Origin of the sequence: Streptomyces sp. NBC_00203 (assembly GCF_045206325.1) — a bacterium.
GTDB lineage: Bacteria > Actinomycetota > Actinomycetes > Streptomycetales > Streptomycetaceae > Streptomyces > Streptomyces lutosisoli.
Window position 1 is genome coordinate 8,009,606 of sequence record NZ_CP108126.1, and the last position, 230,686, is coordinate 8,240,291.

General features: G+C 71.1%; 174 protein-coding genes and 3 pseudogenes (2 of these 177 cut by a window edge). 99 read left to right on the forward strand and 78 right to left on the reverse strand.

The features are described 5' to 3' along the window. Positions 1–247, forward strand: the end of a protein-coding gene (locus OG975_RS35775) for an amidohydrolase family protein (protein WP_406333473.1). 1,013 nt of this gene lie to the left of the window's left edge; the window shows 247 of its 1,260 coding nt (coding positions 1,014–1,260); its start codon lies off the left edge, out of view; the stop codon is at positions 245–247. On the opposite strand, the gene OG975_RS35780 is transcribed toward OG975_RS35775, so the two are convergent. The 12 genes from OG975_RS35780 to OG975_RS35835 form a co-directional block, all read right to left on the reverse strand. Next, entirely contained in the window at positions 244–1,062 is an 819-nt protein-coding gene (locus tag OG975_RS35780; protein ID WP_406333474.1) for an SDR family NAD(P)-dependent oxidoreductase, read from the reverse strand. The two genes, OG975_RS35775 and OG975_RS35780, sit on opposite strands and share 4 nt — an antisense overlap. Before the next feature lie 5 nt (positions 1,063–1,067). After that, a complete protein-coding gene (locus tag OG975_RS35785) occupies positions 1,068–2,216 on the reverse strand; it encodes an acyl-CoA dehydrogenase family protein (protein ID WP_406333476.1) in 1,149 nt (382 codons plus the stop codon). Positions 2,217–2,271: 55 nt separating this feature from the next. Continuing rightward, positions 2,272–3,420, reverse strand: coding sequence for a thiolase family protein (locus tag OG975_RS35790; protein WP_406333477.1), 1,149 nt, complete (start codon positions 3,418–3,420; stop codon positions 2,272–2,274). Next, on the reverse strand, positions 3,413–4,234 hold the full coding sequence (locus OG975_RS35795) for an enoyl-CoA hydratase/isomerase family protein (RefSeq protein WP_406333478.1): 822 nt from the start codon (positions 4,232–4,234) through the stop codon (positions 3,413–3,415). Before OG975_RS35795 ends, OG975_RS35790 begins: the two co-directional genes overlap by 8 nt. After that, positions 4,231–5,403, reverse strand: coding sequence for a CaiB/BaiF CoA transferase family protein (locus OG975_RS35800; RefSeq protein WP_406333479.1), 1,173 nt, complete (start codon positions 5,401–5,403; stop codon positions 4,231–4,233). Before OG975_RS35800 ends, OG975_RS35795 begins: the two co-directional genes overlap by 4 nt. A gap of 1 nt (position 5,404) precedes the next feature. Then, a complete protein-coding gene (locus OG975_RS35805; protein WP_406333481.1) occupies positions 5,405–6,979 on the reverse strand; it encodes an AMP-binding protein in 1,575 nt (524 codons plus the stop codon). Further along, positions 6,979–8,151: an acyl-CoA dehydrogenase family protein gene (locus OG975_RS35810; RefSeq protein WP_406333483.1), complete on the reverse strand. Its 1,173-nt coding sequence runs from the start codon at positions 8,149–8,151 to the stop codon at positions 6,979–6,981. Before OG975_RS35810 ends, OG975_RS35805 begins: the two co-directional genes overlap by 1 nt. Next, positions 8,148–9,122, reverse strand: a complete 975-nt coding sequence (locus OG975_RS35815; RefSeq protein WP_406333485.1) for an acyl-CoA dehydrogenase family protein — start codon at positions 9,120–9,122, stop codon at positions 8,148–8,150. The genes OG975_RS35810 and OG975_RS35815 overlap by 4 nt, the downstream gene beginning before the upstream one ends. Before the next feature lie 2 nt (positions 9,123–9,124). After that, positions 9,125–9,961, reverse strand: a complete 837-nt coding sequence (locus OG975_RS35820) for an enoyl-CoA hydratase/isomerase family protein (RefSeq protein WP_406333486.1) — start codon at positions 9,959–9,961, stop codon at positions 9,125–9,127. Positions 9,962–10,116: 155 nt separating this feature from the next. Beyond that, positions 10,117–10,875: a FadR/GntR family transcriptional regulator gene (locus OG975_RS35825; RefSeq protein ID WP_406333487.1), complete on the reverse strand. Its 759-nt coding sequence runs from the start codon at positions 10,873–10,875 to the stop codon at positions 10,117–10,119. Between the two features lie 123 nt (positions 10,876–10,998). Next, on the reverse strand, positions 10,999–11,766 hold the full coding sequence (locus OG975_RS35830) for an SDR family NAD(P)-dependent oxidoreductase (RefSeq protein WP_406333488.1): 768 nt from the start codon (positions 11,764–11,766) through the stop codon (positions 10,999–11,001). Continuing rightward, positions 11,766–12,932, reverse strand: coding sequence for an acyl-CoA dehydrogenase family protein (locus tag OG975_RS35835; protein ID WP_406333489.1), 1,167 nt, complete (start codon positions 12,930–12,932; stop codon positions 11,766–11,768). The genes OG975_RS35830 and OG975_RS35835 overlap by 1 nt, the downstream gene beginning before the upstream one ends. 235 nt (positions 12,933–13,167) lie before the next feature. On the opposite strand from OG975_RS35835, the gene OG975_RS35840 reads away from it, so the two are divergent. Beyond that, positions 13,168–14,472, forward strand: a complete 1,305-nt coding sequence (locus OG975_RS35840; protein ID WP_406333490.1) for an MFS transporter — start codon at positions 13,168–13,170, stop codon at positions 14,470–14,472. 76 nt (positions 14,473–14,548) lie between these two features. Then, positions 14,549–16,000 (forward strand): amidase, encoded by a 1,452-nt coding sequence (locus OG975_RS35845; protein WP_406333491.1) that lies wholly within the window; start codon positions 14,549–14,551, stop codon positions 15,998–16,000. Between the two features lie 22 nt (positions 16,001–16,022). Here OG975_RS35845 and OG975_RS35850 read toward each other — a convergent pair whose 3' ends face one another. Next, positions 16,023–16,922, reverse strand: a complete 900-nt coding sequence (locus OG975_RS35850; protein WP_406333493.1) for a helix-turn-helix transcriptional regulator — start codon at positions 16,920–16,922, stop codon at positions 16,023–16,025. A gap of 144 nt (positions 16,923–17,066) precedes the next feature. On the opposite strand from OG975_RS35850, the gene OG975_RS35855 reads away from it, so the two are divergent. Beyond that, on the forward strand, positions 17,067–17,846 hold the full coding sequence (locus tag OG975_RS35855) for an NAD(P)H-dependent oxidoreductase (RefSeq protein ID WP_406333495.1): 780 nt from the start codon (positions 17,067–17,069) through the stop codon (positions 17,844–17,846). A 61-nt stretch (positions 17,847–17,907) separates the two neighbouring features. Here the strand turns inward: OG975_RS35855 and OG975_RS35860 are convergent, their stop codons facing one another. After that, a complete protein-coding gene (locus OG975_RS35860) occupies positions 17,908–19,650 on the reverse strand; it encodes a hypothetical protein (RefSeq protein ID WP_406333496.1) in 1,743 nt (580 codons plus the stop codon). A gap of 97 nt (positions 19,651–19,747) precedes the next feature. After that, positions 19,748–20,167: a molybdopterin-binding protein gene (locus OG975_RS35865; protein ID WP_406333498.1), complete on the reverse strand. Its 420-nt coding sequence runs from the start codon at positions 20,165–20,167 to the stop codon at positions 19,748–19,750. 176 nt (positions 20,168–20,343) lie between these two features. On the opposite strand from OG975_RS35865, the gene OG975_RS35870 reads away from it, so the two are divergent. The 4 genes from OG975_RS35870 to OG975_RS35885 all read left to right on the forward strand — a co-directional run bounded on the left by OG975_RS35870 (position 20,344) and on the right by OG975_RS35885 (position 23,161). Beyond that, entirely contained in the window at positions 20,344–20,733 is a 390-nt protein-coding gene (locus OG975_RS35870; RefSeq protein ID WP_406333500.1) for a cell division protein SepF, read from the forward strand. Positions 20,734–20,953: 220 nt separating this feature from the next. After that, the gene (locus OG975_RS35875) at positions 20,954–22,111 is read left to right on the forward strand and encodes an AAA family ATPase (RefSeq protein WP_406333501.1); all 1,158 of its coding nucleotides are present in this window, start codon (positions 20,954–20,956) and stop codon (positions 22,109–22,111) included. 32 nt (positions 22,112–22,143) lie between these two features. Then, complete coding sequence (locus tag OG975_RS35880) at positions 22,144–22,476, forward strand: nucleotide pyrophosphohydrolase (RefSeq protein ID WP_330307918.1); 333 nt, start codon at positions 22,144–22,146, stop codon at positions 22,474–22,476. 205 nt (positions 22,477–22,681) lie between these two features. Continuing rightward, on the forward strand, positions 22,682–23,161 hold the full coding sequence (locus tag OG975_RS35885; protein ID WP_381252727.1) for a DUF6099 family protein: 480 nt from the start codon (positions 22,682–22,684) through the stop codon (positions 23,159–23,161). 346 nt (positions 23,162–23,507) lie between these two features. Here the strand turns inward: OG975_RS35885 and OG975_RS35890 are convergent, their stop codons facing one another. Both OG975_RS35890 and OG975_RS35895 read right to left on the reverse strand, forming a co-directional pair. Next, positions 23,508–23,672, reverse strand: a complete 165-nt coding sequence (locus tag OG975_RS35890; protein WP_406333502.1) for a hypothetical protein — start codon at positions 23,670–23,672, stop codon at positions 23,508–23,510. Between the two features lie 230 nt (positions 23,673–23,902). Beyond that, positions 23,903–24,826, reverse strand: a complete 924-nt coding sequence (locus tag OG975_RS35895; protein ID WP_406333504.1) for an LLM class F420-dependent oxidoreductase — start codon at positions 24,824–24,826, stop codon at positions 23,903–23,905. A 264-nt stretch (positions 24,827–25,090) separates the two neighbouring features. Here OG975_RS35895 and OG975_RS35900 point away from each other — a divergent pair, with 264 nt between their 5' ends. The 5 genes from OG975_RS35900 (at position 25,091) to OG975_RS35920 (ending at position 32,645) form a co-directional block, all read left to right on the forward strand. Next, positions 25,091–26,248: an ABC transporter substrate-binding protein gene (locus OG975_RS35900; RefSeq protein ID WP_406333505.1), complete on the forward strand. Its 1,158-nt coding sequence runs from the start codon at positions 25,091–25,093 to the stop codon at positions 26,246–26,248. A gap of 132 nt (positions 26,249–26,380) precedes the next feature. Next, positions 26,381–27,667, forward strand: a complete 1,287-nt coding sequence (locus tag OG975_RS35905; protein ID WP_406333506.1) for a sensor histidine kinase — start codon at positions 26,381–26,383, stop codon at positions 27,665–27,667. Then, positions 27,664–28,311 carry a response regulator gene (locus OG975_RS35910; protein WP_406333508.1) on the forward strand — a complete coding sequence of 216 codons (648 nt, stop codon included), beginning with the start codon at positions 27,664–27,666 and terminating at the stop codon, positions 28,309–28,311. The genes OG975_RS35905 and OG975_RS35910 overlap by 4 nt, the downstream gene beginning before the upstream one ends. Positions 28,312–28,605: 294 nt before the next feature. Further along, the gene (locus OG975_RS35915) at positions 28,606–30,081 is read left to right on the forward strand and encodes a 3' terminal RNA ribose 2'-O-methyltransferase Hen1 (protein ID WP_406333509.1); all 1,476 of its coding nucleotides are present in this window, start codon (positions 28,606–28,608) and stop codon (positions 30,079–30,081) included. After that, positions 30,078–32,645 carry a polynucleotide kinase-phosphatase gene (locus OG975_RS35920; protein WP_406333510.1) on the forward strand — a complete coding sequence of 856 codons (2,568 nt, stop codon included), beginning with the start codon at positions 30,078–30,080 and terminating at the stop codon, positions 32,643–32,645. Before OG975_RS35915 ends, OG975_RS35920 begins: the two co-directional genes overlap by 4 nt. Before the next feature lie 164 nt (positions 32,646–32,809). On the opposite strand, the gene OG975_RS35925 is transcribed toward OG975_RS35920, so the two are convergent. Together OG975_RS35925 and OG975_RS35930 are read right to left on the reverse strand one after the other, a co-directional pair. Continuing rightward, complete coding sequence (locus OG975_RS35925) at positions 32,810–33,703, reverse strand: hypothetical protein (protein WP_406333511.1); 894 nt, start codon at positions 33,701–33,703, stop codon at positions 32,810–32,812. Continuing rightward, positions 33,700–34,779: an SPFH domain-containing protein gene (locus tag OG975_RS35930; RefSeq protein ID WP_406333512.1), complete on the reverse strand. Its 1,080-nt coding sequence runs from the start codon at positions 34,777–34,779 to the stop codon at positions 33,700–33,702. The genes OG975_RS35925 and OG975_RS35930 overlap by 4 nt, the downstream gene beginning before the upstream one ends. A 164-nt stretch (positions 34,780–34,943) precedes the next feature. Between OG975_RS35930 and OG975_RS35935 the strand changes: the two genes are divergently transcribed. The 3 genes and pseudogenes from OG975_RS35935 to OG975_RS35945 form a co-directional block, all read left to right on the forward strand. Continuing rightward, entirely contained in the window at positions 34,944–36,173 is a 1,230-nt protein-coding gene (locus OG975_RS35935; RefSeq protein ID WP_330307932.1) for an arginine deiminase, read from the forward strand. Between the two features lie 191 nt (positions 36,174–36,364). Then, positions 36,365–37,378: an ornithine carbamoyltransferase gene (gene argF, locus OG975_RS35940; RefSeq protein ID WP_406333513.1), complete on the forward strand. Its 1,014-nt coding sequence runs from the start codon at positions 36,365–36,367 to the stop codon at positions 37,376–37,378. A 71-nt stretch (positions 37,379–37,449) separates the two neighbouring features. Beyond that, positions 37,450–37,651: pseudogene (locus OG975_RS35945) on the forward strand (amino acid permease C-terminal domain-containing protein); the annotation flags it as partial. Here the strand turns inward: OG975_RS35945 and OG975_RS35950 are convergent. Further along, positions 37,611–38,063 (reverse strand): ATP-binding protein, encoded by a 453-nt coding sequence (locus tag OG975_RS35950; protein WP_406333514.1) that lies wholly within the window; start codon positions 38,061–38,063, stop codon positions 37,611–37,613. The pseudogene OG975_RS35945 and the gene OG975_RS35950 overlap by 41 nt on opposite strands. Positions 38,064–38,381: 318 nt before the next feature. Here OG975_RS35950 and OG975_RS35955 point away from each other — a divergent pair, with 318 nt between their 5' ends. Continuing rightward, positions 38,382–39,209, forward strand: coding sequence for an enoyl-CoA hydratase family protein (locus OG975_RS35955; protein WP_327432426.1), 828 nt, complete (start codon positions 38,382–38,384; stop codon positions 39,207–39,209). 7 nt (positions 39,210–39,216) lie between these two features. Then, positions 39,217–41,526 (forward strand): bifunctional salicylyl-CoA 5-hydroxylase/oxidoreductase, encoded by a 2,310-nt coding sequence (locus OG975_RS35960; protein WP_406333515.1) that lies wholly within the window; start codon positions 39,217–39,219, stop codon positions 41,524–41,526. A gap of 41 nt (positions 41,527–41,567) precedes the next feature. Here the strand turns inward: OG975_RS35960 and OG975_RS35965 are convergent, their stop codons facing one another. The 8 genes from OG975_RS35965 to OG975_RS36000 form a co-directional block, all read right to left on the reverse strand. Then, positions 41,568–42,779 (reverse strand): sulfate adenylyltransferase subunit 1, encoded by a 1,212-nt coding sequence (locus OG975_RS35965; protein ID WP_406336622.1) that lies wholly within the window; start codon positions 42,777–42,779, stop codon positions 41,568–41,570. A 20-nt stretch (positions 42,780–42,799) separates the two neighbouring features. Continuing rightward, a complete protein-coding gene (gene cysD / locus OG975_RS35970; RefSeq protein WP_406333516.1) occupies positions 42,800–43,720 on the reverse strand; it encodes a sulfate adenylyltransferase subunit CysD in 921 nt (306 codons plus the stop codon). Further along, positions 43,717–44,268, reverse strand: coding sequence for an adenylyl-sulfate kinase (cysC, locus tag OG975_RS35975; protein ID WP_406333517.1), 552 nt, complete (start codon positions 44,266–44,268; stop codon positions 43,717–43,719). Before cysC ends, cysD begins: the two co-directional genes overlap by 4 nt. Beyond that, entirely contained in the window at positions 44,265–45,494 is a 1,230-nt protein-coding gene (locus OG975_RS35980; RefSeq protein ID WP_406333518.1) for a glycosyltransferase family 4 protein, read from the reverse strand. Before OG975_RS35980 ends, cysC begins: the two co-directional genes overlap by 4 nt. Beyond that, positions 45,491–45,916, reverse strand: a complete 426-nt coding sequence (locus tag OG975_RS35985; RefSeq protein ID WP_406333519.1) for a hypothetical protein — start codon at positions 45,914–45,916, stop codon at positions 45,491–45,493. The genes OG975_RS35980 and OG975_RS35985 overlap by 4 nt, the downstream gene beginning before the upstream one ends. After that, positions 45,898–46,797 carry a sulfotransferase family protein gene (locus tag OG975_RS35990; protein ID WP_406333520.1) on the reverse strand — a complete coding sequence of 300 codons (900 nt, stop codon included), beginning with the start codon at positions 46,795–46,797 and terminating at the stop codon, positions 45,898–45,900. Before OG975_RS35990 ends, OG975_RS35985 begins: the two co-directional genes overlap by 19 nt. Before the next feature lie 83 nt (positions 46,798–46,880). Continuing rightward, positions 46,881–47,723 carry a PaaX family transcriptional regulator C-terminal domain-containing protein gene (locus OG975_RS35995; RefSeq protein WP_406333521.1) on the reverse strand — a complete coding sequence of 281 codons (843 nt, stop codon included), beginning with the start codon at positions 47,721–47,723 and terminating at the stop codon, positions 46,881–46,883. Positions 47,724–47,738: 15 nt separating this feature from the next. Then, complete coding sequence (locus OG975_RS36000; RefSeq protein WP_406333522.1) at positions 47,739–49,424, reverse strand: AMP-binding protein; 1,686 nt, start codon at positions 49,422–49,424, stop codon at positions 47,739–47,741. A 127-nt stretch (positions 49,425–49,551) separates the two neighbouring features. Between OG975_RS36000 and OG975_RS36005 the strand changes: the two genes are divergently transcribed. Then, the gene (locus OG975_RS36005) at positions 49,552–50,691 is read left to right on the forward strand and encodes an acyl-CoA dehydrogenase family protein (protein WP_406333523.1); all 1,140 of its coding nucleotides are present in this window, start codon (positions 49,552–49,554) and stop codon (positions 50,689–50,691) included. After that, positions 50,688–51,086, forward strand: coding sequence for a RidA family protein (locus OG975_RS36010; protein ID WP_406333524.1), 399 nt, complete (start codon positions 50,688–50,690; stop codon positions 51,084–51,086). The genes OG975_RS36005 and OG975_RS36010 overlap by 4 nt, the downstream gene beginning before the upstream one ends. Before the next feature lie 47 nt (positions 51,087–51,133). Here OG975_RS36010 and OG975_RS36015 read toward each other — a convergent pair whose 3' ends face one another. Beyond that, entirely contained in the window at positions 51,134–51,328 is a 195-nt protein-coding gene (locus OG975_RS36015) for a DUF5999 family protein (protein ID WP_406333526.1), read from the reverse strand. A 274-nt stretch (positions 51,329–51,602) separates the two neighbouring features. On the opposite strand from OG975_RS36015, the pseudogene OG975_RS36020 reads away from it, so the two are divergent. From OG975_RS36020 to OG975_RS36080, 13 genes and pseudogenes are all read left to right on the forward strand, one after another. Then, positions 51,603–52,025 (forward strand): annotated as a pseudogene (locus tag OG975_RS36020) (DUF6299 family protein); the annotation flags it as partial. Between the two features lie 236 nt (positions 52,026–52,261). Further along, positions 52,262–52,804 (forward strand): hypothetical protein, encoded by a 543-nt coding sequence (locus OG975_RS36025; RefSeq protein ID WP_406333527.1) that lies wholly within the window; start codon positions 52,262–52,264, stop codon positions 52,802–52,804. Positions 52,805–52,899: 95 nt separating this feature from the next. Next, a complete protein-coding gene (locus tag OG975_RS36030) occupies positions 52,900–56,997 on the forward strand; it encodes a CHAT domain-containing protein (protein WP_406333528.1) in 4,098 nt (1,365 codons plus the stop codon). Next, positions 56,997–57,674: an RES family NAD+ phosphorylase gene (locus OG975_RS36035; protein WP_406333529.1), complete on the forward strand. Its 678-nt coding sequence runs from the start codon at positions 56,997–56,999 to the stop codon at positions 57,672–57,674. The genes OG975_RS36030 and OG975_RS36035 overlap by 1 nt, the downstream gene beginning before the upstream one ends. A gap of 59 nt (positions 57,675–57,733) precedes the next feature. After that, positions 57,734–58,810 carry a macro domain-containing protein gene (locus OG975_RS36040; RefSeq protein WP_406333530.1) on the forward strand — a complete coding sequence of 359 codons (1,077 nt, stop codon included), beginning with the start codon at positions 57,734–57,736 and terminating at the stop codon, positions 58,808–58,810. A gap of 569 nt (positions 58,811–59,379) precedes the next feature. Continuing rightward, on the forward strand, positions 59,380–61,194 hold the full coding sequence (locus OG975_RS36045; protein WP_406333531.1) for a hypothetical protein: 1,815 nt from the start codon (positions 59,380–59,382) through the stop codon (positions 61,192–61,194). Positions 61,195–61,252: 58 nt separating this feature from the next. Next, positions 61,253–62,419, forward strand: a complete 1,167-nt coding sequence (locus OG975_RS36050) for a hypothetical protein (RefSeq protein ID WP_406333532.1) — start codon at positions 61,253–61,255, stop codon at positions 62,417–62,419. Next, positions 62,416–64,914: a hypothetical protein gene (locus OG975_RS36055; RefSeq protein ID WP_406333533.1), complete on the forward strand. Its 2,499-nt coding sequence runs from the start codon at positions 62,416–62,418 to the stop codon at positions 64,912–64,914. Before OG975_RS36050 ends, OG975_RS36055 begins: the two co-directional genes overlap by 4 nt. Beyond that, positions 64,911–66,425, forward strand: coding sequence for a sugar kinase (locus tag OG975_RS36060; RefSeq protein WP_406333534.1), 1,515 nt, complete (start codon positions 64,911–64,913; stop codon positions 66,423–66,425). Before OG975_RS36055 ends, OG975_RS36060 begins: the two co-directional genes overlap by 4 nt. After that, the gene (locus OG975_RS36065) at positions 66,422–68,014 is read left to right on the forward strand and encodes a vWA domain-containing protein (protein ID WP_406333536.1); all 1,593 of its coding nucleotides are present in this window, start codon (positions 66,422–66,424) and stop codon (positions 68,012–68,014) included. Before OG975_RS36060 ends, OG975_RS36065 begins: the two co-directional genes overlap by 4 nt. Further along, positions 68,014–68,688, forward strand: a complete 675-nt coding sequence (locus OG975_RS36070) for a 4Fe-4S single cluster domain-containing protein (RefSeq protein WP_406333538.1) — start codon at positions 68,014–68,016, stop codon at positions 68,686–68,688. The genes OG975_RS36065 and OG975_RS36070 overlap by 1 nt, the downstream gene beginning before the upstream one ends. Further along, positions 68,685–70,070: a hypothetical protein gene (locus OG975_RS36075; protein ID WP_406333539.1), complete on the forward strand. Its 1,386-nt coding sequence runs from the start codon at positions 68,685–68,687 to the stop codon at positions 70,068–70,070. The genes OG975_RS36070 and OG975_RS36075 overlap by 4 nt, the downstream gene beginning before the upstream one ends. Then, a complete protein-coding gene (locus tag OG975_RS36080) occupies positions 70,067–72,655 on the forward strand; it encodes an AAA family ATPase (RefSeq protein WP_406333541.1) in 2,589 nt (862 codons plus the stop codon). The genes OG975_RS36075 and OG975_RS36080 overlap by 4 nt, the downstream gene beginning before the upstream one ends. On the opposite strand, the gene OG975_RS36085 is transcribed toward OG975_RS36080, so the two are convergent. Beyond that, positions 72,646–73,665 (reverse strand): hypothetical protein, encoded by a 1,020-nt coding sequence (locus tag OG975_RS36085; protein WP_406333543.1) that lies wholly within the window; start codon positions 73,663–73,665, stop codon positions 72,646–72,648. The two genes, OG975_RS36080 and OG975_RS36085, sit on opposite strands and share 10 nt — an antisense overlap. 167 nt (positions 73,666–73,832) lie before the next feature. On the opposite strand from OG975_RS36085, the gene OG975_RS36090 reads away from it, so the two are divergent. From OG975_RS36090 to araD, 4 genes are all read left to right on the forward strand, one after another. Then, positions 73,833–77,648 carry a CHAT domain-containing protein gene (locus OG975_RS36090; RefSeq protein WP_406333545.1) on the forward strand — a complete coding sequence of 1,272 codons (3,816 nt, stop codon included), beginning with the start codon at positions 73,833–73,835 and terminating at the stop codon, positions 77,646–77,648. A gap of 970 nt (positions 77,649–78,618) precedes the next feature. Beyond that, entirely contained in the window at positions 78,619–80,313 is a 1,695-nt protein-coding gene (gene araB, locus OG975_RS36095) for a ribulokinase (protein ID WP_406333547.1), read from the forward strand. A 20-nt stretch (positions 80,314–80,333) separates the two neighbouring features. Beyond that, positions 80,334–81,851, forward strand: a complete 1,518-nt coding sequence (araA, locus tag OG975_RS36100; RefSeq protein ID WP_406333548.1) for an L-arabinose isomerase — start codon at positions 80,334–80,336, stop codon at positions 81,849–81,851. A 28-nt stretch (positions 81,852–81,879) separates the two neighbouring features. After that, positions 81,880–82,611, forward strand: coding sequence for an L-ribulose-5-phosphate 4-epimerase AraD (gene araD / locus OG975_RS36105; protein ID WP_406333550.1), 732 nt, complete (start codon positions 81,880–81,882; stop codon positions 82,609–82,611). A 194-nt stretch (positions 82,612–82,805) separates the two neighbouring features. Here the strand turns inward: araD and OG975_RS36110 are convergent, their stop codons facing one another. Further along, the gene (locus OG975_RS36110) at positions 82,806–83,825 is read right to left on the reverse strand and encodes a LacI family DNA-binding transcriptional regulator (RefSeq protein ID WP_406333552.1); all 1,020 of its coding nucleotides are present in this window, start codon (positions 83,823–83,825) and stop codon (positions 82,806–82,808) included. 261 nt (positions 83,826–84,086) lie between these two features. Between OG975_RS36110 and OG975_RS36115 the strand changes: the two genes are divergently transcribed. The 5 genes from OG975_RS36115 to OG975_RS36135 all read left to right on the forward strand — a co-directional run bounded on the left by OG975_RS36115 (position 84,087) and on the right by OG975_RS36135 (position 91,284). Next, complete coding sequence (locus OG975_RS36115; RefSeq protein WP_406333554.1) at positions 84,087–86,072, forward strand: glycoside hydrolase family 127 protein; 1,986 nt, start codon at positions 84,087–84,089, stop codon at positions 86,070–86,072. Between the two features lie 71 nt (positions 86,073–86,143). Then, positions 86,144–87,394, forward strand: a complete 1,251-nt coding sequence (locus tag OG975_RS36120; protein WP_406333556.1) for an extracellular solute-binding protein — start codon at positions 86,144–86,146, stop codon at positions 87,392–87,394. A gap of 115 nt (positions 87,395–87,509) precedes the next feature. After that, complete coding sequence (locus OG975_RS36125; protein ID WP_406333558.1) at positions 87,510–88,493, forward strand: carbohydrate ABC transporter permease; 984 nt, start codon at positions 87,510–87,512, stop codon at positions 88,491–88,493. Next, complete coding sequence (locus tag OG975_RS36130; RefSeq protein WP_406333559.1) at positions 88,490–89,323, forward strand: carbohydrate ABC transporter permease; 834 nt, start codon at positions 88,490–88,492, stop codon at positions 89,321–89,323. The genes OG975_RS36125 and OG975_RS36130 overlap by 4 nt, the downstream gene beginning before the upstream one ends. 191 nt (positions 89,324–89,514) lie before the next feature. Continuing rightward, entirely contained in the window at positions 89,515–91,284 is a 1,770-nt protein-coding gene (locus OG975_RS36135; RefSeq protein ID WP_406333561.1) for an RICIN domain-containing protein, read from the forward strand. A gap of 138 nt (positions 91,285–91,422) precedes the next feature. On the opposite strand, the gene OG975_RS36140 is transcribed toward OG975_RS36135, so the two are convergent. Both OG975_RS36140 and OG975_RS36145 read right to left on the reverse strand, forming a co-directional pair. Then, the gene (locus OG975_RS36140; protein WP_406333563.1) at positions 91,423–92,952 is read right to left on the reverse strand and encodes a helix-turn-helix domain-containing protein; all 1,530 of its coding nucleotides are present in this window, start codon (positions 92,950–92,952) and stop codon (positions 91,423–91,425) included. Between the two features lie 89 nt (positions 92,953–93,041). Beyond that, positions 93,042–97,517: a hypothetical protein gene (locus tag OG975_RS36145; protein WP_406333565.1), complete on the reverse strand. Its 4,476-nt coding sequence runs from the start codon at positions 97,515–97,517 to the stop codon at positions 93,042–93,044. Between the two features lie 598 nt (positions 97,518–98,115). Between OG975_RS36145 and acnA the strand changes: the two genes are divergently transcribed. From acnA to OG975_RS36160, 3 genes are all read left to right on the forward strand, one after another. Beyond that, on the forward strand, positions 98,116–100,830 hold the full coding sequence (gene acnA, locus OG975_RS36150; RefSeq protein WP_406333566.1) for an aconitate hydratase AcnA: 2,715 nt from the start codon (positions 98,116–98,118) through the stop codon (positions 100,828–100,830). Positions 100,831–101,000: 170 nt separating this feature from the next. Further along, positions 101,001–101,726, forward strand: coding sequence for a response regulator transcription factor (locus OG975_RS36155; protein ID WP_406333568.1), 726 nt, complete (start codon positions 101,001–101,003; stop codon positions 101,724–101,726). After that, on the forward strand, positions 101,723–103,261 hold the full coding sequence (locus tag OG975_RS36160; protein WP_406333570.1) for a sensor histidine kinase: 1,539 nt from the start codon (positions 101,723–101,725) through the stop codon (positions 103,259–103,261). The genes OG975_RS36155 and OG975_RS36160 overlap by 4 nt, the downstream gene beginning before the upstream one ends. A 296-nt stretch (positions 103,262–103,557) precedes the next feature. Here OG975_RS36160 and OG975_RS36165 read toward each other — a convergent pair whose 3' ends face one another. Beyond that, a complete protein-coding gene (locus OG975_RS36165) occupies positions 103,558–103,941 on the reverse strand; it encodes a hypothetical protein (RefSeq protein ID WP_406333572.1) in 384 nt (127 codons plus the stop codon). Between the two features lie 592 nt (positions 103,942–104,533). Between OG975_RS36165 and OG975_RS36170 the strand changes: the two genes are divergently transcribed. Both OG975_RS36170 and OG975_RS36175 read left to right on the forward strand, forming a co-directional pair. After that, complete coding sequence (locus OG975_RS36170; protein WP_406333573.1) at positions 104,534–105,604, forward strand: lytic polysaccharide monooxygenase; 1,071 nt, start codon at positions 104,534–104,536, stop codon at positions 105,602–105,604. A gap of 342 nt (positions 105,605–105,946) precedes the next feature. Beyond that, positions 105,947–109,216, forward strand: a complete 3,270-nt coding sequence (locus OG975_RS36175) for a GH92 family glycosyl hydrolase (protein WP_406333574.1) — start codon at positions 105,947–105,949, stop codon at positions 109,214–109,216. A 68-nt stretch (positions 109,217–109,284) separates the two neighbouring features. Here the strand turns inward: OG975_RS36175 and OG975_RS36180 are convergent, their stop codons facing one another. Next, positions 109,285–113,109, reverse strand: a complete 3,825-nt coding sequence (locus OG975_RS36180) for a GH92 family glycosyl hydrolase (RefSeq protein WP_406333575.1) — start codon at positions 113,107–113,109, stop codon at positions 109,285–109,287. A gap of 487 nt (positions 113,110–113,596) precedes the next feature. On the opposite strand from OG975_RS36180, the gene ngcE reads away from it, so the two are divergent. The 10 genes from ngcE to OG975_RS36230 all read left to right on the forward strand — a co-directional run bounded on the left by ngcE (position 113,597) and on the right by OG975_RS36230 (position 127,482). Further along, positions 113,597–115,045, forward strand: a complete 1,449-nt coding sequence (gene ngcE, locus OG975_RS36185; RefSeq protein ID WP_406333576.1) for an N-acetylglucosamine/diacetylchitobiose ABC transporter substrate-binding protein — start codon at positions 113,597–113,599, stop codon at positions 115,043–115,045. Positions 115,046–115,103: 58 nt separating this feature from the next. Further along, entirely contained in the window at positions 115,104–116,036 is a 933-nt protein-coding gene (locus tag OG975_RS36190) for a carbohydrate ABC transporter permease (RefSeq protein ID WP_406333578.1), read from the forward strand. A gap of 17 nt (positions 116,037–116,053) precedes the next feature. Beyond that, a complete protein-coding gene (locus tag OG975_RS36195; RefSeq protein WP_406333580.1) occupies positions 116,054–116,992 on the forward strand; it encodes a carbohydrate ABC transporter permease in 939 nt (312 codons plus the stop codon). A gap of 263 nt (positions 116,993–117,255) precedes the next feature. After that, a complete protein-coding gene (locus tag OG975_RS36200) occupies positions 117,256–118,455 on the forward strand; it encodes an ROK family protein (protein ID WP_406333581.1) in 1,200 nt (399 codons plus the stop codon). A gap of 135 nt (positions 118,456–118,590) precedes the next feature. Then, positions 118,591–119,670 (forward strand): sugar ABC transporter substrate-binding protein, encoded by a 1,080-nt coding sequence (locus OG975_RS36205; protein WP_406333583.1) that lies wholly within the window; start codon positions 118,591–118,593, stop codon positions 119,668–119,670. A gap of 256 nt (positions 119,671–119,926) precedes the next feature. Continuing rightward, positions 119,927–120,718: an ATP-binding cassette domain-containing protein gene (locus OG975_RS36210; RefSeq protein WP_327435245.1), complete on the forward strand. Its 792-nt coding sequence runs from the start codon at positions 119,927–119,929 to the stop codon at positions 120,716–120,718. Then, positions 120,715–122,037: a sugar ABC transporter permease gene (locus OG975_RS36215; protein ID WP_406333585.1), complete on the forward strand. Its 1,323-nt coding sequence runs from the start codon at positions 120,715–120,717 to the stop codon at positions 122,035–122,037. Before OG975_RS36210 ends, OG975_RS36215 begins: the two co-directional genes overlap by 4 nt. A 306-nt stretch (positions 122,038–122,343) precedes the next feature. After that, positions 122,344–124,272: a 1-deoxy-D-xylulose-5-phosphate synthase gene (dxs, locus tag OG975_RS36220; protein WP_406333586.1), complete on the forward strand. Its 1,929-nt coding sequence runs from the start codon at positions 122,344–122,346 to the stop codon at positions 124,270–124,272. Positions 124,273–124,418: 146 nt separating this feature from the next. Further along, positions 124,419–125,942, forward strand: coding sequence for an amino acid permease (locus tag OG975_RS36225; RefSeq protein WP_406333587.1), 1,524 nt, complete (start codon positions 124,419–124,421; stop codon positions 125,940–125,942). A 73-nt stretch (positions 125,943–126,015) separates the two neighbouring features. Next, a complete protein-coding gene (locus tag OG975_RS36230; protein WP_406333588.1) occupies positions 126,016–127,482 on the forward strand; it encodes an ArnT family glycosyltransferase in 1,467 nt (488 codons plus the stop codon). 300 nt (positions 127,483–127,782) lie between these two features. On the opposite strand, the gene OG975_RS36235 is transcribed toward OG975_RS36230, so the two are convergent. The 3 genes from OG975_RS36235 to OG975_RS36245 form a co-directional block, all read right to left on the reverse strand. Then, positions 127,783–128,154 carry an NTP pyrophosphohydrolase gene (locus OG975_RS36235; protein WP_406333589.1) on the reverse strand — a complete coding sequence of 124 codons (372 nt, stop codon included), beginning with the start codon at positions 128,152–128,154 and terminating at the stop codon, positions 127,783–127,785. Between the two features lie 19 nt (positions 128,155–128,173). Continuing rightward, positions 128,174–129,631: an FG-GAP-like repeat-containing protein gene (locus OG975_RS36240; RefSeq protein ID WP_406333590.1), complete on the reverse strand. Its 1,458-nt coding sequence runs from the start codon at positions 129,629–129,631 to the stop codon at positions 128,174–128,176. A gap of 100 nt (positions 129,632–129,731) precedes the next feature. Then, positions 129,732–130,715: a hypothetical protein gene (locus OG975_RS36245; RefSeq protein WP_406333591.1), complete on the reverse strand. Its 984-nt coding sequence runs from the start codon at positions 130,713–130,715 to the stop codon at positions 129,732–129,734. Between the two features lie 333 nt (positions 130,716–131,048). On the opposite strand from OG975_RS36245, the gene OG975_RS36250 reads away from it, so the two are divergent. The 5 genes from OG975_RS36250 to OG975_RS36270 are packed head-to-tail and all read left to right on the forward strand — an operon-like array spanning position 131,049 to position 137,607. Further along, entirely contained in the window at positions 131,049–133,220 is a 2,172-nt protein-coding gene (locus OG975_RS36250; protein ID WP_406333592.1) for a HAMP domain-containing protein, read from the forward strand. A gap of 9 nt (positions 133,221–133,229) precedes the next feature. Further along, on the forward strand, positions 133,230–134,978 hold the full coding sequence (pgsB, locus tag OG975_RS36255) for a poly-gamma-glutamate synthase PgsB (protein WP_406333593.1): 1,749 nt from the start codon (positions 133,230–133,232) through the stop codon (positions 134,976–134,978). Next, complete coding sequence (locus tag OG975_RS36260; protein ID WP_327432493.1) at positions 134,975–135,457, forward strand: poly-gamma-glutamate biosynthesis protein PgsC/CapC; 483 nt, start codon at positions 134,975–134,977, stop codon at positions 135,455–135,457. Before pgsB ends, OG975_RS36260 begins: the two co-directional genes overlap by 4 nt. Positions 135,458–135,475: 18 nt before the next feature. After that, positions 135,476–136,537, forward strand: coding sequence for an NlpC/P60 family protein (locus tag OG975_RS36265; protein ID WP_406333595.1), 1,062 nt, complete (start codon positions 135,476–135,478; stop codon positions 136,535–136,537). A gap of 53 nt (positions 136,538–136,590) precedes the next feature. After that, the gene (locus OG975_RS36270) at positions 136,591–137,607 is read left to right on the forward strand and encodes a hypothetical protein (RefSeq protein WP_406333596.1); all 1,017 of its coding nucleotides are present in this window, start codon (positions 136,591–136,593) and stop codon (positions 137,605–137,607) included. Positions 137,608–137,970: 363 nt separating this feature from the next. Here OG975_RS36270 and OG975_RS36275 read toward each other — a convergent pair whose 3' ends face one another. The 4 genes from OG975_RS36275 to OG975_RS36290 form a co-directional block, all read right to left on the reverse strand. Next, positions 137,971–140,097 (reverse strand): 3-hydroxyacyl-CoA dehydrogenase NAD-binding domain-containing protein, encoded by a 2,127-nt coding sequence (locus OG975_RS36275; RefSeq protein WP_406333598.1) that lies wholly within the window; start codon positions 140,095–140,097, stop codon positions 137,971–137,973. Then, positions 140,094–141,320 (reverse strand): acetyl-CoA C-acyltransferase, encoded by a 1,227-nt coding sequence (locus OG975_RS36280; protein WP_327432497.1) that lies wholly within the window; start codon positions 141,318–141,320, stop codon positions 140,094–140,096. The genes OG975_RS36275 and OG975_RS36280 overlap by 4 nt, the downstream gene beginning before the upstream one ends. A gap of 248 nt (positions 141,321–141,568) precedes the next feature. Further along, positions 141,569–142,606: a LacI family DNA-binding transcriptional regulator gene (locus OG975_RS36285; RefSeq protein ID WP_406333600.1), complete on the reverse strand. Its 1,038-nt coding sequence runs from the start codon at positions 142,604–142,606 to the stop codon at positions 141,569–141,571. Further along, a complete protein-coding gene (locus tag OG975_RS36290; protein ID WP_406333602.1) occupies positions 142,603–144,996 on the reverse strand; it encodes a glycoside hydrolase family 2 protein in 2,394 nt (797 codons plus the stop codon). The genes OG975_RS36285 and OG975_RS36290 overlap by 4 nt, the downstream gene beginning before the upstream one ends. Before the next feature lie 144 nt (positions 144,997–145,140). On the opposite strand from OG975_RS36290, the gene OG975_RS36295 reads away from it, so the two are divergent. From OG975_RS36295 to OG975_RS36305, 3 genes are read left to right on the forward strand one after another with little or no spacing between them, the layout of a single operon-like run. Next, positions 145,141–146,457: an extracellular solute-binding protein gene (locus OG975_RS36295; protein WP_406333604.1), complete on the forward strand. Its 1,317-nt coding sequence runs from the start codon at positions 145,141–145,143 to the stop codon at positions 146,455–146,457. Continuing rightward, on the forward strand, positions 146,457–147,419 hold the full coding sequence (locus OG975_RS36300) for a carbohydrate ABC transporter permease (protein WP_406333606.1): 963 nt from the start codon (positions 146,457–146,459) through the stop codon (positions 147,417–147,419). Before OG975_RS36295 ends, OG975_RS36300 begins: the two co-directional genes overlap by 1 nt. Next, positions 147,416–148,246, forward strand: coding sequence for a carbohydrate ABC transporter permease (locus tag OG975_RS36305; RefSeq protein ID WP_406333608.1), 831 nt, complete (start codon positions 147,416–147,418; stop codon positions 148,244–148,246). The genes OG975_RS36300 and OG975_RS36305 overlap by 4 nt, the downstream gene beginning before the upstream one ends. A gap of 100 nt (positions 148,247–148,346) precedes the next feature. On the opposite strand, the gene OG975_RS36310 is transcribed toward OG975_RS36305, so the two are convergent. From OG975_RS36310 to OG975_RS36320, 3 genes are all read right to left on the reverse strand, one after another. After that, positions 148,347–149,633, reverse strand: coding sequence for an HRDC domain-containing protein (locus tag OG975_RS36310; protein WP_406333610.1), 1,287 nt, complete (start codon positions 149,631–149,633; stop codon positions 148,347–148,349). A gap of 201 nt (positions 149,634–149,834) precedes the next feature. Then, the gene (locus OG975_RS36315; RefSeq protein ID WP_019073943.1) at positions 149,835–150,497 is read right to left on the reverse strand and encodes a response regulator transcription factor; all 663 of its coding nucleotides are present in this window, start codon (positions 150,495–150,497) and stop codon (positions 149,835–149,837) included. Positions 150,498–150,857: 360 nt separating this feature from the next. After that, positions 150,858–151,484 carry a DUF3000 domain-containing protein gene (locus OG975_RS36320; protein ID WP_406333612.1) on the reverse strand — a complete coding sequence of 209 codons (627 nt, stop codon included), beginning with the start codon at positions 151,482–151,484 and terminating at the stop codon, positions 150,858–150,860. A gap of 319 nt (positions 151,485–151,803) precedes the next feature. On the opposite strand from OG975_RS36320, the gene hemE reads away from it, so the two are divergent. After that, entirely contained in the window at positions 151,804–152,871 is a 1,068-nt protein-coding gene (gene hemE, locus OG975_RS36325) for a uroporphyrinogen decarboxylase (protein WP_406333614.1), read from the forward strand. Between the two features lie 4 nt (positions 152,872–152,875). Here hemE and OG975_RS36330 read toward each other — a convergent pair whose 3' ends face one another. Beyond that, positions 152,876–153,694, reverse strand: coding sequence for a rhomboid family intramembrane serine protease (locus OG975_RS36330; protein WP_406333616.1), 819 nt, complete (start codon positions 153,692–153,694; stop codon positions 152,876–152,878). Positions 153,695–153,814: 120 nt separating this feature from the next. Here OG975_RS36330 and OG975_RS36335 point away from each other — a divergent pair, with 120 nt between their 5' ends. Continuing rightward, positions 153,815–154,147 carry a hypothetical protein gene (locus OG975_RS36335; RefSeq protein WP_381263734.1) on the forward strand — a complete coding sequence of 111 codons (333 nt, stop codon included), beginning with the start codon at positions 153,815–153,817 and terminating at the stop codon, positions 154,145–154,147. An 88-nt stretch (positions 154,148–154,235) separates the two neighbouring features. On the opposite strand, the gene OG975_RS36340 is transcribed toward OG975_RS36335, so the two are convergent. Then, entirely contained in the window at positions 154,236–155,645 is a 1,410-nt protein-coding gene (locus OG975_RS36340) for an FAD-dependent oxidoreductase (protein WP_406333618.1), read from the reverse strand. A gap of 27 nt (positions 155,646–155,672) precedes the next feature. After that, complete coding sequence (locus tag OG975_RS36345) at positions 155,673–156,665, reverse strand: DUF4349 domain-containing protein (protein WP_406333620.1); 993 nt, start codon at positions 156,663–156,665, stop codon at positions 155,673–155,675. A gap of 159 nt (positions 156,666–156,824) precedes the next feature. On the opposite strand from OG975_RS36345, the gene hemG reads away from it, so the two are divergent. Then, positions 156,825–158,285, forward strand: coding sequence for a protoporphyrinogen oxidase (gene hemG, locus OG975_RS36350; RefSeq protein WP_406333622.1), 1,461 nt, complete (start codon positions 156,825–156,827; stop codon positions 158,283–158,285). A gap of 4 nt (positions 158,286–158,289) precedes the next feature. Then, a complete protein-coding gene (gene hemQ / locus OG975_RS36355; RefSeq protein ID WP_330307999.1) occupies positions 158,290–159,021 on the forward strand; it encodes a hydrogen peroxide-dependent heme synthase in 732 nt (243 codons plus the stop codon). Here the strand turns inward: hemQ and OG975_RS36360 are convergent, their stop codons facing one another. The 9 genes from OG975_RS36360 to OG975_RS36400 form a co-directional block, all read right to left on the reverse strand. Then, entirely contained in the window at positions 159,022–160,716 is a 1,695-nt protein-coding gene (locus OG975_RS36360; RefSeq protein WP_406333624.1) for an alpha/beta hydrolase, read from the reverse strand. A 120-nt stretch (positions 160,717–160,836) separates the two neighbouring features. Next, complete coding sequence (locus OG975_RS36365; protein WP_406333626.1) at positions 160,837–161,631, reverse strand: TIGR04222 domain-containing membrane protein; 795 nt, start codon at positions 161,629–161,631, stop codon at positions 160,837–160,839. Between the two features lie 129 nt (positions 161,632–161,760). Continuing rightward, positions 161,761–162,528 carry a DUF4142 domain-containing protein gene (locus OG975_RS36370; RefSeq protein ID WP_406333628.1) on the reverse strand — a complete coding sequence of 256 codons (768 nt, stop codon included), beginning with the start codon at positions 162,526–162,528 and terminating at the stop codon, positions 161,761–161,763. 249 nt (positions 162,529–162,777) lie between these two features. Beyond that, positions 162,778–164,235 carry a DUF692 family multinuclear iron-containing protein gene (locus tag OG975_RS36375; protein ID WP_406333629.1) on the reverse strand — a complete coding sequence of 486 codons (1,458 nt, stop codon included), beginning with the start codon at positions 164,233–164,235 and terminating at the stop codon, positions 162,778–162,780. 176 nt (positions 164,236–164,411) lie between these two features. Continuing rightward, positions 164,412–165,206, reverse strand: a complete 795-nt coding sequence (locus tag OG975_RS36380; RefSeq protein WP_406333630.1) for a DUF4142 domain-containing protein — start codon at positions 165,204–165,206, stop codon at positions 164,412–164,414. An 86-nt stretch (positions 165,207–165,292) separates the two neighbouring features. After that, the gene (locus tag OG975_RS36385; RefSeq protein WP_406333632.1) at positions 165,293–165,904 is read right to left on the reverse strand and encodes a TIGR03086 family metal-binding protein; all 612 of its coding nucleotides are present in this window, start codon (positions 165,902–165,904) and stop codon (positions 165,293–165,295) included. A 62-nt stretch (positions 165,905–165,966) separates the two neighbouring features. Further along, the gene (locus tag OG975_RS36390; RefSeq protein WP_406333634.1) at positions 165,967–166,371 is read right to left on the reverse strand and encodes a hypothetical protein; all 405 of its coding nucleotides are present in this window, start codon (positions 166,369–166,371) and stop codon (positions 165,967–165,969) included. A 77-nt stretch (positions 166,372–166,448) separates the two neighbouring features. Then, positions 166,449–167,093: a TetR/AcrR family transcriptional regulator gene (locus OG975_RS36395; RefSeq protein ID WP_406333635.1), complete on the reverse strand. Its 645-nt coding sequence runs from the start codon at positions 167,091–167,093 to the stop codon at positions 166,449–166,451. Positions 167,094–167,143: 50 nt separating this feature from the next. Then, a complete protein-coding gene (locus tag OG975_RS36400; protein WP_406333637.1) occupies positions 167,144–167,515 on the reverse strand; it encodes a DUF4267 domain-containing protein in 372 nt (123 codons plus the stop codon). A gap of 87 nt (positions 167,516–167,602) precedes the next feature. On the opposite strand from OG975_RS36400, the gene OG975_RS36405 reads away from it, so the two are divergent. Continuing rightward, positions 167,603–168,181, forward strand: a complete 579-nt coding sequence (locus OG975_RS36405; RefSeq protein WP_406333638.1) for a TetR/AcrR family transcriptional regulator — start codon at positions 167,603–167,605, stop codon at positions 168,179–168,181. Positions 168,182–168,251: 70 nt separating this feature from the next. Here OG975_RS36405 and OG975_RS36410 read toward each other — a convergent pair whose 3' ends face one another. Continuing rightward, positions 168,252–168,971: an aminoacyl-tRNA hydrolase gene (locus OG975_RS36410; RefSeq protein WP_406333639.1), complete on the reverse strand. Its 720-nt coding sequence runs from the start codon at positions 168,969–168,971 to the stop codon at positions 168,252–168,254. Between the two features lie 70 nt (positions 168,972–169,041). Here OG975_RS36410 and OG975_RS36415 point away from each other — a divergent pair, with 70 nt between their 5' ends. After that, positions 169,042–169,989 carry an ATP-binding cassette domain-containing protein gene (locus OG975_RS36415; protein WP_406333640.1) on the forward strand — a complete coding sequence of 316 codons (948 nt, stop codon included), beginning with the start codon at positions 169,042–169,044 and terminating at the stop codon, positions 169,987–169,989. Continuing rightward, positions 169,986–170,657 carry an ABC transporter gene (locus OG975_RS36420; protein ID WP_406333641.1) on the forward strand — a complete coding sequence of 224 codons (672 nt, stop codon included), beginning with the start codon at positions 169,986–169,988 and terminating at the stop codon, positions 170,655–170,657. The genes OG975_RS36415 and OG975_RS36420 overlap by 4 nt, the downstream gene beginning before the upstream one ends. Here the strand turns inward: OG975_RS36420 and OG975_RS36425 are convergent. Together OG975_RS36425 and OG975_RS36430 are read right to left on the reverse strand one after the other, a co-directional pair. Further along, positions 170,649–170,837, reverse strand: coding sequence for a hypothetical protein (locus tag OG975_RS36425; RefSeq protein WP_406333643.1), 189 nt, complete (start codon positions 170,835–170,837; stop codon positions 170,649–170,651). The two genes, OG975_RS36420 and OG975_RS36425, sit on opposite strands and share 9 nt — an antisense overlap. A 31-nt stretch (positions 170,838–170,868) precedes the next feature. Continuing rightward, positions 170,869–171,726, reverse strand: coding sequence for a polysaccharide deacetylase family protein (locus tag OG975_RS36430; RefSeq protein WP_406333644.1), 858 nt, complete (start codon positions 171,724–171,726; stop codon positions 170,869–170,871). Positions 171,727–172,768: 1,042 nt separating this feature from the next. Here OG975_RS36430 and OG975_RS36435 point away from each other — a divergent pair. Next, positions 172,769–173,149, forward strand: a complete 381-nt coding sequence (locus tag OG975_RS36435) for a hypothetical protein (protein ID WP_406333645.1) — start codon at positions 172,769–172,771, stop codon at positions 173,147–173,149. Between the two features lie 129 nt (positions 173,150–173,278). Here OG975_RS36435 and OG975_RS36440 read toward each other — a convergent pair whose 3' ends face one another. From OG975_RS36440 to zapE, 5 genes are all read right to left on the reverse strand, one after another. Next, positions 173,279–174,193: a slipin family protein gene (locus OG975_RS36440; RefSeq protein WP_406333646.1), complete on the reverse strand. Its 915-nt coding sequence runs from the start codon at positions 174,191–174,193 to the stop codon at positions 173,279–173,281. An 89-nt stretch (positions 174,194–174,282) separates the two neighbouring features. Further along, positions 174,283–175,758 carry a SulP family inorganic anion transporter gene (locus OG975_RS36445; RefSeq protein WP_406333647.1) on the reverse strand — a complete coding sequence of 492 codons (1,476 nt, stop codon included), beginning with the start codon at positions 175,756–175,758 and terminating at the stop codon, positions 174,283–174,285. 8 nt (positions 175,759–175,766) lie between these two features. Then, positions 175,767–176,345 carry a carbonic anhydrase gene (locus OG975_RS36450; RefSeq protein ID WP_406333648.1) on the reverse strand — a complete coding sequence of 193 codons (579 nt, stop codon included), beginning with the start codon at positions 176,343–176,345 and terminating at the stop codon, positions 175,767–175,769. Positions 176,346–176,415: 70 nt separating this feature from the next. Next, positions 176,416–176,754, reverse strand: coding sequence for a hypothetical protein (locus tag OG975_RS36455; RefSeq protein WP_406333649.1), 339 nt, complete (start codon positions 176,752–176,754; stop codon positions 176,416–176,418). Positions 176,755–176,887: 133 nt separating this feature from the next. Next, positions 176,888–177,988: a cell division protein ZapE gene (zapE, locus tag OG975_RS36460; protein ID WP_381261389.1), complete on the reverse strand. Its 1,101-nt coding sequence runs from the start codon at positions 177,986–177,988 to the stop codon at positions 176,888–176,890. Between the two features lie 37 nt (positions 177,989–178,025). Between zapE and OG975_RS36465 the strand changes: the two genes are divergently transcribed. The 6 genes from OG975_RS36465 to OG975_RS36490 all read left to right on the forward strand — a co-directional run bounded on the left by OG975_RS36465 (position 178,026) and on the right by OG975_RS36490 (position 184,214). Then, the gene (locus OG975_RS36465) at positions 178,026–178,820 is read left to right on the forward strand and encodes a pyrimidine reductase family protein (protein ID WP_406333650.1); all 795 of its coding nucleotides are present in this window, start codon (positions 178,026–178,028) and stop codon (positions 178,818–178,820) included. Positions 178,821–178,953: 133 nt separating this feature from the next. After that, a complete protein-coding gene (locus OG975_RS36470; protein WP_406333651.1) occupies positions 178,954–179,427 on the forward strand; it encodes an indole-3-glycerol phosphate synthase in 474 nt (157 codons plus the stop codon). Between the two features lie 217 nt (positions 179,428–179,644). Next, a complete protein-coding gene (murC, locus tag OG975_RS36475; RefSeq protein ID WP_406333652.1) occupies positions 179,645–181,030 on the forward strand; it encodes a UDP-N-acetylmuramate--L-alanine ligase in 1,386 nt (461 codons plus the stop codon). Positions 181,031–181,076: 46 nt separating this feature from the next. After that, complete coding sequence (msrB, locus tag OG975_RS36480) at positions 181,077–181,484, forward strand: peptide-methionine (R)-S-oxide reductase MsrB (protein ID WP_406333653.1); 408 nt, start codon at positions 181,077–181,079, stop codon at positions 181,482–181,484. A gap of 115 nt (positions 181,485–181,599) precedes the next feature. After that, positions 181,600–182,622 carry an NAD-dependent epimerase gene (locus OG975_RS36485; protein WP_406333654.1) on the forward strand — a complete coding sequence of 341 codons (1,023 nt, stop codon included), beginning with the start codon at positions 181,600–181,602 and terminating at the stop codon, positions 182,620–182,622. Beyond that, the gene (locus OG975_RS36490; protein ID WP_406333656.1) at positions 182,619–184,214 is read left to right on the forward strand and encodes an amino acid adenylation domain-containing protein; all 1,596 of its coding nucleotides are present in this window, start codon (positions 182,619–182,621) and stop codon (positions 184,212–184,214) included. The genes OG975_RS36485 and OG975_RS36490 overlap by 4 nt, the downstream gene beginning before the upstream one ends. Before the next feature lie 155 nt (positions 184,215–184,369). On the opposite strand, the gene OG975_RS36495 is transcribed toward OG975_RS36490, so the two are convergent. Continuing rightward, a complete protein-coding gene (locus OG975_RS36495) occupies positions 184,370–185,074 on the reverse strand; it encodes a thioesterase II family protein (protein ID WP_406333657.1) in 705 nt (234 codons plus the stop codon). 87 nt (positions 185,075–185,161) lie between these two features. After that, positions 185,162–188,350, reverse strand: coding sequence for a non-ribosomal peptide synthetase (locus OG975_RS36500; RefSeq protein ID WP_406333658.1), 3,189 nt, complete (start codon positions 188,348–188,350; stop codon positions 185,162–185,164). Between the two features lie 268 nt (positions 188,351–188,618). Here OG975_RS36500 and OG975_RS36505 point away from each other — a divergent pair, with 268 nt between their 5' ends. From OG975_RS36505 to OG975_RS36560, 12 genes are all read left to right on the forward strand, one after another. Beyond that, positions 188,619–188,891 (forward strand): phosphopantetheine-binding protein, encoded by a 273-nt coding sequence (locus OG975_RS36505; RefSeq protein WP_406333659.1) that lies wholly within the window; start codon positions 188,619–188,621, stop codon positions 188,889–188,891. Continuing rightward, the gene (locus OG975_RS36510) at positions 188,884–192,114 is read left to right on the forward strand and encodes a non-ribosomal peptide synthetase (protein ID WP_406333660.1); all 3,231 of its coding nucleotides are present in this window, start codon (positions 188,884–188,886) and stop codon (positions 192,112–192,114) included. The genes OG975_RS36505 and OG975_RS36510 overlap by 8 nt, the downstream gene beginning before the upstream one ends. After that, positions 192,111–195,248, forward strand: a complete 3,138-nt coding sequence (locus tag OG975_RS36515; protein ID WP_406333661.1) for a type I polyketide synthase — start codon at positions 192,111–192,113, stop codon at positions 195,246–195,248. Before OG975_RS36510 ends, OG975_RS36515 begins: the two co-directional genes overlap by 4 nt. Then, entirely contained in the window at positions 195,241–196,398 is a 1,158-nt protein-coding gene (locus OG975_RS36520) for a MupA/Atu3671 family FMN-dependent luciferase-like monooxygenase (RefSeq protein ID WP_406333662.1), read from the forward strand. The genes OG975_RS36515 and OG975_RS36520 overlap by 8 nt, the downstream gene beginning before the upstream one ends. Next, positions 196,395–199,523, forward strand: a complete 3,129-nt coding sequence (locus OG975_RS36525) for a condensation domain-containing protein (RefSeq protein WP_406333663.1) — start codon at positions 196,395–196,397, stop codon at positions 199,521–199,523. Before OG975_RS36520 ends, OG975_RS36525 begins: the two co-directional genes overlap by 4 nt. Then, a complete protein-coding gene (locus OG975_RS36530; RefSeq protein WP_406333664.1) occupies positions 199,520–200,914 on the forward strand; it encodes an MFS transporter in 1,395 nt (464 codons plus the stop codon). The genes OG975_RS36525 and OG975_RS36530 overlap by 4 nt, the downstream gene beginning before the upstream one ends. Then, the gene (locus OG975_RS36535; protein ID WP_406333665.1) at positions 200,911–201,765 is read left to right on the forward strand and encodes an SDR family oxidoreductase; all 855 of its coding nucleotides are present in this window, start codon (positions 200,911–200,913) and stop codon (positions 201,763–201,765) included. The genes OG975_RS36530 and OG975_RS36535 overlap by 4 nt, the downstream gene beginning before the upstream one ends. A gap of 4 nt (positions 201,766–201,769) precedes the next feature. After that, on the forward strand, positions 201,770–203,155 hold the full coding sequence (locus tag OG975_RS36540) for a condensation domain-containing protein (protein WP_406333666.1): 1,386 nt from the start codon (positions 201,770–201,772) through the stop codon (positions 203,153–203,155). Next, the gene (locus OG975_RS36545; RefSeq protein WP_406333668.1) at positions 203,152–203,838 is read left to right on the forward strand and encodes a thioesterase II family protein; all 687 of its coding nucleotides are present in this window, start codon (positions 203,152–203,154) and stop codon (positions 203,836–203,838) included. The genes OG975_RS36540 and OG975_RS36545 overlap by 4 nt, the downstream gene beginning before the upstream one ends. A 107-nt stretch (positions 203,839–203,945) precedes the next feature. Beyond that, the gene (gene glyA, locus OG975_RS36550) at positions 203,946–205,340 is read left to right on the forward strand and encodes a serine hydroxymethyltransferase (RefSeq protein ID WP_406336624.1); all 1,395 of its coding nucleotides are present in this window, start codon (positions 203,946–203,948) and stop codon (positions 205,338–205,340) included. Beyond that, positions 205,337–207,817 (forward strand): non-ribosomal peptide synthetase, encoded by a 2,481-nt coding sequence (locus OG975_RS36555; protein ID WP_406333670.1) that lies wholly within the window; start codon positions 205,337–205,339, stop codon positions 207,815–207,817. Before glyA ends, OG975_RS36555 begins: the two co-directional genes overlap by 4 nt. Before the next feature lie 79 nt (positions 207,818–207,896). Next, complete coding sequence (locus tag OG975_RS36560; RefSeq protein ID WP_406333671.1) at positions 207,897–209,672, forward strand: 2-isopropylmalate synthase; 1,776 nt, start codon at positions 207,897–207,899, stop codon at positions 209,670–209,672. Between the two features lie 28 nt (positions 209,673–209,700). Here OG975_RS36560 and OG975_RS36565 read toward each other — a convergent pair whose 3' ends face one another. The 4 genes from OG975_RS36565 to OG975_RS36580 all read right to left on the reverse strand — a co-directional run bounded on the left by OG975_RS36565 (position 209,701) and on the right by OG975_RS36580 (position 212,487). Continuing rightward, complete coding sequence (locus tag OG975_RS36565) at positions 209,701–210,705, reverse strand: YbhN family protein (protein WP_406333672.1); 1,005 nt, start codon at positions 210,703–210,705, stop codon at positions 209,701–209,703. A gap of 143 nt (positions 210,706–210,848) precedes the next feature. Continuing rightward, complete coding sequence (locus tag OG975_RS36570) at positions 210,849–211,253, reverse strand: hypothetical protein (RefSeq protein ID WP_406333673.1); 405 nt, start codon at positions 211,251–211,253, stop codon at positions 210,849–210,851. 65 nt (positions 211,254–211,318) lie between these two features. After that, positions 211,319–211,711 (reverse strand): hypothetical protein, encoded by a 393-nt coding sequence (locus OG975_RS36575; protein ID WP_406333674.1) that lies wholly within the window; start codon positions 211,709–211,711, stop codon positions 211,319–211,321. Positions 211,712–211,899: 188 nt separating this feature from the next. Further along, positions 211,900–212,487: a TetR/AcrR family transcriptional regulator gene (locus OG975_RS36580; RefSeq protein ID WP_406333675.1), complete on the reverse strand. Its 588-nt coding sequence runs from the start codon at positions 212,485–212,487 to the stop codon at positions 211,900–211,902. Positions 212,488–212,609: 122 nt separating this feature from the next. Here OG975_RS36580 and OG975_RS36585 point away from each other — a divergent pair, with 122 nt between their 5' ends. The 4 genes from OG975_RS36585 to OG975_RS36600 are packed head-to-tail and all read left to right on the forward strand — an operon-like array spanning position 212,610 to position 215,901. Beyond that, the gene (locus OG975_RS36585) at positions 212,610–213,665 is read left to right on the forward strand and encodes a zinc-binding dehydrogenase (protein WP_406333676.1); all 1,056 of its coding nucleotides are present in this window, start codon (positions 212,610–212,612) and stop codon (positions 213,663–213,665) included. A 51-nt stretch (positions 213,666–213,716) separates the two neighbouring features. Further along, positions 213,717–214,250: a nuclear transport factor 2 family protein gene (locus tag OG975_RS36590; RefSeq protein WP_406333677.1), complete on the forward strand. Its 534-nt coding sequence runs from the start codon at positions 213,717–213,719 to the stop codon at positions 214,248–214,250. Then, positions 214,247–215,071: an NAD(P)-dependent oxidoreductase gene (locus OG975_RS36595; RefSeq protein ID WP_406333678.1), complete on the forward strand. Its 825-nt coding sequence runs from the start codon at positions 214,247–214,249 to the stop codon at positions 215,069–215,071. Before OG975_RS36590 ends, OG975_RS36595 begins: the two co-directional genes overlap by 4 nt. A 20-nt stretch (positions 215,072–215,091) precedes the next feature. After that, complete coding sequence (locus tag OG975_RS36600; RefSeq protein ID WP_406333679.1) at positions 215,092–215,901, forward strand: SDR family NAD(P)-dependent oxidoreductase; 810 nt, start codon at positions 215,092–215,094, stop codon at positions 215,899–215,901. 65 nt (positions 215,902–215,966) lie between these two features. Here OG975_RS36600 and OG975_RS36605 read toward each other — a convergent pair whose 3' ends face one another. The 4 genes from OG975_RS36605 to OG975_RS36620 form a co-directional block, all read right to left on the reverse strand. Next, on the reverse strand, positions 215,967–218,162 hold the full coding sequence (locus OG975_RS36605; RefSeq protein ID WP_406333681.1) for an ArnT family glycosyltransferase: 2,196 nt from the start codon (positions 218,160–218,162) through the stop codon (positions 215,967–215,969). Beyond that, positions 218,159–219,037, reverse strand: coding sequence for a dolichyl-phosphate beta-glucosyltransferase (locus tag OG975_RS36610; protein WP_406333682.1), 879 nt, complete (start codon positions 219,035–219,037; stop codon positions 218,159–218,161). Before OG975_RS36610 ends, OG975_RS36605 begins: the two co-directional genes overlap by 4 nt. Before the next feature lie 360 nt (positions 219,038–219,397). Further along, positions 219,398–220,867 carry an aldehyde dehydrogenase family protein gene (locus OG975_RS36615; RefSeq protein ID WP_406333683.1) on the reverse strand — a complete coding sequence of 490 codons (1,470 nt, stop codon included), beginning with the start codon at positions 220,865–220,867 and terminating at the stop codon, positions 219,398–219,400. Between the two features lie 31 nt (positions 220,868–220,898). Continuing rightward, entirely contained in the window at positions 220,899–221,651 is a 753-nt protein-coding gene (locus OG975_RS36620) for an aquaporin (protein ID WP_406333684.1), read from the reverse strand. 244 nt (positions 221,652–221,895) lie between these two features. Here OG975_RS36620 and OG975_RS36625 point away from each other — a divergent pair, with 244 nt between their 5' ends. Further along, entirely contained in the window at positions 221,896–223,599 is a 1,704-nt protein-coding gene (locus OG975_RS36625; RefSeq protein ID WP_406333686.1) for an IclR family transcriptional regulator C-terminal domain-containing protein, read from the forward strand. A 22-nt stretch (positions 223,600–223,621) separates the two neighbouring features. On the opposite strand, the gene OG975_RS36630 is transcribed toward OG975_RS36625, so the two are convergent. After that, positions 223,622–226,009 (reverse strand): SpoIIE family protein phosphatase, encoded by a 2,388-nt coding sequence (locus tag OG975_RS36630; RefSeq protein WP_406333688.1) that lies wholly within the window; start codon positions 226,007–226,009, stop codon positions 223,622–223,624. A gap of 42 nt (positions 226,010–226,051) precedes the next feature. On the opposite strand from OG975_RS36630, the pseudogene OG975_RS36635 reads away from it, so the two are divergent. Then, a pseudogene (locus OG975_RS36635) lies at positions 226,052–226,231 on the forward strand (sensor histidine kinase); the annotation flags it as partial. Here OG975_RS36635 and OG975_RS36640 read toward each other — a convergent pair. After that, complete coding sequence (locus OG975_RS36640) at positions 226,222–226,911, reverse strand: TetR/AcrR family transcriptional regulator C-terminal domain-containing protein (protein ID WP_406333690.1); 690 nt, start codon at positions 226,909–226,911, stop codon at positions 226,222–226,224. The pseudogene OG975_RS36635 and the gene OG975_RS36640 overlap by 10 nt on opposite strands. A 422-nt stretch (positions 226,912–227,333) precedes the next feature. On the opposite strand from OG975_RS36640, the gene OG975_RS36645 reads away from it, so the two are divergent. Then, entirely contained in the window at positions 227,334–228,635 is a 1,302-nt protein-coding gene (locus tag OG975_RS36645) for a YhgE/Pip domain-containing protein (protein ID WP_406333692.1), read from the forward strand. Between the two features lie 31 nt (positions 228,636–228,666). Here OG975_RS36645 and OG975_RS36650 read toward each other — a convergent pair whose 3' ends face one another. Next, positions 228,667–229,911 (reverse strand): cytochrome P450, encoded by a 1,245-nt coding sequence (locus OG975_RS36650; protein ID WP_406333693.1) that lies wholly within the window; start codon positions 229,909–229,911, stop codon positions 228,667–228,669. Between the two features lie 277 nt (positions 229,912–230,188). Between OG975_RS36650 and OG975_RS36655 the strand changes: the two genes are divergently transcribed. Next, on the forward strand, positions 230,189–230,686 hold the 5' portion of the coding sequence (locus OG975_RS36655) for a hypothetical protein (protein WP_406333695.1). The gene runs 42 nt beyond the window's last position; 498 of the gene's 540 nt are visible here — the first part of the coding sequence; its start codon is at positions 230,189–230,191; its stop codon lies off the right edge, out of view.

Sequence of the window (230,686 nt, forward strand, 5' to 3'; positions counted from 1 at the left end):
TCCCTGGGCGGTCATGCGGGCGGCCGTCGAACGGGGCGACGGGGAGGGGATCGGTCGCCGGGCGGCGCTGGATCTGTTCGCCGGGGATCCCCGACTCCCGGGCCGCGCACGGCGGGTGACGGTCGGCTCGGTGGCCGACCTGTGCCTGCTTCACGTATCCCTGCGGGAGGCGCTCGACGCGCTGTCCGCGGAGACGGTACGCGCCGCCTTCGTCGGCGGACGCCGGATCACGCCGCGGGACGGCTAGACGCTGTACCCGCCGTCCACCCCCAGCGCCTGCCCGGTGATGAAGCCCGCCCGGTCCGAGGCCAGGAACGCGACCGCCTCGGCGATGTCCGTCGCGCTGCCGAAGCGGCGCAGCGGGATGTTGCGCCGGGTGATCTCCAGGGCCGCCTCGTCGAGTTCGCCGGAAGTGATCAGGCGGGCGGCGATGCCGTCGGTCAGCATGCCGGGGCCGACACAGTTCACGCGGACGCCGTACCGCCCCTCCTCGGCGGCCAGCGCCCGGGCGACCGCCTCGACCGCCCCCTTCGTGCCCGAGGAGAGCCCGTCGCGGACCGGGAACCGGCGGGTGGCCACGGTGGTGACGGCGACGATGCTGCCCCGGCTCTCCCGCAGCCGGGGCAGCGCGGGATGGACCAGATTGAAGAACGCCCCCGCGTCGGCGTCGAGTTGGGCGCGGTACTGGCTCGGAGTGACCTTGCTCAGATGCACCATCGGCACATGCGGGCCCGCCGCGTACACGAGAGTGTGGATACCGCCGAACGCCGAGGCGGCCTCGGACACGGCCGAAGCGGTGGCCGACTCGTCGCTCAAGTCGAGCCGCAACGTGAGGACTTGACGCCCGAACTCCTTGACCTCACCGGCGAGCGACTCGGCCGCGGCCTGATGCGCGCGATACGTGAGCACCACGTCACTGCCCCGCTCGGCCAGCGTACGGACGATCGCCGCCCCGATGCCGCCCGTGCCGCCCGCGACGAACGCGGCACCCGCCCTGTGGGCGAAGTCGCCGGAGAAGCCAGTGGAAGAACCTGTGGAAGAACCGCTGGAGAAGTCCGCCATGGTGTTCACAGTCCCAGGGATTTGGCGATGATGACCTTCATGACCTCGCTGGTCCCGGCGTAGATCCGGGTGATGCGCGCGTCCGCGTACAGCCGGGCGATGGGGTATTCCAGCATGTAGCCGTACCCGCCGAACAGTTGCAGGCAGCGATCCACGGCCCGTGCCTGCATCTCCGTGCAGAACAGCTTGACCTTCGCGGCGTCGGCGCTCGACAGCTCCCCGTCGACCAGCTCGGTCACGGCACGGTCGAGCATCATCTGCGCGGCCTCGATCTCGGCGGCCACCGCGGCGAGTTCGAACTTCGTGTTCTGGAAGGAGGCGACCGGCTTCCCGAACACCTGCCGTTCCTTCACGTACGCGATCGTCGTGTCCAGCGCCGCCCGCGCCTGGGCGACCGATCCGACCGCCACCGTCATCCGCTCCTGGGGCAGATTGTGACCGAGGTAGCCGAAGGCCGCGCCCTCCTCGCCCAGCCGGTTGGCCACCGGGACCCGTACGCCGTCGAAGGCCAGCTCGACGGTGTCCTGGACCTTGATGCCCATCTTGTTCAGTACCCGGCCGCGCGTGAACCCCGGCATACCGTCCTCGACGACCAGCAGAGTCAGGCCCGCTCGCCGGTTGCCGGGATCGGTCGACGTCCGCGCCACCACGATCACCAGGTCGGCGAGAAGACCGCCGGTGATGAACGTCTTGGCCCCGCTCAGGACGTACGCGTCCCCGTCGCGCACGGCGGTGGTCCGGATGCCCGCGAGATCGGAACCCGTGCCCGGCTCGGTCATGGCGATGGCGGTCAGGAGCGTGCCGGCCGCGAGACCGGGGAACCAGCGCCCGCGCTGTTCCTTGTCGGCGTAGGCGAGGAAGTAGGGGAGCACGACGTCGAGTTGGGTGCGTACGGTGCCGAGCGTGACCAGGGCGCGTGCGGCTTCCTCCTGGAGTACGACGTTGTAGCGGTAGTCGTCGAGGCCCGCTCCGCCGTACTCCTCGGGGACGGCCATGCCCAACAGCCCCAGCGAGCCCAGCTGTTCGAAGAGCGGGCGGGGCAGTCGCCCGGCCTCCTCCCACGAGGCGTAGTGCGGGACCACCTCGTTCGCCACGAAGTCCCGCACGAGCCGCCGGAACGCCTCGTGGTCGGGGGTGAAGAGCTCTCGGCGCACGACGGCCTCCGGTTCAGGGCGTGGTCATCGACTTCACGGCGTGCTCGGTTCGGCTTCAGGGCGTGATCAGTTCGACGAGGGTGGCGTTGGCGGTGCCGCCGCCCTCGCACATGGTCTGCAGGCCGTGGCGGATCCCCCGGTCACGCATGTGGTGGATCATGCGGGTCATCAGGACGGCACCCGACGCGCCGAGCGGGTGGCCCAGCGCGATGGCGCCGCCCAGCGGATTGAGCAGCGCCGGGTCGGCGCCGGTCTCTGCCAGCCACGCCAACGGCACAGGGGCGAACGCCTCGTTGACCTCGAAGACCCCGACGTCGGACAGCGCGATGCCCGCCTTCCGCAGGACCTTCTCGGTCGCCGGGATCGGACCGGTGAGCATGAGCACCGGGTCGCTTCCGGTGACCACTCCCGCGCGGTAGCGCACGATCGGCGTCAGCCCCAGCTCGCGCGCCCTCTCCGGCGTCGTCACCAGCAGCGCCGCCGCTCCGTCCGAGATCTGGGAGGCGTTGCCCGCGTGGATCACCCCGTCGTCGGCGAACGCGGGCTTCAGCGAGGAGAGACTCCCGACGCTGGTCCCGCGCCGGATCCCCTCGTCGGCCGTGACCGTCGTGCCCTCCGCGGCCACCGGGACGATCTGCGCGTCGAAGACCCCGGCGTCCTGCGCCGCCGCGGCCCGCTCATGGGAGAACGCCGAGAACGCGTCCAGCCGCGCACGCGAGAGGCCCCACTTCTGCGCGATCTTCTCGGCGGACAGTCCCTGGTTGAAGGAGAAGTCCTGGTAACGGGCGAGGACTTGGGGCCCGTACGGCATTCCGGTGGCCCGCGCGGACCCGAGCGGGACCCGGCTCATCACCTCGACGCCGCCCGCCACGACGACGTCCTGCTCGCCGGACATGACGGCGTGCGCGGCGAAGTCCAGCGCCTGCTGGCTCGACCCGCACGCCCGGTTGACCGTGGTTCCCGGGATGCTCTCGGGCCATCCCGCGGCGAGGACCGCGTAGCGCCCGATGTTGCTGGACTGGTCGCCGACCTGGGACACACATCCCCAGATCACATCGTCGACGACCTCCGGATCGACACCGGCCCGTTCGACCAGCGCACCCAGTACGACGGCGGAGAGGTCGGCCGCGTGCATGCCGGACAGCCCACCGTTCCGCCTCCCCACCGCGGTCCGCACCGCTTCCACGATCACCGCTTCACGCATGACGGCCTCCGTTGTCGGCCCGGGCACTCGGCGCGGCCCAGCGCCCGGTGAACGTCGGTTCGCGTTTCTCGGCGAACGCCGCGTACGCCTCGGGGACGTCCGCCGTGGCGAAGTTGACCGCCTGGGCGCGTGCCTCGCCCGCCAGCGCGTCGCGCATGGTGCGGTCGGAGCCCTCGTTCAGCAACGCCTTGTTCTGGGCGAGGGCGATCGAGGCGCCCGCCACCAGCCGTGCTCCGAGGTCGGCGACGAAGGCGTCGATCTCCTTCGCGGACACCACCCACGTCACCAGGTTCAGCGCCCGGGCCTCCTCGGCGTCGATCGTCTCGGCGAGCAGCGCGAGCCGCTTGGCCTGCTGCAGTCCGACGAGCTTCGGCAACAGCCACGAGCCACCGCAGTCCAGCGACAGCCCGCGCCGCGCGAAGATCTGCGAGAACCTCGCCTGAGGGGTCGCCACCACCAGATCGCAGCCCAGCGCGAGATTCCAGCCCGCGCCGACCGCGACCCCGCTCACCTTGGCGATCGTGGGAACCGGCAACTCGTGCAGCAGCAGGGCGACTTCGCTCAACGTCCGCATGCGGTACAGCGGATGGGCGCTGCTCACCCCCTTCGAGATGTCGGCGCCGGAGCAGAACGCGCCCCCGGCTCCGGTCAGCACGATCGCTCGTACGGTGTGATCGCGTCCGGCGTCCGAGAGCCCGTCCCGCAGCGCGGTCCACAGCTCTTCGTCGATCGCGTTCTTGCGGTGCGGCCGGTTCAGCGTCAGGGTGCGTACGCCGCCGATGTCGCTGGAGAGCAGAACGGGCTGGTCGCTCACAGCACTTCCCCTTCGTCGCTGATGCCCAACTCGGCGAGTACGGCGGCGGTGTGCTCGCCGAGCGCGGGGATCGCGCCCATCGGCGGCTCGTAGCCGGAGAGCACGGCGGGCGGCAGGAGAGCGGGTACCGGGCCGCCGGGTGTGTCGACCCGGCGCCACCGGTCGCGGGCCGTCAGCTGCGGATGCGCGAGGACGTCGCTCGGGGAGTTGAGCCGGGAATTCCCGATCCCGGCGGCGTCCGCGCTGTCCTGCACCTGCGCCAGATCATGGCGGGCGCACCACGCGCCGATCTCCGCGTCCAGGGTGGAACGGTGCTCCACCCGGCCCGAGTTGGTCGCGAACCGTGCGTCGTCCGCCAGGTCGGGACGGTGGAGCAGCTCGCGCGCCAGCCGCTGCCATTCGCGATCGTTGGTGGTGCCGAGGACGACGGTGTGGCCATCGGCCGTGGCGTAGGCCCCGTACGGTGCCACGGCGGGCGACCCCATGCCCACCGGCTCCTGATCGACGCCCGTGTGCCGGGTGTAGGTGAGCGAGTACCCCATCAGCTCCGTCATCGTGTCGAACAGACTCACCGCGACCGCGGCGGGACCGTCGCTGCGACCGCGCGCTTTCTCATGGAGCAGCGCCATGACCGACAAGGCGGCGTACAGGCCGCTGCACACGTCCGCGATCGGCGGACCGGCCTTGGCCGGCGCACCGGGACGGCCGGTCGTCGCGCACGCTCCCGACTCCGCCTGGACTAGCAGGTCGTAGGCGCGCTTGTGGGAGAGCGGGCCGCCCGCACCGTACCCGTCGATCTCCACCGCGATGAGCTCCGGATGGCTCACGGCCAGGTCGGCCGGGGAGATGCCGAGCTTGGCCGTCGCCCCGGGAGCGAGGTTGGACACCAGGATGTCGGCGCGGTCGAGCAGCCGGTGCAGCGCCGCCATGCCGGCCGGAGTCTTCAGGTCCAGCGCCACCGACTCCTTGCCGCGGTTGGCCCAGACGAAGTGCGCCCCGAGGCCGCCCACCACGTCGTCGTAGTGCCGGGCGAAGTCGCCGCCCTCCGGGTGCTCCACCTTGATCACTCGGGCCCCGAAGTCCCCCAGGGTGCGCGTGCACATCGGAGCGGACACGGCCTGCTCCAACGCCACCACCGTGATGCCCGCCAGCGGGCCGGTCGTTCCCATGTCAGCCCCCGCTCACGAACCGCGCGCGCAGCTCGTCCTTGAGTACCTTCTGGCTCGCGTTGCGCGGGAGTTGACCGCTGAACCGGACATGGCGCGGGACCTTGAAGTTCGCCATGTTCTCGCGCGCCCACTCGACGATGTCCTTCTTGGTGACGTGGTGGCCGGGCTTCACGACGACGAAGGCGCAGCCGACCTCGCCGAGGCGTTCGTCGGGAACTCCGATGACGGCGGCTTGTTCGATCAGCTCGTGCCCGAGCAGCAACTTCTCTATCTCCGCCGGATAGGCGTTGAATCCGCCGACGATGTACATGTCCTTCTTGCGGTCGACGATCGACAGATTGCCGTCCTCGTCGAGCCGCCCGATGTCACCGGTGCGCAGCCAGCCCTCCGGACCGATGGCCGCGGCGGTGGCCTCCGGGTCCTCCCAGTATCCGCGCGTGACGTTGTAGCCGCGGACCAGGACCTCCCCGTCCTGTCCCGGGGGAGCGCCCTTTCCCCCGGCGTCGGACATTTCATCGTCGGCGATCCTTATCTCGACATCGGGAATGACCCGTCCCGTGGTGCGGGCGACGGTTTCCTCGGAATCCCCGATCCGGGTGGTCGTCACCAGCGCGGTCGACTCGGTCAGCCCGTACGCGCTCATCACGATGTCGAAGGACAGCTCACTCTTCATCGCGCGGATCAGTGATTCCGGAATGGTGGTGCCGCCGGTCATGGAAACCCGCAGCGATGACAGGTCGTACGATGGGCGGTCCGGGTGTCTGATCAGGTCCTGGAAGATCGTGGGCGGGCCCAGCAGAATGCTGACCTTTTCTCTGGCGATGATGTCGAGCGCGAGACCGGCGTCGAAGACGGGCATCGGAATGACCGTCACCCCGTGCATCAGGGAGGCGAGCCAGCCCGCCTTGTATCCAAAACAATGGAAGAACGGCGGAATGATCAGAAAACTGTCGGAACGGGCGAAGGTGTATTCCTCGGCCATCCAGCCGTACGCGCGCAGCGACTGGCCGTGCGTCAGGACGACCCCCTTGGGGTGACCGGTGGTTCCGGACGTGAACATCACGTCGGAGACGTCGTCCGGGGTCAGCCGGCCGATGAGGTCGTGCACCAGGGAGGTGGAGACACCCTGGCCGCCCAGGAGGAATTCCGGCCACGAGGGAATCGACACCGTCTTGCGCAGGGCCGGCAGTCCGGGGTCGGTCTTCGTCAGCTCGGCGATGTAGTCGTTGCCCAGGAAAGGCGAGGCGATCAGAGCCTTGGCGCCGGATTTCCGCAGAATGTACGAGATTTCCGCCGCCTTGAACCGTGTATTCAGGGGCACGATCACGCCCCCGGCCCCCTGAATGCCCAGCGCGGCGAAAATCCACTCCGCCGAGTTGGGCGCGCACAGCCCGACCCGGTCGCCCGGCTCGACCCCCAGCGCGACAGTTGCTTTCACCGCCTCGGCCATCTGCCGCTCCAGCTCGCGGAAACTCCACCTCCGGGATCCGTCGATCAGCGCGGTGTCGTCGCCGAAACTCCTGGAGGCGATCCTGATGGCGTGCGGAATGCTCAGGAAGGTGTCGTCGTAGCGCATCACATCGCTCCAGGGTTGGGGGGTTTCGAGAGTGACGGCAGGTGCAGGACGCGTTTCGCGATGATGTTCCGCTGGATCTGCGAGGTCCCGCCGTACACGGACGCGGCTCTGGAATAGAGGTAGTCCCCGAAGAGTTCCCCGCCCTCTTCGTGGAGTTCCCCGGGAAACACCTTGAGCGCCGTCTCGTAGAGCCGTTGTTCGGTCCGGGTCATCAGGAGTTTGTCGATGGACGACTCGGGCCCTGCGGCCTGCCCGGCGAGCCGTTCGGCGGTCCGGCGCCGGGCGTGCGCGACGAGGACCTCGTAGTCGACGAAGCACCGCCCGATCTCGGAGAGCAGCCCGTCCGGGAGCTCGCCCCGACGGTCCCGGGCGACGCGCCGAAGACGCTCGACGAGCAGCCCGTACTTCGAGATGTGGCCGGTGTCGAGTGCGTTGCGCTCGTACGACACCGTCGTCATCGCCAGCGGCCAGCCGTCGCCCTCGGCGCCGATCCGCTCGGACTCCTCGATCCGGACGTCGTCGAGGAACAGCTCGCAGAACTCGTCGTCGCCGTTCATCGCCCGCAACGGCCGTACGGTCACGCCCGGACGGTCGAGGGGCAGGGCGAACGCGGTGATCGACCGGTGCGCGGGCGCCCCCCGGTCCGTCCTGGCCAGCAGCAGACAGAGGCCGGAGTACTGCGCGTAGCTGGTCCAGAGCTTCTGCCCTCGGACGCTGTAGTGGCCGTCGTGGCGGGTCGCGAGCGTGCTCATCCCGGCGAGGTCCGACCCGGCCCCCGGCTCGCTGAACCCCTGGCACCAGACGTCGTCCCCGGCGAGCATCCGCGGCAGCCACCGCCGGCGCTGGTCCTCGTCCGCGAACTCCAGGAGCGCGTGGGCGAGATAGCCGATGCGGGGGATGCCCGGAGCGTGGCAGGCCCCGAGTTCGTCGCTGATCGTGACCTGGTGCAGCGCGCTCAGGCCCCGCCCGCCGTAGCGCTCGGGAACGTCGAGGCCGACCCAGCCGCCGGAGTGCAGCTGCCGGTGCCATCGGTGCAGGAAGACGGGCAGTGGCTCGTCCGACTGGCGCTCGGGAAGTGGGTGTCCGGCCAGCCAGGCACGGAAGTCCCGGCGCAGCCGGTCCAGGTCGGCGGGGTCTCCGAAGTCCAGGGGGGTGTCGGGGGTGTCCGTCATCGTGTGACCTCCGGTTCGGCCAGGGGCACCAGCAGGTCGGCGGTGGTCGCCAGGACCGTGGCGCCCAGCAGGACCTTGCGGAGGTAGAGGTGCGCGATGTGCTCCCAGGTCTGGGCGATGCCGCCGAAGACCTGCATACCGGCCTGGACCGCCTCCACGGTCGACCGGTTCACCTCGGCCTTCGCGACGCGCGCGGCCGTCAGGGCGCGGCCCGGGGGTTCGTTGTCGAGGCACCAGGCGGCATACCGGGTGGCGCTTACGCAGGCTTCCAGGGCGACCGTCGCGTCCGCGAGCAGATGCTGGACCGCCTGGAACTCCCCGATGGCCTGCCCGTACTGCCGGCGCTCACGGGCGTACGCGACGCTCTGCTCGACGAACTCCCGGGCCGCGCCCACGAGTTCACCGCTCACCATGACGAGCGCGTACGCCTGCCAGTGCTGAAGCTCCGGTGCGTCGAGCCGTCCGATGATCCGCTGCGGGGACCCCACGGTCCGGATGCCGCGCAGGAGGTCCGCGCTCGGTGCTCGGGGCCCCAACTCGGCGCGTGTGACGGCCCCGTCGGAGGTGACGCAGAGCGCGCTGTCCGCTCCCTCGCAGTCCCAGGCGACCAGTTCGGAGGTGCCCGCCGGAGGGAACCGCAGATCGCGGGCGAGCGCGACCGTCGGAGTGGTGCCGCTGTCCGATCGCCGCTCGGCGCCCACAATGCGGAGGAGTTCCGGGGCGAGGAGAACCGTCCCCAGCAGGGAAGTGGTGAGCGGCTGCCTCCCGTGCTCCTCCGCGAGCAGGGCGCACTCCTGGACGGTCGCGGCCGGCGGTGTGGAGCGACGCAGTTCGCCGAGGCCCAGCTCCACGAGCGCCTGCTGCGCGGCCGCTCGCGCCGATGGCTTCACTTCGTCGGCCGAGCCGATGCGGAAGCGCCCGGCGAACGAGCGGAACAGATCGCGCACCAGCAGGAACTCCTCGGCCTCCACGGTCAGTCCTCCCCGGCCGCGGTGGCCGGGCTGGCCTCTGTGCCCGCGGATGGTGCCGTCGACCGCCGGCGGGCTCCGGACGCCAGCTCGTCGATGATCCGTATGTGGTCCGGGCTGGTCATGGTGGCCCGCTCGGCCATGAGGGCCGCTTCCATGGCGCCCCGCGACACCTGCTCCACCAGCACGGCGAGCGCCGCCTTGGTGGCGCGCAGCGCCTCCGCGGGCTGTGCCGCCAGCCGTCCGGCCAGGGCGAGGGCCTCGCGCTGGAGGTCCGCGGCGGGGACCGTGCGGTTGGCCAGGCCCAGTTGGACCGCCGTGGCGGCGGGAATGCGGTCTCCGGTGAAGAGGTACTCCTTCACGCGGAGCAGGCTCGTGAGCAGAGGCCAGAGGGACACACCGCCGTCGCCCGCGACCAGACCGACCGAGACATGGGGATCCGCGAGGTACGCGTCCTCGGCCATCAGCACCAGATCGCAGGCCAGCGCCAGGCTGCAACCCAGCCCGACCGCGGGGCCGTTGACCGCCGCGACAACGGGCAGCGGGAACCGGATCATCTCCGTCTGGATGGCCCGGTCGAGCCGGATGGAGCGCTCCCGCAGGTCCGGATCGGTGTGGTGCCGTCGCAGATGGTCGAAGTCGCCGCCCGCGCTGAACGCACGGCCCGCGCCGGTCAGTACGACGGCCCGCGCCTTCGGATCCGCCGCGAGCTCGCGCCAGACCTCGGCCAGCCGCTGGTGGAGCTCCTCGGAAACGCCGTTCAGCCGCTCGGGCCTGTTCAACGTGACGACGCGGACGTCACCGTCGGCCACCACGGTCAGGACGGGATTCGGCTCGCCCATGGGACCCCCTCTCCACCGCGGGATCCTATTTAAGGTCAGACCAAAAGTGAAGAGTGGCGTTCGCGTGATGTGAATATGGCGTTCTCGTTCGGGCTCGGGCTGGATGTGGGCCTGGACCGTTCGAGCCCGGACTTACATGCGGGCCCGGGTGATGCTCACTCGCCGGGCGGCCCCGACAGCTCCACCTGATCCCGCCGGTCGACCCGCGCGGCCGCGTCCGCGAAGCCGCACACATGCCGCGCCATACGCCGCATAGCCGCCGCGCCGTCCCGCTCGCGGATCGCCTCGGTGATCTTCGCGTGCGCGCGGGCGGTGACCTCGCGGATCTCCGCGTCCATGAACTGTTCGAGGTTCGTGGCGGCGTAGATCGACTGCGACAGCGCGCTCATGAACCCGATGAGGAGTTCGTTCTCGCTGGCCCGCGCCACGGCGCTGTGCCAGCGGATGTTGGCCCGCAGGAACCGCGGGATGTCGTCGCCGGCCTCGACAAGGTCGACCTGTGCGGCGTCCAACTCGGCGAGGTCCTTCTCCGAGCGGCGCTGCGCCGCCAGTGCCGCGCAGGTCGGCTCGATCGCCTCGCGCGTCTCGTGCAGCGCTTCGAGCCGGATCCGCTGCCCCCGGATGACCAACTGCACCGTACTGGCCACGGATTCGCGATTGGGCCGGTGCACGAAGGCGCCGCCGCCCCGCCCCGGCCTGATCTGGAGGAGCTTCTCGACCTCCAGGATCCGCAGCGCCTCCCGCACCGTCGCCCGGCTCAGCCCGGTCTGCTCGACCAGTTGGCGCTCCGGCGGCAATGCCATGCCCTCGGTGAACTCGCCGGAGAGAATGCGCTCGCGCACCTCCGACGCCAGCACGTCCGAGGCCTTCGGAACGGTCAGCGCGTCGAAGTGCGGATGGGACCTAGCCGACATGGGACCTACCGGACATCTCTCGTACCCCTGAGTCGTGCGCCCGGCCTCCGGCAGGGCTGACCACTTTGGCCGAACCATTTCAATCATCGGGAATGGTACGCGCGCCCATGGTCACCCCGGGTTTCACATGACCATTCCCCCGTCCACCGGCAGTACCTGACCGGTGATGAAGGACGCGGCGTCCGACGCCAGGAAGACGAAGGCCCCGGCGATCTCCTCGGGCTCGGCCCACCGCCCCAGCGGGATCCGCGCGAGCATCGCCTCCGCGAACTTCTTGTGGGTGCGGATGGTCTCCGTCATCGGGGTCGCGGCCAGCGGTGCCAGCGCGTTCACCTTGATCTGCCTGCGCGCCAGTTCGCGCGCCAGCGACTTCGTCAGGCCGATGATGCCGGCCTTGGCGGCGGAGTAGTTGACCTGCCCGAGCGTGCCGACGATGCCGGCCGACGACGTGACGTTGATGATCCGCCCCGTGCCGTCGGCCGGCAGGAACGGCAGGGCCGCCTGCGCGCAGTGGAAGGCGCCCACCACATGCACGTCGAGCATGCGGCGGAAGGCCTCCTCCTGGAGGTTCTCGAACATGTCCGGTGCGACGGCACCGGCGTTGTTGACGAGGATGTGCAGGGTCCCGCCGGTGAGTTCGGCCGCCCGTGCCGCCGCGGCGTCGGCGGCCGCCCGGTTCCGTACGTCCAGGGCGGCACTGTCCGCCCGTACGCCGGTGGCGGAGATCTTTTCGGCGACGGCGGCGGCCGCCGCCCCGTCGACATCGGTCACGAGGACTGCGGCTCCGGCCCTGGCGAGCGCCTCGGCGACCGCCGAGCCGATACCGCCCGCGGCTCCCGTGACCAACGCCGATCGTCCCGTGAGATCGAACAGCCCGGAATGGTCGGCCATCAGTAACTCCTCGGCATTCCCAAAGTGTGTGATCCCAGATAGTTCAGGATCATTTCCTGACTGATCGGTGCGATGCGCATCAGACGGGCCTCGCGGAAATAGCGGGCGACGTTGTACTCCTCGGAGTAGCCCATTCCGCCGTGTGTCTGCAGCGCGCGGTCCGTGGCGGTGAACCCGGCGTCCGCGCAGAGGTACTTGGCGGTGTTCGCCTCGCGTCCGCAGGGCCGGCCGTTGTCGTAGAGCCAGGTCGCCTTGCGCAGCATCAGTTCGGCCGCGTCGAGGCGGGTCAGCGAGTCCGCGAGGGGGAACTGCACGGCTTGGTTCATGCCGATCGGCCTGCCGAACACCACGCGCTCATTGGCGTAGGCGACGGCCTTGTCCAGTGCCACTCTGCCGAGCCCGAGTGCCTCCGCGGCGATCAGCATGCGTTCCGGATTCAGGCCGTCGAGGAGATACCGGAACCCCTGGCCCTCTTCGCCGACGCGGTCCTCGACCGGGACGCGCAGGTCGTCGATGAAGAGTTCGTTCGAGGTGATGGCGTTGCGCCCCATCTTCGGGATGGGCCGGACGTCGATCCGGCTCCGGTCCAGATCGGTGAGGAAGAGCGTCATTCCGTCGGTCCTCTTGGCGACGTCACCGATCTTCGAGGTGCGCGTCAGGAGAAGGATCTTCTCGGACTCCATGGCCTTGGAGATCCACACCTTGCGGCCGTTGACGACATAGGTGTCGCCGTCCCGCCGCGCGAAGGTGGTGATGCTCGTGGTGTCCAGTCCGGCTCCCGGCTCGGTCACCCCGAAACAGACGTGGAGATCGCCGGTGGCGATACGCGGCAGCGTCCGGCGTTTGAGTTCTTCGGAGCCGTGCACCACGACGGGGTGCATTCCGAAGATCGACATGTGAATGGCGCTGGCGGCGTTCATTCCGCCACCGGACCGCGCGACTTCCTCCAGCAGCAGCGAGGCCTCGGTGATACCGAGCCCATGGCCGCCGTACTCCTCGGGAATGGTGATGCCGAGCCAGCCGCCGTTCGCGACGGCGGCGTAGAACTCCTCGGGAAACGCGTGCTCCCGGTCCTTCTCCATCCAGTACCGGTCGTCGAACTCGCGCAAGAGGCCGGCGACGGCCTTGCGGATGGTCTCCTGGTCTTCGCTCAGCTCAAAGTCCACAGCATGGACCCCTCCGCAGCTTCGGTATCGCTGAAACATATCAAAGGTCAGACCGAATGCCCAGATGAGGAACCTGGATGAGGAACAGCGGGGTGACGAGGGTGAGTTCCGGGTTCTGGCATCGGTGCTCGATCGAGACGCCGGGAGAGGTCGGAGAGAACCGAGAGCATCATGTCGGCGTGTTGGTGATCGGCGGCATGGTCCGGGCCGTAGGTCTGAGAGCGGAGTGGGTGCTGTGGCGGAAGTGGCGAAGGATCCGCAGGATGTCGGGGCGGAGACCGATGGTCCGAGCCTGTGGCGTCAGCGGGATTTCATGCTGCTGTGGAGTGGCCAGACGGTCAGTGAGATGGGATCGGCGGTCACCCAGATCGCACTGCCGCTGGTCGCTGTCGTCGCGCTCGACGCGAGCACGTTCGAGGTCGGGCTGCTGGCCGCCGCCACCACGGCGGCGTTCGCGCTGATCGCGCTGCCCGCGGGGGCGCTCGTGGACCGCGGCTCCAAACGTTCCATCATGATCATCTGCAACATTCTCCGCCTGCTGGTCATCGGCTCGGTCCCGGTAGTGGCTGCCCTCGGCACCCTGACGATGACGCAGCTCTACCTCGTCGCCGTGACAGCCGGCGTGTGCACGGTGTTCTTCGACGTCTCCTACCAGAGCTATGTGCCGTCGCTGATCCGCGCCGATCTCCGGATGGACGCCAACGGCAAGCTGGGGACCACCCAGGCGTTCGCACAGCTCGGGGGCCCCGGCCTGGGCGGGGGACTGGTGGCGGTGTTCGGCGCCGCGGGGGCGATGACGGCCGACGCGATCTCCTACCTGGTCTCGGTCGTCTCCATATGCGGAATCAGGGCGCGCGAGGAGCCGCCGCCCGCGCGGCGGGCGGACGAGACGCTGCGGAGTCAGATCGCCGAGGGACTGAGATTCGTCGTCGGGCACAAGATATTGCGGAGGGTCGTGGCGTGCACGGGCACCGCGAACCTGTTCAACGGCATGAGTTCGGCGCTGGCGATGATCTTCCTCGTCCGGGTGCTGCATGTGCGTCCCGGACTGACCGGGCTGGTCATGGCGGGCGCGGCCGTCGGCGGGATCGCCGGGGGAGTGTTCGCCGGCCGGCTCGCCAGGAAGATCGGCTCGGCACGGATCATCTGGATGTCGATGCTGGTGTTCAGCGCGCCGCAGGTCGTCGCGGCGGCCGCCTGGCCGGGCTGGGGGGTACTGCTGTTCCCGCTGGGCTGGGGCATCGCGTACTTCGCCGGGATGGTCTACAACGTCGCACAGCTCAGCTACCGGCAGTCGGTGACACCGCCTGAGCTGATGGGCCGGATGAACGCGGCCGTGCGCTGGGTCGTGTGGGGCACGCTGCCGCTCGGCAGCATCCTCGGCGGGGTACTCGGCACACTGATCGGGGTGCGGCCCGTGCTCTGGCTGGCGTTCATCGGTTCCTGGGCGGCCGGCTGGTTCGTGTTCTTCTCCCCGCTCCGCCACATGCGCGATGTTCCCCAACCCGCGCCCGCGTCCGCCCCCGTTGTTACGCGTTGATGAGCATGGCGACATCAAAACCGTTGTGCGAAGCGGCATTTCATGGCCTGTCCGAGAGGTCGGTACGGTCGGATTCATGGATTGGAATTTTCAGTCGGCCGAAGAACTCGCGGCTGTGTTGCGTGCCGGTGAGGTGACCTCGGCGGAACTGACCGACGAGGCGATCGCCCGTATCGAGCGGGACGACAAGGAGATCAACGCGATCTGTGTGCCGGACTTCGACCGTGCACGGGCCGCCGCGCGCGGTGCCGACCAGGCGCGCGCCCGCGGTGAGGACCGGCCGCTGCTCGGCATTCCGGTGACGGTCAAGGAGTCCTACAACATCGCCGGGCTGCCCACGACCTGGGGCATGCCGCAACACCGGGACTACATGCCGGCCGAGGACGCGGTGCAGGTGTCGCGGCTCAAGGCCGCGGGCGCGGTGGTGCTCGGCAAGACCAATGTGCCCTTGGGGCTGCAAGATGTGCAGAGCTTCAACGAGATCTACGGCACCACCAGGAACCCGTGGGATCACGGTCGCACGCCGGGCGGATCCTCCGGCGGATCGGCGGCGGCCCTGGCGTCCGGATTCGGCGCGCTGTCCATCGGCTCCGACATCGGCGGTTCGTTGCGCACCCCCGCACACTTCTGCGGTGTCTACGCACACAAGCCGACACTCGGGCTGGCGGCGCACCGCGGTATGGTCCCGCCGCCCGCGCCGGCACTGCCGACCGACCTTGACCTCGCCGTCGTCGGTCCGATGGCGCGCACCGCCCGCGACCTGGCGCTCCTGCTCGACGTCATGGCCGGACCGGACCCGCTGACGCTCGGTGTGGCGCACGAGTTGACGCTGCCGCCCGCGCGCCACGAGCGGCTCGGCGACTTCCGGGTCCTGGTCCTCGACACGCATCCGCTCATTCCGACCGGGGCCGCTGTGCGGGCGGGCGTGAACCGGGTGGCCGACGCGCTTGCCGACGGCGGCGCCCGCGTCGAACGGCACAGTCCGCTGCTGCCTGATCTGACCGAAGCCGCGATGGTCTACACGCAGTTGCTGATCTCGAGCTCCGTCGCGCGTTTTCCCGTCGAGACGTACGAGCAGTTGCAGACCCTCGCCGCCGGACTGAGCGCGGACGACCGGAGTCTCGATGCGACGCGGCTGCGCGCCATGGTGTTCACCCACCGCGACTGGATCGAGGCGAACAGCCGTCGCGAGCTCCACCGCCACGGCTGGCGGCAGTTCTTCGCCGAGTTCGACGCCGTGGTGTGTCCCATCACGCCCACCCCCGCGTTCCCGCACGACCACAACCCCGACTTGATGAATCGCCGGATCGACATCGACGGCGTCGAGTACTCGTACCTCGACCAGCTCGTCTGGGCCGGTCTGCCCACCATGCCCGGCCTGCCCGCCACCGCCGTACCAGCGGGCCGGTCCCCCGAGGGTCTGCCGGTGGGAGTGCAGCTCATCGGTCCGATGTTCGAGGACCGCACCCCGCTGCGGCTGGCCGAGTTGCTGGAGCAGAGGATCGGCGGCTTCCAGGCACCGCAGTAGGGCGTACCAGCAGTTGGGCGTACTAGTGGTGAGGCGTTTCCGGCGGTGGGTGGGCGTCGTTGAGTTGCTCGCGGACCTGAGCGTTCTGAGCGTTCACCGTGGGATGCGCGTCACCGCTGTCCGCGCCCAGGCCCGCGAGCAGGCGCAGCCCGTCCTCGGCGGGACTGCCGGGGGCCGCGGACAGCACCAGCAGCTCCATGCTTGATTCGTCCGGTAGCGCGAAGTTCTCCTGGTGCAGTTCCAGTTGTCCGACCAGCGGGTGCCGGTACGCCTTGCGTCCATGTGTGCGGGCGCGCACGTCCGCGCGGGCCCAGAGGCGGCGGAAGCGCTCGCTGCCCATCGCCAGCTCGCCGATGAGCGAGGCCAGGCGGGGATCCTCGGGGTATTTGCCGGCGGCCAGGCGCAGGTGCCCGACCACGTCGAGGGTGCATTTCTCCCAGTCCAGGTAAAGGCCGCGCTCGGCCTCCTCGAGGAAGAGGTGCCGGGCGGTGTTCAGGCCCGGCATCGGCCGGCCGTAGAGGAGCCCGGCGAGGCGGTTCCCGGCGAGCACGTCCAGTCGGTGGTCCATGATCAGCGCGGGTGCGTCGGCGACCAGGTCGAGGATGCGCAGCAGCTCCGGCCGGACCCGCCCGCCCGGCGCCTTCGCGCGGCGTCGGCGCTGCCGGGCGAGCCGGTAGAGGTGCCCGCGTTCGGTCTCGTCGAGGCCGAGAACGCGGGCGAGCGCGTCGAGGACCTGCTCGGAGGGCTGGGTCGCGCGGCCCTGCTCCAGGCGTACGTAGTAGTCGACGCTGACTCCGGACAGGTGTGCGACCTCTTCGCGGCGCAGCCCTTCGACCCGGCGGCGGCTGTCGGTGGGGATGCCGACGGCTGCCGGGTCGACCCGGGAACGCCGGGTCCGCAGGAAGCCCGCAAGATCGTCCATGTCCCCAGTATCGCCTCGGTGTTGCCCGTGAAGGTGGTCCTGCCGTTACCAGGAAGTCCAGTCCGACGGAAGAGGCGCCCCTGAACGCCGGGTGCCGCGGCGCCCAGTATCGAAGGCACCCGATCCGTAGGAGTTGGAGTTCCCATGAAGACGCTGATCGTCTACGCCCACCCGGAGCCGAAGTCGCTCAACAGCTCGCTGAAGGACCTCGCGGTGTCCACATTGGAGACCGCCGGGCACGAGGTGCGGGTGAGCGATCTGTACGCGATGAACTGGAAGGCGGTCGTGGACGCCGCGGACTACGGCCCCGACGCCTCAAGTCCGCTGAAGGTCGCCCTGGACTCGGGCCGGGCCTTCGACGCCGGGACGCTCACCCCGGACGTCCTCGCCGAGCAGGAGAAGCTGCTGTGGGCCGACACGATCATCTTCCAGTTCCCGCTGTGGTGGTACGCGATGCCCGCGATCCTCAAAGGCTGGGTGGACCGGGTGTTCACCTACCACTTCGCGTACGGCGTCGGCGAGCACAGCGACACCAGGTACGGCGAGCGCTTCGGCGAAGGCACCCTCAAGGGCAGGAAGGCTCTGCTGTCGGTGACCGCCGGCGGCCCGGAGTCGCACTACGCCGCCCGCGGGATCAACGGCCCCATCGACGATCTGCTGTTCCCGATCCAGCACGGCATCCTCTACTACCCGGGCATCGAGGTGCTGCCGCCGTTCGTGCTGTACGGCACCGACCGGATGACCGGCGAGGACTACCCGGACGTCGCCAAGGCCTGGGAGCAGCGCCTGCTCACCCTGGAGTCGACCGAGCCGATCGCGTTCCGGCGGCAGAACTTCGGTGACTACGAGATCCCCTCGCTGCACCTGAAGGAGGGACTGGAGCCCGCGGGCCGCACGGGTTTCGGGCTGCACGTGCGCGGCTAGCTGCCGGCGATGGACAGGACGAGCTGGGGTGTACGGCCGTATGGACAGCGATCCGACGGGGTCACCGGCCGAGGGCCGACAGGTCGACGTCCGTGCTCGACAGGGTCATCGGCGCCGCCGAGACGGCCCGTACGCGGATCCGGACGCCCGCGCGGGGGAGGACGAACTTCCCGTCGGGCGGCCGGAGTTCGTAACTCGCCGAGCCATGAGCGGGGAGCGTGGCAGGGCCGGCCGCCACGTCCCAGTAGCGGTTCATGCCCGAGCCCGTGGTCAGGGTGAAGTGAGGGTTCAGGGCCGCGCCGCCGAGGTTGGTGACGCGCAGGGTGAGTCCGGTCAGCGCCCCCGTGGCCCGGCGTGCCCCGACGACGTCCATACGCAGGGGCGGTGACCCCGACACGGCCAGGGTCGCCGCTGCCGCCGCCGGGACCATCAGGAGCACGGCCGCGGCCACCAGGGCCCCGCGCCTGTGCCGGCCGCGCAGGAAGGCGGGGCGGGGCTGCCACGCGCTGGTGAAGGACTGCCAGGGCGCGGTGACGGCCGCGGCCAGCCACAGCGGGGTCATCAGCAGGTAGTAGCCGTCCTGCGAGCGCGTCGCCACGAAGAACGCGCACCAGGGCAGCACCGTCGCCGCCGGCCCCAGCCGCCGCACGAACAGGACGAAGAGGCCCAGCAGACCCGCGGCCAGCAGCAGACTCGCGTGGGAGTACCAGGCCAGCCGGTCGCTGCCGTCGGTGAAGTAGAGCGAGATGCCGACCAGACCCTGGCCGTGGACGTCCGCCTTCTGCGTGAGCGGCAGCGCGATCCCGGAGACCCAGGAGCTGGGTTCGCTCACGATGAAGTACGCGTTGATCAGCAGCCAGGTCGTCGCGGCCACGCCGGCGATCCGGCCCACGGCGGCCGCCGCCGCGCGCGGGCCCAGCTCACCGCGGCGCAGCGCGTAGACCCCGGCCAGCAGGAACGGCGCGAGGAACCAGGGCAGTTGCTGGGCCGCGCAGGCCGCGCCCAGACACACCGCCCGCGCCCAGTCGCCCCGGCCACCGCGCCCCATCCGCGGCCAGCCCACCACCACCGGGATGAGCAGGGCGCAGGCGACGATCGCCGGATAGCCGAGCCGGGCATACGCCGGCAGCAGACCGAAGCCGAGGCAGACCAGCGTGGCCGCCGAGCGCCACGGCACCGGCAGCAGTCGCCACATCACGATCGCGCCCACGATCAAGGACCCGGTGCTGACCAGCGTCGCCGCGGCCGAGCCATGCCCGATCCAGAGCAGCGGCGCGGTGAGCATCAGGGGCAGTGGCGGATAGCCGTACGTGAAGTCGTAGCCGCCGTTCATCGTCGCCGTGAGGGCGATGCCGTGGCCGAAGAGCCAGGGCCACGGACGGTCGTAGACCTGGTGCCCGGCGAGGAACTCGTGGGCGGCCTGTGTGGTGAGGACCGACTCGTCGCTGCCGCCGTGGTTCATGACCCACCCGCACACGGCGAGCGCCACGGCGGTCACGAGGACGCACAGGTCGAGCCGCGCCAGCGTACGGCCGCGGCGTACGACCAGGGTCAGGACGCCCGTCACGAGGATCGAGGCGTAACAGAGCGAGACGACCGCGGCCACGACGAGACGGTGGCTCGCGGCCTGCGTCCACATGGGCCGCGTACCGATGAAGAGGCTGATGTCGGCGAGCAGGGTCAGGACACGGTGCCACTGGGCGGGCGCCTCGTCCGGATGCCACTGCGCGGGCGCCCCGTCGGGTGATGCCTTCGAGGGGGCCTGCCGACCGGTGGGCGACAGCCTGGTTTCTGCCAAGTACACGGCTCCAGACGCTAATTCCCGCAGGTGAGCGGGGCGCGGCAGGACGTGAAGAGTCCGGTGTGAGGCAGGTAAGAAGGGCGGCCGCCCACCTGGTGCGTCACGCGTTGGACAGTGACACCTCGGTGGACTTGATGAGCGCCACGACCTGGGCACCGGCGGCCAGACCGAGCTCAGTGACGGCGTCCTTGGTGATCGCGGAGGTCAGCTCACCGCCCGCGACCGTGACCTTGACGCGGGCCATCGCGCCGCCGACGGCGACGTCCGTGACCGTGCCCGGCAGCTGGTTGCGGATGCTCACCCCGTCCACCGGGCCGGTGGCCAGGGACACCTCCGTCGACTTGACCAGGGCGCGGACGGTGGACCCCGCGGCCAGGCCCAGGTCCTCGACGGCCTCCAGGGTGACGGCCGCGGTGATCTCCTGACCGCCGCCGAGACGGACCTTCACCGTCGCCATCACCTCGCCCGGAGTGACGGAGATGACAGTGCCGGGAAGCTGGTTGCGGATGCTCAGGCTCATGAGGGAGGCCTCGATTGCGGTGAAGGGGGATGAGTTTGGATGACTATGCGCAGTTTGCCGTAGCCGCCGCTCCCCGGAACGCGTCGCGGACCGTGTCGCTGTTGAGCCGAACGGGTGACCATGCGTAAGAATTGGCCGGTGCAGATAAAGAGTGCGAGCCAGGACGGGGTGGTGTGGTGAACAACCGCGACGTCACCGATGAACAGTGGGAGGGGCTCGCCCAGGTCGTTCCGTTGCGGGGCCGGGACGCGTGGCCGTCGGCGGTCGACCACCGGTCGATACCCGAGGCCCCGACCGAGGCCCGCCGCCGTTTCGTGGTCCTGCGGGTCAACATCTTCGCGGACGCCCGCGATGTCGCCGAGACGCTGATGGCGGGCATCCCCGTGCTGCTCGACCTGACCGGCGCGGAGACCGATGTCGCCAAGCGGGTGCTGGACTTCAGTACGGGCGTGGTCTTCGGCCTCGCGAGCGGCATGCACCGGGTGGACCGGAACGTGTTCCTGCTGACGCCACCGGGGACCGAGGTACGGGGGCTGATGGAGGGGGCGGGGGTTCCCGGGGTCTGATCGCGTGAGGGGATCCGGCGGCCGTACGACGGCTTCCGGGGGCCGGCGGCCGTACGACGGGTTCCGGCTGCCGGGATGAGACGGTGTCCGGCTCCCGGGAGAAGAGGTCGGGAGAAGAGGCCGGGAGAAGGGGGCCGGGAGAGGGGAGCTGGTCCCTCGATCGTAGGAAGGTCTCCGAGGTGGAACGGTTCGCCTGGCGGTGGAGGCCTACCGTCCGGATATGACCGTGTCATCCCCGGAGGCCCCCGCGGTGGCGGAGGCGCGCCCCGACCGACCGGGCCTCACCGAGCTGCGGCTCGCCGCCTTCGCCACGCATCGCCGCGTCCGGTTCCCTCTCGGACCGCTCACCCTCGTCGCCGGCCCGAGCGGCAGCGGCAAGACCGTCGCCCTGCGGGCCTACGAGGCACTCGCGCGACTCGGCAGCGGCGCCGAGCTCGCGGAGGTGTTCCCCGACCCGGTCACCTGTGTACCGGAACGGGCCCGGCCCGATGCCCAGCACAGACGCGGCTTCCGTATCGGCTGCACGGTCGACGGCCCCGAGGGTCCCGTACGGCTCGACATCGCCGTACAGGCCGAGCCCGAACTGCGCATCGTGGGCGAGCGATTGACGGCGGGCGGACAGACCCTGCTGGAGACGGCGCTGCGCGATCCGGGCCGCCCGGTCGTCCAGGCGGCCTGGCACACGGCGGGCTCGTCCGCGGTGACCCGCGTCCCGCTCCCCGACGACCGCCTCGGCACCGCACTGCTGCCGCTGCGCGTCGCGGGCCGCACGGACGGCGAACGCCAAGTCCTGGCCGCCGCCGAACAGATGGTGCTCGCGCTGCGGTCCGTCTACGCCTGCGACCCGAGCCCGCAGTACATGCGTACCCCCGCCCCGCTCGGCTCGGGCCGCCTGCTGCGGGGCTGCGACAACCTCGCCGAAGTCCTGTGGCGTACGCGGTCGGAGTGCGGCCGCCGCTACCAGCACCTGGTGGCGGCGGTCCGGGCCGGATGCGCGGGCCCGGTCGCGGACGTGCTGGCCGAACCGCTCGGCGACGGCACGGTCCGCGCGCTTCTCGACCGCGGCGACGGCGTCCGTACGCACCTCGGGCTGCTCGGAGACGGCGAGTTGCGGTATCTCGCGCTGGCCCTGGTGCTGCTCACCGGGCCCGGCGTGCTGGAGGTGGACCTGGCGGGGGAGGTCCCCGCGGCGCTCCAGTCGCTGACGGTCCTGGCCGACGGCTTCGACCGCTGCCTGGACGCCCGGCAGGCGGGGGAGCTGGTGCGGCTGGCGGCGCGGATGTGCGAGCGCGGGCACATCCGGCTGCTGGGTGCGGTGAACGACGCCTCGGTGGCCCTCGGGGTGGCCGGTGCCACGGTGGTGAACCTTGAGCGGTAGATCTGCGGAAGACCTGCGGTAGACCTTTAGCCGTGACAGAACTGGACGTAGCGAAGTTGCAGCGCCGACTGGCCGAGTTCGCGGCCGCGCGGAACTGGCAGCCGTATCACACCCCCAAGAACCTGGTCGCCGCGCTGAGCGTGGAGGCGTCCGAACTGGTCGAGATCTTCCAGTGGTTGACGCCGGAGGAGTCGGCCCGGGTCATGGACGACGCGGACACCGCGCACCGCGTCACCGACGAGGTCGCGGACGTCCTGGCGTATCTGCTCCAGCTCTGCGAGGTGCTCGGCATCGACCCGCTCGCGGCGCTCGACGCGAAGATCGACCGGAACGAGCGGAGGTTCCCGGCGCCGGAGGGCCCGTGACGACGAATCCGTCCATCACCGACTCCGTCCATCATCACCTCCATCCATCACTCTCCGGAGTCATTGCGCTGTCCACATTCGATTCCGTGTCCACAGATTTCGGTCTTCCTCTGGCTTTTCGTCTCAAGGACTCTCACTCTGGGTAGTGGACAAGGGAGTTCGGGCGGACGTGCGACCAGCGCGTCGGGACAGACGGGGGCAGCGCATGGACGCTATGCGGCTCATCGTGGCGAGCAGGCGTGCCCTGGCGGAGAGCGGTGACACTCCGGAGGTGATGGCGGAAGCCTGGCAGGCACAGTCCCTCGCCCAGGCGATAGGCAGCCGCCTCGCCGTCTCCGGCCCCCCTGAACTCCGGGGCGAGGCCCTCGGACTGACCGAGCTGGCGGGCCGGGGCTGCGGTGTCCTCGACGCCCCCACCCTCGGCATCGGCGCCCTGCGCGCCGCGCAGCTCACGGAGTTGGGTGACGCCCGCGAGGCGCTGCTCTGCCTGGGCGGGCTGCTCGGCGAGGTCGGCATCGCCCTTGTCGGGATTGCCTGCGCGGCGGATGACGAGGGTACGTACTGGCAGTGCATGGAGGCCATCGATGCGGCGGACGAGTCCCGGGATCGGGTACTCGAGATGCTGAGACGGCTGGCGGTGCGGGATCAGAAGGCGGTGGTGGAGCGGGATTCGGCGGCCGGGTAGGGGGGTTGGTTTTTCGCCCCCGCCGCCCCTACCCATCCCATCCCGTTCCTGGGGCTCCGCCCCAGACCCCGTTCGGTTGTGTGTCGGGTGCGGGTGGGTGGGGGCTGGTCGCGCAGTTCCCCGCGCCCCTGACGGCTCGGGGCTGCGCCCCGTCGCCCCCGGCTCGCCCCGGTCTTTTGTCTTTCGTTTTTAGGGGCGCGGGGAACTGCGCGACCAGCCCCCTACCGGCCCGCAGCCGACTCTCTTCAGGGGCGCGGGGAACTGCGCAATCTTTTAGGGGGTCTGGGGGCGCAGCCCTCAGGGATGGGACGGGTAGGGGCGGCGGGGGCGAGGAACCGGCTTGTGGTCAGGGGCGGTCAAGGCCGGACGGAAGCGTGGGGCGGGACCCGGAAAGGTCCGCGTCCAACTGGGACAGGTCCGCGTTCAGCGCAGCCATCAGCTCCTCCATCTGCTGGAGCAGCCCCTTCGGCGGTGTGGGCGCGCCCTGCTGTGGCACGGCTTCCTGGGACACGACGGCCTCCTCGGCCCCCGCGCGGGGAGGGCCACTGACGAGCTTGACGCCCCGGCGACCGCCGGCGACGGGTGCTGGGCGGTCCGGCTCCGCCCGAGCCAACGATCACCACCGACCCGAGTCACTGTCATGGATCCGCCCCACATGTGGGGTTGACGGATTTTCACCCGGCCGAGGACGACCACGCCCACCAGGACCTACCGAGTTGACCGGCCGGCCCAGGGCCACCCCTACCCGAGCTGGCGCATCACCTCGGACGCGATCAACTCCAGATGATCCAAGTCGTCCAGGTCCAGCATCTGCAGATACATGCGCTGCGATCCGACGGCCTCGAACTGAGCGATCCGCGCGACGACCTCCGCGGGCGACCCCGCAAGCCCGTTCGCCTTCAACTCCTCGACATCACGCCCAATGGCATCGGCCCGGCGCTTCACCTCGGCGTCGGTCCTCCCGACACAGGCCACGAGCGCGTTGGAGTACATCAGCTCGTCGCTCTTGCGCCCGGCCTGCTCGGCCGCCGCGCGCACCCGCGCGAACTGCTGCTCCGTGTCCGCGACCGAAGCGAAGGGGATGTTGAACTCATCCGCGTACCGCGCCGCGAGCGCCGGGGTCCGCTTCGCTCCATGACCGCCGACGAGGACGGGCACCTTCGACTGAGCCGGCTTCGGCAGCGCGGGCGAGTCCTTGAGCTGGTAGTACGTCCCGTCGAAGGAGAACCGCTCGCCGGCGGGCGTGCTCCACAGGCCCGTGACGATGGCGAGCTGCTCGTCCAGCCGGCCGAACTTCTCCTTGGGGAACGGAATGCCGTACGCCTCGTGTTCGGCCTCGTACCAGCCGGACCCGAGACCGAGTTCCACGCGCCCGCCCGACATCTGGTCGACCTGCGCGACCTGGATCGCGAGGACACCGGGCAGCCGGAAGGTCCCGGCGGTCATCAGGGTGCCGAGGCGGATCCGGCTGGTCTCACGGGCGAGACCGGCGAGCGTGATCCATGCGTCGGTCGGCCCGGGGAGGCCGCTGACGGATCCCATGTGCAAGTAATGATCCGAGCGGAAAAAGGCTCCGTAATTGAGGTCTTCAGCGGCCTTGGCGACGCGGAGCAGCGTCTCGTAGGTCGCGCCTTGCTGGGGTTCTGTGAAGACTCGAAGATCCATGTATCCATCATGCACCGGTCACAACTACCGCCCCACCTTGAACCGCTGGCACATCCGTAACCCGGTTCCCGCCCCTGTCCGTTCAACCGGTTCACCGGTTCAACCGTTCGGTTGAACCCGGCTTCCACCTCTGGCACGCGCCCCGCTCCGTACGGGCGACGCGCACGTCCTCTCCGCGGCGAAAGACTCACCACAGGCCATGGCGCCAGGTCCCCGCCCATGTCCGCACCCCCAGCACCCCCCCAGCAGAGAGGTCCCCGCGGAGTGTCCAGCTTCCTCAGTAGACGACGTGTTCTTGCCACCGGAGCCGGTGCCGCCCTCGGTCTCGGCGCGCTCGGCGCCACGGCGACCCCCGCCGCCGCCTCGCCAGCCGCCTCGCCCGCTGCATCCCGGCGGGCCGCCGGGACGGAGGAGACGAGGACGCTCGACGAGCTGTACCGGGCGGCCCTCGCGGAGGGCGGCAAGCTCGCCATCTACGCCGGCGGGGACACCCCGACCCAGCAGGACGCCACCAAGGCGGCCTTCCGCAAGCGCTTCCCCGACATCGACCTGACGCTGATCGTCGACTACAGCAAGTACCACGACGTGCGCGTGGACAACCAGTTCGCGACCGGCACCCTCGTCCCCGACGTCGTACAGCTCCAGACGTTGCAGGACTTCACGCGCTGGAAGGAGCTGGGCCGCCTGCTGCGCTACAAGCCGGCCGGCTTCGCGAAGGTCCACGACGCCTTCAAGGACCCGCACGGCGCGTGGGTCGCCATCGGCGCGATCGGCTTCAGCTTTCTGTACGACGTCGCCGCGGCCGGCGCGGACGCCCCGCGGACCCCGCTCGATCTGATCGACCCGAAATGGAAGGGGAAGATCGCCTCGTCGTATCCGCACGACGACGACGCGGTCCTCTACCTCTTCACCCTGTACGCCGAGCAGTACGGCTGGGACTGGGTGGCCGCGCTCGCCGCCCAGGACGTGCGGTTCGCCCGGGGCAGCAACTCCCCGGGGGAAGCGGTCTTCGGCGGGCAGAAGACGATCGGCATCGGCACGGCAGGCTCGCTGGCCGCACCGGCGTCCTCGCCCGCGAGGTGGGTCGTCGCCGACGGCCACCCCTTCATGGCCTGGGGCCAGCGCGCCGCGATCCTCAAGCAGGCCAAGAACCCTACGGCCGCCAAGCTCTACCTGAACTGGCAACTCTCCACCGCCCAGCAGCAGTCGTCGTTCAACGGCTGGTCCGTACGGACCGACGTCACGCCCGCCGCCGGCCTGAAGCCGATCTGGGAGTACCCGAACGCGCACGTCGACGGCTTCCCCCGCTTCATGGCCGACCGCGCGCAGGTCGAGCGCTGGAAGCAGACCTTCGCCCTCTACTTCGGCGAGGTGAAGGGCGATCCCACACCGGGCTCGCTCGGACTGCACCCGGGCGCCTAGCGGCCAGTGGAGCTGTGGGGTTGTGGGGCTGTCACATGGACCAACAGCCCCACTCCTCACATGAGTCATACAGGCGGTCGATAGACTCGGGGACCCTGCCCGACCGGACCAGTCCGCCCAAGGGGATCTGCCGTGCCCGACCGCGCTCCCGCCCGATCACCGCTGAGGATCCGCGGCAGCCGGCCCACCTTGGAACAGGTCTCGCATCTGGCGTTCTTCCTCGTGGTCGGCGCCGCCTTGGTCCGCCTCACCCAGCTGCGGTCACCGCTGTGCTGGGACATCGTCGCCGTCAGCGGGCTGCTGGCACTGGCGTACGCGGGCGGGCCGGCGTGCTGGAACCGGCTCGGCGTGGTCGGCCGGCACGCCTGGGTCGCGGTGCTGCTCGTGCTCTGGAGCGACCTCGTCTTCCTCGCCCCGGCACCGCTGACGACCGCCTATGTGTGGTGCGCCGTTCCGCTGGCGTGTGCGGCCCTGCGGGTACTCGGCCGCCGCTCCGCCCTGGTCGCGGTGGCCGTGATCACCGCCGTACTCGTCTGGGCGTTGATCCGGTCCACGGGCTGGTTCGACCTGGAGGTCGTGCTCGTCCCCGTGACGGCCATCTGGGGCACGGTCGCCCTCTACCGGTCCCAGCAGCGGGACGCCGCCGTCCGCCAACGCCTGGTGGAGGAACTGCGCGGCACGCGGGACACCCTGGCCAGGCAGCAGCGCCAGGCCGGTGTCCTCGCCGAGCGGACCCGTATCGCCCGCGATCTGCACGACACCCTGGCCCAGGAACTCGCCGGCGGCCTGATGCTGCTCCAGGCCGCCGAGCGCGACTGGGAGGAGCGGCCGGACGCGGCGCGCACCCGCGTCCGTGCGGTCGCCGACGGGCTGGGCACCAACCTCGCCGAGACCCGGCGGATCATCCGGGACCTCACCCCGTCGGCCGTCGCCGAGGCCGGTCTGGAGGGCGCTCTACGGCTGCTGTGCGCCCGCGCCCAGACGGACGGGACCGCGGCCCGGGTCCGGTTCCGCACGGTCGGAATGGCTCGGCCCGTCCTCGACGAGCACGCGGCCACCACCTTGTTCCGCGTCGCGCAGAGCACGCTGGCGAACGTCCGCGAACACGCCCGCGCGGTGAATGTGCTGGTCACCCTCCACTGGCACCGGGACCGGGTGGACCTCGACATCAGTGACGACGGAATCGGCTTCGACCCGGCGGAGGTTCGCGCGGTCGTGCGTCCGGACCGCGGAATGGGCCTGCCCGCCGCCCGGGCACGCCTGCGCGAATGCGGCGGCGACCTCGACGTCGGCAGCGGACCGGGCCGGGGCACCCGGATCCGCGCCACCGCGCCGGCCGGCCCCGAGCGTCGGCCGACCACACCCACTGCACCCACGGCACCCACCACACCGGTCACCACGGCGGCGACCGCCGGATGACCGTCGAACCGCTTCGCGTCCTGATCGCGGACGACCACGCCGTCGTACGTGCCGGACTGCGCGCCCTCCTGGAGGGCGAACCCGACCTCGATGTGGTCGCCGAGGCGCACAGCGGTGAGGAAGCCGTCCGCCTGACCGCCCAGCTGACGCCGGATGTCGCGCTGATGGATCTGCGGTTCGCCGGGCCGGGCGACGGCATCGACGGCGTCGAGGCGACCCGCCGGCTCGCCGCCCAGGCCCCGCGCGTGGCCGTGGTGATACTGACCAGCTATGCCGGACGGGCCGACGTCGTCCGCGCGTTGGAGGCGGGCGCCCGCGGCTACGTACTCAAGGCGGGACCGCCCGAGGAGCTCTTCCGGGCGGTCCGCACCGCCGCCGCCGGTTCCATGGGGCTCGCCCCGGAGATCGTCGGTGAACTCGTCGGCCAGGTGGTCAGCCCGCGACACGACTTGAGCGACCGCGAGATCGAGGTCGTCCGGCTGATGGCCGAGGGCCGCAGCAACCGCGCCATCGCCGAGGCCCTGTTCCTCAGCGAGGCCACGATCAAGACCCATCTCGTCCGCGTCTACCGCAAACTCAAGGTCGACAACCGGGCGGCGGCGGTCGCGGAGGCCGTCCGCCGAGGCGTCCTCGAACTCACCTGACCTCGCACTCCCTCACCTGACCTCGCACTCCGCGCGGTAAAAATTCCCGGGTCCACCTGGGGCGTTCGCTGTACGTTGTGCAGGCGCGCCGGAGAGGGGCGTTGCGCGGGCGGATGACCGCAGCGCGGCGTACACACCGCTACGAGGTTGAGAAAGGCCAGGAGCAGTGATCACCGAGGCGCGCTTTCCCATCGCTGTGGTTCACCGGCATGCGGCGCATGCGCACGCATTGTGCGCGGCGACCTTCAGTCCGGTGAGTTTCCGCAGCTCAGAAGACCTATCGAGGCACCCACTGTGTTCCTGACGATCAGTACCACCGGTACCCCAGAGCGCCCCGCCACCGACCTCGGCTTCCTGCTGCACAAGCATCCCGACAAGGCGCAGGTGTTCTCGACCTCCTACGGCACGGCACACGTCCTGTACCCAGAGGCGTCCGTCGAGCGGTGCACGGCCGCGCTGTTGCTCGAGGTCGATCCGGTGGCGCTGGTGCGGCGCGGCAAGGGCAAGGGGCGCGGCGGCGCGCCCGACGCCGCGCTCGCGCAGTACGTCAACGACCGCCCGTACGCGGCCTCGTCCCTGCTCGCCGTGGCGCTGAGCGGAGTGTTCTCCAGCGCGATGAAGGGCCAGTGCACCGCGAAGCCGGACCTGCCCGGGCAGCCGCTGCCCCTCCGGATCGAGGTGCCCGCGCTTCCCGCGCGCGGCGGCGCCGACCTCGTACGGGCTCTGTTCGAGCCGCTCGGCTGGACGGTGACGGTCGAGGCCGTGGCGCTGGACAGTGAGTTCCCCGAGTGGGGCGACTCGCGGTATGTGCGCCTCGTCCTGGAGTCGACGGAGCTCACGCTCGCCGAGGCCCTGCGCCACCTCTATGTACTTCTCCCGGTGCTCGACGACGCCAAGCACTACTGGGTGTCGTCCGACGAGGTCGACAAGCTGCTGCGGGCCGGTGAAGGCTGGCTGCCGGACCACCCGGAGCAGAAGCTGATCACCAGCCGGTATCTCTCGCGCCGCTGGTCGCTGACCCGTGAGGCGATGGAGCGGCTGGAGCTGGTGCGGCTCGCCGAGGCCGACGACAGTGACGTCGAGGAGATCGACAACGCCGTCGAGGAGGAGACGGAGGCCGAGGAGAAGCCGGCGCCTCTGGCCGTGCAGCGCCGGGACGCGATCATCACCGCGCTCAAGGCGTCCGGGGCCGCTCGCGTCCTCGATCTCGGCTGCGGACAGGGCCAGTTGGTGCAGGCGCTGCTCAAGGACACGCGGTTCACCGAGATCGTCGGTGTCGATGTGTCGATGCGCGCGCTCACCATCGCCTCGCGGCGGCTCAAGCTGGACCGGATGGGCGAGCGGCAGGCGTCGCGCGTCCAGCTCTTCCAGGGCTCGCTCGCCTACACCGACAACCGCCTCAAGGGGTACGACGCCGCCGTGCTCAGCGAGGTCGTCGAACACCTCGACCTGCCGCGGCTGCCCGCCCTGGAGTACGCGGTGTTCGGCTCCGCCCGCCCCAGGACGGTCCTCGTGACGACGCCGAACGTCGAGTACAACGTCCGCTGGGAGACCCTCCCGGCCGGACACTCCCGGCACGGCGACCACCGCTTCGAGTGGACGCGGGAGGAGTTCCGGGACTGGGCCGGGCGGGTCGCCGGGCGCCACGGCTATGACGTGGAGTTCGTACCCGTCGGACCCGACGATCCCGAGGTGGGCCCGCCCACCCAGATGGCCGTGTTCTCCCTGAGCACGGCCACACCGACCACGAAGGAGGAGAAGGCCGCATGACGGACGAGACCAAGAAGGCGCGCACCCTGCCCGTCACCGACCTCTCCCTCGTGGTGCTGATCGGCGCGTCGGGCTCGGGCAAGTCGACCTTCGCCCGCAAGCACTTCAAGCCGACCGAGGTCATCTCCAGCGACTTCTGCCGCGGCCTCGTCGCCGACGACGAGAACGACCAGAGCGCCAGCGGCGACGCCTTCGACGTACTCCACTACATCGCGGGCAAGCGGCTCGCGGCCGGCCGGCGAACCGTCGTGGACGCGACCAATGTTCAGCCGGAGAGCCGCCGCCAGCTGATCGACCTGGCCAAGAAGCACGACGTGCTGCCCATCGCGATCGTGCTGGACGTGCCGGAGGAGGTGTGCGCCAAGCGCAACGCCTCCCGCACCGACCGCGCCGACATGCCGCGCCGTGTCATCCAGCGCCACACCCGCGAACTCCGCCGCTCCCTGCGGCACTTGGAGCGCGAGGGCTTCCGCAAGGTGCACGTCCTGCGGGGCGTGGAGGAGATCGAGAGCGCCGAGGTCCGCACCGAGAAGCGCTTCAACGACCTGACCCACCTCACCGGCCCGTTCGACATCATCGGTGACATCCACGGCTGCGCCTCGGAGCTGGAGACACTGCTCGGCAAGCTCGGTTACGTCGACGGCGCGCACCCGGCGGGCCGGACGGCCGTCTTCGTCGGCGACCTCGTCGACCGCGGCCCGGACTCGCCCGGAGTGCTGCGCCGCGTGATGTCCATGGTCACCTCGGGCGACGCGCTGTGCGTGCCCGGCAACCACGAGAACAAGTACGGGCGTCACCTCAAGGGCCGCAAGGTCCAGCACACGCACGGCCTCGCCGAGACCATCGAGCAGATGGCGGACGAGAGCGACGAATTCCGGGCACAGGTACGGGAGTTCATCGACGGGCTCGTCAGCCACTACGTCCTCGACGGCGGTCGGCTGGTGGTCTGCCACGCCGGGCTGCCCGAGAAGTACCACGGCCGTACGTCGGGCCGGGTGCGCTCGCACGCGCTGTACGGGGACACGACGGGGGAGACCGACGAGTTCGGGCTGCCCGTGCGCTACCCGTGGGCGGAGGACTACCGGGGCAGGGCGGCCGTCGTCTACGGCCACACCCCGGTCCCGACGGCCACTTGGCTGAACAACACCATCTGCCTCGACACGGGTGCCGTGTTCGGCGGCAAGCTCACCGCGCTGCGCTGGCCGGAGCGCGAGCTCGTCGACGTACCGGCCGAGCAGGTCTGGTACGAGCCGACGAAGCCGCTGGCCTCCGAGGCGCCCGGCGGCCACGAGGGCCGTCCGCTGGACCTGGCGGACGTGCACGGACGGCGGGTCGTCGAGACGCGGCACGCCGGGCGGGTGTCGGTCCGCGAGGAGAACGCGGCGGCGGCCCTGGAGGTCATGAGCCGCTTCGCCGTGGACCCACGACTGCTCCCGTACCTGCCGCCGACCATGGCGCCCACCGCGACCTCGCACATCGAGGCCCGCGGCGGAGCCGCTGATGGATACTTCTTGGAGCACCCGGCCGAGGCCTTCGCGCAGTACAAGGAGGACGGGGTCGCCCGGGTCGTGTGCGAGGAGAAGCACATGGGCTCGCGGGCGGTGGCGCTGGTCTGCCGGGACGCGGGGGTGGCGCGCGAGCGGTTCGGCGTGGACGGGCCCACGGGCTCGCTGTACACGCGCACCGGCCGTCCCTTCTTCGACGACGCCGACGTCACCGAGGAGATCCTCGGCCGGCTGCGGGCCGCCGCGACCGAGGCGGGACTGTGGAAGGAACTCGAGACGGACTGGCTGCTGCTCGACGCCGAGTTGATGCCGTGGTCGCTCAAGGCGTCCGGGCTGCTGCGCAGTCAGTACGCGGCGGTCGGCGCCGCCGCCGGGGCCGTGTTCCCGGGGGCGCTGGCCGCGCTCGAAGGCGCCGCGGCGCGAGGTGTCGACGTGACCGGCCTGCTGGCCCGGCAGCGCGAACGGGCCGCCGACGCCTCGGCGTTCACCGACGCCTACCGGCGCTACTGCTGGACGACGGATGGCCTGGACGGCGTCCGCCTCGCCCCGTTCCAGATCCTCGCGGTCCAGGGCCGCAGCCTGGCCGGACTCCCGCACGACGAGCAGCTCGCCCTGCTCGACCGCCTCGTGGAGCACGACGGGACCGGTCTGCTGCAGACGACCCGACGGCTGTACGTCGACACCGGTGACCCGGAGTCGGTGCGGGCCGGTATCGACTGGTGGCTGGAGATGACCGGCCGCGGCGGCGAGGGCATGGTCGTCAAGCCGGTGGGCGCGGTGGTGCGCACCGAGCAGGGCCGCTTGGTCCAGCCCGGCATCAAGTGCCGGGGCCGCGAGTACCTGCGGATCATCTACGGACCGGAGTACACCCGTCCGGAGAACCTCGCGCGGCTGCGGGGGCGTTTCCTGAACCACAAGCGGTCGCTGGCGATCCGGGAGTACGCGCTGGGGTTGGAGGCGCTGGACCGGCTCGCGGAGGGTGAGCCGCTGTGGCGGGTGCACGAGGCGGTGTTCGGGGTGCTGGCGCTGGAGTCGGAGCCGGTGGATCCACGCCTGTGAGTCTTTCGCCCCCGCCGCCCCTACCCGTCCCATCCGTTCCTGGGGCTCCGCCCCAGACCCCGTAGGTGCGTTCTTTGACTGCGGGTGGGTGGGGGCTTGTCGCGCAGTTCCCCGCGCCCCTTAAGGGGCGCGGGGAACTGCGCAATCTTTTAGCGCGCGTCGTGTCACCCCACCAACCGCAACCGAACCCCCGCCACCCCCACCCGCACCGTCTGCCCCCACACCAGCTGCACCGCGTCCCCCTCCATCCCGTCCCCGAACGCGATGAGCCGGTCCGACTCCACGGTGAGGGACAGCTGTGCGGACGCGGTGAGTTCGCCGGATACGAGTGAGGTGCCGGTGGCCGGTGACGGCCAGGCCTCGCGGACGAACCAGAGGAGGCGTTCGTCCGTGGGGCCCGGCAGCGGCACGGTGCCGCCCCGCTCCTGCCAGACCGAGCGGAGCCAGCCGCTGGCCCCCGTCCCGGTGCCCACGAGGACACCGGAGGAGGCCTGGGGCTCGACGGCACCCCCGTACTCGTCGAGCCCCAGTCGATAGCGGGCCGTCTGATGGCCCGCGGCTCCCAGGTAGATCTCGTTGAGCGCGACCAGCCGTTGGGTGTCGTCCGCGACCGCCTCGACCATGGTCAGCTCGTCGGCACGGCCCCCGTGCGCGGAGGCGAGCAGTGCGCCCGCGTCCCGGGGGCGGTGCCGGACCAGCACCCCCGGATTGCGCCCGGGGTCGGCGTCGATTCCCACCACCGGCTGCCCCGCCAGGTACTTGGCCACGTTCGCGACCAGTCCGTCCTGCCCGACCACGACCACGACGTCCTCCGGCGCGAAGAGGAAACGGTCCAAGTCCCCGCGCTCCACGCGCGCCTGACGCCATGTCATCGGCACTGCGGACACCACCTCGGCCAGCGCCTCCCGGGCCCGCCGGTGCCGCTCGGCCACCTCCTCGATGTCCCGGCCCCGGGAGGAGAGGAAGAACGCCGCCTGCCCGTGTGTCCCGTGCCGGGCCACCAACTCCTCGTACTCCGTGGTGCGATGGACGAGGACGACCCGCGGGGCGAGACTCACGCCGGTTCTCCGGAGGCTCCGTTGCCCAGCTTGGCGAGCAGGCCTGTCAGGACGTCCGGCGACACCGTCAGGCTCTCGATGCGCGGCAGGTTCTCCGCGAGCCGGGTGCCGGTCAGGGCGTGCAGCGTGGCGACGTCCGCGTCCCCGTGGACCCGCAGCCAGGCCGCCTGCGCCTCGGCCCGTGCCTCGCCGACCTCCCGAGCGGCCTGCGCCTCGGCCCCGGCGAGCCGCACCTTACGGGTGGCCTCGGCCTCGGCGAGCCGCAGCGACCGGGTGGCCTCCGCCTCCGCGAGGCGCACCGTGCGCGCCGCCTCCGCCCCGGCGCGCACCGCGTCCGCCGCCGCGTGCTCCTCCGCCTCGCGCCGCGCGTTGGTCCCGCGCTGGTCGACCAACTGCTCCTCGCGCCGGACGAGTTCGATCTGGCTGGCGAGTTCGTTCTCGGCGATGGCGCGCTCCCGCTCGACGGCGACGGCACGGCGTTCGTACGTCGCCTTGTCCGCCTCCTGCTGGATCAGCTCGCGGGCGGGAGTGCGCAGCGCCCGCTCCACCTCGGGCTCCGGGCGCAACGCGACGACCCGTACGGCCACCACCTCGATCCCCGTCGCGGGCAGCCGGGGTTCGGCGTCGAGACCGCCCGCGACCCGTTCCCGTACCGCCGCGACGCCGTCGACCAGGGCGGCCGCCAGCGACGTACGGGCCAGCACGTCCAGCGCGTGCTGCTGGGCCGTCTCGGTCAGCAGCCCCGCCAGCTGCTCCAGGGGGGTGCCGCGCCAGGCGCCCGTGTCGGGGTCGATGGAGAAGTCGAGGCGCGCGGCCGCGATCGCGGGATCGCTGATCCGGTAGGTGACGGTCGCCTGCACCGCCACGTCCTGGAAGTCGGACGTACGGGCATGGAAGGTCATGGCCAACTCGCGGTCGTCGACCGGGACTTCGGAGAGCGCGGCGGTCAGGGAGCGGTACCAGAAGCTGAGCCCCGGGCCGTCGTGCACCAGGCGGCCCGAACGGTGGTGCCGTACATGGGCGGTCGGCGCCCCGCGCAGATGGCGCCAGCCGAGACGCCGGGTGATGTCGGCCATGAGTACCCCCTTGTCGCCGGGTGGTCCCGGCGACCCCTCGTTCATCGTTGTCGTCAGTAAGACGATAATGGTTCGGTCCACTTATCGTCAAGGGGACGAAATGAAAGAGGCCCGGGTCGGTCGATCAGCGGGTGAACGGGCGTTTGGATGGTCAGGATGGAGGCATGGGATTCCATGTCGACTCCGAGGCCGGGCGGCTGCGCCGCGTCATCCTGCACCGACCGGATCTTGAGCTCAAAAGGCTCACCCCCAGCAACAAGGACGCCCTCCTCTTCGACGATGTGCTGTGGGTGCGCCGGGCGCGCGCGGAGCACGACGGGTTCGCGGACGTGCTGCGCGACCGCGGGGTCACTGTCCACCTCTTCGGTGATCTGCTCACCGAGGCCCTGGAGATCCCGGCGGCCAGATCGCTCGTCCTGGACCGCGTCTTCGACGAGAAGGAGTACGGGCCGCTCGCCACCGACCATCTGAGAGCCTCCTTCGAGACCCTGCCCGCCCCGGAACTGGCGTCCGTGCTGGTCGGCGGCATGACCAAGCGGGAGTTCCTGGACGCGCACGAGGAGCCGACCTCCGTGCGCTTCCATGTCATGGACCTCGACGACTTCCTGCTCAGGCCGCTGCCCAACCACCTCTTCACCCGGGACACCTCCGCCTGGATCTACGACGGGGTCTCCATCAATGCCATGCGCTGGCCGGCCCGGCAGCGCGAGACCGTGCACTTCGAGGCGATCTACCGGCACCATCCGCTCTTCCGCGACGAGACCTTCAACCTCTGGTCGGAGGGGCAGGCCGACTATCCGTCCACCATCGAGGGCGGTGACGTGCTCGTCATCGGCAACGGCGCGGTGCTCATCGGCATGAGCGAGCGGACCACGCCACAGGCCGTGGAGATGCTCGCGCACAAGCTGTTCGCCGCCGGGTCCGCGCGCACCATCGTGGCGCTCGACATGCCCAAGCGGCGGGCCCTCATGCATCTCGACACCGTGATGACGATGGTCGACGGCGACATCTTCACGCAGTACGCGGGGCTCGGCATGCTCCGCTCGTACACCATCGAACCGGGCGCCGGGGAGAAGGAGTTGAAGGTCACCGACCATCCGCCGGAGCACATGCACCGGGCGATCGCCGCGGCGCTGGGGCTGAGCGAGATTCGGGTGCTCACCGCCACGCAGGATGTGCATGCGGCGGAGCGGGAGCAGTGGGACGACGGGTGCAATGTCCTTGCGGTGGAGCCGGGGGTGGTCGTGGCGTATGAGCGGAACTCGACGACCAATACGCATCTGCGGAAGCAGGGGATCGAGGTGATCGAGATTCCTGGGAGTGAGCTGGGGCGGGGGAGGGGTGGGCCTCGGTGTATGAGCTGCCCGGTGGAGAGGGATGCCGTGGGGGCTTGATGTCGGGTGCCGGCCGGTGGGGGCTGGTCGCGCCCACGCGGCGGAGCCGCATATGTCACAGCCCCGCGCCCCTGACGGGGCGCTGATGCTCCCGGTCCCCGAATAGGTGCCGTATAGAAATGTGGGCGATCGTATAGACTTCCAATCGTTCCCTTGTTCGCCCACGTCCTCGTACCCCTGGAGCGCTCCCCATGGCGACAGTCCCGACCGCCCTCGCCGGCCGCCACTTCCTCAAGGAGCTGGACTTCACGGAGGGTGAGTTCCGCGGTTTGATCGAGCTGGCCGCCGAGCTGAAGGCGGCCAAGAAGGCCGGGGCCGAGACCCAGTACCTGCGGGGCAAGAACGTCGCGCTGATCTTCGAGAAGACCTCGACCCGAACGCGCTGCTCGTTCGAGGTCGCCGCCGCCGACCAGGGCGCCTCGACGACGTACCTCGACCCCTCCGGCTCGCAGATCGGGCACAAGGAGTCCGTGCGGGACACCGCGCGCGTCCTCGGCCGGATGTTCGACGCGATCGAGTACCGCGGGGACAGCCAGGCCGCGATCGAGGAGCTCGCGGCGTACGCGGGTGTGCCCGTCTACAACGGCCTCACGGACGACTGGCATCCCACCCAGATGCTCGCGGACGTGCTCACCATGACCGAGCACGTCGACAAAGACATCTACAACGACGGCGTCGTCTTCGCGTACCTCGGCGATGCCCGCTTCAACATGGGCAACTCCTACCTGATCACTGGTGCCCTGCTGGGCATGGACGTGCGGATCGTCGCGCCCAAGGCGTACTGGCCCGCTGACGAGGTCGTCGCCCGGGCGCGTGAGCTGGCCGAGGACAGCGGGGCCGTCATCACCCTCACCGAGGACGTCGCGGAGGGCGTCCGGGGCGCCGACTTCGTCGCGACCGACGTCTGGGTCTCCATGGGCGAGCCCAAGGAGGTCTGGGACGAGCGGATCGCGGCCCTCGCGCCGTACGCGGTGACCATGGACATCCTGCGCGCCACCGGCAACCCGGCCGTGAAGTTCCTGCACTGCCTCCCGGCCTTCCATGACCTGGGCACCAAGGTCGGCCGCGAGATCTACGAGACCCACGGGCTCGACTCCCTCGAGGTCACCGACGAGGTCTTCGAGTCGGCGCACTCGATCGTCTTCGACCAGGCGGAGAACCGGCTGCACACCATCAAGGCGATCATGGTCGCGACGCTGGCCTGATGGCCTGAACGCGGTCCCAGCAGGCCTTATGCTGACCGGCGGCCCGGAGCCAGCCCTTCCCGCGCTGCGGCACCGTCCGGGTGCCGCTCTACCCCGTCGTACCGCTGCTCGGCGTGGGCTTCTGCCTCTATCTGATGTACGAGACGGGCTGGACGACCTGGATTCCTGGCGGCCGGATTCCTCGTGTACGTCCTCTACGGGCGCCGTCATTCCCGGCTGGCCGAGGCCGGGGCTAGGCGGGCCGTCGCTGCGGAGGAACCACAGGCAGCCTGAACCAGACCGCCTTGCCGGAGTCGGTGGGCCGGTGGCCGCAGGACGAGCTGAGGGCGCGGATCAGCAGGAGACCGCGCCCGTGCTCCTGCCAGGGGTCGGGGTGGCCGACCGGGTGGGGGAGTGTGAGATCGGCGGGCGGCGCCGGGTCCGGGTCGTGCACCTCGACCCGGCAGCCGCTCGGCAGCAGCTCCACGACCAGCTCTATGGGGCCGTCGCCCGCGGCGTGCTCCACGGCGTTGGCGACCAGTTCCGCCGTGAGCAGCTCAGCGGTGTCGCTGTCCGCCGCGTGCTCCACCTCTGCCAGCGCCGTGCGGACCAGGGCGCGGGCGACGGGCACGGCCGCGACGGTGTGCGGCAGTGCGATGCGCCAGGAGGCGGGGGCGGGGGTGTCGTGCAAGGCGAGTCCGTTCATGAGCAGGCTGTCCTGCTTTCAACTTTAGAAATGGTACGGCGCGGCCGGACAGAGGCGCTCGGCGGGCGCTGTCCGGGTCGTTCGGTGGGCGTTCCGCCGGGACCTTCGGCCCGGCATGAGGCTGTGTACCCAGGTGAACGGTCCGTCTCCCGCGAGGTGCTCCCGCTGTTACGGGGCTATCGAGGACCCGTGACTCGGTGACGGGAAACGGTCATTTCGCGACAGGCCTATCGCGCACTCATGACGACAGTCACAGATGAGTGATAGCTTCGAGGGGTAGTCGCAGAGCGCCGCCCCCGCCCGAGGAGGCCGCACGTCATGAGTCCCTTCACCGGCTCCGCCGCCCGCACCCCTGACTGGCAGCACCTGAGGTGCGAGCTCGCCGACGGGGTCGCCACGGTCACCCTGGCCCGCCCCGAGAAACTCAACGCGCTCACCTTCGGCGCCTACGCCGACCTGCGCGATCTGCTCGCCGAGCTGTCCCGGGAGCGATCCGTCCGCGCCCTGGTGCTGGCCGGCGAGGGACGCGGTTTCTGCTCCGGCGGCGACGTCGACGAGATCATCGGCGCGACCCTCTCCATGGACACCGCCCAGCTCCTCGACTTCAACCGGATGACCGGGCAGGTCGTCCGGGCCGTACGGGAATGCCCGTTCCCGGTGATCGCGGCGGTGCACGGGGTGGCGGCGGGCGCCGGAGCCGTGCTCGCGCTCGCCGCCGACTTCCGGGTGGCCGACCCGAGCGCCCGCTTCTCCTTCCTCTTCACCCGCGTCGGGCTGTCCGGCGGCGACATGGGCGCGGCCTATCTGCTGCCCCGGGTCGTCGGCCTGGGCCATGCGACCCGGCTGCTGATGCTCGGCGAACCGGTGCGCGCGCCCGAGGCCGAGCGGATCGGCCTGATCAGTGAACTCGCCGACGAGGGCAGCGCCGACGAGGCCGCCCAGCGGCTGGCCCGCCGCCTCGCCGAGGGCCCGGCCCTCGCCTACGCCCAGACCAAGGCCCTGCTCACCGCCGAACTGGACATGCCGCTCGCCGCCTCCGTCGAACTCGACGCCTCGACCCAGGCCCTCCTGATGAACGGCGAGGACTACGCCGAGTTCCACGCCGCCTTCACGGAGAAGCGGTCGCCGAAGTGGCGGGGGAGGTGAGCACGGGATGCGCGTGGGTGAGCAGGCGATGCGCGTGGGTGCGAGTGCGATGCGCGTCGCGGTGATCGGTGGCGGACCCGGTGGCCTCTACGCCGCCGCCCTTCTCAAGCGTCTCGACCCCGGCCGCGAGGTCACCGTCTGGGAGCGCAACGCCCCCGACGACACGTTCGGCTTCGGCGTGGTCCTCTCCGACGAGACGCTCGGCGGCATCGAGCACGCCGACCCGGCCGTGTACGCGGCGCTCCAGGACGAGTTCGTACGCTGGGACGACATCGACATCGTGCACCGCGGAGTGCGCCACACCTCCGGCGGCCACGGCTTCGCGGCGCTCGGCCGGCGCCGGCTCCTGGAGATCCTGCACGAACGCTGCGACTCGCTCGGCGTCGAGCTGCGCTTCCGCGCCGAGGCCCCGCCGGTGGCCGACCTGATGACGGCGTACGACCTCGTGGTCGCCGCCGACGGCGTGCACAGCCTCACGCGCGCGGCGTACGCGGAGGTGTTCGGGCCGTCCGTCGAGGAGCACCGCTGCCGTTACATCTGGCTCGCCGCCGACTTCGCCTTCGACGCCTTCCGCTTCGAGATCGCCGAGACCGAGCACGGCGTGATGCAACTGCACGGCTACCCCTTCGCGGCCGATGCCTCCACCGTCATCATCGAGATGCGCGAAGAGGTCTGGCGGGCGGCCGGGTTCGCGGACCTCGACGAGGAGGAGTCCGTCGAACGGTGCGGCAAGATCTTCGCGGACGCGCTCGGCGGGCGGCAGCTGCGGTCCAACGCCTCGGCCTGGACCACCTTCCGGACGGTGGTCAACGACCGCTGGTCGCACGGGAATCTGGTCCTCCTCGGCGACGCCGCCCACACCGCCCACTTCTCCATCGGCTCCGGCACGAAGCTCGCCGTCGAGGACGCGCTGGCGCTGGCCGCCTGCCTGGAGGAACGGCCCGGCCTCGAAGAGGCACTTCTCGCGTACGAGGAGGAGCGGCGCCCGGTCGTCGCGTCCACGCAGCGGGCGGCGCGCGCCAGCCTGGAGTGGTTCGAGAACCTGGGGCGCTATCTCGACCAGCCCGCCCGCCAGTTCGCCTTCAACCTCCTCACCCGCAGCCGCCGCGTCACGCACGAGAACCTGCGGCTGCGCGACGCGCACTTCACCGCGGCGGTCGAGCGCGAGTTCGGCTGCCCGCCCGGCACCCCGCCGATGTTCACGCCGCTGAGACTGCGCGGCCTGAGGCTGCGCAACCGCGTCGTCGTCTCGCCCATGGACATGTACTCGGCCGTGGACGGCGTCCCCGGCGACTTCCACCTGGTCCATCTGGGCGCACGGGCACTCGGCGGGGCCGGACTGGTGATGACCGAGATGGTGTGCGTGAGCCCCGAGGGCCGCATCACACCCGGCTGCGCGGGGCTCTACACACCCCGGCAGGCCGAGTCCTGGCGGCGGATCACCGACTTCGTGCACCGGCAGGCACCGGGCACCGCGATCGGCATCCAGCTCGGCCATTCCGGCCGCAAGGGTTCGACGAAGCTGATGTGGGAGGGCATCGACGAGCCATTGGAGGACGGCAACTGGCCGCTCGTGGCCGCCTCCCCGATCCCGTACAAGCCGGAGAGCCAGCCACCCCGCGCACTGTCCCGCGCCCAACTCACCGATCTGCGCGAGCAGTTCACGGCAGCCGCCTGGCGCGCCGCGCGCTGCGGCTTCGATCTGCTCGAACTGCACTGCGCGCACGGCTACTTGCTTTCCGGCTTCCTCTCGCCGCTGACCAATCGGCGCACCGACGCCTACGGCGGCTCGCTCACGAAGCGGTTGCGGTTCCCGCTCGAAGTCTTCGACGCCGTACGGGCCGTGTGGCCCGAGGAACGGCCCATGACCGTCCGTATCTCCGCCACCGACTGGGCCGACGGCGGCACCACCGGGGACGACGCCGTCGAGATCGCGCGGGCCTTCGCCGCGCACGGCGCCGACGCGGTCGACGTGTCGACGGGCCAGGTGGTGGCGGACGAGCACCCCGAGTACGGGCGGTCGTACCAGACGCCGTACGCGGACCGGATCCGCCACGAGACCGGCCTTCCCGTGATCGCCGTCGGCGCGATCTCCTCCTGGGACGACGTCAACTCCCTGATCCTGGCAGGACGTACGGACCTGTGCGCGCTCGCCCGGCCGCATCTGTACGACCCGAACTGGACGCTGCACGCGGCGGCCGAGCAGGGGTACGAGGGTCCCGGTGTCGCCTGGCCGATGCCCTACCGGGCGGGCAGCCGGCGCCCGCAGACCGGACGCACCGACGCCCCCAAACCCCGGCTTTCACTGGGGACTTGAGGGCGTCACACGTAAGTCGTAGCCGTACGTACAGGGAGTGGCTACGACAGGTCGGCCATCCCGGCCGTCAGCGTCGAACCGTCCGCCGGGTCGACCAGGATGAACGCGCCCGTGCGGCGGGAGTCGGCGTAGTCGTCGAGCGCCAGCGGCTCGGCGGTGCGCAGGGTGATCCTGCCGAGATCGTTCGCGGTCAGCTCCAGGGCGTCACCCAGGTCCTTGACGATCGCCTTCACGGTCCGCGTCGTGTGCTTGACCAGCACCCGGTCACCGACCCGCAGCGCACGGTCGGCCAGATGGCAGACGGCCGCCCGGACGTCCTGCGTGAGCGCCGGCGCGTCGGGACCGGCGGTGATCATGTCGCCGCGCGAGACATCGCGCTGGTCGGCCAGGCGTAGCGTCAGCGACTGGGGCGCGTACGCCATGTCCGCGTCGTTGCCGAGTACGTCGATGCCGATGATCTCGGAGGTCTCACCGGACGGGTGGACCGTGACACGGTCGCCGACGCGCAGCTGGCCGGAGACCAACTGGCCCGCGTAGTGGCGGACTTCGTCGTGCCGGATCACGTACTGCACCGGGAAGCGCGCCGGCGCGTCGGCGGTCTCGGCGGCGACCGGAACCGTCTCCAGGAACTCCAGCAGCGCCGGTCCCGCGTACCAGTCCATGTGCGCAGAGCGGTCGACCACGTTGTCGCCGCACAGCGCGGAGACCGGGATCGGGGTGAAGCCGGGCAGGCCCAACTCCGCGGCGTGGCCCGCGAAGTCCTCGACGATGCGGTCGAACTCCTTCTCCTCGTACCCGACGAGGTCCATCTTGTTGACGGCGAGGACGACGCGCGGGACGCGCAGCAGCGCGGCGATCGCGGCGTGCCGGCGGGTCTGCTCGACCACGCCGTTGCGCGCGTCGACGAGGATGATCGCCAGCTCGGCGGTGGACGCGCCGGTGACCATGTTGCGGGTGTACTGCACGTGGCCGGGCGTGTCGGCGAGGATGAACCGGCGGCGGGGCGTGGCGAAGTAGCGGTAGGCCACGTCGATGGTGATGCCCTGCTCGCGCTCGGCGCGCAGGCCGTCGGTGAGCAGCGCGAGGTCGGGGGCGTCCTGGCCACGGCTCTGCGAGACCCGCGCCACGGCCTCCAGCTGGTCGGTGAGGACCGACTTGGAGTCGTGCAGCAGGCGTCCGACGAGGGTGGACTTGCCGTCGTCGACCGACCCGGCGGTGGCGAACCGCAGAGTGTCAATGGTGGCCTCGGCCATGGCTTTCATGACGGTCATGGCTAGAAGTACCCCTCGCGCTTGCGGTCTTCCATTGCGGCCTCGGAGAGCTTGTCGTCGGCGCGGGTGGCACCGCGCTCGGTCAGCCGGGAGGCGGCGATCTCCGTGATCACGGCGTCGAGCGTGCTCGCGTCCGAATCGACCGCACCCGTGCAGGACATGTCACCGACCGTCCGATACCGCACCTGCCGCTTCTCGACGGTCTCGCCGGCCTTGGGGCCGCCCCAGTCACCGGCGGTCAGCCACATGCCACCCCGCTGGAACACCTCACGCTCGTGGGCGAAGTAGATCTCGGGCAGCTCGATGTGCTCGCGGGCGATGTACTGCCACACATCCAGCTCGGTCCAGTTGGACAGAGGGAAGACGCGGACGTGTTCGCCGGGCGCGTGCCGGCCGTTGTAGAGCTGCCACAGCTCCGGCCGCTGCCGTCGCGGATCCCACTGGGAGAACTCGTCGCGCAGCGAGAACACGCGTTCCTTGGCGCGGGCCTTCTCCTCGTCCCGGCGGCCGCCGCCGAACACGGCGTCGAAGCGCTCGGACTGGATCTTCTCGGTCAGCGGGAGGGTCTGCAGGGGGTTGCGGGTGCCGTCGGGGCGTTCGCGCAGCACACCGCGGTCGATGTAGTCCTGGACGGAGGCCACATGGAGCCGCAACCCATGGGCGGCCACCACACGGTCCCGGTACTCGAGGACCTCGGGGAAGTTGTGTCCGGTGTCCACATGCAGCAGGGAGAACGGCACCGGCGCGGGCGTGAACGCCTTCAGCGCCAGATGCAGCATGACGATCGAGTCCTTGCCGCCGGAGAACAGGATCACCGGCCGCTCGAACTCCCCCGCCACCTCACGGAAGATGTGCACCGCCTCGGACTCCAACGCGTCCAGATGCGAGAGCGCGAAGGTCCGCCCGGTCACCGCCGACCTCACACGAGCCCCCTCGCCGCCAGCACCGAATACACCGACCCGGCCGATTCCTCCGGTGTCTGCGACTGCGTCTCCAGCGTGAGTGCCGGGTCCACCGGCGGCTCGTACGGGTCGTCGACGCCGGTCAGGCCCTTCAGCTGCCCGGCGGCCTGGCGTGCGTACAGCCCCTTCACGTCCCGCTCGCTGCACACCTCGACCGGCGTGGCGACATGCACCTCGAAGTACGGCGTCCCGCTCGCCTCGTGCCGCTTGCGCACCGCCTCGCGGCTGTCGGCGTACGGCGCGATGACCGGCACCACGGCGAGCACGCCGTTGCGCGCGAGGACCTCGGCGACCAGGCCGATGCGCTGCACGTTGGTGTTGCGGTCCTCGCGGGAGAAGCCGAGCCCGGCGGAGAGGAAGCGGCGGATCTCGTCACCGTCGAGGACCTCCACGCGGTGCCCCTCCGACCGCAGTCGGCCGGCGAGGACGCGGGCGATCGTGGTCTTGCCCGCGCTCGGCAGCCCGGTGAGCCAGACCGTGGCTCCCTGAGCCCTGGACGTGCTGGTCATGCGTGCGTTCCTTTCGCGGCACCGGTCAGGCGCGCTTGTTCGTGAAGTTCGGTGAAGAGGGCTTCCCAGCGGTGGTGGACGGCATCCGGGCCGTACGAGGCGGCGGTGAGGACGGCGGCGACACCCATGGCCGCGCGCAGCCGCTCGTCGGCCATCAGCCTGGCCATCGCGTCGGCGAGCGCGTCCGGGTCCTCGGGCGGAACCAACAGACCGTCGACTCCGTGTGTGAGTACGTCCGCCGGGCCGGTCGGGCAGTCGAAGCTCACCACCGGCAGGGAGTGGCTCATCGCCTCGATCATCACCATCGGCAGTCCTTCGAAACGTGAACTGAGCACGTAGAAGGAGGCCTTGGCGAGCTCGTCGTCCAGCCGGTCGGTGTGTCCCATCAGGAACACGTGGTTGTAGAGGTGGTGTTCCTCGATAAGAGCGCGCAGCTTGGCCTTCTTCTCGCCGCTGCCGTAGATCCTCAACTGCCAGTCCGGGTACGACTCGACGAGCTTCGCCCAGGCCGGGATCAGCATGTCGAAGCCCTTCTGCGGGAAAAGCCGGCCGGCCGCCACCGCGATCTTCGACTGGGGGAGGGCGGGCACCTGGTCGAGCGAGTGGACGGCGTTGGGGATACGGACGACCCGGGTGCCGGGCAGCAGGCCCTCGTACTCCTCACGGTCGCGCTCGGTGAGGACGGCGACCGCGTCGAGGCGCGGGTAGGTCTCGCGGATGCGCTGCTGTACGTCCCGTTTGTGCGTGCCGTGGTTCATGTGCTCCTGCGCGACCCGGACCACACCGCCTGTGGCGTGCTCGGCGGCCAGGAAGTTCAGCGCGGGCCGTGTGGTGACGAGGACGCCGCCGGTCAACGTACGCATGTAGGCGATGAGCCGGCCCTCGACGTACCGGTTGAAGTAGCGGTAGCCGAACTCGCCCGCCGGGATGTGCCTGGCGGGCTGGTCCAGGAGCCGGCCGCGGCGGCGGTCGCGCCAGCGGCCCACGAGGCCGCCGGGCGGAACGTACGCGCTCTCGCGCAGGTCGACGACCGTGGAGACCTTCACCCGCGGATCGAGCGGGAACTGGATGTCGTCCCGGCGGCGCACCGCGCTCACCAGCTCGACGTCCCAGCCCGCGGCCACCAGGGAGTTGGCCTGGTTCATCACCGTACGGATGGTGCCGCCGCGACCGTACGCGTGCAGCAGCAAGTAGCGCACCTTCGGGCGGGGTTGACGATCCGTCATACCGCAGCCCCCGTACGGCACTCCAGGGAGAGGTTGTCCTTGACCGTGTAGTACGGGCGCACGCTCAGGCCCTGTGTGCGCTGCTCCGGATACACCATGATCTTCTTCTTGTCGCAGATGTCGTCGAGCCGGCGTCCGGCGCGCAACTCGACATTCCCGTCGGTGAGATGGATGTCCCACTCCTCGACGCCGGCACAGTCGGTGGCGGCGAGATCGGCGACGGGCAGCTCGCTCTCGAAGCGGGCGCCGTCGACGCGCGCCGCGTATCCAAGGCGCTGGTCGGTGCGGGCGCGGCGGGTGAGGAGCAGCCGCCACGAGCCCTCGGCGGGGCGGCCGTGGATGCGTCCGACGAGTCTGATGTACCCGTCGCGGGGCCAGACCTCGTCTATCTCGGCGTGCGGCTTCACGAGCTGTAACCCCACGCCCTGCACATCGGCCGGAGGAGCTCCGGTATCTCGTCCTCGGTGGGCAGCGCCCGCCCGGCCTGCACGCTGCCGGTCCTGATCTTGTCGCGCCAGTCACCGAGGCCCTTGACGACCTGTGTGTCGTCCTTCCGGCCGTACTCCAGCATGGCCGGCTCGAAGTCGAGGTCGAGGAACATGCACAGCTGCCGCATCTCCTTCTCGGGGTCGGCGGTGATGTCCTCGTAGCGCACGGTGTGCCCACCGGTGAGGTCCTTGCGCGCGTTGTCGACGGCCTTCATGTAGCGCAGCGCGTCGGCGGCGGCCTCGTCGTACGACCGCTTGTCGGGGTCGCCCTCGTGCCAGGACTGGGCGATGGAGACGGGGTGGCGCAGCAGGAAGACGAACCGGGCGTCGGGCCAGCAGTCACTGATGCGCCGGTGGACGAAGGCGTTGCTCGGCGTCTTCTCGACGATGAAGTCCTTGCCGGACCTGACCAGTTCCCGGTGCATGACCCGGTCCCACAGCAGGTGTTCCAGGTCGCCGCGCTCCAGGTCGAGGGCGCTCATGGCGCGCTGCGAGAGCTTGCTGCCGTGGTCGACCTCCAAGCGGCGGATGTGCAGCTCGTGCGGGGAGTGCAGCCGCGAGTGGGCGTTGAGAAGCATCCGCAGCAGGGTCGAGCCGGAGCGCACGGGCGACATGATGAAGACCGGCTGCCGCAGCAGCCGGTCCGTTTCGAGGTCCTCCGGGGCGGGACATCGGTATACCGGCGTGGGCCGCTTGGCGGGTTTTGTCGCCGAGGCCGTCTTCTTCGACTGTGGCGGGGCGGCGGGGACCGCCCTGCGCACCTGGAGGCCGGTGGTGGCGGTGAGCGCCCGGTTCAGATTGCGCATCAGACTCATGCGTCCCGACCGTAGGTAAGAAATCTGAGAAGACGGACGGAGGAGCCTGAGGGTTCTCTTAGCGCTGTCTGATGTGACCTAAATCACGTTTCTTTGGAGGGGGAGGCCGCCTCCGGACGCTCGGCGAAGACCGCCCCCGCGTCCCGCAGCCGCTCGTGCAGCGCCCGGAAGACGGCGGCCGAGCGGGCGCCCGGCCAGTCCTGGGGCAGTAGCGCGGCGGGCAGTCCCGGGTCGGCGTACGGGAGGTGGCGCCAGGAGTCGAGGGCGAGCAGATAGTCGCGGTAGGCCTGTTCGTCAGGGGTGTCCGCGCGCCGCTCCCAGGCGTGCAGCACGGGCGCGTGCTGGTCGAGGAACTCCTCGTGCTCCTTGGCGATCGCGGCCAGGTCCCACCAGCGCGCGACCGCTTCCGCCGTCGCCGCGAAGCCCAGGTGCTCCCCGCGGAACAGCTCCACGTACGGATCGAGCCGCAGCCGCTCCAGGGTGTGCCGCGTCTCCTCGTAGAGCCGCGCCGGGGCGAGCCACACTCCGGGGGCCGCCGTCCCGAAGCCGAGACCGGCGAGCCGTGAGCGCAGCACGTGCCGCTTCTGGCGCTCGGACTCCGGCACGGAGAACACGGCGAGCACCCAGCCGTCGTCCTCGGGAGGTGCCGTCGCGTACACCCGCCGGTCGCCGTCGTCGAGCAGCTGCCGCGCGTCCGGCGACAGCGCGTACCCGGCCGCGCCGGACGCCGTGCGCGCCGGCTCCAGGAGGCCGCGGCGCTTGAGCCGGGACACCGACGACCGTACGGAGGGCGCGTCGACGCCGACCGCGGCGAGAAGCCGGATCAACTCGGCCACCGGCACGGGGCCGGGCATGAAGCGGCCGTACGCGCCGTAGAACGTCACGATGAGGGACCGGGGGGCGTGCTGCTCTGACACGTTGATCACTCTAGTGCTCGAAGATCACTTGGGGCCGCCGCCTGTGGACAAGTCACCCTCCGGCGCGGGCGGCGACGGTGCGTCCGGCTCCCGCAGCCGGAATCGCTGGAGCTTCCCCGTCGCGGTGCGCGGCAGCGCGTCCAGGAAGACGAACTCGCGGGGGCATTTGTAGGGTGCCAGCTCGGCCTTGAGGAAGGCGCGCAGCGCCTCCGTGTCCTTGCGCGCACCGGGCCGCAGTACCGCGTAGGCCACCACGACCTGCCCGCGCGACTCGTCCGCCTGTCCCACGACCGCCGTCTCGACCACGTCCGGGTGACGCAGCAGCGCGTCCTCGACCTCCGGGCCCGCGATGTTGTACCCCGCCGAGATGATCATGTCGTCGGCGCGGGCGACATAGCGGAAGTAGCCGTCGGGGTCGCGCACATAGGTGTCGCCGGTGATGTTCCAGCCACCGCGCACATAGTCCCGTTGCCGGGGGTCGGCGAGATAGCGGCAGCCGACCGGGCCGCGCACGGCGAGCAGCCCGGGCTCGCCGTCCGGCACCGGCGCTCCGTCGGCGTCGACCACGCGCGCGTGCCACCCCGGTACCGGGATGCCCGTGGTGCCGGGGCGGATGTGCTCGTCGGCGGCGGAAATGAAGATGTGCAGCAGCTCGGTGGCGCCGATGCCGTTGATGATGCGCAGCCCGGTGCGGGTGTGCCAGGCCCGCCAGGTCGCGGCGGGCAGGTTCTCGCCCGCGGACACACAGCGCCGCAGCGACCCGGTGTCGTGGTCCTCCAGCTCCGCCAGCATCGCCCGGTACGCGGTCGGCGCGGTGAACAGCACGGAGACGCGATGTTCGGCGATCGCCGGCAACAGCTGCTTGGGGCCCGCCTGTTCGAGCAGCAGGGAGCTGGCCCCGGCGCGCATCGGGAAGACGACGAGACCGCCGAGCCCGAAGGTGAAACCCAGCGGGGGACTGCCCGCGAAGACATCGTCCTCATGTGGCTGCAACACATGCTTCGAGAAGGTGTCCGCTATCGCCAACACATCACGGTGGAAGTGCATACAGCCTTTGGGCCGGCCGGTCGTGCCCGACGTGAACGCGATCAGCGCGACGTCGTCGGCGGCCGTGTCGGCGGCCTCGAACGGCTCGTCCGGCGCGCCGGTGATCCGCAGCAGCAGGTCGTCGGGCGCGTCACCGCCGTACGTGGTGACCCGCAGCCCTGGGATCTCCGCCTTGACCAGGTCGTCGACCGAACGGACGTCGCACAGCGCGTGCGTCACCCGGGCGATCTCGCACATCGTGGTCAGCTCGTGCGGCCGCTGCTGCGCCAGCACGGTGACGGCGACCGCGCCCGCCTTCAGCACCGCCAGCCAGCACGCGGCCAGCCACGGTGTGGTGGGGCCGCGCAGCAGCACCCGGTTGCCGGGGACGACGCCCAGTTCGGTGGTGAGCACATGGGCGATGCGGTCGACACGGTCGCGGAGCTGTCCGTACGTCCACAGGTCGCCGGACGTGGTGCGGAAGACGGGGCGCTCGGGGCGGGTCCGGTGGAGGAGCTCGGCGGCGCAGTTCAGCCGGTCGGGGTAGCGCAGCTCGGGCAGATCGAAGTGCAGCTCGGGCCACTGCGCCGGGGGCGGGAGGTGATCGCGCGGGAAGGTGTCGACGTGGGCCGAGGTAGTCGGCTCCAAGGTGTCCGAGCTGTCCATGGGGTCCATGGAGTCCATGGCGGTTCGCCCCCTTGCCTTCGTGGGCGTCGTGGTGGGCTCGCACCAGGAGCGTATCGTGTTGGTGACGACAGTCAACGGTCCGCGATAGCCTGGAGCCGCAACCCGGCAGCAGAGAGGACCGGCAATGACGGCATTCTCGCTCGATCCGGCACAGACCGCCTGGTGTGCCGAGCTGCGCATGCTGGCCGGTGAGCGGCTGGCCCCACTCGCGGAGAAGGCCGAGCCGGGCCACGTCAACCGCCCCCTCGTCGCCGAACTCGGCCGACTCGGCCTGCTCGCCCGCCTGTTCACCTCGGGCGCGCTCGACCTGTGCCTGATGCGCGAGTCGCTGGCCCAGACCTGCACGGAGGCCGAGACGGCGCTCGCCCTGCAGGGCCTGGGCGCGTATCCGGTCCACGCGTACGGCACCGGGGCTCAGCGGGACCGCTGGCTGACCGGCGTCCGCGACGGCACCACGGTGGCCGCCTTCGCGCTGAGCGAGCCCGGCGCGGGCTCCGACGCGGCCGCGCTGGCGCTCGGGGCGGCCGAGGACGGCCCCGACGGCTGGCGGCTCACCGGCGAGAAGTGCTGGATCTCCAACGCGCCCGAGGCCGACTTCTACACCGTGTTCGCGCGGACCACCCCCGGCGCCGGAGCCCGCGGCGTCACCGCCTTCCTCGTCCCCGCCGACCGCCCGGGCCTCACCGGCACCCCGCTCGACATGCTCTCGCCGCACCCCATCGGAGCCCTCGCCTTCGACTCCGTACCGGTGACGGCGGACGACGTGCTCGGGGAACCGGACCGCGGCTTCCGGGTGGCCATGCACACCCTCAACCTCTTCCGGCCGAGCGTGGGCGCCTTCGCGGTCGGCATGGCGCAGGCCGCTCTGGACGCGACCCTCGCGCACACGGCGGGGCGGGACGCGTTCGGCGGCAAGCTGAAGGACCTGCAGACGGTGGCCCACCAGGTCGCCGAGATGGCGCTGCGCACGGAGGCGGCCCGCCTGATGGTGTACGCGGCAGCGGCGGCGTACGACGAAGGGGCCCCCGGCGTACCCGGGCGAGCGGCGATGGCGAAGCTGCTGGCCACCGAGACGGCCCAGTACGTCGTCGACGCGGCAGTCCAGCTGCACGGCGCCCGCGCCCTGCGCCGCGGCCATCTCCTCGAACACCTCTACCGGGAGGTCCGCGCACCCCGGATCTACGAGGGGGCGAGCGAGGTCCAACGGGCGGTCATCGCCAAGGAGTTGTACCGAGGGACCGAACGAGCGGCGGAGGCCTCATGAGCACCGAGCGCGTCAACCCGCCCGAGCTCTCCCCGCCCACCGGCTTCTCCCACGCCGTCGTCGCGACGGGCACCCGCGTCGTCTTCCTGGCGGGCCAGACCGCGCTCGACACGGACGGAAAGGTGGTCGGCGGGACGCTGCCCGAGCAGTTCGCGCTGGCGCTGACGAACCTGCTGACCGCGCTGCGGGCCGCGGGCGGAACCCCGGCCGACCTCGCACGGGTCACGGTCTACGCCACGGACGTCGCCGACTACCGGGCCAACGCCCCCGAACTCGGCCGTATCTGGCGCGAGTTGGCGGGCCGCGACTACCCCGCGATGGCCGTCATCGGCGCCGCCCGCCTCTGGGACGAACAGGCCCTGGTCGAACTCGACGGCTTCGCGGTGCTGGACTGAGCGGTCCGGGGCGAGCCCGCGCTTTCCCGGTACCGCTCGGCGTGGACTCAGGCGGCGATGGCCAGCTGCTCGGCGTACACCCGGTGCGGAGCGACCACGCTGCCGTCGGGACGCAGTTCGCCGGTGTCGTCGAAGACGATCGCGCCGTTGCACAGGAGGTTCCAGCCCTGCTCGGGGTGGGCCGCCACGATGTGCGCGGCGCCCGGGTCCACGGACGGGCACGAAGACTGGTGGGAACACATGGCGCACCTCCAGGTCGGATGCGATGGACGGCGGCGGCTGTGTCGCCGCCTCGCATGCTTAGACCATGCGCGCGCGGCGAACTCATCGGAACAGCCGGTCGTGAAGCGTGACAACACACGGACAACACTCGGACGTCCCCAAGACGGACGGTGCCAACTCGCCACCAAAGGGGTGATGATCACCGCCCTCGGGGCGCCGGACCGGTACCTCTGGAGCGCCCGTTCCGGGCCCCACCCCGGCCCCATTCCAGGCCCCGTTCCAGGAGGTACTCCCATGTCCATGCGCCAGGCCGTCGGCGCGGCCACCGCCGCCGCACTGCTGCTGCTCGTCGCCCCGTCCGCCGTCGCCCTGTCCGACCCGTACGACGAGGTGACCGTCGACCCGACCGGCTATGTCGCGGCCGACGGAACCATCACCCTCTCCGGCACCTACCGCTGTATGAGCGCCGCCGGGCCCGTGTTCGTGTCCTCCTCGGTGTCGCAGGGCGACTCGCAGGTCCGCCACGGGATCGGCGGCACCTCGGCGGTCTGCGACGGCGCGGAACACCGCTGGACCAACTCGGAGAAGCGCACGCCCGGCACCCTCGCCCCCGGCGCCGCCCACGTCGAGGCCACCCTCATGGAACTGAGCGGCACGGGCCTGCCGCTGCCGACCTTCCACGCGACTCAGCAACAGGACATCACCATCGCCCAGGGGAGCACACGCGCGGAGAGCCGCCGCCCCGAGAACGGGCGGCGGCTCTCCGCACGCGGCGCGACGGTCCACGCACGAGGGTGAGGAGCGGTCCGCCGCCGGCTCGTGCCTGGCTCCGGGCCACGACCGCCCGGCTGGTCGGCGGCGGGCCGAACATCGGGCGATCTTCGGGTGGGGGTTCACACGGCGAGAGATCCGCTGCTTCGCTGGCGCTGTGGCGGAACAGGGACGGAGGCCGCGTGGACGTCAGTAGCACGACCGCTCTCCTGGTCGCGGTGGTAGGAGTCGTCGGGACGCTGCTGTCCGCGCTGTTGACCCAGCGCGCGGCGGACCGCAGCCGGCAGCGCGAGCGGGAGCGGGCCGAACGGTTGCGGGAGCGGCGCAGCGAGGCCCAGGAGCTGCGGTCGTGCTACGTGGCGCTCAACACGTCGGCCCGGCAGTATCTGGCCGCGCTCACCGACCACTTGCACGCGCTGGGCCGCGACGAGGATCTGCGGTCCGTGCGGCAGCGGCTGGCCGAGGCGCGTGACCAGCACCGGGACGTGTACGCGGAGGCTCAGATGCGGGTGCCGGAGCGCGTGCTCGAACTCGCGGGCGGCCTCAGTCATGACCTGGGCGCGGTGTTCGGCATGGTGCGGCGTCTGGACGACGGAGTGCCGCGAGCGGGGGACTCGCCGGTCGTCGTGCAGGAGAACCTCGACGCACTGTGGGGCCGGCTGCGGGAGGCCCGGCGCGAGATGAGGGCCGAACTGGGCGCGTCCCGGGCGGATTTGGGGCGTTGAGGAGGAGAAGCGCGGGATCTTGTCGCCTTGCGGCCGGCGGATCGGCATAGTGGCGTTGATTCCCAGGGCCGTCGAGGTTCGGGGGGAGAGGCAGGGTGCCGGTGCACGACGAGGAGAGCGGCGGCGTACAGGGGCTGCGCGCCTGGGCGGCGGACGCCGCGGAGCGGGTCAAGCGGCTGACCCCCGCCATGGGCGCGAGAGATGTGCCGCCTCGGGCGTACGACGCCTCGATCGCCGAACTCGACCAGCTGGCACGGCTGCTGGACCACGACCCCGCTCTTCGCGGCGCGGTGAGCGTATGGCTGGGCGGTGCGCTGGCCATGCGGCAGTCCGCCGGGGGCGGTGAGCCCGCGGACGGCGAGCGCGCGGAGCGGCTGCTGCGGGAGGCGCGGGACCGCGGGACGGCACTGGGAGCCGCGACGGCCGAGGAGGACCGGCGATGGGCGGCCTTGTTCCTGGTGTCGATCATTACGCCGATACGGTCGCAGCAGGGCGGGTACGGGGCGGTACCCGACCTCTCCGCCTTCGTCGACTGGATCGCACGGGCGGGACCCGCCGGGATGACGACCTTCGCCACGGAGCTCGACGAGCTGACCGAGGAGGTGCTGGAGCTGCCGTTGCCGCCGGAGTTCCTGGGGGAGTTGCGGCGGATGCGGGGGGTCTTCTCGACTCCCCCGGGGGCGGAGTTCACCGACCTTCTGACCAGCATGATGCCCGCCGGGGATCCCCACACGGACCAGCTGCGGCAGATGATGGACCAGTTGTCCGGCATGGCCGGTGGTCCTGCGGGCGGGCCGGCGGACGCCTCGGGACCGGATGCCTCAGGACCTGGCAGGAGCCTGGATGCCGAGCCGTCCCCGGATCCCGGCCCGTCCCCGGATCCGGAGCCGAATCCCCCGCTCACCCCCGACGACATCCGTCGGCTCGCCGCCGCCATGGACGCCGTGCACGCCACCACACAGGGCCTCGGCGACGTGCTCGACAGCGGCGATCCCCAGGCGCTCAACGAACTTCTCCACAGGCTGAGTTCCGTACAGAAGGATCCGCCTCCCGGGCCGGACCCGACCTCCGGGCTGGAGGCCCTGAGGGCACTCCTGCTCAACATCAGTCCCGTCGTCGGCGGCGCCATCCAGGACCGGGCGGCCGGCCTCGCCAACCTGGAGAAGATCACCGCACACTTCGAGACGCTCGAAGGGTCGCTGCCTCCGGGCGTTGAGGATCCCGCCGCCGTGGGGCGGGCGTTGGCGCTGTACGCGAGGGTCCTCGACGCGGGGGAGTCGGAGGACGTCCAGGCGCTCCGGGACCTCGTGGACGAGGCGGAAGCGCTGGAGAGGGCCGTCCCCGAGGGCCATCAGTTCCGGTACATCGTTCTCGCGACGCTGGGTGCGGCCTACGCCAGGCTCGGCACCGTCACCGGGGACAAGGAGCTGCTCCTGCGTGCCCTGCCGTACATGGAGAAGGGGATATCCGGTGTCAAGGAGAGCGGTCTCCCGTTCGCCGACGACATGTCCCTGCCGCACATCCCGGACCTCGATCTGCTGCGCGCCGGCCTCACCGGCGGTCCGGTACCGGTGATCGACCACGCTCCCCTGCCTCCGGACGCCTCGATGGAGGATCTCCACACCTCCACGCTCACGGTCGCCCTGCACTACTCCCTCACTCGTGACCGCCCCCTCCTCGACCGGCTGATCGACGAACTGGAGCGGGTCCGGGACGGCGTCCGGAAGGGGAAAGGGCCGCGGATCGCCGCTGAAGCGCTGTGGAATCTGGCCAAGGCCTATCGAGAGCGCGGAGTCCTCAACCAGGACGTGAAGGACTTCACGGCCCTGGAAGCCGCCAAGGAGGCGCTGGCGACGCTTGCCGCCGACGTCCTCCTCCAGGCCGGTGCGGAGCACGGACTGCTGGCGGCCCGTTCCGGGGCGAGCAGGGGCGTACAGGCCGCTCTGTGGGCGGGCTCGCAGGGACGGCTGCACGAGGCCGTGGCCGCTCTGGAACTGGGCCGGGCCCTGGTGCTGCACGCGGCGTCCACCTCCTCCGCCGTACCCGAACTCCTCGATGCGGGCGGGCACCACGATCTCGCCGAGGCGTGGCGGGCGGTCGGCGCGGACCAGGGCGCCGAGGCCGCCGAGGAGGGCGGCGTCCCCGGCGAGTTGTTGAGCACGCTGCGCCGTGAGGCCCTCGAAGCCCTCGGCTACCGGCGGGAGGGCGGTCTGCTCGGCGCGCCCACGCTGAGCGAACTCGCGGACGGGGTCGCGGAGAGCGGCGCCGACGCGCTCGTCTATCTGGTCCCCGGCGAGGACGCGGAGGCCGGCGTGGTGATCGTGGTGGGCCCGGGGCTCGGAGCCGGACTGGCGGTGCGGTCGCACCTGTCCGACGCCGAGAGCGGCCCGCTGGAGCGCTACCTCGACGCCAGCGCCGTACGCGATGCCGCGGCGTGTGACAGCAACCGGAACGACTCGTCCGCCGAACGGGCATGGGAGGAGGCCCTCGCGGCGCTCTGCGACTGGGCCTACCAGGTGCTCGGCCCCGTCCTCGCCGGTGTGGAGGAGCGGCTCGCGGCCGACGGCGAGCGGGACGACGGGCCGCTCAGGGTCGTCCTGGTGCCCTGCGGCCGACTCGGCATCGTCCCCTGGCACGCCGCGCGCTTTCCGGACGACGCGCCTCACGACTACCTCTGCCAGACCGTGGTGGTCAGCTACGCGGCGTCCGGCAGTCAGTTCCTGCGTACGGTGAAACGCGCGCCGCGGGATCCGGCGGCCGCCCCCGTGCTGCTGGCCGACCCGACCATGGACCTGACGTATGCCGAGGTCGAGGTCATGGCTCTGCGGGACGCCTTCTACCGGCAGGCCCGGATGTGCGGGGGGATCTTCGAGCTGCCCGAGGAGGAGCTGGTCCCCGGCACACCCGACGACGTCCTCGGGTTCCTGGCCGACGGGGCGTCGCTGCTCCATGTGGCCTCGCACGGATCGGCGGGTACGCGTCCCACGGTCTCGGCCCTGCACCTCGCCGCCCCCGAGCGCGGTGGCGACGGGCCGGATCCGGGCATGCTGACGGTGACTCGGCTCCTCGACCGGCCGGATGCCCAACGAGCCTCCGAGGACGGGCCATTGGTCGTGCTGAGTGCCTGTCAGACCGACCTGAGCACCCGCGACCACGACGAGGCGCTGACCCTCACCACGGCGTTCCTCGCGGGCGGAGCGCGGGACGCCATCGGATCACGGTGGACAACCAACGACAGCGCGTCGGCGCTGCTGATGGCGGTGTTCCACCACCACCTGACCGTCGACGGGCTCAGCCCCGTCGACGCGCTCAGGGCTGCGCAGCTGTGGATGCTCGACCCGCGCCGCGAGAACCCGGGCTCGCTCCGCGGTGAGCTGCTGCGGCAGATGGAGCGACCGGATCTCGACCGGATACCGCTCTGGGCCGCTTTCATTCATCAAGGGCACCCGGGGCAGCAGGAGAAGCAGGAGAAGCAGGAGAAGCAGGAGGAAGAAAGGGAGGGGGAACGGATGAACGACGGTCATGAGAGTTCAGCCGACCGGCTGTTCGCCCTGATCGGGGAGCACCAGGTCACCATCCGCGAGGCGCTCGACGACGAGGAGTACGCTCTGCTGCTCGCCAGGCTGGAAGCCCTCGCCGGTGTGGCGCCCGACGACGACAGGGCGGTCCGCAGGGCACTCCGCGGCGTGGAACTTGCCCTGCTGCCGCTGCCGCACGGCCATCCGGTGCGCACCGCGCTCGACGCCGTGCGGCTGGTCGCGGCGCCGCCCGGGCCGACGGCCGTGGCGGGAGCGCGGGAGCTGATGGCCGCGCTGGCGAGCCCCTCGCCGGCCTCTGGCACCGAGGGCGTCGCAGCCGGCGCACAGGACGAGTTGCTCCGGGCGCCGGCCCTCTCGGCGGACGAGGCGCGGGCCCGCTGCGGCGGCGCCGCACCGCCGCCCGAGTTGATCAGGCTGTCGGACCCGGGCGGCGACCGCTACCCGGAGTTCCAGTTCGCTGCGGGCGGCGGTACCCCGTACGAGGTGGTCCTCGAGGTCAACCGTCTTCTCCTCGCGGACATCGACCCCCGGGGTGCCGCGGCCTGGTGGTTCAGCGGGAACACCTGGCTGGGCGGGACACCCGCGTCGCTCCTCGGCCGCCTGCCCGACCAGCAGTTGGTCGGGGCGGCCACCGCACTGGTGGAGGGGGACTGATGAGCGGCCTCTTCCCCATGACCCCGTTGGAACTGCGTCCCAACCGTCATGTGATCCCGGCCGGCACGGAGTTGTGGCGCGTCCACAGCACCAAGTACGTGCCGAATGAGTTCAACCCGAAACTCGCGGACCCCTTCGAGTTCAAGGACGGCAGCCGCTTCGACGGCACGCTGCTCGATCCGTATCACTGTCTGTATCTGGCGGACACGGCGACCACGGCCCTCGCGGAAAGCGTGCTGCGTTCCAGGCCGTTCGAACCGTCGGCGGGCATGCGGCTCATCCCCTACGCCGCGGTCTGGCGCCGGTCGCTGAGCGTGCTGCGCACCAGGTGCGAGCTGAACCTGGTCTCCCTGATCGAGGCGCCCGATCTGGCCGCCGTCTGCCAGGACTCCACGCTCCTGGAGGACGAGAGGAACTACGTACAGGCAAGGCGCTGGGCGAGCGAGATCCGGGCGCAGGTACCCGACGCCATGGGACTGATCTGGCAGTCCCGGCACAACCGGCCCCGGCGCGCCCTGGTGCTCTTCCACGACCGGCTCGGCCACGGCGACGGCGAGCCGCTGGAGGTGCTGCCGGAGAGAGGCATTCCGGACCTCGACTCCGATGCCGGCATCGAGAAGGCGAACCAGATCCTCGAACCGCTGCGGTCGGAGATCTCGCGGCCGAGACGGGAGTGACGTCCTCGGGCCGGCGGTCCCGCTTGTCCGCGGGTGAAGCGTGATGCCATGGTGAACGCATGGCATCGTCCCTTCCTGACCTGGCGTCACTTCTCTCTGAACTGAGGGAAGTTAGACGCGCGGGGCTGGTCCGGCTGCGTGGGCGCGCCCTGCCGGCGCTGGAGTCGGCCGCGGAAGCGGTGACCGCGACCGCGGCCCGGAGTCCGGGCGCGGCCGTCGAGGCGCTGCTGCGGCTCGCCGTGTCGCGCCTCGACGCGGGCACGCTGCGCACCGCCGCCGAGTACACCCTGGGTCTTGCGCAGGGCACCCGGGATTGGCCGGCGTCCTCGCGTCGTGCCCGGGCGGCCTCGGTGTACGGCGTGAGCGTCGAGCGCTTCCGCAAGGACCACGAGGTGATGGTCCTCGGGCAGGTCGCCGAGCACGTCCTCCGGCTGGTGCCGCAGGAGACGCGGGTGCCCGGCGCCGAAGGGGACGAGTGGGGCGTCGGTACACACCGGTTCGTTCACGTCCGGGCCGGCGGCCGACAGGTGAGGCTCACCCTTCATGTGCACCCCGTGGACCTGCTGCGGGACGTGGACGTGGTCGTCTCCCCTGCCAACGTCCACCTCGCGCTCCCCGAGCAGTACAAGTCGTCGGTCGCCGCGTCGCTCCGCCGTGCGGCCGCCGTACGCGGGGTGACCGGCGATGTGCTGGACGACCCGGTCCACGACGAACTGCGCAAGTGGGCGGCCCGGCAGGGGACCGCGGGACGCCCGGTGCTGCCCGGCACGGTGGCCGCCACCAGCTCGGGGGCCCTGGCCGGACAAGGTGTGCGGCGGATCTACCACGCCGCGGTCGCCGTTCCCCGGGCCGGGACCAACGACTACGACGTGCTCCCGGCCGACGTGACCCGGGCCGTGTCGCGGGCCCTCGCGCTGCTGGCCGAGGAGTGCGACCGCCACGCGCCGCCGCTGCGCTCGGTGTGCTTCCCGCTGCTCGGCTCGGGGCGCGGCGGGCTGCCGTACCGCGTCAGTCTGGCCGCCATATGGGCCGCCGTCGAGGCGGAGTTGGCGCGCGGGGCGCAGTGGGACGTCCACTTCGTGGTGCGCACCCCCGAGGCGGCGGCGCTGGTCGAGCGCATCCCGGCCGGGATGTGACCGGCCCGCGACCGGTGCCCGCCCGGCTGACCCGGTGGAATGGAAGGACGTCCTTCCGCTCCGCATGAGGAGATGCCGGGGGCCCGAGGGGGATGCGGAGCGGAAGGATGGATGAGTGGGTTCATGGGGTGTGACCCCTTGACGTCGCGGAGTCTGGCGGCCGGCACATTGACGTGGGCAATCCGCTTCTCCGCGCGGTGAATTGACGACGGGAATCGGAGTATGGAGTTCCGGCGGCTGAACCCGGACGGGGTTGTCAACGGATTGTCGGCGAACTGTGGAACCGGGGAATTGATCAGGGCGTCGTGTCATCATGATGCGTCCATGGAACGGGTGTTGCGTGAGGTGCTCATCCGCGCCTTCCAGGGCGGGGCGGGGTGGGGCGGGGCAAGGCTCGGACCGAGGCGGGGAGTCGGGGGAGTGGACAGATGACGGGGGCCTGTGATCCGCAGGCCGCCTGCCCGGTGTGTGCGACCCCGGATCAGCGGAGCGACTTCTGTGCGGATCAGTGGAACGCCTTCTGTGCGGTGTGCGGATGGCAGCTCCAAGACGGCCCGGTATTAGGGGAGTTGACCGCCCGGGACCTGGAGATCGCCGGGGCCGAGCTCAGGGCGGCCGAGCACGCCTGGGACATCCGGGCGGCGGCCCTGTCGGCCCGGCGTCCGGAGGGTGCCGGGCGGGTCGCGGAGGTGACCAGGGGAGGTCCGCCGGGACGGGACGAGAAGAAGCCGCCCGAAGTCGCTGCGGCCGACCTCGGGATTCCGTCCGGGCGCGGCGATCTCCTCGACGAGCTCCACCACGGCCACTTCCAGGAATTGTCGTTCGTGGAATTCACGGCCGACGGCCTCCACGTGATCAGGGTGACCATCGGAGAGGCCGGAATCCCGCTGCAGAACGACGCCGGAAGCACGACATGGCGTTTAGTCGTACCGGAGTTCGATTCTGACGAGGATGTGTGCCGTTTTCAGCTCGCCGGCGGAATAGGCACCCTGCCGTCCGTGGACCGCATGGAATTCGACGCCGCCGTGCTGGGGTGGCTCAAAGCACGCCTGCCGGCGATTCCCGACCCCCCGGTCGTCCTGCTGCGGCCCCCGCCCGGGTGGGAGCTGCTGGAGCGCGCGGCCGCCGCCGTGTGGGAAGCCCGCGTCTCCCGTGTGGAACTGCACGCGGGCAGTGCGGAGTTGAGGGAGGGCATACCGGACCGCCGTACGACCGTCGACGCGGTGCGCCGTCTCGTGCGTACCCTGCCGCTTCTGGCCGACCACACGCTGCTGCTGGCCCGGGCCGACCGTCACACCGGCGCCGTGCACCCCCACAGCCATGTGCTTTTTCCCGCAGGCTCTCGGCTCGCCCCCGGTGAGACCGAGACCGCCGAGGTCACCGTGCACGGCGGAGTGACCGGCCGCGACGCCCTGTACCTTCCGGTGCTGGCCGGTGTACCCGCCGCCGACGGGACCGGTGCTCCGCCCGTGAGCATGCATCAGATCGAGGTCGCGGCCCTGGAACCGGCGCGGCTGACCTTCGTCCTGCGCGGACCGGGGGAGGTGGACCTCGTCGCCCCCGTCGCCTCCGGTGCCCGCACGCCCGGCGGGCGCCGGAATCCGGCCGCCGTCGACGTGCCGGGTCTGCTCGCTTCCCTGCCACGGCGGATCGTACGGCCGCCGCGGCTGGAGCTGTTCCTCACCGTCGAGCTCAGCGGCGCCGATCAGGCCGAGACCGAGGAGCGCCTCACCTTCGTGCGGGACGTCGCCGCCCTGCTGGCCCGGCGGGATCGCGCCGGCACCGCGATCCGCGTCGGAGCCGTCGGTTACTACGACCACACCGTCTACGAGAGCACCTTGGCCAAGGAGGGCATCCTGATGCAGGCCCCCGTCTCCGCGCGGCCGCCCGCCGCGTTGCCGGCCGCCCTGGACGGATGGTCGCACGCCCGGCGGCGGCAGGACGCCGTGTCGTCCCTGGAGGACGCGCTGTGGAAAGTCGCCGGGCTCGCTGCCGAGGGCTTGGGCGTTGCCGAGAACCCGGGCGCTGCAGGCGTGCGGAGGGTGGTCCTGATCGTCGCCCGCCGTCCGCCCGCGCCGGCCCGCCAGCAGGGCCTCGTCCCGGCCTGTCCGCACGGCGCGAACTGGCGGACGGCCCTCGACCTACTGCACTTCCACACATTCCAGGTGATGACCCGGGCGGATCCCGCAGCCGGGCCGCCGCCCCCGGACCTTCCGGGCCGCAAGGCCCGAGAGTACGCCGACGAGGCCTGGAGCACCCTCGGCGCCGACGGCTTCTTCCGTCCAGGCACCGACCCGGCCGCAGCCGTGGTCCAGAGCCTCGCCCCGCCCTGGGGGGTGGAGGGCCCGGACTGCCCTCTCGCCTTCGCCGACCCGCTCGTGTGACACCGCCCCGCGTTCCCTCCGGCCCTCCGCCCCTGCGTCCCCGGTACGAGGAGAGTTCATGTCCGATCTCTACAACCCGAACAAGAAGGAGTCCGGCGGTCCGGAGCCGGCCCCTGTGACCGCGCCGGCCGGGGGCGGTCTCCCGCCCAGCGCGCCGCCGAGGCAGGCCCTCGCCGGCGCGGGCGATGCCCCGGAGCCCGTGCCGGTACCGGATACGGTGCCGCTCCTGGAAGCCGTGCCGGTTCCGTCCGCGGGCCGGGTGAACGGGACGGCCCCGGACCGCATAAGAATCGGGCTGTGGGGCGCACCCCGCTCAGGCAAGACGACGTATCTCACCGCCCTGCCGATCGCCGCGATGCAGTACCAGCGGCACAACGAGGGCAGCTGGAACATCGCCGGCATGACGCAGGAGGCCAACGCCTTCCTCACCCAGGGCGTGGACCTGCTGACCCGGCGGCGGGCCTTCCCGCCGGCCAGCATGGGTGTCCAGGGCATGGCCTGGTCCGTCCAGGGACCGGAGGAGAAGGGCAAGCTGGGATTCCGGAGCCGGCGGCCCAACTTCGTGCTGGAGATCCAGGACGCGGCCGGGGAGGTGTTCCGGCACGATCATCCCCAGCAGGCCCAGCTCGTCGGTCATCTCGCACGGTCCCATGGCCTGATCTATCTCTTCGACCCGGTCGGTGACGCCGAAGAGGCCACCGAGAGCTTCACCTATCTCCAGGCGACGCTGATCCAGCTGGCCGCGAGGGTCCGGGACCAGGGCGAGCTCGTCGACGGCAGGCTTCCGCACCATGTGTCCGTCTGCATAGCCAAGTTCGACCACCCGGACGTCTTCCGGCCCGCGGTGGAGGCGGGCTGGGTCACCCAGGACACGGTGGGCTCACGGCTTCCCCGCGTGCCCAAGGAACAGAGCGAGAAGTTCTTCCAGTGGATGTGCGACGAGTTCCGCGGATCCAACGCCCGGCTGGTACGCGACGCCCTGTACGCCCATTTCGACCCCCGGCGCATCTCCTACTACGCGGCCTCCGCCGTCGGCTTCCGGCTGAACCCGCAGCACGTTTTCGACTACGGGGACTACGTGCAACCGGTCGCGGTGGACGGGACACTGCGCATCCGTACGTCCCCGGTGCCGATCAACGTCCTGGAACCGCTGATCGACCTGGAGAGCCGGATTCACCGGGACCGCGGCCGGGGCGGCGGCTGGCGTGTGGGGAAGCGGCGGTGAACGAGGGCCTCGGAGAGGAACGACTGACCGCGCACTGGGCGGTGCTGGGCAAGTATCCGGGGCAGACCATGGGCTACGAGGTGCTGCGGAGCAGCCTTCCGGACGACCGGGCGAGCACCTACCTCTGGAAGGCCTCTGCCACCGGCGCACCGGGCGACCGTGACCCGGAGGGCGGGCTGCCGTGGCGGGTGTTCCTCGGCGGAACGGACACGCATCCGGAACCCGTCTGCGCCTCCGTGGAGACCACATGGGACGGGTCGACCGACGGCACCGGCGCCCCCAGCTACACCTGGAGGCTGACCCTGCTGGAGTGGGCGGAGGCAGGCCGGGCCGCTCTGACCTGGTCCGGGATCGACCGTGCGCTGCTGTCGGATCCGCCGGCGCTTCCCGGCGACGCGGTCCCGATGGCCGTCGCTGTGCCGCACACGCCTTCCGCTGAACTCGCCGAAGTGGTCGACCAGTTGGGCTTCGACTGGGCGGCCGGCGTGGCGGCGCTGCTGCTCGACTACCGGCAGGTGGCGATCACGCCGAGTCCGGGCAAGGCACTGCCGGACGTCACCGACCGCGTCCGCGTGCTCGACGCGGTCTGCTCTCTGCTGCCGTACGGATGCCGGGCCTGGCTCAGCGCCGCGACCTGGACCGGACCGTCGCAGCACGACCTGAGGCTGTTCTTCGCGTCCGCGGCACGGACGGGGCAGGTCACGGCGGTGCTCGGCGGCAGCCCGCCGGGTGAGCCGCGGGACGAGGCAGCCCGGGCCTATCTGCACGGGCTGCGCAGGCTGCGTGCGAAGACCGGCGACACCACCGAGATCGTGGCGTATCTGCTGACGGACGCCGAACCGGCCACGGCACCACGCCCCGTGGCGGCTCTCAGGACCCTGCGCGAGGCGGACCTGATGGACGTCGTGGTCGAGGAGATCCAGTCGGGCGGAGGGGAGTTCGTGGACGTCCGTAGGGTCCTGGAACGGTATCCGGCCGAGTCCCTGAACGAACATCGCCTGGGCGCGCTGACCTTCTTCCTGGTCCGAAGCGCGTACGACGGCAACGCGGCCGCGGGGAGCCTGCTGGGGGAGCACTGGACCGGGCGCACCTTGTCCCTGCTCGTCCGGGAGGTGCTGGCCGCCGGAACTCCGGCCAAGTCCTTCGCACGGGCCAAGCGGTACCTGGGCGTCGTCCACGCCACCGTCGAGGCGGACCGCCCCGGCAGCTTCGACGAACTGTTCAACGCCCTGGTCGAGGCCCCGGAACCGACGCACGAATGGACCGGGGCGCTCATCTACATGGCTGACAACGAGTGGGGCGGCAACACAGACAGCGCCGACCGCCTCCTCGTCCGCGAGTCCGCCGTCGGGAAAACCTGGCTCGGGTGCCTGCTGGACCACGAGGACCGCAGCCTGGCACCGCTCCACCGCCTGGTGCGGCGGGCGCGGGACGACATGGCCGCCGACGTGACCCCTGGCTGGCTGCGCTTCGCGGCCGTACTGCTCGGCGAATCCCTGGACCTGGCCACCGCCACGGACGCGGCCGAGTTCGCCGGGGCCGTCGAGGGCGGCGGGCGGATCACCCTGGAGATCGCCCGGGCGCAGAGGCGGCCGGAGGTGCTCGCTCTGATGTGGCCGCGGCTCTGGAGGGTCGCCCGCACGGAGCGCGGACTGAGGGAAGCCGTAGAGCAGTTGGTTCCCGTCGGGGAGCCGCAGACGTCCGGGATTGTGGCAGCCGACGCCGACCTCTTCTGCGCGGCTGTCCGAGGCGGAGCCACGGCGGGAATGCCCCGGCTGGAGCGGCTCACCGCGGAAGAGGCACTGCACGACTACGTGTCTGTTCTGATCCGCCGGATCGAGTCCGACGGAGAACTCAGGAGGGTGGCGGTCGAGGCACTTCTGGGCGGGGAGTTGTCCGGGAACACGTGGTGGGCGATCGAGGAACTGAGCCGCGCGCTGCCGGACAGCCTCCTGCCCCAACTCTGCGAGGAACTGCACAGGCGGCTCACCGGACGGGGCAGGCCCCTCAACGATCTCGAGGTTCCCGAGTACCTCATGGAGGAACTGGCGAAGCGGTACGACCTGGGATGGCTGCGGCCGGTCCATGACTTCCGGAAGGCGGCTCAGGACCGGGCGCCGTACCAGGAGTTGGCCCGGATCGTTCTGAAAGCCCATGGACACGGGCCTCTTCCCGCACCGCTGCTGGACGCGATCGCCGCGTGGACGCTCGAGGTGGGAGCGGACGACCTGGAGCGGGTCGCCTGGCACATGGACGGCCGGGTGGCGGGCTTCCCGGGGCTGGAACTGTACGCGGCCGTCGCACGCGGGGACCGGCACGGAGAACTGCGCGACCAGCTGATGAATCACAGCGAGATCCAGAAAGCCCGGCACGAATGGATCCTGACGGAACTGCGGGGCCGACAGGATTCGCCGGACGCGGCGCCCGGAACCGCGCCGGAGCGCCGGGGGGTCCTCAAGAAGATAAGTCGGCATTTGCCCGGGGGATCCCGATGACGACTCACGCCGCGCCCGCCATCGCGGTCGACGCCGGCACACGGTTCCTCCGGGTCGCGCGCGTCCGTACGGACGGGACACCGGAGTTGGTGGAGGAACTGCCCGGGACGGTGCCCGGAGAGGGACTGCCCACCCCCGTCGGCGTCCGCGGTGACCGCGGGGCGGCGCTGAGGGCGGCGTACACCGCGTACCGCGAGCACTGCGGTACGCCCGGTCAGGTGGTGCTGGTCGTCCCGCCGCAGGAGCGAACCGTGCCGCCCGGGGACGACCGGATGCCGCGGCCCCGGCTGCTGGACACCCCGCACGCGGTGCTGGCGCTGCTCCGGCACGCGGGCACCCGGACGGCGCCCCGCCTGCTGGTGTGCGACCTGGGAGCCTCGGCGGCCGAGGTCACGGAGTGCGCCGTCGTCGGCGGGTCGGTGACCGTGGCCCGGGTCGGCCGGTTCGCACCCGGCGACGACGGTTACGGTGCCGCGTTCGACGCGGCGGTGCTGGCCGGGGCGGGGCTGCCGGACGACGACCCCGAGGTGCTGCGGGAGCTGGTCCAGGCCATGCGCGAGAACGCCCGGCGAGTCGAGGTCCCTCTCGACCGGATGGCGGCCCGACCCGACCGCGCCGACCGGTTCGCCGACACGGTGGTCTTCGCGGTGGCCGGCCGGGAGATCACCGCGGGAATGGTGCACCGCGCACTGGACGGGTTCACGGGCGGCGTCGACCGGGCCCTGGCGGGCCTGCCGGGAGTCCGGACCGCCGGCCCGGACCCGTACCGCACACAGGTCATCGCGGTGGGCAGTCAGGCCCGGTTCGGGGTGCTGCTGCGGCACCTGACCGGTCGTCTGGGCCGGCCGACCCCGCTGCCCGACGGGACGGACCCCGCTCTGGCCGCGGTGTTCGGGGCCGCCCTGGTCGCCGGCGGACACGTCGATCCGGCCGACCGCTATCCGCATGCCGTGGCCGTACGCGTTCACCGGACCGTGGTCGGCAGACCCCGGGACGAGGAACTGCTGATCAGCCCGCCCGGGACGCTGGAGCCGGGTGGTGCCACCGTGTTCGCCGAGGCCGGCGGGGAACGGGTGCGGGTCCGGACCGGATCCGCCGACGGGGCGGGTGGACGGGCCGAAGGAACGGCCGGACCTGTCGACGGGACGGGCGGATGGGCCGACGGGACGGCCCGACCCGCCGAGGGAGCGGGCGGACGCGAAGTCCGGATCGTGGTCCGCGCGGCCGGGACCGGCGCCGCCGCTCCGGCCGGCGTGGTGACCATCCCTCCGTCCGGCGACGGTGCGCGCTTCCACGTCGGCGTGCGCCTCGCCGTCGACGGGACGGCCCGCCTCGTCCTGCAACCGCTCGGCCGGAGCCGCCCCGGCGTGCACCCGGCCGAGGACGGCATGCTCGCGCAATCCCCGCCCGAGGAGTTCCCGTTGGGCGTCCTGCCGAGCGATCCCCAGCCCGACTCCCCTTCCGACTCGCCATCCGACCCACCGCCCGACAGCGAGGGAGCCCCTACGTGAAGCGATCCGTCCGGTCACCGCGCGCGGTGACCGCGCTGCGGCGCGGGGCCGCCGTGGCCACAGCCGCCCTGCTGGCCGTCCTGACTGCGACTGCCGTTCCGGCGAACGCCGCCGGGACGGCGCCGACCCGGGACGAGATCTACCGGGAACTCGGCGTGGCCGATCAGCCGGTCGACTACGTCGTCCTGGTGGACACCTCCGGCTCGATGGCCGCCAAAGGCCGCTACAACACCGTACGTTCCACCCTGCGCGTCTTTCTGGACGGACTGACGCGCGCCGACCATGTCGCCCTCATCACCTTCGACAACCACCCCGAGGAGCGCTACATCGGACCGGCCGGCGACGCGGCGAAGATCGTCTCCCGGCTGCCCAAGGCACCCAACCCGTCCGGCGCGACCGACATCGGGACCGCTCTGGACCAGGCCCTGCACGAACTCGAACGGACGGACGCCGCGGACGTCGCCTCCGTGGTCCTGCTGACCGACGGCAAACACGATCCGCCACGGGGGTCCGACTACCCCAAGTCGTCCGGCGCCCCTTGGGACAAGCTGCGCAAGCGGGCCAAGGCCCTCGGCGAGCGCACCGAACTCGCCGGATACGCACTGCCGTTGGGCAGCGGTGCCACCGGCGTGAACCTGCTCGGGAAGGTCGTGGAGAACACGCTCGTCCTGCGTCCGGACAGCATCCAGGACCTCAGCGCCTATCTGCGAAGGGCCGGGGACAGCACCCGAGCCCGGTCGGCGGCGCGGCTGCTCGCCGAGGACAAAGGGAAGGGCGTCACGGCGTCCTGGACGGACACCGGGGTCCGCGATCTCACCGACGGCTCCGCCACCGCCTCCGTCACCTTCCGGTCGGCCACCCGGCACGTGCCGCTGACGGTGAGCGGTGTGCGGGTCTCGGCGGACGGTGTCCCGCTCGACGTCACCGGCGTGCCGAAGCAACTGACCCTGAAACCGGGCGAGTCACGCAAGTACACCGTCCGACTGGCCGGGGGTCCCGGCGCGGGCGCACTGCCCTACCGGCGGACCGAGGACGGCAGGGCCGCGTTGCGGGTGTCCGGCCAGGTGTCCTCCTCGTGGCAGCGGGCGCTCGCCCCCGACGTGGACCTGAAGATTCCGGACGGGGTCGCGGTCACCGGCGATCCCCTGGTGGCGCGGGCCGAGGTCGGCTCGGTGTACTTCCTGCCGGCCGTCTTCTCGGCGCTGGTGGCGGCCCTGGTGCTCGGATGGCTGTGGTGGCGGAGTGTCAACCGGCCTCCGCTGCACGGGGTACTGACGGCCGTACCCGTGTTCGGCGTGGAGATCCCGGACCGGATCGCGCTGTCCGGGAGGCGGGTGGGGTTCCGGCCACGCCGCGGCGGGCAGGGCACGGTGCACGGCCGGCGTCGCAGGACGGCCGAGGGGCCCCGGGTCGATCTGCTGATCCGCTACACGCCGGCCGGCGCTTCCGGACGGCCGGACCAGGTGACGTGCGAGCCGGGGGGCGAGGCCATGGTCGGCGGCCTGTCGTTCACCCATCTCCCGCTCGAGTCGGCGGCCGGTCCCGGTTCCGGGGCCGACGCCGTCGCGCCGGGCACCGGGCGGTCCTGATGACCGCTCAGCCGCTGCTCAACGTGGCGGCCACACACGTCGGCACCCGGGCGCTCGGGCCCGGCGTCCGGTCGGTGGTGTGGGTGCAGGGGTGCCCGTTCCACTGCGCCGGGTGCGTCGCCCCGGAGTGGATTCCCGACCGCCCCGCGCGGCAGGCCGGCCCCGGGGAGCTGGCGGCCGAGCTGCTCGCCGACCCCCGGGTCACCGGCTTGACCCTGTCGGGAGGCGAGCCGATGCAGCAGGCGGCCGGGCTGGCCGAACTGGTCCGGCAGGCGCGGGAGATCCGGGACGTCTCCGTGATCTGCTTCACCGGCCATCGCCTGGAACGGCTGCTGGCCAGGCCGCCGTCGGAGGGCGTACCTGACCTGCTCGCCGTCGTCGACGTACTGATCGACGGGCTGTACGTGGCCGGGCTGAACGACGGGCGCGGCCTGCGCGGCAGCACCAACCAGCGGATCCACCATCTCACCCGGCGGCTGGCGGACAGCGGATACGACTTCGCGCACCGGGCCCGTGACGCGGAGATCGCCGTCAACGGCCCGGAGACGCTGCTCATCGGAGTGGCGCCGAAAGGGTTCCCCGCGGTGTTCGAGACAGCGGTCGACATGGTTCGCGCCCGGATGTCGGGAGCGGACACCAGCAGCCCGAATCCAGGAGAGGAAGGGTGGTCATGAGCGGCAGGAAACGCATTCAGGTCGACCAGTCGGAGTGGTACCGCCTGCAACAGAGGGCGCGGCAGCTGCGGGAGGTCAAGCGGGACATCCCACGGCTGTTCGCCGATGTGCGGACACAGACCCAGGCCGACATCGACCGGGCATTCTCCCCCTTGCAGGACCGCCAGCGCCGCCAGCAGGAGGCGGTCGACAGGCTGAGCGACCGGACCCGCGACCTGGAGGCGGAAACCACCCGCAAGCTTCAGGAGCAGGCCGACCGCCTGCACCAGGACCTGCGGGAGACGGCCGGCCGGATCGAGCAGGACACCCGGCAACGGCTGGAACAGCAGCGCAAGGAGACCGAGAGCGCCCTCGCCGCCGAGCGGGCCGAGCGTCGCGCCGAGACGGCCAGGCTCGCCCAGGAGATCGACGCGTTCAAGGACGACCGGGCGCGCGCCGAGACCACCGTACGGACCTGGCTGCTGGACGCCCGCACCATGGCGGACCTGGTCGACGGGGAGCTGCCCCACGACCGGTATGCGCCCGGTCGGCTGGACAGGCTGCGCCACCGGATCGCCACGGCCGAGGAGAACGTCGCGGACGGCCGGTTCGACGCCGCTCTGGCCGTGGCGCAGGAGACCTTCCACGAGCTGAGCGATCTGCGGGTGGACATCGAGCAGCGGGAGTTCGAGCGCTGTCTGGCCCAGAAGGAGGCGGTCGAGGCCCTGGTGCAGGTCGAGATGCTGGCCGAGGAGAACCGGCAGCGCCCGGTCGTCGGACCGGACGCCGAGGTCGTCGCCGGCTATCTGCTCGATGTCGTGCACTGGTCCGAGGGCGAGTACGAGCGGGTACGGCAGGACACCGGTCAGGCGCTCGCCCGGGCCCGTGACCCGCACACGGGTGTGGAGGACCTGCGCGGCCTGCGTGACGAGGAGGCGCCCCGGCTCGAACGGAGCCTGGGCGAGGCCGTCGAGCGGGCCGGGATGCGCCAGCTCACCTCGCAGCTGCGGGTGAACCTGGCCGACGTCGTGGCCGACACACTCGCCGAGATCGCCTACTACGACCTCGTGGAGGAGGAGTCCGGGTACGACGACGGTGATCCGCGGGGAGCGTTCCGGGCCCGGCTCCGCAACGAGGCCAGTGGCAACGAGATCACGGTCGAGATCGAGCAGGCCGGCAAGGACTCGGACCAGTGCGTGATCCGCGTGGTGTCCCACGACCAAGACGTCACCTCCGAGGCCGAGCTTCGGGACCGGGCGGACGCGGTCTACCAGGCGCTGCGGGAGCAGGGCGTGCCCATCGGTCTTGAGGCGTCGGCGCCCGAGGCGGAGCACGGCACTCCGGTCCCCCGTTCCGGGGAGCGGCCGCAGCACCGGCCAGGCAGGGAAGACCCCGGCACATGAACAGGAGTCTGACGAAGCAGAGCCGTCCTCCCCGTCCGCCGGGGACAGAACGGCTGGACCCGGCGGCCGTCCGCACCGGCGAACCCTTCACCGTCCTGTACGGGCCCGGTGTGGGCGACGTCTTCGTCGACAGCACCGCCCAGGTGTGCTCGATGGAGCAGGCGCTCTGGCGCGTGCTGCGTGGCGCCGGGTTCGAGCGGATCGTCTTCAGCACGCTGCACAACCCGGTCTACTTCCGGGACAGGGCGTCGCGGGATCTGTCCCGCCGGCCGGCCCGCCGTACCGCGGAGACGGCCGGCCGACGCGGGCCGCGCACCATGCGACACGCCAGTCTGCAAGGGCCCCTCGGCGGGACGCGGCTGCTGGACGCCGCACCCCGCTCCGCGGCGGAACCTGCCCCGGACCCGGCCCGGGGAGCCGGTGCGGCACCCGCGTCCGGGATCTCCGATCCGTTCGGCGTGATGACCCTCACCGCTCATCTCCGCGACCCGGAACACCGTACGGCCGTGGTCTTCCCGCACGCGGACGCGTTCCTGCTCCACAACCGGGCCCCGCGGCAGCTGGCCGGAGCCATGGCCGAGTGGGCGGCCGACACCGTGGCGGGAAACCAGTGGATCCTCGTGTTCCGCAACCCCTCCCTGGACGGAGTGTCCGAGCTCCTGGCGGGGCTCGGACACTATCCGCAGCTGGAGACCTTCGTGCGGGAACGGCGGGACGAGCCCGCCCGCGGCGGCACGTTGCGGGTCGAACTTCCGCAGGCGGCGGAACTGGAGCGCCTTGTGCACTCGGTACGGCTGCGGAAGGGGCTGCGGGTCGAGTGGCTGGACCTGGACCGGGTGGTCCGGGCGATGGCCGGCCAGCCCGAGACGGTCCGCGTCTGGCGTGAACGCCTTGAACAACTGCCGGCGGACGGGGCGTCGTTGAGCCACCACTCGGTCCGGCGGTGGGTGGGACGAGCCGTGTCCGACGAACGGACGCCCTGGGAGCGGCTTGCCGCGATGCCCGGCATGGAGGATCTGATATCCCGTTTCGAGGCCATCCGGAACGAGACGGAGGCGGCCGAGGAACTGCGTGCGCGTGGGCTGGCCACCGTCGATGAACCGCCCGCCCGGCACCTGGTGTTCACCGGCAACCCCGGGACCGGGAAGACGACTGTGGCCCGGCTGGTCGGCGAAATGTACCGGGACCTGGGAGTGCTGAGCCGTGGCCACTGCGTGGAGGTGAAGGCCGGCGACCTGGTCGCCGGTTACGTGGGGCAGACCGCCATCCAGACCAACGCGATGGTGGACCGGGCCCTGGACGGGGTGCTGTTCATCGACGAGGCGTACGCGCTCAGCGACCAGAGCGACGGATTCGGCCAGGAGGCCATCCAGACGCTTCTCGCCCGCATGGAGAACGACCGCGGCCGCCTGGTGGTCGTCGCGGCCGGCTACCCGGAGAAGATGAAGGAGTTCGTCGAGGCGAACGTCGGCCTCAGGAGCCGGTTCCCCACCACCGTCGAATTCCCCGACTACGACCCCGACACCCTTCACACGATCCTGCTGGGCCGCCTGGAGAAGCACGGCCTGCGTCCCGGGGAGGAGGCGGCACAGGCGCTGCGGCAGATCGTGGAGGGCATGCACCGCTCCCGGGACGAGGGCTTCGGCAACGCCCGGGAGATGCGCACCCTCGCCGACGCGCTCCGCACCCCGTGGGCCGTCCGCGTGCGACGGGACGTGGAACAGCCCGTCATCGTCGACGACATCCCGGAGAAGTACCGGGACCACCTGCCGCGCCCGGTGCCCGAACTCGCCGAACTGCTCGCCGGACTCGACCGGTACATCGGCCTCGGGCCGGTTCGCAGGGAGCTGGAAGGACTCGCGAACCGGCTGAAGATGCGCCAGGAGCGCGGCACGGAGACATTCGCCCCGCCCCATCTGCTGTTCACCGGCCCTCCGGGCACCGGCAAGACCACGGTGGCCCGGCTGATCGGCGATCTGTTCCGCGAACTGGGGCTGCTGCGCAAGGGGCATGTCGTGGAGGTGACCCGCACCGACCTGGTGGCCGCGTACGTGGGGCAGACCGCGCCCAGGGTCCGCGAGGCGGTCGAACGGGCGCTGGACGGCGTGCTGTTCATCGACGAGGCCTACAGCCTGGTCCGGGACACCGGGGGACACGGCGGTTTCGGCGCGGAGGCCGTGGACACCCTGCTGCGTGAAATGGAGCACTGGCGCGGCCGACTGGTCGTGATCGCGGCCGGATATTCCGAGGACATGGAGCGGCTGCTCGACTTCAACCCGGGGCTGCGGTCACGGTTCACCACCGAGGTGCCCTTCCCCGGCTACACCCTGGACGACCTGGTGGAGATCCTCCGTCGGATGGCTGCCGAGGCCGGCTACACCCTCGGCCCCGGGACCGCGGAACGCGCCAGGCTGTGGCTGGAGGCGACCCGACGGGCCCGTGGGGCCTCGTTCGGCAATGCCCGGGAGGTGCGCAGGCTGCTGGATCTCATGGAGGGCCGCAAGGCGGCGCGGTGGAATCAGGGTGACAAGGGTGCGGAGTATCTGCCCGAGGACGTGCCGGATCCGCCCGCCGGTCAGGGCTGAGCGCCGGTGACCTTCGTCCCGCCGTCCTCCTGCGACCCCTGGCGGTGCGTCAGTACGCTGCTCAGGGCCCGGTCGGCGTCGACGAGCCGTTCCTCGACGGTCCGGGTGAGGGCCTCCACCTCCTCCAGGGTGAGGCCCCGCCCCGGCACGGCGCCGCGCGAGTCCGTACCGGCGGCCTCGCGCAGGGCCTGCGCCAGCTCCCGGTCGGCCTGGGCATAGCGGGTCAGGGATACGAAGACTTTGCCCTGTTCCTCCTGGATGCGCACCAGTTCCTCCTGGATACGCTCCAGCCGGTCCTCGTCGGCGGTGAGTTGGTGGGAGACCTCGCTCAGCTCGTCCTCCGTGGCCGCCAGCACCTTCTGCGCTGCCGAGGCCTGCTCCAGGCTCTGCCGGGTCCGCGGCTCCAGCACGGCGAGCTGCTCCTCGGTGAGCCGCAGCAGGGCGTCGGCCCCGGTGCGCAGCTCCCGGTCGGCCGCCCCGAGGTCCCGGCCGCGCAGCTCCCGCAACCGCGCGTCGACGACTTCCCGCTGCGCCTGCAGCCCGTCCAGTTCCTCCGCCAGCCGTTCCAGCCGCCGAAGCTCGTCGGCCTCCTGTCGCAGCTTCTCGTGCTCCGCGAGGCGGTGGCGCAGCTCCTCCTCCCGCTCCACGAGCGTTTCCAGAGCCGCCCGTTGCGACGCAACCCGCTCGGTCACCGCGGTGAGTTCGTTCATCACGTCACGGGTGCCCTGTGCCACACTCTCGCCCGGCCGGGCCTCCGCCAGCAGTTCGGGCAGTGCCTTGGCCGCCAGATCACGGGTGTCGGCCAGCGCGTCGTCCAGCGCGAACAGGGTCTCCAGAGCCTCGGCCCCGTCGGTGTCGTCCGAACTGCCGCCATCGGACGCGGAGTTCAGCCTGCCGAGGGCGTGTGCGGCCCACCGGGCGGCGGATCCCAGTACGTGGAGGGCCGTTTCCCGGTCGGCGCGCCCCGAGTCCGCCAGCGCATCCGCGATCTCTCGCCTGTGGTCGTGCACGATGCCCCCTCGCGAAACCCGTGGCGGGGCCGCTCGGCGACCCAGGCTGCCCTGATCGCCAGCGTATCGAGCAGGGCGCGGCCATGGTGGTCAATCGCCCGCGTGGGGTGCAGGATGCGGAGGGGCCCGTACGGCACGGGGACGAGGCAGGCGCACGGCGGGGGCCGATGGTCAGCGAAGCACGACAGGGCGACGACGGCACCGGGTTGGCGGAGCTGCGGGAGAAGGCGACCGGCGCCGTTCTGGAGGCCCGACGGCTGCTGAACGTGTCGGGGGACCGGCCGTCCGCCGAGACGTTGGGGCCGGTGATCGACCAGTTGGCCGATGTCGAGGCCGCGTTGGCGAGGAAGAACGAGGATTTCTCCATCGTCTTCGTGCACTTGGGCCTCCTGCTCGGGGCGCGCTGCCTGACGGGGAGGGAAAGCGCGACGTTCGATTCCGATGAGCGGGCGGAAGCGCTACGGCGCCTGCGGTGGGCGGACCGCATCGGGCCGTCGGCCAACCCGCTGGTGGTAGAGGCCCGGATGATGCTGATCTTCCTGCTCGCGCCCTGGGCCCTGCCCCGCACCGACGGCACCCGCACCGCCCTTTTGGACGCGCTGCTCGCCGCCGCCGACCAACGGGTGCTGACCGAGTCGTTGCTCCGGGATCTCACCGAGGCCAAGGACGTGGTCGACCGCATCGCCGAGGCCCCGCTCGGCCCGGAGTTCCAGCGGCAGACCGCGAGTGTCAAGCGGGACATCGAGCAGATGCTCGCCTCCGGCTCTGCTCATCCCGACACAACGGAGGAGACGGCAGCGGCGGCTGCCAACGCTGCGGCTCCCGAGGCAGCGACCACGGGCACGGCCGCACCCGGCCATGCCCAGGACACCGTCGCCCCCGAGGACGCAGTCGCCCCCGAGAGCGCGCTGCTCGATGCCGTTCGCGGCCTGGTGGCCCTGGCCGGCTCACGCAGCACGCCGCAGTTCACCCGCGTCCTGGTCTGGCTGGTCAACGCGTTGCAGCCCCAGACCGGCGGCCACGACGCCGAGATCCTGGAGCTGGACCCGGAAGTCGCATCGCTGCTGCGCCGGGCCGCCGTCGGCAGCGGAGCCGGCGCCGACGGCGTCCGCGGCGGCGCCGACCTGGCACTGCGAGCGTTCCGCGCGTTGCCACCGGACGCACCCGAGCGGGCCCGGGTCGCCCGGCTCCACGCCTACCTGCTGGTCACGGCCGAGATCCTGGAGCCCGGATCGGTCGACTTCGCCACCGCGGAGCGACCCACGCCGGAACCGGGCGGCACCAGCGGCAACCCGTTCGACGACTGGCCGGCCGGCCTCACCCCGGAGCCGGGTCTGGTCCCCCATCTCGACAGCCATCTGCGGGACTTCGTTACCCACCTCGGCGTCCGCGAGCGGCGCTTCGCCGCACACTTCGACCGGCTGCTGGCCTACCGAACCGGTGATCCCGGATACCTGGAGGACGCCGCCACCCTGCTCAGGGAGGCGGTCGACGCGAGCCCCGCGGACTCCTGGTGGGCCCTGGCCCTGCAAGTGGAGCTGGCAGAGGTCCTGGAGCAGGCCGCATCGCACGGCGGCAGCTTCCACGACGCCGACGTCTCCCTGGCCACCATGCGAGGGCTGGCCGCCACCCTCGAACGCGACGGCTCGCTGCCGCCCGACGCGCCGTTCAGCCTCAGCCTCGCGCTCTCCACCGCTGACGGTGAACTGAGCCACGCGCAGCGCACCGGAAACCACGAGGCGCTGCCGCGTCTGATCGACGAACTCCGTGGCCGGTACGCCGCCCTGCCACCGGACAGCAGCTGGCGCGGCGAGTTGGCGAAGCGGCTGAGCCGGCTCGAGGAGCTGCGCGCGGACACGCAGGAGGCCACCGGGCGCGGTCTGCCCGGAGCGGCCGGAGCGGCCAGGACGGGAGACCGCGCCGCCGAGCGAGAGGTCACCGCCGAGCGGGACGTCGCCGCCGAGCGAGAGCTCCTGGAACGCGATCTCGTCGAGATCCGCCGGAAGCTGGACGAACCGGAGGTCTACCACGAGCAGGAGTACGACCGGCGCGCCAGGCTCGGCCTGCGGCTGCTCCTCGCTGTCGTGCGCGGCGATGACGACCCGGCGCTCCTGGACGAGGCCATCGCCGAGCTGACCCGCGTCCGCGCTCTGCTCGCCGAGGGGCGTGGCCGAACGCAGTGCGTGGACGTCCTGACGAAGCTGGCCGAGGCCCACACGATGCGCGCCGCCCGGGGCGGCCCGCGCGCCGGCGACGACATGCTGGCGTTCGTGGAGATCACCCGCGAGGCGCTGGACGAACTGACCGCCGACGTCCTGCTCCAGATCGGCGCCGACCATGGCCTGTCGTCGGCCCTCAACGGCGCCCTATTGTCGCGGCGACTGGCGTTCGTCGACTTCCTCACCCACCGGCCGGCCGACGCGGTGGCCGATCTGGAGCGGGGGCGTGCCCTGGTGCTCCAGGCCGCTGCCGCATCCCGGAGCATCCCCGAGCTCCTCGACGCCGTCGGCCACCCCGAACTGGCCCGGCAGTGGCGCGCCCAGGTCCCCGCGGACCCGCTGCGGCCGAAGACCAGCGACGCACCGCCCCCGTCGGCCGACGGCCCGCCGATCCCCAGCGGCCTGCGGCGCGGCGCACTGGCCGCGCTGGGCATCCGCCCCGGTGCCGGGCAAGGGCCCAGCACCCGGCAGTTGGTGGGCGCCGCGGACGTCGCCGAGCTGACCGCCGGTCTCACCGCCACGGGCACGGACGCGTTGGTCTACCTGATCCCCGGCACGCCCCTGCCCAGCCGCTCGTTCCCTGGCCACGCGCTGATCCTGCGCCCCGGCGCCGGTCCCGCCATACTTCCCCTGCCGGAGTTGCTGGCCTCGGACTGCCCGCCGCTGGAGCGTTACTTCTTCGCCGCGGCGGAACGCTCCCGGTCGCTCGCCGACCCGGCCATGAGCCCGTCGTGGAGGGCCGCCTACGAGGCGGAGTGGCAGGCCGCGCTGTCCGCGGTGTGCGACTGGGCCTGGAAGGCGGTGATGGGCCCGGTGCTCTCGGCCGTGCGCCCGGTACTGGCGGCCCAGTGGCCGCTGGCCCCGCCACCGCGGATCGTGCTGGTGCCCTGCGGCCGGCTCGGCGCCGTCCCGTGGCACGCCGCGCGCATCCGGGGTCTCGGCCGGCACGGCCACCGGTACGCCTGCCAGGAGGCCGTGCTCAGCTACGCCCCGTCCGGCACCCAGTTCCTGGCCGCGGCCACCCGGCGGCGGATGCCTCCTGCCGCCGGGCGCCAAGTGCTCGTCGCCGACCCGGAACTGACCCTCCCCTGGGCCGAGGTGGAGACGGCCGCGCTGCGTGCCGCCTGCTACCCCGACGCGCTCTGTTACGGCGAGTTCGTCACCACCGGCGAGGTACCGGACGCCGCGGGCACGCCTGCGGAACTGCTCGCCGTGCTGCCCGGCGGCGCGTCACCGGCGTCCTTGGTCCACCTGTCCTGCCACGCCATCGCCGCACCGCGCCCCACCGACTCAGCGCTGTGGCTGGCCGGCCCGCCCGGCGCGAGCCAGGACGCCGGCCGGCTCACCGTGGCCGGCATCCTCGACGGCGCCGCCGGCCGGCGGACGGACACCGCCGGCCCGTTGGTGGTGCTCAGCGCCTGTGAGACAGACCTGAGCACGCGCCATCACGACGAGGCGTTGACCCTTGCCACCGCGCTGGTCACGGGCGGCGCCGCCGACGTCGTGGGGTCCCGCTGGGCGGTGCGTGACGGTCCGACCGCCGTGATGATGGCGGTCTTCCACCACCACCTCACCACCGGCGCGCTGGCCCCGCCCGATGCCCTGCGCGCCGCCCAGCTGTGGATGCTCAACCCGCACCGCGAGCTCCCCGTCACCCTGGACGGCCCCCTCCGCCGCGAGGCCACCCGCCCCGACCTCCACCGCCTCCATCACTGGGCCGCCTTCACCCACCAGGGCAACCCGGCGTCCGCGGCGACGGGGTGAGGGGCGGATCCCACCGCATCGACCCGGCCTGCGCTGAACCTGGGCGGCGGGAGGGTTCGGGCGACCAGGGTCGCCCGTTCTTTCGTCGTACGAGCGGGCCCCGAGGGGGGCAGATGTCCCGGATGAGACCCGCAAGCCCTTGGACCTGCTCTGATGGCCGGTCGCGGGGCGCTGGCCTGCGCGAGTGACCTTTCGGATATTTCACGCTCATGCCCGTTGACACGGCCGGAAGTCCCAGAGAAGTCCCAGGAGACTCCCACGGTCCGCGGCCCCTCTTTCGGCTCCATGCGGGGTACAGGGGTTGCGGTTCGTGCATCGTTGGTCCGCCTTGAGGCCATGGCAACGCACGCTTCTCGAAAGTGCCTCGCGGCCGGTGAAGATCCCGAAGCCTGGGCGCCGGGTGAATGGCAGTCACTTTCTTCACGCTGAGGGGGAGTGCGCCGGTGAGGTTTGGCGCCTTCGTCAGGGTGTGGGTATGCGGAGGCGAGGCGATGCCCGGGCGGGCGGACGCCAGGGTGACCGTTCGAGAGCAAAGGCTTTCTCTCTCAGTGGGGAGTGGTGCGCTCACACCGCCTATGGACGAGTCGGTGCCCCTGTGTTCACCGACGCGCTGGACCCACCGGCGTGACGGACATCACCTCCTCGGCATTTATACAGCACACGGGCGGTTTTGGCCGATTGGGGCGCCGTATCGGACTGGTCACTCGCGCGGGGTTGGTGTGGGGGGTTTACGCGGAGGCTCCGACGGGTCAAGATGACGCAGCGAAGTGAGCAAACATTTTCCCAACGGTGTCGCAGATAGGTGCAACGCGAGGCTGCAGGGCTCTCCTCGCTCGCGAAGCAGGGTGCCGCACGGTCAGTACTTCGAACGTTGGTCGATATATCGAACGATGCTGATCGGGTCACCGCCCCCAGACCCTTTCCAGAGCAGTAAGGACGGCCGGTTGTGCACGCAGAGCACGATGAATCGATGAGCCTCGCCCCCTGTGTCGTCGGGGTCGACTTCGGCACCCTGTCGGGACGGGCTCTGGTGGTCCGCGTCAGTGACGGCGCGGAGTTGGGAGTGGCTGAGCATCCGTACCGGCACGCCGTTCTCGACCAGGAACTGCCCGACGGTACGCCCCTGCCGCCCGACTGGGCGCTCCAGGTGCCCGCCGACTACATCGACGTCCTGCGGCACGCGGTGCCCGAGGCTCTCGCGCGCGCCGGTATACGCCCCGAGCAAGTGGTGGGTATCGGCACGGACTTCACCGCCTGTACGGTCCTGCCGGTCCTCGCCGACGGCACACCGCTGTGTGAACTGAGCGAATACGCGGCCCGCCCGCACGCCTACGTCAAGCTGTGGCGCCACCACGCCGCCCAGGCCCAGGCCGACCGGATCAACGCACTGGCCGCCGAACGCAAGGAGCCGTGGCTGCGGCGGTACGGCGGCAAGATCTCCTCGGAGTGGGAGTTCGCCAAGGCGCTGCAGCTCCTGGAGGAGGACCCGGAGATCTATCACCGGACCGAGCGCTGGGTTGAGGTCGCCGACTGGATCGTCTGGCAGTTGTGCGGCACCTACGTCCCTAACGCCTGCACGGCCGGCTACAAGGGCCAGTTCCAGGACGGCGCCTACCCCTCACCGGACTACCTCGCGGCCCTGAACCCCGGCTTCGCCGGTTTCGTGACCGACAAACTCGACCAGCCGATCGGACAGTTGGGGGAGCCGGCCGGAGGGCTGACCGCTGAGGCCGCTGCCTGGACGGGCCTGCCCGAGGGCATCACCGTCTGCGTGGGCAATGTGGACGCCCATGTGACCGCGCCCGCCGCGACGGCGGTGGAAGCGGGCCAGATGGTCGCCATCATGGGCACGTCGACCTGTCATGTGATGAGTTCCGACCAGTGGGGCGCCGTACCGGGTATGTGCGGTGTCGTCGACGGCGGCATTCTGCCGGGTCTGTGGGGCTACGAGGCCGGTCAGAGCGGAGTGGGGGACATCTTCGCCTGGTTCGTGCGCAACGGCGTGCCCGCCGAGTACGCGGAGCACGCCACAAGCCTGGGGCGGACGTTGCACGAGCATCTGACCGCCCTGGCCGCGGAGCAGAAGGTGGGCGAGCACGGCCTGATCGCTCTCGACTGGCACAGCGGCAACCGGTCCGTCCTGGTCGACCACGACCTCAGCGGTGTGCTGGTGGGGCTGACCCTGTCCACCCGGCCCGAGGACGTCTACCGCGCCCTGCTGGAGGCGACCGCCTTCGGCACGCGCACGATCATCGACGCGTTCGAGGAAGCCGGCGTCCCGGTGGCGGAACTGATCATCGCGGGCGGGCTGACCAAGAACGCGCTGCTCATGCAGATCTACGCCGACATCACCCGCCGTCCGCTGAGCGTCATCGGCTCCGCGCAGGGCCCGGCGCTCGGGGCCGCGATGCATGCCGCGGTTGCCGCCGGCGCCTATGCCGACATCCGTGCCGCCGCCCAGGCCATGGGCAATGTCCGCCGGGACGTCCATCTGCCCGATCCCGAACGAGCCGCGGCCTACGACCGCCTGTACGCCGAATACCGGCTGCTCCACGACTACTTCGGCCGCGGGGCCAACGAGGTCATGCACCGGCTGCGCCGCATCCGCGCCCAGGCGTCCGCCCAGCCGGCACCCGGCGCGACCGACCGCCCCCAATCCGCCTGATCTGAAAGGCAGTACCCGCCATGACGACACCAGCACAGCCCTACGACAGCCAGGAGATCTGGTTTCTCACCGGCAGCCAGGGCCTGTACGGCGACGACACCCTGCGCCAGGTCGCCTTCCAGTCCCAGCAGATAGCCGAGAGACTCGACGCGGCCCCCGCGATCCCGCTGCGGATCGTGTGGAAGCCGGTCCTCACCGACGCCGAGTCGATCAGGCGGCTGTGCCAGGAGGCCAGCGTCTCCGACACCTGCGTCGGCGTCATCGTCTGGATGCACACCTTCTCACCGGCGAAGATGTGGATCGCCGGACTGAGCGCGCTGGACCGGCCCGTGCTCCACCTGCACACCCAGTACAACCTGTCGCTGCCCTGGTCGAGCATCGACATGGACTTCATGAACCTCAACCAGGCCGCCCACGGAGACCGCGAGTTCGCACATATCGAGGCACGGATCGGCGTCACCCGCAAGATCGTCGCCGGGCACGCCACGGACTCCCGAGTTCTGGGGCGCGTCGCGGCGTGGTCCCGGGCCGCCGCCGGCCGCCACGCCGCGCGCACCCTGCGGCTGGCGCGCTTCGGCGACAACATGCGGGACGTCGCCGTGACCGAGGGCGACAAGGTCGAGGCCCAGATGCGGTTCGGCTACTCCGTGAACACCTACGGGGTCAATGATCTGGTCAAGGTCGTCGACGCGGTCGGCGACAAGGAGACCGCCGAACTCGCCGCGACCTACGTCGAGTCGTACGACGTCGTCCCTGCCCTGCGTCCCGACGGCATCCGCCACGAGTCGCTGCTGTACGCGGCCCGCCTGGAAATCGGCCTGCGCACCTTCCTGGACGAGGGCGGCTTCACCGCGTTCACCACCAACTTCGAGGACCTGGGCGGGTTGCGCCAGCTGCCGGGCCTGGCCGTCCAGCGGCTGATGGCCGATGGCTACGGGTTCGGCGGCGAGGGCGACTGGAAGACCTCCGCGCTGCTGCGCACGATGAAGGTGATGGGCCTCGGGCAGACCGGCGGCACCACGTTCATGGAGGACTACACCTACCACCTCGGGCCGGGCACCCCGCGCGTCCTCGGGGCGCACATGCTGGAAGTATGCCCCTCCGTGGCCGCGGACCGCCCCAGCTGCGAGATCCACGCGCTGTCCATCGGTGGCCGGGAGGACCCGGTCCGGCTGGTCTTCGACGCCGCTCCCGGCCCCGCACTGGTCGTCGGCCTCGCCGACCTGGGCGATCGCTTCCGGCTGACCGCCAACGCCGTGGACGTGGTCGCGTCGAGCCAGCCGCTGCCCCACCTGCCCGTCGCCAGGGCCGTGTGGCAGCCCCGCCCGTCCCTGGCCGAATCGGCCGAGAACTGGATGCTCGCCGGTGCGCCTCACCACACCGTGCTCAGCTCGGCGGTCGACATCGAGGCGCTCACCGACTTCGCCGCCATGACGGGCGTGGAACTGCTGACGATCGACGAGAGCACCGCGCCCGGCCAGCTCGCCAAGGAAATGCGCTGGAACGCCGCCTACCACCGGCTCGCCCAGGCCCTGTGACACACGGACAGCACGAAGGAGACGACTGATGACAACAGCTGTCCGGGACGGCCTGCGGCAGGAGGTACTGGAGGCGAACCTCGCGATCCCCCAAGTCGGCCTCGCCACCCTGACCTGGGGCAATGTGAGCGGAGTCGACCGAGAGGCGGGCGTGTTCGTCATCAAGCCCTCCGGGGTCCCCTACGAGGACCTCACCGTCGGCCACCTGGTGGCGGTACGTCTGGCCGACGGCGCGGTCGTCGACGGCGACCTGCGCCCCTCCACCGACACCGAGACCCATCGCTGCCTCTACCTGGCGTTCCCGTCCATCGGCGGTGTCACCCACACCCACTCCACCCATGCGGTCGCCTTCGCGCAGGCCCGCCGGGAGATACCGGTACTCGGCACCACACACGCCGACACTTTCAACGGGCCGGTGCCCTGTACCCCGGATCTGACCGCGGAACAGTGTGCCAAGGACTACGAGTACAACACCGGCCAGGTCATCGTGGACCTGCTCATCGGTGACGACACGAGGGCGGCCGAGGTCCCCGGCGCGCTTGTCGCGGGCCACGGACCCTTCACCTGGGGCGCCACGGCGCGCAAGTCCCTCGAACACGCCATCATCTGTGAAGCAGTCGCCGACATCGCGATCCACACCATGGCTCTGGCCCCCACCGCCCCACCCCCTCGCCATCTGCTGGACCGGCACTACACCCGCAAACACGGCCCCAACGCCTACTACGGCAACCCCGAACCGGGCGTGACGGCCCCCGTGTGACCGGCCTGTCCGCAGCCTTCGGGGGCGGGCCCCAGCCGACGTGCCACGGTCGGCGGGAGCCCGCCCCTGTGTGTCTGCTCCAGCGCGTTCGCGCCCGCACGTTCGACCCGTGGCGGCGGCAGGAGGGCAGCGGGACTGAGCATTGACCCACCGCGAGGCTTACGCGTCCGGCCCCGCACGAGCCACGCGGCGGCTCAGGTGGATTCGCGGACGACGAGGCGGCAGGGAACGGTGTGCAGGCCGGGCTCCGGCTGGGAACCGATGGCGTCCAGCAGCCGCAGGGCGGCCTGCCGGCCGATCTCGGCGAGGTCCGTGTCGATCGTGGTGAGGGGTGGGCGGCAGGCCAGGGCCATGATGTCCCAGTTGTCGTAGCCCACGATCGCGACCCGGCCGGGGACGTCCATGCCGTTCTCGCGCAGGGTGTCGGCGACACCCCTCGCGATCTGGTCGTTGCCGCAGAAGAAGGCGTCCGTGTCCGGTGCGGTACGCAGGACCGCTTCGGCGGCCCGGCGCCCCCAAGCCTCGCTCCACTCGCCGAAGTGGACCCGGCCGGTGGCGAGCTCCAGCGAGGAGCGTGCGAGCAACTCGACGGTGTGGTGGGCGCGGTCGCGGGCGGCGGCGTGGTGTGCTGGGCCGGTGATGTGCGCGATCCGCGTGCGGCCGGTGGCCAGCAGATGGTCGATGGCCAGGTGCGCTCCGCTCCGGTCGTCGGAGACCACGGAAATGTCCTCCGGGTCCGTGGACGGCGAGAGCGCGTAGACCGTCGGTATCGGGTCGATCCCCTTCAGTGGCGGCCGTGGGTCGGTGCGTCGGCCGGTCACGATGATGCCGTCCACCCGGCGGTCCGTGAGGTTGCGCAGGTGGTGCTGCTCGCGGATGGAGTCACCGCGGGTGTCGCACAGCAGCACGGAGATCTTTCCGGAACCGAGCGCGTCCTCGGCGCCGAGCAGTACGGGAGTGCTGAAGCGGCCGATGCCGTCGGTCGTCATCAGCCCGACGGTCCAGCTGCGTCCGGTGTGCAGGCTCTGCGCATGCTGGTTGGGGCGGAAGTCGAGCTCCTCCACGGCGGCCATGACCCGCTGCCGGGTCTCGGGCCGCATCCTGCCGCTGCCGTTCAGTGCCTTCGAGGCCGTCCCGACACTGACGCCGGCCAGCTTGGCAACGTCGGCGAGCTTCGCCCGCCCGGTTGGGGGAGAACCTGGAACGACGGTCACGCGCAACCCTTTTCCTAGATGACGTCGGCGACGTACATCCTGGCATCGTTCGCGCCTGCTGGCCAGCCCCTGACAAGGCAAGCAGAAGATACTTGTGCGTACCTCTTGACTCATGCTCGTTGTCTTTCTACGTTTCCGGCAGAAAAACGTTTGCGCAAGCGGGTCCGAGAGACAGAGCATCGCCTCCCGTTCCCGGGACGCCATACCACCCCATGTGCGCCGGACCCCCGACCCGCTTCCCATCTCACTCCTCGGAGAGCCATGCCCCGCCCACGTTCCGCCGTGCCCTCCACTCAGTCCTCGGCCTCGTCCGAACAGGGAGCCGCCCCCTTGGGTCCGGTCCGTATCGGCCCGGGTGCCAGGGCCGCGCTGGCCCCCGCCGCCGTCGAGGTGCGCGCCGGGTTCTGGGAGACCCGCCGCGAGGTGAACGCGCGTACCTCGATCCCGCAGGGCCCCGGGCTGCTGGAGTCGGCGGGGAATCTGCACAACCTGCGGCTCGCGGCGGGCACGGACGAGGGCGAGTTCCAGGGCGCGTACCCGTTCGTGGACACGGACGTGTACAAGTGGCTGGAGGCCGCTTGCTGGCAGCTCGCCCAGCAGACGCCCGAAGAGGACAGCCCGCTCGCGGCCGACGTAGAGCGCATCGTCTCCCTCGTCGCCGGCGCACAGCAGCCCGACGGCTACCTGAACACGTGGTTCCAGCTGCTCAAGGGCGGCGAGCGCTACCGGGACCTGCGCTGGGGCCACGAGCTGTACTGCGCCGGGCACCTGATCCAGGCGGCGGTGGCCCACCACCGGGCCACCGGAAGCAGCGTACTCCTCGATGTCGCCGTGAAGTTCGCCGACCACATCGACTCGGTCTTCGGCCTGCCGGACAGTGGCAAGCCCATCGACGGCGTCGACGGCCACCCCGAGGTCGAGACCGCCCTCGTCGAGCTGTACCGGGAGACGGGTGAGCGCCGCTACCTGGACCTCGCCGGCTACTTCGTCGACCGCTTCGGCCACGGCCTGCTGGGCGGCGAGGCGTACTGCCAGGACCGCGTACCGCTGCGCGAGGCGACCAACGTCGAGGGCCACGCCGTTCGCCAGCTGTACCTGCTGGCCGCCGCGGCCGACCTGGCCACCGAGACCGGCGAGACCGAACTGCGCGCCGTCGCGGAACGGCTGTGGGCGGCGATGACCACCACCAAGACCCATGTCACCGGCGGGCTCGGCGCCCACCACGACGAGGAGGACTTCGGCGACCCGTACGAGCTGCCGAACGAGCGCGCCTACTGCGAGACCTGCGCCGCCATCGCCTCGATCCAGTGGAGCTGGCGCATGGCCCTGCTCACCGGCGAGGCCCGCTACTCCGACCTGATCGAGCGCACCCTGTACAACGGTTTCCTCGCCGGCGTCTCTCTCGACGGCGAGCACTGGCTGTACGTCAACCCGCTCCAGGTCCGCGACGGGCACACCGACCCCGGCGGCGACCAGTCCGCCCGCCGCACCCGCTGGTTCCGCTGCGCCTGCTGCCCGCCCAACGTCATGCGGCTGCTGGCCTCCTTGGAGCACTACCTCGCGTCGAGTGACAGCGGCGGCCTGCAGGTCCACCAGTACGTCACCGGGCGCTACACCGGCGACCTCGACGGGACCCCGGTCGTGGTGAGCGCCGAGACCGACTACCCCTGGCACGGCGCGGTCGGCCTGACCGTCGAGGAGACCCCGGCCGACCGGCCCTGGACCCTCTCGCTGCGCATCCCGCAGTGGTGCGGCGACTATCGGGTCCGCGCCGGGGACACGGTGTACGACCGGACAGACGCGCCCGTCACCGACGGCTGGCTGCGGCTGGAGCGCACCTGGGCGCCCGGCGACCAGGTCGTCCTCGAACTCGCCCTTGAGCCCCGCCTCACCGCCGCGGACCCGCGTGTGGACGCCGTACGCGGCTGTGTGGCGATCGAGCGCGGACCGCTCGTGTACTGCCTGGAAGGGGTCGACCACCCCGGCGGCGGCCTGGACGACATGGTGCTCGACACCACCCGCCCGCTCGCCGTGAAGCACCGCCCCGACCTGCTCGGCGGCGTCACCACGGTCGTGGCCGCCGGGCATCGCCGGCACATCGCCGACGCGGGCTGGTGGCCGTACCGGACGGCCGACACCGCCGACGCTCCACCGGCCGACGAGCCCCTCGAACTGACCGCGATCCCCTACTACGCGTGGGCCAACCGCCAGGACGGCAGCATGCGCGTCTGGCTGCCCACTTCCTGAGCCCCCCTGCTTCCCCTCTTCCCTCTCTCCTACCGCTCCCCATGAGCCGGCCCAAGACAACGAGGTCACCCGTGAGAAACTCCCGCCGCACCCTGATCGCCGCGATCGCCGCCCTCGGCACGCTCACCTCCGTCGCCGCCTGCGGCGGTGGTTCCGACTCCTCCGCCTCCGGGTCCAACGCCGGCGGGACGTACACCTTCTGGGACCCGTACCCGCAGTTCGACGCTTCCTCGGCGTGGGGCAAGCTCGTCTCCAAGTGCGGTACCGACGCCGGCGTCAAGATCAAGCGCACCGGCATGGACACCACGGACCTGGGCAACAAAGCGCTGCTGGCCGCCCAGCAGGGCAACGCGCCCGACGTGATGCTCGTGGACAACCCGGTCGTCTCCACGCTGGTGGAGGCGGGGATCGTCAACAAGACGAGCGACCTCGGCCTGGACACGAAGCCGATCCAGCAGAACATCCTCGGCGCGGGCACCATCGACGGCGCCTCCTACGGTGTGCCGATCGGCGCCAACACGCTCGCTCTCTACTACAACAAGAAGGTGCTTTCCGCCGCGGGCGTCGACCCGGCCTCCATCAAGGACTGGAGTTCACTGACGGCGGCCCTGAAGAAGGTCAAGGGCGCCGGCAAGAAGGGCATCACGTTCTCCGCGATCAACACGGAGGAGGGCAGCTTCCAGTTCCTGCCGTGGTTCTGGGGCGCCGGTGGTGACCTCACCAAGCTCAACTCGGCGAAGGGCGTCGCCGCGCTGTCCCTGTGGAAGCAGTGGGTCGACGCAGGGTACGCGCCCAAGGACGTCCTGCAGAACACCCAGACCACCAGCTGGCAGGAGTTCGCCACCGGCGACTACGCGTTCAGCGAGAACGGCACCTGGCAGCTCGGCAACGCGGCGAAGGCCGGATTCGAGTACGGCGTCATCAGCATCCCGGGGCAGAGCGGCGGGTCGGCGCCGGTGCCGACCGGCGGCGAGTTCGTCACCGTCCCGGTGCAGAAGGACAGCGCGCGCTACGACGTCAGCAAGAAGATCGTCACCTGTCTGACCAGCTCCGCCAACCTGCTGGCCACGGACACGACCCTGGCGTACGTGGCCCCCACCGCGGCGGTCCAGGCCAAGCAGGTCAAGGCGAACCCCGAGCTCAAGCCGTGGGTCGACGCGGTGGCCGCGGCACGCGGCCGCACCAGCGGCGGACTGGGCACCAAGTACCCGACCATCTCCCAGCCGATGTGGACCGCCGTCCAGGCCGCCCTGTCCGGCGGCCAGAGCCCGCAGGCCGCCCTCGACGCCGCGCAGACGGCCGCAGGCAAGGGTAAGAACTGACCCCCGACGTGCTCGCGGCACACCCGGGGGCCCTTCCTCCGGCACCCGCACGGCACCCGCAACCGCCCGGACACCGCCACCGCCCCGGGCAGGCCACCTGCATCCAGGAGTTCGCATGACCACCGCCCGCGTCGACCGCCGCTCACAGCGGTCCCCGGTCAGGTCCGGGGTGACCGGCACCGACGACCGGACGGACGCCCTGGCGCTCCGGCGCCGCCAGCGCCGGAAGAGCCGGCTGACCGCACTGGCGTTCCTCGCGCCCCTGGCCGTCTATCTCGCCGCGTTCTACGTCTATCCCCTCTACCGCAACCTCGACCTGAGCCTGCGCAACTACACCGTCCGGTCGTTCGTGGCGGGCGACGCGCCGTTCTCCGGGCTGGACAACTTCAGGACCGTCCTCGACGATCCCACGTTCGGCCCGGCGCTACGCCACACCATGATCTTCACCTTCGTGTCGATCGCGTTCCAGTACGTTGCCGGGCTCGCCCTCGCCGTCTTCTTCAACCGCCACTTCCGACTGGCCGGCACCCTCAGGGCGCTGTTCCTGATCCCGTGGCTGCTGCCGCTGATCGTGTCGGCGTCGACCTGGTCGTGGATGTTCAACAGCGAGTCCGGCGTCCTCAACTACGCCCTCCACCTGGTGGGCGTGGCCCCGGTCGACTGGCTCAACTCGCCCCACTGGGCGCTGACCTCGGTGATCATCGCCAACATCTGGATCGGCATCCCGTTCAACCTGGTCATCCTCTACAGCGGTCTGCAGAACATCCCCGGCGAGCTGTACGAGGCCGCGTCCCTGGACGGGGCCGGTACCTGGCAGCAGTTCCGGCGCATCACCTTCCCGCTGCTGCGCCCGGTCTCGGCGATCACGCTGCTGCTCGGGCTCGTCTACACGCTGAAGGTGTTCGACCTGATCTGGATCATGACCAAGGGCGGCCCCGGCGACGCCTCCTCCACCCTGGCGACCTGGTCCTACCAACTCGGGTTCGGCACCCTGCTCCCGAAGTTCGGCCCCGGAGCCGCCGTCGGCAACATCCTCATCCTCATCGCCCTCGCCTTCGGGCTGCTGTACATCCGAGTCCAGAGGAGGCAGCAAGCATGACCGCCGTCCACAGCCCCGCCCGGCGCGCGCGCCTCTACACCGTCATCGGCGTCCTGCTCACCGCCATCATGCTGTTCCCGGTGTACTGGATGCTCAACGTGTCCCTCACCCCGCAGCAGGACATGCGCAAGAGCCCGCCCGACCTGCTCCCGTTGCATCCCACCTTCGAGGGCTACCGGGCCGTTCTGAACGACCAGATGCCCTACCTCGGCACCAGCCTGCTCATCGGCCTCGGCACGGTCGTCCTCACCCTGGTCCTCGCCGCCCCGGCCGGCTTCGCGCTGGCCAAACTGCGGCCCCGCGGCGGAGGCCTCCTCGGCCTCGTCCTGCTGGTCGCCCAGATGATCCCCGGCATCGTCATGGCGATGGGCTTCTACGGCATCTTCCTCGACCTCGGCCTGCTCAACTCCTGGTGGGGACTGATCATCGCCGACTCCACCATCGCCGTGCCCTTCGGCGTCATGATCTTCACGGCGTTCATGTCGGGCATCCCGGGCGAGCTCATCGCCGCCTCCCGCATCGACGGCGCCGGCACCTTCCGCACCTTCTGGTCGATCGTCCTGCCGGTCAGCCGCAACGCGCTCGTCACCGTCTCCCTCTTCAGCTTCCTGTGGGCCTGGTCCGACTTCGTCTTCGCCAACACCCTTGACGGCGGCGGCGACTGGCGCCCCATCACCCTCGGCATCTACCACTACATCGGCAACAACAACCAGGAATGGAACGCGATCATGGCCACCGCCGTCGTCGCGTCCCTGCCCGCAGCGGTCCTGCTCGTCCTCGCCCAGCGCTATGTGGCCGCGGGCGTCACCGCGGGCGCGGTCAAAGACTGATCCACGATGCCCGCCGCCCCCGGCCCACCCGCCGGGCGGGGCCGAGCTCCGCCGTGCCCGCTCGCACTCCACGCAGGGCTGTCACCCGTGACCAGGGTCCAAGTCCCCACGCACCCGGTCGGCCGCTCCCCGAGCCGCCCCCCCCGCACCACACTCGGCAAGTCCCCGTCCATTCCTCAGGAGAGCCGCTGATGTCATACCTGAGCCTCCGGCACCGTCTCAGAGCACCCCTCGGCCGCGCCACCGCCGCTGCCGTGGCCACGGCCCTGGCCGCCACCGCCGTCGTCCTGACGGGCGCATCCGCCCAGGCCGCCCCCACCTCGTCGACGACCCTGGTTGTCAACGCCGCGCAGAACCTGCGGTCCGTCACCCACGTCGGCACGGGCAGCCTCTACGGTCTGGCGAACACAAGCACCCCCGCCGACAGTCTCGTGCAGCCCCTGAAGCCCAACACCTTCATCCAGATGGCGCCGGGCGGCAGCCAGCTCCCCAACGGCGAGCCCGCTCCCGCGGGCGACGCTCTGATCGTCGCCTCCAAGGCCGCCAACGCGGGCGCCAAGGTCGTCGTACGGATGCCGGACTGGTACCCGAACTTCCCCTACAAGTGGGTGAGCTGGAGCGACTGGCTGTCGGCGGTCGACAAGCAGGTGGCCGCGGTGAAGTCCTCCAGCGCCACGAACATCAGCGCGTACGCGCTGTGGAACGAGCCCGACTGGACCTGGGACACCACCAACGCCGGTGCCTTCAACGCGGGTTGGGCGCGAACGTTCAAGGAGGTGCGGACCAAGGACACCACGACGCCGATCCAGGGGCCGAGTTACTCGGTGTGGAACCAGTCCTGGATGAGCTCGTTCCTCACCGACGCCAAGGCGAGCGGCACGGTCCCCGACGTCGTCGCCTGGCACGAACTGCAGGGCAGCCAGGACATCGCCGCCCACGTCTCGGCGTACCGATCGCTGGAGTCGAGCCTCGGCATCAGTCCGCGCCCGATCGACATCGAGGAGTACGGCACCCCTGACGAGATGGGCAACTCCGGTGCCCTCATCGGCTATGCCGCCAAGTTCGAACGGACCGGCGTGCGCGACGCCGAGCTCGCCTTCTGGAACCACTACGGCACCCTCGGCGACACCCTGACCGACACCGGCGGCTCGCCCAACGGCTCCTACTGGACGTACAAGTGGTACGGCGACATGTCCGGGAACATGCTCACCACCACGCCTCCCGCGCAGACCGGCATCGACGGTCTCGCCTCCCTCAACGGCGCGGGCAACCAGATCAGCGTCGTCACCGGCGGCTGCACCGGCTCCTGCGCCGTCACGGTCAACGGCCTGAGCTCCCTGTCGGCCTTCGGCAGCACGGTCCACGTCAAGCTGGAGTACTCGCCCAACACCGGCCGAACCACTGCCTCTTCCGGCCCGATCACCATCTCCGACACCGACTACACAGTCAGCGGCGGTTCCATCACCGTGCCCGTCACGATGAACGCGTCCGACGGCTACCACCTGGTCGTCACCCCCAGCGGTACCTCGACATCGCTGGCTGGGCGCTACCAGATCACCAACAAGAACAGCGGCCTCGCCCTCGACACCGTGAACGCGGGCACCGCTCAGGGCACCTCGGTCGTCCAGGCCACGTCCACCACCGGCACCGACCAGAACTGGACGCTGGTGGCCGCGGGATCGGGCCTGTACAAGATCGTCAACCAGAAGAGCGGACTCCTGCTCGGCATCAACAACATGAGCACCAGCGATGGCGGTACGGCCCTGATCTGGGGTGACAACGGCACCGCCGACCATCTCTGGCAGGCCATACCGGCGCGTGACGGCTACTACAAGATCGCCAACTACAACAGCGGTCTCCTGCTGGGCGTCGACAGCATGAGCACGTCGTCGGGCGCCCAGGTCCTGCAGTGGTCCGACAACGGCACCGCCGACCACCTGTGGAAACTCACCTCTCGCTGAGGCAACCACCAACGGCCCCGCACCCACCGTCCACGGCGGGTGCGGGGCCGCCGTCTTACGTGGCGGGCGCCTTCCGAAACGGCACGCCGCCCCTGTCCGTGCAGGCCAGAAGCGGTGCGGCGTTCAGGCAAGGGACGCTCAGATGTCCCGGAAGATCTCGATCTGCGCGCCGATCGAGTTGAGCCGCTCGGCGAGGTCCTCGTAGCCCCGGTTGATGACGTACACGTTCCGCAGCACGGACGTGCCGTCGGCCGCCATCATGGCCAGCAGGACGACCACGGCGGGCCGCAGCGCGGGCGGGCACATCATCTCGGCGGCGCGCCAGCGGGTCGGGCCCTCCACCAGCACGCGGTGCGGGTCGAGGAGCTGGAGCCGGCCGCCGAGGCGGTTGAGGTCCGTGAGATAGATCGCGCGGTTGTCGTAGACCCAGTCGTGGATCAGCGTCTTGCCCTGCGCGGAGGCCGCGATGGCAGCGAAGAACGGGACGTTGTCGATGTTCAGGCCCGGGAACGGCATCGGGTGGATCTTGTCGATCGGCGCCTCCAGCTTGGAGGGCCGGACGGTCAGGTCCACCAGGCGCGTACGGCCGTTGTCGGCGAAGTACTCCGGAGTGCGGTCGTGGTCGAGGCCCATCTCCTCCAGGACCGCGAGCTCGATCTCCAGGAACTCGATCGGCACCCGGCGCACCGTCAGCTCCGACTCCGTGACCACGGCGGCGGCGAGCAGACTCATCGCCTCGACCGGGTCCTCGGACGGCGAGTAGTCCACGTCCACGTCGATGTTCGGCACGCCGTGCACGGTGAGCGTGGTCGTGCCGATGCCCTCCACCCGTACGCCCAGGGCCTCCAGGAAGAAGCACAGGTCCTGGACCATGTAGTTGGAGGAGGCGTTGCGGATGACGGTCACGCCGTCGTGGCGGGCGGCGGCGAGCAGCGCGTTCTCGGTCACCGTGTCGCCGCGCTCGGTCAGCACGATCGGGCGGCCGGGGGCGACCGAGCGGTCCACCTGGGCGTGGTACAGGCCCTCGGTGGCGGTGATGTCGAGCCCGAACCGGCGCAGCGCGATCATGTGCGGCTCGATCGTCCTGGTCCCCAGGTCGCAACCGCCCGCGTACGGCAGCTTGAAGTGGTCCATGCGGTGCAGCAGCGGGCCGAGGAACATGATGATGGACCGCGTGCGACGCGCGGCCTCGGCGTCGATCGCCTCCATCTCCAGCTCGCCCGGCGGCACGATCTCCAGGTCGACCCCGTCGTTGATCCACCGGGTGCGGACGCCGATCGAACCGAGGACCTCCAGCAGGCGGTACACCTCTTCGATGCGGGCCACGCGGCGCAGCACCGTGCGCCCCTTGTTGAGGAGCGTCGCGCACAGCAGCGCCACGCACGCGTTCTTGCTGGTCTTGACGTCGATCGAGCCGGACAGACGACGCCCGCCCACGACACGCAGATGCATCGGACCCGCATAGCCCAGAGAGACGATTTCGCTGTCCAGTGCTTCGCCGATTCGGGCGATCATCTCAAGGCTGATGTTTTGGTTGCCGCGCTCGATGCGATTGACGGCGCTCTGGCTGGTGCCGAGCGCCTCGGCGAGCTGCGACTGTGTCCAGCCCCGGTGCTGCCGGGCGTCACGGATGAGCTTGCCGATACGTACGAGGTAGTCGTCTGCCATGGCGCGACCGTATATCGGATGTGAGATAAAGAAAAATGGAGTGCGTCCTTCCGAGTGGGGGTGCTCAGGCGGTGGCCATCACGGGCCGGTCACAGGGGAGTTCGGGCGCTGTGCTCCAGCAATGCGGCGACGGTGGTGGTGCAGCCGGGCCGCAGCCAGTTGAGGTCATCGCCGGTGAGTGCCGCGAAGAGACGCTTCCATGACGGTTCATCGGTATTGAGGAGTTTTGTCGCAAGTTCCGCCACTTCGTCGGTGGCCTCCCTCATAAAGGTGCGCACGGCGGCGGGGAGTTCGCGGCGTACGGCTCCTTCGGCCAGGTAGTGGAGTACGCCTGCCGCCCCCGAGGCGTGATGGACCAGGTCCGCGCCGGTGATCAGGCCGTGCTCGCCGAGGAAGTCGAACATCGCGCTCCGCGTGGCGCGGCTGCCCGCGCGGTAGCGGTGCGCCACGGCGGCGCGAGCGCAGTCGGGGCCGCGGCCGATGGCGGCGCGGTCGCGCAGCCGCTCCCAGGTCATGCTCGCCGCCGTGACCGCGTCGGGCGCGTCCGGCAGATCGCCGAGCGCACTCCACACGGCGGACGAGAAGGGCTCCTGTTCGTGTGCTTTGAGCAGTACGTCCCAATCGCGTATGTACGGCAGTTCGAGGACGCGGTCCGGCTCGCCGTACTCCACGCACGCCCGCAGCCGAGTCACCAGCCGCTCCGTCCCCAGCTCGCGGTCGAGCCGGTCGGCGATCACGGCGTCCGGGTCGGCCGACTCCAGCGCCTTGACGGCGAACTTCGCCGCGGCGGGCTTGAGCAGCCCTCGCTCGGCCAGCGACCGCAGCTGGTCCCGGCCGCCGTACCGCAGTGAGGCACGTGCGGCGAGCAGATGGTCGAGCAGCGGGCGCCGCTTCCCCCAGGAGGCGAGCGCGTGTTCGACGATCTCGGGGTCGGCGGCTTCGAGCTGAACGCGCTGCCGGTGCTCCGAACCCGTCACGAGGTACGACGACTTCAGGAGCGTCTCGCGCAGCTCCGGCGCGAGCGGCACGAGGTCGCCCGGGCCCTCGGCGACACGACCGCGCGGCCGGCGGGAAAGGATCATCCGGCGGACCGCGACGGAGGCGGGGCCGTTGAACGTGTTCCCATACAGGGCCGCGTTGACGCCGGGGTCGTCCAGACCGAGGAGCCGCAGTTGCAGCTCCCGGTCGCGGTACAGCTCGCGCCACGACCGGGTGAGGGCGAGCAGCGCGGCCCGGTCGTCCGAGACGAAGAGATACGTCACGAGGTCGTCCGGCAGGAAGGCGCTCGCGCACGCGTGCTCGGTCAGCGCGACCGTCGCGTCGGGACCGAGCAACGGCATCACGGCCGTCAGGGCGGCGACGTCCGCGTGCAGCAGGAGCCGACCGCCCAGCGGGGTGAAGCAGGTGGCGTCCCTCCCGGCGTCGCCCTCAAAGAGCACCTCGTCGAAGGTCCGGTCGGCCCAGCCGTTGTTCATCGCCGACAGGGCGCGCAGCCAGCGCCCGGTGTCGGTGCCGAGCCGCTCGGCGACCAGGGCGCGGGCGGCCCGCAGCTGCGGCCCCTCCGCGTGGTGCGTACGCCACTGCTTGGGCACGGGATTCATCTCGCGCGCGGGCGTGCGGGCGACCATCTCGCTCGGGGCGACGAATCCGTGCCGGTAGTTGTCCAGCGCGGAGAGCGGGATGCCGCGGCGCTCCTTGGGAACCAGCGGCTCACCGGTGGCGGAGGAGTTGGAGGCGTCGGAGGAGTTGTGGGCGGCGCAGGCCTCGATCAGCCAGTCGGGGTGTTCGACGCCGGGGACGCTGTAGGGCTCGGCGCCCGCCAGGGTGCGCAGGACCCGGGCGCCGGCGGGCAGGGGCGAGCCCGGCACGAGCGTGCGCAGCAGATGCACCGCGGCCGGCGTGGACAGGGGCTCCAGCTCCTTCCGCAGGGCGCGCTCTTCCTCCTGCGTAAGCCGGGGAGCAGCCGCGACGGGCTTCAACTCCGCCGCCACACGCGCGAGTTCACCCGCATCGCGGCGGGCCAGCTCCGTCGTGTCGGGCCGGGGCCCCGCCACCTGCGCGGCCACCTGGATCAGTTCGGCGAGCGTCCCGGCGTACGTGCCCGCCAGGCCGAGCGCGACGACCCAGCCCTCCGGATGGCCCGCCAGGTGTTCCCGTACGAGTTCCGCGGCGTACCGGCGTGCCCGCCCGGCCAAGGCGTCGTCGAAGTGCCGCAGGCTCCCCAGCACCTCGTGGGCGGGGTGGGCGGTGTCGACCAGCCGCTCGGGATCCACGAAACCGCCTTCGACCGCCCGGGTGAACCACTGCCACCCCGGGTACGGCTTGGAGCGCAGCAGCTCGACCGGATCGGCGCCATGGTCCTTCGAGTCGAGCCACTGGTTGACGTTCACCACGGTGAGCGCCTCCCGGACCGCCTCGTCGACGTCCTCGTGGCGCAGCAGCTCGGCAAGCGGCTCCGGCTGGAAGGGCACTGTGCGGTGCGCGGCCGCCAGACGGGTGAAGTCGTACGCGTACGGCTCGTGGACGAGCGTGTACACCAGACGCCGGGTGGCGTTGCGTCCGCGCGGCTCCGTGAGGATGCCGCACAGGGTGTCCGGGTCGTCGAAGGGGTGGAGATCCTCCCTGAACCGGCCCAAGTCGCCTGTGGCGGCGGCCCGTTCCAGTATGGGATGGGCGGTGACGGCATCTTCCGGGAACAGGCCGAGCAGCCGGCGCACCCCCTCCTCCCCGGCGCGCTCCCAGACCCGTACGACGGCATAGTGCTGCCCGTCCTCGCTCAGGAACCGCCAGGCGTGGTGGACGAGTTCGGGGTCTCCACTGGTGACGAGCGGCGTCCGCCGGTGCTTGTAGGTGTCGCCGAGCAGCTCGGCGCGCAGCCCCGCGTCGAGCGGGACGGGCTCGGTGCGGCCCGGAGTGCGCGGGACGCCCGAGGCGATCGCGCGGCACAGCGAGAGCGTGACCTTCTGATGACGGAACACGGCGGCGTTGACGGCCGGTTCGTCCAGCTCGGTGAGCCGGCGCAGTTCGCGCACGCCGAGCGCGACATTGCCGCCGATGGCGGCCGCCACGCGCGCATCGCCCGCCGCGAGCGCGGTGCCGAGGGCGTGCGGCGGCAGCGAGCCCTTGCCGAGCAGTGCCGTCAGCAGCTCGTCGGGCAGCCGTGGCAGCAGGCCGCTCAGATCGCCCGGCTCGGCGGCGTACAGCAGAAAGCGGTACGGCTTCGTCAGCGCCGGCGGCTTGGCCGAACCCGCGGGCGCCTCGCCGTCGGCGATGGCCGCGAGCAGGGCGGCGAGCGTGCCCTTGTACCGGGACAGGGTGGTCCGCAGCGTGGCCCAGCGCTTCGGGTCGGCGCCGAGCTGCCGGTGCAGCGACTCGCGCAGGGGCGCGGACGAGCCGAGCTCGGCGAGGGCGGTGGCGGCGGTGCGGGCGGGGGTGACGGTGTCGAGGATGAGGGAGGAGAGGGAGGAGAGGGAGGAGAGGGCTTCGTCCGAAGGGGCGGCGATGTCGGGCTCGTCCGAGCGGCCGACGGCGCCGGCTTGGTCGGTGCGGGTGTCGGTGCCGGTGCCGGCGCCGTCCGGTCCGGCGGAGCGATCGGCTCCGTCGGCGTTCAACGCCGTGCAGATCCGCACCAGTTCGGGATGGCCCGGGGTCCCGGCGGCGGCCCGTACCAGCGCCGCACAGGGCCGGGCGACCCCGGTCACGACCGTCGGGTGGGTGCGGTACAGCTCCGCGAGCACCGGCTCGGGGCATTCGGGGCGCTGGGCGAGGAACCGTACGGCGGCCTCGGGCAGCGGATCCGCGAGGTGCGCCGAGACGATCGCGTCCCACTCGAAGGTCCGGCGCCAGTGCGGCTCGGTCTCGCCCGCGCGCAGGCCCGCGACCAGACCCTCGGCGCCCTCGGCCGCGGCGACGGCGGCCCGCAGTGCGGCGCCGTCGGTGCCGAGCGCGGCGCCTGCCTGTTCGGCGACCGCCGGACGCAGCGGCGCGTCCGCGCTGCCGAGCAGGGCCCGCAGCCGATCCGGGTGGTCCAACAGGCCCAGCACACCTCGGAGTTGCTCGGCACTGGTCATCGCCCGACCGCAGACGCGCAACGCGTGCTCGACCACCTCGGGCGCGTCGCTGACCACCCCGGCGGCAACGAAGTGCGGGATGTCGGGCAACTCCCGCTGGGTGGAGAGGATCCGCTCACGGAGCGGCGCGAGAGCGGCCGGATCCGTGCGGCGGCCCGGCGTGAGGACGAGGCGGCGCATCCACGGCTGCGCCGAGCCGTGCTCGTACACCTGCCGGTCGGTGACCGGATCCGGACGTTCGAGCAGCGCGGCCAGATCGTCCGAGGTCACCCCCTCGGCTCTGATCAGCGCGCGCCGCACCAGTGGATCCGGATCCCGGGCCGCGTTCGCCCGTGCCTCGGCGGGCAGTGGGACCCAGGTCAGATAACGCGGCTCCGCCTCCCCGAGTCGCCGCCGCATCCGCCCGGCCTCACCGGGTTCGGCCCCGGCGAGGAGCAGGGCGAGCAGATGGGCGCCCCGGTAGTCGTAGCCGCTTGTCGTCGAGTCCGCCGCCACGGATCGTCCCCCTGCGCACGTCGTCCGCGTACGTCACGCGCGTACGCCGCCTGTTGTTGGTCACCGCTGTCGTGCCCACTTCATCACAGCGGCCTGTGACACCCGGAGGTTTCCTCGCCCCCGCCGCCCCTACCCGTCCCATCCCCCAGGGGCTCTGCCCCTTCGACCCCGTTCGGTTGTGGGTCGGGTGCGGGTGGGTGGGGGCTGGTCGCGCAGTTCCCCGCGCCCCTGACGGCTCGGGGCTGCGCCCCGTCGCCCCCGGCCCGCCGCCGGTCTTTTGTCTTTTAGGGGCGCGGGGAACTGCGCGACCAGCCCCCACCGGCCCGCAGCCAAGGAACTCACCCCGCCGCCCCCGACCCGCCGCGCCCCGAAACTCATCGATGACACGGGACACCCGGAGGAGGCCGGGCATGACCAGCCCGCCCCCATGTACTAGAGTTATCTCGACATCGAGATATCTGCCGAGGCGCACCGCAGCCGCACGCATCATCGGTCTGACAGTAAGGGTTACCTAACTTAGCCTTACCTTAGCGGATCGGCCAAGACGTCGTGGCGGCAGGATGCGGTGGGAACGCGCACATCAATGAAGGAGACTGTCGTGTCGGCGAACAGCTTCGACGCCCGCAGCACGCTGCAGGTGGGCGACGAGTCGTACGAGATCTTCCGGCTGGACAAGGTGGAAGGCTCGGCTCGCCTTCCGTACAGCCTGAAGGTGCTGCTGGAGAACCTGCTCCGCACCGAGGACGGCGCGAACATCACCGCCGACCACATCCGGGCCCTCGGCGGCTGGGACTCGCAGGCCCAGCCCAGCCAGGAGATCCAGTTCACGCCGGCCCGCGTGATCATGCAGGACTTCACCGGCGTGCCCTGTGTCGTCGACCTCGCCACCATGCGTGAGGCCGTCAAGGAGCTCGGCGGCGACCCGGCGAAGATCAACCCGCTGGCCCCGGCCGAGCTGGTCATCGACCACTCCGTCATCGCCGACAAGTTCGGCACCAACGACGCGTTCGCGCAGAACGTAGAGCTGGAGTACGGCCGCAACCGCGAGCGCTACCAGTTCCTGCGCTGGGGCCAGACCGCCTTCGACGAGTTCAAGGTCGTCCCCCCGGGCACCGGCATCGTCCACCAGGTGAACATCGAGCACCTCGCCCGTACCGTCATGGTGCGCGGCGGGCAGGCCTACCCCGACACCCTCGTCGGTACGGACTCGCACACCACCATGGTCAACGGCCTGGGTGTCCTGGGCTGGGGCGTCGGCGGTATCGAGGCCGAGGCCGCGATGCTCGGCCAGCCGGTCTCGATGCTCATCCCGCGCGTCGTCGGCTTCAAGCTCACCGGTGAGCTCACGCCCGGCACCACCGCCACGGACCTCGTGCTCACGATCACCGAGATGCTGCGCAAGCACGGCGTCGTCGGCAAGTTCGTCGAGTTCTACGGCGAGGGTGTGGCCGCGACCTCCCTCGCGAACCGCGCCACCATCGGCAACATGTCGCCGGAGTTCGGTTCCACCGCCGCGATCTTCCCGATCGACGACGAGACCATCAAGTACCTGAAGCTGACGGGCCGCGACGCCCAGCAGCTCGCGCTCGTCGAGGCGTACGCCAAGGAGCAGGGCCTCTGGCTCGACCCGGCCGCCGAGCCCGACTTCTCCGAGAAGCTGGAGCTCGACCTCTCCACGGTCGTCCCGTCGATCGCCGGCCCGAAGCGCCCGCAGGACCGCATCGTCCTCGCGAACGCCTCCCAGCAGTTCGCGCAGGACGTCCGCAACTACGTCGACGAGGACGACGAGGCGGGCAAGGAGTCCTTCCCGGCCTCCGACTCCCCGGCCGCCACCAACGGCGTACCGACCCGTCGGACCACGGTCACCGCCCCCGACGGCTCGACCTACGAGATCGACCACGGCGCGGTGACGGTCGCGGCCATCACCTCCTGCACCAACACCTCGAACCCGTACGTCATGGTCGCCGCCGCGCTCGTCGCGAAGAAGGCCGTGGAGAAGGGCCTGACCCGCAAGCCCTGGGTCAAGACCACCCTCGCCCCGGGCTCCAAGGTCGTCACCGACTACTTCGACAAGGCGGGGCTCACCCCCTACCTCGACAAGGTCGGCTTCAACCTCGTCGGCTACGGCTGCACCACCTGCATCGGCAACTCCGGCCCGCTGCCGGAGGAGGTCTCCAAGGCGGTCAACGAGCACGACCTGGCCGTGACCTCGGTGCTCTCCGGCAACCGCAACTTCGAGGGCCGGATCAACCCCGACGTCAAGATGAACTACCTGGCGTCCCCGCCGCTGGTCGTCGCGTACGCCCTCGCGGGCTCCATGAAGGTGGACATCACCCGCGACGCCCTCGGCACCGACCAGGACGGCAAGCCGGTCTTCCTGGCCGACATCTGGCCCTCCGAGGCCGAGGTCAACGACGTCGTGGCGAACGCCATCGGCGAGGACATGTTCAACAAGTCCTACGCCGACGTCTTCGCGGGCGACGCCCAGTGGCAGGCGCTGCCGATCCCGACCGGCAACACCTTCGAGTGGGACGCGCAGTCGACGTACGTCCGCAAGCCCCCGTACTTCGAGGGCATGACGATGGAGACCACCCCGGTCTCGGACATCGCCGGCGCCCGTGTCCTCGCCAAGCTGGGCGACTCGGTCACCACCGACCACATCTCCCCGGCCGGTGCCATCAAGGCCGACACCCCGGCGGGCAAGTACCTCACCGAGCACGGCATCGAGCGGCGTGACTTCAACTCCTACGGCTCGCGCCGAGGCAACCACGAGGTCATGATCCGCGGCACCTTCGCCAACATCCGCCTGCGCAACCAGGTGGCGCCGGGCACGGAGGGCGGCTTCACCCGCGACTTCACCCAGGCGGACGCGCCGGTGTCGTTCATCTACGACGCCTCGCGCAACTACATCGAGCAGGGCATCCCGCTGGTCATCCTGGCCGGCAAGGAGTACGGCTCCGGCTCGTCCCGCGACTGGGCGGCCAAGGGCACCGCACTGCTCGGCGTCAAGGCCGTCATCGCCGAGTCCTACGAGCGCATCCACCGCTCGAACCTCATCGGCATGGGCGTCATCCCGCTGCAGTACCCGGCGGGCCAGTCCGCCGAGTCCCTCGGCCTGACCGGCGAGGAGGCCTTCTCCATCGCCGGCATCACCGAGCTGAACGACGGCACCACCCCCGGCACGGTCAAGGTCACCACCGACACCGGCGTGGAGTTCGACGCGGTCGTCCGCATCGACACCCCCGGTGAGGCGGACTACTACCGCAACGGCGGCATCCTGCAGTACGTGCTGCGCAACCTGATCCGCAACTAAGCGGTACGGCAGGGCAGTTGCAAGACGATTGAGGGCCGCATCCCCGGTGAACGGGGGTGCGGCCCTTCGCCGTTCGTCCGCGTCCTCCGCCCGCCCCATTCCCCCGAGATCATCGGCAGGGCTCAGGTGGAACACAGGGTTCCCTCAGCGGACCGGGACACGATTGCTACATGTCTGGCACTTCTGGGGTCCATGGCGGCCGCGTCCGTGTGCTGATCGTCGACGACGAGCCGGGGCTCACCGAGCTGCTGTCCGTCGCCGTGACCGAGGCGGGCTGGCGGCCCTATCCGGCGGCCGACGGGCAGAGCGCGCTGCGCGTGGCGCGCGGCTGTGCCCCGCACGCCGTCGTGCTCGACGGGATGCTGCCCGACCTGGACGGACTCCAGGTGCTGCGGCGGCTGCGGTACGAGAATCCCAGGCTGCCCGTGCTCATGCTCACCGCGCGCGACGCGCTGGAACACCGCATCGATGGGCTCGCCGCGGGCGCGGACGACTATGTGACGAAGCCGTTCTCCCTGGAGGAGGTCGTGCTGCGGCTGCGCGGGCTGCTGCGCCGCGCCGGTGCCGAGGAGACGCAGCCCGACGGGTCCGCGCTCGTGCTCGGCGATCTCATGCTGGCCGAGGAGACCCGCGAGGTGCACCGCGACGGCAGTCCCGTCCGGCTCACGGCCAAGGAGTTCGAGCTGCTCAGCCTGTTGCTGAGCCATCCGCGCCAGGTGCTGAGCAAGGCCCAGATCCTGGACCGCGTCTGGAGCACCTCCTTCGACGGCGGCGGGAACCTGGTCGAGGTGTACATCTCCAGCCTGCGCCGGAAGATCGACAAGGGGCGGGCGCCGATGATCCACACGGTGCGCGGCGTCGGATACGCCATCAGGCCGCCGGAGGACGGGAGATGACCGGGGTACGGGCCGTACGGCAGCGGTTGCGCGGGCGGTCCCTGCGGACGCGGCTGCTGCTCTTCATCAGCGCCGCGCTGGTCGTCGTCTGCGCGGCCATGGCCCTCACCACGATCTTCGCCCAACGCGCCTATCTGCTCGGCAATCTCGACCAGCGGGTCACCGACGCCGCCGAGCGCAGCCAGGGCGGGGTCCAGATCGGACCGGCCATCGAGACGGACCTGGGATTCCTCAACGAGCAGGGGCAGCCGATCGGCACCATCGCCGCCCGGCTCGACAAGAAAGGGAACATCCTCGCCGCCGAGGTGGTCAGCCGCGCCGGCGGACTGGAGGCTCTCACCGCCCGCCAGCGCGCCGCCTTCTCCGGCATCGAGGCCGACGGCTCGCTGCACACCCGGTCCGTCCCGGGCCTGGGCACCTACCGGGTCACCGCCCTCGAAGGCGGCGGGCGCCCCGTCCTCACCGCCCTCCCGATGGACGACGTACAGGACATGATCAGCGGTCTGGTCATGGTCGAGGGCGCGGTGGCGGCCGCCGGGCTCACGGCCGCCGGGTGTGTCTGCGCCGTCGTCATCCGGCGGCAACTGCGACCGCTCGGACGTGTCGCCGCCACCGCCGTCGAGGTCTCCCGCTCCCCGCTGGGGCACGGCGAGGTCACCGGCCTCACCCGGGTCCCCGAACGCGACACCGACCCCGGCAGCGAGGCCGGCCAGGTCGGTGCCGCGCTCAACCGCATGATCGACCATGTCGAGACCTCGCTGGCCGAACGCCAGCGCGGCGAGGAGGAGATGCGCCGCAGCGAGGAACGCATGCGCCGCTTCCTCGCCGACGCCAGCCATGAACTCCGTACGCCGCTCGCGTCCATCGCCGGATACGCGGAGCTGATGAACCGGGGCACCGAGAAGATCGAGGCGACGATGGCCTGGCGGCGCGTCTCCGCGGAGTCGGCGCGGATGACGGGACTGGTCGAGGACCTGCTGCTGCTCGCCCGGCTCGACGAGGGACGGCCCTTGCAGTCTGCCGAGGTGGACCTCGCCTCGCTCGTCGCGGAGGCGGTGTGGGACGCGCGGGCCGCGGGCGACAGCCACAACTGGCAGCTGGCGCTGCTCCTGGACTCCCCGGCGCTGGTCGTCGGTGACGAGGCCAGACTCCATCAGGTGGTGGCCAACCTGTTGGCCAACGCCCGTGTGCACACACCTGTTGGCACGACGGTCGTGGCCTCGGTGGAGGCGACGGACACGCGCTGCACGATCCGGGTGCGCGACGACGGCCCCGGCATCCCGCCCTCGCTCCTGCCCAGGGTCTTCGAACGCTTCACCCGCGCCGACGCCTCCCGCTCCCGCGCCTCCGCCGAACACGGCGGCTCGGGCCTCGGCCTCGCCATCGCCGCGGCCATCACCACAGCCCACGGCGGCACCATCAGGGTGGAAAGCGCCCCGGGCCGTACGGAGTTCACCATCGAGCTGCCCCCGGCCGAAGTCCTCACACCGGCGGCCGGGGTCGGAGGGAAAGCCGCCGTCTCCCCTCGGGTGTGAACGTGAACGTGTCGCGGAACGGCCCCTCTCCGAAGCGCACGGCCGACAGCCGGGGCTCCTGAGGCCGCGGCCACTCGCCGAAGGGGGACGTGCCGTTCCGCAGAGGGAAGGCGACGATCGGTTGGTCCGGGTCCGGGTCCTCGCTCAGGCAGCCGAGGGTCTTGCCGTACCGGGGACGGGTCCCGCCGAACAGCGCCGAGGGCTCCCCGAACGCGTCGCTCGCATCCGCCCGCACGCGGCTCTCGCCGGCAGTGGATCCAGCAGCAGGCGCGGCCCCGACTCGCCTCCGTACATGCTCAGATCCACCCCATCGCCTGCCCCACCACGAACGGCACGGGGATCAGCAGTGCCATGCCGAGCCAGGACCCCACCGGGCCGCCCTCCTGGTGGGGCATCAGGATGTCCACCACCAGCACCATTCCGAGGACGAATCCAAGGCCCAGCACGGCGCCGGTGATCATGCCGAGCGCGTTGTGGGACGTGCCCCCGTGGCAGCCGACGCCGCCGCCGCAGTGCACCGACGGGTACTTGGTCAGCAGCCAGCGCAGGCACAGCCCCGGGACGATCGCGACCAGCCCGATCAGGAGATTCGCCAGCGCGGGCGCCCACAGGCCGCGACCGGCCCCCGGGCCGCGGCCGGTACCGCTCTCGTCGTCGCCACCCGTTTCAGACCTCCGCACCGGCCCGCCCTTTCCTCTTGCCCGTATTCATGTCGTTTTCACAGGTAGAGGGAGCGAGCGCGCACGAGGTTCCGGAGAACCCCAGTTGGGGCGGCATCCCACAGGAAATACAACGGCCATTTGTCATGCTCGGCTTCAGCTTCGCCTCAGGTTCGCCCAGAAGAGTCAGCGGCGCGCGGTCGTCCGTCATGGGCGTGCCTATGACGAAGGGAGCCTGTGACGATGACGGAGCTCGACACCGGGGAGCCGACGGAGCCGCAGTCGGAGCCGGGCCCGGCAACGAAAACGACTACGGGAAGGAGCTCTTTCGACAGCACTGTCCGACCTCACCGCACCACCAGTGACGTAACACTGGTTTCTCAGTCATGACGAAGGCCGTGCCTCCTACCCCGGGGCGCGGCCTTCGTGTGTCCGAACTGGTTGCTGCGCCGGGCGTTTACAGGGGTTCCGGTGCGCGCTAACTTCCGCAGTGAGTGGGGTGGGAGCGCTCCCATCTCCCGCGGACCGGAACCCGCCGACGGGGCCGCTCCCGCCTCACCGCGAGTCCTCACGACACTGAGCGAAGGGGCTGTCCGCCATGCCTGTAAATGTCATGAGCACAACAAATTCGCGATTACGTGGGTCCACGCACCGCAGAGCTCTCTTCCTCGTCCTCCTCTCCCTCCTCGCCGTCATTCCGGCCCTCACCCTGGTCGTCACGACCGGCGGCACCGCGGCAGCCCACGGCACCCCCATGAAGCCCGGCAGCCGCACCTTCCTGTGCTGGCAGGACGGGCTGACCGACACCGGTGAGATCAAACCCGTGAACCCGGCCTGCAAGGCGGCGCAGCAGGTGAGCGGCACGACGCCGTTCTACAACTGGTTCTCGGTGCTGCGCTCCGACGGCGCCGGCCGCACCCGCGGCTTCGTCCCGGACGGCGAGCTGTGCAGCGGCGGCAATCCCAACTTCACCGGCTTCAACCTGCCGCGGAACGACTGGCCGCTCACCCACCTCACCTCGGGCGCGACCGTCGACTTCTCGTACAACGCCTGGGCCGCGCACCCGGGTTGGTTCTACGTCTACATCACCAAGGACGGCTTCGACCCGACCAAGACGCTCACCTGGAACGACATGGAGGACCAGCCGTTCCTCACCGTCGACCACCCGCCGCTCAACGGCACCCCGGGCACGGTCGAGGCCAACTACTCCTGGAGCGGCAAGCTTCCCGCGAACAAGTCGGGCCGCCACATCATCTACATGGTCTGGCAGCGCTCGGACAGCGCGGAGACCTTCTACTCCTGCTCCGACGTCGTCTTCGACGGCGGCAACGGCGAAGTGACGGGCATTCACGACCCGGGCAACCCGACCGAGCCCCCGCCCGGAGTGTGCTCCGCGACCCGTCGTACGACCAACAGCTGGCCCGGCGGCTATCAGTCCGAGGTGACCGTCACCAACACCGGTGACGTGCCGATGCTCGGCTGGATGGTCGACTGGACGCTGCCGGGCGGGCAGTCGGTCGCCAGTCTGTGGAACGGCAACGCGACCTACGACGGCCAGGACGTGATGGTGCACAACGCCGACTGGAACGGGGCGTTGGATCCGGGCAAGAGCGCGACGTTCGGGTACGTCGTCCAGGGCACCGGTGACGATCCCTCAACGAGCCTGCCCTGCCAGGTGGGTTGACCGCGCAAGGCTCAGGGCGGACCGGGTGGGTGTTCGTACTCACCCGGTCCGCGAGCCCGGGCGGGGTCGGGGGAGGCCCGGCCCGGGATGGTGCGGCTTGTGATGACCAGAGTGTGCGACAACGTTGTCGAATGGTCTGTACATGACTCTACCGCCTCAACGGACAACGATGTCAAGCCAGTTGACCTTCGACGGGGCGCGCGCTACGCCAATGGGGGTGTGCGCCGGGCGCGTCTCCCGTGCCGGAGGCGGTCTTCCGTGGTACCCGTGGCGCACGTTACTGTCCCTGCGGCTTGTGCGACCTGTGGTGCGCGACCCGTCCGAAGGAGGAGGGGCCGCGTCATGCGTTTCCGTCCGTCATCCGTCCTGCTGGCCGTCGCTCTGACGGTCGGCGGCGCCACCCCGGCGCTCGCCGCGACCGCCGCACCACCGGACCTCGTCCGGGACCCCACCACATACGTCGATCCGCTCATCGGCACGAAGAACGGCGGCAATGTCTTCCCCGGCGCCGTCACGCCCTTCGGCATGCTCTCCTGGAGCCCCGAGAACACCCGCGGGGACGCCACCCGCACCGCCGCGCCCGGCGGCTACCAGTACGACGCCACCCGCATCCGGGGCTTCAGCCTCACCCACATGTCCGGCACGGGCTGCGCCGGCGGCAGCGGCGACATCCCCTTCTTCCCGTACGCCGGTGAGGTCACCTCCTCCCCGGCGAGCGACACCAAGGACGCGGTGTACGCGTCCGACTTCACGCACGCCGACGAGACCGCCGAGCCCGGCCACTACAAGGCCGGGCTGGCCTCGGGCGTGACCGCCGACCTGACGGCGACCGCGCGCACGGGCTCGGGCCGCTTCACCTACCCCGCCGACAAGCCCGCCTCGCTGCTGATCCGCACCGCCAACTCCGAAGTCGGGTCCACGGATTCGTCCGTCACCATCGACCCGGCGACGCGCACGGTCTCCGGCTCGGTCACCTCCGGGAACTTCTGCGGCTACCTCGACCCGGAGGGCCGACGCGCCTACTACACCCTCTACTTCACCGCCCGCTTCGACCGCGACTTCAAGGCGACCGGCACCTGGCAGGACGACAAGCTGAGCCCGGACAGCACGGAGGCCACCGGCGGCACCGGCGGATTCGGACAGGGCGGCCGGCCCGTCGCGAGCAAGGGCGCCGGCGGCTATGTGGAGTTCGAGCCCGGCGCCGACCCGGTGAACGTCAAGGTCGGCATCTCGTACGTCAGCCGGGCGGGCGCCGAGGCCAACCTCGCGGCCGAGAACCCGCCCTCCCGGTCCTTCGCCTCGGTCCAGGATGCCGCCCACCGCGCCTGGCGCGACCGGCTCGGCGCGATCAGGGTCGGCGGCGGCAGCGACACCGACCGCGCCACCTTCTACACCGCGCTCTACCACGCCCTCCTGCACCCGAACGTCATCAGTGACGCCGACCGCAGATACCGGGGCCCCGACGACAAGGTCCATGTCGTCACCCGCGGCCACCAGGCGCAGTACGGCACCTTCTCCGGCTGGGACGTCTACCGCTCCCAGGTCCAGCTGCTCACCCTCCTCAACCCGGACACCGGCTCGGACATCGCGCAGTCCCTGCTCGAACTCGCCCGGCAGAACGGGGGAGTCTGGGACCGCTGGCTGCACGGCGCGAGCGGCACGCACGTCATGAACGGCGACCCGTCGGCACCCGCGCTCGCGGGCATCCGGGCCTTCGGCGGCACGGACTTCGACCTGCGCGGCGCGCTGGACTCGCTGGTCACGGCGGCGACCGTGCCGACCGCACAGGACCTCTCCGCGGCGGGCAAGCCGGTCCTGTCGGTGGGCCAGCGGCCGTCGCTCGACAAGTACCTGAAGCAGCACTACATGCCGTCCGTGTCCAACGCCTGGGGCGGCGCCGCCGAGACCCTGGAGATGTCGGGAGCGGACTTCGCGATCTCCCAACTGGCCACGGCGGCAGGGGAGAAGAAGACCGCCGCCGAGTTCGCCCGCCGCTCCCAGTGGTGGCAGAACAACTTCAACATCGCGGCCGACCCGAGCGGCGGCTACATCGCCAACCGCAAGGAGGACGGCAGCTGGGTCACCGGCTTCGCCCCGGCCACCGGCAACGGTTTCGTGGAGGGGACGGCGGCCCAGTACACCTGGATGGTGCAGCACGACCCCGCCGGGCTCTTCGCGGCCATGGGCGGCCGCGACAAGGCCCTCGACCGCCTCGACACCTTCTTCCACGAGGCGGACGGCAGCTGGGCCTTCACCGGCAGCGGCGGCGACAAGTCCGAGCTGGACAACGAGCCGTCGGTCAACGTGCCGTACCTGTACGACTACGCGGGTGCCCCCTACAAGACGCAGGCGACCGTCCGCGCGGCGATGAAGCAGCTGTGGTCGACGCAGCCGGGCGGCATCCCCGGCAACGACGACCTCGGCGAGATGTCGTCCTGGTACGTCTTCTCGTCCCTCGGCATGTATCCCCAGGTGCCCTCCCGCAGCGAACTCACCTTGTCCTCACCGCTGTTCCCAAGGGCGGAGATCGAGCGCCCGGGCGGCGACATCGAGATCCGGGCGACGGGCGCGGCAGCCGACTCCCCGTACATCCACTCCCTGAAGGTCAACGGCCGTACCAGTGACCGGCCGTGGCTCCCGGCCTCCTTCGTCCGGGACGGCGGCACGCTCGACTACACGCTGAGCGACACCCCCGACCAGCAGTGGGGCAGCTCCGAGGCCGCCGCCCCGCCCTCCTTCCGCGAGGGCGAGCAGCCGTACCAGATCGGCGTGGGCCCGACCACGGCCACCCTCGCGCCCGGCGGCAGCACGAAGCTCGACATCCGTGCCCTCGCCCTGAGCGGCGGCGCGGGCCCCGAGGTCCGCTTCCACGTGGACGTGCCGGAGGGCGTGACGGCGACTCCCGCCGAGGGCACGGTGACCGACGGCACCCAGCAGATCACCCTGTCGGCCGGCGAGGACGCCCAGCAGGGCTTCTACGACGTCTTGGTCACGGTCACCTCGTCCGACACGTCGTACGAGCAGCCGGTGGCCCTCACCGTCGCGGCCCCCGGCTCCCTCCTCGCCGCGTACAACAACACCGGTGTCTCGGACGACTCCGGTGACCACGACGAGGCCGACTACGACGGCGGCGGCTGGAGCTATTCCCGCCAGGCTCTCGCCGACGCGGGCCTCACGCCCGGCAAGCAGGGCACCGTCGGCGGCCTCACCTTCACCTGGCCCGGCTCCCCGACCGGCCGCCCCGACAACGCCTCGGCGACCGCCCAGACCATCGAACTCGCCACGCCCGCGACCCAGTTGTCGTTCATCGGCAGCGCGGTCAACGGCGACCAGCAGACCAAGGCGACCGTCACCTACACCGACGGCACCACCGACTCCATAGATCTCTCCTTCACCGACTGGACCGTCGGCGGCGGAGGCGGCACCGTTCAGTACGGCAACGAGACCGTCGCCAAGACCGCGTACCGCAATGTCGCGGGCGCCGACAAGGACCCGGTCGCGACCTACGTCTTCGCCACCAAGCCCTTCCAGGCCCCGCAAGGCAGGACCATCAAGAGCGTGAAGCTGCCGGACAACGCGGACCTGCACGTCTTCACCCTCGCGGTGGGCTGAACCGCACCGACGAACGCGGGGCGGGCGCGGAGAATCTCCGCGCCCGCCCCTCTCCCATGGGGGGTACGTCAGGCCAGCAGTTCCACCTCCGCCAGCGTCGCCTCACCGTCGAGGACCAGACGGTAGTGCGCGTACGAGCCCGGGTCCGCGACCGTGAACGCGCGGGTCTGCCGGTCCCAGGTGAAGGACTCGCCGGAGCGCTGGTCGACGTCGGTCCACTGTGTGCCGTCCGACGAACCCTGGAGGGTCCATCCGGTGGGGGCTTTGGTGCGGTCCGACGACGTCAGGGTGTACTGAACTCCCTTGGTGGCAGCGGAGATCGGCAGGTCCACCGAGGTGACCGTCGCGTCCGTCGCCGAGGTGTTGTCGAAGAGCGCGCCCTCGCCCCTGAGAGCGTCCGTACGCGGCGCGGGCACCTGGTCGTCCTGGGTGATCGACACGGGCGCCGCGTTCTTGCCGGAGCCCCACGAGGACGGCTTGGCGCCCATGTCGAACTCCAGTACTCCGCCACGGGAGATGAGGGAGTGGGGCAGTGAAGTCGAGGCCCATTTCTTGCCGTTGACCTTCACGCCCTGCACGTACACGTTCTTCGCGCTGTTCTTCGGGGCCTTGACCACCAGGTCCTTGCCGTTCTCCAGATGGACCGTCGCCTTGGTGAACAGCGGTGAGCCGATGGCGTAGTCGCCGCTGCCCATCACCAGCGGGTAGAAGCCGAGCGAGGAGAAGAGATACCAGGCCGACTGCTCGCCGTTGTCCTCGTCGCCGTGATAGCCCTGGCCGATCTCGCTGCCGGTGTAGAGGCGGGAGAGGACCTCGCGGACGTTCTTCTGGGTCTTCCATGGCTGTCCCGCCGCGTCGTACATGTACGTGACGTGGTGGGCCACCTGGTTGGAGTGCCCGTACATGCCCATCCGTACATCACGGGCCTCGGTCATCTCATGGATGACCCCGCCGTACGAGCCCACGAAGTCGGGCGAGGCCGTCTCGGGTGTGGAGAAGTACGCGTCCAGCTTCTGCGCCAGCCCGCTCCGGCCGCCGTACAGGTTGGCCAGACCCCGGCTGTCCTGCGGCGCCGTGAACGCGTAGCCCCAGCCGTTCGTCTCCGTGTAGTCGTAGCCCCAGACACGCGGGTCGTACGCCGACGACTCGACCCGCCAGTCGCCCTTCTCGTCGCGGCCCTGGAAGAAGCCGGCCTTCGAGTCGAAGAGGTTCACATAGTCCTGGGCACGGTTGAGGAAGTACTCCGCCTCCTCCTTGTAGTGCTTCTCGCCGGTCTTCTTGTAGAGGGCCTGGCCCATCTTCGCGATGCCGTAGTCGTTGAGGTAGCCCTCCAGCGCCCACGACAGGCCCTCGTGGGTGTCGATGCTCGTGTAGCCGAGGAACGGCGAGGTCGACATGCCCTTGCGGCCCACGCCCGACGTCGGCGGGACGACCGTCGCGTTCTTCAGGGCCGCCTTGTACGCCGACTCCGCGTCGAAGTCGACCCCCTTCACATACGCGTCGGCGAACGCCACGTCCGACGACGTACCGGTCATCAGGTCCGCGTACCCGGGGGAGGACCAGCGCGAGGTCCAGCCGCCGTCCTTGTACTGCTGCACGAACCCGTCGACCATCTCACCGGCCTGACTGGGTGTCAGCAGGGAGTACGCCGGCCAGGTCGTCCGATAGGTGTCCCAGAAGCCGTTGTTGACGTACACCTTGCCGTCGACGATCTTCGCGCCGGTGTGGGTGGGGGTGTCCGGACCCGGCATCGGCGAGAACGGCGACGCGTACTGGTCCTTCGAACCCACCTTCTCGAAGCCCGAGTTGGGGTACAGGTACAGCCGGTACATGCTGGAGTACAGCGTCGTCAGCTGGTCCGGTGTCGCGCCCTCGACCTCCACCTTGCCGAGCAGCTTGTCCCACTGCTGCTGCGCCCGCGCCTTGACCGTCCCGAAGGACGTGCCGTCGGGGATCTCCTGGCGGAGGTTGTCCTTGGCCTGGTCGACGCTGATGAGGGAGGTGGCGAGGCGCAGGGTGACGGTGTGGTCCTCGGACGGCGTGAACCGCAGATAGCCCTTGACCCCGGCGGAGTCCCCGCCTGTCACCTTCGCGTCGAACACGCCGTACACGAACAGCCGCGTCGCCCCCGTCGACAGCCCGGACTTCACGTCCGAGTACCCGGTGACGATCCCGTTCTCCTTGTCGAGGGTCAGACCGGCCTGCTCGGTGACGTTGTCGAAGAGCACGCTCGCGTCCTCACCCGGATAGGTGAAGCGCAGCGCCGCCGCGTGATCCGTCGGCGCCATCTCGGCCTTGAGCCCGTTCTCGAAGGTCACCCCGTAGTAGTAGGGGCGCGCGGTCTCGTTCTCGTGCCGGAAGGCGAGCGCGCGGGCGGTGCGGCCGGTGTCCGGGGTGCCGGAGGCGGCCGACGGCATCACCTGGAAGGTCTGCCGGTCGCCCATCCAGGGGCTGGGCTCATGGCTGGCGCTGAACGCCTGGATGGTCGGGAGGTTGTCCGCGTTGTTCGCGCGGGCGTAGTCGTAGAGCCAGCTCAGCGAGCCCGCGTTGGTCACCGGCGTCCAGAAGTTGAAGCCGTGCGGGACGGCCGTCGCCGGGAAGTCGTTGCCGCGCGAGAAGCCACCGCTGGAGTTGGTGCCGCGGGTGGTCAGCGCGTAGTCCGACAGATGCGCCTTGGGCTTCTCCGGAGCGGCCGTCTTCAGCGACACGTCGTCCAGCCAGCCACGGAACTTCGCGGGCCCCTTCGGCGAGTCGTACGCCAGCACGATCCGGTCGACCGTCCGGCCGGCCGCGACCGAACCGATCCGCGAGACCACGTTGTTCCACTGGTTGACGTACAGCGCCTTGGCCGCGCCCTGCCCCTGCGGCGTCAGCGCGAAGCCGTGCTGGTCGGTCGGGTTCAGGCCGCTCAGCGAGGTGCCGTCCGTGAAGACCAGGTCCACGGACACGTTCGTGGCGTCGTAGTCCCGGTCACCGTCCGCCATGGACGGGAAGATCCGGTACGACAGCTCGGTGTCACGACCGACGGCCACGTTCACGTCGAAGACCTTGTTGTACGAGTACGCCCTGCCGTCCGCCTTGTGCGTACCGGCGTAGCGCAGGGCCCGCTTGCCCGTGAAGCCCGCGGCCGCCTTCGCGGTGGGCGAGCCGCTCGGGCCGCGGTCCACCAGCGAGAGCATGTCCTTGGGCGTCGGGTCGTCGCTCGGGCCCGTCGAGAACTGGACATCGGCGAGCTGAAGGATGTCCCCGCCGTTGTTCTTGGTGACGTCGAGCCGGAAGTGCTGGTACTCGACGGGGCTCGCGATGTCGTACGACTTCGTCTGGAACCGCTCGCCGAACGACTCGCCGGAGCGTGTGTCGAGGGTCTTCCAGTCCTTGCCGTCCGTGGAGCCCTGGAGGGTCCAGTCCTTCGGGTCGCGCTCGTCGTGGTCGTTGGCCGAGGTAAGCGCGTACGTGACCGCCTTGACCGGGGCGTCCAGGTCGAACTCCGCCCATCCGGTGGGCTCGAAGGTCAGCCACTTGGTGCTCGGCTCGCCGTCGGCGAGGTTCTCCTTCACCTCGCCCGCACCGGTGTTCTCGCCGCTCGCGCGGACGTCCGTGACGTGGTCGGTGACATTGCCGGGGATGCCGGTGCTGTAGCCGCCGTCGACACCGGAGGCCCGCTTTGTTCCATCGGGTGAAGTATCGACGGTATTCAGCCAGTCCGGTGCGGGATCGCCGGATTCGAAAGAGGAGACGAACTCGCGGTCGGGGGTCGCGGCTTGGGCGGGAAGGGCGATCGCCGCGCCCTGCGAGGCCGCCAGGAGAGAAAGCGCTATCACCCCCAGCGCCGTTGGAGAAAGCCATCTCTGGCGGGTAGAAGAACTCCGTCTGTACCGGGTTCCGTGCTGCATGCGCGAGCACCCTCCCTGCGCTTGGACAACGTTGTCAACTTTGCTGCGCAAGGATCAGTAGGGGGTCAAGTTGTCAGTGATGTCAAGGGCGTTGAGTGTGGCATCCGGGGTGAATGCGAAGCGACGAACTGCGCATTGCGTTCAATGCGGGAGGTTGGCACCCTGTCGATCTTCGCTGGGGTGGTGCACAGGTGCCCCATATTTCCGGGAGGTCTCAACTCGGAAAAGACCCACCGGCAAACCTGCATTCGATCTTGCTCCGCTGGCGGGAAGTGGACTATACCTGTCGGCGTCTGCTCAGTCGTTCGACGGCCGTGGACAGGCAGGACCCAGGGGGGAAATCGGGAGGCGACTGACCGGTGTCACATACACCTACCGTCGCGTCGTCCCACTGAATCCCCCACGTACAACCCCAGCTTGACCTAATCGCGGTGCCGGGGAGGATCCGGTTCACCGCCTGAGTCCTGGAGAAGGCGAGGACTTGAGCATGGGATCCACTTCCGCCGAGAACAGCAACACCGAGGGTGTCGGCCGCCGCGATCTGATCAAGCGGTCAGCGGCGCTCGGTCTGATCTCCGTTCCCACGATGAGCTTCCTGTCCGCGTGTGCGAGCGGCGGAGGCGACGACAGCAACTCCGGCGACAAGGGCACCGGCAAGACCAGCAAGACCAACCCCTTCGGCCTGAAGAAGGGTGGCAAGCTCGAAGTCGTCGTCTTCAAGGGCGGTTACGGCGACGACTACGCCAAGGCGTGGGAGGCCGCGTTCGACAAGAAGTGGGGCACCACCACCGCCCACACCGGCACCCAGGAGATCACCGGCAAGCTCCAGCCGCGCTTCAACGGCGGCACCCCGCCGGACGTCGTCGACGACTCCGGCGCCCAGCAGATCAAGCTGGACGTGCTCTACAAGAGCGGTCAGCTCCTCGACCTGGCCTCGATCCTGGACGCGCCGTCCATCGACGACCCGAGCAAGAAGGTCCGCGACACCCTGATCGCCGGCACGCTCGACCCGGGCCTCCAGGGCGGCAAGGTCGTGTCCCTCAACTACATCTACACGGTGTGGGGTCTGTGGTACTCCGGCAAGCTCTTCAAGGAGAAGGGCTGGGAGGTTCCGAAGACCTGGGACGACTTCCTCGCCATCTGCAAGGACGCCAAGTCGCAGGGCATCGGCGGCCTTGCCCACCAGGGCAAGTACCCGTACTACATCAACGTCGCCATCATGGACCTGATCGCCAAGAAGGGCGGTCTGGACGCCATGAAGGCGATCGACAACCTCGACCCCAAGGCGTTCGTCGGCAGCGACGCGGCCGCGGCGGCCATCGACGCGATCTACGAGGTCGTCGAGAAGGGCTACCTGCTGCCGGGCACCAACGGCCTGACGCACACGGAGTCCCAGACCCGCTGGAACCAGTACAAGGCCGCCTTCATCACCTGTGGTTCCTGGCTGGAGAACGAGCAGCTCAAGCAGACCCCGGCCGACTTCGACATGAAGTTCATGCCGATGCCGAGCCTGCCCGACAGCAAGCTGCCGTTCGAGGCGATCCGGGCCGGCTCCGGCGAGCCCTTCATCATCCCGGCGAAGGCCGCGAACCTGCCCCAGGCCAAGGAGTTCGTGCGCTCGATGCTCTCCAAGGAGTGGTCGACGCTCTTCGCGCAGAAGGCCAACTCGCTCACCATCCTCAAGGACGGCGTCAGCGACGGCGTCACGCTGCGTCCCGGTACGCAGTCGACTGTTGAGGCCTCGAAGGCGGCGGGCGACAATACCTTCAACTACCTGTACCCCAACTGGTACAGCGAGATGGGTACGTCTCTGGAGAACGCGTCCAACGAGCTGATGGCCAAGCGAATTCAGCCGAAGGAATGGCTGAAGAGGGCCCAGGCGGCAGTCGACAAGGCGGCCAAGGACCCGGCGTCCAAGAAGAACCACCGCGACTGATCTCGAAAACCCGGAACACCAGGGTCACGCACACCCGGCACACCAGGGGCAGGATGCCATGCGAAAAGGGCAGTACCGGTTCGTCGCGGGGTTTCTCCTCGCACCTTTGGCGCTGTATCTGATCTTCGTGATCTGGCCTTACATACAGACCATCGGCTACTCCTTCACCGACTGGAGCGGCCAGTCCCAGAGGTTCAGTTTCGTCGGCCTGGACAATTACAAGGCGTTGTTCCAGGACGACGTGTTCATGGGAGCCATCTGGCACAACATCCTGTTCCTGGTGTTCATCCCGGTGATCACCATCCTGCTCGCCCTGTTCTTCGCCTTCATGGTGAACGCGGGCGGGCGGGGCGGCTCCGGCGGCGTGTCGGGCGTCGCCGGCGCCGGCTTCTACAAGATCGTCTACTTCTTTCCGCAGGTCCTGTCGCTGGCGATCGTCGCGGTGCTCTTCGGAGCGCTCTACCGCAGCGACGGCGGCGGTCTGCTCAACGGCGTCCTGATCAAACTGGGCCTGGTCGACGCGAACAATCCCATCGAGTGGATGAACGAGCCCAAGCTGGTGCTCTGGTGCCTGATGGCGGTGGTCGTCTGGCACGGCGTCGGCTTCTATCTGGTGCTGTTCTCCGCCGCCATGCAGTCCATCCCGAAGGACATCTACGAGGCCGCGCTGCTCGACGGCGCGAACCGCACCCACACCTTCTTCCGGGTCACCCTGCCGCTGCTGTGGGAAACGGTGCAGACCGCCTGGGTCTATCTCGGCATCATCGCGATGGACATGTTCGTCCTCGTCTCCACGATGACCCAGGGAACGGGTTACGGCGGCGGCCCCGACCACCACAGCGACGTCATGGCGAACGTCATGATGCGCAACTTCCTCTACTTCGGAAAGAGCGGTTACGCCTGCGCCATGGGCGTCGTCATGCTCCTTCTCACCCTGGTCCTGTCCGTGGTCACGCTGCGCGCCACCCGCCGCGAGCGCATCGAGTTCTGAGCGGGAGACAGACGACTATGAGCGCACCCATCACCGAGCCGACGAAGGTCGACGGCAACGGCGTACCTCCCCAGCGGACGGTCAAGAAGGCTCCACCGCGTCCCGGCGACCGGCGCAGCGAGGGCCTCACCCTCAACGTCTTCTCGCACGGTTTCCTCGTCCTGTGGGCCGTGCTGATCATCCTGCCGCTGCTCTGGCTGGTCCTGAGCTCCTTCAAGACCGACGCGCAGATCGGTGGTTCGGCCCTCGGCTGGCCCTCGAACTGGCAGCTGGACGTGTTCAGCAGGGCCTGGAACAAGGGCATCGGCGACTACTTCACCAACACCCTCATCGTGCTGGTGTTCTCCGTCCCGCTGACCATGCTCTTCGGCTCGATGGCGGCCTACGTGCTGGCCCGCTACGAGTTCCCGGGCAACCGGCTCATCTACTACTTCTTCGTCGGCGGGGCCATGTTCCCCGTCTTCCTCGCCCTCGTCCCGCTGTTCTTCATGGTCAAGCGTCTCGACATGTTGAACACGTACCAGGGTCTGATCCTGGTGTACATCGCCTACTCGATGCCGTTCACCGTGTTCTTCATGCACGCCTTCTTCCGCACACTGCCCACGGCGGTCTTCGAGGCGGCCGTGCTCGACGGGGCCTCGCACACCCGGGCGTTCTTCCAGGTCATGCTGCCGATGGCCAAGCCCGGCCTGCTGAGCGTCGGGATCTTCAACGTGCTGGGTCAGTGGAACCAGTACATCCTGCCGTCGGTGCTGATGCAGCCCCAGAACAGTTCGGAACCGGAACGCTACGTGCTCACCCAGGGCCTCATCCAGCTCCAGCAACAGCAGGGGTACGCCACCGACCTCCCCGTCCTCTTCGCGGGCGTGACCATCGCGATGATCCCCATGCTCGTCGTGTACCTCTCCTTCCAGCGCCAGGTCCAGGCGGGCCTCACCTCGGCGACCCTCAAGTAGCACTCAGCGACCGTCAAGTAGCACCCCGACACCGCTTTCACGTACGCCACCTCCGGCCCGGGGGTGGCGTACGTGTGTCCGCATGGTGACGGAAATGGAACATGACTCGCTGGTCCCGATTTCCGTCAAGGACTTGACTGCGGCAACCCGTTCAGCGGAGCTTGGAGTTCACAACTTGTAAGTGGGCCGGGCTCAGATGCCGTGACCCGGATCACACGGACGGCATCGGGGCCGTCCGGCTGAGGGCAGGAGTGGATGAGTCGATGGAGACTCCGGGGTCGCAGTCGTCGCTGCACCGAGCCAATCTGGAGCGCGTCGTGCGTGCGGTGCGCCTTGCGGGTTCGCTCACGCAGGCGGAGATCGCGAGGACGACGGGCCTGTCCGCCGCGACCGTTTCCAATATCGTCCGAGAGCTCAAGGACGGCGGAACGGTCGAGGTCACACCCACTTCGGCGGGCGGTCGCAGGGCCCGCAGCGTCAGTCTGAGCGGGGACGCCGGCATTGTCATCGGGGTCGACTTCGGGCACACCCATCTGCGCGTGGCGGTCGGGAATCTCGCCCATCAGGTGCTGGCCGAGGAGTCCGAGCCACTGGATGTGGACGCCTCCGCGGCGCAGGGCTTCGACCGGGCGGAAGAGCTGGTCAGCCGCCTGATCGCGGCAACCGGCGTCGACCGTTCCAAGATCGCCGGGGTGGGTCTCGGCGTGCCGGGCCCGATCGACGTCGAGTCGGGGACCCTCGGCTCCACCGCGATCCTGCCGGGCTGGACCGGGGCGAGACCCGCCGAGGAGCTGGGGCGGCGGCTCGGTGTGCCCGTACACGTGGACAACGACGCCAACCTGGGCGCGCTCGGCGAGATGGTCTGGGGCAGCGGGCGCGGGGTCAGGGACCTGGCCTACATCAAGGTCGCCAGCGGTGTCGGCTCGGGCCTGGTGATCAACGGCAAGATCTACCGCGGCCCGGGGGGCACAGCGGGGGAAATCGGCCACATCACTCTTGATGAATCCGGCCCCGTCTGCCGCTGCGGCAACCGGGGCTGCCTGGAGACTTTCGCGGCGGCGCGCTACGTCCTGCCGCTCCTCCAGTCCAGCCACGGCACCGATCTGACCATGGAAGGCGTCGTCCGGCTGGCGCGGGACGGTGACCCGGGCTGCCGTCGCGTGATCGCCGACGTCGGCCGTCATATCGGAAGTGGTGTCGCAAATCTCTGCAACTTGCTGAACCCGAGCCGGGTGGTCCTTGGCGGCGATCTGGCCGAGGCCGGGGAGCTGGTTCTCGGGCCGATCAGGGAGTCCGTGGGCCGCTACGCCATCCCCAGTGCGGCACGTCAACTGACCATCCTCCCCGGGGCACTTGGGGGCCGTGCGGAGGTGCTCGGAGCGCTCGCTCTCGCGCTCAGCGAGATGGGCGATGCGTCCCTTTTGGACGGCACGCTGACAGCAGCTGCCCCCGCGTTCACTTAGAGAACGCATGAGGCCGTTGCCATCTCGTTAAGTATTTACTTCTTGACGTCTTACGTGCGGCCGAGTTGACTTCGAGCCACCTCGGCCGCAGCGTTGCGGCCCTGTCAGGGAGGCACACCCCCAATGAACGCAACGATGCGTAGAGTCGTGATCGGTACCGCCGCGGTTTCGATGGCCCTTTCCGTGGCCGCCTGTGGCAAGGCCGGTGACAAGAGCTCTGACAGCAGCAGCTCGGACAGCAAGACCATCGGTCTGCTGCTTCCCGACAGCGTCACCACGCGCTACGAGAAGTTCGACCACCCGCTGTTCGACGCCAAGGTCAAGGAGCTGTGCTCCGACTGCAAGGTCGAGTACGCGAACGCCGCTGGTGACGCCGCCAAGCAGGCCCAGCAGGTCAGCAGCATGATCACCAAGGGCGTCAAGGTCCTCGTGATCAGCGCTCAGGACTCCGCGGCCATCAAGTCCTCGATCCAGACCGCTGTCGACAAGGGCATCAAGGTCGTCGCGTACGACCGTCTGGCCCAGGGTCCGGTCTCCGCGTACGTCTCCTTCGACAACGTGAAGGTCGGCGAGCTCCAGGGTCAGGCGCTGCTCGACTCGCTCGGCTCCAAGGCCACCACGAAGTCCAAGGTCGTCATGATCAACGGTGACGACGCCGACCCGAACGCCGGTCAGTTCAAGAAGGGCGCCCACAACGTCCTCGACGGCAAGGTCGACATCGCCTACGAGCAGTCCGGCCTCTGGAAGGACACGGTCGCCGCGCAGAAGATGTCCGCGGCCATCACCCAGCTCGGTGCCAAGAAGATCGCGGGCGTCTACTCCGCCAACGACGGCATGGCCGGTGGCATCGCCAACACCCTCAAGGGCGCCGGCATCTCCGGCATCCCGCTGACGGGTCAGGACGCGGAGCTCGCGGGCATCCAGCGCATCGTCGCGGGCACGCAGTCCAGCACCGTCTACAAGGCCTTCAAGCCGGAGGCGGACGCCGCTGCCCAGCTCGCGGTCAACCTGCTCGAGGGCAAGAGCATCAAGGACCTGGCCACCCAGACGCTGACCAGCGGCTCCGGCACCAAGGTTCCCTCGCAGCTGCTGACCCCGGTGTCGGTCACCAAGGCCAACATCAAGGACACGGTCATCGCCGACAAGCTCTACACCGTCGCCGACATCTGCACCTCCGAGTACGCCAAGGCCTGCAAGGCCGCCGGCCTGCAGTAATCACTCGACACCGTCCTGCTGGAGATCGATTTCTCCAGCAGGAGGTCGAGTCAGGACCGCTCGGCGGTCCCGCGAGAAACCTGTCCGACGCCTGCCCCACCTTCAAACCCCGCTGCGGGGTGGGCGTCGGACGGAACCGTTGCCAAGTGCAGCGGATTCGCGCATGTTCATCTTGTAAACCTTGTGCATTGCGCACATCCCTCCGCGCCTGTCCCCCCACATGCGCGGCATCCCCGCCGGTCAGGCGGCGAAGGAGATGGTTCACGTGTCCGCTACGCCCGTGCTGGCGTTGCGCGGAGTCTCCAAGCGATTCGGTGCGGTCCAGGCACTCACCGACGTCGAGCTGGAGGTCCAAGCCGGAGAAGTGGTCGCCCTGGTGGGCGACAACGGCGCAGGAAAGTCCACCCTGGTCAAGACGATCGCGGGTGTCCACCCCATCGATGAGGGCGTCATCGAGTGGGAGGGCAAGCCGGTCAGCATCAACAAGCCGCACGACGCCCAGGGACTCGGCGTCGCGACGGTCTACCAGGACCTCGCCCTGTGCGACAACCTCGATGTGGTCGGCAACCTCTACCTCGGCCGGGAGCTGCTGCGCCGCGGCGTCATCGACGAGGTGACGATGGAGCAGAAGGCCCGCGAGCTGCTGAGCACTCTGTCGATCCGCATCCCGAGCGTCCGCATCCCGATCGCGAGTCTGTCCGGTGGTCAGCGCCAGGTCGTCGCCATCGCGCGCGCCCTGATCGGCGACCCGAAGGTCGTCATCCTCGACGAGCCCACCGCCGCTCTCGGCGTCGAGCAGACCGCGCAGGTCCTCGACCTGGTCGAGCGGCTGCGTGAGCGCAACCTCGGCGTCATCCTCATCAGCCACAACATGGCCGACGTCAAGGCGGTCGCGGACACCGTCGCCGTCCTGCGACTGGGCAAGAACAACGGCTCCTTCCCTGTGAAGAACACCAGCCACGAAGAGATCATCGCCGCCATCACGGGAGCCACGGACAACGCCGTGACCCGTCGTGCGGGGCGTCGCAGCACGGAGGCGGCAAAGTGAGCGACACGTCCAAGGTCACGAAGTCCGACCCCGAGCCGGAGCTGCAGGACACGGTGGCTCCCGCCGACGACCCCACGGCCGCGCCGGTCACCGTCGTGGACCCGCGACTGCTGGTCCGCGAAGAGGGTCTGAAGGGCTACGTCACCGAGTTCAAGCGCAAGGTGAAGGGCGGCGAGCTGGGCTCGCTGCCGGTTTTCGTCGGTCTGATCATCATCTGGACGATCTTCCAGTTCCAGAATGACCGTTTCCTCAGCGCCGACAACCTGTCCAACATCAGCTACTTCATGTCGGCCACCGGCATGCTGGCCATCGGCCTGGTGTTCGTGCTGCTGCTCGGAGAGATCGACCTCTCCGTCGGCTCGGTCAGCGGTCTGGCGTCCACACTGTTCGCCGTCTTCGTGGTCAACCACGGGGTGAACGCGTGGCTGGCCCTGGTCCTGGCCGTCCTGACCGGTGTCGGTATCGGCGCCCTCCAGGGCTGGTTCTTCGCCAGGATCGGTGTACCGGCCTTCGTCGTGACACTGGCCGGCTTCCTCGGCTGGAACGGTCTGATGCTGTGGCTGCTCGGTTCGAGCGGCACCATCAACGTCCCGTCCGAGTCGGGCCCGGTGCACCTCCTCGGCCAGAGCTCCTTCTTCATGGACCAGGCCGTCATCGGCGCCTACGTCCTGGCCGGCCTCGGCGTCCTGTCCATGCTCGTGGGCTCGTTCGGCGAGCAGCGCCGGCGCCGTGCCGCCGGTGTGCCCTTCCGGCCCACCAGCGAGATCCTCGTGCGGGTCGGCGCGCTCGCCATCGCGTCCTTCGCCGCCGCGGTCGTGCTGAACAACGCCGCGGGTGTGTCCAACGCCCTGGTGATCTTCCTCGGGGCCCTGGTGGTCGTCGACTTCGTGCTGCGGCGCACCACGTACGGCCGGAAGATCTTCGCGGTCGGCGGTGGCATCGAGGCGGCCCGCAGGGCCGGTATCAGCGTGCCCATGGTCCGTATCACCGTGTTCGCCATCTCCGGTGGCTTCGCGGCGGTCGGCGGTATGTTCTTCGCCGGTCAGACCGCGAGCGCGACGCTGAACGCCGGTGGCGGCAACACGCTGATGCTGGCCATCGCGGCCGCGGTCATCGGTGGTACCAGCCTCTTCGGTGGACGGGGCAGTGTCTGGTCGGCCCTGCTGGGCATGCTGGTCATCCAGTCCATCCAGACCGGTCTTGACCTGCTGAACATGAACACGTCGATCCAGTACATGATCACCGGTGCGGTGCTGCTGGGTGCCGTGGTCATCGACTCGGTGTCGCGCAAGTCGCAGAAGGCTGCGGGGCGCGCATAACGCGGGGGCCTGGTAGCGCCGGGCGCCGTGGGGGTGCGGTGGCATTGCGGCTGACCGTCCGTCGTGGCTGGTCGCGCAGTTCCCCGCGCCCCTAAAGGCAGGCCCGCTTCAGGCAGCCCCTTCTTGAACCTGTGCCCGGTACCAATGGCGGTGCCGGGCACAGTCATGTTCGGGGGCGGGGGGAACGGGTGTTCCCACTCGTACGACCGTTCGTGTGGCGTAGATCGCCAGGGGCGGGCCACGTGCGTAAAGGCGGAACATTAGACTCGACTAGCCCGGCAACAGCTCTACTGCAAGGAGGCACGGGTGCCGCTGCTGACCCGCATCAGGGGACCGCGTGATCTGGACCGGCTCAGCCTGGAGCAGCTGGACCAGCTGGCCGGCGAGATCAGGACCTTTCTCGTCGACGCGGTCTCCAAGACCGGCGGCCACCTCGGCCCCAACCTCGGTGTCGTGGAGCTCACCATCGCCCTGCACCGGGTCTTCGAGTCACCCAAGGACAGGGTGCTGTGGGACACGGGCCACCAGTCCTACGTCCACAAGCTGCTCACCGGCCGCCAGGACTTCTCGAAGCTGAAGATGAAGGGCGGCCTCTCCGGCTACCCCGCGCAGGCCGAGTCCGAGCACGACGTCATCGAGAACTCGCACGCCTCCACGGTCCTCGGCTGGGCCGACGGCCTGGCGAAGGCGAACGAGGTGCTCGGAAGGAACGACCACGTCGTCGCCGTCATCGGTGACGGTGCCCTCACCGGCGGCATGGCCTGGGAGGCGCTCAACAACATCGCCGACGCCAAGGACCGCCCCCTGGTGATCGTCGTCAATGACAACGAGCGGTCGTACGCGCCGACCATCGGCGGCCTCGCGAACCACCTGGCGACCCTGCGCACCACGGACGGCTACGAGCGCTTCCTGGCCCGCGGCAAGGACCTCCTGGAGCGCACCCCGGTCGTCGGCAAGCCCCTCTACGAGACGCTGCACGGCGCCAAGAAGGGCCTCAAGGACTTCATCGCCCCGCAGGGCATGTTCGAGGACCTGGGCCTGAAGTACGTCGGCCCGATCGACGGCCACGACATCGAGGCCCTGGAGTCGGCGCTCGCCCGCGCCAAGCGCTTCGGCGGCCCGGTCATCGTGCACTGCCTCACCGAGAAGGGCCGCGGCTACCAGCCCGCCCTCCAGGACGAGGCGGACCGCTTCCACGGCATCGGCCCCATCCACCCCGACACGGGCCTGCCCATCAAGGCCTCGGGCGCCGACTGGACCTCCGTCTTCGGCGACGAGATGGTCGAGCTCGGCAAGGAGCGGAAGGACATCGTCGCGATCACCGCGGCGATGCTGCAGCCGGTCGGCCTGAAGAAGTTCGCGGACGCCTTCCCGAACCGCATCTACGACGTCGGCATCGCCGAGCAGCACGCCGCCGTGTCGGCGGCGGGCCTGGCCACCGGCGGACTGCACCCCGTCTTCGCCGTCTACGCGACCTTCCTCAACCGCGCCTTCGACCAGGTCCTGATGGACGTGGCCCTGCACAAGTGCGGCGTCACCTTCGTGCTGGACCGCGCGGGCGTCACCGGCACCGACGGGGCCTCGCACAACGGCATGTGGGACATGTCGATCCTCCAGGTCGTCCCGGGCCTCAGGCTCGCCGCGCCGCGCGACGCCGACCAGGTCCGCGCCCAGCTGCGCGAGGCCGTCGAGGTGACCGACGCGCCGACCGTGGTCCGCTTCTCCAAGGGCGCGGTCGGCCCGGCGGTACCCGCTGTGGGCCGGATCGGCGGCATGGACGTGCTGCGCGCGCCCGGCACCGACGTGCCCGACGTCCTGCTCGTCTCCATCGGCGCGCTCGCGCCGATGTGCCTGCAGATCGCCGACCTCCTCGACAAGCAGGGCATCACCACGACCGTGGTCGACCCACGCTGGGTCAAGCCCGTCGACGAGGCCATGGCCCCGCTCGCCGAGCAGCACCGCGTGGTCGTCACCGTCGAGGACAACTCCCGCGTCGGCGGTGTCGGTTCGACGATCGCGCAGGCCCTGCGCGACGCGGGCGTCGACGTCCCGCTGCGCGACTTCGGCATCCCGCCGCGCTTCCTCGACCACGCCTCCCGCGCCGAGGTCATGACGGAAATCGGCCTGACCGCACCGGACATCGCCCGCCAGGTCACCGGCCTTGTCTCCAAGCTCGACGGCCGCTTCACGGCCCCCGCGCAGGCCGTGGACTCGGTGGAGCCCGCGCGCGACTGACGTACCCCGCAGGTCCAATGGGCCGGTTTCGCCACCCCCTACGGGTGGAGAAACCGGCCCATTCGCGTGAACCCACTCATGTCGGGGCGTACGAAGCGTCCGCCCTCCCGATCATGTCGAGGACGACAAGCGTGGGAGGTACGCCCGTGAGCAGCACCCTCTTCAGAACGAAGAAGGTCGAACAGTCGATCTTGGACACTGAGGAGCCGGAGCACGCACTCAAGAAGTCGCTGTCCGCTCTGGATCTCACCGTCTTCGGCGTCGGTGTCATCATCGGCACCGGCATCTTCGTCCTCACCGGCAAGGTCGCCAAGGAGAACGCGGGCCCCGCGGTCTCCCTCGCGTTCGTCGTGGCGGGCATCGTCTGCGGTCTGGCGGCCCTCTGCTACGCGGAGTTCGCGTCCACGGTCCCGGTGGCGGGATCGGCTTACACCTTCTCGTACGCCTCGCTCGGCGAGCTGCCCGCCTGGATCATCGGCTGGGACCTGGTCCTGGAGTTCGCGCTCGGCACGGCGGTGGTCGCCGTCGGCTGGTCGGGGTATGTGCGCTCGCTGATGGACAACGCGGGCTGGCACATGCCGGTGGCGCTCAGCGGCCGGGAGGGCGCCTCGGGCTTCGGCTTCGACATCCTCGCCTCGGCCCTGGTGCTGGTGCTCACCGGCATCCTCGTGCTCGGCATGAAGCTGTCCGCGCGGGTCACCGAGGTCGTCGTCGCCATCAAGGTGACCGTCGTCCTCATTGTGATCATCGCGGGCGCCTTCTTCATCGACTCCGCCAACTACAAGCCGTTCATCCCGAAGGCCCAGACGGTGGAGGCGGGCGGCAGTCTCAAGGCGCCGCTCATCCAGCTGATGTTCGGCTGGGCGCCCTCCAACTTCGGTGTGATGGGCATCTTCACCGCCGCCTCCGTGGTCTTCTTCGCCTTCATCGGCTTCGACGTCGTGGCCACCGCCGCCGAGGAGACCAAGAACCCGCAGCGGGACATGCCGCGCGGCATCCTCGGCTCGCTGTTCATCTGCACCGTGCTGTACGTCGCCGTGGCCATCGTGGTGACCGGCATGCAGCACTACACCCAGCTGTCCGTGGACGCCCCGCTCGCCGATGCCTTCAAGGCCATCGGGCACCCCTGGTACGCGGGCGTGATCAGCTTCGGCGCCGCCGTCGGCCTGACCACCGTCTGCATGATCCTGCTTCTCGGCCAGACCCGGGTGTTCTTCGCGATGAGCCGTGACGGACTGCTGCCGCGCTTCTTCTCCCACGTCCACCCCCGCTTCAAGACCCCCCACCGGCCGACGATCCTGCTCGGCGTGATCATCGCGATCCTGGCCGGCTTCACCAGCCTCAGCGAACTCGCCGAACTGGTGAACATCGGCACGCTCTTCGCCTTCGTCGTGGTCGCTCTGGGCGTGATCATCCTCCGGCGTACCCGCCCCGACCTGCACCGCTCCTTCCGTACGCCCTGGGTGCCGTTCCTCCCGATCGTGTCTGTCCTCGCCACACTGTGGTTGATGCTGAACCTGCCCTCCGAGACCTGGCTCCGGTTCGTCATCTGGATGGTGATCGGCATCGTCGTCTACTTCCTGTACGGGCGCTCGCACAGCCGTCTCGGCCGGCACCAGGAGACGACGGCGGACGAGGTGGTCAAGGGACAGAGTCACGAAGCCCAGTAATCGGCCCAGTTGATGATCCGGCCCCGTATGTCCCGCTTCGGTGGAGACTGCGGGGCCGGATAGCGTGCACCGTATGCTCGCCGAGCTCCGAGAATCACCACGCCCCGTAGTCAAGTCGCCGGCATCGGACCATGGCTACTGGAGACGGGTCCTGCCCGTCCTGACGGTGCTCGCCTGCGTCACCCGCGCCCCCTCCTTCGTACGGCCGCTGTGGAACCCGGACGAGGGCTATCTCGCCGTACAGGCGCGGATGCTGGCGCACGGGGGAGAGCTGTACGAGACGGTCGTCGACCGCAAGCCGCCGCTCGTGCCGTGGCTGTACGAGGCGGCGTTCGCGGTATGCGGCTCCGGCTCGCTCACTTCGGTGCGGGTTCTCGCGGTGCTGGCCCAGCTGTCGACCGCCGTGCTCCTGGCGTCCCTGGCCCGGCGCCGCTGGGGCGGGGCGGCCGGGTGCACGGCGGGCGTGCTGTATCTGCTGGTCTCCATCGGGCTCAACCCCGAGGACGCGCAGGCCGCGACGTTCGAGGTCTTCATGCTTCCGTGCACGGCCGCGGCGATGTGGTGCGCGGACCGGCGCCGCTGGGGTGCGGCCGGACTCGCCGTCGCCTGTGCGTTCCTGGCCAAACAGACGGGCGGGGCGGTGCTGGTGCCGGTGGTGTGGCTGCTCTGGCAGTCCGAGACGCCGCCCCGAAACGCCCTCGTACGGCTGGGAGTCGGGGCCGTCCTCCCGATCCTCTGCGCGGCGCTGCTCACCGACCCCGCGGGTTTCCTGTTCTGGACGGTCACCGGATCGGGCGCGTACGCCTCCTTCACCGGGTCCGAACTCCATGTCCTCGCACGGGGGTTGACCAACACGGCGATTCTGGCGGTGGCCTGCGCGGGCCTGATCCCTCCGGTCGTACGGGTACTGCGCATCGCCCGTACCGGATCGGCGGAGCTGTGGCTGTGGCTGGCCTCGTCGGCGGTGGCGGTCACCCTGGGCTTCCACTTCTTCGGCCACTATTACCTTCAACTCATCCCGCCGGTGGCCCTGTTGGCGACGGCGGCGCTGCAGATCCTGCCCCGTGACCGGCTGGTGACCGCGCTGCTCACCTCGGCCTGCTGCTGCACCCTGTTCCTGGCCTGGGGACTGCTCGCGCCGCGCCCCGAACTCGCTCACGCGCAGCGCCTCGCGGACGCGCTCGCCCATCGCACCGATCCCGGTGACCGGGTCCTGATCTGGGGTATACACCCGGAGACGTACTGGCTCGCCGACCGCGCCCCCGCCAGCCGCTACCTGACCGCCGGCCTCCTCACCAACTACAGCGGCGGCCGCAACGGTCCCCAAGTCGGCGAGAAATACGCCGTCGAGGGTGCCTGGCCCGTCTTCCGCGAGGAGATGACCACCCACCCGCCCACCCTCGTCATCGACGACTCCACCGACCAGCCCTACGCCCCGGACCGCGTCCCGTCCCTCCGCCGGCTGCTCGCCGCGGGGTACGAGGAGGCGGGGGTGGTGGACGGCGCGACCCTGTACACACGAACACCGGGCGGTGACTGAGGGGCTCTCTTCGCCCCCGCCGCCCCTACCCGTCCCATCCCGTTCCTGGGGGCTGCGCCCCCAGACCCCCTGGGTGGTGTGTCGGCTGCCGGCCGGTGGGGGTTGCTCGCGCAGTTCCCCGCGCCCCTGAAAGCGGGGCTGCGCCCCGCAATCCCCCGCCCGCCCCGGGTTGTTTTTAGGGACGCGGGGAACTGCGCGACCAGCCCCCACCGGCCCGCGGCCGACGCACAACCTCCGGGGTCGAAGGGGCGGAGCCCCTGGGGATGGGACGGGTAGGGGCGGCGGGGGCGAGGAAACGGCTCACACGTCACCGCGTGCGGCCCGTGGCCCCGTGACCTCCGCCCCCAGCTCACCCACCCGGCCCCGAAGCTCGCGGTCCGCCGTGATGACGAGGACGGAGCGGTCGCCGGCCGAGGCGACGAGTTCCACGATCTTGTCGTCGCCGCTGCGGGGCGCGGCGACGACGCGTACACCCGGGACGGACTCCACACCCTTGGCCGCGCCCTCCACCACGAGGACGAGCTCAACGGGGGAGGAGCGCCCGGGAAGACCGTCCCGGGCGAGCCGGTCACGGAGGCGCTCCGCGGCTCCACGCCGGTCCCGCCACCAACCGTCGGGCACGGAACCGACAACATTCGCACCGTCGACGATCACGAGCAAGGGGCCGGCCATGGCCCAAGAATCGCACGGCTCAGCGGCTGAAGTCCTCGCCGAAGTGAGCGGCACCGGACGGCCCGGAGAGCGCGGCGAGGTTGAAGCTGGTGCTGCCCGTTCCGGTGACGCCCCCGGCGGTGGCCGGCAGCCGCCAGACGCGACCCTTCCAGCCGTCCTCGCCGTTCCCGCCGACCAGCAGCTCACCCGCGGCCACCCGCACCGCCGCACCGAAGTGGTCCAGCACCTCCGACGTACTCGGCACGCCCTTGGTGTTCTGCGTGAGCACCTGCGCCCCCGTGGTGGTGACACCCTGCGGACCGCCACGCAGCACGGTGACCGCTCCCGCCCGGAAGGTGCCCTCGGCGTCGCTGCCGGTCTCGAACGGCGTGCCGATGACCAGGTCCGCGTACCCGTCGCCGTTCGCGTCGCCCAGGTCGACGCTGTCGCCGAACCGGTCGTCCTTCTCGTCGACCCCCGGTACTCCGGCGGTGGCCTGCGTGATGGTCCGTGCCGCCCGGGTCGTGCTGAGGCCCTTCGGGCCGCCGTACGTCACATAGACGGCGCCGCCGGGCGCCGCGGCCGTCCCCGCGTCGCCGTTCCCGCCGACGAAGTCCTGGTAGCCGTCGTGGTCGAGGTCGCCGAACGCGCCCGTGCCGGTCGCCTTGATGGTTCCGGCGTCGGTGAGACCCGCCGCCGAGCCCACGTAGAGGTGCCCGGCCGAAGCGAAGTCCCGCGTGCTGCCGCTGGTCACGATGTCGGCCACGCCGTCACCGGTCATGTCGCCCACGCGTACGGTTCCGGGCGCGTACCCGGCGTCCTTCGTCACGGTGTCGCGGAACCCGATGCGCGCGGGGGTGCCCGTGCGGTCGAACGGGCCGTAGTACACGGCCAGGCCCCACGCGCCGTCCGCCTGGGCGGGCGCGGCCACGTCCGCCGTGCCGTCGCCGTCGATGTCGCCGACGTCCGCCTGGTAGTTGAACAGCCACGGGGAAGCCGCCGTACCCTCGCCGCCCTCTCCCGCGGGCAGTTGGCCGGCGCCGCTCAGCCCGTCCGCGCCGCCCCACAGGACCGTCCAGTGGGAGCCGTAGCGGATGAGGAGGTCGTCGTGGCCGTCGCCGTTCAGATCGCCGTTGCCGCCGAGGTGGCCCCAGCGCCGTTCGGCGGTCGGGTCGCCGGGCACACCGTCGGTCGCCTGCGTGATGATCTGGCGGTGCGTGGTGTCGTATCCGCCGGCGGAGCCGTAGACCACGGTCACCGCCCCGGCCTGCTTGAGCCCGTTGACCGTGGCGGTGGGCGCGGTGATCGCGAGATCGGGCAGACCGTCACCGTTGAAGTCCGAGGTGAGGTCCGACGAGGTGCTGTCGGCGGTGCTCGGAGCGGCGGCCGGAGCGGCGGTCGCGGCGCCGGGAGTCAGCCCGACCACACCGAGAACCGTGGCCGCGGACAGGGCCACGGCTGCGGCGGAACGGGTGTGGGCGCGGGTGCGGGTGGTCATCCAGGTTCCCCCTGCGTCACTTTCGCATCAGTGGACGCTCGCGTTCGAACATCCACTGAACAGACCGCTCGCTGATCAGATGGTTGTACGCCGGACCGGCTCAGGCACGCTTCGTCCAGCGTGCGGTGACCGTGTCCACGGCGGCCGCCGCTTCGGCGAGGCGCCGGTCGTCCGCGCGCACGGAGCGGGCGAACTCGATGTGCAGGAACGGCACGTGCTCCGCGGCGGCCTTGCGGCCCTGGACGTTGTCGTGGCCCTCCAGCGGGCAGGAACGGACCCAGCCCCGGCACACCGAGAAGTCCCGCGCGCCGAGCTCGGTGGCGAGCCGGCGGCCGTCGGCGTGGCCCTCCGTGCCCTTTCCGGTGGAGGCGACGACATCGTGGCCGGGGACGGAGTCGTCGGCGAAGCCGTGCAGCTGGATGCCGGGCAGGCCCCGCTCCACCAACTCGTCGCACACGGCGTCGAAGACCGAGTCGCGGCGGTGCGCCATGTCGGCGGCGTCGCCCTCCCCGGCCCTGCGGTGCGCGCCCGCGAGCACCAGCACCCCGCCGGGCGAGCCGAGCAGCACCCGGGCGCCGAGCCGTTCGGTCTCCGCGTCGGCGACGGGGTGCGGCACCTGCACCGACCAGCGGACCGGGGCGGACAGGTCGATGTAGACACGGCCCCAGCCGCGCGGCGCGGTGCTCGCCTCCGTGCGGTCGGACAGCTCCGCGTACCGGCGTCCTGTGGTGGAGTCCGTGAGCGTACGCAGCTGGAAGTCGATGTCGGAGAGCAGTGTGCGGGCACGGTCGGGGTGGCCGTCGAGGATCTGGCCCACGGCGTCGGCGACCGCCTGGCGTTCGGAGCGGTGCGGCTCGCGGTACCCGGTGTCGGGGCCGAACCCGGCGGTGTAGTCGGTGATCCGCCGTTCCAGGCGGACGCCCGCGGGAGTGGTGGCGCCGGTCCGGTCCGGGGACGGGTCGTCCCCGCGCGCCTGGTTCGCGCGGCCGAATCCGTACGCGACGAGCCCGGCCGCGAGCACGCCGAGCACCACGACCGCCGCCGCCAGGCTGATCGACTTCGCGCTGTTCACGTTCACTCTCATGGCCGCACCCAAGATAGTCACAGGGCAAGCACAGGGATCACGAGGGCCCGCGTGGAGGGCCGAATGCGGTGGGCTGGGGTGAAGCATGGGAGGCAAAGACTCCGTATGCCCAGATGTGATCGATGTCAATCAGAGTTTCCTCAATGTTTCCTGAGCGTGTGCAACCCTTTTCTTAATTAAACGGTCTGAACTGACCGAGTCGCACTCTTGTGCGCTCTGGGGTGCGATGTGTCTCCCGTGGCACGCGCGCACCACCTGTAACTGCATGAGAGGAGCCCCCCGTTGGCCGCTGCGCGTCCGAAGCGGCGACACAAGGTCCGCCGAAGGGCTGACATGTCCCTGATTGGCGGGATACGTCCACCCATAGCTGTCTTGTCCGTTCTGCTCCTCACGCTCGCGGGCATCACCGCGCTCACCCTCGGCAAGCCGGACAACGTCCTTGTCCCGAAGGCCGTCCTGACCTCACAGCAGTACATCGCCGAAGACGGCGCCGTCGCCCTGCGGACCTCGCTCGACGAGTCGATCAGCGACCTGACCAACACGGCCACCCTCTTCAACGAGGGGCAGCCCGTCTCCGCGGACACCGTCCTGGACAAGGTCGGCGACGTCTACCAGAAGTGGCGCGGCACCGCCGTCGTCGAGATCAAGTCGGGCGACCTGCTTGCCGCCCGCGGTGAGAGCGTGCCGCTCTCCGCGATCGACCGGAGCAAGCTCTCCGCCAAGGACGGCCTTGCCCCGCGCATGGTGCGCATGGACAACGGCCAGACCCGCCTGGTCATCCTCGCCCTGCTCTCCTGGAAGGGACAGCCGCAGCAGCTCCTGGTCGCCTCCAGCAGCCTGACCTTCCCCGGCGTGAGCCTCTCCGGCGGACGCGCCATCGGCGTCGTCGATTCCACCGGGCGGCTGCTCAGCAGCCACGGCAACCTCGACGCCAAGCGCGCCCAGCAGCAGCTGAAGTCCTTCGCCGGCGTCGCCGCCAAGAAGGGCAGGCAGAATCCGATCACCTCGAAGAAGCCCGGCTCGGGCGGCTACACCGGCGTCAGCGGCCATCTGACCGGAGACGCGGCCAAGAGCCTGCGCACCGTCGGGGGATACGCCACGCTCGCCGCGCCCGTCGCCGGCGAGTCCACCGTGGCCAGCGGCCTCGGCCTCACCGTCGTCACCCAGGTCGACGTCAAGGAACGCACCTCACAGCTGACCCGGCCGGCCTTCGGCATCGCGGCCGCCGGTGCCCTGCTGCTCATCGGCGGACTCGCCGTCATGCTGCTGGTCGGCACCGTGCAGCGCCCGCTGATCCGGCTGTTCCTGGAGAGCCGCCGCCTCACCCGCGGCGACCTGGCGCGCCCGGTGACCGTCCCGAAGGCCGGGGAGGCCGCCCGGGTCGGGGCCGCCCTGGAGCGGCTCCGCCAGCAGTTGCGGGGCGCCCCCGTCGACGCGGACGGCCCCGCGCCCCGCAAGGGCCTGGGCGCCCGCGCCCTGCTCGCCGTCTGTGCGGTCCTGCTGCTCGTCTGGTCCGCGCCGCTGATGCTGGTGCTCAACCGCGCCGACAGCTCCGTACGCGTACCGAACCAGATCGTCCGGGACCAGAAGTCGCGCACCGCCACCGTCAGCGACCGGGTGCGCCGCGCCCTCAACGAAGGCCACGCGGACCTCTCCGCCGTCGCCGCGCTGATCGGCGACCGCACTTCGGCCGACGACATGCGCACCGTCCTGGAGCGCACCCTGGAGGACCACCAGCGCTACCAGTCGCTGTACGTCCTCGGCGCCGACGGCAAGATCCTCGCCCAGGCCGGCCACACCCCCCACCACACGGCCGGCAAGGGCCCCTCCTCGAAGTCCCTCGAAGTGACCGGCGAGGGCGGCAAGAAGCCCGTCATCACCGCCACCGCCGAGGCACCCGGACGCGACGGGGCCGCAGTGGTCGGCGAGTTCCGCATCGAGTTCCTGAACGCGCTGCTCAGCCGCCAGGGCATGGGCGACGTACGGGTCCTCGACGCCGAGAACCGTGTCATCGGCGGCGACTCCGGCTACCTCGCCTTCCAGAAGGCGCCCTCCCACCTCACCGCGCTGCTCGGCAAGAAGGACGCGTACGCCACCGTCCAGCGGGGCGGTACCGTCCGCGTCGCCGCCGTGGCGCCCTTCACCGGCGGCGGCGAGGCCAAGGTCCTGCAGTGGAAGGTCGTGAGCTGGCAGCCCGCGTCGGGGCTCGCCATCCCCGAGTACAGCCTCCAGAACCGCACGGTCCTCGCCGGACTGCTCGGGCTGACCGCCGCCGCGGCCTGCCTGGGCTGGCTGCACATCGTCGTCGTACGCCCGCTGCGTGAACTGGCCCGCCAGGCCGAGACGCTCGCGGGCGGCGACCGCAAGACCGTGCTCTACCCACGCCACCACGACGAGGTCGGCGCCGTCGCCCGCAGCCTGGAGCTGATCAGACAGCAGCTCCAGGGGCAGCGGCGCGGACGCGACGGCGGGACACGCACCCCCGCCGGAGTCGGAAGGAACTAGGACCACACTGTGCTTTTCCTCTACACCGTGCTCGTGGTGTGCGGAACCATCCTGCTGATCGCCGGAATCGTCGAACAGCGGCGCCACTTCGTGAACCTCGACCACATCCCCTCCCGCGTGCTCGTCAACGGCATCCGCGGCAAGTCGTCCATCACGCGCCTGTGCGCGGGCGCCCTGCGCGGCGGCGGGCTGACGACGGTGGCCAAGACCACCGGCACCGCGGCCCGGTTCATCCACCCCGACGCCACGGAGGAGCCGGTCTACCGCAAGTTCGGCATCGCCAACGTCGTCGAGCAGATCGGCATCGTGCGGCGCGCGGCTGCATACAATCCGGACGCCCTCGTCATCGAGTGCATGGCCGTCATGCCGGCCCTCCAGGAGATCAACCAGTCCAAGCTGATCCGCTCCACGATCGGCGTGCTGTGCAACGTCCGTGAGGACCACCTCGCCGAGATGGGCCCCACCCTCGACGACGTGGCACGCTCGCTGTGCCGGTCCATGCCCGAGGGCGGCATCTGCGTCACCGCCGAGAAGGACCGCTTCCACATCCTTCAGGAGGAGGCGGACGCCCGGGACTGCAAGCTGATCTACGCCGACCCGGAGATCGTCAGCGACGAGGAGCTGCGCGGCTTCAGCTGGTTCACCTTCAAGGAGAACGTCGCCATCGCGCTGACCGTCGCCGACCTCCTCGGCGTCGACCGGCACACCGCCCTCCAGGGCATGTACGACGCCCCGCCGGACCCCGGTGTCCTCTCCGTCGAGCGGTACCTCACCCACGACGACAAGAAGCTGCGCTTCGCCAACGTCTTCGCGGCCAACGACCCCGAGTCGACGCTGATGAACATCAACCAGCTGCTCGACCTCGGCGCCATCAACCGTCCGCTGAACGTCGTCATCAACTGCCGTCCCGACCGCGTCGAACGCAACGGCCAGATGGGCGAGATCATCCCCGAGCTCGACCCCGAGCAGGTCTTCGTGATCGGCCACCCGGCCAAGTCCGCCATCGACGCGATCCCGGCCGCCTTCCGCGACCGCGCCGTCGACCTCGGCGGCGACCGGCGCGACCCCGAGGAGTTCATGGCGCAGCTCCTCGGCCGCCTCGGCCCCGACTCCTCACTCGTCGCCATCGGCAACATCCACGGCCAGGGCGAGGTACTCCTGGAGCACCTGGCCGAACTCCCGGCCGACGAGAGCCCCGACGACGCGCCGACCCGGCCCGCCGGTACCGGTGCCGCACCGGCGCCGGTCCAGCAGCCGCAGCAGCCGCAGCACGTCGAGACGGTGCAGTTGTACGCGCCGCACCTCGACCCGTACCAGCCGTACCCGGAGGCGTACGAGGCCCGGTACACGCCGCACGACGGCATCCATGTCCCGACGCAGCGCGACGCGGAGCGGCCGTACCCGCAGCCGCAGCCGCAGCCGCAGTCGCCCGAGCCGTACGCCCCCCAGCAACACACGCGGCCCCAGCAGGGCGGGCACCCCCGAGAGCCCTGGCCGACCGCCGTCCAGGCGCCGGCCGCACCCCAGCAGTACCAGGGGGAACCCCAGCAGTACCGGGGGGAGCCTCAGCAGTTCCAGGCAGCACCCCAGCAGCACCGGGAACCCCGACCGCGGCACCCCGAACTCCCGCAGCACCCCGAACCGCCGCAGCACCGCGAACCCCCGCAGTCCCGTGGCCTGTTCGAGCCCCGCATCCCGCCCGCGTCCCCCGCCGACGACTCTGAGCAGTGGCAGAACCCAGGAGAGCAGCACCGTTGATCCCCTCCGTCCTCACCCCCGAGATCGCCGCGATCGGCATCGCCATCGGGCTGCTCTTCTCGCTGGTCTGCTACCTCACGACCAACCTCTCGCCCGGCGGCATGATCACCCCGGGCTGGCTGGCGCTGACCCTCGTCGAGGACCTCCAGCGCGCCGCGATGGTGGTCGGCGTCACCGTGCTGACGTACGTGGGCACGCTGCTGATGCAGAAGTTCGTGATCCTGTACGGCAAGCGGCTGTTCGCCGCGGTCGTGCTGCTCGGCGTGACGCTCCAGGCGACGGTGATGATCGTCCTGTCGCTGGAGTTCCCGCTGATGTACGCGAACCAGACCCTCGGCTTCATCGTGCCCGGCCTGATCGCCTACCAGCTCGTCCGCCAGCCCAAGGGTCCCACCCTGCTGGCCACCGGCTCGGTGACGCTCATGGCCTATGTCGTCCTCACCGCCGGAATCCTCCTCGGCGTCATGCCGTCCGCCTGACCACCGGAGTCGACTCACATGCCCCCCAAGAAGAAACGTCCCGTAGTCCACGCCGTGACCGTGCTCGCGCTGCTCGGCGCCAGCGGCTACCTCACGGTGGAACTGCGCAAGGACGAGCAGGCCAAGGCGCCTTCGGTGCAGGCCGTCACGGACGAGCCGAACCTGGAGTCCAACACCGGACAGCAGGGCGGAAAGCAGAGCTGGGAGCGCCTGAAGAACCCCGAGCGCACGGTGCTGCGCGGCGCCAAGGGCCAGGTCCTCGCCACCTTCACGGACAACGCCCGCACCGCCACCCTGCGCGGCCCCTCCCGCACCTTCAGCGAGCCCGCCAGCACGAAGTCCAAGGTGGTGACGGAGGACTGGGTGCGGCTGATGCCCGAGCCGTGGACCAAGGGCGCCGAGAAGGAGAAGTGGTTCAAGGACTGGTTCAAGCAGAACTACGGGAGCCAGGAGGACGACATCTTCGCGTACGCCTTCCAGTACGTGCAGGGCGCTCCGGTCAAGAAGGACGACGAAGGCACCCCGTACGCGGGCGACGCGGTGTTCGGCCCGTTCAAGGCGGACGGCGTCGACCGTCTGGAGCAGAACGACTTCTACGACTACCTCGGCATCTCGTACACCTTCCGCAGCGGCACCACCATGCCGGCGCGCAAGGAGCGCTACCGGGCCCTGGACTGCTCCGGATTCATGCGGATGATCTGGGGCTACCGCGCCCGCTATCCGCTGATGGCCACGAACACCCTGGGCGACGGCCTGCCGCGCACCGCCGACGGCATGGCCCGCTCCAAGGTGGGCGTCGACATCATCAAGATGCAGGGCCCCGCCCCCTGGTACACGCGCCCGAAGAACATCGACGTCCTGCAACCCGGCGACCTGCTGTTCTTCAAGATGGACCACCGCACCGGCAACCACATCGACCATGTCGCCCTGTACCTGGGGCTGGACACCGACGGCCACCGCGTCTTCATCTCCAGCCGCAAGGAGGTCAACGGTCCGACCATGGGTGACACGGGCGGCGCCTCGCGCATCGACGGCAACGGCTTCTACGCCGGGCTGTTCCGCAGCGCCAAGCGTCTGTGAGCGGGCCGGGGGTGGGCCTCGGCGACCGGCCCGCCCCCGACTAAAGTGAACCGGTGAACGGCGACTGGCTCATACGCGGCCGCGACGGCAGGCTCTGTGCGTACCTGCTGTCGGAGGCCGCCGTCCGCTGCCGGGCCGAGCGCGGCCCCGGCGGCCCCTGGGATCCTCCGCGCACCGTGGGCGGCGCCCAACGCCTGCATCCCGTACTCGCCGTGGGCCAGGGCCCCGACGGCTACGCCCATCTCGTCTCGTGGCGCCCGACCGTCACCGGCGAATCGGGCCTGGTCCACTCCACGCACTTCCGTCCGCGTCTGGCCGCCCTCGACTGGAATCCGATCGGGCACCCCGACAAGAAGGGCGACCGTACCGGGACGCCCGCCGTCGCGGTCGACGCCGAGGGACGCGCCCATGTCTTCGTGCGCAACAAGGGCGGCGGAGTGAGCATGGTCGCGCAGAAGGCGAAGGGCGGCTGGGATCCCTGGCGCGACCTCAAGGGGCGTGACGTACAAGGGGACTTGGCGGCCGTGACCGGGGAGTCCGGGCGCGTCGAGCTGTACGCGGCCGTCCCGGGCGGCATCCTGCACTGGCGCCAGGCGGAGCCGGGCGCGCAGCCTGTCCTCCAGGAGGCCCTGGAGACCCCGGTACGCCCGGGCACTCTCCGCGCCCTCGCCACTTCCCCCGACTCCACCACCCTCTTCTTCACCGACGAGACGGGTGACCTCTGCGCCTGGCGCTCCGGCAGCAAGCCGGTGCCCCTGCTGGCCGCCGCCGGGCCCGGTCCCGTCTCGGCCGTTCGCTGCGAACTCGATGGCTACGACTGCACGTTGCTCGCCCAGCGGTCGGCGAGTGGGCGGGTTGCTTTCGCCGCGTATCCGACGGAGCAGGAGTCGGCGGGGGCGTGGTGGGCGGAGTCCGGGCCGCAGCTTCCCGCCGACGCCCAGGTGTCCCTCGCGGAGGACGACACCGGCCGCGTCGTCGCAGCGAGCCTCGCCCCCGAGACCGGCGCCCTCCTCCTCACCCACCGCAAACACGAACCCGGCCTCGCCCTGGAGGCCTGGCGCCCGGCGTAACGCCCGGTTTCCTCGCCCCCGCCGCCCCTACCCGTCCCATCCTCCTGGGGCTCCGCCCCAGACCCCGTGGGTTGTGCTTTGGCTGCGGCCCGGTGGGGGCCGTTCGCGCAGTTCCCCGCGCCCCTTAAGGGGCGCGGGGAACTGCGCAATCTTTTAGGGGAACCCCCACCGACCCGCAGTCGAACGAACCGGGGTGGGCGGGGGATCGCGGGGCGAAGCCCCGCGTCTTCAGGGGCGCGGGGAACTGCGCGACCAGCCCCCACCGGCCCGCAGCCGATGAACTACCCCGGCGGGGGCGAAAAACGCCGGGTGCCCTGCACACCAAGAAGGCGTGCAGGGCACCCGGTGAACCCAGTGGAACGCTTACGCGGGGACGGAAGCCAGGCCCGGCTCCAGGAACCGCTTCCCGTTCACCCGCTCGGAGACGCCCTCACGGTCCAGGTACGGAGTGATACCGCCCAGGTGGAAGGGCCAGCCGGCACCGGTGATCAGGCAGAGGTCGATGTCCTGGGCCTCGGCGACGACACCCTCGTCGAGCATCAGACCGATCTCCTGGGCCACCGCGTCCAGGACGCGGTCACGGACCTGCTCCTCGGTGAGGACGACGTCGCCCTGCTTCAGCAGCGCCGCGACCTCGGGGTCCAGCTCCGGCTTCCCGCTGTCGTACACGTAGAAGCCGCGCTTGCCCGCCTTGACGACGGCCGCGAGGTTCGGGGAGACCGTGAAGCGGTCCGGGAAGGCACGGTTGAGGGTCTCGGAGACGTGCAGACCGATGGCCGGGCCGACCAGTTCGAGGAGCACCAGCGGCGACATCGGCAGACCCAGCGGCTCGACCGCCTTCTCCGCGACCTCGACCGACGTGCCCTCGTCGATGACGTTCTGGATCTCGCCCATGAAGCGGGTGAGGATGCGGTTCACGACGAACGCCGGGGCGTCCTTCACCAGAACCGCCGTCTTCTTCAGCTTCTTGGCGACACCGAACGCCGTGGCGAGAGAGGCGTCGTCCGTCTGCTCGCCGCGCACGATCTCCAGCAGCGGGAGGATCGCGACCGGGTTGAAGAAGTGGAAGCCGACGACCCGCTCGGGGTTCTTCAGCTTCGACGCCATCTCCGTCACCGACAGCGAGGACGTGTTCGTCGCGAGGATCGCGTGCGCCGGGGCGACGGCCTCGACCTCGGCGAACACCTGCTGCTTGACGCCGATCTCCTCGAAGACGGCCTCGATGATGAAGTCGGCGTCGGAGAAGCCCTCGGCCTTGTCCAGCACACCGGTGACCAGCGCCTTGAGGCGGTTGGCCTTGTCCTGGTTGATGCGGGACTTCGACAGCAGCTTGTCGATCTCGGCGTGGACGTAGCCCACACCCTTGTCGACGCGCTCCTGGTCGATGTCCGTGAGGACGACCGGCACTTCGAGGCGGCGCAGGAAGAGCAGGGCGAGCTGCGAGGCCATCAGGCCCGCGCCCACGACGCCCACCTTGGTGACCGGACGCGCGAGGGACTTGTCCGGGGCGCCCGCGGGGCGCTTGCCGCGCTTCTGGACCAGGTTGAACGCGTAGATGCCGGAGCGCAGTTCGCCACCCATGATCAGGTCGGCGAGCGCCACGTCCTCGGCGTCGTAACCCTTCTGCAGGTCACCGTCCTTGGACGCCTCGATGATGTCCAGGGCGCGGTACGCGGCCGGAGCCGCCCCGTGCACCTTGCTGTCGGCGATGAAACGGCCGCGCGCGACGGCCTGGTCCCAGGCCTCACCGCGGTCGATCTCGGGGCGCTCGACGGTGACGTCACCCTTGAGGACGGAAGCCGTCCACAGCAGCGACTGCTCCAGGAAGTCCGCGCCCTCGAAGATCGCGTCGGCGATACCGAGGTCGAAGACCTGCTGGCCCTTGAGCTGCTTGTTCTGGTTGAGCGAGTTCTCGATGATCACCGAGACGGCCTTGTCCGCACCGATCAGGTTCGGCAGGATCGTGCAGCCGCCCCATCCGGGGACCAGACCGAGGAAGACCTCGGGGAGGGAGAAGGCGGGCAGCGCCTTGGAGACCGTGCGGTACGCGCAGTGCAGACCGACCTCGACGCCACCGCCCATCGCCGCACCGTTGTAGTACGCGAAGGTCGGGACCGCGAGGCCCGACAGGCGCTTGAAGACCTCGTGGCCGCCCTTGCCGATGGCGAGCGCGTCGTCGTGCTTCTTCAGCAGCTCGACGCCCTTGAGGTCCGCGCCGACCGCGAAGATGAACGGCTTGCCGGTGACGCCGACACCGACGATCTCGCCGGCCGCCGCCTCCTTCTCGACCTGGTCGATGGCGGAGTTCAGATTCGCCAGCGACGCCGGGCCGAAGGTGGTCGGCTTGGTGTGGTCGAAGCCGTTGTCCAGCGTGATGAGCGCGAAGCGCCCGGCGCCGAACGGCAGGTCGAGGTGGCGTACGTTCGCCGAGGTCACGACCTCGTCGGGGAACAGCTCGGCCGCGCCCTTGAGGAGTTCGGTGGTGCTCACTTGTCGCCTCCGGCGTCCTTGTGGTGCGGGTTCTCCCAGATCACCGTGGCGCCCATGCCGAAGCCGACGCACATGGTGGTGAGGCCGTAACGGACCTCCGGCTGCTCCTCGAACTGGCGGGCCAGCTGCGTCATCAGACGGACGCCGGAGGAGGCCAGCGGGTGGCCGTACGCGATGGCGCCGCCGTACTGGTTGACGCGCGCGTCGTCGTCGGCGATGCCGTAGTGGTCGAGGAACGCGAGGACCTGGATGGCGAAGGCCTCGTTGATCTCGAAGAGGTTGATGTCCTCGATGGAGAGACCGGCCTTCGCCAGCGCCTTCTCCGTCGCCGGGATCGGGCCGTAACCCATGACCTCCGGCTCGACGCCCGCGAAGGCGTACGAGACGAGCCGCATCCTGACCGGCAGGTTGTTCTCGCGGGCGAAGTCCTCGGACGCGATGATCGACGCGGTGGCGCCGTCGTTCAGACCGGCCGCGTTACCGGCGGTGACCCGGCCGTGGACGCGGAACGGCGTCTTCAGACCGGCCAGGTTCTCCAGCGTGGTACCCGGGCGCATCGGCTCGTCGGCGGTGACGAGGCCCCAGCCGGTCTCACCGACCTCCGCGTTGGTGTTGCGCACCGAGATCGGCACCAGGTCCTGCTGGATCTTGCCGTTGGCGTACGCCTTGGCGGCCTTCTCCTGCGAGCGCACGGCGTACTCGTCGGCGCGAAGCTTCGTGATGTGCGGGTAGCGGTCGTGCAGGTTCTCGGCGGTCATGCCCATGAACAGGGCGGACTCGTCGACCAGCTTCTCGCTGACGAACCGCGGGTTCGGGTCCACGCCCTCACCCATGGGGTGGCGACCCATGTGCTCGACACCACCGGCGATGACGGCGTCGTACGCACCGAAGGCGATGGAGCCCGCGGTGGCGGTGACGGCGGTCAGCGCGCCCGCGCACATGCGGTCGATCGAGTAGCCGGGGACCGACTGCGGCAGCCCGGCCAGGATGCCGGCCGTGCGGCCGAGCGTCAGGCCCTGGTCACCGATCTGCGTGGTCGCGGCGATGGCGACCTCGTCGATCTTCTTCGGGTCGAGACCCGGGTTGCGGCGCAGCAGCTCCCGGATCGCCTTCACGACGAGGTCGTCGGCGCGGGTCTCGTGGTAGATGCCCTTCGGGCCCGCCTTGCCGAACGGGGTGCGGACGCCGTCGACGAAGACGACGTCCCTGACGGTACGAGGCACGATGGCTCTCCTCCAGATGCGGGATGGCACTGCTGCGCGACACACGCGACTGAGCGCGCGCTCACCCCCACATGCTACTTACGAGTAACCACCCTGCCCAGTCCCGAGAGCGGGAGCGGCGAAGGTCACATCAAAACCCCCCTGTACGGCAGCGCCCCGTCAGGGGCGCGGGGCTGTGACATATGCGGCTCCGCCGCGTGGGCGCGACAAGCCACAAACGGCCCGCAGACCGCACACGACGTCCCCCGTCACCCCCTGGGCGGCGCAGTAGACCCCCGAGGAGTAAGCACAGGCGTAGCCACAGGATGCGACCCCCCACCCTCCCCAGTGATCACCCCGAACAAGGTCCGAGCCACCTCCGCCCCGAACCCATGCACGTCATGACTCATCGCGGACAACGTCGGATGCGTCAGCCGGCACAACTGCGAGTCGTCCCACGCCAGCAAAGAAACATCCCCCGGCACCGACAACCCCATCTCGGCCGCCACCGACAACCCCGCCACAGCCATGATGTCGTTGTCGTACACAATCGCGCTGGGCCGATCAGAAGCCGCCGCGGTCAACAAGGACCGCGTCGCCCGAGCCCCCGCATCCCCCGAGAAATCCGTCGCCACCTGCCACGCCCCCTCAAGCCCCAGCCCCCGCCCCACCTCGTCGAACGCGGCCGTGCGAATCGACGTATGCCCCAGCGCCGCCGCACCCCCCACCCGGGCGATCCTCCGATGCCCGAGCGCCGCGAGATACCGCACGGCCTCCGTGACGGCGGTCGCGTCATCGGTCCACACGGAGGTGAGGCTGCCGGTGAGCGACGGATGCCCGACCGCGACGACGGGCATGCCCAGGCGCTCCACCGCCGCCACCCGAGGATCGCCGTCCCGGAAGTCGACCAGAATCGACCCGCTGACCTGCTTCCCCTTCCACCACGCGTCCTGGAGCCCGACCTCCTCCTCCAGATTCCGTACGAGCCGCAGCAGCAGCGAGCATGAATGCTCGGTCAGCACGCTCTCCACGCCGGAGATGAACTCCATGTAGAAGGGTTCGAGCCCCAGCAGCTTCGCCGGCCGGCAGATCGCGAGTCCGACCACGTCCACCCGCTGGTTCGACAGCGACCGCGCGGCGAGGTTCGGCGCCCAGCCCAGCTCACGGGCCGCCTCGAAGATCCGGTCCCGGGTGGCGTCGGAGAGCCCCGGCTTGTGGTTGAAGGCGAGCGACACCGCTCCCTTGGACACCCCGGCGCGCGCGGCGACGTCCTTGATGGTCACGCGGGGGGTCGGCGCTGTCGTCATCGGGTCGGCTCCACGCAGTACAGGGCGGACCGGGCGGTGGCCGCGTCAGGAGTCTCCCAGCCGCGTACGCCCATGGTGACCTGTTCGCCGGGGAGCAGGGTGATCAGCCCGGTGTCGGTCTCGGCGCCGGGGTCGAGCCGGTCGGCCTGCAACAGCAGATCCCGTACGAGGGTGTGGGCCGTCACGGTCACCGCGCCCGGCGCGACCGTCACGTCGAACTCCGGTTTCGGGTAAGGGACTTCGCGGTCCGGCACGGGGAAGTGCAGCGCGCGCAGCCCGTCCGTGTCCGCCACGAGGAACTCCTTGGGCCCCACGGGCTCCAGCTCTCGCTCCACGCGGACCTCGGCGACCGTACGCGCGGCGGCCGACAGCCCGACGCTCGCCTCGGCCACGACGGCTCCGTCGACGGACATCCGCCGCAGCACGAGCGACGGCGTCCACGCGTCCGCCGCCTGGTTCACGGCGGCCAACACCAGCCCCCCGCCCCGGGGTTGCAGCGTCAGCAGCCGGTCGGCGTACAGCCGGCGCAGCTCGTGGTAGAGCGGCTTGGTCCGCCCGTCCCCGTCGATCGCGGACCAGGACGTCACCGGCCAGCAGTCGTTGAGCTGCCAGACGATCGTGCCCGCGCACACCGGCCAGTGCGAGCGCCAGTGCTCGATCCCGGCGGCGACTGCGCGGGCCTGGTTGACCTGGGTGAGGTAGTGCCACCGGTCGAAGTCGCCTGCCGAGAAGCCCCCTTGGGGAGCGGGGAAGTGCCGGGCGAGTCCGCGCTCCAGCTTGCCGTTCCCGTCGTCAGCCTTCTGGTGGTGCAGCATGCCGGGGGAGTCGGGGGCGAGCGTCTCGCCGGGCAGCGCGCGCCGCAGTGTCGCGTACGCGGGTGGTGCCTGCCAGCCGAACTCGGCCACGAAACGGGGGACTTGGAGCCGGTAGCCGGCGTAGTCGTCGCGGTTCCAGACCTCCCAGGAGTGGTGAGTCCCGTGCGCCGGGTCGTTCGGGTGGTGGTCCCAGGAACCGGACCAGGGGCTGCCCGCCGTGTACGGCCGCGTCGGATCCAACTCGGCGACCACACGCGGCAGTAGCCCCAGGTAGTACCCCTCACCCCACGAGTCCCCGGCCAGCCGCCGCTCCCAGCCCCAGTCCCGGAAGCCCCACAGGTTCTCGTTGTTGCCGTTCCACAGCACGAGCGAGGGGTGCGGCATCAGCCGTACGACGTTCTCGCGCGCCTCGGCCTCCACCTCGCCGCGCAACGGCTGCTCCTCCGGATAGGCAGCGCAGGCGAAGGGAAAGTCCTGCCAGACCATCAGCCCCAGTTCGTCACAGGCGTCGTAGAAGTCCTCGCTCTCGTAGATTCCGCCGCCCCAGATCCGTACGAGATCGACGCCCGCGCCGGCCGCCCGCGTGAGCCGTTCGCGATACCGCTCGCGGGTGATGCGGGACGGAAAGACGTCGTCCGGGATCCAGTTGACGCCCCGTGCGAACAGCCGCTCACCGTTCACGACGAAGGTGAAGCCGGTGCCGTGGTCATCGGCCGACGTGTCCAGCTCGACGGTCCGGAAGCCGATCCGGCGCCGCCAGACATCGAGCGGACCGTGTGCGTCGGAGAGCGTCAACTCGGCGTCGTACAGCGGCTGTTCGCCGTATCCGCGCGGCCACCACAGCTCGGCGTCCGGGACTTCGAGGCGTACGACCCCGCTGGTCCCGTCGACCGCCGCGCTCGCGCGCACCCCGCCGACCCGGGCCTCCACGGTGAGGCCGGCCTCGACCCTGGTCCGCTCGACCTCGACGGCCAACTCGACCCGCCCCAGCCCGTGTTCGACGGTCACCAGTGGCCGCACGCGCGCGATCCGCGCCGTCGACCAGTGCTCAAGGCGTACCGGACGCCAGATACCGGCCGTCACCAGCGTCGGCCCCCAGTCCCAGCCGAAGGAGCACGCCATCTTCCTGAGGTACTGGAAGGGCTCGGGATACGCGTTCGGCCGCTCGCCGAGCCGGTCCCGCACCGCCTCGGCCGCGGCGTACGCGGAGGTGAAGCGCACCGAGAGCGGGCCCGTCAGGCCGGTGACGTCGAAGCGGTACGAGCGGTGCATGTTCCGTACAGATCCCAGGAGTTGACCGTCCGGACCGCCCAGACGGATCTCGGCGGCGGTGTCCAGACCGTCGAAGACGAGGTCGGTCTGCTCGTGCCCGGAGGAGGCGGGTACGTCGATCTCGTACGTCCAGTCCCGCCGCCCCACCCACGCCACCTCGGTTTCGTTCCGCCCGAGGAACGGGTCCGGAATGACCCCGGCCGCCAGCAGATCCGTGTGCACACAGCCCGGTACCGCGGCCGGAAGTGCGGCTCCCTCGTGCCGCAGGGTCCATCCCTCGGTGAGCGGTGTGACGTCCAGCATGCGCACTCCCTAAACCGGTCGAGTCAGAAGATGCCCAAGGCCGCGAAAGATTTCGAAATCGTTGGCGGAATAAGGACTTTACCGGTTTAGCAACGGCTGTCAGAGTGCCGAATCAGCCAACCGACGTGAACGGAGCTGGTGCAGATGAACCACCGCACGACACTCGCCGGAACACTCCTCGCCGGAGCCCTGTTGGCATCGGGCTGCACCGGGACCGGAGGCTCGTCGCAGGGCGCGGACGCCAAGGCCCCCGACGACCCGAAGACGGTGTCCGGGACCATCAAGGTCCTCACCCAGCGGACCGACCTCGTGCAGGACGGCACGATGAAGAAGTACGCCGCCGCGTTCAACAAGACGTATCCGAAGGTCAAGGTCGAGTTCGAGGCCCTCACGAACTACGAGACCGAGGCCAAGATCCGGATGAACACGGAGAACTACGGCGACGTCCTGCTGATCCCCGCCGTGATCAAGAAGACCGACTACCCGAGGTTCTTCGCCTCCCTCGGCACCCGGGCCGAACGCGCCAAGAAGTACCGGTTCACCGACTTCACCACCGTCGACGGCAAGGTCTACGGGCAGAGCCCGATCGGTGTGACCCCAGGCTTCCTCTACAACAAGAAGGTCTGGCAGCAGGCCGGGGTCACCGGGTGGCCCACCACCCCGGCCGAGTTCCTCACCGACCTCAAGGCCATCAAGTCCCGGACCGACGCGACCCCGTACTACACCAACTTCTCCGCCCAGTGGCCGCTGACCTCGTGGACGGCCGTCAACGGCTCGGTCGGCTGCGACACCGAGGCGACCACCAAGCTGGCCGAAGGCGATCCCTGGGCGAAGGGCGCCGACCTGAGAGTCGGCGACACGCTCCTGTACGACATCGTGCACCAGGGGCTGATCGAGAAGGACCCGACGACCACCAACTGGGAGGCGTCCAAGCCCCGGTTGGCGAAGGGGCAGATCGCCACGGAGTGGCTCGGCACCTGGGCGATCATCCAGTTCCAGGACGCCGCCCGGCAGGCCGGGATCGATCCGGACGACATCGGGTTCATGCCCTTCCCGGCCCAAGTGGGCGGAAAATTCTGCGCGGTGGTCGGCCCGGACTACAACCTGGCCGTCAACGTCCACTCCCCGCACAAGGAAGCGGCTCGCGCCTGGATCGACTGGTTCACCGACAAGTCCGGCTACGACAAGGACAACCTGGCGATCTCACCGCTCAAGGACGCGCCGCTGCCCGACGTCCTGAAGCCGTACGAGGACGAGGGCGTGAAGTTCATCGAGATCTCCGACGCCAAGGGCGCCGAGGTCAAGGCCATCGACGACCAGTCCGAAGTCGGCATCAACAAGCCCGAGTACCGGCAGAACCTCGTCGACCTCGCCCGCGGAGCCAGGAAGGGCAGCCTGGACAGCTTCCTGAGCGACCTCTCCAAGAAGTGGGCCGACGCCCGGAAGACCGTGGGCCCCTGATGACGGACACCACCGAGAAGGCGGCCTCCACGGCCGCGGGGGCGGTCGCTCCGGCCGCCCCCCGACCGGCGCCGCCCCCGCGCACGGCACGGCTGTGGCGGGGCCTCACCCCCTGGCTCTTCCTGATCGCCCCGCTCGCCCTGCTCATCACGTTCACCTACGCGCCGATCGCCAACATGATCGCGTACAGCTTCACCGACTGGGACGGAGTGAGCCCCGAACTGCACTACACCGGGGTCGAGAACTACACCGAGATCTTCACCAGGGAAGACCTCTTCCAGGTGTTCTTCGTCAGCGGCTACTACCTGGCCGCCTCCGTGGTGCAGATCGTGGCCGCGCTCTATTTCGCGACGATCCTCAGCTTCAACATCCGCTTCCGGAACTTCTTCAAGGGCGTGCTCTTCTTCCCGTATCTGATCAACGGGGTGGCGATCGGTTTCGTCTTCCTCTACTTCTTCCAGGACGGCGGCACCCTCGACGCGGTGCTCGGCCTGTTCGGCTACCACTCGGACCACGCCTGGCTCGGCACTCCGACCTCCGCGAACGTCTCCCTCGCCGGCGTCTCGGTGTGGCGCTACATGGGCCTGAACTTCGTCCTGTTCCTGGGCGCGATCCAGTCCATCCCGGGGGAGTTGTACGAGGCCGCCGAACTGGACGGCGCCGGCCGCTGGCACCAGTTCCGGTACATCATCGCGCCCGGCATCAGACCGGTCCTGAGCCTGACCGTGATCCTCTCGATCTCCGGCTCGCTGTCGGTCTTCGAGATCCCCTACATCATGACCGGCGGAGCGACCGGCACCGAGACCTTCGTGATCCAGACGGTCAAGCTGGCCTTCCAGTTCAACAAGACGGGGCTCGCCTCGGCGGCCGCGGTCGTGCTGCTGCTGATCATCCTGGCGGTGACCTGGTTGCAGCGGCGCCTCGTTCCTGACTCCGCCGACAACAGGATGGACCTCGGATGACGCGCCGCGCGCTGGCCCGCACCCTCGTGTACCTGTCGCTGATCCTCGCGGCGGTCGTCGTGCTGCTCCCGCTCGGCGTGGTCGTCCTGACGTCCCTCAAGTCCTCGCGGGAGATGGCGGACGACAGCGGAGCCCTCACGCTCCCCGACAACCTGCTGAACTTCCACAACTACGTGACGGCGTTCCAGGACGGCCGGATGCTCTCGGCGTTCGGCAACACGGCCTTCATCCTGCTCTTCGCCATCGGCGGCACGGTCCTCATCGGCTCGATGACGGCCTACGCCATCGACCGCTTCACCTTCCGCTTCAAGAAGCTGGTGGTGGCCCTGTTCCTGATCGCCGCCCTGGTCCCCGGCGTGACGACCCAGGTGGCGACCTTCCAGATCGTCAACAGCTTCGGCCTCTTCGACACCCGCTGGGCCCCGATCGTGCTCTACATGGGCACCGACATCGTGTCGATCTACATCTTCCTGCAGTTCGTCCGGTCGATCCCGATCTCCCTGGACGAGTCCGCCCGCCTAGACGGCGCCAACACCTTCACGATCTACTGGAAGATCATTCTCCCGCTGCTCAAGCCCGCGATCGCGACCGTCGTGATCGTGAAGGGGATCACCGTCTACAACGACTTCTACATCCCCTTCCTCTACATGCCGTCCGAAGATCTTGGCGTGATCTCGACGTCGCTCTTCCGCTTCAGAGGCCCTTTCGGAGCCCACTGGGAGACGATCTCGGCAGGAGCGGTGCTCGTCATCCTGCCGACCTTGATCGTCTTCCTGTTCCTCCAGAGGTTCATCTACAACGGCTTCATGAGAGGCGCAACGAAGTAACACGCGCCCCGTAAGGGGCGCGGGGCTGTGACATATGCGGCTCTGCCGCGTGGGCGCGACCAGCCACAGACAACCCGCACCCGCCACACGTCAGAACCCGTTATGGCGCCGACGCACCCTTCACAGCCAGCGCAGCAACCAGCACCGGAGCAACCAGCTCGACCTGCCAAGCCCGCGCCCCGTACCCGGCAAGCGCGGCAGCCACGGCCCCCGAGTCCAGCGAACCCGGCGGCTCCCAGCAAACCCTCCGCACCGTGTCCGGAGTGATCAGGTTCTCCTGAGGCATGTTGAGCTCCTCGGCCAGCGCCGACACGGCGGCCCGCGCGGCGGACAGCCGAGCCGCGGCGGCCGGGTCCTTGTCGGCCCAGGCCCGCGGCGGCGGAGGCCCGGTGACGGGCTGCCCCGGCTGCGGCAGCTCGGAGTCCGGCAGCGCCTTCGCGCGATCCACGGCGGCCTGCCACTGCTCCAGCTGCCGCCGCCCCATCCGGTGTCCGAACCCGTTCAGCGCGGCGAGCGCAGCCACGTTGACCGGAAGAGAGAGCGCGGCCTCCACAATGGCCGCGTCCCCGAGCACCTTGCCCGGCGAGATGTCCCGCCGCTGCGCGATCCGGTCCCGGGCCTCCCACAGCTCCCGTACGACCGCCATCTGCCGGCGGCGGCGCACCTTGTGCATCCCGGACGTACGGCGCCAGGGGTCCTTGCGCGGCGGCGCGGGCTCGGCCTGCGCGATCGCGTCGAACTCCTGCCGGGCCCAGTCCAGCTTGCCCTGCCGGTCGAGCTCCTTCTCCAGGGCGTCGCGCAGGTCGACGAGCAGCTCCACGTCGAGCGCGGCATAGCGCAGCCACGGCTCGGGCAGCGGACGCGTCGACCAGTCGACCGCGGAGTGCCCCTTCTCCAGTACGAAGCCGAGCACGCTCTCGACCATCGCGCCGAGGCCCACCCGGGGGAACCCGGCCAGGCGCCCGGCCAGCTCGGTGTCGAAGAGCCGCGTCGGCACCATGCCTATCTCGCGGAGACAGGGCAGGTCCTGGGTGGCGGCGTGCAGCACCCACTCGACTCCGGAGATGGCCTCGCCGAGGCCGGAGAGGTCGGGGCAGGCGACGGGATCGATGAGCGCGGTGCCCGCGCCCTCACGGCGCAGCTGCACCAGATAGGCGCGCTGGCCGTATCGGTACCCGGACGCGCGTTCGGCGTCCACGGCGACGGGGCCGGATCCGGCGGCGAAGGCGGCGATCACCTCGGCGAGCGAGGCTTCGTCGGCGATCACGGGCGGAATGCCGTCTCGGGGCTCAAGCAAAGGGATCGGCGCCGGTTCGACGTCGTCCGGAGGGGCGCCTCCGGTGGTTCGCAGTGAGCTGTCTGCTGCGGTCTCTTGGGCGTCGGTCACCTGTCAAGGGTATCTGTGTATGGACAACGCCCGCCGACGGAACGTTCCGTCGGCGGGCGTCTGAGGGTCGTAAACCAGTCAGGTCAGTGAAAGATCCGGTTCACGGTCGGTGGGGACGGGGTGCGGGGTCGGTGGAATCGGTGGTTTCGACGGGCTCACAGGTCACGGGGCCCGGTTGGTCCAAGTGGACTCGGTGTGGGCTCAGTGGATGATCCCGGTGCGCAGGGCCACCGCCACCATCCCGGCGCGGTCGCCCGTGCCGAGCTTGCGGGCGATGCGGGCGAGGTGGCTCTTGACGGTCAGTGCGGACAGGCCCATGGAGACGCCGATGGCCTTGTTCGACTGGCCCTCCGCGACCAGGCGGAGCACCTCGACCTCACGGCCGGACAGCTCGCGGTAGCCGCCCGGGTGGCTCGGGGCACCCGGGGGGCGGCGGTGCATACGGGCTGCGGCCGAGCCGATGGGCGCGGCGCCCGGCCGGGTGGGGAGGCCGACGTTCGTACGGGTGCCGGTGACGACGTAGCCCTTGACGCCGCCCGCGAGGGCGTTGCGTACGGCACCGATGTCGTCGGCGGCGGAGAGAGCGAGGCCATTGGGCCAGCCGGCGGCTCTGGTCTCGGAAAGGAGGGTGAGGCCGGAACCATCCGGCAGGTGGACATCGGCGACACAGATGTCGCGCGGGTTGCCGATTCGGGGACGGGCCTCCGCGACGGACGACGCCTCGATGACGTCGCGCACTCCGAGCGCCCACAGGTGGCGGGTGACGGTGGAGCGGACCCGGGGGTCGGCCACGACCACCATGGCGGTCGGCTTGTTCGGGCGGTAGGCGACCAGGCTTGCGGGCTGCTCGAGGAGAACGGACACCAGGCCTCCTGGGGTGCGGGACGGTACCGGCTCTGGGGATGAAGCCGGGGACGAACCGTGCTTTCAAGGTCACAGACCTCTTCGGCACCAAACCCGTCCTCCTTTAGAGAATGATCACGATTTGGTGAGTAACAATCCGTGCAATTCGGACACGCGATCGATCATCCGAAGATCGAACCGAGTCGCTCGACGTCGATACGCGGCCGAAAGTGGTCGTATCGACAAAGAACCGGTAAGGACGGGTAATGAGGTGCGCGAGTCGGCGTGCCGGTCGGCCGGTTCGGCGGGACCGTGGGCAGGGCATGGCGGGCCTGCGGAACCAGGGCGGGCCTGCGGAACCAGGCGGAATCGGGCGCGGAATCAGCGCGACTGCGGGCCGCGGCGCTGCGGAAGGGAGACCACCGACGCGTCGCCCGGGTTCACCGGCGGGAGCCCGGCGATCTGGCACAGCAGGTCGCACCATGCCGCGAGGTGCGCGGCGGTGTCCGGAACGCCGCCCAGGCCCTCACGCGGCGTCCACGACGCCCGGATCTCGATCTGGGAGGCGGCCGGGCGCTCCGCGAGGCCGCCGAAGTAGTGCGAGCTCGCGCGCGTGACGGTGCCGCTCGGTTCGCCGTACGACAGACCACGGGTCTGGAGCGCGCCGGTCAGCCATGACCAGCAGACCTCGGGGAGCAGCGGGTCGGCGGCCATCTCCGGCTCAAGCTCCGCGCGGACCAGGGTCACCAGGCGGAAGGAGCCCTGCCAGGCGTCGTGCCCCGCCGGGTCGTGCAGCAGCACGAGACGGCCGTCGGCCAGATCCTCGTCGTCCGCGACGACCGCGGCCTCCAGCGCGTACGCGTACGGGGCCAGGCGCTGCGGCGGGCGCGTCGGGTCGATCTCGATCTCCGGCCGCAGCCGCGCGGCCCTGAGTGCGTCGACGGCGGTCCGGAAGGGCGGTGGAGCCGTCTCCATCGCATTGCGGTCCCCCTCCTTCGAATCGTCCATTCCGCCAGCGCCGTCCGACAGTCGTCCCTGAGCCGCAGCCATGCGGGGAAGATTAAGGGGAACGGAGCCTTTGCGCAGGGAGAGACACCCCTGCCTCCGGCGGTTCGGCGGGAACGGGTTGGTTTCGTCGTGTTCGTGACCGTGACTGTGGGTGGTCGTTCGCGGATCGTCCGGGGGGTTCGGCTCTGTGGCGGGTGCGGGTGGTCTTGGGTTGCTCGCGCCCACGCGGCGGAGCCGCATATGTCACAGCCCCGCGCCCCTTTCGGGGCGCGGCTGCCCCCGGGCCTGGTTGTCGGTGCGGCGTGGGAGACTTTGCGTCGTGAGTGATAACCACGGCCCTTCCGGCCAGCCGCCGACCGCCACGTACGAGTCCGCCTTCCTCAAGGCGTGCAGGCGCGAGCCCGTGCCGCACACGCCGGTGTGGTTCATGCGGCAGGCCGGTCGCTCGCTGCCCGAGTACCTCAAGGTGCGCGAGGGCATCCCCATGCTGGAATCGTGCATGCGGCCCGAGCTGGTCACCGAGATCACGCTCCAGCCCGTACGCCGGCACAACGTGGACGCGGCGATCTACTTCAGCGACATCGTGGTCCCGCTGAAGGCCATCGGCATCGACCTCGACATCAAGCCGGGCGTCGGCCCGGTCGTCGAGAACCCGATCCGCACCCGCGCCGACCTGGCCCAGCTGCGCGACCTGACCCCCGACGACGTGTCGTACGTCACCGAGGCGATCAAGCTGCTGACGGCCGAGCTCGGCTCCACTCCGCTCATCGGTTTCGCGGGCGCGCCTTTCACCCTCGCGAGCTACCTCGTGGAGGGCGGTCCGTCCAAGAACCACGAGCACACCAAGGCGCTCATGTACGGCGACCCGCAGCTGTGGGCCGACCTGCTCGACCGACTCGCCGAGATCACCTCCGCGTTCCTGAAGGTGCAGATCGAGGCGGGCGCCAGTGCCGTCCAGCTCTTCGACTCCTGGGTCGGCGCCCTGGCACCCGCCGACTACCGCCGCTCCGTGATGCCGGCGTCGACCAAGGTCTTCGAGTCCGTCGCCGGGTACGGCGTCCCGCGCATCCACTTCGGTGTCGGCACCGGTGAGCTCCTCGGCCTCATGGGCGAGGCGGGCGCCGACGTGGTCGGCGTCGACTGGCGTGTCCCGCTCGACGAGGCCGCCCGCCGCGTCGGCCCCGGCAAGGCGCTCCAGGGCAACCTCGACCCGGCCGTCCTGTTCTCCTCGACCGAGGCCTTGGAGACGAAGACCCGCGAGGTGCTCGACGCCGCCGCCGGTCTCGAAGGCCATGTCTTCAACCTCGGCCACGGCGTCCCGCCGACCACCGACCCGGACGCGCTGACCCGGCTCGCGGAGTACGTCCACGAGCGGACGGCCCGCTGACGCCTCACCAACTGTGCCGCGCCTGCCTGCCCCACAGCAGGCGGCGCGGTTCCGGTGGGGGCGGGGTGCCCGGGCGCAGCGGCCAGGCGAGCAGCATGCCCGCGAGGAAGCCGACCACGTGCGCCGAGTACGCCACCGTTCCCGCGGTCGAGACTCCGCTGCCGGACGAGTACACGGCCTGGAGCACGAACCAGAAGCCCAGCACGATCCACGCGGGCAGCCGCAGCGGCAGGAAGACCAGGAACGGGACGAGAACCCAGACCCTGGCCTTCGGATAGAGCACCAGATAGGCGCCGAGGACCCCGGCGATCGCTCCCGAGGCGCCGATCAGCGGGTCTGACGAGGTGTCGTTGAGGAGCGCGAAGCCGTATCCGGCCGCGTAGCCGCAGGCCACGTAGAACAGCGTGAACCGCACATGCCCCATGCGGTCCTCGATGTTGTTGCCGAAGATCAGCAGGAACAGCATGTTGCCCAGCAGATGCAGCCAACTCCCGTGCAGGAACATCGCCGTGAACACCGACAGCGGCGGCGACTTGTCGTAGCTCGGCGGGCCGACCACACAGCCGGTGCCCTGCGGCCCGGCGCCCACCTCGCCCGTGGGCACTGTCCGGGGCAGCTGATGATGGATCAACTCCTGTGGCACCGCGGCGTAGTGGTCCAGGAACGCGTGGAGGTGGCACAGCTGCGAGAGGGCGCTGTCCCCTGCCACCGATCCGGCTATGCCGGGGGTGTAGAGGAACACGAGAACATTCGCGGCGATCAGCGCGTACGTCACATAGGGCGTGCGCCGTACCGGGTTCACGTCATGGACGGGGATGACCACAAGGAACTAGTGCCCTCGACACGCGGTCGCTGAACGCCGACATCCCCTCGTGCGTATGTCTCCTCAACCGCCCGCGCCGCGACGAAGACGCGACGCGTGGAAGACGTGAGGACACAGGCGATGAACGACCGAGTTACTCCTCCGATGCATGCCCTGCCCGACGGCGAGGCGGAAATCGCCCTGGTGCTGCACCTCCCGTGGGAGGACGTCGCCGCGCTCGGCCAGGAGGCGGGGCGCCTCGCGGCGCGGATGCAGCGGCCGGTGACGCTGGACGAAGCCGTCAGTCATCGGTTGCGGTCCGCCCGGTCGGCGGCTCATGCGAAGCCGGCGCAGGCGCCTCCGGCGGTTGTGGCGCCGGCGTCTGTTTCGTCGTTGCCTGCGCGGCCGCCGGCGGAGCAGGCCCGGCAGGCGATCGACCGGATCAATGGGACGGCCGGGCACGAGTCCGCGTAATCGCGCCGCGGGGGCTGGGGTCGAGTGTTGGCTGCCGGTTGTGTGTGGCTGGTCGCGCAGTTCCCCGCGCCCCTTTGGGGCGCTCCTGTTACCCGGCGTTTTTACGTACCTTTGCTACCGCCTTGCGGGCCGCGACCAGCACGGGGTCCCAGACCGGTGAGAACGGGGGCGCGTACCCCAGGTCCAAAGCTGTCATCTGTTCCACCGTCATGCCCGCGGTCAAGGCCACCGCGGCGATGTCGACGCGTTTCGCGGCGCCCTCGCGGCCGACGATCTGGACGCCGAGGAGGCGGCCGGTGCGGCGTTCGGCGAGCATTTTCACGGTCATGAGGGCGGCGTTCGGGTAGTAGCCGGCGCGGCTGGTCGACTCGATGGTGACGGTCTCGAACTGGAGGCCCGCCCTGCGAGCGTCCTTCTCGCGGAGCCCGGTGCGGGCGATCTCCAGGTCGCAGACCTTGCTCACCGCCGTGCCGACGACACCGGGGAACGTGGCGTACCCGCCGCCCACGTTGGAGCCGATGACCTGCCCGTGCTTGTTGGCGTGCGTGCCCAGCGCGATGTGCCGTTCGCGGCCGGAGACCAGGTCGAGCACCTCGACGCAGTCGCCGCCCGCCCAGATGTTCTCGTGCCCGCGCACCCGCATCGCCAGGTCGGTGAGCAGCCCGCCGTGCTCGCCCAGGGGCAGGCCGGCCGCCTTGGCGAGCGTCGTTTCGGGGCGTACGCCGATGCCGAGGACCACCACGTCCGCCGGGTACTCGGCGTCCTCCGTGGCGATCGCGCGGACCCTGCCGTCCTCACCGGTGAGGATCTTGGTGACCTCGGCGTCGTCGACCATGGTGATGCCCATGGCCTCCATGGCCGTGTGCACCAGGCGGCCCATGTCCGGGTCGAGCGTGGACATCGGCTCCTTGCCGCGGTTGACGACCGTCACCTCGTACCCGCGGTTGATGAGCGCCTCGGCCATCTCCACACCGATGTAGCCCGCCCCGACGACCACCGCGCGACGGCCCTCCGTGGCCGCCAGCGTGTCCAGGAGGGCCTGGCCGTCGTCCAGGGTCTGCACACCGTGCACGCCCGGAGCGTCGGCGCCCGGCAGGTCGGGGCGGATCGGGCGTGCGCCGGTCGCGATCACGAGTTTGTCGTACGACGTCCACTCCTCGGCCCCGGATTCGAGGTCCCGGGAGCGGACGCGGGCGCCCTCGACGTCGATCTCCGTGACCTCCGTCCGCATCCGCAGGTCGATGGCGCGCTCCCGGTGCTCCTCGGGCGTCCGCGCGATCAGCCGGTCCCGTTCGGGGACGTCACCGCCCACCCAGTAGGGGATCCCGCACGCCGAGTAGGAGGTGAAGTGCCCCCGCTCGAACGCCACGATCTCCAGCTCGTCCGGCCCCCGCAGCCGGCGTGCCTGTGACGCGGCGGACATGCCCGCCGCGTCACCGCCGATCACGACCAGTCGTTCCCTGGCCCCGCCCTTACCGCCCGTACGGCTCATGCTCATACGAACACGCTACGGGGGCCCGGCATTTCAGTCCTCCTCGCCACCCTCTCCGGACACCGGCGGAGCCGCGGGCAGCGAGCCCGTCGTCGCCGGAACGGGGGCCGTCGCCGGTGCCGCGCGACGCGAGAGACGGGGCAGTACGAGACGTACCCACAGCAGCACGAGCAGTGCCGCGCCCGCCGCGAACGGGAGGACCGCGCCGAGCGCCATGGCGATCCAGCGCAGCATCGTGACGAAGGCGTTCCAGCCGCCCGTGACCGCGTCCACGAAGCCCGGGTCGTCGTCCTTCTTCTCGGCCTTCTTCACCGGGGTCTCGGACAGCGAGAGCGTGATGGTGGCCAGGCTGGTGCGGTCCTTCAGGGACGCCTGCTGGGCGAGCAGCGCCTCCAGGTCGGACTCACGGCTGCTCAACTCGCCTTCCAGGGTGACCACATCGCTGAGCTTGGTCGCCTTGTCCATGAGTTCGCGGACCCGGGCCACGCTGGCGCGCTGCGACTTGATGCGGCTGTCCACGTCCACGACCTGGTCGGTGACGTCCTGTGCCTTGGCCGTCCGCTCGATGACCTTGCCCGCGCCCTCCAGGTCGGCGAGTACCTCGTCGTACCGCTCGGTGGGCACGCGCAGCACGACGCGCGTGCGCTCGTGGCCCTTGCCGTCGCGGGTGGTGGTCTCGTTGCCGACGTAGCCGCCCGCGTTCTCGGCCGTGGTGCGGGTGTCGTCCAGAGCCTTGGGAACGTCCTTGACCTGCACGGTCAGGGAGGCGGTGCGGATGATGTGGCTCGCGGTCAGCTTGGGCGGAGCGGTGGCCTTGGAGCCGTTCGCCCGGCTGCTGCCCGCGGCGCCCGGTTCGGCCTTCCCGGCGTCCTGGGCGGCCGCCTTGTCGGCAGCGCCCCCGGCGTCGCTGCTGCTCGCGCTGTCGTTGGCACCGCTGCAGCCCGTCAGCGCCAGGGCGGCGGCGAGTAGCGTCCCCGCCAGGACCTGGACGGGCCGTGCGGAGCGTGCGGAGTTTCGTGTGCGCATAAGGGCCTACCCCCGAGGATCGCGTCGACTGACGCTCCTTCGACGCCCGGACGGGCCGGGACGTTGGCCTGATCCGGTCCCGATGCGGTCACGGTCAGGACTCGTGCGGGACACCGGACTCCTGAGGGGAGTGTCGGTGGGGTCTGAGAGGGTGGAGGCATGCGCGAAGAGGAGACTCGTACGGGTACGGGACACGTCGTGGTCATCGGGGGCGGGATCGCCGGTCTGGCCGCCGCTCACCGATTGCTGGGCCGCGGCGCGCGCGTGACCGTCCTGGAGGCGTCGGACCGCGTCGGCGGCAAGCTGCTGCCCGGCGAGATCGAGGGCGCGCGGGTCGACCTCGGCGCCGAGTCGATGCTCGCGCGCCGCCCCGAGGCGGTGGCCCTCGCCCGCGAGGTCGGCCTCGCCGACCGCCTCCAGCCGCCCGCCACGGCGACGGCCTTCCTGTGGACCCGCGGCGCGCTGCGCCCGATGCCCAAGGGCCATGTCATGGGCGTCCCCGGCACCGCGTCCGCCCTCTCCGGGATCCTCTCCGACGAGGGCCTGCACCGCATCGAGCGCGACGCCGACCTGCCCCGCACAGAGGTGGGCGACGACGTGGCGGTGGGGGAGTACGTGGCGGCCCGCCTCGGCCGCGAGGTCGTCGACCGCCTGGTCGAGCCCCTCCTCGGCGGTGTCTACGCGGGCGACGCCTACCGCATCTCCCTGCGCCTGGCCGTCCCCCAGCTCTTCGCGGCCGCCCGCACCCACACCTCCCTGACGGAGGCGGTCCGCGAGATCCAGGCGAAGGCGGCCGCGGCCCAGCAGACCGGCCCGGTGTTCATGGGCATCGAGGGCGGTGTCGGTCAACTGCCGCTGACGGTGGCCGAGTCGGTCCGCGCGCGGGGCGGCGAGATCGTCACCGGCGCCCCGGTGACAGAACTGCGCCGCGCCGGGGGCGTCGGCTGGCAGGTCGTCGCCGCGGGCCGAGCGCTCCGAGCGGACGCCGTCGTCCTCGCCCTGCCCGCCCCGGCGGCCGCCACGCTGCTGCGCGCCGAGGCACCCGCCGCCGCGACGGAGCTGGCCGCCGTGGAGTACGCCTCCATGGCGCTGGTCACCCTCGCCTACCGGCGCGGCGACATCACCCTCCCCGAAGGGAGCGGTTTCCTGGTGCCGCCCGTCGACGGGCACACCATCAAGGCGTCCACCTTCGCCTCCCAGAAGTGGGGCTGGATCGCCGAGGAGAACCCTGACCTGCTCGTCCTGCGCACATCCGTCGGGCGGTACGGCGAGACGGAGATCCTCGGCCGGGAGGACGCCGACCTCGTGAAGGTGTCCCGGCACGATCTGCGGGAAGCGACCGGCCTGGCCGCCGAGCCCCTCGCGACCCGGGTGACCCGGTGGGACGAGGGGCTGCCGCAGTACCCCGTCGGGCACCACGCGCGCGTGGCCCGCATCCGCGAACACGTCGGCAAGCTCCCGGGCCTCGCCGTGTGCGGCGCGGCGTACGACGGGGTCGGCATCCCCGCGTGCATCGCGAGCGCGTACGCCGCGGTCGACCAGCTCGGCGGCGACGGCACCGGCCTGGACGCGCTGAGGGCGAACCCGGTGCAGAGCCTCCACGGCGGAGCGGGAGAATAGCCCCATGAGTGACGACGCCCCCACCACCGGCCCCGCCAAGATCCCGAACAAGGGCAAGTTGGCCAAGGACCTCAACGAGGTCATCCGCTACACCCTGTGGTCCGTCTTCAAGCTGAAGGACGTGCTGCCCGAAGACCGCGCCGGTTACGCCGACGAGGTCCAGGAGCTCTTCGACCAGCTCGCCGCGAAGGACGTCACCGTCCGCGGCACGTACGACGTGTCGGGGCTGCGCGCCGACGCCGACCTCATGATCTGGTGGCACGCCGAGACCGCCGACCAGCTCCAGGAGGCGTACAACCTCTTCCGCCGCACCAAGCTGGGCCGCGCCCTGGAGCCGGTCTGGTCGAACATGGCGCTGCACCGCCCCGCCGAGTTCAACCGCTCGCACATCCCGGCGTTCCTCGCGGACGAGACGCCGCGCAACTATGTGAGCGTCTACCCCTTCGTGCGCTCCTACGACTGGTACCTGCTGCCCGACGAGGACCGCCGCCGCATGCTCGCCGACCACGGCAAGATGGCCCGCGGCTACCCGGACGTGCGCGCCAACACGGTCGCCTCGTTCTCCCTCGGTGACTACGAGTGGCTGCTGGCCTTCGAGGCCGACGAGCTGTACCGCATCGTCGACCTCATGCGTCATCTGCGCGCCTCCGAGGCCCGTATGCACGTCCGCGAGGAGGTCCCGTTCTACACGGGCCGCCGCAAGGACATCGCCGAACTGGTCGCGGGTCTCGCCTGATCAGGGCGCCTGTCGGGCGGTCTTCGAGTCCTCGGAGTGCGATGAGCTCTTCCAGCTTTCCGGGCCTGCTGAGCCTGTTGAGCTCTCCGCACTCTTCGAACGACCGCCCGGCGCCGCCGGCTTCGGCTGCGCGTGCGGCGCGCACGCCGCACTGCGCTCAGGGAGCCGGCCCTCCAGCACATACGCGTCGAGGTAGCCGTTGACGCACTGGTTGGGCCCGCCCCCGATGCCATGCGTCCCGGCCCCGTTCTCGGTCACCAGGACCGAGCCCGACAGCCGCCGCTCCAGCTCCAGGGCCCCGTCGTACGGCGTCGCCGCGTCCCGGTCGGCCGCCAGGATCAGGGTCGGCGGCAGCTTCCCGGGCAGCGCCCGCACATCGAGCGGCTCCTGCCGCGGCACCGGCCAGTACGCGCACGGCAGGTTCATCCACACGTTGTCCCACGTCTCGAACGGCGCCCTGCGCGCGAGGCGCGTGTTGTCGCGGTCCCAGGTGCGCCAGTCGGTGGGCCAGGACGCGTCGTTGCACTCGACGGCCGTGTAGACCGCGCTGCCGTTCTCCTGCTCGACGGCGGCCTCCGGATGCGGACCGGCCTGCTCGATCAGCGGCTTCGGGTCGCCCTTCAGATAGGCGGACAGCGCCATGGCGCTCTGCGGCCAGTAGTCGTCGTAGTACCCGGCCTGCAGGAACGCGCCCTGCAACTGGCCCGGCCCCACCTTGCCGCCCGCGGGCGACGCGGCCAGCTGCGCCCGCGCCTTCTCGTAGCTGTGCAGCACCTCTTCGGGGGTGGCGCCGAGCCCGTACACCTTGTCGTGCCGGGCGATCCAGGCGCGGAAGTCCTCCCAGCGGCCCTCGAACGCGGCCGACTGGGCGAGGTTGTTCCGGTACCAGATCTGGTCGGGGTCGGGATTCACCGCCGAGTCGAAGACCATCCGGCGTACGTGCGAGGGGAACAGCGTCGCGTAGAGGGCGCCGAAGTACGTCCCGTACGAGGCGCCCATGAAGGTCAGCTTCTGCTCGCCGAGCGCGGCGCGCAGCACATCCAGGTCGCGGGCGTTGTTGAGCGACGTGTAGTGGCGCAGGGCGCTGCCCGAGCGCTGGGCGCAGCCGCGCGCGTACGCCTTCGCCTCCGCGATGCGCTCCTTCTTGTACGACTCCGAGGGATACGTCGGCGACTGCGAGGGCGCCTTCACGAAGTGCTTCGGGTCCTGGCAGGACAGCGGGGCGGAGCGGTCGACACCGCGCGGGGCGTAGCCGACGAGGTCGTAGGCCGCCGCGATCGGCTTCCACTCGGGGAGGAAGCCGATCAGCGGGAAGAACATGCTGGAGGCGCCCGGGCCGCCGGGGTTGTAGACGAAGGCGCCCTGGCGCGGCACCTTCCGCTTGGAGTTCCTGGCGTCCTTGCCGGTGGCCTTGACACGGCTGACGGTCAGCTTGATCCGCTTGCCGTCGGGATGGGCGTAGTCGAGGGGCACCGTGACCGTGCCGCACTGGAGATCACCCGGGATCGGCTGCGCCTTGGAGCACTTCCCGAAGTGGATGCCCGCGGCCGCGGCGCGTTCGGCGGCGACGGCGGTGCCGCGCATCTCGGCGGCGCCCGCCGGCTCCGGCCGGATCGGTTCGCCGCCCGCCGGGGCGGCGACGAGGGCGGTCAGGATCATGGACCCTGCGGTTCCGTATAGGACGGCAGCTCTCATCGGGAATCCCTTCAGCGCGCGGCAGCGACAAAAGGGATGTTTCGTTCGACGGTTGGCGAAGTAAAGCACCGGGCCGCGGTGTCGGCCCCAATGACCCCTATGCGCCCCCTGGGGCGCCCCTCAGCCCCTTTCCCCGGCCTCGCGCCCGGGGTCGCGGTCGCGGTGCGTGAAGGCCGCGCGCAGGTCCGGCTCGCCGATCGCGCGAATGCCGCGTACGGCGATGGAGGTGAGGTACGTACGGTCGTCGCCGGTGTCGTCGCCATACCGGGCGAGGGTGCCCAGCAGCCGCTGTCCGGCCGGGGAGGCCCAGCGCGTGTAGGGGTGCACCTCGATGCGGGCGATGGCGAGGCAGCTCAGCGTGAGGATGAGCGGGAGCAGGAACCAGACCGCGACCGGCACCGCGTTCTCGGTGGTCTGCGCGGGCAGCAGCACGGCCACCGCGCCCAGCGCGAGGACGGCCGCGGTGGCGGCCTGCACCTGGCGGACCGCGCCCGCGACGGTGGTGCGGGCGCCGTCGGGCACGGCGAGGCCCGCCGCGACCAGGTGGTCGGCGAGGCGGCGTACCGAGTCCGCGGCGGCCGTGGTCGCCCGTACCGGCGCTATCCGGGACTGGCCCTCCGGGCCGATGGCCCCTATGACCGAGCGCTCCATCTCGTCGCGCCCGCGCGGGTCCACGACGGTCGCCCAGCCGGTGTGCGCGAGCAGCAGCCGGCGCTGGCGGGCCATCGATACCAGCGTCAGATCGGCGACCCGGTCGGGGCCGCCGCACAGGAACGCCGCCTCGTACAGCGTGAGGTCGTGACCGCGCGCCGCGTCCGCGTCGACGGCCGCCGCGCGTACGGCGGCCAGGCACAGCCGGGTGCAGGAGGTGCCGGCCGCGGCCCAGGCCAGGAGCAGGAGAAGGACCCAGAACATGGCGTTTTTCTATGCGAACGGCCGGGCGGGCGCCATGGTTTGTTCACTATATGGACGGAGTGTTGTCGGTGCGTGACGTTCCGCTTGACGTCCGGGGAGCCCTGAGTGGCTGTGGACGGCCAAGGGGAGCTAGGGGGTTGAGGAGGGATTGGCCCGCGAGGCGGCCGGCGGGAGGGAATAGCCCGCAGCCGGGGTCACCGGGACCGGCGAACCCGGCGACCGCGTCGGGCCGGGCGGGGCCGGGGAGTTGGTGAGGGGCGGCGGGCTCGCGGTGGCCGCGTCCTGGGCGAGGGCGTCGAAGTCGACGTATCCGGTGGCTTCCAGGACCTTGATGTGGTCGAGCACGGTGGTGTTCGCGTCGTCGGCGAGATCGCGTACGAGCGAGTTGCGGGTGTTCGCGCGGACCTGGGCGACCACGGAGAAGACCTTGCCGTGGGCCTTGCGCAGGATGTTCGCGAACTTCCGGTCGTAGTCCGTGCCGTGCGCCGCGTCGAGCGTGGCCAGCCACTGACGCTGCTGCGGATTGGGCTGGTTGGGCAGCTCCAGGCCGAGCCGCGCCGCCACGTTGCGGACACGGGAGTCCAGGAACGTGTGACCCTCGATGAGGTGCTCGCCCGCCGCCCGTACGGCCTGGGTGGTGCCGCGCTCCTGGGCCTGCTGGCCCGCGGGCAGCTCCCACAGTCCGGCGAGGCGGACCTTGGTGATGAACTCCCGGTCCAGCGCCGACAGCGGACCGAACTGGGTCGACACGGTCTGCGCGTTCAGCGTGTCCAGGCCGGTGCCGGAGCGGTCCGCGTACGACCAGATCGGAAAGACCAGCGCGACGAGCGTCGCCGTGAGGGCCGTGATGATGAGCCCTGTTCCACTGACCAATCCGGTGCGGTTGATGGATCGCATGGTGCCTCCTGTTGCGGCACCGCACGCTAGTGCGCTTCGGGTGCGGCTTGGCATGTTACTGCGGCCGCTACGGCAACTGCCGTACGAGGAGAAGGGCTTGGACGGTGGGTGGAACGCGCAGGATGGGGTACTTCGGGCGTACGCCAGACCATCTGAAACGCTCGCAAACCGCTCCCTGACAGAAGTCGCACAGAGAGCGGTGTTAACCCCGGCACACTCTGCGGCGGGGCCGGTCGGCCAGGCGCGTACTCAGCGGCGCAGCAGCACCCGGCGGGTGGCGCGGGCCAGCCGGGCCGTGGGGCGCCGCGACAGCGGGGCGGGGCCCGAGCGCTCCAGCCACCAGTCGCGCAGCCGGCTCCGCGTCTCCGCGTCCTCGGGACGACCCGCGAGGAGCAGCTGCTCGGCGAAGTCGAGGGCGTCGCGCCGGTAGCCGCCGGTCATCGGATGACCCTGCGCATACGCGAGAAACGCCGGCCGGTATCCCGCGCCCAGGATCGCCGGCAGTTCCGCCGCCACCTTCGCGACGACGTCCGCCCGCTTGGCCGCGAGGGCCCGCGCCTGCACTCCGAGGCGTACCCGGTCGAACCCTTCGGGCACGGGGGTTCCCGCGACGAGCGCGGACAGCAGGGCGGCCTGCGCGAGGGCGAGGCGCTGCCGGGCTCCGGTCTCACCGGGGGCAGGGTTCGTGGCATCACCGGCCGGCGCGTCCGTGCCGCTTCCGGCCTCTCCGGCCTCGGGGAAGGGGCCGTCCGTGCCGGAGCGCCCTGCCGGAGCCGCTCCCCGGGCGCTTCCGGCCTCTCCGGCCTCGGGGAAGGGGCCGTCCGTGCCGGAGCGCCCTGCCGGAGCGGCTCCCCGGGTGACCGTCACCCCGGCGCCCGCCTTCTCCAGCGTCTCCCGGATCGCCCCCAGCTCCCGCTCCAGCTCGCCCGGGTCCGGGAAGTTCTCGTCCCGTTCGAGGAGGACCCCCGGTGGGGACACGCGGGAGGCGAGGTCGGCCAGGATGTCGAGGACGGGCCGGGGGACGGGGTGGGCGTGGCTGTCGTGCCAGACACCGTCACGTTCGAAGCCGCCTGCGACATGGACGTACGCGATGGCTTCGACCGGGAGTTCGTCGAGGGCCTTGGCGGGGTCCTCGCCCCGGTTGACGTGGTTCGTGTGGAGGTTGGCGACGTCGATGAGGAGGCGTACGCCGGTCCGGTCGACCAGGTCGTAGAGGAACTGGCCCTCGGTCATCTCCTCGCCGGGCCAGGAGATCAGCGCGGCGATGTTCTCCACCGCGAGGGGAACGGGCAGGGCGTCCTGCGCGATCCGGATGTTCTCGCACAGGACGTCGAGGGCGTCCCGGGTGCGGGGAACCGGCAGCAGGTGCCCCGCCTCCAGCAGCGGCGACGCGGTGAGGGGACCCCCGGCCCGCACGAACGCGATGTGCTCCGTGACCAGCGGCGAGCCCAGCGCCTCGGCCCGCTCGGCGAGCGCGACGAGCTGGGACGCGTCGGGCCGGTCCGCACCGCCGAGGCCCAGCGAGACCCCGTGCGGCACCACGGTGACCCCACGCTCGCGCAGCCGCAGCAGCGACTCGGGGAGATGCCCGGGGCACACGTTCTCGGCCACGGCCTCGACCCAGTCGATGCCGGGCATGCGCTCCACGGCCTCGGCGATCTCCGGCCGCCACCCGATTCCCGTCCCCAGCCGCTTCAGCTGCTTCATGTCCCCGTCCCCGTCTTCTTCGTCCGTTACGACCCGACCAGACCTTGCGTGTCGTCTCCTTACGACGGACCTGTGTTCCGGCGTGACGGAGTCATGGCCCCGGGACCCGGGGCCGAACCCATGGAAGGGGACGTTCAGAGCAACATTTGAGGTTTCGCGTGGCTGCTGGAGCGCGGCTACTGGAGCACGTTGTCGGAGTCCTTGGGATCCGGCCGGCTGGTGTTGATGTCGGCGCCGGCCGTAGGCAGCGCCGACGGACTCGACGAGACGTCCACGCCGTTGCCGGGCTGGACGGGCGGCGCGGAGGCCGCCGACGCCCCGATGGTCGGTGCCGGGGGACCGGTGGGGCTGGCCGTCGTGGTGGCGGCCGCGGCCGCGGCGATGGCGTCGAAGTCGACGTTCCCGGTCTTCTCCAGCATCGTGATGTGGTCGAGCACGGTCAGGTTGGCGTCGCTGGCCAGCTGTCGCACGAGCGTGTTGCGGGTGCTGTTGCGGACCGCACCGATCGCCGGAAAGATCTTGCCGTGGGCGGACCGCAGCAGGTTCGCGAACTTGTACTCGTATTCCTTGCCCGACGCCGCCGTCAGCTCCTGCAGCCAGCCCTGCTGCTGCGCGTTCGGCTGGTTCGGCAGCTCGACATTGAGCTGGGCCGCCACGATCCGCACCCGCTTGTCGAGGTCGGTGTGCCCGACGATCAGATGGTCGCCCGCTTCCTTGATGGCCTTGGTGGGGGCCCGCTCGATGGCCTGCTGCCCGGCCGGCAGCTCCCACAGCCCGGCCAGCCGCACCCGGACGATCAGATCCCGGTCCGCGGCGGTCAGCGGCCCCCAGCGTGTGTTCACCGTCCCGGCGGCGACATTCGCCGCGCCCGTGCCGGAACGGTCGGCGTACGACCACACGGGGAACGCGAGCGCTCCGACGGTGGCGACGAGTGCCGCGATGACGAGGGCGCTGCCGTTGATACGCCGCAAATTGAGCCTCCCGGGGCAAACCAACTGGTCGTTGGGAACCATTACTTGGCCAGTGCCAGGAGGTACGTACGGGACGACCGTGCTGTTCAGCTCGTGGGCGGCCACTTCTGCGGGTCGCGTCCCAGCAGCCGCAGCGCCTCGTCCAGGGGGTCCGGCCCGGCCGGCCCGTCGAGGACCGGCGCGAACGCGAAGCCCGGCCCCCTGCCCGCCGGATCCGTCGGCACGCGACGCGCGACGGCGAGCGCCGCGTCGAGGACATGGCCCGGCAGGCCGATGCCGACGCCGAGCGCGGCGGCCACGTCCCACGCGTGCACCACGTAGTCGATGAGGTGGAAACCGACGGCGACCCGCCCGGGAAACCCGGCCCCGAGTTCAGGCAGCGCGAACTCCCGCTCCGTGACGCCCGGTTCGGCGAACGCGGCGAGCACCGTCGTCACCGCGCCCCGGTACGTCCGCCCCGGATCGCTCATGTCCTGCGGCTCCCGCCAATACGCCGCCTCGCGCCCCGCCCCGCGTGCGGCCGCCGCGAACCCGTAGTGCTGCGCGGCCATGTGTGCCACCAGCCGCCGCAGCGTCCACCCCGCACAAGGGGTGTCCCGCTCCCAGTCCGCCTCCTGTGCCAGCCCCACGACCCTGAGCGACTCCTGTACGGCGATCCGGTCGAGCTCGACGATGTCCGGTCCGGTCGTTCTCGTCATGTTCGGTGTCCTCCAGCCTCGCTGTTCCGGTCAGGCACGTGCCCGATCGGACGCGTTCTTCGTCAGGCGCCGTTGTCGATCAGGTGACGTGCGTACGCCCAGGCCTCCGCCGCGTCGAAGCGCTCGGTCTCCCATCCCGCCGACCGCAGAACTCCGCGACCGCGGTGCGCGCGCACGATCCGCACGTGGTCGGGCCGGCCGACGAACTCCTTGAGCCCCGCCGCGTCCGCCCAGACCGAGACCGACCCCGAGCGCCGCCGCATCGGATCGGCCCACAGCCACATGCCGATCGCGCCGGGGGTGTCGGGCCAGGTGCCGCGCAGCCGCAGCCCCGCGAGGGCGACGGACCAGGACTGCCGGAAGGTGTCGGCGGTGAAGTCGGTGAAGCTCACCACCGCCGGTCCGGTGGGGAAGTGCCTCTGGGGGCCTGGCTGCCAGCGTGAGCGAAGGATCCTTGGGTGGCTCATGGACCGAGCATAAAACTAAGCGAACGGTCGTGCTACTTGTTTCGCCGAACCGCCGGGCCGCTCAATTGCCGTGCGTGTTACGAGACTTCAGGAACCCGGGACGGATCCGTCGCCGCCGCCCGCAGCCGGGAGGTGATCGCGACGCGGGCCCTGCGGTAGGCGACAGTATCGTCGCGCAGGACGGAGAGGGCGTTGGCCGTCTCCATCAACGCGATGAGTTCGAAGGCGAGTTGGGGGGCGTCCGTGTCGGGGCGGAGGTCGCCGAGGTCGCGGGCCTCGGTGACGGTGCGCTCCACATGGTCCGTCCAGTCCCGCTGGGCGCGGACCACCGCGTCGTGCACCGGCCCCGGCCGGGCGTCGAACTCGGCGACGACCTCGTAGAAGAAGCAGCCGCCCGGGAAGACCCGGCCCTGGGAGTAGTCCAGCCAGAGTTCGCACAGGTGCCGGACGCGGGCGATCCCGGCCGGGGCCTGGGCCGCGGGCCGGATCACCTGCTCGACGTAGATGCGCCCCGCCTCCCGCACCGTGGCCAGTTGCAGCTCCTGCTTGGAGCCGAAGAGGGCGAAGACCCCGCTCTTGCTGAGCTGGAGCTCGGTGGCGAGACGTCCGACGGACAGCGCCTCCAGGCCCTCGACGGAGGCGATGTCGACGGTGCGGCGGAGGACCAGCTGCCGCGTACGGTTGCCGCGTTCGACCCTGCCGTCCAGTCGGGTCCCGGCCATCGTGCCCCCCATGTCCGTGCCTGTGGGAAAAGCCTAGCCCGAGTGCCCTCTCAGGCCGCGAAGAGCAGTGCGGCGCTGACGAGGACGACCACGGCGGTGGCGAAGTGGATCCCGAAGGCGACGGCCTTGGTGCCGCCGTGGCGCAGCACTATCAGGGTGTCGCCGAGCGGTGCCAGCGCCACGATCAGCATGAACCACGCCTCGGCGGTGGCGCCGGCGAAGGCGAGCAGAGCCAGGCCCATGACGCCGAAGGTGGCGTCGCGCAGGCCCTTGATCTCCAGGTAGGCGACGTCGCCGTGCGGCTTGGCCGGAACGCCGTAGCCGGTGGCGGCGGGCACCGGCTGAAGCAGGAACCGCGCGCCGATGAACAGGACGAAGAGGTCGAGCACGATGGCAAGGCCGTAGGCCGTGGGAGTAAGCATGTCGGATCTCCTTGCTAGCAGTGCTAGGGGCAAGAGCGAAGCTAGCATAGCGTCGACATGAAAGCTAGCGGTGCTAGAATCATGGCCATGTCGATCCAGACGCGCCGAGAGCGCGAACGAGCGGAGCGTGAGCGGCTGATCGTCAGGGCCGCGCGGGAACTGGCCGAGACCGAGGGCTGGGACGCGGTGACCACACGACGGCTCGCCGCCGAGATCGAGTACAGCCAGCCCGTGCTGTACAGCCACTTCAAGGGCAAGGACGCCATCATGGCGGCCGTCGCGGTGCAGGGCTGCGCCGAGCTCGCGGAGGAGCTGCGCGGGGCCCGCACGTCGGCGCCCGATCCCGGTGCGGCCCTCGCCGCGGTCGGCGCGGCCTACGCGGATTTCGGCGAGCGGCGCCCCGCGCTGTACGACGCGATGTTCACGTACGCCGTCGACCTGCCGTTCGCCACAGCGGAGGCGCCCCCCGCTCTGTGGGCCGCCTTCGGCGAGCTGTGCCAGGCCGTCCAGCCGTTCACGGGCGACGACGACCCGGGCATCCTCACCGAGACCTTCTGGAGCGGCCTGCACGGCCTCGTCACGCTGATGCGCAGCGGACGCCTGCCCCGCGAGGGCCACGCCCACCGCCTGTCCCTGCTGATCGGGCACTTCGCCCCGGCAGCCTGACCGTCTTGGCTCGGGGCGTGTCGGGGCCGGGTGTCGGTGTCGGTGTCGGTGTCGGTGAGGAGTGTGGGGGTCAGCCGCGCAGTGCCGGATGGTCCGCGACCACCGTGCACGAGCCCGGTGCGATCTCCGTGAAACCCGCGTCGCGGACCAACGGGAGCCCGGAGGTGGTGAGTTCACGCCAGCGGGCCGGGTCGGCGGTGCGCACGGCGAGCGGGAAGCCCTCGTCGCGCCAGGCCGCGCGCTCCTCGTCGGACAGGTCCCACCAGGCCAGTTGGGCGCCGTGACCCGCCTGCGCCATCGTCTTGCCGGCCGACATGCCGAGGTCGGGGTTGAGCCACAGCACCGGCGCCGTCGGGTCGGCGTCCAGCAGCGGCTCCGGGTCGTCGAGGTCCGTGCCGGAGACCTGGAGCCGGGCCAGGTCCTTGGGCCAGCCGTCCAGCGGGACCGGCGGGAAGACCCGTACCTCGGCGGACTTCCCGGTCACCGTGATCCCGGGCAGCGCCTCGGCCCGCCGCCACTCGGCGCCCCGCGCCCGTCGTACGACCTTGCGGATCCGCGCGTCCTGCCAGTCCCGCATCGCCTGCGCCCATTCCCCGTCCCCGAGGGACCGCTCGTCGCTGAGGACGGTCAGCACGGCGCGGGCGGCGGTCTCCAGCGCGTCGGTACGCGCCGGGGGAGCGGCCTTCTCGATACGGACGACCAGAGGCAGCACGAACTGAGGTGCCTCGTCGCGCGCGGTGCGCTCGGAACGGAAGGGGCTGTCGCCGGGAACGGAGGGATCACTGGTCACGTCCTCCAGTCTGCCAGGCGGAAGATCGGTTCTTCCCCGGGCAGCCGCGAGGACGAGCGAGGATGGCGCCATGAAACGTGAGCTACGGCTGGAGGGGGTCGGCCGCCGCTACGGCATCCGTGGACCCTGGGTGCTGCGCGGGGTGGACCTGGCCGTGACTCCAGGCACGCTGACCCGTGTCGAGGGCGCCAACGGCACCGGAAAATCAACCCTGTTGCGCCTCCTCGCCGGGATCGACGCGCCCACCGAGGGCCGGATCACCGGGCGCCCGCGCACGGCATACGTCCCCGAGCGCTTCCCGGCCGCGCTCCCCTTCACCGCGACCGGTTACCTCACCCACCTCGGCGCGGTCCACGGCCTGTCCCGTACGGCCGCCGCCCGCGCCGCCGACGTATGGCTGGAACGGCTCGGCGCCGCCGCGTACGCCCGTACGCCCATGGCGGAGCTGTCCAAGGGCAGCAGCCAGAAGGTCGCCGTCGCCCAGGCCCTGCTCGCCGATCCCGACCTCCTCGTCCTCGACGAGGCCTGGACCGGCCTCGACACCGCCGCCCGCGCCGAACTGGAACGCGCCGTCGCGGAACGCACCGCGGCCGGGGCCGCCGTGGTCTTCGTCGACCACGACCCGAGGCGTCTGGCGGGGGTGCCGGACGCCACCTACGCGGTGATCGGGGGGTCCCTCAACCTCCGTACGGAGCAGGTCACTTCGGTGGCGACCGGACCGCACGTCGTCGTCGAGGCCGAAGGCCCGCCGGACGCGGAGCCGCCGGACCGGGCAGCCGGGCTGTCGACGTCCGTCGAGCGGACCGCACCCGGGACGACACGCTTCACCGTCCCCGAGTCGCACTCCGACGTGCTGCTCAGGTCACTGCTGGGCGAACGGCCGCCCTGGCATGTGGTGAGCGTGAACCGGCCACTCCCGAAGGACTCCTCCGGATGTTCCGAGAGCTCCGAGTCCTTCGGCAGCGCCGAGAGCTCCGACAACGCCGTACGCCCGCTCGAAAGCGAAAGCCGCCGATGACCGCCCTCCTCCGCTACCAGACCGCCCTGCTCCTGCGCTCCCAGCGCTGGCTGCCGCCGTTCATCCTGTACGCGGCGTTCCTCGCGATCGGTGTGCAGAGCGGTCAGCCGGTGCTCGACTCGCTCGGTTACGCGGCGGCGGCCGTGCTGCCCGTCGCCGCCTGGCTGGTACGGATCTGCGCGACCAACGAGTCGCCCGCGGCCCGCAGTTGTGTGAGCGCGGCGGTCGGCCCCGCGCGGGCGCACCTGGCCTGTCTGGCCGTCGCGCTCGGCGCGGCCGTGCTCATCGGGGCGGCGGCGACACTGGTCGTCACGGTGATCAGCGATCCCACGAGTACGGACCACCAGAAGCGGGTGCCGGTGCTCGCGGCGGGCGGCGCCGGGCTCCTTGCGGCGCTCGTCTGCGCGCTGCTCGGCACGGCCGTCGGCGCGCTCACGACCTGGCCGCTGCTGCGCTCACCGGGCCGCGCGGTCCCCGCGATGCTGCTCGCGGCGCTGCTCGCCCTGGTGGTGACGGGCTCACCGGCCCACGCCGCGCTCACCGACCTGATCACGGGCTCGCAGGCGGGCACGGTCCCCGTACCGCTGCTGCCCCTGGCGGCCGCCGCACTGCTCACGGCGGCCGCGATCGCCGGTGCCTGCGCGCTCACCTCGCGCCGGTCAGCCTGAGCAGGCGGTGCGCTGTGCCTCCTGCCACTCGCAGACGGGGCACAGCGTGATCCCCTTGTGCGACTCCGGGTACTCCGTCGGCTTCCGGCACAGCACGCACTCGGCGAACGGGGGGCCGTCCGCCGGGGAGGAAACCGGTGCCGGTGCGGGATCCGCCCCGGTGCCGCAGTAGTCGCTCATGGCTCCAGGGTAGGACGGGCGGCCGAGCCGCTCAGCGGTGGCGGCCCTCCGCCCGTCCGATCAGCTCGGACACCTTCACGAACCGGTACCCCTGCTCGCGCAGCTCGGGGATGATCGTCCGCAGCGCCTCCTCGGTCGCCGGGGCGGCGCTCCGCGTGCAGTGCATCACGACGACGGACCCGGGCCGTACGCCCTCAAGGACCTGCCGTGCCACGGCATCCGCGTCCGTCGCGAACGCGTCCCCGCTCACCACGTCCCACTGCACGGCGGTCACGCCGACCGCGCTCAGTGCCCGCAGCGCCGTCCGGTTGTAGCACCCGCCCGGGAAACGGAAGTACGGCATCGCATGGCGCACCCCCGCCCTCTTGAACGCGGTGTACGCCCGCTCCACGTCCGCCCGCATCTTGTCCTCGGGCACGGTCGGCAGCCCGTAGCAGTCGTCCGTGAAGGCGTAGTGGCTGTACGAGTGGTTGGCGACCTCGAACTGCGGGTCCGCCCCGATGTCCCTGGCCTCCTCGGGATACTCGTCGGCCCATCGCCCCGTCATGAACACGGTCGCCGGCACCTTGAACCCGCGCAGCGTGGCGATCAGCTTCGGATTGTCGAAGTGCTCCCCGGCCGCCGCCCGCGGCCCCTGATCCGCGGTCATGTCCGCGTCGAAGGTCAGCGCGACGGTCTTGTCCGGCGTCCGGGGGCCGTTCTTGAAGACGGGGGTCAGTCCGGCGGGACCGGGGGCGAGCGTCGGGGGCCGCGACGGCGCGGCACTGGCGGACGCGGGGTGCCCCGGGCGGGCGGCGTGCGGGGTGCCGGGGGCACCACATGCGGCGAGCGCGACGCCGAGGGTGCCGAGGGCACAGGTCGCGGCGAATCGTCGTACAGGAATGATCACCCGATGAAGATATCTGCGTAAATGTGACTATTTGTTCCTCTCGTGCACGTGCCGCGCGTATCCGGTCCCGAAGTCACCCGCCTAGAGCCGCCTCGGCGCTCTGCGGGCAGGTGGCCGCGCGAGCGGCCGCTTCTTGCGGCTCGCCTCCTCATCGAAGTCCAGCGGCGTTCTCGCAGGTCGGCGAGGCGGGAGCCGATTCCGAGGTCTTCCGGCCGTCTCTCTCGATGGTGCGCCGGGCGGCTTGGAACCGCTACTCGCGTTCAGGCCTCCCGGCCGAGCGGATCGGCGGCGTGTGCGTCGATCAGTTGTACGAATTGGAGCGGGTTCTGGAGGGAGGGTCGGTGGCGAGTCGGGCCGGGCCGGTCTGTCATCGGGTCTGGTGTGCGCCCGTCCGGTCAACTCCCGTGCCGTGCGGGCTTCTTCGAGCGTTCCCAACTCCGCTATGGGAAAGGGGAGTTCGAATCGAGAGTGCGGGCGCGAGTGGTGGATGTGTGCGTGGCGGGCGCGGGCGCCCGGTCGCAACACCACGTGTTGCCCGCCGGGTTGGTGGTGGTCATGCGCTCGCATCGGTAGTCGGCGTGCCGGGACACTCTCCGGCGTCGAGCACGGGATCGCGCGACGCGAAACGGGCGTCAATTGCTTCATGGCGAATGGGAGTTGCGCAGGGTGCCGTGGGTTTCGCCAGATGCGACGGTGGGGTACCTGTTCAGCTTGACTTCTATGTATGCGTATGCCTAGTTTGGATGTGGATTGAACGAAATGCACCGTCTTTTGCCTGGTGAGAGACGAACAATCTGAACATTCCGTTCGACGGTCACCTGGCCGTCGAACGTCCGACGGACGGATGCTCCGCCGCGGGGTCTGCTGCACTGGGCAGCCCGGGCGGGCCCGATGCCGCGCATACAGCGCGTGAGTCGACGGCGGGAATTCCCGCCACTTTCACAGTCGATGAACCGGACCCCCCTTCAAGGTCGATGAACCGGACCCCGCGAACGCTGTGCGGGGTCCGGGCCCGTCCACGCTCCCTGGAAGGGAAAGGATCATGCGGGTTACGACATCCAGGATCATCCGGCTGGTCGGCGGCGGGTTCGCTGCCCTGGCTCTGGCCTTTGGCGGAGCCGGCATCGCCAGCGCCAACAGTGACTCCCACTCGGACTCCCACAACTCGTCCGACTACTGCTGGGGCAACTACGGCAACAGCTGGCGCGGTCACGACGACAACTGCCGCGGCGACAACGGACGCGGCGACAACGGACGCGGCGACCACAATGGGTACGACAACGGGCGTGACAACGGCCGTGGCGACCATGGTGGGTACGACAACGGACGTGGTGACAACGGTGGCTACGGCAACGGCCACGACAACGGTGGCAACGGCCACGGCAACGGAGGTTATGGCAACGGAGGGCACGGCGGCCGCTGACGCTTGAACATCGACGGCGAATCGTCTCGGTAAGGCCGGTTGTGCCTTCCCCAGCGGTCCCGCGCAGCGAGAGCTGCACGGGACCGCTTGTGTCGTGTGTGTCGTCTTGTGTCGTGTTGTGTCGTGGCGTCACCCGGTGTCCTGGGGTTCGTCCTTCCCGTCGTCCTCCTCTTCGGGAGTGCCGCTCTCTTCGGGGGTGCCGCTCTTGTGTTCGTCGCCCTTGGGGGCTGCCTGGTGCGGTGCCTGTTCGACCGCCGCCGGACCCGGTTGGGCCGAACCCGGTGGGACCTGGGCCCGCTCCAGGAATCGCAGCAGCTCAACGGGGAACGGGAGTACGAGCGTCGAGTTCTTCTCGGCAGCGACCGCCACCACGGTTTGCAGCAGCCGCAGTTGGAGCGCGGCGGGCTGCTCCGACATCACTTCGGCGGCCTGTGCGAGCTTCTTGGAGGCCTGGAGCTCAGCGTCCGCGTTGATGACCCGGGCCCGCCGCTCACGGTCGGCCTCGGCCTGCCGGGCCATCGACCGCTTCATCGTCTCGGGCAGGGATACGTCCTTGATCTCGACGCGGTCGATCTGCACACCCCAGCCGATCGCCGGGCTGTCGATCATCAGCTCCAGCCCCTGGTTGAGCTTCTCGCGATTGGACAGGAGGTCGTCGAGGTCGCTCTTGCCGATGATGGACCGCAGCGAGGTCTGCGCCATCTGCGAGACCGCGAAACGGTAGTCCTCGACCTGGATGACCGCGTCCGGGGCGTTGACCACCTTGAAGTAGACGACCGCGTCGACCCGGACGGTGACGTTGTCCCGCGTGATGCCCTCCTGGGCCGGCACGGGCATCGTCACGATCTGCATGTTGACCTTACGAAGCCGGTCGACGAAGGGCACGATCAGGGTGAACCCCGGAGAGCGCGGGAGACTCATCACGCGTCCCAGCCGGAAGACCACGCCGCGCTCGTACTGCTTGATGACCCGGGCCGCCGCCGCGAGATACACCAACCCTGCGGTACCGGCTGCCACGCCCGCGACCAGGAGTTCTTCGAGCATGACGACCCCTTCCGAGCGGCCCATTATGTCTAATATGTCCACTTTACGTCGAAGGGCCGGGCCCGCCATGAGGCGGACCCGGCCCCAGGTCAGGCCCCCGGCGTGACCTTCACCGGCTCGATCCCTGTCGCGCTGTGCCGCGCCGACCAGGTTTCCAGCGCGGTCCGGCACGCATGGTCGAGGTGGTGCAGACCCGAGAGGTCCAGCTCGACCGGCCGGTCCTGCGGCAGCGCCTCCAGGCTGTCGAGTATCTTCGGCAGCCGCAGGAAGGTCGCGTTGCCCGAGAGATACGCCTGAACGGGCCCGGCGCCCTTGTCCATGACCTCCAGGCGGACGTGCGAGGCCTCCCAGGCCGTCTTCGCGACGGCCAGCGCCAGCCCTATGAGGACGCCCTCGAACATGCTGACGGCGACGATCGACACCGCGGTGACGACGAGGATCAGCGCTTCACCCCGGTGCGCACGCCACAGCGCGGCGATCTCGCGCAGCGGGATCAGCTTCCAGCCCGCGTGCACCAGGATGCCGGCGAGGGCGGGCAGCGGAATGACGCCGAGGGCGGCGGGCAGCAGCGCCGCGAAGAGCAGCAGCCACACCCCGTGCAGCACCCGGGACGCCTTCGTCCGCGCGCCCGCCTGGACGTTCGCCGCGCTGCGTACGATCACGGCGGTCATCGGCAGCGCGCCGAGCAGCCCGCACACCGTGTTGCCCGCGCCCTGAGCCATCAGCTCCTTGTCGTACTCGGTCCGCGGCCCGTCGTGCAGCCGGTCCACGGCCGCCGCGCTGAACAGCGACTCCGCGGAGGCGATCAGGGTGAAGGCGAGGACCGTGCCGAGCACACCGACGTGCGCCCGCTCGCCGAAGGCGTCGAGGGAGGGCAGCTGGACGGAGCCGACCAGCCCCCGCACCTCGACCTTGGCCACGGGCAGCCCGAACGCCGACGTGGCGAGCGTGGCCAGCGCGACCGCGCCGAGCGCCCCCGGCACCGTACGCACGCGTCGCGGCAGCCGCTTCCACAGGACCAGCACGGCGACCGTGCCCGCCCCGAGCCCGGCCGAGGCCAGTGCCTCGGTGCTCCGGGCCGCGTCGGCGAGCGCCTCCGGCAGCCCGGTGAGCTTGTCGAGCCCGGACGCCGGAGCCTTGAGGCCCGCCATCGAGTAGAGCTGGCCCGCGATCAGCACGAGCCCGATCCCGGCCAGCATGCCCTCGACGACAGCCACCGAGATCGCCCGGAAGTAGCGCCCCAACTTCAGAGCGCCCATGAGCAGTTGGAGCACGCCCGTAGCGAGCACCACGACCCCGAGGACGGCGAGACCGTACTCCCGTACGGCCTCGAAGACCAGCACGGTCAGCCCCGCGGCCGGGCCCGACACCTGGAGGCTGCTGCCGCGCATCAGTCCGGTGACGAGACCGCCCACGATGCCGGTGACCAGGCCGAGTTCGGCCGGAACGCCGGAGGCGACGGCGACGCCCACGCACAGCGGCAGGGCGACGAGGAACACCACGATCGACGCGGCGAAGTCCTGCCGCAGGTGGGGGAGTTGGCTGGTGAGACGGGAGTGGGTCATCGCGCGGCTCACAGCGCCTCGAAGGAGTCGGTGTCGGGGCTGTGTGCGCGTACGGCGCCGGTGTGGACCTCGTAGTACCAGCCGTGCAGGCGCAGTTGACCTGCCGTCAGGGCCCGTCGCACACACGGGTACGCACGGAGCCGGAGCAGTTGCGCGAGGACATGGTTCTGCACCGCCCCGGCGACGGCCGGGTCGTCGTCCGGTGCGTCGGACGGGGTTTCGGCCTGCGCGAGCCAGTCGCGCACGGCGGGTACGGCGGTCAGGTCCTCGCCGCGCACCAGCGCGCCCACGGCGCCGCAGTGCGAGTGGCCGCAGACCACGATCTCGGTGACGCCGAGCACGTCCACCGCGTACTCGACGGTGGCCGCCTCGGAGGTCGGCCGGCCAAAGACGTACGGCGGGACGATGTTGCCCGCGGTGCGCAGCTCGAAGAGCTCGCCCGGGCGGGCGCCGGTGATCAGGGCCGGGACGACCCGGGAGTCGGAGCAGGTCACGAACAGGACCTGCGGGGACTGGCCTTGGGCGAGCGAGGCGAAATCCTCGGGCCGCCGGCCGAAGGAGCGGGCATGGTCGATGAGAGGCTGCATGTCAGTTCCTCCTGGCGCGCCATGAGGGCGCGTCGGCTTACGAAACGGAGCGTGGGGGGACGCGCTCCGCTCAGCAGCGGAAGACCTGAAGTCCCGCGGGAGACAAGGCCGTTGAGGCTCTCGACGTACAGGGGTGCGCGGCGGTGAGCGAGGCCGGCGGATACGTGGCCGCGGGATCGCCGGCCAGCAGGGCGCGCGCCGGTGAATCCGGTACGAGGTCCTCGTCAAGGACCCGCCGGCGGGCACCCAGCGGCGGGGCCACCTTCTGCGGATGCTCGGCCTCGGCGCAGGAGGCGACCTCGCCTTTGTGCGCGGACGCGAACGACTCGGTGGGAGCGAAGAGTTGCAGGGCGATCAGGACGGCGGCGAGTACCACGAACAGGGTCCGGGCCGTCGTGCCACGTAACATGCGCCCCCTCCGGCACTTCATCCACCGCTGCGCTCAAGGTCGACTCACAGAATAACGTGGCGAGTTGTTTGCAGGGTTAACTCAGCGTTTCACCTGTGAAGAGGAGCTGAAACGGGAGGGGGAGTGGCCTGAATCAGCTCTCCACGAGCTTCTTCGCGTCCCGCGCCAGCGCCGTGAGCCGGGATATCGCGCGGAAGTACTTCTTGCGGTAGCCGCCGTTCAGCATCTCCTCGCTGAAGAGCTTGTCGAAGGGCATTCCGGAGGCGAGGACCGGCACCTCGCGGTCATACAGCCGGTCGGCGAGCACGACGAGCCGCAGCGCCGTCGACTGGTCCGGGACCGGCTGGACGTCGGTGAGGCAGACGGCCCGGACGCCGTCCGTCAGGGCGCCGTACCGGCTGGGGTGGACGCGCGCCAGGTGGTCGAGCAGATGCGGGAAGTCGTCGAGGGACGCGCCGTCGGTGGCGTACGCCGCCTTCGTGACCTGCTCGTCGGAGAACGGCGCCGGGGCCTCGGGCAGCCCCCGGTGGCGGTAGTCCTCGCCGTCGATGCGCAGCGGCCTGAAGCGCGCGGACAGGCCCTGGATCTCGCGCAGGAAGTCGGCGGCGGCGAACCGGCCCTCGCCGAGCTTGCCCGGCAGTGTGTTCGAGGTCGCCGCGAGCGCGACACCCGCGTCGACCAGCTTGCCGAGCAGGGTGGAGACGAGGACGGTGTCGCCCGGGTCGTCCAGCTCGAACTCGTCGATGCACAGGAGCCGGTGGCCCGACAGCGTCTGCACGGTCTTCTGGAAGCCGAGCGCGCCGACCAGGTTCGTCAGCTCCACGAAGGTGCCGAACGCCTTGAGCGTGGGCTCCGCCGGGGTCGCGTGCCACAGGGAGGCCAGCAGATGGGTCTTGCCGACGCCGTAGCCACCGTCCAGGTAGACACCGCGGGGACCGGCGGGGGCTGCCTTGGGGGCCTTCCCGAAGCCGAACAGCCGGCGCTTGCCGCCGCCGATGGCGTGCGCCCCGCCGAGACCGCTCGCGAAGCCTTCGAGGACGCGTACGGCCTCGGTCTGGCTGGGCTGGTTCGGGTCCGGGATGTACGTGGCGAAGCGGACCGAGTCGAAGCGCGGCGGTGGCACCATCTCGGCGACGAGCCGGTCGGCGGGGACGTACGGCTCGCGGGCGGACAGGGACAGCGGGGCCGCTTCGGCTATCGGGTCGATCCCGGAGGCGGTGGTGGAGGACGACACGGTTCCCCACTCTAAGGGCCGTGCCACACTGCACGTCATGCGACGCCTGTTCCCTGTGATGTACGAAACAGCAGCCCAGGCCTCGGGCGGGGCCCCTGGGGCGGATGTGACGGACCGCGAGTGGGGGCTCCCTGAGCTGGCGGAGGTGTACGCCTACCCCCCGGTGGGCGGGCTCTGGCTGCGCGCCAACATGGTGTCCACGCTCGACGGCGCGGGCCAGCACGAGGGCCGCTCGCAGCCCATCTCCGGCGACACCGACATGCGGATCTTCGGGGTGCTGAGGGCGCTCGCCGATGTCGTGATCGTCGGCGCGGAAACGGTACGCCAGGAGGGTTACCGCCCGGCACGCGCGCGTGAGGCCTTCGCGGCGCTCCGGGAGGCCGCCGGACAGGGCCCCGCGCCCGCCATCGCGGTGGTGACCGCGAGCCTCGACCTGGACTTCTCGCTTCCGCTCTTCACCTCGCCCCTGGTGCCCACGCTGGTGCTGACAGGCGCAGGGGCCCCTCCGGAGCGGGTCGCGGCGGCCGAGAAGGCGGGCGCCCAGGTGGTGATCGCCGGGGACGGGAAGGGTGTGGACCCCGCCCGCGCCGTACGGGCCCTCGGGGACCTCGGCTTCACCCGGCTGCTGACCGAGGGCGGACCCCGGCTGCTGGGCCAGCTGGTCGCGGCCGGAGTGCTCGACGAGCTCTGTCTGACCGTGTCCCCCATGCTCACCGCGGGCGACGCGCAGCGCATCGCCGGAGGGCCCTCGATCGCGGTCCCGAAGCGGTTCGAACTCGTGTCCCTGCTGGAGGAGGCCGGGTTCCTCTACACCCGATACCGTCGGTCGTGACAAGCCGGCGGAATACCCCGTTCCGTTTATCTTCCACTCGGCACACTAAATCTCGCAGACCCCGTGCGGTCTCGGGGCAGGATGGTTTCCGCAGGGGCCTACGGACGGCCCACGGAGGAGAAGGGCGCCTGTCGTGTTCACAAGCGTATTGATGATCGAGAAGGCCCTGACGTCCGCCGACGTGGAGTTCGTCACCACCTTGCACGGTGACGAGACGGTCGCCTTCCACGTGCTGCTCCAGCCCCGTGGCGACCAGGCGGACCGGCTGCTGCGGGCCATCGACGACGTCGCGCTCGGTGAGCTGGACGAAGCGGCGCGCGAGCGGGAGACGCCGGAGGGTGCGGATGCGGCGGCCCTCGGTGGGCAGGCGCTGGAGGTGTCTCTTGAGGCCCTGCACGCGTCGGGCAGCCAGGCGGTGGGCCGGCTCATCGAGGACCATCCGCTGGACGCGCTGAGGTCCCTGGTCGACGAGATCGACGCCGACGAGGTCATCGTGCTGACCGACCCCCACTACGTGGAGGAGTTCTTCCACCGGGACTGGGCCTCGCGGGCTCGGCACAAGGTGGGGGTGCCGGTGTTGAAGCTGTTCTCGCACAGCAAGGTGTGAGCGCTGCGGCTTTGGGCTTGGCTGTGGGGCGCCGTAGGGGCTGGGCTGGTCTGTTGGTGCGGGTTGTGTGTGGCTGGTCGCGCAGTTCCCCGCGCCCCTTAAGGGGCGCGGCTGTACGCGTCCCTTGCTGGGGCTGGTTGCTGTACGCAATAGGCTTGGGGTGCGTGCCTTCACTTGGGCGCGCTTGTCGTCGTACTGGATCTTGGGAGAAACGCGCATGGCACCCGGCCTTCCTACCGCCATGGACCGACCGCACTTCATCGGCATCGGCGGCGCCGGGATGTCGGGTATTGCGAAGATTCTCGCGCAGCGCGGGGCCAAGGTGGCGGGGAGTGACGCGAAGGAGTCGGCTACTGCCGAGGCGCTGCGGGCGCTCGGGGTGACGGTGCATATCGGGCACGCGGCCGACCACCTCGCCTCCGACGCCACCTGCGTGGTGGTCTCCTCGGCGATCCGCGCGGACAACCCGGAGCTGGCCCGCGCGGCGGAGCTCGGCATTCCGGTCGTGCACCGTTCGGACGCCCTCGCCCGGCTGATGGACGGCCTGCGCCCGATCGCGGTCGCCGGCACCCACGGCAAGACGACCACGACGTCGATGCTGGCGGTGTCGCTCTCCTCCCTGGGCCTGTCCCCGTCGTACGCGATCGGCGGCGACCTCGACGCCCCCGGTTCGAACGCCCTGCACGGCGACGGCGACATCTTCGTCGCCGAGGCCGACGAGTCGGACCGCAGCTTCCACAAGTACGCGCCCGAGGTCGCGATCGTCCTCAACGTCGAGCTCGACCACCACGCCAACTACGCCTCCATGGACGAGATCTACGAGTCCTTCGAGACGTTCGCGGGCAAGATCGTCCCCGGCGGCACGCTGGTGATCTCGGCCGACCACGAGGGCGCGCGCGAGCTGACGCGGCGCCTGCCCGACGACGTCCGCGTGGTGACGTACGGCGAATCGGCGGACGCCGATGTCCGTGTGCTCTCCGTGGTCCCGCACGGTCTGAAGAGCGAGGTGAAGGTGCTCCTGGACGGCTCGGAGCTGACCTTCGCCGTCTCCGTGCCCGGCCGCCACTACGCGCACAACGCGGTGGCCGCCCTCGCGGCGGGCGTGGCGCTCGGCATCCCGGCGGACCAGCTGGCCCCCGCGCTCGCCTCCTACACGGGGGTGAAGCGCCGCCTCCAGCTGAAGGGCGAGGAGGCCGGCGTCCAGGTCATCGACTCCTACGCGCACCACCCGACCGAGATGACGGCGGACCTGGAGGCCATGCGTGCGGGCGCTTCCGGCCGCATCCTCGTGGTCTTCCAGCCCCACCTGTTCTCCCGCACGCAGGAGCTGGGCAAGGAGATGGGCGAGGCCCTGTCGCTGGCGGACGCCTCGGTCGTCCTGGACATCTACCCGGCCCGTGAGGACCCGATCCCGGGCGTCACGAGCGAGCTGATCATCGAGGCGGCGCGGGCGGCGGGCGCCGACGTGACGGCGGTCCACGACAAGTCCGAGGTTCCCTCCGTGGTCGCGGGAATGGCGAAGCCCGGTGATCTCGTTCTCACCATGGGCGCGGGCGACGTCACGGACCTCGGCCCCGAGATCCTGACCCGCCTGTCCAAGTAGCCGTAGCTCTTGTGAGCTTCCTCAGCTGTGTAAGGGGTTGAGCTTCATGTCGTACGACATCGAAAAGCCGGACGAGCAGTGGCGCGCGGAGCTGACCCCGGCCGAATACGCGGTGCTGCGGAAGGCGGGTACCGAGCCCGCCTTCACCGGTCAGTACACCGACGCCAAGACCAAGGGCGTCTACTCCTGCCGTGCCTGCGGCGCCGAACTCTTCACGTCCACGGAGAAGTTCGAGTCGCACTGCGGCTGGCCGTCCTTCTTCGACCCGAAGGACACCGACGCGGTCGAGCTGATCGAGGACCGGACGCTCGGGATGGTGCGGACGGAGGTGCGGTGCGCGCGGTGCGGGTCGCATCTTGGGCATGTGTTCGAGGGGGAGGGGTATGCGACGCCGACCGATCAGCGGTACTGCATCAACTCGATCTCGTTGCGCCTGACGCCTGACGCGGACTGAGAGGGATCTTCCAGGGCCCTGCGCGCGAGGCCGAGTGTGGCCTCGGCGTCAGGGCTTTGTCAGCCCTTCTCAAAGTGCGTTGCCCGCGCCGGGAGCGCGCGCTGATCCTGAGCCGATGCGCATACTCATACTCGGTGGATCGGTGTTCCTGGGGCGGGCGTTCGCCGAAGAGGCGACCCTCCGCGGCCATGCCGTGACGGTGTTCAACCGGGGCCGCTCCGGGCCGGACGTGCCCGGCGCGGAGGCCCTGCGGGGAGACCGTGAGAACCCCGCCGACCTCGAACGGCTCGCGGCCGCCGGGCCCTGGGACGCGGTTGTCGACACCTGTGGCTTCCAGCCCCGGCCGGTGGGCGACTCGGCCCGGGCGCTCAGCGGCCGGGCCGACACCTATCTGTTCGTGTCCTCCTTCCACGCCCACTCCGACTGGCCCGCCGCCCCGGTGGACGAGAGCGCGCCCCGGCATGTCTGCGGGCCCGACGCCGCACCGGACGAGGTGCCGGGCAACGCGCTGAAGGCCGGCTGCGAACGCGCGGTCGAGAAGTACTTCACCGGCGGCACCCTGATCCTCAACCCGGGCCTGATCGTCGGTCCCTGGGAGAACACCGGACGGCTGCTGTGGTGGCTGGAGCGGACCGCCCGCGGCGGGGAGTTCCTCGCCCCCGGCCGCCCGGAGCAGCCCGTACAGCTCATCGATGCGCGCGACGTCGCCGCGTTCGGCCTGGACCTGCTCGAACAGCGCGCCACCGGCCGCTACTTGGTGACCGGCCCCAAGGACGGCGCCACCTTCGGCGAACTGCTCGGCCGGTGCGCCGAGGTGACCGGTTCCGGCGCCGAACCGGTCTGGGCGGACGACGACTTCCTCCTGGAGCAGGGCGTCGGACCGTGGACCGAACTGCCCTTGTGGGCGCCGGACGAGCCCGCCATGGCCGGCACCTGGGCGGTCGTCCCCGCGAAGGCCGAGGCGGCCGGGCTGCGCCGCCGCCCGCTCGCCGAGACCGTCGCCGACACCTGGCGCTGGCTCGGTGAACGCGGCCCCGCCACCGGCCCGTACAAACAGGGCGAGACCGTCCTCGGCATCGCCCCGGACAAGGAGCAAGAGGTGCTGCTGGCCTGGCACGCGCGGACCGGTGTCCGATGAGCGCCCCGCGCCGCGAACCCCGCACCTTGTACGAGTGGTTCGCCACGACCGCCGAGGCGTACCCGGACCTGACCGCGCTGGAAGTGGACGGTGAGCGGCTGACCTACCGTGAGCTCCGCGAGCTGGCCGGGGCGCTGGCCGGCGAGATCCTGACGGCCTGCGGCGGCCGGGCACCGCGCCGGGTGGGTCTGGCCACGAGGCCCGGCGTCGGCACGTACGCGGGTTATCTGGCGGTACTGCGCCTGGGTGCCGCCGTGGTCCCGCTCAACTCGGCCTTTCCCGCCGCGCGGATGGCCACGATCGCCGAGAACGCGGCGCTCGATCTGTTCCTGACCGGCAGGGGCGCCCCCGAGGGCTGGTCCGTGACGCCGGTCCTGCACATGACCGAGGAGCGGCTGACCGCTCTGCGCGTGGACCGCGTCCGGGACACGGTTCTGACGGGGGTGACGGACGCGTCCGCCGCCGTACCGGACGACGACGGTCTCGCCTATCTGCTGTTCACCTCCGGCTCCACCGGAACCCCCAAGGGCGTCCCGGTCAGCCACCGCAATATCTCGGCCTTCCTGCGCTACGTCATCGACCGGTACGAACTGGGACCCGGCTGCCGCATGGCGCAGAACATCGGCCTCGCCTTCGACCCCTCGGTCTTCGAGCTGTTCGGTGCCTGGGGCTCGGCGGCGACGCTCGTGGTGCCGCCCGCCCATGAGCTCGCCAAGCCCGCCCGGTTCGTGGCCCGCGAGGAGATCACGCACTGGTTCTCCGTGCCCTCGGTCATCACCATGGCCGACCGGACGGGGGGACTCGCGGCCGATTCCATGCCCTCCATGCGGTGGAGCCTGTTCGGCGGGGAGCAGCTGACCGCCCAGCAGGCCGCGGCCTGGAAGCGGGCGGCGTCCCGCAGCGTCGTCGAGAATCTCTACGGGCCGACCGAGGTCACCATCGTCACCACCCAGTACCGGCTTCCGGAGCGGGTCGAGGACTGGCCGCGCTCGGCGAACGGCACCGTTCCCATCGGCGCGGTCTTCCCCCATCTCGAGTCCCTGGTGCTCGACGAGAGCGGGAAGCCGGCCGGCGAGGGCGAGGAGGGCGAGCTGTACGTGCGCGGGGTGCAGCGGTTCGCCGGGTATCTGGACGAGGCCGACAACGAGGGACGGTTCCTGGACGCTTCGGGCGTGGCCGGTACCCCGCCGGCGGGTGGGGTGCCCGGTGAGAAGGACTGGTACCGCACCGGGGACCTGGTCCGGGTGCTCGCGGACGGGGTGCTCGTGCACCAGGGCCGGGTCGACCAGCAGGTCAAGATCATGGGGCAGCGGATCGAGACCGGTGAGGTGGAGGCGGCTCTGCGCGCGCAGGACGGCATCGTCGAGGCCGCCGTGCTCGCGCTGCCGGGACCGGACGGCCAGCTGAGGCTCGAAGCCGCCTGCACCGGGCGGCCGCGGACCGCCGCCGAGCTGCGGCAGGCCCTCACCGCGACCCTGCCGCGCTACATGCTGCCGCAGAAGTTCTCCCACCTCGACGGCCTGCCGCTGAACGTCAACGGGAAGCTGGACCGGCGGGCGCTGGCCGAGATCCTGGCCGGGGCGCGGGACTGAGTCCGCGGGCGCCGTCGTCCCCCTTTCCCCCGTACGGACCCTGACAGGACGTCTCCGGCCCGGCACCGATCAGGTGCCGGGCCGGAGACATTCAGGTGCCGGGCCTGGGGGGATCAGCGGGATGGCCGACGTTCCCTTGATGCTCCCCGGGTGTCTCACGCCTCCCGGTGGAGTACGGAGCCGAGGGTCTTCCAGAGCAGGGGCCAGTCCTCGCTGAAGTACATGTGCCCGCCGGGCAGGTCGATCAGCTCGCTGCCCTCCGTGGTGCACGCGTCCCAGTGCGCGGCGTCGGCGCGGCCGACGAGGTCGTCGTCGATGCCGCGCAGGACGCTCACCGGTACGGGCAGCGGGCCGCCCGGCGCCGGGACGTAACGGTCCTGGATGCCGAGGTCGGCGCGGAGCGCGGGCAGCAGCAGCTCGCGCAGCTCCGGCTCGTGCCAGGCCTCGTGGTCGTAGCCGACCAGACTCCGCAGCCGGGCGACGAACGCCTCGTCGTCGAGCGCGTCCCCGTCCATCCGGGGGCGGGGCAGACCGGGAGCGGCGGCCCCGCTGACGATCAGCCGGACCGGCAGGCGGTCTCCGCCGGCGGCGATCAGCCGGACCGTCTCATGAGCGAGCAGCGCGCCGAAGCTGTGCCCGAACACCGCGTACGGTCCGCTGCCGGCCGCCTCCCTGATCTGTTCGGCACACTCCCGGGCGGCCTCCGCCATGGTCGTGCAGGGCTCCCGCACGAACCACTCGTCCCGGCCGGGGAGTTGGACCGGCACCACGCGGAACGGCAGCCCGGGATCGTCCTGCCAGGGGCGGAAGAGCCCGGCGCCGGCTCCGGCGTAGGGCAGGCACATCAGGGTGAGCGTCATCGGGGCTCCAGGGAGAAGGGGGAAAGGAGAAGGGGTACGGGGCCCGGCGCGAGCGGTGTCCCGGGCGGGCCGCTCGCCCCGGATACGTCATCGGCGGGCCCGCGGGGTCCACTGGCCCAGGGCCTGCGCCCGCCGTGCCCCGCGCCCGGAGCCGTCGGTCCGTGCGGCGGGCACGGCGTCAGCCGTGTCCGCCGGCTCCTCCCGCGTGTCCGCCCGGGTCAGGTCCGTCAGGTCCGTCAGGTGCGCGGCCAGGGCCCGCGCCGTGGTGTGCCGGAACAGGCCGGCCGGCCGCAGGTCCGGGTAGCGGGGCTGGAGCAGGGCGAGGACGCGGATGATCCCGGCGGAGGTGCCGCCCAGGTGGAAGAAGGTGGCGCCCGGGTCTGTCACCCGCTCGCCGAGCACCTGCTCCCAGACCTCCAGGACGACGCTCGCCGCCGAACCGGACAGCTCCTGCGTGCCCGTACGCGGGGCGGCCGGGGCGCTGCGCGCCGCCCAGTCGGCCAGGGTCAGCCGGTCCAGCTTTCCGTTGGGCGACTTCGGCAGGACGGCCACCGTCTGCCAGACGGTGGGCAGCATCGCGCCGGTCAGCCAGCCGGCCGCGTGGCGGCGCAGCCCGGCCGCGGCCGCGGCGGACAGGGGGACCGGCAACGCCTCCGCCGCGGCGTCGCCCTGCGGGACGAGATCCGCGGCACCCTCCTCGGGGACGAGGAAGGCGGCGACCCCGGTGCGGTCGGGCAGGACGGCCACCGCCGCGTCCCGTACCCCCGGGTGCAGACGCAGCGTGGCCTCGATCTCCCCGGTCTCGACGCGCTGTCCGAGGACCTTGATCTGCTGGTCGGCGCGGTGCAGGAACCGCAGCCCTGTGCCCGGGGCGAAGGACACCACGTCGCCGCTGAGGTAGCCGGTGTCGCCCCCGGCCCAGGGCAGGACGGGGAAGCGCTCGGCGGTGAGTTCGGGGCGCCGCCAGTATCCGCCGCCGATCCCGGTGCCCGTGATCACCAGGTCGCCGGGGCAGCCCGGCGGCATGGCCCTGCCGTGCGCGTCCACCACGTGGCAGCGCACCCCGGGCAGGGGCAGGCCGATGTGCACGGGGGTGTCCGGGTGTACCCGCCACAGCGTGGTGTAGACGGTGGCCTCGGTGGGCCCGTACCCGTTGACGACCGGTCCCGGGACCAGGCCCGCCAGCTCGGCGGCGAGGTCCGCGTCGAGCGGTTCGCCGGCGACGACGAGCGCGCCGAGCCGCCCGAGCAGCCGGCGGCCCTCGGGGGAGGAGGTGTGCAGCCGGGCCGCGGAGGGCGTGCACTGGTAGAACGCGCCGTCGGGGACGACGTCCTCGTCGAGCATGGTGCGATGGCTGGTCAGATGCACGGCGCAGCCACGGGTCAGGGACCAGAACAGTTCGATGAGGCAGATGTCGAAGGACAGGCTGGTGCCCGCGAGGACGACGTCGGGTATCGCGTCGAGCACGCCGTCGAAGCCCGCGAAGAGGGCCCAGAGATTGTCGTGGCGGACGACCGTGCCCTTGGGCCGTCCCGTGGAGCCGGACGTGTACATCACATACGCCGGTGAGTCGGCCGGAACCTGCGGCCAGGCGGCGGGCAGCGGCGCCTCGGCGTCCGGGGCCAGCGTCGGCACCCCGGGCAGCAGGGGGGTCTCGGCGATCACGGCCGCGGGGGCGGAGTCCTCCAGCATGTAGCGCAGGCGGTCACCCGGATAGTCGGGGTCGAGCGGCACATAGGCGGCGCCGGCCCGCCAGGCGGCCAGCACCGCGACGACCAGGCCGGCCGAGCGTTCCAGGCACACGCCCACCCGGTCGCCGGGCCGTACGCCGGCCGCGATCAGGGCCGCGGCGAGGCGCTCCGCACGGGCGGCAAGCGTGGCGTGGTCGAGGAGTTCGGCGGAGGTGACGAGGGCCGTGACGTCCGGGGTGCGCCGGGCCTGCTCCTCGACGAGCCGGTGGACCGGTGCCGGGGTGCCGGGGACGGGGGCGCCGGTCAGCGCCGCGAGCTCGGCCCGCTCCTCGGCGGTCAGCAGGTCGTGTCCGGTGAGGGGTACGGAGTGCGGTGCGGTGAGCGCGTCAAGGGCGGCGACGAGATGCGCGAGGAACCGTTCGGCGGTCCGCCCGTCGAGGGCCTGCACGGGGTGGGCGACGACCAGGTGTTCCTCGCCCTGCGGGCCGTGCAGCAGGGTCACGCTCAGGTCGTACTCGACCTGGTCCGACTCGGGCGGGTCCATCCGCCACAGCAGCCCGCCGCTCTCGGCCTCGGTGAACAACTCGCCCTGCGTGCACATGAGCTGGGTGAAGGGCTTGCGGTCCGGGTGCCGTTCGGCGCCGGTCGCGGCCAGGATCTCCTCCAGGGGCAGCTCGGAGTGCTCGACCGCGTCGAAGAGGGCTTCCAGCGTACGGTCGAGGAGCTGTTCCGTGGTGGCGCCGGACAGCGGGACACGGACGGGGATGGTGTTCTGCAGGCAGTTGATCACCGATGCCCCGCTGGTGTCCCGGCCCGCCCCGCTGGCCGTGGCGATCACCACGTCGTCGGTGCGCGCGTACCACCCGGCGACCCAGGCGAGGGACGCCATCACCTGCGTGAAAACGCTCGCCCCCGTCTCCCTCGCACGGTCGCGCATCAGGGCCACCAGGGCGGCGGGCAGCTGGGCCGTGACCGAGCCGCGGGTCCGGTCGGCGCCCGGGACCAGTTGCGGCAGGGTGCAGTCGGCGGGTGCGTCCTTGAGAGTACGGGTCCAGAACTCCCTTAGCGCGGCGGCCTGTTCACCCTGCGGCGGGGCCGGCAGCTCCCCGGCGTCGGGCAGCGCGTCGGGGCCCTGCGCGTACGCGGTGGTCAGGGCGTCGAGGAGCGCGGCGGCGGAGCCGTCGTCGAAGATCCCGTGGTGGACGCCGAACAGGAGCTGCGCCCTGTCCTCGCCGAGCAGCACGGAGACCCGGCACAAGGGAGCGCCCGCGTGGTCGAAGGGGGCGCCGAGCGCGTCGACCCGCTCGCGCAGCAGCCGCCCGGCCGACGCGGCGTCCGCGGGCAGCCGGTGCACCTCGACCGGGACGTCGGCCACCGGATGGACGCGCTGCATCAGCCCGGCCGGCTCCGGATGCAGGGAGAGGCGCAGCGCGGGCTGGGCGCGCAGCACCGCGCGCACGGCGGCGAGCAGCCGGTCACCGTCCACGGGGCCGGTCGCGGTCAGCCGGTGCACGATGGCGGGCCGCGGCTTCTGCAGGTCGAGCGTGAAGAAGCGGAGCTGCCCAGGGATCGCGGGTTTCTGCATGTGGATTCCTCCGAAAGTCCATGCCATTCCCGCACCGCTGAATTACCTGGCGCCGTGCGGCTCGTTTCATCAATCCAGGCGGATACTAATCAGTCGCACGTCAGCTTTGCGTCAACTATGTGTGAATAACATCCAGAAAAGTAAACGGATCTCCAAACTCCCAGGAAGAGGCGTTGACGCTGGTCGATTCCGGTCGCCATGCTCCTGCTCGGTCCACTGCGATTCGCCGAATTCAAAAAGAGCGCACAAGCGGGATGGGTGAGCACTTATGCCGGAAGAGCGGACGTCCGTCGATTCTCCTGAGGTATCCGCCGAACAGGATCTCTCCCAGAGAATTCTGGACCTGTGGTACGAGTCTCTCGGGCCGGATGCCGATATCTCCCAGGGGTTCATCGAGAACGGCGGCGACTCCTTCAAGGCGGTGCTTCTCGCCCATCAGCTCTTCGAGCTGACCGGCGAGGAGATCGACTATCTGGACATCCTGGAAGCGCCGGACGCCGCCGCGCTCCAGGGCGCCGTCCGCGCCGTCCGCCATGGCTGAGCGGCACCAGGGAGACCAGGAAAACGGGGCCACGCACCGGCTGACCCCCGGCCAGGCCGATCTCTACGCCGCCGACCAGCAGGCCGAGTTCCCCGCCACGTACAACTCCTCGCTCGTCCACCGTGTCGACGGCGCCCTCGACGAGGAGCTGCTGCGCGGCCGGTTCGCACGGCTGCTCACCGCCCATCCGCTGCTCGCCTCCCGGGTCGTGGAACGGGACGGTGCCCTGCTGTTCGCCCCCGCGCGGCGGGCTCCGCAACTCCACACGATGACGGCCCCGGTCGACCCCGAAGGCCCGCTCGCCCGCGCCCGGCTGCGGCGCGAGGTGCTGCGCCCGTTCGACCTGGAGCGCGGTCCCCTGCTCCATGCCGTCCTGGTCCGCTACACCCCCCGTACCGCCGATCTCGTCCTGACCGCGCACCACTTGGTGGTGGACGAGACGTCCATGGCACTCATCGCCCAGTGGCTGCTGGCCGGCGAGGAGGCCGCCGCGGTCCAGTCCTTCGCCGAGTGGGCCGACGGCCGGCACGAGCTGCCGCCCGCCCGCGAGGAACGGGCCGCCGCCCTGCGCGCCGAGCTGGTGGGCGGGGTGTCCTGCTCGCTCGACTGGGCCCGCACCCCGGCCGGCGGACCGGCCCCCACCGGCACGGCGCCCGACGAGGCCGTGGGCCTGCGCGTCCCGGAGGAGACCTGGGAGGGTGCGGCCAAGCTCGCCGCCGAGCTGGGCATCACCCAGCACTCCCTGCTGACCGCCGCCGCGGCCCTGGTCCTCGGCCGCAACAGCGGCACCACCCGCCCGGTGCTCGGGGCGGCCGTGTCACGGCGCACTCCGCGGCACGCCTCCACCGTCGGCTACTTCAACGCCACCGTGCCGGTCCCGCTGGATCTCGCGGACGAGCTGTCCGTCGCCGACTGGCTGCGCCGCGCGCACCGCCGCTGCCTCGACGCGTACCGCGACGCCGATCTGCCGCTGTCGTCCGTGCTGCCCGCCACCGACCGCGCCGGACTGTCCCTGGTCGTGGTCCCCTGCCGGACCCTGCCGGAGATCACCGCACCGGACCTCACCGCCCACCCGCTCCCGGACCCCGGCTTCGGCCCGGCCCAGTTCCCGCTCGCCCTCTATCTCCGCCAGGACCTGGGCGGGGAGGTGCGCGGGCTGCTGCGGTACCGGCACGACCGGGTCGACGCCGGAGCGGCCGAACAGTTCTGCCGCCAACTGGAGGCCACGCTCACCGCCATGGTCGGACAACCGCACACCCCGCTCGGCGAACTCTCCGTCCTACCGCCCGCCGCCCGCGCCCGCCTGCTGACCGCCGAGGGGCCCACCGGTGCGCCCGAGCAGACGGTCGGCGCGCCCTCGGCGAACCCCTTCACCGCCCCCGCGGCCGATCTGCCCACGCTGTTCGCCGCCCGGGCCGCCCGGCTGCCCGACCGCACCGCGGTCGTCTGCGAGGACGAACGGCTGACCTACCAGGAGCTCGACGAACGCTCCACCGCGCTCGCCCTCGCGCTCGCCGAGCGGAACGTGCGGCCCGGCGACCGGGTGGGCGTCTGCCTGGAGCGCGGCCTCGACCTCGTCGTGGCGCTGCTCGCCGTACTGAAGGCCGGTGCCGCCTATGTTCCGCTGGACCCCGGCTATCCCCAGGACCGGCTGGCCTTCATCGCCGAGGACACCGGCCTCGCCACGGCCGTGACCGACCGCGACCCCGCACTGCTGCCGCCGGGCCTGACGCTGCTTCCGCCCACGGCCGTCCCCACGGGCCCGGGCCGTGAGCTGCCCGCCGCCGACCCGGAGCGCGCGGCCTACGTCATCCACACCTCGGGCTCGACGGGCACCCCCAAGGGCGTGGTGGTGCGGCACCGCAACGTCACCGCGCTGCTGGCCGCGACCGCCGGTCCCGAGGGCTTCGCCTTCGACGAGCGCGACGCGTGGTCCTTCTTCCACTCCTTCGCCTTCGACTTCTCGGTCTGGGAGATCTGGGGCTGCCTGCTGACCGGCGGACGGCTGGTCGTCGTACCGCACTGGAGCGCCCGCGACCCCGAGCGGTTCCACGCCCTGCTCGCCCGTGAGCGGGTCACGGTGCTCAACCAGACCCCCTCCGCCTTCGCACAGCTCCTCGCCGCCGACGAGAGTGCCGAAGTCCCGCTGTCCGTACGGCTGTTGATCTTCGGCGGTGAGCCGCTGGAACCCGCGCTGCTGCTTCCGTGGTTCGACCGCTACCCGGAGCGTGTCTGCCGGGCGGTGAACATGTACGGCATCACCGAGACCACCGTGCACTGCACCTGGCGCACCCTCACCCGGGCCGACGCGCTGAACGGAACGCGCTCGGTGGGCCGGGCGCTGCCGGGCTGGCGGCTGTACGTCCTGGACGAGGAGGGCCGCCCGGCCGCCCCCGGCGTTCCCGGGGAGATCCATGTCAGCGGTGCCGGTGTGGCCGCCGGGTACCTCAACCGCCCGGAACTGACCGAAGGGCGCTTCGTCCGGGGACGGCTCGCCGAGCGGCCCGACGAGCTGCTCTACCGCTCGGGGGACCGGGGCCGGCTGCTGCCCGACGGGGAGCTGGAGCATCTGGGGCGTCTCGACGACCAGGTGAAGATCCGCGGCCACCGCATCGAACTCGGCGAGATCCGCGGCACGTTGCTCGCCCATCCCGCCGTCACGGCGGCCGCGGCCGTCGTCCGCGACGCGCACGACGCGGCCGCCGCACGGATCGACGCCTATCTGGTCACCCCGGAACAGCGGGCGGACACGGCGGAGATCCGGCAGTGGCTCGCCGAGCGGCTGCCCGCGCACGTCCTGCCCGCCACGCTCACCGTGGTGCCCGCGCTGCCGCTGACCGCCAACGGAAAACTCGACGCGGCCCGGCTGCCCGTCCCCTCGCTCTTGCAGGCGCCCGCCCCGCCGGCCGGGGAACCGTCAGGTCGCGCCGCACCATCGGCCCAGTCCGCACCCCGGGCCGGGGGCACGGCGGACGCGCCGGACACCGCGCATCAACTGTGCGAGGTGTGGCAGCAGTTGCTCGGCGTCCCGGTGGGCGTGGACGACAACTTCTTCGAGATGGGCGGCAATTCGCTGCTCGCCGTGCGGCTCAACGCCCTGCAGCGCTCGACGGGCTTCACCGGCTCCCAGCTCAAGGACATTTTCCGCAACCCGACCCCGCGCCGACTCGCGGCCGTCATCGGTCCGCCCCCCGCCGGGCGCCACCCCCAGGAGGAAGCGTGAGCGAGCAGCACACCGTGAACGACGCGGACGGCACTGGCCCCGGCTCCGGCGCCGCGGACCACGCCGTCGCCGTCGTGGGCATGTCCCTGCGGGTGCCTGGGAGTTCGCAGCCGCAGGAGTTCTGGGCGTCCCTGGTCGCCGGCACGGTCAGCCTGCCGGCCGCCGCCGGCACGGACTCCGATGGCACGGACTCCGCCGGCTCAGGTGCTCCGGGGAAGCCGCCGACGCGCGCGGGCCAGATCGACCGGTACGACCGTTTCGACGCCGAGCTGTTCGGGATGCTGCCCGCCCAGGCCGCCGCCACCGACCCCCAGCACCGCGTGCTGACCGAACTGGCCTGGCACGCCCTGGAGGACGCGGGCATCGACACGACGCGCACCGCCGACCGGGTGGGCGTGTTCGTGGGCAGCGGCACCGACGCCTACTTCCGCGACCACGTGCTCAAGGACGAGAAGACCGTACGCGCCCTCGGGCCCGAGCAGCTCGCCCTCGGCAACTCCCGGGACTTCCTCGCCACCGGCCTGTCGTACCGGCTCGGCCTGACCGGCCCCAGCATCACCGTGCAGACGGCCTGTTCGACCTCCCTGGTCGCCGTCCACCAGGCCATCCGCAGCCTGCTCACCTACGAGTGCGACATCGCGATCGCGGGCGGTGCCACGGTCCACACCAGCCAGGACCCCGCGTACGAGTACACCGAGGGCGGCATCACCTCGCCCGACGGCCGCTGCCGCGCCTTCACCCGGGGCAGCGCGGGCACCGTGCCGTCCAGCGGTGCGGGCGTCGTGGTCCTGCGCCGCGCGGCCGACCTGCCGGACACCGGCGAGCGGGCCCGCGCCCTGCTCCTGGGCAGCGCGGTCAACAACGACGGCGGCGACCGGATGAGCCAGACCGCGCCCAGCCCGACCGGCCAGGCCGAGGTGCTGCGCGAGGCGCTCGCCGCCGCCGGGCTCGACCCGCGCGACGTGGGCTACGTCGAGACCCACGGCACCGGCACCCAGCTGGGCGACCAGGTCGAACTGTCCGCTCTCGCCGAGGTGTACGGGCAGTCGGCCGCACAGCCCGCTCTCGCCCTGGGATCGGTCAAGCCGAACATCGGCCACTGCGACACCGCCGCCGGAGTCATCGGGCTGATCAAGGCTGTCCTTGCGGTGGAGGCGGGCGTGCTGCCCCCGACGCCCGCACAGCCGGGCGACGGCCCGGACGCGGACCTGGGGTCGCCCCGCTTCGAACTGCCCCGCACCGCCCGGGCCTGGCCCGCCGACCGGCCCCGTACCGCCGGGGTGAGCTCGTTCGGTCTGGGCGGGACCAACTGCCATGTCCTGCTCACCCGGGCACCGGAGTCCGCCCCCGCGAGCGCCCCGGCCGACGTCACCCCGTCCACCGTCGTGCTCTCCGCGGCCGATTCCCGGGCCCTGCGCCACAAGGCGCGCGATCTGACCGCGTGGCTGGACGGTCCGGGGGCCGAGGTTCCCCTCGACGTGCTCGCCGGAACCCTCTGGCACCACCGCCGGGTCCTGCCCGAGCGCTGGGCCCTCACCCTGCCCGCCGATCCTTCCGCCGCCCGGCAGCGGCTGCGCTCCGCCCTCACCGCGCTCGCCGAGGAGGGCGGCGGCCGCCGGGCCGAACCGGAGCCGCTGCTCGGCGTCGTGCTGCCCGGCCAGGGCATCGACCTCGCCGGAGCCGGGGCCCGACTGGCGGACGCGGACCCCGAGTTCGCGGCCGACCTGGCCGAACTCGCCTCCGTGGTGCGGGCGGCGGACGGACCGGACCTGGGGGACGCCCGGAACTGGCCCGCCGGCGACCCGAGGCTGCTCGACACCGCCGTCGTACAGCCCCTGCTGTTCGTGCTCGGGCTGTCCGGGCTGCGGCTGCTCGAACGCCGGGGGATCCGCCCCGGCCTGCTGCTCGGGCACAGTGTCGGTGAGCTGACCGCCGCCGCGTACGCCGGTGTCTTCACCGTCGAGGACGCGGCCGCCGCCGTCGTCCGCAGGGGCCGCCTGATGGCCGCCGCGGAGCCGGGGGCGATGGCCGCCGTACGGGCCGGGGAGAGCCTGGCCGTGGAGCTCTCGGCCGGACTCGACGTGGACGTCTGCCTGCTCAACGGGCCGGACAACACGGTCTGCGGAGGCCCCGAGGAGGCGCTCGCCGCCTTCGAGGAGCGCTGCCGCGAGGCCGGGGTGCGCACCACCCGGCTGCCCGCGACCCGCGCCTTCCACTCGCGCATGATGGCCCGGGCAGCGCGGGAGTTCACGGAGTTCGTCGCCACGCTCCCCGCGTCGGCGCCGGCCGTCCCCGTCCTCTCCGGTCTGACCGGCACCCCGCTCACCGGCCAGGAGGCCACCGATCCCGCGTACTGGGGACGGCAGTTGGACTCCCCGGTCCGCTTCGCCGACGCGGTCACCGCCCTCCTCGACGCCCGTCCCGCCGCCGTGTTCGGGCTGCACCGCGCGAACGCCCTGACCGCGCTCGTACGGCAGGCGGCCCGGGGCGCGGGACGCGATCCGCTCGTCGTGGACGCGGCCGGGCGTGCCCCGCAGGGCGGTGCCGCGGCCGACGAGAGCGCGGAGCTGCGGGCCGCGCTCGCCGCGCTGTGGACCGCCGGGTATCCGCTGCCCGCCCCGGCCCGGCCCGCCGAGGCCGTCCCGCTGCCGGGCTACCCCTTCGCCGACGACCGGCACTGGGTGGCGGCACCGGCCGACGAGCCCACGGCGGGCGGCGCCCCGGATCCGTACGCCTCTTCCGCACAGGCCTGGTCCGCGAAGGACGTGACGCACCAGGCGCCGGACACAGCGGCCGGTCCGGGTGACCTCCCGGCCGGTGACGCCGGCGCGGACGCCGAGGAAACCACCGCCGACGCCGTCCGCCGCATCTGGGCGGAGGCCTTCGGCGTCACCCACCTGCGCACCGAGGACAACTTCTTCGACCTCGGCGGCACCTCCCTGCACGCCGCCCAGCTGGTCAGCGTCGTCAATGACGCGCTGCTTGTCGAGGTGCGCCTTCAGGACCTGTACGAGCACTCGTCGCTCGCCGGGTTCACCGCCCGGATCGACGAACTCGCCGCACAGCGCGACGACGCCGAACTGCTGCGGCTGCTGGAAGAGATAGAGGCAGAGAGCGGGCAGCACGATGAGTGACCTCTCCGCGCGCCTCGGCGCGCTCACCCCCGAACAACGCCGCAGGCTCAGCTCGGGCCTGCGGGCCCGGCAGACACGGCAGCCGGAGGCGGCCGCCGCGCCGCCCCCGCGGCTGCGCCACAGCCTGTACTTCTTCGCGAGCGCCGACCACGCCGACGCGTCCGCGTACTACCCGTTCGTCCTGGAGGCCGCCGCCCGCGCCGACGAGGCGGGACTGCACGCGGTCTGGCTGCCGGAACGCCATTTCGTCGACTTCGGCGGTTTCTCCCCCAACCCGGCGGTGCTCGCCGCCGCGGTGGCCGCCCGTACCCGCTCCATCGGGATCCGGGCGGGCAGTGTGGCCGCACCGCTGCACCACCCGGCGCGCGTCGCCGAGGACTGGGCGCTGGTGGACAGCCTCTCCGGCGGCCGGGCCGGGATCTCCTTCGCCAGCGGCTGGCACCCGGACGACTTCGTCCTGGCCCGCACCGACTACGCCGACCGGCGCGAGACCACCTTCCGGTCCATCGAGGAGATCCGCGCCCTGTGGCGCGGCGACGCCCTGCCCTACCCCTCCACCGCGGGCACCACCCCGCAGATCCGCACCCGTCCCCGCCCGGTCACGGCCGAGCTGCCTGTCTGGCTCACCGCGACCGGCACGAGGCGCACCTTCACCGACGCGGCCCGGGCCGGGTACGGCGTGATGACCGCGCTGCTCGGCCAGACGATGACCGCGCTGCGCGAGAACATCGCCCACTACCGGCAGGCCTGGCGGGACGCCGGACACCCCGGCGAGGGCGACGTGGTGGTCATGGCCCACGCGTACGTCAGTGAGCGGGACGACCTGGAGGACTTCCTGCGCCCGGCGATGCACGCCTATCTGCGGTCCTTCCGCAACCAGACCGGCGGCGGGGACGACGAGGTCCTCGTGGAGAGCGCCTATCTGGACTTCCTCACCGGCCCTTCCCTGCTCGGTTCCCCCGCCAAGGCCCGCGGTGTCCTCGCCGAGCTGGCTGCCGCGGGCGCGGACGAGGTGGGCTGCCTCGTCGACTTCGGCCTGCCCGCCGACGATGTCCTCGCCGCGCTGCCCGCACTGTTCGGCCTGCGCACGGCACCGGCTCCGACCGCCGCGCCGGACCGGCCGGCCCCGATCCCGGAGGTGTCCGCGTGAGCGCGCCCGTCGACAAGTCACGCCTGGCCGGCCGGCTCGCCCGGCTCAGCCCCGCCCAGCGGGCCGCCCTCACCGCCCGGCTCGCCGAGCGCGACGGCCCGCAGCTGCGGCGCAGGCCGGGCCCCCGCGACCGGTTCCCGCTCGGCATGGACCAGGAACGCCTGTGGATCCTCGACCAGTTGGACCCCGGAACCACCACCTACACCCTCGGGTACGGGCTGCGCGTGGCCGGCGCGTTCGACCTGGACACCTTCACCCGGGCCGCGGACGCGGTGGTGCTCCGGCACGAACTGCTGCGCGCGAACGCGGAGTCCGAGGGCGGCAGGCCCTATCTGCGGGTGCACCAGGACCGGCGGGCCGAGATCAGCTACGCCGACCTGTCGGCCGCCGACCCGTCCCAGGACTCCGACGAGCGGATCGAGCGGCGCCGCCAGGAGTTCATCGCTGGGCAGGTGCGCCGTCCCTTCGACCTGGCCCGTGACCCCGTCCTGCGGCTCGCCGTGGCGAAGGTCGCCGAGGGAGACCACCAGATCGTCGAGACGATGCCGCACTCCTTCGTCGACCAGTGGTCCTACGTACGCCTCAACGACGAACTCCTGGAGCACTACCGGGCGCTGTCCGAGGACCGGGAACCCCGAGTGGCCGAGCTGCCCGTGCAGTTCGGCGACTGGGCGCACTGGCAGCGCGAACGCTTCGCCGGCCCGCACGGCGAGCGTCACCGGGAGTTCTGGCGGACCTTCCTGGACGGGGTGCCGGAGCGGCTCGCGCTGCCCTACGACCACAGTCCCGACACCGCCGACCACGCCGGGGAGCACTACGGCTTCATCCTCGACCGGGAAGTGGGCCTCGCCTTCGCCGCCCGCGCCCGCGCGGCCCGCACCACCCCGGCCACCGCGATGACGGCCGCGTACGCCGCCTTGCTGTACGAGCGGACAGGTCTGCGCGACCTGGTCGTCGGCATCCCCGCCGCCACCCGGGGCGAACCGGAGACCACCCCGCTCATCGGGTTCCTGCTCACCAGCATCCCGCTGCGGATCCGGCTGCCCGAGAACCCCACCCCGGACGACGTGCTCACCGCCACGGCCGCGGCCGCCGCAGCGGTGGCCGACCACCGTGAGGTGCCCTTCGGGGAGATCGTCCAAGCCGTGGCGCCCGACCGGTCGGCCACCCGGCATCCGCTGCTTCAGACCATGCTGGTGCAGCTCGACATCGACGACTCCAAGGCCCTGGGGCTGCCCGGCGCCGAGGTGTACGCCAACGCCGTGCCCGAGGGCGTCTCCACCATGGACCTCACCACCGCCTGGTGGCAGGTGGGCGACGTGGTCTACGGGCGCATGGAGTACCGCACGGCGCTCTTCGACCGCGCCACCGTCGCCTCGCTCGCCGGGCGGCTGCTGCAGATCGTCGAGCAGTTCGCCGAGCGGCCCGACGAACCACTGCGGAGGCCCGCTCCCCGGCCCGCGCAGCCCCCCGTCTCGCTGCTCTCCCCGCCCGCCGAGGCGGGGCCGCGAGCGGAGCCCGGACGGGCCGCGGGCGAGGACCTGCGCCGGGTCACCGACGCCTGGTGCGAGGTGCTCGGCACGGACCGGGCCGCCCCCGAGGACGTCTTCTTCACCTCCGGCGGCACCTCCCTGCTCGCCGTGCGCCTCGCCCACCGGCTCCGCGAGGCCGGGTTCACCGCCACCCTCAAGGACGTCTTCACCCACCCGGTGCTCGGCCGGCTCGCCGAGACACTCGGCGCCCGCCGCGCCGGAGCCCCGCAGGACGGCCCGGTGCCGGCGGCGGGTCCGCTCGGCCCCGAGCAGGAGATGCTGCTCGGCCGGGGCCTGGACCGGGTGGAGTCCTTCGCCCACAGCTACGTCCTGGAGGCGGCCGGGCCGCTGGACGCGGACCGGCTGCGGGACGCGGCGAAGGCGGTGGTGCGCGCCCACCCGACGCTCACCACCGCCTATCAACTCACCGCCGATAGCGGCGACTTGGGACCGCGCATCGTGCCCGGCGACGCCTGGCGCTGGTCGGCCGAGCCCGCCGGAACCTACCCGGAGCGGGTCGTCGCCGCGCAGCGCGCGGACTTCGACCTGGCGGCCGGCGTGCTGTTCGCGGTCAGCCATCTGCCCGGGGCGTCCGGCGCCCCGGACCGTGTGGTGCTCGGCGCGAGCCACCTCGTCATCGACGGGATGTCGTGGGGCATCGTCATCGCGGACCTGGCCCGGGCCTACCGGGGCGAGCCGCTCACCGGCGAGAAGGCGGGCTACGCGGAGCACGCGGCGGCCGTCAGGGCCCTCGATCCCGCGCCGCACGCCGCGTACTGGCGAGCCCAGCTGGCCGGAGCGGGCGCCTACCGCTGGAGCCTCGACGGGCCCAACGTGTACGGCGGCGAGCGGCAGTTCGAGGTGGAGGTGGAGCTGCCGGCCGAGTGGCACGGGCCGCTGGAGGCCGTGGCGCTGACCGCCGTCGCCCGCGCCCTGCGCCCCTGGGCCCCGGACGAGCAGGCGTCGTACTGGCTGATCGGCCTCGGCCGCGATCCCTTGACCGCGCTGCCCGGCTGGGACCCCGACCGGGCCGTCGGCTACTACTCGGCGCCCTTCCCCCTCCGGGTGCCGCTCACCGGCGGCAGCGCGGCGGACGACCTGCGGGCCACCGCCGCCGCACTGCGCGCCGTGCCCGACTCCGGCAAGACCTTCGGGCTGCTCGGCTGTGCCGCGGACGCCCGGCTGCGCGAGGAGTTCGCCGCGCTCGGCGAGCCCCGGGTGATCGTCAACTACGTCGGCGAGCTGGCGGATCCGGCGAATGGAACCGGCGGGCTCTTCACCCGGTCCACGGAGACCGCGGCGACCGGCAACGAGGACGTCGAACGCCCGGTGGACGTCGACGTGGCGATCGCGCTGCGCGACGGCGCCCTGGTCCTGCGCTGGCTCCACAACCCGGACGCGGTGGACCCCGAGGCGGTCCGCGCCACCGCGGAGCTGGCGGCACGAGAACTGCGCGATCTGCTCAACGCGCCGCAGCAGCCCCAGGATCCGGACGGTGTCCCGGGAGTGACAGGAGTGATGGAGGAGACCATGGAACGCCTCTTCGAGCGGCTCAGCCGCGAGCGCCGCGACCGGCAGGGGGTACGGCGATGAGCGCGGCGCCCGGTACGACGGCGAGCGGCGCCCGCACCGCGCCGGCAGGGCGCCGAAGCCCGCTCGCCGCTCTCCTCACGGCCCAGTACCTGTCGGCGTTCGGCAACGCGATCACCGTGGTGACCGTGCCGCTGTACGTGCTGCACACCACCGGCTCCACCGCCACCACCGGTCTCGCCGGCTTCATCGGCGCGGTCCCGCTGATCTTCGCGGGGGCCGTCGGCGGCGTCCTCGTCGACCGCTTCGGCGGGCGCCGGCTGAGCGTGCTGTCGGACCTGGCTGCGGGCCTGCTCGTCCTGCTCGTGCCACTGCTCGACGCGACCACGGGCCTGCCCATCCCGCTGCTGCTCGCCCTGCTCTTCGCGCGGACCGTAGTGGCGACACCCGCGACCGCGGCCCGGATGACCCTGCTCAAACCGGTCACCGAGAACGCGGGCGCGCGCCTGGAGAGCGTCAACTCCTGGTACCAGGCCGCCCCCCGGCTCGGCCTGGTGGCCGGAGCTCCGCTGGCGGGTGTGCTGGTCGCCGCGACCGACTCCGTCGTCGGCATGTACGTCGACGCCGGCACCTTCCTGATCGCCGCCGCCCTGGTGACGTTCGCGGTGCCCGGCGGCGAGGCCAACAAGGGCTCCGCGCAGAGCGGCTTCGGCTTCTTCGGCCAGCTGCGGGAGGGCATGGCACTGGTCCGGACGATGCCGGTGATCGGCGCCATGACCGCGTTCGTGGTCGTCACCAACTTCCTCGACGACGCCTTCACCCCGCTGTTCCTGCCGGTGTACGCGCAGGACGTGCTGCACAGCAGCGCGGCCATGGGGTGGTTCCTCGGGGCGGTCGGCATCGGCTCGATCGTGGGCACCTTCCTGTACGGGCCCGCCAGCAGGACCTTCCTCTCCAGCCGCCGCTACACCCTCTTCGGCTGCTTCGCGATGGTCGCGGTGCTGCGGCTGCTGCTCGTACTCCAGCCCGGCGCCGTCGGCGTCACGGTGATCTGTTTCCTCACCGGTGTGGCCGGCGGGCCCCTCAACCCGATGCTGTCGACCGTCATGCTCGAACGCGTCCCCGAGGAGCTGCGCGGCCGGGTCTTCGGCCTCACCGGGGCCATGGCCCTCACCTCGGCCCCGCTCGGCGTTCTGACCGCGGGCTGGCTGGTGGACCTGGCCGGGCTGCGTGTCCCGATGCTGTGCTTCGCCCTCGTCTACCTGGTCCTGATCGCGGCGAGCTGGCGCCGGCCCGCACTCAAGGACATGGACGTCCGGCCGGCCGCCGACGGGCCCCGCGCGGCCGAGGAGGCCGACGGAGCCGTGATGCTCACGTCAACTGCCTCCGCCGACCGCCCCGTTGAGAGGGACCGGGCCTCGGACACCGGCCCGGGAAAGGTGCGTACCCGATGACCCCGCTGCACCCCGCCCCGCCCACCGGCCGCCTCGAAGGGCGCACCGCGGTGATCACCGGAGCCGCCCGCGGGGCCGGACGTGCCTGCGCGCTCGCCTTCGCGGCCGAGGGCGCCGACTTGGTCCTGCTCGACACGGGCGCCGACATCCCCGGGGTCCCGTACCCGCTGGGCACCGAGAGCCAGCTCGCGTACACCGCCGAGCAGTGCGGCAAGCTCGGCGCCGCCGTCCTGACCGCGGCCGTCGACGTACGGGACCTCGACGCGCTGACCCGGCTGCGGGAGACGGCGACCGCCCGCTTCGGTCCGCCGGACCTGCTGGTCAACAACGCGGGCGTGGTCGCGCCCTCCGGGCGGCCGGTGCACGAAACGGCCGAGGAGGACTGGCAGTTGATGCTCGACATCGACCTGAGCGGGGCCTGGCGCACGACCAAGGTGTTCGCGCCCGCCATGGTGGAGCGGCGCCAGGGATCGATCGTGAACATCGCCTCCACCGCCGGCCTCGTCGGCTACCGCAACTTCGCCGGGTACGTCGCGGCCAAGCACGGACTCGTCGGTCTGACCAAGGCGAGCGCGCTCGACTACGCCTCCCACCGGGTGCGGGTCAACGCGGTCTGCCCGGGCAACATCCGCGACGAGCCCGCGATGGACGGCCGGATGCTCTCCGAGGTGGCGCGCGCCCTGGACATCCCCGCCCAGGAGCACGAGGCGCTGTTCACCGCGGACCAGCCGATGCACACCCTCGTCGACCCCGAGGACGTGGCCGCCGCCGCCCTGTGGCTGGCGAGCGACGCCTCACGCCATGTCACCGGCACCACCGTGACGGTCGACGCCGGATACACGGTGCGGTGACGCGATGAGACTCGAACTCCCTTCGCAGCAGCAGCCGCACCGGTACCAGCAGCCGGAGCCCCAGTCGCAGCCGCGGCCGGTCTCGCCGGCCGAGCGCCAGTTCTGGTTCGCCGAGCGGATCGCGCCGGGTTCCCCCGCCTGGCGCGTGCTCAGCGCGATACGGGTCGAAGGGCCGCTCGACCGGGCGGCGCTGACCGAGGCGGCCCGCCGGGTCGTCGCGCGCCACCCCGCGCTGCGCTCGGTGTTCACCGCCGAGGGCGGGCGGCTGCTGCGCACGGTCGTCCCGGCGGCGGCCGAACCGCCGCTGCTGCCGCTGGCTCCCGGCGCCGGTTTCCGGGACGCGGAGCGGGCACTGTCCGCCCCGGACCTGCTCGACCTGGACCACGGCCGCCATCTCGCCCTCGCGCTCGCCCCGGACCCCGGTGCGGCCGAGGCGGACGGCGCCCCGGACACGTATGCAACCGCCACGGCCACCGCCACCGTGCCCGCCGCCACGCTCTATGTGCTGACGCACCACATCGCGTACGACGGCCTGTCCCACGAGGTGTTCACGGCCGACCTGGCCCGTGCCTACGCCCGGACCGTCGCGGGCGAGCCCGAGCCGCCCGCACCGCCCCGGTCGCACGGCACCCCGCCGGAGCCGTCGGCCGCCCGCAGGGAAGAGCTCGTCGCCTACTGGCGTGCCGCACTCGACGGCGTACCCGATCTGCCCGTCGAAGGCCCCGGCCCCTCGCAGCGCGAACTCGCCGGTGCCGAGGTCCGCACGCATCGCGTCCGGTTCGCCGACGGCCTCGGCCCCGCGGTGCGGGACGCCGCCCGGCGCGCCGCCTGCCCGCCGTTCGCGGTGCTGCTCACCGCGTACGGGCAGGCGCTCGCCGAACTCAGCGGCGCGGACGACTTCTGCGTCGGTACGCCGGTCTCCCTGCGCACCCCGGACCAGGCCGACGAGATCGGCTGTCTGCTCACCACGCTGCCGGTGCGGCTGCGGAACCTCGACGCGCCCGGCGCGCTGCCCCGGGCGTGGGAGACGTTCACCGACGGAGTCCTGCACATGGAGCTGCCGTACGACGAGACGGTACGCGCCACCCGGACGCGGCCGAGCCGCCGGATGCCGCTCCACCAGGCCCTGTTCGCCTACGAGAGCTGGCAGCGGCCGCTCCATCCGGCGGGACCGGTACGGATGCACACCGTTCCCGTGTACCCGCTGGGCGCCCAGGCGGAGATCCAGTTCCAGCTCAACGAGCTGCCGGGCGCCCGCCTCGAAGGCGTTCTGCAAGCCCCGGCCGACGGGGTCTGGGCCGACAGGCTGCCCGCCCTCGCGGCGGCCGTCACCCGCCGGCTCGTCGCGTCGGCCCCGAACGCACCGACGACTGAGGAGAAGGTCCGATGACACAGGTCATGTGTCTGCCGTACGCGGGAGCGGGAGCGGGGGTGTACCGCCCCTGGAAGGCCCTGGCCTCGGACCGCGCACGCGCCGTTCCCATTCAACTCCCGGGCCGCGAGGAGGAGTTCACCAAGGCGTGCTGGAACGACTTCGCCGAGGCCGCGGCGGGCACCGCCGAGCGGATCGTCGCGGCGGCGGCCGGAGAGCCGTTCGTGATCTTCGGGCACAGCTTCGGCGCGCTCCTCGCCTACGAGACCGTCCGTCATCTGCTCGCCACCGGGGGCCCGTTGCCGCGGCGGCTGATCGTCAGCGGCTCGCGCAGCCCGCGCCACCGCGGCTACCTCCCGCTCAGCGACAACGACGACGAAGCCGTCGCCGGCCTGGAACTGGACGGACAGCGGGGCTTCGAGGCGCTCAACCACCCCGAGCTGCGTGCCCTGTTGCTGCCCGTGCTGCGCGCCGACGCGCGCTTGCTGAGCACCTACGAGCCCAGCGGACTCGACCCGCTGCCGGTGCCGCTCACCGCGCTGCGCGGGACCACGGACACCGTGGCCGCCCCCGTCGAGGAGTGGGACGACTGGAAGACCTTCACCACCGAGGAGTACACCGCCCTGCATCTGCCCGGCGGTCACCTCTATCTGCTGGACGCCATGCCGGAGCTGTGGCGCGTCATCGAGGAGCAGCTGTGACCCCCACGACGACCACGCGGCCGGCCGCCGCGTCGGCGCAGGACGCCCAGAACACTCAGGACGTGCAGGAGGCTGGGGGTGCCCAGGACGCGCTCCTGCGGACCGGGATGACCGCCCTGCGCCACACGGACCCCGAACTCGCCGGGTTCCTCGACGCGGAGGTGCACGACCAGAACACCACTCTGGCGATGGTCGCGTCCGCGAGCATCGCCGACCCCTCGGTGCTCGCCGCCGGCGGGGCGGCCCTGTCCAACGTGACGGCCGAGGGGTATCCGGGGGCCCGCTACCACCCCGGAGCGGGCAACTTCGACGGGGTCGAGCGGCTCGCGGTGGAGCGCGCCAAGCGGCTGTTCGGGGCCCGGTACGCCAACGTCCAGCCGCACTCGTGCTCCTCCGCCAACCTCGCGGTGCTCGCCGCGCTCATGTCCCCGGGCGACACCCTGCTCGGCCTGGACCTCGACGCGGGCGGGCACCTCACGCACGGCTCCCCGGCCTCGGTCAGCGGACGGCACTACCGCGCGATCGCCTACGGTCTCGACGCGCACGGCCGCATCGACTACGCGCGCCTCGCGGACCTCGCCGCGGAGCACCGCCCCACTGTGCTGATCGCGGGCGCCAGCGCCTATCCGCGCGTCCTGGACTTCGCCCGGTTCCGGGCCGTCGCCGACTCCGTCGGGGCCTATCTCGTCGCGGACATCTCCCACATCGCGGGCCTGGTCGCCACCGGCGAGCACCCCAGCCCCGTCGACCTCGCGCACATCACCACGACGAGCACCTACAAGCAGCTCGGCGGACCGCGCGGCGGTCTGATCCTCAGCGGGCGCGAGCATCTGACGCCCGGGCCCGACGGAAGGACACCGCTCGCGCGGCTGATGCAGGGGGCCGTCTTCCCGCGGTCGCAGGGCACCCCGGCCCCCGCGTCGATCGCCGCCAAGGCCCGCGCCTTCGCGCTGGCGGCACAGCCGGAGTTCGCCGAGACCACGCGCCGCATCGTGGCCGACGCCGGCGCGCTCGCCGGGGAACTGTCCCGCCTCGGCCACCGGGTGCTGACCGGGGGCACCGACAACCACATGGTGCTGATCGACCTGCGGAGCACCGGCCTGACCGGAGTGATCGCGGAACGCGCCCTGGAGGAGTGCGGCATCCTCGTCAACCGCAACCGGATCCCGGGGGACACCCGCAAGCCGCTGGTCACCAGCGGCATCCGGCTCGGCACCAACATCCTCGCCCAGCGCGGCCTCGGCCCGGACCGGATGCGCGAGTGCGCCGCGCTCCTGCACCGGGCCCTCGCCGCCACCACCGCGCTGAGCGACACCGAGTACCGGATCGACTCCCGCGCCCGCGCGACGCTGCGCGCCGAGGTCCGCGCCCTGTGCGCCCGCCACCCACTGCCGCGGGCCGGCACCGCCACCCCGGTGACGCCGCACGCCGACCTGCTCGCCGAGGCCGCCCTCGCGCCCCCGGAGAGCACCCTCGCGACACCGACAGGAGCACGCCTGTGACCCCCGAGACGTGGCCCCGTACGGAGGGACCCCGCACCGCCGCCAGGGACAACTGGCCCCCCGCCCTGGTACCCGCCGACCGGCCGCGCCGCGCCGGGCACGAACCGCTCGCCTCCGCCCTGCTCCGTGGCGAGCTGCCCGCGCCGCCGGCCCTGCCCGGTGTCTCCCCGCAGGACGCGCTGACCGCGTGTGTCGCGGCGCTGCTGCACCGGCTCACCGGCCAGGACCGTATCGCCCTCGCCCTCGAACGGCCCGGCACGGAACCGGAGTTCGCCGGGTTCGCGGTCACCGGCCGGCCTACTCTCGGGGACCTCGCCGCCGGCCGCGTCACGATCTCCGCCGCACCGGAAGAGGGCACGCCTCCGGTGGGCCTCCGGATCACCGACGGCACCGACAGCACCGACGCGCCCGGATCTTCCGGCGCCCCAGCCCCCGCCCACGAGCTCCACCTCACGGTGCACCCCCGGTCGGACGGCTGGACCACCGAACTCCGCTACGACGAGCGGCTCTTCGACCGGGAGACGGTCCAGCGCCTGGCCGACCATCTCGTGACGCTGACGACGGACGCCGCGCGCACCCCCGACCGCCTCGTCGCCCTGCTGCGTCTGCTCACCGCCGAGCAGACGCACCACACCCTGGTGGAGTGGAACCGCACCGCCGTCCCCCTGCAGGACAAGGCGTGTCTGCACGACGCGTTCGAGGAGCGGGCGGCCCGGGAGCCCGGGGCGGTCGCCTTGATCCAGGGCGAACGGCAGTGGACGTACGGCGAGATCAACGCGTCCGCGAACCGGCTCGCGCACCATCTGCGGGAGGCGGGCGTCGGCCCCGACACCAGGGTCGGACTGTGCCTGGAGCGCTCGGCCTCGCTGCTGACCGGTGTGCTCGGCATCCTCAAGGCCGGCGGCGCGTACGTCCCGCTCGACCCGAACTATCCGGCCAAGCGCCTGGCCACCATGCTCGACGGCACGTCCTGCGCCGTCGTGGTCACGGACACCGTACGGGCGGCCGCCCTGCCCGCTACGCAGACGCCCCGCCCGCTGGTCCTCCTCGACGCGGACACGGACGCCCTGGCCCGGCACCCCGCGCACGATCCCGTCCCGGCGGCGGGCCCGGACAACCTCTGCTACATCATCCACACCTCCGGTTCCACCGGGCAGCCCAAGCCGATCGCCCTGCGCCACCGCGGGGTCGTGAACAACCTGGCCGACCTCAACTCCCGTTACACGGTGGGCGATCAGGACCGCGTCCTCGCCCTGTCCTCCCCGAGCTTCGACATGTCGGTGTACGAGTTCCTGGGCATCACCGCGGCCGGCGGCACCGTCGTCGTCCCCGAGCCGGAGCGGGCCAAGGACGTCGCGCACTGGGCCCGGCTGCTCGTCGAACGGGACATCACGGTCTGGAACTCCGCCCCCGCCCTCCTCGAACTGCTCACCGACCATCTGGAGCGCACCGGCCACGGCCCGCTCGGCCGGCTGCGTCTGATCATGCTCGGCGGCGACTGGATCCCGGTCCGGCTGCCCGACCGCATCCGGGCGTTCACCGGCCATGTGCGGTTCATCGCGCTCGGCGGAGCCACCGAGGCCTCGATCCACTCCACGGTGTACGAGGTGGAGAAGACGGACCCCGACTGGACGAGCATCCCCTACGGCCGTCCCATGGCCAACCAGCGCACCTACATCCTCGACGACTTCCTCCAGCCCGTACCGCCCGGCGTCGCGGGCGAACTCCACCTGGCGGGCACCGGCCTGGCCCGCGGCTATCTGGAACGGCCCGAACTCACCGGTGAGCGCTTCCTCGACTGGTCGTACGACGGCGTGAGCGACCGGCTGTACCGGACCGGTGACCTGGCCCGGCACCGGCCGGACGGCCTGATCGAACTCCTCGGCCGCAAGGACTTCCAGGTGAAGATCCACGGTCTGCGGGTGGAACTGACCGAGATCGAGGCCGTGTTGCGCGACCACGAGGCGGTGAAGGACGCGGCCGCGGCCGCCGTCACCTCCGCCGCGGGCGGGTCCCGGCTGGTCGCCTACGCCGTCCCGCACCCCGGACAGGCGCCCCGCCCCGAAGAGCTCCGGGCCCATCTGGCCCAGCTGCTCCCGGCGTTCATGGTGCCGGGATCCGTACGGGTCCTGGACGCGATGCCGCTGAACGCCAACGGAAAGCTGGACCGCAAGGCCCTGACCGCCCTCGCCCCCGAGCTGCCCGCGGCGGATCTCCCGGGGGCTCCCGAACCCGCTCAACTCCCGGTCGGCGCATGGGAGCAGCGGATCGCGGCGGTGTGGCAGGAGACCCTGCGGACGGGGCCGGTCGGCCGGGACTCCGACTTCTTCGCCCTGGGCGGCGACTCGATGTCGGCCCAGCGGTGCCTGCCCGGCATCGATCCGGAGCTGCGCTGGGCCGAGCTCTACAAGTACTCCACGGTCCGCGCCCTGGCCGCCCACCTCACCGCCCGCGGACGCACTCCGGCCGGCCCCTGACCGGTGCCCGTCCGCCGTACCCGGTGACCGCGGTGACCGGTCACCCGACCCCGCACACCCAGACCGAGAGGGCAGGAACATGACCGAAGCGCCACCGTCGCCCCACACCGTTCCCGGGCTCAGGACCCCCCTCGGTCCGCGCCGCGCGGACCAGCCGTGGTGGAACGCCCAGCGCGGCTCCGCCATGCCCTACGGGCGGTACGCGCGGCCCGCCCGTCCACAGGCCGACCCCACCGGCCGTACCTGGCCGTCGAATTCGCTGGTCAAAGCGCCGCTGTGGGCGTCGGTCGACCTGCGCGACGGGAACCAGGCGCTGAGCAGCCCCATGGACGTCGAGCGCAAGAGCCGGATGTTCGACCTCCTCGTACGCATGGGGTTCAAGGACATCGAGGTCGGCTATCCCTCGGCCGGCGACGCCGAGTTCTCGTTCGTCCGCACGCTGATCGAGCAGGACCGCATCCCCGACGACGTGACGATCTCCGTCTTCACGCCGGCCCGCCCCGAACTCATCGACCGTACCTTCGAGTCCATCGAGGGCGCGGACCGCGCGATGGTGCACCTGTGCCACGCGACCGCCTGTCTGTGGCGCGACGTCGTGTTCGGCATGACCCAGGACGAGGTACGGCGGATGGCGCTGGACTCGGCCGAGCGCGTGGCCCGCAGGGCGGACGCCGCCAAGGGGACCCAACTGCGTTTCCAGTACTCCCCGGAGACGTTCAACGTCACCGAGCCGGAGTTCGCGCTGGGCATCTCCGACGCCGTCACCTCGCTCTGGGACGCGAGCCCGGAGCGGCCCGTCACCCTGAACCTGCCGACGACGGTCGAGACCGACTCGCCGAACGTCTTCGCGGACCAGATCGAGTGGATGCACCGCAACCTCGACCGCCGCGACGGGATCATCCTGTCGGTGCACCCGCACAACGACCGCGGTACGGCGGTGGCCTCGGCGGAGCTGGCCGTCCTCGCCGGCGCCGACCGCATCGAGGGCACCCTCTTCGGCAACGGCGAACGCACCGGCAACGTCTGCCTGGTGACGCTGGCCCTCAACCTCTTCAGCCAGGGCGTCGACCCGCAGCTGGACCTCTCCGACCTCGACGGGATCCGCCGCACGGCCGAGTACGCGACGCGGCTCCCCGTCCCCCCGCGCCACCCGTACGGCGGCGACCTCGTGCACACCGCCTTCTCCGGCACCCACCAGGACGCCATCGCCAAGGGTCTGGCCGCGACCGACCGCCGGATCGCCGAGACGGGCGATGCGCGGGCCGTGCCGTGGAACGTTCCGTATCTCCCCATCGACCCCAAGGACATCGGCCGCAGCTACGAATCGGTGGTCCGGGTCAACAGTCAGTCCGGCAAGGGCGGGGTGGCCCACCTCCTCAAGACGGCGTACGGCCTCGACCTGCCCCGCGGGATGCGCGTGGAACTCGCGCGCGAGGTGCAGCGCATCGCCGACGGCGACGGCACCGAACTCACCCCGGCCGACCTGCGCGCCGTCTTCGCGCGGATGTACCTCGACTGCGCCCAGCCGGCCGTGCTTCTCAAGGAGTTCGAGATCTCCCGTGGTCCCGGGGTCACCGTGGACGCCCTGGTCGCGCACGCCGCCGGGAGGGCCACGCGGCTGACGGGCTCCGGCCCCGAGGTGCCGAGCGCGTACGCGGCCGCTCTCGCCGGCGCGGGCCTGACGGTCGAGGTCACCGAGACGCACTGGCACCCGGTCGGCGCCGGCGCCAGGTACGCCGCCTACGTGCGGATCACCCTCGACGGCACCGCCTGGTACGGCGCCGCCCTGGCCGACACGGAGGAGGAGGCCCACCTGTCCGCCGTCAACTCGGCGGTGAACCGCGCCCATACCTGAGCGCGGTTCACCCGGAGCAGATGCCGGCTCACAGCACCTTGCGATGGACGAGGGCCGCGAGCATCAGCGTGCCCGGCAGCAGGGGCACCCAGACCGTGAGGACGCGGTAGCCGACGACGGTCGCCGTGGCCAGGTCCATCGGTGCGCCGAACGCGGCCATGGTGAACACCAGTGCCGCGTCCACGGGGCCGATCCCGCCCGGCGCGGGCACGGCCCCGACGGCGGTACTGGCGAGGAGCAGTGCGAGGACCACCTGCGCCCAGGAGAGCGGCAGCCCGAGCGAGAACCCGACCGAGGCGATCACACTCCCCTGGAGCAGGGGGCCGGCGGCAGCACCGCCCCAGAGCGCGAGGACGCGGCTGGGGCGGGTGTGCAGGAGCCGTGCGTCCGTCAGCGCGGTGCGGACGAGGCCGAGGGCCGGGCCACGCAGCGGACGTACGACCGCCAGGAGCAGGGACACGGTGGCGGGACCGAGCAGCACGCCCCCGGCGGCCAGGAGCAACGTCCACTGTTCAGGGACGAGTTCGCCGAGCCGCAGCATGTCCGGGAAGGCCACGAGGAAGACGATGAGCACCAGTGTCTTCGCCAGCGGCTTGACCAGCGAGTACAGGGCGAGCGAGGCGGTGGCCCGCGCCAGGGGCACGCCGCGGCTCTGCAGGAAGCGCAGGGTGACGGCATGGGCGCCGATGCTCGCCGGGAGTACGTGGTTCGCGGCACCGGCGGCGAACTGCGACGCGAGCAGCGGCCCCGGCGGCAGCCTTTCCGGCAGGGCCCCCTGCCGGGCGCACGCGGCGGCCACCCAGCCCAGGCCGGTGAACAGGATCCCGGCCAGCAGCCACCAGGGGTCGGCGGCGGCCAGCCGGGCGGCGCCGTCGCGTACAGAGGGCCAGTCGACCGCCGCCCACGCGCCGATCAGCACGAGCGGGAGCAGGGTCAGCGCCGGGCGGGCGAGGCGTACGACCGTGGGGGAGGAGGGGGAGGAGAGCGCGATGGGGGGCGCGGTGGGGAGATCGTCGAGCGGGAGCAGGGACACGGCGCACGTCGTCCTTCCGCGGTGGGGACGCTGGAAGCGTTCCCGCCCGGTGTGACGCCACGGTGTCCGGCAGTGGAGGCCGCACCAGCGGGTGGGCGACTCGGCCGGCCCACGGCCCTGGCCTCGTTATCGCCCGGGCCCCGTTACGACGTACAGACGTTCTTCAATGCGTCGGCCGCGTCGTCGATCTTGCTGGAGTCGGGGTTCGTGTCGCCGTTCAAAATGGCCTTGTTGTAGTCCGAGATCGCCTTGTCGAGGTCGTCGACCGCCTTGTTGACCTTGTCGTTGTCCGACGTGTCGCCGATCTTGTCGAGATTCTTGTCGATGGTGTCGATGGATTCGTCGGTCCGCGTCGGGTCCTTCGCCGCGTCCACGCCCGCCTCATGGATGGCCTTGAGGCTGTCGGCGATCGTGTCGGCGTTCTGGAGGCAGCCCAGTGAGTTGTCGACGTCGTCGCAGCCGGTGACGAGTCCGGCGGTCAGCGCGACGGCGGCAACGGTGGTGGCGATGGTGGCGCTGCGGCGTCCACGTCGGCGGTTCGCGGCCATGGATGGGTCCCCTCCTGGATGGGCTGTGCGGTGACTTGGGCAGGCGTTCGACGGGTGCGGGAACCTCAACGCGATGTGGTGGGCTGTCCGGCAGGCTTCCGACGGTTCGCGATCAGACCGCCGGCCGCGCCCAGGGAGACCAGGCCCATGCCGGCGGCGGCCATGATCCCCTTCGCGCCGTCCATGGTGAGGTAACAGACCGCGGCGACGGCGCTGTTGAACAGGAACAGGAACCAGAGCACCGGCGGCGTCGACAGGAACGCCTTGATCCTCGGCTTCTTCGCGATGCGCGATCCGGCCAGCAGCGACACGGCGATACCGGCATAGGTGGCCACGTCCTTCCGGGTGCCGTCGAGGACGGCACCGGACGCGGAGCTCGCGGCGAGTCCGCCCACGAAGAACGACCAGAGCAGAAGGTTGGCGACGAACGCCTTCACGGCGGCGAGCAGCGACTTCACGGAGGTTTCCTTATGAAGGGGAGACGTGGGCCTGTTGCGATCCGTGGATCTCTTGCGATCGCTGTCGACTACGATCCCGTCGCCCGTTCCCCGCCACGAGGGGCCAGCCTCCCGATTCCATGGTGCAGCCCGCTGCACCATGGCATGTGCGCGCACTTCTGGGACCCCGGCGGCGTCACGCCCTTACCTCATGCGTCGAGGGGCCGGAGCAGCCGGAGGATCATCTCGACGGTGCGCTCGATGGGGCGGTGCCGTGCCGTGACCGCGAAGAGGAGGGTGCGGGTCAGGACGGCGCCGAGGAGCAGGTCGAAGACGTCGTCGGGGTCCACAGCGGGGTCGACGCTCCCGGGCGGAGCGGCGCGCAGGATGTCCTGGAACTGCGGCCGCGCCGACACCCGCAGGTACATCTCCGGCGGACGGGCGCGGCCCGCTGTCTGATAGTGCGCGAGGAGTCCGGCCGCCGCAGCGCGTGCCGCGGGCGCGCCGAAGGCCGCCAGGTAGGCGCGGATGAACCGGCGCAGATCGCGGCGGAGGTCTCCCGTCGGCTGGACGCTCACCGGGCTGAGTCCGGGAAACGTGGCCTCCTCGATCAGCTCGATCCGTGACGGCCAGCGGCGGTAGATGGCCGAGGCGTGCACCCCGGAGTGCTCGGCCACGGCCTGGATCGTCGTCGCCTCGAAGCCGCGTCCGACCAGCAGCTCGCGCGTTGCCGCGAGGGCCCGTTCATTGATGCTCGTGTCACGTGGACGGCCCGGGCGACGGCGAGGCTCTGTCATGGGGGCCATCGTAATGACCAGGGGTGCAGGCGGCCCATTTTAGGAGAGGGTCTTCTATAACTCCCGCCGCGTCGCTACAGTCCCAGGACCGGAATGGTGTGCCTCTCGAAGAGGAGAAGCCGATGCGTGCTGCGGTACTGCGGGGCGGAACGGTCGAGGCGCGGGTCATCGACGATCCGGTTCCCGGACCGGGCCAGCTGCTCGTCCGGTCGCTCGCCTGCGGGATCTGTGCCTCGGACCTCCACTTCATGGACCATCCGGAGGCGGGCGCCGACGACGACAGCGGGATGTCGACCTACGACCAGGATGTCGACATCGTCATGGGCCACGAGTACTGCGCCGAAGTCGTCGGCCACGGCCCCCGCACCGAACGCCGGATTCCGGTCGGCACACGGGTGAGCTCCCTGCCCGTGCTGACCATCGCCGGTGGCCGCAGGATCATCGGCCAGAATCCCGAGTCGCCCGGCGGGTTCGGCGAGTACTTCCTGCTGACCGAGGCCATCACCCGGGTCGTCGTCTCGGACCTGCCGAGCGAGATCGTGTGCGTCGCCGACGCGATCTCGGTCGGCTGGTCGACCGCATCGCGCGCTCAGGTGACGACGCGGGAGATGCCGCTGGTCATCGGCTGCGGCGCGATCGGCCTGTCGGTGATCGCGCGGCTCAAGCGCCTTGGCGTGGGCCCGGTCGTGGCGGTCGACTTCGTGGCGTCGCGGCGCGACACCGCGCTGGCCATGGGGGCCGACGTGGTCGTCGATCCCGCCGGGATCTCGCCGTACCGGGCGTGGCGTGATGTGGCCCGCGGGCCGGCCGAGGGGATGAAAGACCTGCTGGCGGGGGCAGGTCTGCCGGGCTGTGTCGTGTTCGAGTGCGTCGGTGTCCCGGGCGTCCTCGACTCGGTCATCAAGGGATGCGAGCGCGGCACCCGGATCTTCTCCGTCGGCGGTCCGCCCGCGGGCGACCACCTGCACACGCTGACGGCCAAGCGGAAGGGCCTCAACATCCAGTTCGGCGGCGGCCCTTCGATGGCCCACTGGGACGAGGCGTTCGAGCCGGTCTGCTCCGGCAGCCTCGATGTCGGGCCGATGCTGGGCCGGACCGTGGGGCTCGACGAGGTACCCGAAGCGCTCGACGCCGCACGCGACGCGGGCGGTCCGACCCGCATCGTCGTCGTGCCGTGAGCGGGCCCCGTTTCCCCGTTCCCCCGCACCCTTCGGAAGGGACCATGACGGATGAGCGAGACCGAAGAGCCGCGCACCACGGCCGAGACGCTGGCGGCCAGGGTCCAGGCACTCGAAGCCAAGGTCCGGGCGCTCGAGGACCAGGTCGACATCATGCAGCTCGTCGCCCAGTACGGGCCCGCCGTCGACAGCGGTTCGGGGGAGGCCGCGGCGGCGCTGTGGACCGACGACGGCGTCTTCGACGCCATCCCCCACCTGCGGATGCGGGGCCGGGACGACATCGTCGGCATGGTCCACGGCGCCGGCCACCAGAGCGTCGTCCACAACGGCTGCGGCCATGTCCTGACCGTGCCGCACATCGCGGTCGACGGGGACCGTGCGACCGGCCGCAGCCACGCGCTGCATCTGCGCTGGGACGCCGACGCCGGCCGGTTCTGGGTGTTCCAGGTCTCCGCGAACACCTGGCGCTGGGAGCGCACTCCGCAGGGCTGGCGCATCGCCGAGCGGATCAACGCCAACCTCGACGGCACCGCCGCACCCCGCGAGATGCTGGCGCCGCCGACGCACCGTCCGGAGGAAGAGTGAGGATCGGATTCATCGGACCGGGCCGGATGGGCAGGCCGATGCTCGACCGTCTGGCGGCCGCGGGTCACGAGGTCACCGTCCTGGTGCGCCGCCCAGAGGCCCGTGCCGCCGCCGAGGCCGACGGGCTCAGCTGCGCGGACACGGTGGGGGAGACGGTGCGCGACGCCGACGCGGTGTTCGTCGTCGTACTGCGGGACGCGCAGGTGCGGTCGGTGTGTCTGGGGCCCGACGGTGCCCTCGCGGCGATGAAACCGGGGGCGACACTCGTCCAGCACACCACCTCCGATCCCGCGACCGCCCAACTGCTCGCCGCCACGGGCGCGGACCTCGGGATCAGGGTGCTCGACGCCGCGCTCTCGGGCGGCCCGCACGACATCGCCGAGGGCGGGCTCACGCTGTGGGTGGGCGGCGACGAGGCCCATCTGGAGGCGGTACGACCGCTGTTGGCGACGTACGCCTCTCCCGTCCTGTTCGTGGGGCCGCCCGGGAACGGCCAGCGGGTCAAGCTCGTGAACAACGCGCTCTTCGTCGCGCAGGTGGGTCTCGCGATCGACGCGGTGCGCCTCGCGGGCGCGCTGGGCATCGACGAGCGGGCGATCCTAGGCGCCCTGCCGCATGGCAGCGGCACCAGTCGCGCGCTCGGTGTCGTCGCCCGCGGCGGTTCGGTCGACGCGGTCGCGGACCGGCTCGCCGACCTGATGCGCAAGGACGTCAGCGTGGTGCGCGAGGTCGCGAAGAGCGCGGGAGCCGACCTCGGGATCATCGGCACGGTCCTGTCGTCGGACGCGGTCGAGAAGCAGGTGCTCCGGGATGACAAGTGACGACAAGTGAGGAGTGCGACGTGGCTACAGCCATGACGAGCACGTACGGACCGTGGGGCATCGTCGCCGGCGGGTCCGACGGAGTCGGCGTCGCGTTCGCGCACGGGATGGCCTCCCGGGGCATCAACGTCGTCCTGGTGGCGCGGCGGGTACCCGTACTGGAGGCGTCCGCCGACGACATCCGGGCACGGCACGGCGTCGAGGTCCGCACGGTCGCGCTCGACCTCAGTACCCAGGGCGCCGTGGCGGAACTCGCGCACGCGACCCGCGACCTGGAGGTCGGGCTCTTCGTGTACAACGCCGGTGGCGACGACCGCGGCGCCGCGTTCCTCGACAAGGACCTCGACGCCCACCTGGAGCTGGTCCACCGCAACTGCGGCAGCGTGCTCGAAGCGGCCCACCGCTTCGGTGCTCCGATGGTGGCGCGGGGGCGCGGGGCCCTGGTGCTGGTGACCTCGGGCGCGGCCTGGGCGGGCGGCGCCACACACGCCGCCTACGGAGCCACCAAGGCGTTCGACCTCATCCTGGCGGAGAGCCTGTGGGCGGAGTGGCGCACCAGCGGGGTGGACGTCCTCGGACTCGTGCTCGGCAGGACCGACACCCCGTCCTTCCGCCGGGTGTTCGACGCCGAAGGCACGGTGTACGGCGATCTCGCCGACCCGGGCGACGTCGCCGAGGAGGCCCTCGACCACCTGGCCGACGGCCCCACCTGGATCCACGGCAGCACCACTCCGACCGGTCCTTCACCGCTCGGCGCGCTGAGCCGCCGCGACGCGGTGCTCGCGATGAGCCGGGGCGCTTCCGCGAGCCGCCGGGAGAGCACCACGTAAACGCGAAGGGGCGGGCCGCCGGTGGGGAAGTCCGGCGGCCCGCCCTGGTAGGAGGGACGGTGGGGTCAGCTGACGTCGGAGGCGTCCAGGCGGTAGAGGCCGCTGGTGTTCGACGAGGACGAGGACGAGGAAGTGGAGGACGAAGACGAAGATGAAGACGACGAGCTGGAGCTGGACGACGAACTCGTGCTGTACGCCGAGGACTTGACGGCCGTGCCGTGCTTCGCGACCCAGGTGGCGATCTCCGAGTTGGTGCCCTGCCCGCCGGAGCTGCTGATCATGATGTAGTGCAGCTTGCCGGACTTCACCAGGCTCTTGAGCTTGGCGAGGGTCATGGCGTTGTCGCTGCCGGACCAGCCGCCCATGGAGATGACGGGCTGTCCGGACTCCAGGATGATCGAGGACGCGGTCTGGTCGGTGGCCACCGCCAGCAGCCAAGTGGCGCCGTCCTGGTGCTTCTTGAGATACGTGATCATGTCCGACGAGACCTGGCTGCCGCCGCCCATCTGACCACCGCCACCGCCACTGCTGCCCGTCTGGCCGCCGCTCGGCCTGGTGCCGGACTCGGCCGTGGACGACGAGCCGCTGCCGGACGGGGGCTCGCCCATGGACTGGCCGCCGCCGGTACCGGTCGGTGCCTCTCCGCCCATGGCGCCCTTGCTGCCGCTGCCGCTGCCGCTGCCGCCGGGGCCGCCGCCCGTACCGCCCATGCCGCCACCGGTGTTCGGGCCCGCCGTCGGGTTGGTGCCGTTGCTGGAGGTACCGGTGGCCGCCGAGAGCGAGTACGCGGTGGGTCCTGCCAGCAGGGCGACGACGGCCGCCAGGGCCGCGAAGCCCAGGAGCCGCTGCCGCTTCATGAACCGTCCGGCGAGCAGTCCGAGCACCGAGAAGGCGCCCGCGACACCGACCACGACCTCGGCGACGGTGTAGAGCGTGCCGGAGCCCGAGACCCGCTGGAGCAGGACGATCGCCCAGCCCGTGCTGGCCGCGACAGCGGCCGGGAGGACCCAGCCCCACTTCGCCGCCGAGCCCTCGCGCAGCGCCTTGTAGAGCATCACGCCACCCGCACCGGCCAGGGCCGCGATACCGGGGGCCATGGCAGTGACGTAGTACGGGTGGAAGGTGCCCTCCGCGAGGGCGAAGGTCAGGTAGTGCAGGACGAACCAGCCGCCCCAGAGCATCAGCGCCGCGCGCTTGGCGTCGGTGCGGGGCGCCCGGCCGCGCAGGATCAGGCCCGCGACGAGGGCGATGGCCGCGAAGGGGATGAGCCAGGAGATCTGGCCGCCCATGATCTCGTTGAAGAGCCGGTAGACGGACGCCGTACCGCCGAAGCCGGCGCCGTTGCCGGCCGAACCCACCGACGAACTCGCGCCGAAGATGCGGCCGAAGCCGTTGTAGCCGATGACCAGATCCCAGACCGTGTTGTCGGTCGAGCCGCCGATGTAGGGGCGCGAGGAGGCGGGGATCAGGTCGACGATCACCATCCACCAGGCGCTGGAGACGACCAGCGCGACGGTGGCGACGCCGAGGTTGCGGATCCGGCGGCCCACGGAACCCCGCGCGGCCCAGAGGTAGACCAGGAAGAAGGCCGGCAGGACGACGTATGCCTGCATCATCTTGGTGTTGAACGCGAAGCCGATCGCGACCGCCGACCAGACCAGCGGCATCAGCCGGCCGGTACGGACGGCCTTCAGCAGGCCGGCCGCGCCGAGCAGCATCAGGAAGACCAGGATCGGGTCGGGGTTGGTGTCGCGGGTGATGGCGACGGTGATCGGGGTGAGGGCCAGCGCCAGCGCGGCGATCGTCGCCGCCACCGGGCCGAAGTCCCGCTTGACCAGACGGTGCAGCAGGGCCACGGATCCCGTGCCCACCGCGACCATCGGCAGCATCAACTGCCAGGTGCCGTAGCCGAAGGCGCGGGCCGACAGGCCCATCACCCAGAGCGCGAACGGCGGTTTGTCGACGGTGATGAAGCTGCCGGAGTCCAGGGCGCCGAAGAAGAACGCCTTCCAGCTCTTGGTACCGCTGTAGACGGCGGCGTTGTAGAAGGTGTTGCCGGTGATGGAGGACAGGTTCCAGGCGTACAGGGCCGTGGCGAGGAGCACGATCGCCCACAGGGCCGGGCGGGTCCAGCGCGGGTCGTCCTCGGGTCCGGTGAAGACCCTTCGGGCGCGGGCGGCGATACCGCCGTCGGCGGGCGGGGCGGCCCGGTGCGAACGCCGGGAGCCCTCCTGGTGGGGCGGCGGGGCGAGGGTCGTCATGACGCATACTCCAAGTGATCCGAGCGGGACGAGGTGCTTGCGTCGGCCGCCTGAACAGGCGTGACCTCGGCGGTCTTTCGGGTGGCCGGTACCTGCGGGACGCTGCCGCGGCGCGGTACGGCGGCGATCCGAGCGCGGCCGGTCAGGGTGGTCCTCAGCATCCGGCCCATGCCCAAGAGGTCGTCGACGGCGGTGCGGACGATGTCGACGCGGCTGTCGGGGTCGTCGACCCAGTCGACCGGAACCTCGTGGATGCGCAGCCGGTTGCGCTGGGCGAGGACCAGCAGTTCGGTGTCGAAGAACCAGGCGTTGTCCTCGATGTGCGGGGCGAGCGCCCGGAACACGTCGGTGCGTACGGCCTTGAACCCGCACTGCGCGTCCGAGAAGCGGGCCGCGAGCCCCGCCTTCAGCAGCAGGTTGTAGGAGCGGGAGATGAATTCACGCTTCGGCCCGCGCTCCACCGCCGACTGACGGTGCAGCCGGCTGCCGATGGCCACGTCGCTGTGGCCGGAGAGCAGGGGAGCGACCAGGGGGAGGAAGCCCTCAAGGCCGGTGGACAGGTCGACGTCCATGTACGCGACCACATCCGCGGTCGACTGGCTCCACACGTGCTTCAGGGCTCGGCCCCGGCCCTTGGCGTCCAAGTGGACCGCGTGCACATGGGGCAGCCGGTGGGTCAGGTCGATCGCCGTCTGCCAGGTGGCGTCGGCGCTCGCGTTGTCCGCGACGGTGATGCGGAACGGGAACGGGAAGGAGGCTTCGAGGTATGCGTGGAGACGGCCGATGCTGTCGGCGAGGACATGAGCCTCGTTGTAGACCGGCACCACGATCTCGACCGAGCGCTGCCGGACGCCTCCTGCGTTCTGTTCGTTCATGGCAGCGACCATCCAGCCCGCGTCTGGGGCATCGGTGAGGCTTCACTGAGGGCCGGATGAGAATCAGCAAACCCACAGGTTCCCCACAGTCGGCCCACGCCGGACCCCAAGGAACGCGAACGCCCGCTGCCCATAAGCGAGTTCCCCGCGCCCCTGAAGGCGCGGGGCTTCGCCCCGCGATCCCCCGCCCGCCCCCGTTTTTAGGGGCGCGGGGAACTGCGCGAGCAACCCTCACCGTCCCGCAGACGACGCGCTACCTCCGTTTTTCAGGGGCGCGGGGAACTGCGCAATCTTTTTAGCGGGGGTCTGGGGGCGCAGCCCCCAGGAACGGGATGGGACGGGTAGGGGCGGCGGGGGCGATCAGATCGGGTAGTGCGCATGGCCGACGGCCTGCGCGGTCACCCACCGCGTGTCGGTGAACGCCTCGGCCCCCGCCTGCCCACCGAAGCGCCCGTACCCGGAACTCTTCACCCCACCGAACGGAGCCTGCGGTTCGTCCGCGATGGACTGGTCGTTGACATGCACGATGCCGGTACGCAGGCGGGCGGCGACCGCCAGCCCCTCCGCCAGGTTCTCCGTGATGACACCCGCGGTCAGCCCGTACGGAGTGTCGTTGGCGAGCACGACCGCCTCGTCGACGCTGTCCACGACATGGATCACGGTCGCCGGGCCGAAGATCTCGTCGTAGTAGACCTTCATCTCCTTGGTGACCCCGGTGAGGACGACCGGCCGGATCAGCGTGCCCGGCTCCTCGATCTCACCGGTACCCGCGGCCAGTTCGGCACCCTGAGCGACCGCGTCCGCGACGAGCGCAGCGACCCGGCGCGCGGCGCCCGCGTTGACGACCGGGCCGACCGCCGTGCCCGGATCGGCCGGATCGCCGTACGGCAGTGCCTGGACGCGGGCGGCGAACTTGGCCGTGAACTCCTCGGCGACCGCGCGGTGCACGACGACCCGGTCCACGCACATACAGATCTGTCCCGCGTTCATGAAGGAGCCGAAGACCGCGGCGTCCACCGCGTAGTCGACGTCCGCGTCCTCCAGGACCAACAGGGCGTTCTTGCCGCCGAGTTCGAGCACGGCGGGCTTGAGGTGCTGGGCGGCCTGGACGCCGATGGTGCGGCCGACCTCCGTGGAACCGGTGAAGTTGACCATCCGTACCCGGGGGTCGGCGATCAGCGCGGAGACCACCTCGGCGGCGTCGGCACGGTCGTTGGTGACGACGTTGAGCACGCCCGCGGGCAGCCCGGCCTCGTGCAGCACGTCCGAGATCAGCAGACCGCAGGCGATCGGCGCGTCCTCGCTGGGCTTCATCACCACGGTGTTGCCCATAGCGATCGGCATCGCCACCGCGCGCACCCCGAGGATGACCGGCGCGTTCCACGGCGAGATCGCGGCGATCACGCCCTTGGGCACCCGCACCTGCGCGGAGTAGACGCCGTCGGCGTTGGTGGCGAGGGTCTGCCCGGTCGGGCGGCTCACCTCCGCCGCGGCTTCCAGGAGGATGTCGGCGGCCAGGTGGGCGTTGAACCCGGCCCAGGGCGCGACGCCGCCGACCTCGGCGGCCATCAGGCGCACGATCTCCTCCGTGCGCTCGGCCATCAGCTGCGCGGCGCGCAGGAAGATCCGGCGGCGCTCGGCCGGCCTGGTCGCGGCCCACGCCTCGAACGCGGCGTCGGCGGCGTCCACGGCACGGCGTACGTCGTCAGGGGTGCCGGCGGCGACCTCGGCGCAGACGGCGCCGGTCCAGGGGTTGATGTCGGACGCGGTGCGGCCGGAGGAGGCGGGGACCTCCTGGCCGTTGATGATCAGTCCTCGGGTGGTGGACACGGGGTGCTCCTGAGGTGGGAAGGGGGGAGGCTCACGCCTCGGCGGACGCGGACGCGGACGCGGGTGCGGCGGCCCGGCGGGCGAGCAGGGCGCGGTGGGCGAGGCCGACGAGTGCCGGGGCGACCAGCGGCGCGATCATGTAGTTCCAGAAGTGCTCGTGGTGACCGGAGAGCAGGGCAGGGCCGAAGGCGCGCGCCGGGTTGATGCTCGCCCCGGTCACGGTGCCCAGGGTCGCGATGACCACGCCCACGCCGATGCCGATGACCGCCGGGATCAGACCGCGCAGGGCGGGTCTGGTCATCACCAGCACCACGGCGACGAACACCGCGGCGAGCGCGGCGCCCTCGACGAGGAACAGTTCGACCGCACTGGTCCCGGGCGCGGGCGCCACGGCGCCGTAGCCGACCTGGCGCACGGGCTCGCCCCACACCGCTCCGGCCAGCGCGGTGCCGGCCACCGATCCGGCGAGCTGCGCGGCCACGTACGGGAGGACCGCGCGGGCCGGGAAGAGACCGCTCGACCACAGGAAGACGGTGACACCGGGGTGCAGGTGGCCGCCGGAGGCGCGGCCGGGCGGTGAGTACATCAGCGCCGCGATCAGCGCGGCGACCGCGATTCCCGCGACGGCGAACAGTGTGTGCGGATCGCTGATCGTCAGTGACGAGCCGGGGAGGGCCAGCCAGCGGACCAGGCTCACCACGACGAAGAGAAGCACCGTGGTCAGCGCGAACTCGTAGGCGCTGTGCCGGACGAGGTCCGCGCGGCTCTGGGCGGAATTGCTCATGGGAGTCCTCAAGGCAAGAGCGGGGGCAGGGGAGGGGTGAAGGAGAAAGGAGAGGGGTGGGGCTCGGTGGGGTGCGTCCCGCACCCCACCGAGCTACTATTTTTTCGCTGAGTGAACTTAGATTCATTGAGCGAGTGCGCCGAGTCTGCGCGATCGTCGTGACGGCTGTCAATGGCCGGTAGCGTTCTCCGGACGACAGGTACGGCCTCATGCGCCGGGGAGCGGAAGCACGGGAGGAGAAGCCATGGCGCCGGGCGTTACGGGGGCGGCATCGCGGACATCGGCGGCTGCGGACCCTTCGCCGACGGACACCGGAGCGGAAGCCACCGGCCCCCTTGAGCGCGGCCTGGCCGTGCTGCGGATCATGGCCGACGCCCCGCACCCGATGCGTCCGGGCGACCTCGCCCGCGCCACCGGCTTGGCCCGTTCGGCCGTCGACCGGGTCACGGCCACGCTCACCCACCTCGGCCATCTGCGGGCCGAGGGGCGCGAACTCGTGCTCGCCCCGCGCCTGATGGAATTCGGCAACGCCTACCTGGACGCGAGCGGCCTGTCCCGCGCGCTGCGGCCCGCCCTGGAGCGGCTGACCCGCATCCTGGACGAGTCGGTCTCGGCGATCGTCCTGGACGGCTGCGACGCACGCATCGTCGGCAAGGCCGTCCCGCCGGGCCGGGTGATCCCCCTCGGCTTCCGCGTCGGCGACCTGCTGCCCGCCGAGCGCTGCGCGGCCGGCGCCGTACTCGCCACCGGGTGGGAACCGGACACGTACGACGTCTGGCGGGCCCGCCGCGCCGCCGACCCCCTCGACACCGGGTTTCCGGCCGTCCCCACGCGCCGTACCGCGCCCGGCCCCGAACAGACGGAGGCCGACTTCGCCGCCTGGACCTCGGCGGCGGCCGAGAACGGCTGGGCGCTGGACGACCAGCTGGTCGCCCCGGGCCTGGTCGCACTGGCGGTCCCCGTGCGCGACCCCGACGGCCGACCCGTGTGCGCGATCAGCGTGCTGGCGCACACCAGCCGCCACGGAGGCGACGAACTGCGCGAGCACGCCCTGGCCGCGCTGACCGCCGCCGCCCAGGAGATCGCCGACGAGCTGTACGGCGCCGCGTCCGCGGCAGCCCCGTCGCCCGCCGCCCCCGCCTACACCGACGCCAAGCCCGAACTGGGCCCGTCCTTCCTCCAGGCGCTGGCCAGGGGCCTGGCCGTACTCGCCGCGCTCGGCCGGCGGCGCGGCGGACTCACCCTCGCCGAGGCCGCCGAGGCCGCCGGGCTGTCGTACCCCAGCACCCGGCGCAATCTGCTGACGCTGCGTCAACTCGGTTACGTGGAGCAGCGTGCCCGTCGTTTCCTGCCGGCCCCGCGCGTCCTGGAGCTCGGCTACGCACGGCTGTCCACCCTCACCCTCGCCGACATCGCCCAGCCCCATCTCGCCGAACTGGCCGGACAGGTGAGGGAGTCGACGTCGCTCGCGGTCCTCGACGGCGCCGAGGTCCGCTATGTGGCGCGGGTGGCCTCCGAGCAGATCACCAGCGCCCGCATCACGCCCGGCACCCGGCTGCCCGCGTACGCCACCTCCATGGGCCGGGTGCTGCTCGCGGATCTGCCCGAGGCGGACCGGCAGGAACGGATCGGTGCCCTTGCGCCGCAGGCCCTGACCCCGCACACGCTCACCTCGGCCGCCGCGCTCGGCGCCGCCCTGGACCGCGCCGCGAGCGAGGGATTCGCCCTGGTGGAGCAGGAGTTGGAGGCGGGGCTGCGCTCGCTGGCCGTACCGGTCAGGGACCGGAGCGGGCGGGCCGTCGGTGCCCTGAACGTCGCCCTGCACGCCGGACCGGAGTCGCCCGAGCACACCCGGGACACCGTGCTGCCCGCCCTCCGCGCGAGTGCCGCCCGCATCGAGGCCGACCTGGCCGTCGCGTTCGCCGACGCTCCGGTACAGACCGGCTGACCGCCACCACCTGACGGTGTGACTACGGGACGGGAAGCGCCTGCTCGGCCCAGATCGTCTTCCCCGTGCCGGTCGGGCGGGTGCCCCAGCGGTCGGTGAGCTGGGCGACGAGGAGGAGGCCGCGGCCGCCCTCGTCGTAGGTGCGGGCCCGGCGCAGATGTGGCGAGGTGCTGCTGGCGTCGGAGACCTCGCAGATGAGGGCGCGGTCGCGGATGAGCCGGAGCTGGATGGGGGCGCCGCCGTAGCGGATGGCGTTGGTGACCAGTTCGCTGACGACGAGCTCGGTGACGAAGGCGGCCTCGTCGAGCCCCCACGCCGTGAGCTGCTCGGTGGCGTACTGCCGGGCGGTGGCCACCACCGCGGGATCGGCGGGCAGGTCCCAGACGGCGACCTGCCCGGTGTCCAGGCCGCGGGTGCGGGCCAGCAGCAGGGCCACGTCGTCGGCGGGGCGCTCCGGGAGAAGAGCCCTGAGTACGTTGTCGCAGGCGTCCTCCAGGTTCCTGGCCGGGGCCGCCAGGGCGGCGCACAGTGCGGCGGTGCCCGCGTCCACGTCGAGGTCGCGGGCCTCCACGAGCCCGTCCGTGTAGAGGGCGAGTACCGCGCCCTCGGGCACGTCCAGCTCGGTGGACTCGAACGGCAGGCCGCCGACGCCGAGCATCGGCCCCGCGCTCACCTCGACGACCTCGACGGTTCCGTCCGGGAACAGCACGACGGGCGGCGGGTGCCCCGCGGAGGCGATCGTGCAGTGCTGGGACACCGGGTCGTACACGGCGTACAGACAGGTCGCGCCGATCTCGGCGCCCACCCCGCTGTCGTCGGCCGCCAAGTGCTCGACCAGATCGTCCAGGTGGGTCAGCAGCTCGTCCGGGGGCAGGTCGACATCGGCCAGCGTCCATACCGCCGTACGCAGCCGGCCCATCGTGACGGAGGCGTGGATGCCGTGTCCGACGACGTCTCCGACGATCAGTGCCACCCGCGTGCCGGACAGCGGGATCACGTCGAACCAGTCGCCGCCGACGCCCGCCTGGGACAGCGCCGGAAGGTACCGGGAGGCGAACTCGACCGCGGCCTGGCCCGCCACCGCCTGGGGCAGCAGGCTGCGCTGGAGGGCCAGCGCGGTCGTGTGCTCCTTGGTGTAGCGGCGGGCGTTGTCCACGCAGACCGCGGCGCGGGCGGCCAGCTCCCGTGCGAGCGACACGTCGTCCTGGTCGAAGGGGTCGGGGCTCTGCGGGGTGAGGAGCCGTACGAAGACCGACACCCCGAGCGTCGTACCGCGTGCCACCAGCGGTACGGCCATCAGGGAGAAGTCGACGTTGTCGCTCTCCCGCAGTCTGGCGGAGCGGCCGTCGTGCCGTGCGACCCAGTCGTCGAGGTCCGCCTCGCCGGTTCTGGTGAGCACCGCGTGGCCGGTGGCCAGCGCGCGGGCCGGCGGCGAGGAGGGCGGATAGACGTCCGCGGTGCCCAGACCGATCGCCGCCTCGGGCACCCCGGCGGTGAGGGAGTGGTGGGCGACGCGGCGCAGCTCCAGATCGTCGCCCACCGGGCCGACGGCGGGTTCCTCGCCCTGGAGCACCGAGTCCAGCAGGTCCACGCTGACGAAGTCCGCCAGCCGGGGCACCGCAAGTTCTGCCAGCTCCCGGGCGGTGTGGATCACGTCCAGCTTGGTGCCGATGCCGGTGGCGGCCTTGTTCAGCAGGGCGAGCCGCTCTTTGGCCCCGTGCTGCTCGCTGCTGTCGAACGCGGCCAGCGCGACCCCGAGCAGCTGCCCCGAAGGGTCGCGCAGCGGCCACATCTCGGTGTTCCAGGCGTGCATCCGCATCCCGGAGGGCGCGCGGGTCCAGCTCTCGTAGTGCACCGGTTGTCCGGTCTCGACGACCTGCCGGAGGTGGCTCAGGAAGCCTCGGCTGTGCTCCGCGTCCTCCACGGTGTCGGGGAAGAAGCGGCCGGTGAACTCCGTCTCCGGCCGGCCCATGATCCGGCACGCCGTGTCGTTCATCCGCAGATACCGCTGTCCGGTGTCGAAGATCGACATCGATATCGACGCCTGCCGGAACGCCAGCTCACCCAGCACACGACGCTCGTCGTCCGGCGCCGCGGAGATCACATATCCCCCCGGCTCCCCCTTGGCGCCCCGCAGCGGGCACACCCGCAGGGCCAGCTCCGTCCGCCGCCCGTCCCGACGCCGTACGGTCACCACCGCGCCGCCGCACGTCCGCAGCTCCCGCCGGACCGCGTCGGCGTCCCCGTCCACCAGCTCCGACACCGGCCGTCCGGTGATCTCCTCCGCCGTATATCCCGTCAGCAGGCGAGCCCCCTGGCTCCAGCCCGTGACGACTCCGTGTGCGTCGACCACCGCCATGGCGTCACCGGCCGCGCTCTCCCGCCCCGCATCGCCCGGCAATATCACCATATGTACAAGAATGATGCGATCGGTCAGCGGCATCAACCCAAGGGCCGGGGCGGCACGCAGCTGCCGCTCGCCGCCCGGGGCGGCGGCTTCGGCCTGGTCGGCCTGACCGAACGCGTCACCGCGCTCGGCGGCGAACTGCGCACCGGCCCGAGCCCCGACGACGGCTGGGAGGTCGTGGCCCTGCTGCCGGCCGCGGGGCCGGGCGTGAACGTCTACGCCTGACGGGGGCGGCTGTCGCCGGGCACGTCCACCCGGGCCGCCAGCCCGGCGATCAGCAGCTCGATGCCGTAGTCGAACTCGGCGTCGTGGTCGCCGACGGCCAAGTAGGGCGCGACGGCGGCCAGCAGAGGGTCGCCCGTTGCCGTGATCTCCTCCATCCGCTGCTCGGCGTGACCGGGTTCCCAGGTGCCCAGGGAGATGGCGTGGCCCAGTTCCCGCATGATCGTGCCGACGATGTACGCGGCGTAGCTGCGCAGCGCGTGGACCGCTTCCTCCGGCGGAAGTCCGAGGTCGGTGAAGCCGGCCAGTGCGGAGCGGATGGTCTCCAGGGCCGCCGGTGACTTCGTCGGCCTGGTCAGGACCAGGGGAAAGGCTTTGGGGTGCCGGAGCGCGGTGGCCCGGAAGGCGGTCGCGTGCGCCCGTACGCGATCCTGCCAGGGGCCGGTGTCCGACGCCGAGAAGTCGACCTCGGCGAGCAGCGCCTCGGCGACGCCGTCGAGCAGCGCCTCCTTGTTGGGGACGTGGTTGTAGAGCGACATCGCCTCGACGCCGAGCTCGGTGGCGAGCTTCCGCAGCGAGAAGGAGTCGGGCCCGTCCCGGTCGATCATCGTCACCGCCGCGGCGATCACCTTGTCGCGCGTCAGGCCGAGCCGTCTGCCGCGGCCGGTGCCCTGGGCCTTCATCTGGTCACTCTCCCCTGTGCGCGTGCCTGTGCGCATGCCGTGGTCAGGGCGATCCTGCCAGACGCCGGACATGACTTACACCGCAAGTCCAGCGTCGCGAAGAACCGCGACCATCACGCCCGCCCCGCCGAGCCGTACCGACGCGGGGATCCCGGCCCGGCGATCTTCTCGACTCACGATCCGGTGCTGTACGAGAGGGCGCGGGCGCAGGCGCAACGACCGCGCGGAGCGCCGTACGGCCGTGGTGTTCTCGGCCGTGTGAAGTAGGCGCGAACCCGTCGCCCGCGACCGCGGATTCGGCGAGTCGCCGAACGCCTCACCGCCGTACGCCCCATGCTGACCCGGGTGGGCGGTCCCCGGACGTCCGGGAGCGGCCGTCCCCATACGCCGGTCCCGTGCCGCCCCGGAACCTATGGAGAACCATGGACGCCGACAGCAACCACCGCGACGACGCCCACCGCGACGCCCCCGTCCAGGCTCGCGCCGCCGCGCTCCTGCGCCGCCCGATGCTGTGGCTGGTGCCCACCGTCCTGACCGGGCTGCTCGCGCTGCTGCTGTCGCTGCTCTACATGGGCGGCATCGTCAACCCGAACCAGCACCTGCACGATCTGCCCATCGGCATCGTCAACGCCGACACGGGCACACCGCTGCCCGGCCAGAAGCAGAACGTGGGCACGCAGGTCACCGAGGCCGTCATCTCCGGCGACCCCTCGGGCAAGGCGGGCTGGCGCCGGCTCACCCAGGCTCAGGTCCAGGCGCAGCTGTCCTCCGGCAAGATCTACGGCGCCCTGGTCATTCCCCCGGACTTCACCACCTCCGTCGCGGCGCTCACCACCGCGAACGCCACGACCCGGCCGAAACTGACGGTGCTGACCAACCCCGGCATGGGCAGCCTGGGTTCGTCACTGGCGAGCCGGATCACCACGGCGGCCGCCCAGCAGGCCTCCACGACCATCGGCAAGCAGCTGACGGCGGCGCCCGCCGCCGCGCAGGCCGACTCCACCACGCGTCTGCTGCTGGCCGACCCGGTCCAGGTCATCACCGCGGTCGGCCACCCCATCGGCGAGCACAGCGGCCTGGGGCTGAGCGCGTTCTACTACACCCTGCTGCTCGTGCTGGCCGGCTTCATGGGCGGCAACCTCATCAGCACCGGCGTGGACACCGCCCTCGGCTACGCGGACAGCGAGATCGGCCCCTGGCACACCCGCCGCCCCACCGTGCCCATCAGCCGTACCCAGACGCTGCTGCTGAAGATGGTCATGACCGCCGGGATCACCGTGCTCACGACCACGCTGGTCATGCTGGCCACCATCTCGATCCTCGGCATGGACGCCTCGCATCTGCCGCTGCTGTGGATCTACTCCTACTGCGCGAGCCTCGCGGTCGGCCTGGGCGTCCAGGCCATCAACGCCGCCTTCGGCGGGATCGGGCAGCTGGTGTCCATGTTCGTGTTCATCGTGCTGGGCCTGCCGTCGTCGGGCGCCACCGTCCCGCTCCAGGCCGTCCCCGGCTTCTACCGCTTCCTGTCGATCTTCGAGCCGATGCGGCAGCTCAGCGACGGAGTGCGCGCCATCCTCTTCTTCGACGCCCGCGCCGACGCCGGTCTCTCCCGCGCCTGGATCATGATCGCGATCGGTTCCGCCCTCGCCCTCCTCTTCGGCTTCGCGATGACCCGCTACTACGACCGCAAGGGCCTGCACCGGCTGACTCCGCAGCCCGCCTGACAGCTGTGCTGAGACGGGGGCGGGCGAGCGATCAGGAGACCCGCACAGGGAGGGAGCGGTGGCCGTTGGAGATGAAGGAGTCCACTGGCCGCAAATCCTCCTGGGGGACGGCGAGTTGGAGGTCCGGGAACCGCTCGAAGAGTGCGGGGAGCGCGATCCGGGCCTCCAGGCGGCCCAGCGGGGCGCCGAGGCAGTGGTGCACGCCGTGGCCGAAGGCGAGGTGTTCCTTGTCGGCGCGGGTGACGTCGAAGCGGTCGGCGTCCTTTCCGTGCCGCTCGGGGTCGCGTCCGGCGGCGGCGTACGCGACGAGAATGGCCTCGCCCTTGCCGATGAACGCCCCTTCCGGACCGCCCAGTTCGGCGATGTCGAGGTCCTCCACGGCATACCTCAGCGGCAGGCTGGCGACCGGCGCGTCGACCCGCAGTGTCTCCTCGACCACGTCCTCCCACGAGGCCCGGCCGTCCCGCACCGCCGCGAGCTGCTCGGGATGGGTGAGCAGAGCGTGGACGGCGTTGTCGATGAGGTTGACCGTGGTCTCGTGCCCCGCGCTGATCATCAGCACCAGGGTGTCGAGCAGTTCCTGCTCGCTCAGCCGGGTGTCGCCCTCCTCGTCGCGGGCCGCGATCAGGCCGGTGGTCAGGTCGTCACCGGGCGACTCCCGCTTGGCGGCGACGAGTTCGGCCAGGACGACGTACAACCGCTCGTACGCGGCGGTCATCTCACCCGGGTCGGCGGAGGTGTCGAAGAGGCGGTCCACCAGCCGTCGCAGCTCGGGTCCCCGCTCCTCGGGCAGGCCGAACAGCTCACTGATCACCTGGATCGGCAGCGGGTAGCAGAACTCCTCGCGCAGATCGACGGCCCGGGACCCGCGCCCGGCCTCCTCGATCCGGTCCAGCAGCTGCGCGGTGATCTCCTCGATACGTGGCTGGAGCGCGGCCGTCCGGCGTGCGGTGAACGCCTTGGAGACCAGAACGCGCAGGCGTTTGTGCTCGCCGCCGTACGTGGTGAACATGTTCCGTACGGCGACCCAGGTGAACAGCGGCCACTCCGGCGTGATCTCTCCGCGGGCGAACCGGGGCCAGTGCTGCCGGGCGTCCTTGGACACCCGGGGATCGGTCAGCAGCCGCTTGAGCAACTCCGGACTGCTCACCGCCCAGGCCTCCACACCACCGGGCAGCGCCACCCGCGTCACCGGCCCGGCCTCGCGGATACGGGCGGCTTCTCGGTGAATGTCGCGCCCGGTCGCGTCGATCACTAAGGGACTTGGATTTCCCACGAGGAGCCTCCCTGGCCCGCGAACGTCGATACGGCACGTCACGCTACGCGAGGGTACGGTGCCTCAGCGAGACCGCCTGGGCGTCCGGTGCGTACTAGGGCAACTTCCCGCCACGTACGGGGGTAACTCCCCTGCGCGTACAGGCCAGTCGGTGAGGGGTGTGGTGCTCGGAAATTGCGGAAGGAAATTGCGGAAGTTCCGCGACGCGCGCAGTCTGAAGGTAGTGCACCCTGCCCTGCGACCCTGAGGGTGGCGGGCGGTGCGGAGGAGGATCGTCATGACGCACTATGCCGCCCCTTCCTCTCCGAAGGGGAAAGGCCTCCATATTTCCCTGGACGTGTCCCGCGACTGGCCGTTGCTGGCTTCCGCGGTAACTGCCTTTCTCAGCTTCCTCATGCTCTTCGTTCCCTGGATATCGGGCTACGTCAGTCCCAACGCCTTCGGTACAGGGATGCAGGCGGCTGGACCCGCACTGATCATCGTCATGGTGACCGCCGTCCTCGCGCTGGAATTCATGGCTCTGGCGGTGGACCGGAAATACGAGCCCGTGGCTCTGATTCCCGCGAGCTGTCTTCTGGTGGTCTACATCATGAAGCTCGGCGACGTGGGCGACCTGATCAACTTCAATCAGCAAGTCACCGGGATAAGTGTGGGCTCCATCGGGGTCGGTCTCTGGCTCGGTTTCTTTTTCGCCCTGGCAACCTTGATATTTCTCATTCTGTCCCTGGTGCTGGCCGCGAGGGCGCGACCGGGGCAAGCGTCCCGGCAGTCCCCG

Excerpts from the sequence above, each read along its gene's own strand:
- OG975_RS36295 (WP_406333604.1), top strand. The coding sequence starts at position 145,141 with ATGAACCACCGCACGACACTCGCCGGAACACTCCTCGCCGGAGCCCTG.
- OG975_RS35865 (WP_406333498.1), bottom strand. The coding sequence starts at position 20,167 with ATGAGCCTGAGCATCCGCAACCAGCTTCCCGGCACTGTCATCTCCGTC.
- OG975_RS36080 (WP_406333541.1), top strand. The coding sequence starts at position 70,067 with ATGAACAGGAGTCTGACGAAGCAGAGCCGTCCTCCCCGTCCGCCGGGG.
- OG975_RS36395 (WP_406333635.1), bottom strand. The coding sequence starts at position 167,093 with ATGGCCGGGACCCGACTGGACGGCAGGGTCGAACGCGGCAACCGTACG.
- OG975_RS36360 (WP_406333624.1), bottom strand. The coding sequence starts at position 160,716 with ATGAGAGCTGCCGTCCTATACGGAACCGCAGGGTCCATGATCCTGACC.
- OG975_RS36485 (WP_406333654.1), top strand. The coding sequence starts at position 181,600 with ATGCGCATACTCATACTCGGTGGATCGGTGTTCCTGGGGCGGGCGTTC.
- araA (WP_406333548.1), top strand. The coding sequence starts at position 80,334 with ATGACGACACCAGCACAGCCCTACGACAGCCAGGAGATCTGGTTTCTC.
- OG975_RS36195 (WP_406333580.1), top strand. The coding sequence starts at position 116,054 with ATGAGCGCACCCATCACCGAGCCGACGAAGGTCGACGGCAACGGCGTA.
- cysC (WP_406333517.1), bottom strand. The coding sequence starts at position 44,268 with ATGACCAGCACGTCCAGGGCTCAGGGAGCCACGGTCTGGCTCACCGGG.
- OG975_RS36205 (WP_406333583.1), top strand. The coding sequence starts at position 118,591 with ATGCGTAGAGTCGTGATCGGTACCGCCGCGGTTTCGATGGCCCTTTCC.
- OG975_RS36070 (WP_406333538.1), top strand. The coding sequence starts at position 68,014 with ATGACCGCTCAGCCGCTGCTCAACGTGGCGGCCACACACGTCGGCACC.
- OG975_RS36335 (WP_381263734.1), top strand. The coding sequence starts at position 153,815 with ATGAACGACCGAGTTACTCCTCCGATGCATGCCCTGCCCGACGGCGAG.
- OG975_RS36000 (WP_406333522.1), bottom strand. The coding sequence starts at position 49,424 with ATGGACTCCATGGACCCCATGGACAGCTCGGACACCTTGGAGCCGACT.
- OG975_RS35820 (WP_406333486.1), bottom strand. The coding sequence starts at position 9,961 with ATGGGCGAGCCGAATCCCGTCCTGACCGTGGTGGCCGACGGTGACGTC.
- OG975_RS36535 (WP_406333665.1), top strand. The coding sequence starts at position 200,911 with ATGACCCCGCTGCACCCCGCCCCGCCCACCGGCCGCCTCGAAGGGCGC.
- araB (WP_406333547.1), top strand. The coding sequence starts at position 78,619 with ATGAGCCTCGCCCCCTGTGTCGTCGGGGTCGACTTCGGCACCCTGTCG.
- OG975_RS36455 (WP_406333649.1), bottom strand. The coding sequence starts at position 176,754 with ATGTTACGTGGCACGACGGCCCGGACCCTGTTCGTGGTACTCGCCGCC.
- OG975_RS35830 (WP_406333488.1), bottom strand. The coding sequence starts at position 11,766 with ATGGCCGACCATTCCGGGCTGTTCGATCTCACGGGACGATCGGCGTTG.
- OG975_RS36390 (WP_406333634.1), bottom strand. The coding sequence starts at position 166,371 with ATGAGCCACCCAAGGATCCTTCGCTCACGCTGGCAGCCAGGCCCCCAG.
- OG975_RS35800 (WP_406333479.1), bottom strand. The coding sequence starts at position 5,403 with ATGGGAACGACCGGCCCGCTGGCGGGCATCACGGTGGTGGCGTTGGAG.
- OG975_RS36125 (WP_406333558.1), top strand. The coding sequence starts at position 87,510 with ATGACCACCGCCCGCGTCGACCGCCGCTCACAGCGGTCCCCGGTCAGG.
- OG975_RS36290 (WP_406333602.1), bottom strand. The coding sequence starts at position 144,996 with ATGCTGGACGTCACACCGCTCACCGAGGGATGGACCCTGCGGCACGAG.
- OG975_RS36445 (WP_406333647.1), bottom strand. The coding sequence starts at position 175,758 with ATGACCCACTCCCGTCTCACCAGCCAACTCCCCCACCTGCGGCAGGAC.
- OG975_RS36640 (WP_406333690.1), bottom strand. The coding sequence starts at position 226,911 with ATGAAGGCCCAGGGCACCGGCCGCGGCAGACGGCTCGGCCTGACGCGC.
- OG975_RS36170 (WP_406333573.1), top strand. The coding sequence starts at position 104,534 with ATGAGCACAACAAATTCGCGATTACGTGGGTCCACGCACCGCAGAGCT.
- OG975_RS36250 (WP_406333592.1), top strand. The coding sequence starts at position 131,049 with ATGTCCCTGATTGGCGGGATACGTCCACCCATAGCTGTCTTGTCCGTT.
- OG975_RS36415 (WP_406333640.1), top strand. The coding sequence starts at position 169,042 with ATGAAACGTGAGCTACGGCTGGAGGGGGTCGGCCGCCGCTACGGCATC.
- OG975_RS36005 (WP_406333523.1), top strand. The coding sequence starts at position 49,552 with ATGACGGCATTCTCGCTCGATCCGGCACAGACCGCCTGGTGTGCCGAG.
- OG975_RS36365 (WP_406333626.1), bottom strand. The coding sequence starts at position 161,631 with ATGTTCTGGGTCCTTCTCCTGCTCCTGGCCTGGGCCGCGGCCGGCACC.
- OG975_RS36530 (WP_406333664.1), top strand. The coding sequence starts at position 199,520 with ATGAGCGCGGCGCCCGGTACGACGGCGAGCGGCGCCCGCACCGCGCCG.
- OG975_RS36610 (WP_406333682.1), bottom strand. The coding sequence starts at position 219,037 with ATGAACGAACAGAACGCAGGAGGCGTCCGGCAGCGCTCGGTCGAGATC.
- OG975_RS36370 (WP_406333628.1), bottom strand. The coding sequence starts at position 162,528 with ATGCGATCCATCAACCGCACCGGATTGGTCAGTGGAACAGGGCTCATC.
- OG975_RS36435 (WP_406333645.1), top strand. The coding sequence starts at position 172,769 with ATGCGGGTTACGACATCCAGGATCATCCGGCTGGTCGGCGGCGGGTTC.
- OG975_RS36540 (WP_406333666.1), top strand. The coding sequence starts at position 201,770 with ATGAGACTCGAACTCCCTTCGCAGCAGCAGCCGCACCGGTACCAGCAG.
- OG975_RS36115 (WP_406333554.1), top strand. The coding sequence starts at position 84,087 with ATGCCCCGCCCACGTTCCGCCGTGCCCTCCACTCAGTCCTCGGCCTCG.
- OG975_RS35810 (WP_406333483.1), bottom strand. The coding sequence starts at position 8,151 with ATGACGGACACCCCCGACACCCCCCTGGACTTCGGAGACCCCGCCGAC.
- ngcE (WP_406333576.1), top strand. The coding sequence starts at position 113,597 with ATGGGATCCACTTCCGCCGAGAACAGCAACACCGAGGGTGTCGGCCGC.
- OG975_RS36375 (WP_406333629.1), bottom strand. The coding sequence starts at position 164,235 with ATGAAGCAGCTGAAGCGGCTGGGGACGGGAATCGGGTGGCGGCCGGAG.
- OG975_RS36010 (WP_406333524.1), top strand. The coding sequence starts at position 50,688 with ATGAGCACCGAGCGCGTCAACCCGCCCGAGCTCTCCCCGCCCACCGGC.
- araD (WP_406333550.1), top strand. The coding sequence starts at position 81,880 with ATGACAACAGCTGTCCGGGACGGCCTGCGGCAGGAGGTACTGGAGGCG.
- OG975_RS36490 (WP_406333656.1), top strand. The coding sequence starts at position 182,619 with ATGAGCGCCCCGCGCCGCGAACCCCGCACCTTGTACGAGTGGTTCGCC.
- OG975_RS36240 (WP_406333590.1), bottom strand. The coding sequence starts at position 129,631 with ATGACCACCCGCACCCGCGCCCACACCCGTTCCGCCGCAGCCGTGGCC.
- OG975_RS36385 (WP_406333632.1), bottom strand. The coding sequence starts at position 165,904 with ATGACGAGAACGACCGGACCGGACATCGTCGAGCTCGACCGGATCGCC.
- OG975_RS35845 (WP_406333491.1), top strand. The coding sequence starts at position 14,549 with ATGGATTGGAATTTTCAGTCGGCCGAAGAACTCGCGGCTGTGTTGCGT.
- OG975_RS36320 (WP_406333612.1), bottom strand. The coding sequence starts at position 151,484 with ATGGACGATTCGAAGGAGGGGGACCGCAATGCGATGGAGACGGCTCCA.
- OG975_RS36155 (WP_406333568.1), top strand. The coding sequence starts at position 101,001 with ATGTCTGGCACTTCTGGGGTCCATGGCGGCCGCGTCCGTGTGCTGATC.
- OG975_RS35910 (WP_406333508.1), top strand. The coding sequence starts at position 27,664 with ATGACCGTCGAACCGCTTCGCGTCCTGATCGCGGACGACCACGCCGTC.
- OG975_RS36465 (WP_406333650.1), top strand. The coding sequence starts at position 178,026 with ATGCGACGCCTGTTCCCTGTGATGTACGAAACAGCAGCCCAGGCCTCG.
- OG975_RS35875 (WP_406333501.1), top strand. The coding sequence starts at position 20,954 with ATGACCGTGTCATCCCCGGAGGCCCCCGCGGTGGCGGAGGCGCGCCCC.
- hemQ (WP_330307999.1), top strand. The coding sequence starts at position 158,290 with ATGAGTGACGACGCCCCCACCACCGGCCCCGCCAAGATCCCGAACAAG.
- msrB (WP_406333653.1), top strand. The coding sequence starts at position 181,077 with ATGTCGTACGACATCGAAAAGCCGGACGAGCAGTGGCGCGCGGAGCTG.
- OG975_RS36345 (WP_406333620.1), bottom strand. The coding sequence starts at position 156,665 with ATGCGCACACGAAACTCCGCACGCTCCGCACGGCCCGTCCAGGTCCTG.
- OG975_RS36235 (WP_406333589.1), bottom strand. The coding sequence starts at position 128,154 with ATGGCCGGCCCCTTGCTCGTGATCGTCGACGGTGCGAATGTTGTCGGT.
- OG975_RS36015 (WP_406333526.1), bottom strand. The coding sequence starts at position 51,328 with ATGTGTTCCCACCAGTCTTCGTGCCCGTCCGTGGACCCGGGCGCCGCG.
- OG975_RS35980 (WP_406333518.1), bottom strand. The coding sequence starts at position 45,494 with ATGACGGATCGTCAACCCCGCCCGAAGGTGCGCTACTTGCTGCTGCAC.
- murC (WP_406333652.1), top strand. The coding sequence starts at position 179,645 with ATGGCACCCGGCCTTCCTACCGCCATGGACCGACCGCACTTCATCGGC.
- OG975_RS35885 (WP_381252727.1), top strand. The coding sequence starts at position 22,682 with ATGGACGCTATGCGGCTCATCGTGGCGAGCAGGCGTGCCCTGGCGGAG.
- OG975_RS35895 (WP_406333504.1), bottom strand. The coding sequence starts at position 24,826 with ATGGATCTTCGAGTCTTCACAGAACCCCAGCAAGGCGCGACCTACGAG.
- OG975_RS35780 (WP_406333474.1), bottom strand. The coding sequence starts at position 1,062 with ATGGCGGACTTCTCCAGCGGTTCTTCCACAGGTTCTTCCACTGGCTTC.
- OG975_RS36570 (WP_406333673.1), bottom strand. The coding sequence starts at position 211,253 with ATGGCCGCGAACCGCCGACGTGGACGCCGCAGCGCCACCATCGCCACC.
- OG975_RS36340 (WP_406333618.1), bottom strand. The coding sequence starts at position 155,645 with ATGAGCATGAGCCGTACGGGCGGTAAGGGCGGGGCCAGGGAACGACTG.
- hemG (WP_406333622.1), top strand. The coding sequence starts at position 156,825 with ATGCGCGAAGAGGAGACTCGTACGGGTACGGGACACGTCGTGGTCATC.
- OG975_RS36450 (WP_406333648.1), bottom strand. The coding sequence starts at position 176,345 with ATGCAGCCTCTCATCGACCATGCCCGCTCCTTCGGCCGGCGGCCCGAG.
- OG975_RS36160 (WP_406333570.1), top strand. The coding sequence starts at position 101,723 with ATGACCGGGGTACGGGCCGTACGGCAGCGGTTGCGCGGGCGGTCCCTG.
- OG975_RS36405 (WP_406333638.1), top strand. The coding sequence starts at position 167,603 with ATGTCGATCCAGACGCGCCGAGAGCGCGAACGAGCGGAGCGTGAGCGG.
- OG975_RS36440 (WP_406333646.1), bottom strand. The coding sequence starts at position 174,193 with ATGCTCGAAGAACTCCTGGTCGCGGGCGTGGCAGCCGGTACCGCAGGG.
- OG975_RS36425 (WP_406333643.1), bottom strand. The coding sequence starts at position 170,837 with ATGAGCGACTACTGCGGCACCGGGGCGGATCCCGCACCGGCACCGGTT.
- OG975_RS36620 (WP_406333684.1), bottom strand. The coding sequence starts at position 221,651 with ATGAGCAATTCCGCCCAGAGCCGCGCGGACCTCGTCCGGCACAGCGCC.
- OG975_RS35965 (WP_406336622.1), bottom strand. The coding sequence starts at position 42,779 with ATGGCCGAGGCCACCATTGACACTCTGCGGTTCGCCACCGCCGGGTCG.
- OG975_RS36245 (WP_406333591.1), bottom strand. The coding sequence starts at position 130,715 with ATGAGAGTGAACGTGAACAGCGCGAAGTCGATCAGCCTGGCGGCGGCG.
- OG975_RS35855 (WP_406333495.1), top strand. The coding sequence starts at position 17,067 with ATGAAGACGCTGATCGTCTACGCCCACCCGGAGCCGAAGTCGCTCAAC.
- OG975_RS36285 (WP_406333600.1), bottom strand. The coding sequence starts at position 142,606 with ATGACGACAGCGCCGACCCCCCGCGTGACCATCAAGGACGTCGCCGCG.
- OG975_RS36210 (WP_327435245.1), top strand. The coding sequence starts at position 119,927 with ATGGTTCACGTGTCCGCTACGCCCGTGCTGGCGTTGCGCGGAGTCTCC.
- OG975_RS35990 (WP_406333520.1), bottom strand. The coding sequence starts at position 46,797 with ATGAGTCTGATGCGCAATCTGAACCGGGCGCTCACCGCCACCACCGGC.
- OG975_RS36040 (WP_406333530.1), top strand. The coding sequence starts at position 57,734 with ATGGCATCGTCCCTTCCTGACCTGGCGTCACTTCTCTCTGAACTGAGG.
- OG975_RS36265 (WP_406333595.1), top strand. The coding sequence starts at position 135,476 with ATGCCCCCCAAGAAGAAACGTCCCGTAGTCCACGCCGTGACCGTGCTC.
- OG975_RS36590 (WP_406333677.1), top strand. The coding sequence starts at position 213,717 with ATGAGCGAGACCGAAGAGCCGCGCACCACGGCCGAGACGCTGGCGGCC.
- OG975_RS36585 (WP_406333676.1), top strand. The coding sequence starts at position 212,610 with ATGCGTGCTGCGGTACTGCGGGGCGGAACGGTCGAGGCGCGGGTCATC.
- OG975_RS35960 (WP_406333515.1), top strand. The coding sequence starts at position 39,217 with ATGCGCGTGGGTGAGCAGGCGATGCGCGTGGGTGCGAGTGCGATGCGC.
- OG975_RS35790 (WP_406333477.1), bottom strand. The coding sequence starts at position 3,420 with ATGCGTGAAGCGGTGATCGTGGAAGCGGTGCGGACCGCGGTGGGGAGG.
- OG975_RS35825 (WP_406333487.1), bottom strand. The coding sequence starts at position 10,875 with ATGTCGGCTAGGTCCCATCCGCACTTCGACGCGCTGACCGTTCCGAAG.
- OG975_RS36495 (WP_406333657.1), bottom strand. The coding sequence starts at position 185,074 with ATGACGCTCACCCTGATGTGCCTGCCCTACGCCGGAGCCGGCGCCGGG.
- OG975_RS36300 (WP_406333606.1), top strand. The coding sequence starts at position 146,457 with ATGACGGACACCACCGAGAAGGCGGCCTCCACGGCCGCGGGGGCGGTC.
- OG975_RS36090 (WP_406333545.1), top strand. The coding sequence starts at position 73,833 with ATGGTCAGCGAAGCACGACAGGGCGACGACGGCACCGGGTTGGCGGAG.
- OG975_RS36580 (WP_406333675.1), bottom strand. The coding sequence starts at position 212,487 with ATGACAGAGCCTCGCCGTCGCCCGGGCCGTCCACGTGACACGAGCATC.
- OG975_RS36135 (WP_406333561.1), top strand. The coding sequence starts at position 89,515 with ATGTCATACCTGAGCCTCCGGCACCGTCTCAGAGCACCCCTCGGCCGC.
- OG975_RS36510 (WP_406333660.1), top strand. The coding sequence starts at position 188,884 with ATGGCTGAGCGGCACCAGGGAGACCAGGAAAACGGGGCCACGCACCGG.
- OG975_RS35805 (WP_406333481.1), bottom strand. The coding sequence starts at position 6,979 with ATGCGCTACGACGACACCTTCCTGAGCATTCCGCACGCCATCAGGATC.
- OG975_RS36605 (WP_406333681.1), bottom strand. The coding sequence starts at position 218,162 with ATGACGACCCTCGCCCCGCCGCCCCACCAGGAGGGCTCCCGGCGTTCG.
- OG975_RS35955 (WP_327432426.1), top strand. The coding sequence starts at position 38,382 with ATGAGTCCCTTCACCGGCTCCGCCGCCCGCACCCCTGACTGGCAGCAC.
- OG975_RS36560 (WP_406333671.1), top strand. The coding sequence starts at position 207,897 with ATGACCGAAGCGCCACCGTCGCCCCACACCGTTCCCGGGCTCAGGACC.
- OG975_RS36400 (WP_406333637.1), bottom strand. The coding sequence starts at position 167,515 with ATGCTTACTCCCACGGCCTACGGCCTTGCCATCGTGCTCGACCTCTTC.
- OG975_RS36035 (WP_406333529.1), top strand. The coding sequence starts at position 56,997 with ATGAGCGGCCTCTTCCCCATGACCCCGTTGGAACTGCGTCCCAACCGT.
- OG975_RS36075 (WP_406333539.1), top strand. The coding sequence starts at position 68,685 with ATGAGCGGCAGGAAACGCATTCAGGTCGACCAGTCGGAGTGGTACCGC.
- OG975_RS36520 (WP_406333662.1), top strand. The coding sequence starts at position 195,241 with ATGAGTGACCTCTCCGCGCGCCTCGGCGCGCTCACCCCCGAACAACGC.
- OG975_RS36230 (WP_406333588.1), top strand. The coding sequence starts at position 126,016 with ATGCTCGCCGAGCTCCGAGAATCACCACGCCCCGTAGTCAAGTCGCCG.
- OG975_RS35850 (WP_406333493.1), bottom strand. The coding sequence starts at position 16,922 with ATGGACGATCTTGCGGGCTTCCTGCGGACCCGGCGTTCCCGGGTCGAC.
- glyA (WP_406336624.1), top strand. The coding sequence starts at position 203,946 with ATGACCGCCCTGCGCCACACGGACCCCGAACTCGCCGGGTTCCTCGAC.
- OG975_RS36305 (WP_406333608.1), top strand. The coding sequence starts at position 147,416 with ATGACGCGCCGCGCGCTGGCCCGCACCCTCGTGTACCTGTCGCTGATC.
- argF (WP_406333513.1), top strand. The coding sequence starts at position 36,365 with ATGGCGACAGTCCCGACCGCCCTCGCCGGCCGCCACTTCCTCAAGGAG.
- OG975_RS36500 (WP_406333658.1), bottom strand. The coding sequence starts at position 188,350 with ATGCAGAAACCCGCGATCCCTGGGCAGCTCCGCTTCTTCACGCTCGAC.
- OG975_RS36420 (WP_406333641.1), top strand. The coding sequence starts at position 169,986 with ATGACCGCCCTCCTCCGCTACCAGACCGCCCTGCTCCTGCGCTCCCAG.
- OG975_RS36645 (WP_406333692.1), top strand. The coding sequence starts at position 227,334 with ATGGACGCCGACAGCAACCACCGCGACGACGCCCACCGCGACGCCCCC.
- OG975_RS36050 (WP_406333532.1), top strand. The coding sequence starts at position 61,253 with ATGTCCGATCTCTACAACCCGAACAAGAAGGAGTCCGGCGGTCCGGAG.
- OG975_RS36180 (WP_406333575.1), bottom strand. The coding sequence starts at position 113,109 with ATGCAGCACGGAACCCGGTACAGACGGAGTTCTTCTACCCGCCAGAGA.
- OG975_RS35930 (WP_406333512.1), bottom strand. The coding sequence starts at position 34,779 with ATGGCCGACATCACCCGGCGTCTCGGCTGGCGCCATCTGCGCGGGGCG.
- OG975_RS36175 (WP_406333574.1), top strand. The coding sequence starts at position 105,947 with ATGCGTTTCCGTCCGTCATCCGTCCTGCTGGCCGTCGCTCTGACGGTC.
- OG975_RS36505 (WP_406333659.1), top strand. The coding sequence starts at position 188,619 with ATGCCGGAAGAGCGGACGTCCGTCGATTCTCCTGAGGTATCCGCCGAA.
- OG975_RS36190 (WP_406333578.1), top strand. The coding sequence starts at position 115,104 with ATGCGAAAAGGGCAGTACCGGTTCGTCGCGGGGTTTCTCCTCGCACCT.
- OG975_RS36200 (WP_406333581.1), top strand. The coding sequence starts at position 117,256 with ATGGAGACTCCGGGGTCGCAGTCGTCGCTGCACCGAGCCAATCTGGAG.
- OG975_RS36060 (WP_406333534.1), top strand. The coding sequence starts at position 64,911 with ATGACGACTCACGCCGCGCCCGCCATCGCGGTCGACGCCGGCACACGG.
- OG975_RS35950 (WP_406333514.1), bottom strand. The coding sequence starts at position 38,063 with ATGAACGGACTCGCCTTGCACGACACCCCCGCCCCCGCCTCCTGGCGC.
- OG975_RS36630 (WP_406333688.1), bottom strand. The coding sequence starts at position 226,009 with ATGGTGATATTGCCGGGCGATGCGGGGCGGGAGAGCGCGGCCGGTGAC.
- OG975_RS36545 (WP_406333668.1), top strand. The coding sequence starts at position 203,152 with ATGACACAGGTCATGTGTCTGCCGTACGCGGGAGCGGGAGCGGGGGTG.
- OG975_RS36140 (WP_406333563.1), bottom strand. The coding sequence starts at position 92,952 with ATGGCAGACGACTACCTCGTACGTATCGGCAAGCTCATCCGTGACGCC.
- OG975_RS35935 (WP_330307932.1), top strand. The coding sequence starts at position 34,944 with ATGGGATTCCATGTCGACTCCGAGGCCGGGCGGCTGCGCCGCGTCATC.
- OG975_RS36130 (WP_406333559.1), top strand. The coding sequence starts at position 88,490 with ATGACCGCCGTCCACAGCCCCGCCCGGCGCGCGCGCCTCTACACCGTC.
- OG975_RS35920 (WP_406333510.1), top strand. The coding sequence starts at position 30,078 with ATGACGGACGAGACCAAGAAGGCGCGCACCCTGCCCGTCACCGACCTC.
- OG975_RS36625 (WP_406333686.1), top strand. The coding sequence starts at position 221,896 with ATGGCGCCGGGCGTTACGGGGGCGGCATCGCGGACATCGGCGGCTGCG.